The organism is Lentisphaera araneosa HTCC2155 (assembly GCF_000170755.1).
Taxonomy (GTDB): Bacteria; Verrucomicrobiota; Lentisphaeria; order Lentisphaerales; family Lentisphaeraceae; genus Lentisphaera; species Lentisphaera araneosa.
The window spans coordinates 115,344-345,896 of sequence record NZ_ABCK01000003.1; the positions used below are offsets into that span (position 1 = coordinate 115,344).

A 230,553-nucleotide genomic window follows, 5' to 3' on the forward strand; every position below is an offset into this window, starting at 1 on the left:
TTCTTTATGTAAGAAGGAAGTTTGTTCTAAAAGAAGTGAATAAAGACTTGGACTATCGCATAGCATTCATGGTTGATGATGGGGCGGGCGCATGGGTTAATGGCTCACGAGTGGCTGTCTATAATATGGATACAAAGAATCTGAAGCCTAATGGTCTTGCGAAAAGTGAAAATAAGGACACAACACTAAAATTTAAGGGTTGGATGCCGATTCCTCACAATAAATTAAAAGCAGGACTCAATGTTATTGCAATAGAAGTGCACCCTGCGAGCTCTAGAACGCCAGATATGTTCTTTGATATGAAGCTGATTTCGCGTCCAAAAGGAGCTAATAAAAAGAAAAAAAGCGGAAATAAGAGCAAACAGCGTTAGGCTTAAATCGTTGTTAAAAGAAGCTTGAGCTGTTTGCCGTAATCTTCAATTAAAGAGATAGAGCAATACTCATTATCCTTGTGGGCTTGTGCGGTTAAGCCAGGCCCAAAGTTGAAGCAAGGAACTCCCATTGCACTCAATTGTGCGACATCAGTCCAGGCTTGCTTAGCTTGTACGGGAAAAGCCAGTATATCGCAAGCTCTAGCAAAAAGAGGACTTTCGTGAACGGTGCCTGAAGGTGAGTTATCTTTGATATTGATTTCGAGACCATCCACTTTTAGATCGTTGACAAAATTGAGCACGTAATCTTCAGCTTCTTGCGGAGTGCGTACAGGTGCATAGCGGAAGTTGACGTTTGCTTCCCAGCGACCGGGGATTGATGTGCGGCCAGGAGTACAGCTTTCTTCAGTGATCGATAAGACATCGAAAAAATCACAGCCAAAAACTTCGTGTTTTACAGGTTCGATTTCCGCCATTGCAGAGATGAATGGAAGTGCTTTGTAGAAAGCATTTTCACCATTCCAAGGACGAGCGGAATGGCAGGCCATGCCAGTGCTAACAACACGTGCATGTAAACTACCGCAGCAGCCAATTTGTATGGTGTTATCAGTGGGTTCACCGACAATGGCTAGATCAATACTTTTAAAGAAGTCGGGATACTCGCCAATCAGATCGTATAGGCCGTTGTCTTCCATCTTGGTTCCTTCTTCACGGGAATAGATCACAATACTTATACGAGCACGTTTTAAAATGTCTTCGTGATTGTCTGCAGTGATGCGGAAAAAAGCGGCTTCGGCAGCAAGCATATCAGAACCGCCAGCTCCGTAGAGTTTATCATCCTCTATATAAGGTTTGAACCATTGCGGTACAACATCAGAGTGGCCCACCATAGTGATGTGTGGGAGGTGAGTATTTTCTTTGCCTAATTCTATGATGAGGCAGTCTTTAAACTCTCTGATTTCTGGCTGAGGAAAGTTGTCTTCGGCAAACTTTTTGATGAAGGCAGTCAATTCTTGTTCGTGAAAAGTGGGAGAAGGAATAGAGAGCATTTCTGTGAGAAGTTTAATCATGAGGGACCTTTAATATTGAGTGATTGGATGCGTTTTGCGATTTCTTCGCATTGATTGAGAGTGGAGCAATAAACCATGCGAATGAAACCTTCGCCATCTTTGCCGAATGCAGTACCCGGAGTGAGCACGAGGTGCTGTTCAATAAAGAGTTCCATGAGCTGTTCAGAGCTGGAGAATTGGGGGTGGGAGAACCAGAGGTAGAAACTGGCATCGCCACCAAAAATTTCGAAGCCTTTAGATTCGAGAGCTTCGCGAATGATTTTTTGCTTAATTTTGTATTCTTCGGAGAATTGTTTTGGGTGCTGATCATCATTCCAGGCAGCAATAGCGGCATCTTGGATGAAGTCTGGGGTTCCAACTCCTAAGGCTGGGCGCATGAGCAAAATCTTCTTCATGAGTTCAGTGTTTTGACTCAATAGGGCCCCTGACCTAAAGCCAGTCATGTGCGAGCGCTTGGATAATGACCGTATACAAAGCCAGTTTTGACTCTCGGGGAAGTCGAGGATGGAGCTAGGGAGGTCTTTGTAAAAAATGTCGTTATAACATTCGTCAGAGCAAACGAGGAAGTCGTATTGTTCAGCAAGCTTTAAAAGCTTTTGGAGATAGTCTTTCGAGGCAATCGCACTAGTGGGGTTATGTGGCGAGTTGATCCAAAACATTTGGCATTTGTGCCAATCATTTGCGGAGATCGTATCCAAGTCGGGAAGAAAGTTAGTTTCTCGTGAGACGGGAAGTTCGCGAAAGGGGATATTGAAAAGACCAGCACTCGACGCATACACAGGGTAAGAAAGAGAGGGAGCCCATATTTCTTGACCTTCAGACCAATCAAAAAGCAAAGCTAAATGAAAGACTGCTTCCTTTGAGCCATTGGTAGAGCAGACCTGAGTATCAGGATTGAATTCAATCTTATGGTTACGCTGGGCCCAATCCGCAATGCTTTGACGCAAGCTGACTTTGCCTTTAAATGAGGGGTACTGAGAGATTTTACGGTTAGTTAAGCTTTCTTCCATGGCTTTGTAAGCTTCAGGATAAGTTCTTTCTATGGGGTCGCCAGTAGTTAAGTTGATAACGTGGTGTCCATCTGCTTTGAGTTGATTTGCCAAGTTATGGTACTTACTCAAAGAGTATTCATTCTTGCTACTTAGGTAAGTGTTGTATTTCATGGAATTTTGTATGCCTGTAAAAACTAATAATAATTACTTCAAACATAGAGCAAACTGTGTTTTTTCAAGAAAATTATGATTTTTTCTTCAATTTTACTGGATAAGGAAAAGACTGGGAGTATTATCCCTCCCACACGGCGCGATAGCCAAGCGGTTAGGCAGGGGTCTGCAAAACCTTTTAGACCGGTTCGACTCCGGTTCGCGCCTCTTAAAAAAGCCTCAGAAGTTATCTTCTGAGGCTTTTTATTTCTCTTTGGCATAAGCCTTTAAAGCCTTAGTTTCTAGACGTACATCAACAAAAAAACCTCAGTGATTATTCACTGAGGCTTTCGAGGGCGTATAAACTAAGTTTTATTTAGTCTTAAATACTGAGGCAGGGATACCTTCTTTATTATAGAGGTTAGCGCCTTTTGCATTGGCAGCCCAGGCATAGCGAACTTCTACTGGAGTAGAAACTTCTGGGTGCGAGACTTCAACCTGATTCTTAGAAATGATTTTTGCATTGGCCCATTTCCATACATTATCTGCACCTTTGATTTGGAAGTGTTTAAGTTCTTCTTGAACTTCAACGACGGGATCGAGTAAGATTTTTTTACCCGTCATCAGGCCTGCGCCGACGCTGTCAAAATCAATGATGACTTTTGAACCTTCAATTTTACTGGACTTATAGAGAGGTCCACTATGAGCTGCGAGGTCCTTACCATAGGTTTTTGCAAGAGCCCAAAGAGATAGACGCTTACCAGCATCAACTTTGTTGTGCGGGTGAATATCGTTAGCTTCGCCGATGTCGTTAAGAACGGCCACTCCAGTGTTAGGAACCGCGAGTGCAGTGAGGAATTGTTGATAGATGACGTTGACCCAACCATCGTTATCTATTGGTTTTGTTACGGGGTCTCTAAATTGCGCTAGTTGGCAGAAGTAGAAGTCGAGACGATCTTGGTCCCAAGCCGTTCTCCAGCCTTCAATGAGGGCAGAAAAGTGTTTTTGGTACTTATCATTTTGGTAGCCTGCGTTTGATTCACCTTGATACCAGATAGCGCCTTTGACGGCGTAAGGGACAAGCGGAGCAATCATGCCGTTGTAAAGTGTAGAAGGGATGCGGTTGCTTTTTGCAGGATCTTGGATCATGCGTGGTTTACGCTTATTGAATTTTTTGCCTTTTTCTTTGGCTTGAGCTTTTTGAGTTTCCCATTCAGCAAGTTTTTCTTGATGCATGGCTTTAGCTTTCTCAGGTGTCCACCACTTGCTAGCTTTCTCGAGTTTAGCCACTTTTTCTTCGGCGTAGAAAGCTTTGAGTTCATCGTTAGTTTGATATTTAGGCATGGGAACCCATGGCTCGACGAGAGTGCCGCCCCAAGCGCATTTAATGAGCCCAACTGGAACATTGAGTGTTTTGCGGAGTTCGCGAGCGAAGAAGTAGCCTGTTGCAGTGAAGTTAATACTATTGGCGGGTGCTACTGGTACCCAATTGCCGTTAATGTTTTTCAGTTCGGCATCAGGGGAAACTTCTTTCTTGACTTCGATTTGACGTAAAAGGGGGTCGTTCGCAGTTTCAATTTCTTTTTTCACATATTCTGAAATAGGATTGTAGAAGGGATCACGAGCAGGCTTTGTCAGTTGAGTGAGGCGCCAGTCCATATTTGATTGACCTGAGCAGATCCAAACTTCGCCAACGAGGATATCGTTAACAGTCAAAGTTTCGGCACCACTTTTCACTGTGAGTTTACGCGATTCTTCAGAAGCTTTAAGGGAGTCGAGTTTAATCATCCATTTGCCAGATTGATCTGCTTTTACTGATTTTGTTTGGCCTGCAAAAGAGACTTCGACAGTAGTGCCGGCATCAGCCCAGCCCCATACGGGTACAGTTTGGCCGCGTTGGAATACAGCGCCATCGGAAAAGAGTTGGTGGAGTTTGATTTCAGCTGAGAGCTGAAGCGAACAGAAGAAGGCAAGCATTGCCAAGAGAAGTTTATTCATGTGTATCCTTATTGCTTGTGTTTTAAGTGTGACTATAGTTATTATGCTCGTCAGAGGACAAATCTTACAGAATTTGTGAAGAAAGTCACAAAAAAGGCTGAAGTTATCAGCTTCAGCCTTAGAGACCTGATCTTAGAGACTACATTTTGTAGTCTTCGAAGAGCCAAGTAGAGAGGTAACGTTCGCCAGTATCAGGGAGGATGCAGACGATTTTTTTACCTTTGTTTTCAGGGCGTTTGGCGAGTTCGAGTGCTGCAGTCATTGAAGCACCGCAGGAAATGCCGCAGAGGATGCCTTCTTTTTGAGCGAGCTGGCGAGCTGTCTCGCCTGATTGTTCATCGCTCACTTTGATGACTTCGTCGAGTAGCTCTGGTTCCATAACTCCAGGGATGAAGCCTGCGCCAATACCTTGGATTTTGTGCTTGCCAGGACCTTCGCCGCTGAGTACTGCAGAAGTTTCTGGTTCAACCGCAACGATTTTCACATTGGGGACTTCTTTCTTAAAAGTTCTCGCGCAACCAGTAACTGTACCACCTGTACCAACACCAGCAACAAAGTAGTCGAAGTCGCCATTCATGTCGGCAATGATTTCTTTAGCGGTTGTTTTCTCATGAATCGCTGGGTTTGAAGCGTTCTCAAACTGTTGAGGGATCCATGCTCCATCGATGTCTTCGGCGAGTTCAGCGGCTTTGTTGATCGCGCCTTTCATGCCGTCTGCACCCGGAGTTAAAACGAGTTCAGCACCAAAAATACGCATCAGCTGACGACGTTCAACTGACATTGAGTCAGGCATGCAAAGAATAAGTTTATAGCCACGCACAGCGCAGGTCATGGCAAGGCCAATTCCTGTGTTACCAGAAGTTGGTTCAATGACTGTCATGCCGGGCTTTAAAGTACCATTGGCAATTGCATCATCAATCATAGCTTTTGCGATACGATCTTTTACACAAAAACCTGGGTTAGATGATTCTGTTTTAGCGTAAACTTCGGCGTAAGCGCCCTCAGTTAATTTATTGATTTTTACGAGTGGAGTATTTCCACACAATTCGAGTACATCATTTGCTTTCATTTTCTATCTCTCCCATAGTTGATGAGTTGCTGTTTAAGGTGTGAATTTCTTTGAATGGCTCCGAGGCTGAAATGGCTAAAACCATGAACTCTTGGGTCTTGTTCACAGCGCTTTATTTGTCGGATGAGCTCGTCGGGTTCTGTGCGCCAAGAGGCTAAGCCAGGAACCATTTTTTTGTTCTTTGGATTTTGATACTTCCACCAATTGAGCAAGGAAGAAAAGCGTTGTTGGGGAGCTGACTCGGGCCAGTAGAGTTGAGGTGAAAGGTAGTCGACCCAGCCTTCGCGAATCCATCTGCGACTATCGCAAGCAAGATTATCAAAGGCACTGGTGCCTTTGACGTCACGAGGATAACCGGGTTTCCAAATGCCAAAGGGACTTATACCAAATTCTACATGGGCTTAAGGCGTTTGAGTCCTTTGTGCAGGCTGTAAATGAGCGTATTGACTTGATGACGACGCCACATTTCTTTGTCCATGACTTTTTGCGGCTTGCTGCTGAGGTAAGCGGAATATTCCTTATGATCGGGAAAGCCCGTCGCCGGAAGAAAATCTTTGTAGGGGTAGAAGTAGTCGTCGAGATGAATGCCATCAATATTGTAGCGACGTGCGCAGTCGAAAACCACGGTTTGCACGTACTGGCGAACAGCTTTTGAAGCTGGGTTGAGCCACACATAACCTTTCTTCAAATAGATGCACCAAGGTTTGGCTTTACGTTGTAAAGAGTTGCTGGCAAGAGGTTCTTTTACCGTGGGATGCTGAACTCGATAAGGATTAAACCACGCATGGATTTTTAGCTTTCTCTTGTGGCATTGATCGATCCAATATTGCAAAGGATCGTAGCCTGGGTACTTACCTTGAATTCCTGTAAGACGATCAGACCAAGGCTCAAAGGAGGACTTATAGAGGGCGTCCCCATGAGGACGAACCTGGAAGATGATCGTATTGAGTTTGAGTTGAACTGCTAGATCTAGTAGATCACGACATTCTTTTTGTTGTTGAGCCACACTCAAGCCTTGCTTGCTAGGCCAATCAGTGTTGGCCACAGATGCAACCCAAGCCGCACGCATTTTAGTTTGTGCGTTGAGAGGATTGAAGAGAGATAATATTAAGCATAGGAGTAGAGGCCTTAAAAGGCTGTTGGAGTTTAAGGCCTGTCCATAATGCGTCATTATTTACTGTTGAGTCGCTGCGCTGAGTTTATCGAGTATTTCGAGTGCGGCACCACTATCAATAGAGTGGGCTGCGAGCTCAATGCCTTGGGCAAGATCCTTGGCTTTACCTGAAGAGTATATCCCTGCACCAGCGTTGAGGAGGACAGCATCTCGGTAAGCTGATTTTTCGCCTTTTAAAAGGGTGCGCAAGGCATCGGCATTATATTGGGGCTCGCCACCTTGAATATCTTTTAGATCAGCTGTTTTGAGTCCAAAATCTTCGGGGCAGATTTGGTATTCTTTAATTTTCGAAGCTTTGACTTCGTAAATCTTTGTTGGCGCGCAGATAGAGATCTCGTCCATGCCATCACAGCCATGAACGAAAAGCATATGATCAACACCAAGAACTTTTGCGCTCTCCGCTAAGACTTTGCAGTATTGCTCGGAGTAAACGCCGATTAAACCACGTCGGACACCAGCGGGATTGCACATGGGACCGAGTAGATTAAAGAGGGTTCTAACACCGAGAGTCTTTCTTACTTCAATCGTGTGCTTGACGGCGGGGTGAAGTAGGGGGGCAAAGAGGAAAGTCATGCCAATTTGTTCTAAACATTCGGCCATTTTTTCAGGAGTTATTTGAGTGTTGATTCCCAAATGACTGAGAACGTCTGCACTTCCCGATTTGCTAGAAAAGGCACGATTGCCATGCTTGGCCACGCTTACACCTGAGCCTGCAGCCACAAAAGCGGAACTGGTTGAGATATTATAGGTGTGGTGTCCATCGCCACCCGTACCAACAATATCAATGGCATTGGGGTCAGAAGACTTGACTTTTACGGCGCCTTCGCGCATGACTTGAATGCAAGCTGCGAGTTCCTCGGCAGTTTCACCCTTGGTGTGCATGGCAGTTAACCAACCCGCTTTAAGGATGTCGTTTGCTTCACCGCAAAAAATCTCTTGCATGATTTTACGTGTGAGTTCAGCACTTAAATTGCGATCAGCGCAAATTTCATTGATGGCAGTTTTGATAGAGTCAGACATGGTCACCACAGCGAGTTATCATTGGAGAAAAAGCGGAAAGAGTTCTGCCCATGGCTTTATGTTTATTGATATCGATACGAAGAGCAAAGAAGTCGCCAGAGTAGATGGGGTAGGGATATTGACTGTCTTCACCTTGAAAGAGTTGGCCTAAAATATAGGAGATATCGGGTTCGTGTAAAATGACCATCGCAGCTTGCTGGTTTTTTGGATCAAAAGTCGAGAGGCAATTGAGAACGTCGCTGAGGCCAGCTCCGGGGAGGAGGCTAGTATCCATATGTACAGGGATATCACCAAGTTCACGAGAAATGATTTCACCACTCATTCTTGAACGATTAAAGGGTCCAGTGAAGACGCCGTGAGGCTTGTATTCCATTTTTCTCATAAAATCACTGACAACTAAAATATCGCGTTCGCCAGGGCCAGAAAGAGGTCTTTCGGCATCGTACTGAACGTTAGATTCTTCTAGAGCTAAAGCGCGCCCATGGCGCATAAGATAGAGGTACATCTTTTCTAGTTCTCCTGTTTCGAACTTGGTTTGAGTTCAATTTCTTTCATAATATGACTAAAATAATCAGCGCCTGCGACACTGTCGGAAATTTCGAGCTGTAATATAACTCCTAGAACTCGACCTTTTTCTTCCCAAAAAAAGAAGCGATCCAAGTGAACCACGTCATTGCGTTTAGTGTAGAGATCTAAACCTTCAATGATTTCCTTATTGCGCATAGCTTTCGCAGGTCTAGTGGGGGTGGCTTCGAGAGTGTATTCCATGGCGCGATAGTTTTCGATGAATGAATTAACCACGTACTGACGAGTCTCGTTTATATTGCTCCCCGCTTTGTAGACTTGAACCATGAGGCTCGGACTGAGCTCGCTTTTGAAGCGGTAAATCGAGCAGTTTTTTTCACGGTTTTTACTTAGGCTTAAATCACGTGAATAAGAAAGAATAACTTCTTTGTCTTCGTAGTTTTGGAAGAGGTTTTTGCGCATGCTGATTTTGAGTTCTTTGCCATCCGCAGTTTTGTAAATGCCTTCTTCGTCTTCATTAAGAGGGATTTCTTTGCCATCGATAACAACTGTGTAATTGCGTCGATCCTTTTTAAGGTCTGCGGCGATTTCGCGTTGGAAAACGTTAATGATAAAGAGAGGCTGGATATACCAGACTCCACCGACTTTACTGAGGTGAATGGGGAATCCGTACTCAATCATTTTGACACGAGCAATTTGATGGCGCTTGGTGATCATATTTTCATTAACGGAGAAAACTTTGCCACTCCAGCGAAAGGAATCACCTTCTTCGAGCCAATCAATATCAAGTTTGCTGAGTTCGCGTTTGGCTTGATCTCTTTGGTCTTGATTCTTTTTGTCTCCTGTCCAGAGAGCTTTTAAATTGTGGTGATCCAAGCAGAGGGCGCGGATGTTAGCTTCGTTTTTATCAATTAAAGCGTGGATAAAGCGGCGAACAAGTAATTCAGTTTCCGACATTTTATCCTCAGCTGAGGCAAAAAAACAGAAGAATGTAAAAAAGAGAAGTAATTTCACTTTCAACATAGATCTAGCTCCAAGTTTAATTCAATTCGTAGAACTTAATAGCTATTTATATTTTTGTTAGTCCACGTACATTGGAGTTTATCATAAATAATATTTTTTCTTATCAAGGTGAGTCATAATTGTCGCAAAACACAACAGATCAAAGTATTTATTTCCGCTGTAACTTTTGCTACAGTCATTTAAATGCTGAAGCGGACTTGGCAAAAAGCAAGATTGCTTGTCCTTATTGCCACAGGCGAGTCACGGTTCCTAAGCCCTCTTTAGATCGTGGATACCTGATGAAGGACTGGGAAGTCGTACGCTTATTAGGGCAGGGTTCTATGGGCGAAGTGTATGAAGTTAGCAATAGCTCAGGCAAGCGTGGAGCCATGAAGGTCGTTCATCAGGACTGTATGAGTGAAGAAGAAACGCAGTACTTACAAGATGAAGCTCAAATTCTACTTAAGTTACGGCATAAAAATATCGTAAAAGTTCACGAAGCGGGTTTCGATGGGCTGCAATACTTTTTTGTGCAAGAGTTGGTTTTAGGTCGTAATACAGGCTCAACTTTAAAAAAATATGGAGCGTTTAAGCAATTAGAGGCTTTTCGGATCTGCCGAGATGTGGCATCAGCCATGCAGTATTTATGGGAAGAAGCAAAGATCATTCATCGGGACATTAAGCCCGATAATATCATGCTAAGCCGTGAAGGCGTGGTTAAACTCATGGATTTGGGAGTGGGTATGACTCAGGAGCAAGCCCAGACGCAGGGTTATGGGGCGGGGACTCCATATTATATGAGTCCTGAAATGATACAGAAGCCAGCTCTTTGCGATTTTCGCACGGATATATACTCACTTGGGATTAGTTTAGTCGAAATGCTTTCAGGGAGTAAACCTTATATGGCAGCTGACCGCAATACTGTCTTTGATAAGATTCTGTCTGAAGATGTTAAGTTATCAGCACTTCCTTGTTCAGATGAGGGGAAGCGAGCCATTGCGAAATTGATTCATCGCAATTATAAAAAACGCCCCGCTTCCTGGGCTGAATGCGTGGCAATGTTTGATCTTATCTTAGAGAAGGGAGTGCAAGGAAACGCCAAGAAAGAAGTGCAGTATATTTATGATCTCGGGCAAGATAAAGCTTTTATGGCTAAATATTATGCCCTGTTAATTTCGTTTTTTGTGGCGCTTTTGATACTGATTTATGTCGTGATATAGAGCTGAAGTAAGCTCCAGCTCTATAACAGGATTTTACTTACTTGGCTGAGTTTTTTGTTGAGCCTTCATTTGAGCAATTTGACCTTGAATATTTTTTGCAAATGCGCCAGTGGGGCTTGCTGGATCAATAGCAATGATCTGTTCCATGAGTTGCGCCGCTTTTTCTAGGATGCCTGGCTTCCTAGGATCATAGCAATTTAATTTTGTGAGTAAGGCCTTCTGCTTGTTTTCGCCAGCTAGTTGGTGTTTGATGATGAAGTCATCAGCGGTTCTTTCGGCTTTCGCGAGGTCGCCTTTGCGAGCTATTTGAACAATTTCCGCTTGTAATTTTTTGAGCGAAGATTTGAGTTCGCAAGCTTTTTTGAAGCCCGTGGTGTCTTCTGGGTCAGCGGCAAAGATCATTTCCATTTCCGCCTTATAGTGTGGGCTGAGTTCTTGCGGGATTATGTTTAAAGCAGCCGCAAGCTTTTTGGCTTTGTTGACTCCGGATTCTTTTTGTGCTGCTGCAAGAGCACTGTTGATTTTATCTCCCTGTGTGAGTAAAGCTTGAAGGTGCTTGTTGTAAGCGGGAGGACCACCTGCTTGGTAACCTGTCTTGGCAAAAGGACGCCCTTTCGCATCCATGAGTAGAATAGTAGGATAGCCTTGGATTTGGTAAGTATTTTTGAGCTTGTCGTTTTGAGCTTTGATTTCATCGCTTTGAACTTTATTTTGAGGGTAGTCGAGTTCGACTAAAACAAAGTGTTTGTTGGCAAAATCGCTAAATTCTTTGTGATCAAAAACTTCTTTTTTGAGTCTTATACACCAGCCGCACCAATCAGATCCAGTGAAGTCAACGAGTAGTGATTTGTTTTCTTGAGTTGCTTTTTGCTTGGCTTTTTCGAAGTTCGTTTCCCAGCCATCGCCGCCTGCGAATAATTGGAGAGTACTTATTAGACAAAGTGCTAGAGAGAGAAACTTCTTCATATCAAATCCTTTTTTTATGTTTTTCTAGTATATGGGTATTGAGAAAAATAACACTTAAAGTGAGTGTGTTTTAAGCTAAAACTCAGTAGAAATGATGGCTTGGTTTGGTGCTTTATAAGTTCTAAGGCATTTCTTCCCTTCAATATGGAGCGTTGTCGCATGTTACAAATATGTAAAATTTAGTGTATTTCTTACGGAAGTGTAGATAATGATCTTATTTATGTTATTTTTCCTGCTGTTTTTATAACTTGTATAAATTTTGGAAGAATTATGGCGGTACAAGAAAAAGTTTTAGTGGATAAAGAAGAATTGCTCAAGTCGATGTTGCAGGAGCAACAAGAGTTGACGATTGTTTCTGAGTTTGCACAGAAGCATGAGAATCAAGAGATTCCTTTGCAGCAGGAATATTATGAGAGTTTAATTCCTTTAAGTAAGCCAGGAAAAGGTGAGCAATATGCCTTTAAGGTCAATTTAGATGCCTGCACGGGCTGTAAAGCTTGTGTGACGGCATGTCACAACCTTAATGGTTTGGATGAAGATGAAACTTGGCGATCAGTGGGCTTGCTCCGCGGTGGTAGTACAGAAGAAGCCAAGCAGCAGCACGTAACCAGCGCTTGTCACCATTGTTTGGAGCCTGCATGTTCAGAGGGTTGCCCGGTTAATGCTTATGATAAAGATGAAGTTACAGGTATTGTGAAGCATTTGGATGACCAATGTATTGGTTGTCAGTATTGTATTTTAAAGTGCCCTTATGAAGTGCCGCAATTCAATAAGCGGATGGGTATTGTGCGTAAATGTGATATGTGCACCGATCGTTTAGAAGTTGGAGAGGCTCCGGCCTGTGTTCAGGCCTGCCCAACCAAGGCTATTAGTATTCAAGTGGTGAATAAAGAAGAGATTTTGGCTGAATCAATGGATAGTGTAGTTGTACCTGGTGCGCCCAACTCCGAATTTACGCAACCGACCACGAGTTTTGAAAGCGATAAGCCGCTCTCGAAAAATATGCTCGGGAGTGATTATTACTCCATTAAGCCCCAGCATTCGCATCCGCCATTGGTGGGTATGCTCGTGCTGACACAGCTATCGGTGGGAGCATTCTGTGTTGACACACTTTTTAACCTATTAAATGAAAACGCTTTGATCAATGAGATGCAGGGCTTTCACTCTATTGTAGCCTTAGTTTTGGGGGTTCTAGCTTTGAAAGTAAGTATCCTTCACTTAGGTCGTCCTCAGTTTGCTTTTCGTGCTTTCCTAGGCTTACAAACCTCATGGTTGAGTCGTGAGATTTTAGGCTTCAGTGTTTTTGCGGGACTCGCAACACTCTATGCAGCCTTGTTTTGGATTCCTCAGATCGAAAGCCTTATCAATATTCCAATCCCAGCATTCTTGAAGAGTGAGAGTTTGCGTTTGCAATTGAGTGTGGCGGTTGCTTTAAGTGGCATCGCGGGGGTTATTTGTTCAGTCATGGTTTATGATGACTGTAAAAAAGAATTATGGCGTGGATCGATTACGGGCTTAAAGTTTTTTGGAACGACGATTGTCCTGGGATTGAGTACAATTGCTTTAGCTTCCTTGGGAGGCGTTTACTTCTTGAAGCCGGAATATGCGACTGAAGTAGAAAAGTTTATAGTGCAAACTTGGCGATTTTGATTGTGATTGCGAGCTTCGCAAAAATGGCTTGGGAAGGCGCTATTTTCCGTCACCTCAAATCAAAAACTTACTCCATGGAAAAACGTTCAGCGATGTTAATGACCAATCATTTATTGACGGCAACACGTTTGCGTTATTTGACAGGATTTGTTGGTGGAGTATTACTGCCCATGTTTCTCTATAGTATGAGTCAAGAAAATTTAGTTGGCCTAGGTCACTTACAGAATATGCTTTTAGTTGCGGGAGGAATATTTGTCTTGACGCTTGTCGGTGAACTGAGTGAACGCTTTTTGTTTTTTGCAGCGATAGTGAGTAAGAAAATGCCGGGAGATGTGTAATGAGTACGACGCTTAAAGAAAAAATTAGCAATGTCATTCGCCAATGGGAAGGACCTTTAACTAAAGAACTTCTACGTGAACCAGCTAAATATGGCTTAGGTCAGGTTCCAGAAAAAATGAAACCCGATGCGACAACGACAGTCACGTGTGGCTTTTGCTCGACGGGTTGTGGTTTGAACGTGCACTTAAAAGATGGTGAAGCGATCAATTTAACTCCAGATACTAATTATCCAGTCAACCTTGGTATGGCTTGTCCAAAGGGTTGGGAAGCTTTAGCACCACTTAAATCAGATGATCGTGCTAAATCACCAATGATCCGAGTCAAAGGAAAACTCGTCGATGTGGATTGGGATAGCGCGATGAAGCGCATGGTTTCTGAGTTTAAAAATGTACAGAGTAAATACGGCGATGAATCAGTAGCTTTCATTAGTACGGGACAGATTCCTTCAGAAGAAATGGCCTTTCTTGGTGCTTTGACTAAATTCGGCATGAATATGATTCACGGGGATGGTAATACGCGTCAATGCATGGCGACAGCCGTCGTTTCCTACAAGCAGTCTTTTGGCTTTGATGCACCACCCTATACCTACAAAGATTTCGAAGAATCGGATGTAATTGTCTTAGTTGGTTCCAACTTATGTATCGCGCATCCCATTATGTGGGAGCGTGTCGCTATGAATCAAAACAACCCTGAGATTGTCGTTATTGATCCTCGTAAAACGGAAACAGCCGTAGCAGGAACACAGCATTACCCGATAGCACCGAAATCTGATTTGGCATTCTTTTATGGGGTGGCTAATCTCTTGATTCAACAAGGTCACATTCAGCAAGATTATATTGATAAATACACCAATGGCTTTGAGGGCTTTATTGAACACGTGAAAGAGTATACGCCGAAAAAAGTAGAAGAAGCTAGTGGTATCAAAGCGGATGAACTTCAGAAGCTCGTCGATACCATTGCTGCGGGCAAGCGAGTTTCCTTCTGGTGGACAATGGGTGTAAATCAGAGTCACGAAGGTGTGCGAGTTGCGCAATCACTCATTAATATTGCTTTGATGACGGGAAATATTGGTCGTCCTGGAACGGGAGCTAACTCAATCACAGGTCAATGCAATGCCATGGGCTCACGTCTTTTTAGTAATACCACAAATCTTTTAGGTGGCCATGATTTTGCTAATCCTGAGCATCGTAAAAAGGTTGCGGATATTATCGATGTTCCCGTAGAATCCATACCCGAAAAATTGGGTTGGGCCTACGATCAAATCATCAATGGCATTGCTGAAGGCAAGATTAAAGCACTTTGGATCATTGCCACCAATTCAGCGCATAGTTGGATTAATCAGCAGGGCTTCCGTGACGTGGTGAAAAACCTCGATTTTCTTGTGGTTCAAGACATGTATCACACGACTGAGACGGCGGAATTAGCCGATATGATTTTACCTGCGGCTTCTTGGTCAGAAAAGAATGGGACTTTTATCAACTCCGAGCGTCGTTTCGGCTTAGTGAAAAAAGTTGTTCGTGCCCCAGGGCAAGCGCTGACGGACTTTAATATATTTAAGCTGGTGGCCAATTATTGGGGCTGCAGCGACATGTTCAAAAAGTGGACTGACCCCGAAACAGTTTTTAAAATGTTGCGTGAATGTACTCGCAATCAGCCATGTGATTTTACTGGTATTGAGGATTATCAAATGATTGATTCATTAGGTGGTGTTCAGTGGCCACTACCAGAAGGAGTTGAACTCAAAGATAATGAGCGACGTCTTTTTGCCGATGGGAAATTTCATCACCCCGATGGCAAAGCCAAGTTTTTATTTGAAGATCCACAAAAACCTCTCGAGGTTCCCTGCCAAGAATATCCCGTATGGCTTTTGACTGGTCGCGGAACATCTTCGCAATGGCATACGCAAACGCGAACAAAAAAATCGAGTGTTCTCACGAAGCTTTACCCCAAAGATATTTACGTTGAGATTAATTCGAAAGATGCGCGTAAGCTTAAAATAGAACCCTCTGAATGGGTTTGGGTGAAATCTCGTCGCGGGAAACTTAAGGCGCGTGCAGTTCCAGCTTATCACGTTCAAGAAGGACAAGTTTTTATCTCAATGCATTACCCCGAATGTAACTACCTCACCTTTCCATCTTTTGACCCCTATTCTCGTCAGCCTTCCTACAAAGCTTGTGCCGTGAAAGTCTCCAAAATGGAGTACTGGGAGAAGTAAGTTTTATCTTAGATTGCTTTTGCTTAGCTTAAGTAGGTAGACATAAAAAAGGCGCTCGATGTGAGCGCCTTTTTTAGTGTTTGCGCCCCAGGTGGGGCGCGGTGTTTGAAGAATTATTCTTCTGAATCTTCAGGTTCGTCAGAACTTTCTTCAGCCTGTTCTGCGGATTCCGCAGGGGCTTCGGAGCCTTCTTCAGTATTTGCGGATTCCGCATTTTCTGAATCTTCGCCTTCTTCATTTTCTTCGTCTTTGTCGGCTTCGACTTCAACGACGCGAGATGCGGAGATGATCAGGTCTGAAGCTTTCTTAAACTTCATGATGGTCACACCCTGTGAAGCACGTCCGAGTGAACGGATTGGCTCAGCGGAGATACGAACCATGAGGCCTTCCATTGTGGTCATGATGATTTCATCAGTATCTTCAATCATCATCACTTCGACAACGTAATCACCTTCTTTTAGTTTGATGTTACGAACACCTTTGGCGCCACGTTTGGTGAGACGGTAGTCATCGACACAAGAACGTTTACCCATGCCTTTGGCAGTGACAACGAGGATATCTTCGCTTTCTTCAACGATTGACATCGCAACCACTTGGTCGGACTCAGAGAGGCGAATACCACGGCAACCGCGCGTTACGCGACCTTGTGTACGGCAATCTGATTCTTTAAAGTGACAAGCAATACCTTCGCGAGTTGAGAGGATGATCTTCTTGTTGCCATCAGTAAGTTTGGCTTCGATGAGGTCATCGTCTTCGTCAAGAACAATCGCTTTAATTGGCTTCTTACGCATGTTTTTGAAAGCAGCGAGAGCTGTTTTCTTCACAACACCATTACGAGTCGACATCATGATGAAGCGATCTTCATCGTCGACTTTATCAACGGAGATCATGGCGCGGACGTATTCACCTTTCTCAAATTCGAGGAGATTAACCATCGCTTTACCTTTAGAGACACGAGTTGCTTCAGGAATGTCGTAAACTTTGAGCCAGTGCATGCGACCAAAGTTAGTAAAGAACATGATGTAATCGTGTGTGCAAGCAGTTGTGAGTTGCTTCACGAAGTCGTCATCCTTAGTTTCCATGCCTTTTACACCTTTGCCGCCGCGATTTTGTGTGCGGTAGATCTCGGTAGGTACACGTTTGATGTAGCCTTCGTTGGAGATGGTGATTGTCGCAGAAGCGCGAGCAATGAGGTCTTCATAGTTAATGTCACGTTCGCCAGGGCGCATTTCCGTACGACGTTCATCAGCAAATTTGTCACGAACTTCAATGAGTTCTTCTTTGACGACATCAAGACGCATTTGGCGGTTGGCCAAGAGTTCACGGTAATGAGCAATGCGTTTCATGAGTTCTTCGTATTCGGCAGTTAACTCGTCAATAGCGAGGCCAGTGAGTTGGCTGAGACGCATATCGAGAATAGCTTTAGCCTGCTCGTTAGAGAGTTCAAAACGTTCTTTAAGTTGATTGTGAGCATCTTCACGGTTAGTAGAGGCGCGAATGATTTTGATGACTTCATCAATATGATCAACGGCTTTGAGTAAACCTTCCAAGATGTGTGCACGACGTTCAGCTTTTTCGAGTTCGAACTTGATTCGACGCGTGATGACTTCGAGACGGTGATCGAGGTAAGCTTGAAGAAGCTGCTTGAGGTTGAGTGTCTTAGGTTGTTTGTTATCTACTACAAGGAACTGGCAACCGATAGAGACGGCAAGCTGAGTGTGTTTGTAGAGTTGATTGATAACTACAGTGGCCATAGCGTTGGTTTTAATGCCAACGACAACACGAATACCTACACGTGAAGATGATTCATCATTAAGTGAAGAAATGCCAGTGATAACTTTGTTATTCACTAATTCGGCAATCTTCTTAACCATATTTTCTTTGTTTACTGCGTAGGGAATCTCGGTAATGACAATCTGTTCACGGCCATTTTTCTCGATGATCTCGGCGCGACCACGGAGGTGAACGCCACCGCGACCCGTTTCATAGAGACGACGAATGCCATCGAAACCGATTGAGATGCCCGCAGTTGGGAAGTCAGGACCCGGGAGGTGCTGCATCATTTCTTCGATAGTGATCGAAGGCTGATCGAGCAGGGCTACAGTAGCATTGATAACTTCGCCTAAGTTGTGCGGAGGAATGCTCGTTGCCATACCAACACCAATACCCGTTGTACCATTAACTAATAAGTTAGGGTAGCGTGCAGGTAGTACAGTGGGTTCATTCTGGCTGCCGTCGAAAGTCGGCTGCATGTCAACTGTATTTTTGTCGAGGTCAGTGAGGAGTTCCTCAGCTAAACGTTCCATACGACATTCCGTATAACGATAGGCAGCCGCGCTGTCACCGTCAATCGAGCCGAAGTTACCTTGGCCGTCGATAAGCATGCCACGCATGGAGAAATCCTGCGCCATACGAACCATTGTATCATAGACGGAGCCGTCACCGTGTGGGTGGTATTTACCAATAACATCACCAACTACACGAGCACACTTCATATAGGAGCTGCCCTTGCGGAGGTTGAGTTTATCCATTGCAAAGAGTACGCGGCGCATACCAGGCTTGAGTCCATCACGAACATCTGGGATGGCACGGCCAACGTTTACTGACATAGAGTACTGGAGGTAAGCGTCCGAGAGGAGCTTTTCAATACCCTGAGGCGTGACTGTAGAAAAATCTTGTTGATTATCGCTCATGGTTATTTATCCTTATACATCCAATTCTTTAAGAGTTGTTGAGTACTTCTCGATGAAGTGGCGACGAGGTTCAACAACATCACCCATGAGAAGAGAGAACATGCGTTCGGCCTCTACGGCATCTTCCATAGTGACTTGTAGAAGGTCGCGACGAGTGGGGTCCATTGTGGTTTCCCATAGTTGGTCAGCGTTCATCTCACCAAGACCTTTATAGCGTTGGAGCTTGAGTCCTTGCGAACCTTCGTCCTTAATGGCTTCAAAAAGCTGAATTAAAGTGAAGATTGGCGTATCGTTGTTGCCGTCAGTGAGGTTGAAGATTGGCTCAGCGAGAGCATCTTCTGGTTCAAGGAAATGCTGCAGCGTGAGAGAGACTGTCTCAAGTTTCTCACGAATTTCTTCAATAAGAGTTTTTTCGTGAAGTTCATTGACTTCAATTGAGGGGTGAATGCCGACTTCTTCAGCTTCCTCTTCGACAAGTTCCCCTTCGAGAACTTCTTCGCCTTCGATAGTTTCGGACTCAGCATCTGTGTCAACAAAGGTAATGACTGGTTTAAGTCGTTCAGTAGCATCATCAATAATTTGAGCTAACTCTTCTTGGCTCGTTGGGAAGTAGATGGAGTATGTGCCATCGTCTTCACGAACGCCCACGCGAGCAATGGGGAGGGATCCATCTTCGAGGACATGTTGTAAGTAAGTTTCCAGTGTTACACCATGGTTTTCGAGGCCTTTGCCAACAGCAAGTGTACGCTTGATAAGTGCTAGAATTTCGTTTGTTTCACGAGGTGAAAGAGTATTTCCCGCAAGTTTGTTTTCGAGTGTGATACCATCGACACCGAGCTCAAGAAGGAAATTATTGAGCATCGCATCATTTTTGATGTATTCTTCACGTTTACGGCGAACCACTTTATAGAGTGGTGGTTGAGCGACGTAAATGTAACCAGCTTCAATGAGTGGTTTCATTTGGCGGAAGAAGAAGGTGAGTAGCAGGGTCATGATGTGAGATCCATCGACGTCCGCATCCGTCATGATAACGATTTTTTTGTAGCGGATTTTTTCGACGTCAAATTCATTGCCTACACCACAGCCAATGGCGCTAATAAGTGAACCGATTTCCGTGTTGGCAAAAACTTTGTCGATACGTGCCTTTTCAACGTTGATGAGTTTACCACGAAGGGGGAGGATGGCTTGGACTTCGGAGTTACGTCCTTGCTTAGCTGAACCACCGGCTGAGTCACCTTCCACAATGAAGATTTCGCACTCATCAGGGTTTTTACTTGAGCAACCCGAGAGTTTACCTGCATCGGCAAAACCTTCGAGTACGTTGTCTTTGCGAATCAATTGGCGAGCACGTAGAGCAGCGGCTGAAGCGCGGTTAGCTAAGAGAGCTTTTTCAACGACGACTTTTGCGGCTTTAGGGTTCTCTTCTAAGAACTCGTTAAAACTAGTGCTTACGATAGCGCGTACGATTGAACGGACTTCGTTATTACCGAGTTTAGTTTTAGTCTGACCCTCGAATTGTGGTTCAGGAACTTTAACCGAGATAATCGCAGTTAAGCCTTCGCGTACGTCAGTGCCAGAGACATTTTTCTCATTCTTGAACTTGGAATCATTCTTCATGTAGGAATTGATTGAGGCAGTCAAGGCTGTTTGGAAACCAGCTAAGTGAGTCCCGCCTTCAATCGTATGGATGTTATTACAGTAAGAATAAATATTTTCTTGGAAGCCATCGTGATATTGAAAGGAGACGTCGGCAGTGACGCCATCTTTTTCAGTTGAGAAAGTAACTGTGTCAGTAACGACAGTTTTGCCGTCATTGAGGTGTTTTACAAATTCGCCAATGCCACCTGGGAAGTAGAAAGTCTCGCGACGTTCACCGTCTTCGGCACGCTCATCAATGAAGTTGATCGTGATGCCGGGGTTGAGGAAGGCGAGTTCGCGAAGGCGTTTAGCAAGGATGTCCCATTTGTAAATTAGGGTCTCAGTGAAGATCTCAAAGTCGGGTTTGAAGATGACTTCGGTGCCCGTGATATTGGTGTGACCAATAGTTTTGAGCGAAGTTTCAGTAAGGCCGCGTTCAAAGCGAATGAAGTGAAGAGTCTCATCGCGATGAACTTTAACTTCCATCCATTCTGAAAGAGCATTTACACAAGAAACACCAACACCGTGAAGGCCGCCTGATACTTTGTATGAATCTTTGTCAAACTTACCACCAGCGTGAAGCTTAGTAAGTACGAGCTCGACAGCGGGGATACCTTCTTCTTCATGAATGTTGACAGGGATGCCGCGGCCATCATCGACGACCGTGACGCTGTTGTCGATGTGAAGTTTGACAGTGATGTTGTTACAGTGTCCAGCTAAGGCTTCGTCAATACTGTTGTCAACAACTTCGTATACTAAGTGGTGAAGTCCGCGTTCATTGGTGTCGCCGATGTACATGCTTGGGCGTTTACGAACGGCTTCTAGGCCCTTCATTACCGAGATACTATCAGCGCCGTATTCACCTGCTTGGTTTTCTTGCTCTTCAGACATATATGGGTCTCTTTTTTATTAACACAAAAATGGTTTATTATATATTAATGAGACTTTAGGTTAAAATGACTATTTTTCTATTGGTATAGAGGGATGGGAAAGTGCTAAATGGCGATTAATTGCATAAAAATAGCCTAAAAATCAATTTTAGGCTATTTTTACGTAAGTTAAGGCTTTTTTGTATTTCGCTTTTTAAGATCGTTTTAAGGCAAAAAATGCTTTTTTGATTTAGCTTTTATTTTCAAATAGTTGGTGGGCTGTTTTTAGTCCCTTGATAACGCCTTGTGGATCGTGGTGATTTGGGAGCGCTGCAAGGAGTTCTTGTTCGGGTATCTTGTTCGCTTTTTCTCCGGGAAACCAGTGATCTTTTTGCCCCAGTAGAGCGTAGCGCATAATGCCGTAAGCATTCATGTCGAGAGCGGTGGCAAGGTTATAGAAACGCAGAATGTCATAGGTGTTGATCTGGCCAGGAGTTTGCAGTGTTTCAGGAAGGCCTTTGTCCCAGTTCTTTGCCCATTGCTCACCGAGCTTGTCTTTAATTCTGCGGTCAATTTTATTTGCAATCTCAGCAATAGTTTGAGTGTCGTCTAAATGAGGAATGATTTTTAGGTGCTCATCAAAATCAGAAGGGCGTGCGGCCCCAAGGCTTATGGTGTGGACTAAAGGGTTCTGAAGGCAGAATAAATCATTAAACATCATGGGTGAAAAGGGTTCACAGAGCTCGCTTAAGGCAGGGGGTGGCTCATAGAGTTTTCCGCCTTTGTCACTGGGGCTAATAATAAAGACCCCCATGTCGTGTTTTTTGGCAGCCTCAATGGCAGGGTGGTTCTTTTGCATGAAGTAATACCAATGTAAGTTCACGTAGTCGAATTCACCTGTTTCTATGGCTTTGATAATGATGTCTGTGGATCCGTGGGTTGAAAAGCCGATGTGTTTGATTCGTCCTTGTTTTTTCCATTCTTGGGCGCGCTCTAAGCATCCGCCTTTACGAATGGTCCAGTCGAGACGTTCTTGATTGTTGATGCCGTGAACTCCCATGAGGTCGAGGTGATCGACCTTGAGGCAGGACATACTGTCTTCGAAATCACGCTGAAAATCTTCAATATCCGCATGGGGCTGAATTTTACTTTGTAGGATATATGATTCGCGATCGAGCTTAGGGAGTAGCTTTCCAATCTGGTATTCACTCGTTCCGTAGCCGTGAGCGGTTTCGATGTGGTTAATTCCGAGCTCTAAGCTGCGTTTTAAGGTGTTTTCGAGGTTTTTTTGATTGTCGGCTTCAACTTTGTCAGTTTCTTTTCTTTCCCAGCTTTGCTGATAACGCATGCCGCCACAGGAAAGGATAGGTATTTGTATCTCGGTACGGCCAAAGCGACGAGTAGGTACTTGCATATAAAACTCCTTAATTCATTTATTAATAAAGTAAAGAGATGTGAAATAAATGAAAGGACTTAAGACGCTTATTGTGGATGAGTTAGTCGAAAAGTTAAACTTATGCGGGCATCGCATTTTTTTTTAGTTTTGCGCAAGCAATGTTGGCTCGTGTGCTGTAGGGGGCCTTTCATGATGATGAGGGAGCCATTGTTTAAATCGAAATCAAGTTTGTTTTTGTGATTCTCGTTTGATCGAATGGAGAAGCGTCGTATTTGGCCAAAACTAAACATGGCGATTAATGGATTGCGACCAAGTTCTTTTTCATTGTCTGCATGCCAGCCGTTTGAATCTTTGCCATCTCGATAATAGTTCGCAAGCATAGAGTTGAAGGTCCAGTGACTCTTGTCTTCTGCGAGCGTTTTTAGTTTGAGGACTTGCTGAGTCCAAGGGTTTATTTTTAAATCAATCCCAGAGTAATTGTAATGGATGTTGGGGTCGGCAAGCCAGGCGTGTAATCTAGGTATAAAATGTTCTTTTCCCATGATTCGGATCTTGTCACATTGCCATGGAAGATCTTTTTCAAGCTCAGAAAAAAGCTGTGAAGCTTCGCTGTCAGTGAAGAAATGAGGGTGGTAAATGATTTCGCCATTGCAAAAAAGATGGGTTTGTGGAGTCATAATCCTGAGCTTTTGCCTTAGTTTGAACAAAAAATTGATATTCGAGCTATTTTAAATATGTTTAGCCCTTAGCTTCAACGATTCACTTTTAACATAAATAAACACTAGGAAAAAATATGAACAGCAAGTTCTTTTTTACAACTGCGGCGTTTAGTTTGATGGCAATGAGCTCTGTTTTTGCTCAAGAGCCAGCAAAAGCTGCGACTCCAGCAGAGCCCGCAAAACCAGCAATGACTTTTGAACAAGCGAGTAAAGTTATCAGTTACAACGAAGGTATCAACTTAGGTCAAAGACTTGCGGAAGCAAAAGAGATGGATTCTGCTGAATTCTTGAAAGGCATTCAAGTGGGTGTTGAAGGTAAGAAAAATACACTTTACTCACAGCCAGAAATCATGGAAGCGATGAACGTTATGCGTACAGAAATGCAGAAGCGTCAGGCTGTAGAAGCGGCGAAATTTGCAGAAGAGCAAAAAACACTTTCTGTTTCAGCTAAGAAAGAAGCTTTCGGTGATAAGCAAGTGACAAAGACTGCATCGGGTCTTGAGTACGTTGTGATGACTGCAGGTAGTGGTGAGAGCCCTAAGGCAACAGATACAGTTTCAGTTCACTACACAGGTAAGTTATTAAATGGAACTGTTTTCGACAGTTCAGTCCAGCGTGGCGAGCCAATCGAATTTCCACTTAATGGTGTGATTCCAGGTTGGACAGAAGGTGTTCAGCTTATGAAGCCAGGTGCGAAGTACGTTTTCTACATCCCTTCGAATCTTGCTTATGGCCCAAATGGCCAGGGTCCAATCCCAGCAAATTCAGATCTCATTTTTGAAGTTGAGTTACTTAAAGTCGTTAAGTAATTTAATCTAATAAATGTTGAAAGAGCCTCCTGTAAAGGGAGGCTCTTTTTTTATATACTGTTGAGGGTGCGGTAGATTTCGGTAAATTTCCTAATTTTAGAAACGGGTATATCTTGGCCAATTGTACTGGTGTCTTTCATTTTTGAGCCTTCCATTTCAATGAATTTTAGAAGTGCTCTGAGTTCGTTTAAATCTGCAGGTGTAATAATGCCAACGGAGTCTACTTCTAAGATTTGCTTTTGAATGAGTGTATTTATAGCTCCTTCAGTGCGTTCTTTTGGGAGGCCGAGATTGTCTGCTACTTGTTGAGCTAATTGCTCACGGCTATATCCTGGGAGTTCATTGTTTTCGGAAATAGCCTGGAAGTTTATCTCCATGAATAAATAATAGGTCTGTGTGACTACAGGTAGTGCACAGCTCGCGCTAATAAAGGGGTGGATGTCATTGTTGGTGTTTTGGAGTTTGAAAGCCAAGGAAGAGAGAGTTTTTTCTAGCCAAGGAGGCATTTTATTCAATTCATCGAGTACCATTTGGCGAGTTATGACTAAGACGGATGTTTCTTCCATAGCGATAGCATTTGCCGATCGATTTTTACCTGTGAGTAGAGAGAGTTCCCCTAGGATGGCTCCTTTTTCGCAGATTTCTAAGACATTATGTTTTTCGTTATCATCATGGTAGATTTCGACTCGTCCAGAGACCACTACGTAAGCTTCGCTTCCTTTGCTATCTTTATGGATAAGTTTTTCACCTCTTTTATAAGTCTTTAAGCTACTAGCATGTTTGCCACTAAGGTAATAATCGATGGAACTAGAGATGGCGTCAACAGATTGGAAACGGTCGTCTTTATTTTTCGACATAGCCTGAGTAATGATATCTGTAACTTGTAGAGGGAGGTTATCACAGCCGGGTTGTTCTAGGGGGTGGAGGTGTTTTGCGTTCTCCGCATGGTTGAGGAGTTTTGCGACTTCTGTGTAGTTGTATGGGGCTTCTAGGGTGAGTAGGTGGTAAAGAGTTGCTCCTAACAAAAAGATGTCAGTGAGTCGATCAATCTCGCGGATATTACCGAAAGCTTGCTCTGGAGATAGATAGGCTAGACTCCCTTTAATAATACCGTCGTGAGTTAGGAAAGAATCTTCGAAGCTATGGTCGGCCATAGGGTTGGCTTTTTCCTCTTCTTCATCGATATGTTTAGCTAATCCCCAGTCCACAAGCAGCACTTCACCATAGGGGCCAAGCATTATGTTGGCAGGCTTTATGTCACGGTGGATGATGCCTCTAGAGTGGGAGTAGGCGAGGGCGTCACATACTTTTCGGAAAATATTGAGTCTTTCAAAGAGACTGTATTTCTTTTCGTATGTGGGATCTTTATCTTTGAGTTTATTGATGACTTCTAGCAGTGATTCCCCTTCAATTAACTTCATAGTATAGAAGGGCGCGTTGGTATCAGGAGAGGTGCCCACATCATGGACAGGGATGATATTCGGGTGCTGGAGTTGAGCTGTGAAACGCGCTTCTTTTAAGAAGGATTCGACTGTAGAGGGACTCTTTGCGTGCTTGGGGGCCAGCGTTTTCATGGCAAGTATACGGTTGAGTTGAGTGTCGTCAACAGCATCAACTGTGCCCATTCCGCCTTTGCCTAAGTCTGATTTTACCTGGTAGCGATTGTTTACATCGGGTTGGATGTCTTTAAGGATGTCAACAGCGGTGCGTGTTCGGGATCGTTGCATTTACAATATAATCCTCAATTTCATTTTTTAGGTCATTCGGAGCGGTGCACTTTACATAGATGAAGTTATCGTCGTACTTTTCACTATGTACTTGGCATTGGCGGTGAATTAAAGCCATGAGGTCAAAACGATCAAAAGGAATGTTGAGTTCAACATCGAATAATTTGTGCTCGATGAGTTCACACATGCGTTCTTGGAGGAGTTCGATTCCTTGGCCAGATTTCACTGATATAAAAATACAGTCTGGATAGGCGCTTCGCAAGGAGGCTAGTCGATTAGAGTGCTCGACTTGGTCGATTTTGTTGAAAGCAATGATGGTTTTTTTCGTATCTGCGTCTAATTCGTTCAAAACCTTAAAAGTTGTGTCCATTTGCTGCAGGGCATCTGGATCAGAAGCATCAACGACATGGATGAGGAAATCTGCAACAACCGTTTCTTCTAGAGTCGCTTTGAAGGCTTCGACTAAATCATGTGGAAGTTTTCGGATGAAGCCTACCGTGTCGGTTAATAGTAATTCTTGATTGTTATTGAGTAAGATTCTGCGAGTTGTAGGATCGAGAGTCGCAAAAAGTTTGTCGTCAGCTAAGATTCCAGCGTTGGTGAGACGGTTAAGTAGGGAAGATTTACCTGCGTTGGTATAGCCCACAATAGCGGCGTTTGGAACAGGTTTTTTTCTTCTCTGTTTACGCTGAGTGGCACGTTGTGAACGTACTTTTACGAGCTCTTTTTGTAGGCGACTTATTCTGGCTCGAACCATACGACGGTCGAGCTCAATTTGACGTTCGCCTTCCCCTTTCATGTTGGTGCCACCGCGTTGGCGTGATAAGTGAGTCCAGGCGCGTGTTAAACGGGGCAGATCGTATTCAGCACGAGCCAGGTCGATCTGGAGGCGAGCTTCCCGTGTGGTGGCACGCTGTGAGAAAATTTCTAAGATGACTTCGCGACGGTCAATAACAGCTAGGCAGGATTCACGTTCCATATTCCTTTGTTGAGAAGGGCTGATATCGGCGTCGAAAACAATGATGCCTGCTTCGGCTTCCATGACATTATGGAAGAGTTCTTCTGCCTTTCCGCTAGTTAATAAGAAACGAGCGCTAGGTTTTTGATTGCGGATGGCTTTTTTACCAGCGACGTCGACGCCCATAGTTTGCATGAGTTCTTCAAGTTCTTCTAGGAGCTGGTCGCATTCTTCTTTTTCATCATTCTTTTTATAGACACCAACTAAAAATGCGGTGTTATTTATGTCGAGTTTTTTCTCGTCACTAATGCTCATATTCTGCGGCCTAGCGTAAATGTTTCTGTGATTTGTTTAGCGTCCATGCCTTTAGGGAAAGCGGGTAATTTGGTGAGTCCTGCGAGGAATGTTTTAGCTGCGCGATTTAAGGCGGCGCTTTTAGCTGCCTTGATGATTTTTTTACTGATGATTCTACCACTGCGATCGATCGTGACTTGGACTGTGACTCGATCAGTAGTGCTTATTCCACTATCGAGATAGACTCGGTCCCATTGTTGGCCGAGGCCAGCTCCGAGAAGTGACTTATATTGATTGTTGAGTTTGGATTGTTTGGCTGCGTTAGCTTTAGCCGCCGCTTTTTTCGCTGCGGCCGCTCGTTCTCTGGCGCGTCTATCGGCAGCCTCTTTTTGTCTTTTGAGTTCGGCTTTCCTATCGGCGTCGCGTTTAGCTTGAGCTTTACGCTCTCGCTCCTTTTTTGCCGCCGCCTCTTTTTGTGCGGCTGCTTTTTTCTCTGCATCGCGTTTGGCGCGAGCTTTTTGATCGCGAATTTTCTTTTCTTCGAGTGCTTTAGTTGCTTTCTTAAGGGCGTCTTTTTTAATTTGTTCTGCCTTCTCTTTAGCCTGCTTATCCAAGTCAGCTTTATTGGACTCAGGTGTTGCTTTTTTAGGGGGAGTTTCGGGTTTTGTTTCAGGCTCAGGAGTAGAGATGGGGGTTGTTATTGCTTTTGGTTTTGAGGTTGTGGGGCTAAGTTGGCTTAAGTCAACGCTGACGCTCAGGGAGTTCTCCACTTGTTCCTTTTTTTCCTTTTTGAAAAAAGGTAATATAAATAGAGAGAGTAGAGCGAGTCCGTGGATGATGACGGAAAATATTAAAATTGACTTTCGGCGTTTTTTCTTACTTTCATTCATTATGATTTAATTCTCACTGGAAGTGCCGAGGGAAACGTCACTTATACCGGCTTTTTTGATCGCGCGTAGGACAGAGATTACTTCTCCGTAAGGTCGGCCTTCGTCTGCTTTTACTGTGAATACCTTATTAGTTGTGTCCATATTTAGGATGTAGTTTTCAAGTTCGTCAATGGTGAGCTTGTTACCTTCTATGACGACTTCTCCATCTGCATTGTACCAAACAGTGGTTTCTAATTCTGGCTGAGGAGGTGCCTGATCGGTCATCTGTGGTAATTTGATGCGGTTTTCCATGGCAGGCATGGTTACCATAAAGGTAATAAGTAGAATAAAAGTTATGTCGACCAAGGGGGTGACATCAATATTTGAGAGGACGGCGTTTTCACGGTGACGTCTCGCCATTTTACTTTTTCACTCTATGTAATGTAAGGTTTCCGATGTAGAAATCGGTGAAATTGTCCATGTGCGAAATAAGGGTGCGGATTTTTGCGGTGAGTAAGTTGTAGCCAACAACTGAAGGTATGGCGACCAAAAGACCTGCAACTGTTGTTAGTAGTGCGCCAGCAATACCTGGTGCAATCGCTGCAATGTTAGCTGAGCCATGTTCAGCCATACCGCCGAAAGAAGTCATTACTCCATAGACAGTGCCAAGTAATCCACAGAAAGGGCTGACTGAGACAATAGTTGAAAGCGAGCTCATTTTTCCTTCATAGCGTAGGATTTCGTCATTTACCGCCTGTTCCATTGACTTACGGACGGATTCGATTTCGATTGATGAGATTTGACGAGGCAATAAATTATCATGTGCGAAGGATAGCAACTCATGTTCATTAGTATGGAGTAGAGAAATAAGTTGGTGGTTGGCTGAGGTATAAACTTTTCCAATTGGGTGGTCTGAATTGAATTCTTGGGTACACTTTAATAAGCAAGATCCGCGATCTTGAAGTTGGGACTTGAGTTGAAATGCATTTTTTAGAGCCGTTTTCACTTCAATCCATTTTTCTAGCATTAAAAACCAAGAGACTATCGACACTAAAAAGAGAAGAAGTACGATGAAGCGCCCGAAATTATCGGACATCAAGAAGTAGTAATAAGGTGAACTTTCGTCAAACATGCAAGTGCTTTTGGTTTTTAAGGTTTAGTTAAGGTAAAAGTGGCGTAATTATCTGATATTAAGTCTTTGGGCCTTAAAATCAAGAGATTTATTGCCATAATTTCTAGTTCTCCCCTCAAAAAAGGACTTGTGTTGTTTGAATTACATTTGCAGATATGGTAATATTATCAGCAGTTCGAGCTAGTTTACCATTATGGAGTATGAGCTTTAAAGATTTTGTCAAAAAAAAATGTGAGATATAAATATGAGTGACAACATACCAAGACCACCACGTCCACCACGTCCAGGAGCACAAACATCAGCAGCTCCAGTCCCAAGAAGCGGTATTCGCCCTGGTGGAGATAGTGCAAACGATTTTGGTGACACCCGTACAGTTATTTTATCCCGTAAAAGCATGAGCATGATGCAGACTAAGAAGGATGGAGAAAGTAAAGCTCCAGTCCAGCCTGCAACACCTCCGGCAATGCAAAAAGCCAGAGTTGAGAATGGAACGGTGCATTGTGTGAAATGTTCAGCGAGTTTTCCTATTGTTTCTGATGAATTTTATGGTGCAGTAGTAGAATGTCCTGATTGTGCCGCTGAATTTGTGATTCCTACAAAAGCAGAATTGGCCTCTCCAGCAGCAGCACCCGCACCCGCGGCAGCACCTGCTCCGGCTCCTGCAGCAGCACCGAAAAAATCTGCTAAGAAGCGTAAGCCAGTTAGAAACGTTCCTAAGTATATTGAAAGCGAAGTTAAAGACTCTGAAGAAGTTATTTTTTGTGATACGAAAGACCTTGGAAGCGGAAGCCAAGCAGGCATAGTTGGTGGTATCGTTGCTATGGCTGGAGGTATCGGTGGAGCTGTGATGGGTGGCGGTATCGGTATTGGAGTAGCTGGCGGCGTTGGTGTACTCGGAATTATTCTTGGTATTGTACTCGGTAAAAAAGCTGGAGGCAAGGTTACAACTGCTATTACTGACGAGCGAATTGTTGTCAAGCCTGAGTCAGGTGACTGGGTTGTACAAAGTGAGCTTGAGTAGTTCAAAATAAAATAAGTTTTGGTTAACCGCAATTCGAAATAGAATTGCGGTTTTCCTATTTTTAGGATAAAACATGAATAAAAAAATATTGGCCTTTTTATGTCTGCTTTTAAGTTTAAGTGCGTATTCTCAATCATTTGATTCAGAATCACTTAAGAAGAGCGCTGAAAAAGGCGATGAGTTTTCACAGTTTTTACTTGGTTTACTTTATAAAAATGGTCAAGGTGTTGAGCAGAGTTTTGTGAATGCCGCTGAGCAATTTATGGCAGCGGCTAGTCAAGGTAATGGTGCTGCTTGTCACGAGTTGGGTAAGTTTTATGAGGCTGGTTATGCGTATAGACAATCCTACGAAAAGGCTGCTGAGTGGTACCGTCGTGGTATTGTGTTTGGTGAAAAACGTTGTGTCTATTCGCTTGCCAAGCTTTTGACTGAGTCTCGTGTAGAAAAGAAGGCTAAAGAAGATTCGGATAAAATGTTTGAGCAGGCTTGGGATCATTTCGAAGAGCGTGCGAAAAATGATGAAGTGGAAGCGAATTATTTTTTAGGAAAAATGAGTTTTAATGGTTGGGGGACTTTGCGGAGTCCGCATGAAGCGCTCAAATATTTTAAACTTGGTGCTGATGCGTTTGATGGAGCTAGCCTATATGAATGCGCACGCTTTTACCTCAAGGGGATTATCGTTGAGTCAAATGCAAAGAAGGGGATTGATTACTTGGAGTTAGCAGAAGAGAATTACTCAGTAGAAGCAATTAAAATGAAATTGCGTTTGGCACAAGTTGGAGATAAGTACTTATTCTTATTGCCGAGTCGTGAGCAGCAAATGCTGATTGAAAAGAAGCTTGCTGACCGTGGTGTTTCGGAATTTCAATATTCGTACAGCATGCGACTTAAGAAATATAATATGAAAAAATTTAGGCTATCAGGCTTATCTTACTTAAAATCAGCTGCGGACCAGCAATGGATTCCAGCAGAATATGAACTGGGGCAAATTTTACTCTTTGGTAAATATGCTGTTGATCAAGATGTTCAGCGTGGCCAACGTTACATTGAATCGGCTGCTGATGGTGGACATGCAAAATCAAAGCGTTTGATGCATGAACTGAGAAAGCACTCAGGAAAAAAATAATTTATTGATTATTCAGCCAAGCTTCAAAAGGAGTGTTGGTTTTTGTGGGTGAGAACTGAAGAATGCAGGGGCATTCGTATGAATGTAGTTCAGTAATTCTATCTTCAACACCTTGCTTATTCTCCTCCTTGCATTTAGCGAATAAGAGGAATTCTTCTTCATCCTTAACTATGCCTTCCCAAACATAAAGTGAATTAATGTTTGGGATGATGTTGGCGCAGGCAATAAGCCCTTCTTTCAGTAAAGAAGAAGCAATGAATTTAGCTTCTTCTTTACTTGAACAAGGCGTGTAAACTAAGAGCATTAGCTGATGGCGCTGTCTACGATTTCTTGAGCATCTTTCTGGAGCTCTTTCAAGTGCTCTTCACTGATGAAACTTTCTGCATAAATTTTGTAAATATCTTCAGTGCCTGAAGGGCGAGCAGCAAACCAACCAGATTCGGTTGTTACTTTAAGTCCGCCAATAGCAGCGCCGTTGCCGCTTGCGTGGCTGAGTTTCTCTAGGATAGGGAAACCTGCGACAGAAGTGGCACTGATGTCTTCGGGAGAAAGCTTTTTAAGTTTGTCTTTCTGCTCTGGACTAGCAGCGGCATCAATCCTTGCGTAGATGGGAGCGCCATGTGTCTCAGTCAATTCCTGGTAGAGTTGGCCTGGATCTTTTTTGGTGACAGCAAGGATTTCAGCTGCGAGTAGGCAGAGGATAATTCCGTCTTTATCGGTTGTCCAGACTTTACCATTTTTTCTAAGGAATGATGCGCCTGCACTTTCTTCGCCTCCAAAAGCGATCTTTTGAGAGACGAGGCCATCGACAAACCACTTGAAGCCAACAGGGACTTCGCAGATAGTGCGCTTAATTTCTGAGCCAACTTTATCAATCATGCTAGAGCTTACTAGGGTTTTACCAACTTCTAAGTTTTGGTTCCATTCAGTTCTGTTTTCGTAGAGATACTTGATGGCAACAGATAAATAGTGATTCGGATTGAGTAAGCCCGATGAGCGTGTAACGATGCCGTGACGATCGCTGTCCGGGTCATTGCCAAAGGCGATATCGTATTGGTCTTTGAGTTTAATTAGAGAGCTCATTGCCCATGGAGAGGAACAATCCATGCGGATTTTACCATCGCGGTCACAAGTCATGAATTTAAAAGTGGGGTCAACCGAGTCGTTGACGACAGTGATGTCGAGGCCGTATTTTTCCACAATTGGTTCCCAGTAAGGAAGGCTAGCTCCGCCTAGTGGGTCTGCGGCTATTTTGATCTTAGCGTCTTTGATGGCCTGCATGTCGATTACATTTTCTAGATCATTGACGTAGTTAGGGATGTAGTCATAGGCTTTGATGTTTGCTGAGTCAAGTACTTGGTCGGCATTAATTTTTTTGACATCTTTGAGTTCGTTGGCAATGATGTCGTTGGCACGGTTTTCAACCCAAGTGGTGATGTCAGTATTAGCGGGCCCACCGTCAATTGAATTGTATTTGAAGCCACCATCTTCTGGTGGATTGTGAGAAGGGGTGATGACAATGCCATCGGCTAAGGCTTTATTTTCTTCGTTCCATGTGAGGATTGCATGGGATATAACGGGAGTTGGGCTGGGCCCAAAGTCGTCTTGATAATAAGCTTCCACATCATTGGCGGCGAGAACTTGTAAACATGAGATGAGAGCTGGTTTCGAAAGTGCATGTGTATCAATGCCTACGTAGAGGGGGCCATTGATGTTTTGAGATTTGCGGTACTCGCAAATAGCTTGTGAAATAGCTAGGATATGAGTTTCGTTAAAGGATGACTTTAAGGAGCTGCCGCGATGACCTGATGTGCCAAAGCTTACGGGGGCAAGGTTTGTTTTTTTGTCAGTGTAAGCGAGGAGTAGTTCGTCGATATTGAGGAGTTGGTCGTTTGTGGGTAATTGGCCAGCTTGAGGGTGTGTAGACATGTGAGGTCCTATTTATTGGGTACTTTTAATCTAGGTATAGGGATGGAAACTTCTTGGTGGAAGTTATTTAAATTAACTTGCTCTTCTGCTTTGAATACAGGAACAGGAGAGTAGAAATGTTTGGCTGTAAAACCTATAGCAATCAGGCCTAGGATAAGGACTATGACAAAGATGGCACTCCATTTTTGAAGTGTGGAGTTAGCGGGTTTACTAGCAAATTTATCGGGGCCTTTTTGGGCTATATTATATTGCGTATCAAATTCTTCGCCACATAAATCAGCATAGAGCTTAAGAGCTTTAGGGTACTCTATATTTAATTCATGACACAGGTTTTTAATATAGCTTTTGGTATAAATGGGGTCGGGTAGGCTTGATCGGTTCTCTTCTTCAAGAGCAATGATATAAGCTTCTTTTATATTGGTGCGTCTGGCTAATTCTTTGATAGTGTAGCTCGCTTTTTGGCGAGCGCTCATAAGCATAGAGCCGATGCTGGAATCGTCTTCCATTTCGTAAATAGTTGGCGAGTTTTTGATGCGACGAGGTTCGTCTTCCTCTGAATGGATTTTATCAAAGAGTTCGTCTTGGTGATTGCTTGTCTTGTCTTCGTCGCTTTCGCCATCGGCCTCTAGTTCATTGCCGCTTAGTTCAAATACACTTTCTTGAGCTGCGGTATTGAGTACTTCTTCATATTCCTCGAGTTCTTGTATATGGGGAGGAGGGGCCGTGTTAAAAGAGCGTGAGCTTTGAGATTCTTCAGTGATTTCGACTGATGTTAAAGAAAGCTTGCCTTCATCACCTGGAAGAGGTTTGTTACGAAGAATTATTGTTCTAGGAGAGTGTTCACTAGGCTCGGGAACAGGGTCATTATCTTCTAAATTTTTTATTGAATCAGAGTTGTGTGGGGCTTCTAGTTCATTTGGTTTAGCCTTGGTGCCACTGAAAAGCTCTCCGTCCATGCTGTTGATGGGAGGAGTTTGTTGCTGCTCGCGCTCTTGATGAAGTGTCGTTGGATTTGTTTCTTGGTCAAAATTTTCTACTTCTTCAATAGGCGCAGTAGCGTCTTCGTATGTGGGGTCGCTTATTTCTTCACTAGATTCAGGATTGGTTTCCGAATTAGCTTTCTTGATGAGCAAAGAAGGAGGGGTTTCGTGGCTATTAGAAGTTTTGATTTTTAGCCCTGACGATTGCGGTGCTTGACTAGAGCGTGAATTTAAGTCAGCGGTATTTTCTCTGCATGCAGTGCTTTTGATCTTTAGTGTTTTTTCAGCTGAATCTTGCGTGTCTGATGTCACCTCAGTAGGCGAGGACGATATGTCTTCGGCTTTCTTTAAAATCAGTGGTTTTGGAGTCTCGTTGTAGAGTGGGAGTTCCTGTTCAAATAAGTTGTCATCTTCGGTACTCATGAGGGCTCCTCAGGGTTTTTGTATATGTCGTCTAAAATTTCGCGTTTGCCAGTGTGGTCTGCAGGGCTTAAGAATCCGATATCTTCAAGTTCTTCAATAATATTGGCGGCTTTGTTGTAGCCGATACGCATTTTTCTTTGTAGATAAGAGATGGAAGTTTTTTTGTCTCTTCGAATGATTTCCATGGCTTGAGAAATGACGTTATCGTGTTTGTTGTCGTCGCCTTCGTATTCTTCTCCATCAGTTCCATTAGAGCTTTCTGTTGAACCCGTTTTTATAATATCTTTGAAGCGTTGGCTTTGTTGTTTGGAGATAAATTCAACGACTTTTTCCACATCTGCATCAGGTGTCCATGCGGACTGGATTCTCATGAGTGAGCTTGAAGCAGGTGGATTGAAGAGCATGTCACCTTTGCCTAAGAGGCCTTCGGCGCCTTTAGTGCCCAAGATCGTCATGGAGTCAATGTATGAGCCAACTTGGAAGGCAATGCGGGTTGGAAAGTTGGCTTTGATAATACCAGTAATCACATTTGTTCTTGGGCTTTGCGTGGCAAGGACGAGGTGGATGCCGACCGCACGGGCTTTAGCCGCGAGCGTGGAGACTGAATTCTCGATTTCGCCCTTAGTATTTTTGTTACTCATTAAGTCGGCAAATTCATCAATGATAATAACTGTGATGGGCAGTTTGTCGGGGATAGAGTTGCCATTTTTATCTTCGGTTGGTTCGTTTGGTTTTTTCGTTCGATTGTTGAAGTCGGCGAGGTTGCGGACTCTTACCGCAGCAAGTAGGTCGTAGCGAACATTCATTTCGAAGCATGCCCAACGTAAGGCAGCAGGAACTTGTTCGGATTCAGTGATAATGGGGCATACAAGATGAGGGATATCTTCGTAGGGAGCAAGTTCTACTTTTTTAGGGTCTACCATGATGAGCTCTAGTTCGTCGGGTGAGAAGCGGTAGAGTAAGCTCATGATTAAGCAATTCATGAAAACAGATTTACCCGAGCCAGTTGTGCCAGCAATCAGAAGGTGTGGGGCTTTAGCTAAATCCATGACCGAGGTGTTGCCTGTGCCGTCTTTACCAAGAGCAATAGGGATCATGGCATCAGAATTTTTAAAGTCTTTGGCTTGAACCATACCGCGTAGCCAAACACTTGAGTCTTCATCATTAGGGACTTCTACGCCAACGGAACGACGACCGGGTATCGGTGTGATGATGCGGATGCCCATTGGCGCTTGGAGTTCCATGGTGAGGTTATTTGAGATGCTATCAATCTTTTCGACACGTACACCTTTTTCCGGGATGATTTCGTAAAGTGTCACTCGAGGCCCGGGGAAGGCTTCGCCCATGCGAGCTTTAATTTTAAAGTGCTCAAGTGTTTCTTGGATGATTTCTTTTTTGCGCTGAAGTTCCTCTTGGCTGATCTTGATGCTTGAGTCACCATCAGTCAGTAGTGATGCTGTGGGAAGTTTGTAGCGCGAAGATTTCGTTGAATGTTGGGGTTCCGTTAGTTGACCAGAGAAAATTTCGTGGGGTTTTTCGTCGTCAATTATATGGTCATCACTAGGCGCTGTTTGTTGGGCTTCAGCTAATGGGAGTTCTTGTTCCCCTTCGACTTCTTTTGTCTTTTTAGGTTTTTTTCGAGGAGTTGGTTCTGGGCTTGGTGCTTCTTCTTGTTGAAGCTTGTTATCGTCAGTCACGGCTGGGAGGTAGTCGTCAGCCTTCTTGCTTTCGACTTCCTGAAGAGCGTTATCCTCTTCGTGTTTAGTCTGAAACCATGAGGCGATAGTATTTTTCAGGTTTGAAAGTGAACTGTGTTTAGTGGAAGAGTTGGCATGCTCTTCTTTTGCAGGAGTTTTTACTTTGGCTTCTTTCTCTTTGGCTTCATTGTCGTCTTTTTTCTGTTTCGGCCAATCAAAATTCATGAAGATATAAAGACTGTAAGAGATGAGGGCTAATGAAAGGATTATACAGCCAAGTCTGTTGCAGATGTGGTAAAGCCATCCGTGTTCAGGGTTGGCGAGTAGGCTGCCTAGGGCGCCGCCGGGGATCTGGGAGATGTTGAGGCTCTTGCATAGGCTAGACATGAAGTCAGGATAGCAGCCGAGGCAGGTTGAAATGCCGCTCGCAAAAAAAGCGATAGAGAGAAAGTAGATCCAGTTCGTTTTATGAATGTTTAAATTTATGAGTCGACGGATGGCGGAAGAAAAAATCAAGATTGTTATGGGGTAAGCACCTAGCCCAAAGCTCAAAAGCATGATGTAGGAGATACGAGCACCAAGGGCGCCAAAGAGGTTAGAGTATTGGTGTTCGAGTTTGCCTCCAGTGATGGCACTTAAGTCTGAGGGGGAATATGAGATAACGGAAATAAATACCATGAGTACCATGGTGAATATGAAGGTGTGTAGACCTCGTTCTTTGGTTTTGTGAAAGAGGGTATTTGTACTTTCCATGAAAAACTTTAACTCGAATTTTAATTGATTTTTCTAAAGTAATTTGTCTTGTTCAAAAATAAAGGAATGAGAGGCCTCTTGTGACTCAAATTCAGTTTTTTAATGGATATTTGTCAGTATTGATTTATTATGCTCAATCAAATTAGAAAATCAGGATAAAAAACATGGACGCAAATACAGTCTTAAAGAAAATTGGCATTGCTTTTAATTTACAGAAAAGGGACTTGTTGGATATCTTCGAGTTGGCAGGCTACGATGTGAATTCTAGCCAGGTGGGTGCTTTTATGGTGGCGCCTAGTCATAAGAACTTTAAAAAGATGGAAGATGCGGTTTTAATCGATTTTCTAGATGCTCTCATTCTTTACTCTCGTGGGACAAAGGAAGAGCCTAATGTGCCACCATTCGCTATATTAAACGCGATCCAATCTTTGGCAGAGCGCGGAAATTCGGAAGCTTTGAGTGCTATTGATGATTGCACATCCAAGGCTCGGGAAGCTATGGAATCAGGGGTTTTTGAAGATTAATAGGGGATTTCTTCTTCAGGCTTTTAAATAAAGTATTTTAAGTTTTAAAAAAATTAGTTTGAAAAGTAACTTGCTCTGCATATATTCGTCTATGCAAATATATAAATATGGAAAACAAATATGAGTAAAATACATACAACACATATCTTCACTTCAGAGTCAGTTTCTGAAGGCCACCCCGATAAAGTTTCTGATCAGATTTCTGATGCTATTCTCGACGCGTGCCTGGAGCAAGATTCTGCGAGCCGTGTGGCTTGTGAAACATTAGTGACGACAGATCTCGTTGTTATTGCAGGTGAAATCACGACAAATGCAAAGATTGATTACGAAGCGATTGCTCGCAAAGTTATCAGTGACATCGGTTATGTTTCTGACGGTATCGGTTTTGATTCGGCAACTTGCGAAGTCCAAGTTAGAGTTCACGAACAATCTGCGGATATCGCACAAGGTGTTGATGAGGGCGCTGGCCTTCACGCTGAGCAGGGTGCCGGTGACCAGGGTATGATGTTTGGTTATGCTTCAAACGAAACTGAAGCACTTATGCCTGCGCCTGTCTACTACTCACATAAAATTTTAGAGAAGCTTGCAGATGTTAGAAAAAATAATCCTGATTACGCATTCTTATTACCGGATTCAAAAAGCCAAGTTTCCATTCGTTACGAAAACGGTAAGCCAGCTGCAGTGACTGCAGTGGTTGTTTCTCATCAGCACAGAGAAGAGATGGATATCGCTCAATTAGAGCAGATCGTTAAGCAAGTGGTTTCAGAGGTTATCCCTGCTGACCTTCTTCAAGAAGAAATTGTTTACCATATCAACCCAACGGGTAAATTCGTTATTGGTGGGCCTCATGGTGACTGTGGTTTGACTGGTCGTAAAATCATCGTAGATACATATGGTGGTGTTGGTTCACATGGTGGTGGTGCTTTCTCTGGTAAAGACCCTTCAAAAGTTGACCGTTCTGCAGCTTACTATAGCCGTTATGTAGCAAAAAATATTGTTGCTGCTGGTTTAGCTGAAAAATGTGAAATTCAAGTCGCTTACGCCATTGGTGTTCCTTACCCAATTTCAGTTAATGTTGACACTTACGGTACGGGTACGCTTGAAGATGATAAGGATCTCGAAGCGATTGTAAGCCAAGTTTTCTCAATGAAGCCTGCTGACCTAATTTCTGAACTTAAATTGAAGACTCCTTCAAACTGGAAATATCAGCAATCAGCTGCTTATGGCCACTTTGGTCGCGATATTTTCCCTTGGGAGCAAATGACTAAAGTTGCAGAGCTTAAAGCAGCTGCAGGGGTTTAATATATGTCGGCAAAATTTATTGGCGCTGGTTCACCATTAGTTGATGTTCTTGGTCGTGTTGATGATGCTTTCGTCGACAGCGTAGGTGGTGAAAAGGGCGGAATGATTATGGTTGATCACAATGAGATGGACTCTATTATTGATTCTCTAGCAAACCCAGAAGTGGCTCCAGGTGGATCTGCATCAAATACTTTGATTGGATTGATGAAGCTTGGTGAGAGTGGTGCTTTCTTAGGTAAAGTTGGTCGTGATCAGCGCGGTGATTATTTTGTAGAAAGTTTCGAAAGCGCCGGTGGTTCAGCACATGCATTTAAATCCTGTGCTTTTACTCCTACAGGTACATGTATATCTTTGGTTACTCCAGATGCCCAAAGAACCCTTCGTACTCATTTGGGCGCGGCTGCAACTTTAGCAGTCGATGAAGTCAGTAAAGCAGATTTTGAGAACTGTACTCATGCGCACCTCGAAGGTTACATGCTTTTTAATTATGATCTCACGATCAAGACACTTCATGCAGCAAAAGAAGCGGGCTGTACAGTTAGTCTTGATTTAGCGGCTTTTGAAGTGGTTCAAGCGAACGCAGAAGTTTTGGGAGAAATCCTTGATCAATATATTGATATGGTTTTTGCTAACGAAGATGAAGCCAAGGCTTGGTGTGGTAGCGAAGATCCACAAGTCGCTCTTGATAGCCTATCTAAATACTGTGATGTTGTTGCCGTTAAACTTGGTCCTGAAGGGGCTTGGGTTAGGAAAGGTGAGGAAACAGTATTTGTAAATTCTTATAAAGTAGAGGCAGTTGATACAACTGGTGCTGGTGACCTTTGGGCTTCTGGTTTTCTCTACGGTCTGTACAATGATTATGGACTTGAAAAAAGTGCAAAACTGGGCGCCAAAACTGGTTCGGAAGTTGTACAAATCATGGGCGCCGTTATTCCCGAGGCTGGATGGGATAGAATTAAAACATTTTTAAATGAACTATAAAGGAAAAAACAAATGAGTTTTTCAGATTATAAAATTGCCGACATCTCTCTTGCAGAGTTTGGTCGTAAAGAACTAGATATTGCAGAACACGAGATGCCAGGTTTAATAGCAACACGTGAAAAATACGGCGAAGAGCAACCGCTTAAAGGTTTGAAAATCATGGGTTCACTCCACATGACAATTCAAACTGCAGTTCTCATCGAAACTCTTACAGCTCTTGGTGCAGATGTACGTTGGTGTTCTTGTAACATCTTCTCGACTCAAGACCACGCGGCAGCAGCTATTGCAGCAGCTGAAACTCCAGTATTTGCTTGGAAGGGTGAAACTTTAGAAGAGTACTGGGAATGTACTTACAAAGCTTTAACTTGGCCTGATGGTTCTGGTCCGGATCAAATTGTTGATGATGGTGGCGATTCAACTATGCTCATTCACCTTGGTGTAAAAGCAGAAGCTGGCGATGTGGCTTTCCTCGAGACTCCGGGTAGCGAAGAAGAGCAAGTTCTTTTCAATCTTATTAAGCGCATTCTTAAAGAGAAGCCAGGTCACTGGACAGAAGTTGCCAAGAAAGTTGTTGGTGTTTCAGAAGAAACAACTACAGGTGTTCACCGTCTTATTCAGATGGAAGAAAGAGGCGAGCTTCTTTTCCAGGCGATCAATGTAAATGACTCAGTAACTAAATCGAAATTCGATAATGTTTACGGTTGCCGTCACTCACTCGTAGATGGTATTAAACGTGCGATGGACGTGCTTCTTTCTGGTAAAGTAGCTATGGTTTGTGGTTTTGGTGATGTGGGTAAAGGTTCTGCGGAATCGCTCGTTAATGAGCGTGCTCGAGTTCTCGTTTCTGAAGTTGATCCCATTTGCGCTCTTCAAGCTTGTATGACGGGTTACGAAGTGACTACAGTTGAAGATGCTCTTCCGGTTGCTGACATCTACGTAACAACTACGGGTAATAAAGATATCATTACAGCTGCGCATATGGCTAATATGAAAGACCAAGCCATTGTTTGTAATATTGGTCACTTTGATAACGAGATCCAAATGGCTGAGCTTGAATCAACGCCTGGTGTTGTAAAAATGTCAGTTAAGACAGACGATATTCCTGGTGGACCTGTAGATAAATATACTTTCGCTGACGGACGTTCTATCTATGTTCTCGCAGCTGGTCGTTTAATTAACCTCGGTTGTGCAACTGGTCACCCAAGTTTTGTAATGTCTAACAGCTTCACTAACCAAACGATTGCTCAGATTGATATTGCGAAGAACGCAGATCGCAAAATCGGTGTTACTCGTCTCAGTAAAGAGCTCGACGAAGAAGTTGCTCGTTTACACTTGGGTAAACTAGGTGCAAAATTAACGACTCTCAGTCAAGAGCAAGCTGATTATATTAGCGTTCCAGTTGAAGGTCCTTATAAGCCTGAGCATTACCGCTACTAATCTTATTTAGATTATGAGCCTGAGCCCGAGATAATTCTCGGGCTTTTTTTGTTTGCCCAGCAAAGCTGGCAAACCCGCCCGCTTGAAAGAAATCGGGGTCGCCCCGATCAAGGGGAAGTCAATTCGATTCGCAAGTGCGTCACGGGTAACTGTGAGGTGTGAAGGAAGCGATAGGAAGTAAGGTGGCCGGAGCGTAAGCGAACCTGATACGGCACATTAGGAGGGTGAGTCTGCAAAACATGATGAAGTCCCAATACTTGATCAGTCCTAATGTGTGCTTGAGGTCGGTAAACCTTACAGGGAGTCAGTGCAATAACTGGGGATCCCCCTGCTCATCCGTCCGAGGTGGTAAGGCTAAATCAAGAGGAGACTCAAGATTGACCGAAGTGGTGCAGGGAGTCAGATGATTCCATAGTAGTGAATAAATCTCGGCCTGTGAAAGCTGGTAACAGTGTGGAGGATAAAACCAAGATGACTTACAACGTAGTTTGTAGGGGTCAATGAATGCCAAAAGTCTCATTGATTGCGAAGGGATGAAGTATGTGTGAAATGATAACAAAAGCACGTGCGATCAAGTAAGAAGGACACGGAGACGCTGATAGGCGTGGTGTCTTGGAAGCAGGAAAGTAGTGAAATGTAATCTCGCTCCAAGCCCGACCATGAGAGTAGTTTGGGCCCTCAAAAGTAAATTGCCATGAGCTAGAAGGCTTTTGAACTCAAATGAAGATCTCATTCTTATTTGATAGTCGTGAAAGAAGGATCAACAGAAATGAAAAATAAACGTGTTTACTATAGTTTGTACTCAAAGCTACTTTCAGAGTTTGCTCTGATGCAAGCCTTTTCAAAAGTGAAGAAAGCTGATGGATCTGCGGGAATAGACTCTCAGTCAACGGCGGACTTTGCGGATGACTTGGTAGATCAAGTACGTTTATTAGTTCGTGAACTCAAGGATAAGAGCTACAGACCACAGCCAGTTTTGAGGGTGGAGATACCTAAAGATGATGGAGGTGTTCGCAAGCTCGGGATTCCAGCAGTTCGCGACCGTGTTGTTCAGCAGGCTCTGCTGGATATATTACAGGACATCTTTGAAGAGGATTTCCATCCGTCGAGTTATGGCTACCGGCCCCAGCGCAGTTGCCATCAAGCGATAGCAAAAGCTCAGCTTTTCATGCGCAAGTATGAAATGAAGCATGTGGTGGATATGGACTTGTCCAAGTGTTTTGATACCTTGGATCACAGTCTTATTATCAAATGCTTTCGTAAACGAGTCAGCGATGGAAGTATTCTTAATTTGATTGAGTTCTTTCTCAAGAGCGGTGTGATGAATAAAGGCGAATTCGAGCCGAGTGAACTTGGTAGTCCACAGGGTGGAGTTATCAGCCCTTTAATTGCCAATGTTTATCTCAATGAATTCGATCAAGAAATGATGAGACGTGGCCACAGAATTGTGCGTTATGCAGATGATATCTTGATATTTACTCGTTCACAAAGCGCTGCAGAGAATGCGCTCGCTCAAGCAAGTAAGATTCTGGAAGAAGACCTTAAACTCACAGTGAATAAAGAGAAAACTCATTTAGCTCACTCGAGTACGGGGATTAAATTTCTTGGAGTGAAAATCTTTGGCTGGTGTACTCAAATACAGCAAAAGAAGATCAAAGCATTCAAGGGAAAAGTAAAGCTCATCACCAAGCGAAACTCACCAGTGAATCTACAAAGAGTCATTGATGAACTTCGTCCCAAGATGCGAGGCTTTGCCAATTACTTCCGAGTTGCTAATTGCAAGAAACTCTTCGAGGAGCTCATGGCCTGGATACGCCGTAGACTTCGCTCAAAGCAGATGAAGCTTTGGAAGAAACCAGCCAAACTCCAACGAGTTCTTAGACAAAGAGGCTATCAAGGTGACTTCAAAGCCATTAAGATGATATCTTGGCGTAATGCCTGCTCACAGCATGCGCATTATTCCATGCCTAATAGCTTGTTTGATGAACTGAAACTATTCGACATGAACAAAGTTGAAACAGGGATTTCTGTACCATCATGGTAATAAACATATACAGGAGCCGTATACGTGAACCGTACGTACGGTTCTGTGAGAGGGATAAGTCAGAGCCTAGTGCTCTGACTTACTCTACTCGATGTGGATTTATTGCTAATTTAACAAAGAAAAAATTTCATCGATATATAGAGGCTTTATATTATCGCAGTGTTAAATACTAAATATGGATGGTTAGGTGAGTATTCTTAGAAAACTGATTCCCCCCAAAGGGTGGAAAATGCCCGCGGCAATAGTCGGTGGTGTGCTTGTGGGTTTATTGATTGACTTGTTTTACGTTTCAAATGCGGCTTCATATCTTTCAGATGATCCAGCAACATGTATGAATTGTCATGTAATGGGGCCTCAGCACGCGAGTTGGCGCAATAGTTCGCATCGAGAGCATGCAACTTGCAATGACTGTCATGTACCCCATGACAGTGTTGTTAGTAAGTACTTCTTTAAAGCAAAAGACGGCATTCGTCATGCGAGTCTTTTTACAATACGTGGGAAAAATCAACACCAGACAGTTCAAATGTTGGAGGCTGGTCAAAAGGTTGTTCAACAAAATTGCCTTCGTTGTCATTCACAGCATTTAGGTGAAACACACGTGGTGTCACCAGAAGGAACGGATAGGAACTGTTGGGAATGTCACCGTCAAGTGCCCCATGGAGATGTCAGAAGTCTTTCTGCAAATCACAAAGCAAATACCTCTTTAATGAAAACAGAAATTGCCGATTGGCTTAAAAAGAAATAGGAGAAATTATGAGTAATGAAGGAAACGAAAAGGGCTTTAACCCCTGGATTGTTTTTGTACTAACAGCGGTGCTCGTTGTTATTGCAGGTCTAATGCTCTCGAATATAAAGGAGCGTAAGGTTGAGGCGGTCCGTATGAATATGGTTGGTGCAGATGTACAACCGTATGAACCTCGTAGTGAAAAGTGGGCGAAAAATTACCCCAAACAATACGAAGGCTGGAAGGCGACAATGAAAGGCGAATTCAAGTCTAAGCATAATGGTAGCACCATGGTGGATATGCTTGAAGAAAGTCCTGATTTTGTAGTTCTATGGGCGGGTTACGGTTTTTCAAAAGACTATAATGCACCTCGTGGTCATATGCATGCAGTCGAAGATATTCATAATACACTTCGTACAGGTGGCCCAACTAAAGAGGGTGACGGACCTATGCCTGCGACTTGTTGGGCATGTAAAAGTCCTGATGTTCCTAGAGTAATGGAAGAGAAGGGTGTGAAAGAATTCTATAAAGGCAAGTGGTATGATAAAGGTCACGAAATTGCCAATCCAATTGGTTGCGCAGATTGTCACGATGAGGAGACAATGAAGTTGACGATTACTCGTCCAGCTTTAGTCGAAGCCTTTGAGCGTCAAGGTAGAGATATTGAAGATGCAACTCACCAAGAGATGCGTTCACTTGTCTGTGCTCAGTGTCACGTTGAATATTACTTTGCTAAAGAAGGCAATCATTTAACTTTCCCTTGGGATAATGGTTTCACTGTAGAGGATATGGAAAAGTACTATGATGACATCAATTTTAGCGACTGGATTCATCCGATCTCTAAGGCCCCAATGCTCAAAGCTCAGCACCCAGGTTACGAAGTGCATATGATGGGGATTCACGGTCAGCGTGGTGTTTCTTGTGCAGATTGTCACATGCCGTATAAGACTGAGGGTGGCGTTAAGTTCTCAGATCACCAAATCATTAGTCCTTTGGCGAATATCCAAAATACTTGTCAGGTATGTCACCGTCAGAGTGAAGGTGAGTTCATGAAAAATGTTTTTGAACGCCAAGACAAGATTCTAGAGAGTCGTCAACAATTAGAGAAACTTTTAGTTAAAGCTCATATTGAAGCCGGTTTTGCTTGGGATAAAGGAGCAAAAGAAGAGGAAATGAAAGCGATTCTTCAAGATATTCGTCATGCACAATGGCGCTGGGATTTTGCCGCAGCAAGTCATGGCGGCAGCTTTCACGCTCCGATTGAAATGGGTCGAGTTGTTGCTTCAGGAATCTTAAAAGTTGGTGAAGCACGTATGAAGCTCGTGAGACTTCTCAATAAACTTGGTCATACTGGAGAAGTTCCTATGCCAGATATTTCTACGAAAGCGAAAGCACAGAAATATGTGGGTTGGAATATGGAGAAGTTGGAGAAAGAAAAAGAAGAATTCAAAGCAAAAGTTTTACCTGAATGGAAAAAGAAAACTGAAGAACGCGAAAGCAAGTATCAGTAAAACTTTCCTCACTTAATAAAAAAGAGCTCTCATTAACGAGAGCTTTTTTTTTGTCTGAATCTTATCTATACGAGTTTCAATAAGGGTGCTTTATGTTTCTATTTTGTGTGACAAGAATAGATATTTTCTGTCATCATTGATGAAGTTATTTGCATCTGCCAGGGAATAAAAAACTCTATTTCTTTAAAGCAGGGAGTTTAAAATCATCTTTGTATTCTAGGCCTTGAATAGTAATGCTTTTCATACCTTTAGGCATGTTAAGTGTGCCTTTGAAAAGGATGAGTTCAGAGCCATTGCTCAACTTGTAGTACATGAACCTATTGCCAGAACGATCTACTTTACCTAAAAGTGCTAAAATATCTTCTTTCGGCATGCCATCTCGAAGCATGTAGGGGACAGCAATATCGAGATATTGATGTGGATACAAAATTTCGGTTCTAGATTTAGACCATTCAAGCTTGTTAGAGTTGAGTTTCTTTAAAGTACTTTGTGTTAGGATGAACTCGGTGGATCCCTTGGAATAAACATAATGACCAGCTTCATTTTTTTTACAGTCGGCTTGTTGGAAAAATTGAGGGCTAAGTGGGCTTTCATATTCTCTAATTAAAACTTGTTGGCAAGAGCTAGCTATAAAAGCGAGTAAAAGTGTGATGAGGGCTTTTTTCATAATTTATACGGATTCGTTAAAGTTGAATAAGAGTTGAAGACAAAAGTCTTTAGAGTCTTTTTGGAGGTTTTCTGTCATTTCTTCTTTCGAATAATAACATTGACCCAAAAATAAGCCTTTCGCAGGGGCCGTGACACCTGCTTCAGAGCGTTGGTGGGATTCTAGGGCATCTAAAGTGTGTTGGGGGTTTTGAAATTCCATACCAACATTCACGACTTCACCAGCCATAGAGCGAACCATGCGATAGAGAAAACCGTCGCCAGTGAAAAGCAGGGCCACGATATGACCAATTTCGATGAGTTCTGCTTTGAAGACCGTGCGAATGGCATGGCCTTGGAGGTTTTTTCTGTCTACGGTGAAAGCTGAAAAATCGTGTTTACCTTCGAGGTGTTGAAGAGATTGACGCATTTTTTCACGATTAAGTTTTTTTCTCATATGCCATGAGTAGGGAGCCAATATGGGGCTGCTAGTCGTCGAGTTATCGATGAAGTAGACGTAGGTTTTACCAATACAGGAAAAGCGAGCATGAAAGTCTGTTTCGCATTGTAGAGCAGATCGAATTCTAATGCTTACTGGGAGTAGAGCGTTGAGGCCTTTTCTTAGGGTGTCGCTGGTAAATTTTGAAATCTTTGGTTCAGTGAAAGTCGCACATAAGCCAAAGGCATGGACGCCAGCATCAGTTCGTCCACTTCCATCAATTTTGATTTCCGAGCAATTGTATAAAGTATTGAGGGCTTTTTCAATTTGCTCTTGTACAGCTTCAAAGTCGTTTTGGCTTTGCCAACCAAACCAAGTAGTGCCATCAAATTGAATAGAAAGTTTGTAGGAATTCATTACTAAAATTATTTATGTAAAAAGGCTCCGCACTCGAGGCATTCGCCAAGTCCTTTGGCAGCTGAGGCAATATCTTTTGCAGAAAGTTTAAGGTGGCAAAAACCACAGCTATCGTCATGAGTGATGGGGACGATGACGGCGCGCAAGCCTCCTTTTGATTGGAAGACTTTATCATAGTGTATCAGAGTTTCTTCATCGACTAATTTAGCCAGTTCGTTTCTTTTCGCTTCTGTTTCGGGAAGGGTCGCAACTAAATTTTTGTGACGAAGGTCTAAGTCTTTTATGTCTTGCTCGATTTTGCTTATCATGGATTTTAGCTGACCAGCAATGTCTTTTTTCTGTTTTTTTATATCTTCGACTTTGTCGAGCTGTTCTAGGAATTGGCTTTCCATATCGTCGACACGTGCATCGTATGATTCGGCTTCTTTAATGAGCTTGGTGTAAGTTGAGTTATCTTTGGTTTCACCCGACTGAATCATGATTTTGGCTTTTTGCTGTCGAAGCTTATCGGTATCATGCGTTAAGTCTTTGCAGAGTTTTTCAGCTTCTTTTTGCTGGGTGTTTAAAGCTTCATAAGCAAGCTTATCTTTCTTTAATGTGGCAACGATTGCTTTTTTCTGTTCAGGGATGGATGCGGATTGTTTTTCGATTTCAGATTTTCTTAAATCGAGATCTTGGATTTCCAAGAGAGTATTTAGCAAGTCCATTGTCGGTATTCCTTCATATAATTAGGCTCAAGTAAAATTATCGTTTAATGGAGGCTTTACAAAAAGCTTTTGTACTAAAACACACTTTTGTAACAGGCATATCAAATTTTTGTTAAGAAATCATCTTTAGTGATGAGATGAGACATTTGCAAGTCACAGGTGCACGGCATAGATTTGAGTATAAATTATAAAAATCAGGGAAGTGTTTGATGGATCAAAATGATTTAGTCAGCAAAATTAGTGATGTTAAGGAAGTTTTAAATAAAGTTATTAGGGGTAAGGCGGAGGCGGTTGACCTATTATTAACAGGCTTGTTTTCTGGAGGTCATTGCTTAATTGAAGACGTACCAGGAGTAGGTAAGACCTCTTTAGCGAAAGCTTTGTCAAAATCAGTTGGCTGTGATTTTCAGCGAGTTCAATTTACTCCAGACTTATTGCCAGCTGATATTACGGGTGGACCCATCTATAGTCAAAAACAAGAGGAATTCTTTTTTCGCAAAGGGCCCGTGTTTTGTAATATCCTTTTAGCAGATGAAATCAATCGGGCATCGCCACGTACTCAGTCAGCTTTACTGGAGGCTATGGGAGAAAATCAAGTAACAATTGGTGGTGAGCGTTATGATTTAAAACCGCCTTTTATTGTTATTGCCACTCAAAATAGCATCGAAAACCACGGAACCTTTCCACTTCCTGAAGCACAGTTAGATCGATTTGCCCTGTCGTTTTCAATGAATTATCCAGATGCTGAGTCTGAGGTGGCAATCCTCTTAGATAGGCATAGTGGGGATCCTTCTTTGAGTATTCAGCCACAGTTAACAGAAAGTGAAGTTTTGGAAGTACAGAAAAAAGTACGTGATGTCAAGGTGGATGAAAGTATCGCAACTTACATAGTAGAAATCCTTAATAGTAGTCGTCAGCAAGATCAATTGAGAACAGGATGTAGTCCTCGAACAGGCTTAGTGATGTATCGCACGGCGCAGGCACATGCATTTTTAAATGGAAGAGACTATGTGAACCCAGATGATATTAAGCATCTTTGTGTGCCAGTTTTATCGCATAGGCTTCATGTGAAAAAACAAGTGAAGAATAGTGGTGTGAGCAATGAAGAAATTGTGAGAGAGTTTTTTGATCGTGTAAAACCACCGCATTAGGAAACGAATGTGAGAATTAAGGAGCACATAAGTAAATTTCAAAAATATATTCTGTATGGCAATGAGACCACGGGAGATATCCCTTTTCCTTTGTACATGAAGAATAGGCAATTTGTCTATTCATTTTTTTATATTTTAAATTTCTATACGCAGCGCTATTTACCTTTAAATGTTAGGTTGCTTTTGTGTTTCTGTTTTTTCTTTTTGGTCTATTCAATACAGGACCCTGAGAATATTTTAATGGTTCAGGGGATTTATTTTTTTGTTACCGCTTTTTTAGTGAGTGCAGTAGTGGGCTTTGTTTTTCGGCCACGTATTAACTTCACGCGACGTTTACCTGCAAAATGCATGGCTAATACAGCAATCCAAGTCGATTATAAAGTTAAAAATGACTCCTCGAGAGGTGTGTGGGATTTACGTTTAGATAGCTTCCCTTTTCTTAATGCAGAATTTGTGAAAGGTTATGCAGGGAGTGAATATCTTTCCGTGAACGAACGCCAAATTTTACATACAGTTGTTGTGTTTCCTTTTCGAGGTTTAGTGAGGCTCCCAAGGACTTATGCGTGTAGTTCATTCCCCTTTGGAATGTTTGCCTGGGGGCGTTTAGGGGGAGGAGATAATACAGTTTTAGTTTTACCACAAATCAGTGATTTAGATGAAGTCGATTTGAGTTTCGGTGGATTTGAAGGTGAAGGTGAAGAAGATCGTCACTCTAATTCTAATGATACGGGTGATCAAGAGTTTATGAAAATAAGGGAATATCGTGAAGGTGATCCCGTACGCTTAATTCATTGGGCGGCCACCGCAAGGATAGGGCGGCCTGTTGTTAAAGATTTTAATGAAAGCAACCATCGTAAAATTTCGATTTATTTAGATGAAGTTTACAATCCTTCAATTCTAAAAGAAAGACATATGAAGACATACCCCATTTTTGAATCATCCATTAGTTTAGCGGCTTCATTAGTGGACTGGGCACGTAGAAACAAAGTTGGCATTTCGTATTTATTCATTAACAACGTCACTTACCAACTTGATGGAATGACAATTGAAGAAGAGGCCGAGTATGCGACGGAGCTTTTGGCTAAAGTTCGTAATAATGTAGATAAGTCCACTAAAGCTTTTCCTGAGATGGAAAATTTTTGTACGGCAGAAGATGAATCGGCATGTTTTGCGATTTTTAATTATATGGATGACGAACGTAAAGAGTTTGTGAAAAAACATCATTTATCCACAAAAATCATGACGGTAAATCCGCGTTTACCTCAACTCGAAGGGATGACTTATTTCGACCACAAAGAAGTCCTTGAGAATAAATTGAGGACGATTTAAGTATGGATTATGTAGAAAAAGCGGAGCTTCAAAAATATCGAAGAATTAAGTCCCTACAGATTTTTTGCATTTTGATTTCCTGTTTTCATTACTGGAGTGTAACGCAGTCAGTCTTGCCCTTGTTTACGAGTATAGCCGTACTTTTTCCAGTATTATTTAGAGGGGTTAGCTTAAAGCTGGGGACACGTACAATTGTTTATACTTTGGTTTCGGCAATGATTTTATCGGTGTTACCTTATCAGTTTATTAAACAAACCAATGTATATTTTATGCTTCCAGGGACTTTTTTGGTCCCATTTTGTATTGTAGGTGCTGCGCATATGTGTTTGTTGGAGCATAAAAGAATAATTCTATCAGGTTTTTCAACCTTCATTTTTTTATGCTATCTAATTGGTGGGGACCTCAATGTAGGTAAGCCAACATGGAAATCTAATGAAGTTTTATTTCTTGATTTACGTTGGAATTACTTGATTTCATTTGCCTTATGTTTACTTGCGACCTTTATGATGTTTCGAGTCCACGGCCTTTCTCGATTTGTTATTCGACATAAGAAGACAAGTAAAAAATGGCAAGCTAAAATTATTTGTGTGGTTTCTTTTTTATTGATCTTTTTTCTCTCACCTCAGTTACAAAAATCTTCTGTGCCCGCTTTAAGGCATGTCGAAAATTATTTGTTAGCACAATTGACCACAATGGGACGTCAATATCAGAGAGGCGCAAAGCGTTATGAGGATGAAAATAATATTAATCGTCCTGTGCATAACAAATTTGGTAGAGATCTTGGTGCGATAGTGATGCGGGTTGCAGGAGAGTTCCCTCCTCAGCTCTTGAGATTCTACGCCTATGATACCTATGAAAATGGTATTTGGATGAGGGAGCTGGAAAGTAAATCTTCGGTTAGAGAGGAAGAAGATGAAGAAGAAGAAAATGTCGAATTACTTGTGGTTGAAAATTATGTCTTGAATCAGGGGAAGTATAGTCAACAAACACGTGAAACAACAGTTTACCCTACGAGTTTTTTAAGTGAAAAAATAGTTCCTTTATCCTATGATTCTGTAGGTATTTCTCTGTCTTTGGATACTCTAGATTCATATGTTGATAAAAGTTTAGAGGCAAAGGGGCTCTCTCAGGCAACAGGTATAAAGCTCTTGCGAAGTGGTGTTGGGGTAGATCAGTCAATTTCAAGTCCGGAAGTGATGGTGGGAGAATATAAAAAAGCCTATTCGCAAGTTCCAGAAAATTTAGAGGAATTCCTGAATCTTCGCTGGCAGGATATTAGTCCGGTGACACACGATGCGAATGTTGCAGCTCAAAATATCCAAAATTACTTTCATGAAAATTATAAATATGACTTGGACTTTGTGAATATGTATTATGAAGAGAGTTATACCTACGATGAAGAATTTGAGGCTAAGGATATCATCGAATTCTTTTTGACTAGTGACTATAAAGCAGGGCATTGTGAGTTATTTGCAACCTCAACAGTATTGCTCTTACGAAGTGCAGGCTTTCAGGCTCGTTATGTGAGTGGTAGTACGGTAACGGAGGTGTCATCTGATGGGGACTACATGATTACTCGAGCCAAAGATTTACATGCATGGGTTGAGGTATGGGATGCTAAAAAGAAAGAATGGTTTGTTGTGGATCCGACACCTTCGAGAGGTGCATTTTTTAAAGATTATAAACCTCAGGGGCTCAATGCGTTTATTGAAAGTATGAATTTTAAATTAAAGAAAATTTTTAGTTATGTTCTCCAAGGCGAAATTACTGTTGCGATAGCGGCGGCATTTTTTGCTGTTTATAACCCGTTGGCCGATTTTTTACAGGTTCCTTTAAATTCAATAGTAACGACTATTTTTATCTTTTTATTGATCTTTTGGCGAGTGTCATATTTACGAAAAAAAGGGCAAGTAGACGCAGGACGAATGAGTAAGGAATTACTCAAAGCACAGAAAATAATCTTGACCATGGCACGGAAATATGTGCCTGCACCTGAACAGGGATCTCATGAATACATGAGCATCGGGGAGATATCTCTTGGTTTAGAAAAACGAGGTGTAGGAGAAGAGGTGCTCGAAGAAATTAGTTTATATGAACAATGCAGATTTGGGTCTAAAACCTACGATAAGACGATGTTAAAGCAATTAAAAAATTCCTTTAAACTTATCCCAGCGTTAATTAAGAAATCAAAGCGATAAATAATCGTCTATTAGCCCTAGAGTCATGAGGCCATAATAAGTCGAAATTGGATCGGCTTGGAGTTCACGGCAATGAGCCGTGAATCCACCTCTGTCGTGGTAGTGATCGCAAATAAAGGCAAGGCTTGTCTGTTTTATTGAGCTTAAGTCGTGTCCTAAAATTGAGAGCGAATGCAAGGCTTGTGCCGTGCTGTGGATATCGCCAAAAGGCATAATACTCGTTGCTAAGAAGCCTCCATCATCAGCTTGTTGTTCACTAAGCCAATGGCTTAATTGATGTGAGGGCTCCTCTTCAATTGATTTTAGTAAGCAAATGGCAAAGTAAGTTGAGGCGATAGAGCCGTGCTCAGCTTCTTTTTGGTGACCATAAGCTTCGTCTTTAGCCTTCATTGCTTTTAATAATTCGAGGACCTTTAATTCTTCAGGAATAGGTTTTTCGATATTTTGGTAGCTTGAGAAAGCTAGCCATGATCCGTATATGCTTGAATAGGGAGATCTTTTAATGTGACTCCAGCTTAGATCAGGACAACGGATTTGGATGAGGTGCTCAGATATATCTGTAGCGAGAAACTTATCAGGAGAGTAATTTTTTAAAAGTGACCAGCACGCAGTAAAGGCTTCTAAGCCTTGAAGGTCCATGTGTTGAATGTTTGGTGCTTGGTTGAGAGTGTTAAATAGTGATTCTTCGTATTTCGAGAGGCCGTCTAGCGATTTGAGGCAGGCAAAGCAGTGCCAAGCGAGGTTTAATAGCTCTTCAGGTTTATCACAGGTAAATACTTTATTGGATATATATGATTGTAAGTATTGGATCGTGTTTTCTCTTTGCTCATTACTGAGGAGAGAGGCTCCATTCGCTAATGCATTGAGTTCTGATTGACGAAAGTAAAATGCGCTAGTTTCATTTCTCATATTTAATTATCCTAATTTTAATTGATCGGAACTTAGCATGGAATTGTCGGAACAAAATCACTCTACATAAAAAATTTAGGCAATAAAAAAAGCCACTCGATTGAGTGGCTTACGAAAATCTTTTGTAGCTGAAATTAGAGCTTGTCGTAGTCAGCTTTACTGCAGAATTTAGTGAGTTTAGTACCGTCGTCATCAACAGCTTTAAAAGCGTAGCGAATAGAAGGACCTTTAGCAGTTTCTTTTTCGTAAGTAACTTTACTTACGCTACCAGAACTGATTTTAACTTTAGCTTTTTTCTTTACGTTATAGAATTCGATATCCATGTTTTTGCTCCTCAGCATATTTGTTATAGGTGACAATTAAAATTACTTGTTTTTGAGGGGAAAAAAAGTGTTTTTCGAGTTTAGGAGAAAGAAAACTAAGAAAAATTCCATTTTTTTTTTAAAAAAGTACTTTTTACCATAATTAAGGGAACAGTTTTTTGAGAGTTAATTGAAGTTCCTTAGGGTTAAGGTGATGCTCTCTGCGAAACTTAGGGCGTCAAAATGGCGAATCAGAGTGTCATTGAGGACTAGATTACTTAATTATTTGGTGTTTGACATCTTCGAGGTCATTAGCAAATCGTGAGTGAGTTAAAGGGTTGATTTTGAATTCCAGCGGGCTTAGAAAAATGAATTCATTAATGTCATCGGTTCCAATTTTACTAATATCGACTTTTTTTAGATCCATTAGCATAAGTGGGCTACAGTTATCTAATGGGGACTTACCTTGTATTGAGATGCTATTGTCTTGGATTTCAATTTTTTCTATATAGTTATTGTAGCGATTTAATAATTTAGTTAAAAGGCTTTTTCGCATGTTCAGACCCATTTCATCTTTGAGAGTGAAACTTAGATTAGACATAGCTAGATATTGCTGGTGACCTTCGAGGAAATCATAGATTTCTATAAGATTATGAATATTTCTAAGTTCTGATTGTTCACTAATAGATTGAGATAGTTGAGCTATGTGAGTGAATTCCTTGTCCAGTTCGTTGAACTTCCAATAAGCCATTTTGAAATTTAGGTTACATAAATGTGTGATGCCACTTAGTTTTAGGAGCTCAGTATTTTGGGGGTGATAAACGAGAGCTTGGTTAAGTAATGCTTCAGCTTCTTTGGTTTTAAAATTGTAGAGTAGCTTATGGTGCTGAGTGAAGATTTCTTGGAGCTGATTCTCAAAGCTTGGCTGTGGCGAACTCGGTAGGGAATAGTAAAGCTTTTGACTAAGGTGTGAATTTTGCTTTTTATAGTGGAGAGTGAGAGAAAGAATGATAGCAAAGGCGACGCAATAAAAAATGGTTTTTAGATTTCTTTTACAAAACAATAGAAATACAGTTCCCTGACCAGCTGCTTGCGATGAGGGCGCAAAACCATTGATCCAGTTCTCTAGGTCTTCTTTCAGTAAATGGACGGCTTGATAGCGTAATTCAGGATCTTCACGCATGGCTTTATTAATAATAGAGAGGAGGCCACCCGGCGTGTGCTCAGGGTCCTTGTGAAAGTCTGGGTCAAGAGGACCCCGTAAACTAATAAGGCACTTTAACAAAACTCCCATAGAATAGACGTCACAGCGGGGGCTGGGGTCAAAAACTTTTGATACCTTCAGTTCTGGAGCAATAAAGCCTGGTGTCCCACAAACAACGCGGTTCTTTTTGAGTTCTTGTTTCGAGTCTAAGTGATGAGCTAAGCCCCAGTCACAAACGAGAAGTTCACCAAAAGAACCGGTTTGGATGTTTTCAGGTTTTAAATCTAGGTGGATAACATCACGACTGTGCGCATATGAGATAGCATCACAGATTTTGAGGAACATGTTGATTTTGTTTTTTAAGGCAATTGTAGGTGAGTCAGGTTTTTTTTGACTCTCTCTGCGTATTAAGTCGGCAAGATTTTCACCAGTTAATAAGGGCATGGTGAAAAACGGTTCCCCTTTATCGTCATGTCCTATATCATATATAGGCATTATATTAGGGTGTTCGAGACGAGCCGTTATGGTTGATTCTCGAGTAAATTGCTCGAGGTCTTGTTGGCTTCTGATATTCTTCAAAATAGCCATGGCAACTTGGCGACCGCAGAGTTGGTCGTAAGTCTTGTAGATATGCTTCATCCCACCACTACTTAAACTTTCTGGGTTTTGATAGCGGCAATCTGGAGAAGAGAAATCTAGATGAGATTCTTTATTGATGTTGTGAGATTGGGATTCATCATGTTCTAAAATATCACCCAGTCCTGAGTGCATACTTTCGTATATGTTTAGCGTGTCGTGACGATCCATGAATTATCCTTTCTGAGTATTAGACTACTATAGAATAAAAAAAGAGCTTTGAAATTCTTATACTTCAAAGCTCTTATAAAAATTAGGTTAATTTAACTTTTAGTGAGAGGCCTCACCTGCGCCACTAGGTATGCGAATATGTTCTACCATGTCCTGTACCTCTTGTGGAGGAGCAGGAGTAAATGAACTAATCACAATTGTGACGATGAAGTTGATGAACATCCCAACAAAACCAATGCCTTCAGGAGAAATACCAAATAAGTAGTTCTGATGTTCTGCGATAAACTGGAAATAGACAATATAGGCAAAGGTAAAACTGATGCCGCAAATCATGCCGACGATGGCACCTTCTTTATTTACTCTCTTAGAGAAAATACCCATCAATAAAGTGGGGAAGAATGAGGAAGCAGCTAAGCCAAAGGCAAAGGCAACCGTTTTTGCAACAAAACTAGATGGTGGGTTAATGCCAAAGTAAGAAGCAATAACGAGAGCACCAAACGAGGCCATTCTGGCATAGGCCATTTCTTGCTTGTCAGTAATGTCTGGCTTGATGATTTTTTTCATTAAGTCATGTGAAATAGATGTAGAGAGAACAAGGAGGAGGCCAGCTGCAGTTGATAGAGCAGCAGCAACACAGCCTGCCATTACAAGTGCGATCAACCACTTTGGCAGCCCCGCCATTTCAGGGTTAGCTAAAACGATAATATCGCGATCGTAATAAACTTCGTTGGGATCAGAAGTGACTTCATTTTTAACAATTCTTTGTCCTTGTTCACCACGTTTTTCTCCATCCATAATAGGTTTTCCAGCAAAAGCTTTGCCTTTACCGTATTGGATAATGCCGTCATTATTCTTGTCGACCCAAGCAATCATGCCTTGGTCTTCCCAGTTCTTAAACCAACTAGGGGCTTCTGTATAGCTTTTGTTGTTAAGTTCGTCAACTAAGTTGGTACGTGCAAAAAGACCTAAAGCTGGTGCGGTAAGATAGATGATTGCAATAAAGAACAAGGTCCAGCATGCAGACTTTCTTACAGCTTTCACGCTCTTCACGGTAAAGAAACGAACAATAACGTGAGGCAGTCCAGCTGTACCTGCCATTAAAGCAGCGGTGATACAGAACATGTCAGTGGTACTTAGGGATCCATCGGTATACTTGGTGACCCCCAGTTCAACCGAGAGGTCATTCATTTTTTGTAGCAGGGGAACAGCTTCGCCACCTTTGGTGAAATCACCAATTAAACCCATTTGAGGAATGACGTTTCCAGTGAGGGCGAGTGAGATAAAGATAACAGGTATAGTGTAGGCAAAAACCATAACACAGTATTGGGCAACCTGCGTGTAAGTTATGCCTTTCATGCCACCTAGGCCTGCATAAAAGAATACAATACTGCCGCCAATAATAACGCCAGTTGCAATCTCAATATTAAAGAGACGGGAGAAAACAATACCGACGCCTCGCATTTGACCCATGATATAAGTCATGCAAATAAAGATGGCGCAAAAAACGGCGACAAGTCTAGCTGTTTTTGAGTAAAAGCGATCGCCAATAAAGTCAGGGACAGTCGCTTTACCAAATTTCCTTAAGTAGGGGACCATGAGAGTGGTGAGTAGAACAAATCCACCAGTCCAGCCCATTAAAAAACGAGAGGCGTCGTAACCTGAGGCAGCTACAATGCCTGCCATTGAGATAAAGGTCGCAGCTGACATCCAGTCGGCACCTGTTGCCATGCCATTAGCAAGAGCAGAAACGCCTCCGCCAGCAGTATAATATTCTTTCGTTGAACCAGCTTTAGCCCAAAGAGCGATGCCGATATAAATGCCAAAAGTAATTCCAATAAAAATAAAATTCCAAATATCTTGTGACATTAATCTTCCTCGCCAAAACCGTGTTTTTCATCGAGCTTATTCATGAAAAATGTATAAGCAAGTAAGAGCAGGACGAAGCCTATGATTGAACCTTGTTGTGCCATCCAAAAACCAAAGGGTGCATTGCCTATGCTTGGCATGTTGGCATCCATCCAATCACGGAAGATAATAGCACATCCATAGCTGATAAATGCCCAGATAAATAATATGACGCCTACGATTTTTAGGCTGCCTTTGTAGTGCTCTTCGGCACTATTTTTATTCTCACTCATGATATTCCTATCGACTTATTTTTTAAATATATAAATTGATGATAAAACCCGCCATTAATAAACACCAAGATTTAAATTTTGTTTCAATAGCGCCCTTACATAAGGGGGTTAATGTTGCAGAATTTTGCAAATCTTGAGAGTTTGGAGTCTTGTAGTGGCCCTTGAAGTAAAGAAATAGGGGAAAAAGGCATGATAGGAGACAGAGTGGAGGAAGGTGTTTAAGGAAAACAGCGATCAATAATGATGAAAACGCGAGGAGAGTGACGATACGATGTAGAGTGAAGCCAGCTTCAATTCCAAGGCGAACGACCAAGTTGTTTTTTTGAACTTTTTTATCGGCGGTATAATCAGGGATTTCGTTCATTAAAATAATTGCGAAACCAAGGAAACCTAAAAAGAAAGAAGGCAGAATGATTTCTTTATGCAGTTCACCAACAATGGCGTAGTACATAGCAGACATAATAAACAAACCGTTGTTGAGGAAAATGATAATTTCACCTAAGCCGCGGTGAGCGAATTTCAAGGGGGGAGCTGAGTAGCCCCAACATGAGATAAGGCCTAGGGTAGCAAAGATAAGGACCTCTTTTTTGCTTAGGTAGGCAATGATAATTGAACCAATTAGAGCGATTGTAAAAAAGAGATAGGACATCTTTAAGACGCGTTTTGGGGCGAGTTTACCTTCTTCTAAGACGCGAGTGCCACCACTAAAGGGCGTATGGATTTCTACGAGAGCATCATTTCCAGAAATATGGTCGTAATATTCATTGATCATATCGGCACCTAAGTGAAATAATAAACAGCCGATAAGTATGAGGAGCGTTAGTAAGGGGTTAAAGATTTGATGGTGTTGGTAAATGAGTAGACTGCCAAGTAAGACGGGCATGGCCGAGATGAAAAAAAAGCCTTGAGACATACGCATAACTTTCATCCAGTTGATTAAGTCCTCACTCTTCTCGATGTATTTCATGTATTCCTGTTAAAATAATTTAATTTAGGGGAATGTAGTTTGCTTCATATTTGTTGCAAGTCACCCAGATAATGCTAATTTAATGAGCTATTTTTACAGGAGTTAATTAATGAAGTTTTACAGTCTTATCCCTTTGGTTTTTATGTTGTCATGTGCAAGTCAAAGGTCGAATCATACCCCCCCCAAGAATACAGAAGAAGCAGCCCCCAAAAAGAGGATTGCAGTTAAAAAATATGAAACCCCACAAGTTTCTGTCGAAGTACAGGATGGTAAGGGCAAAATTGTTTCTCGTATTAAGGAACAAGATATGACCATCTACAAACTTCGAATTAAAGACTATGAAGAAAAGCCATTAGGCGAACTCGAAGAACTACTCAAAACTTCTAATGCACAAGTGACAACTGTCATAGTTGAAGCCTTATTTCACCGAGCTATGGATAATTATAATGCCGCAATGATTGAAAAGAGAAAAAATGGGGAAGTTGATTCGGAGCCAGTAAACATTGATCACGTTGTACGTATTTATGCATCTCTTTTAAAAGATAAGCGAGAAGTCGTGCTCGAAGATGATGACACAACTCTTTGGATGGAATCTAAGAGTATTTACGAGAAACCTCAAATTAGGATTTATGCGGCTTACATGGCGCAGCGTATTACTAATGGCGATATAAAGCCCTATGGCCTAGAGTTTAATAAGCATCGAGCAGGGATTCTGTACTGCACAAAAAATGACTTTGCTCAAGTCAAAGAGGATGTGGCTTCTAACTGGTTAAAGTGGTGGAAAGAGTATGGAGAAGAGCAGTACAGTAAGTGATTAAGGCAGTTTAAAAAAGGTGCTTAAACCTTCTAAGTAGGCTATTTTGACTTGGGTGGGGGAGCTTTTATTTGCCGAGAAATCCGCTTGGATTATGACCTTGAGTTTGTTTGCATAGATCGAGTTGCGTCTGCCTTGGCTTTCATCTAAAATCGTGGTAATCACTTCAATGATTTCTTCGTTCAAACTATTAGGAACAGTGAAGGACATGTAAGGGTTAAGGTGGAAGCTAGTTGTAGACTCATTAAATGAGATGTTTTGTATCTCTCCATATACTTGAAAGGTTTTTGGATCTTTATGAAGTCCCTCATAGATAGGTGAATACAGTAGTTCAGTGAGTGCATCGGCTTTTCTGTAAGAAAGTAAATCATTTTTCCATCCTGAATCTGATGACGCAATAGTGATTTTGTTTTTCGCATAGCTCAATTTGACTTTATAATTCAAGTCAATTATTTGGATGAGGTCCATAAGGTTTCCATTTTCAAGCTTGAAACTTATGGGCTTCTTGATATTTAAAGTGCCAGTGTAAATGACTTTTGCCTCTGCGTTTAAGGAAGTTTTTAAGTCATCACAAAAAGGGATTGACTTGACTTCAAGTTCAATACCAAGCTCTCTAGTTTTGCTATTGATGAAGTTAATGAGAGAGAAAAGTTGCGTTGTATTAAAAGAAAGTGACTTAAAATGAGTTTCTTTAAGTTTTGAAAACATTTCTTCTTTGGGGGACTCTAGGTGTAAGCCATATTTTATACTATAGCCTTGGTGGATTTTGGAGACTCTATTTTCTATGATTTCTGGTGGGAAGGTGCTTAAAAGATCTTCTTCTAATTGTCCGATGTTATTAGAGACTAGAGCAATGATGAATTTGAGATTGGTATTTTCTTTTGAACTATCTAATTGATGGAATTTTTCGCTGAGGATGGTTTGGAGTTGGCGACCGTCATCTAAGAGCCTTCTTTTAGATTCAGTTGGAGCTTGAGTCAAAATACTTTTAATATTTAAGCTATCCCCAGTCGTTAATACAGAAAGGCGGTTCATGTAGATGGCGAGCTTGACGTTTTCTGGGTTTTCTCCTTGCTCTACATAACGTTGTGTTAAGTATATTGATGAGCCTTCACGTACTTGGAGCCAAATGGGGTCCACTTCATTGGCGAAACAAATGTTGATACTAGAGAAGAAAAGTAAAAGTAATTTCATTTATGGGTTCTATTTAAAATTAAATGAATGAGTTGACCATGTGCACTTTCCTTTTGGAAGGGGATTTTTCTGCGTCGGAAATCATTGGGATTCGTTAAGGCGTAAAGCACTAATATATTTTCATCAGTGGATTTTTGTTTTAAGACAAATTCAGAGCTGATATTAGCAAGTGCTTTAACTGCCTCTTTACTGTTAATGGAAATGCTATGCTCGAGTGGGCCGTAAATCTTGTTTTCGACGAAGGTTAATTCCTTATCATTGTAGTTGCTGAGGCCAGTTTGGAGCTCAGAAGTCGATTTCATAGATTCGAGAGCTTCGAAAAAATGTATACTTAAGTTTTGTGCGTAGATATTGTTGTGAAGTAAAGTTGAGATTTTTTTTATATGCGCAGTTATGTTCCCATGCTCATGGCTAGCAAGAGCATTGAAGTGGCCGACTAATTTTACTTGAGTTGGGTTTGCTTGAGCGATAGGTGGGGTGTTCGTTGGGGCGACTTTCTTTGGTTTAGGAGTAGCTGAAATTATTTTTTCTTTGGCGCCGTTCTTTTTTTTTTCAGTTTGCCCAAGAGTCTTTTTAATTTCCTTTTTATTTTTTCTCAAAGCCTTGTCTTCTTTAGCAGGATCTTCGCTTGCTACAGGTTTTTGAGCAAGGGGTTTACTCGGTAGAGCTTTTTTGACGGGGCTAGTATTTTTAGGCTCTGATGAAGGTTTGCTAATCTCGGTGGGTATTGCTTCTTGTTTAGAAGTGTTTTGTTTAGCTTTTGGGTTTTTTGGTGCGCTCTGATCAATATTAATTAAGGTTAAGGCAATGGTAGCCAACAAGAAAAAACCCGCAATGACTGCAATGAGTGTTTTTTTACTTTTGTTATTGTCTGATTGGGCTCGATCAAAGACTTTTGATTTAGCTTTTTTGTCAGCAGCATTTTGATAAACGCTTGCTTTGAGTTTGAGTTGCTGCAGGGCTTCGATAACTTGAGCCCAATTTTGAGGGCGTTTATTAAGGTCTTTTTCTAGGAGGTGGTCAACAAAATCTGAAACGCCTTGGGGTATTTTTGCCTTAGCTTTTTTTAATGGGATATGTTCCTCTTCCACCTGCATGCGTAAGATTTCATTAAATGACTTATCTTCAAAAGGAGGGTGTCCAGCTAACATATGGTAGAGTGTTGCGCCAAATGAATAAATATCGGCGCGTGGGTCCCCACTTTCCCATTCCCCCAATATCATCTCTGGTGCTGCATACATAGGGGTAAGCATGATGCCATCGCTTTCTCCTTGGATTTCACCACCCATTCGAGCTAGGCCGAGGTCAGCTAATTTAGCTTCGCCTTGTCGTGTGATGAGTATATTGGCGGGTTTTAAATCACCATGAGTTAATTGACGCGTGCTATTTCCGTAGTGTAAACCTTCGGCAATTCCTGTGAGTAATGGGAGGGCATCTTTATAAATAATGGAATCATTTTCTTTGATAAGTTCCAATACATCTCCGCCATCAACGAGTTCCATTGCAAAATAATAAAGATTATCTTCAGTGTGACCGACATCGTAAGCTTGGACAATGTTTTGGTGAGTAAAAGCAGCAGCAGCTTGAGCTTCCCTGAAGAAGCCTCTTAAGAAATCTTGATCTTGAACTGTGTGCTCAAAAAGAACCTTGATGGCAACCTTTCTATTAAGGTTGACTTGAGTCGCCGAGTATACGGTGCCCATGTTGCCACTAGCAATTTTTTCGAGTATACAAAACCCGTTAATTAATGTGCCTGGAGCTAATATTTTGAGCCTCACTTATTTTAAATTTCAATAATTTAAAAGAGCTCATCTAAAAATCCAATCTATTCTACCTTAAGAGTTGTTACTTGGGCTCTTTTTTGACACAATATACGAATGAATTCCAATCAATCTTACTTTTAAATAAACTTTGAAGTTTTTGTGGGGATAAAATTTTACTTTCTATACCAGCCGTTTCAGAGTTTAAAGTGTGTTGACTTCTGTCTGCAATGTCTGACCAAGTGAGAGCTTGAGTATCTGAGCAGACGTAGGGACCTGGGGGAAAGTCGCTTATTTCTGAAATCAATCGGCAGATATGAGCAACTAAATCGATCTTGCAAAGGTTGACATGTTTTGCGCCATTTTTTATTCGTGGCAACCATTTTTGCGGTTGTCGCAAATGGTCATCCCATAAAAGCCCGCAATAGAGTAGAGCTGAGAAGCTTCGGAAGTAACTTTCATTTATCGCTCTTGGGTGCTCGGCTTTGAGAGGGTGATCATCAGTAATGATTTCGTTTGCTTGGGTGACCTTAAATAAGCTAGCAGTGGAAATGAGGATGCACTTTTGATAATGATTTTTTGCGAATTCCGCAAATCCCTCAGCTCGCACGCCCATTTTTTCGATGGAACAAGAAATAATGAGTGTTTTGGCTTTGGGTAAGATCTCAAATGGTGAATCTTCTAATGAGAAACAAAAATCCCCTGCTTGATCTAAAGAACTCGATTGTACATTTTTAAATTGTTTTTTTAGGCAAGATCCTAGGTAGCCACTCCCAATGATAAGTGCATCAAGCATTTAGTTAAGCATTCCAAAAGTGAAGGCTTGGACAAGGCCAATGAGGGCTCCTAGCAGAGCTCCAAAGGCGGTGATATAGCGAAATTGTTCTCGGCTAAAACCGAGGATAATCTCTTCGAGTTGCTTGATTTCCAGTTCATTGATTCTGGATTCGATTTTTTGGCGAATGTCTAAGTGGCCACTGCTTAAAGCTTCTTCGATGGCCACACTCAAACCATCAATGATTAGGCTAGTCATTTTTGGGGCAATGGATTGTGCGATTTTACTATAGTCGATGCGATCAGTTTCTTGGCTGATTTTATCTTTGATAAGCAGCCTAGTTTCATCGGTTGAAAATGATGCTAAGGTTTCGTGACTTAGAGCTTCGATGCCTTCCAAGACTTTTTCACAAATCTTACCTTTAAATGGTGAAGCCACCATAGCGACCATTGAGCCAAGGGAGTCAATCGCTCTATCAATCATTTTTTCAGCGAGTTCAGGAGCTTTGTTGGCACTGACTTCCACAAACTTATCTTTAGCGGTTTTAACTAAAGCCGAGTGAATCATAAAGCTGGTTTGATCTAATAAATCAGGATTATTTAGGATGTTAGGCAGTTCTTGCTCTAAACCCTTAAGGATTTCTTTTTCAAGCTGATCATGCATATCCTGTGATGTGAGCATGTCGTGGATCTCTTTTCCTGATAAGAGATGTTTTTCAAATGTTTCAGCAATGTTTGCAGCGATAACCGTTCTTTGCGAAGGTATAACACCTGGCGTCATGGGAACCCTAATACCAAAAACATAGATGGGTTTATAGGGCCTGAAAAGCATTTTTATAGCGAGCTCATTGGTTACAGCGCCAATTACAGCACCGATTGCAGGCATGATAATAAATTCTGTCATTGATATCTTCTATTTTTATAAATTATGGGACTATATATAGCGCTAGTTTCACTGAAAAACTAACAATGAGTGTTATTGTGTCAATATAAAATATCAAAATGAGGTTTAATTATGCAGGAATATCATGATTTAAATGAGATTTCGCTACAGGAGCGATTAGAGCGCTGCGATGCAGAGCTTAAAGGGCTTTCATTGGTAATGAACAAGTTGCTTAAAAATATTGCTGTATACAGCGATTTTTTAGAGGATGAACTTGATGGCTCTGTTTCTGGAGAGCGCTATTTAGATAAGTTACGTCATGATGTCGGGCAAATTAAAACCGTTTTTTCAACTATTTCACAAGATTTAGAGTCTACTGTAAATGATCAAGAAAAAGTAAATTTAAGTAGCTTACTTAATGCTTTTTATAAGCGTAGTCGCAAATTGCGCGAAGTAGAAGATCAAAATTTAGTCGATGATCAAGAAGAGTTGATTATTCAGGCTAATATGAGTCACCTTTCATCTGTATTTATGTTTATGAATTCTCTTTTATCCAAAGAAACGCCTTATGCCTTATCCGTTGATAAGGTTAATATCAGTCAGCAAGAAGGGCTGAATGATGGCGTTTATTATTCTATCCAAATGAGAAGTTCGGATGATATTAATGATTATGTCCCCGTTAATTATGATGCAGAAATTTTCACTCAGTCGGATCAACAGGAAATGCTCTTTGTTTTAGGCGCCCTAAAACGTTTCTCTGGAGCTCTTTTTTGCAACGAGACTGCAGATCAGCTCTCTCTTCAATTACTACTCCCATCCATGGATTATCATGCGGTAGGGGGCCAACTTGATAATGATTTGACCTCAGTTGCCTTACAGGGAACTGAAACGATCTTGGTGGTCGATGATGAAGATATGATTTGGGATGTTCTGATCGAAAATCTTCAAAACTTAGGTTACATCGTATTGTTGGCTGAGAATGGCTTAGATGCAGTTGAGATCTACCGCGAAAATCCAGGCCAAATTGATTTAGTTATTCTCGATATGGTGATGCCAGAAATGAATGGTCGTGAAGCCTTTCATGAACTCAAGAAACTTGACGACGAAGTCAAAGTTCTTATCTCATCTGGTTTTATGGCTGAAAATGAAGCAGGGGATCTCATTAAGGCAGGAGCGGCGGCATTTCTCCGCAAACCCTATCGCATGATTGAGTTAGCTCGAAAATTAAGAGAGCTACTTAAAAATTAATTGCGACCGAAGCGCTTTTTGAGCTCATTATCAGAAATATTTATGAACACAGGTCTTCCTTGCGGGCAAGAATAGGGTGTTTCACATTTATCTAATTCAAGTAGAATCTTCTCCGAGCTCGTTTCATTAAACTTGATATGGCTTGAAGTAGCTTTGCAGATAGTTTTTGCAAGGTTGAGGTGAATGTCTCGTTTGAGGCTTTCCGGACTGTGGTGAAGCAAGTCGATAATTTTTCTAATGAGTCCAAATAAATTATCTTCTGGGAAGCTCAGGGGAGTAGAATCAAGTAGCCAGGTGTTGGCGCCGAAGTGACGTAAGCCAAGACCTAATTCACTTAATTGGGAATGATACTTTTCGATAAGGTGTGAGTCACTGTGGTTGAGTTCTAAGCTAACGGGGATGAGCAATGCTTGGGTATGGTCTATATTACTCCGATAATTATTGAGCATTTGTTCAAAGACAATACGTTCACGAGCAGCTTTTAAGGAAAGGATAATGAGGCCGTTATCTCCTTGGCATATGAGGTATTCACTATTATAAAAAGAGATGATGTCTAGCTTGTCGAGGCCGTGGCTGAATTCTTTCTTTTCAATACTTGTTGACTGGATCTCTGGCTTTGATTCAGGAACCTCATTTTGTGCGGGGTTCACCTGAGGAGCATTGCTCGATGGTACTGGGTTTACTTCTTCTTTTCGAGGAGGATGTTGAACGGCTTCAGATTTTGTCAAATCTACTGAATTTTGATGAGAGATTTGACTATCTACATTAACGGAAGTTAGATCTTTACGAGCTTCGGCTTGCTGCTTATTAAGTTCATTGTTTTCGGATAGGTTTTTTGCTGTATCTAGGCTTAAAGAGACACGGCTACTAGTGACTTGTATGGCTGGATTGAGAAATGTAGGGGCCACGAGTTTTTGCTGAGAGCCACTAAGTTGGCGTAAGGCTAATTCAAGAGAATGGCTGATAACTTGGCAGATGAGTTGTGGCTCACGGAATCGCACTTCTCTTTTTGCTGGGTGTACATTGATATCGACTCGAGATGGATCAATTTCAATATACAGTATACAGGGTGCAAATTGCCCCTTATTGATGATTCCTTCATAAGCATTGCGAATAGCGCGATTTATTTCTGGAGCAATGATGGGGCGTTGGTTGATGAAAAAACGTTGTTCTCTAGAGTTTCCGCGAGCGAGGCCAGGTCGTGAGCAAAGACCTTTCACGGAAATGCCGGCTTCTTGATAGTCGACTTCCATCATTTCTTTGACTTGGTCACGGCTCACAAAGGAGCTGAGGCGAGTTCTTGTGTCCTGACTCGGGGGGATGTTAAAGACTTTGCGCTTATCGCAATGCAATTCCATGTGGATATCGGGACGAGATAACGCCATTTGGATAAATGTTTCTTGGATATGAAAATCTTCCGTTCTCTGAGATTTGAGAAACTTTTTTCGTGCAGGAACATTATAAAATAATTTTGCCACACGAATACAGGTTCCAGGTGCACAGCCAATTTTTTCAACACTAGCAATTTCTCCGCCATTTACTTGGATCATTGTGCCCTCTAGATCATCATGCAAACGTGTTAAAATAGTAAATCTCGAAACAGAAGCCACACTCGGAATAGCTTCACCGCGAAAGCCATAGCTACTAATGGCATCTAAGTCGCTAGCGTCGGTGATTTTGGATGTGGCATGTTGCTCGAGGCAGAGTAAAGCATTGTTCTGATTCATGCCTGAGCCATTGTCAGATACTTCAATAAGAGATGTTCCCGCATTTTCAGTTCTTACAATGATTCGAGTGGCGCCGGCATCAACCGCATTATCCACGAGTTCTTTGAGGACAGAAGCAGGCCTTTCGACGACTTCGCCAGCGGCAATGCGGTTAGCAATTTCTGCACTTAAAACTTTAACGTCGGCCATTAGGGTTTCAAAGCCTTTGTGATGTAGTCTGAGTTTGTTGAATTTTGTACCAGTCTAGGAGGAAAAAAAGATTGATAAGATTGAAAGTTCTTCATTTTCCCCATGAGTGAATCCAAAGCGCTTGTGTTCGGCGTAGTCATGATGACAAGGCTTAAGAAAGAGGGCTCTTTTTGAGAGTAGAGTGGGTATTGACTGAGCGTTTCATAAGCTGTACCGCTTTGGCTGTTTAAAATAAAGCACTTAGCTAGTTTAATTCTGAGGTTTTTATTTAGTGGATAAGCCCTTAGGCTATCTTTGCTGATCTGAGTCGCTTTGTCAATCTGATTAGAAGCTAGTAGGCTGTCGGTGTAAGCTTCGATGAACGCAGGGTTGTCTTTGAAATGACTGTAAGAATTTTCAAAGATTTTATTTGCAAATGCATACTTGCCACTATTAACCAAGCCCTGTGCGCTTGCACTCTGTACTTCGTAAGGGATGGTGTTCTTCTGGACAAGCTGGCTCGGCCGAACATCTTTTTTGAGCAAGATAAGCGTTGCTACAATGATGCCGACCAAGCAGCTTAAAACAGAAATAATGGCTTTATTAGTCATTTTCTTCTTTGTTGAGTCCTGAACGTAAGAAAGACTGGATGAATGGATCTATGTCGCCATCAAGGACTTTGTCTGTGTTCGATGTGCTGTGATTAGTGCGGTGATCTTTGACACGTCGATCATCAAGTACATAAGAACGGATTTGACTTCCCCAGCCGATGTCATTCTTTTCGCCTGCGTTGGCATCGAGCTCGGCTTCGCGTTCAGCTTGCTTGAGTTCCTCTAGTTTGGCGCCAAGCATTTTCATAGCGGTGGCACGGTTCTTGTGCTGAGAGCGTTCCATTTGGCATGATACGACAATGCCAGTTGGAAGGTGAGTAAGACGAATAGCAGAGTCCGTGGTGTTGACGTGCTGGCCACCTGCGCCAGAGGCGCGGAAGGTGTCGACTCTTAAATCTTTCGCATCAATGTCAACTTCAGCCTCATCTCCGATATCGGGAACGACATCGATTGATGTAAAAGACGTATGTCTTCTCTTGTTTGAATCAAAAGGCGAGACACGAACAAGGCGGTGTACGCCACGTTCTGCTTTAAGGTAACCAAAGGCCATGGGGCCTTCAATGAACATGGTGCAGTTTTTGATGCCAGCTTCTTCGCCTTCTAGAATTGAGACAAAAGTAACTTTGAAGCCTTTTGACTCGGCCCACCTGCGGTACATACGTAAAAGCATGTCGGCCCAGTCACAGGACTCAGTTCCACCTGCGCCAGCATTGATTGATAAGAAGCAGCTGCCGCTATCGTATTTACCTGAAAGGAAGCTCAAGAGTTCTAAATCATCGAGAGCTTTTTCTAATTCGGGTGATTCCTCACCAGCGTCATCCATAAGTTCCGAGGAAGCGCCTTCTTCTTCAATCAGCTCACTGAGTGTGATGAAGTCTTCAACTCGAGCTTCGAGTTCTTTGTAGGGGACCACAACGCTTTTGAGCGCAGAAACTCTGTCGACGGTGCTTTTTGCGGCATTGCTATCATCCCAAAAAGATGAGCTGCCCATTTCAAGTTCTAATTGATCGAGTTCTTGGCTTTTATTAGAGACGTCAAAGATACCTCCCCAGGTGCTCGAAGCGGTCTTGGATCGCTTTAACCTGTTTTTGTAATTCGTCTAGAGTCATGTTCTTCCTAAAATTAGTTGATTTCGCCTTTGACGCGAAAATTTTTATTTTGTAAAAATGAAGCCGCTTGTCGGCGTTTATCGCCTTGCAGTTCGAGTGTTTCTTCTTTGACGGTACCTCCACTGCCGATGGTTTTTTTTAAATCACTGAGCAATGTCATCATTTCAACGAGTTCGAGTACGGGTTCGAAGCCATAAATCACAGTGACTGTTTTTCCAGCACGTCCTTTTTTCTCTAAGCGGATCTTGCAGGTCGTGTGCTGAATTTTGTTGGTGGTTTTTTTGCTTTCTTCAATATCTTTGGCGACACAGTCAATGTCTAGGCTCGCAAAAGGGTTTACGGAAAAGCCTTCAGATTTGAGAGGCTTTTTTTTATTCTTGCCCATTGAAAAATACCTTGTAATGATTTGCGAGTCGAGGGTTGAGCTCAGTCGCAATTTTTAAATAAGCCTTGGCCACGGCATCATTTTTAAACCAGTCCATGAGTAGAGCCGCTTTGAAATAATCTTCAGCAGCAGATTCTTGGAGGTTTTTGGCAATAGAATCGGGGCTATCGGGTATTTGGTCGAGTTTTGACTTGGCGACAAACTCTAAAATCTTGGCGAACTGAATATCTTCGAGCTGAGCCACATCAATCTCAAGGGTAAAGGCTGCGCCTTTACGGCCCATGAGCAGCTGGTCGTTTTTAACTTCTAAAAAGCCATCAATACTTTCTTCAAATTCACGAGAATGAACATCACCTTCGTAGGGGGTGCTAGAAAGGATTTTGATGAGGTAGAAACGGATGCGATTGAGTAGCCTCAAGCGCTCATCTTCAATAGCTTTTCTTTGCGAATCAGGCTGAGAGTTGAGATAATCAATAAATTCTGAGATCGTCGGGCTGAAATCGAGGTTTGATGGGTAGGGGCGCTGGGTTTTATTCACTGGACTGGGAGAAAAGCTTGCAAAAGCTTCATCGAAGTTCTCACTTACTTCTTGAGAAGAATTATTACTTATTGAAGATGCTTCTGGGGTGAACTCATTTTCTTCAGGTAGAGGTGTGAATTCTTTAGGGCTCTCAGGGGTAGAAGTTTCTTCTTCAGTAGCCGTTTCAATCGCTGTATTATTTATATTTGAATCATCTACAGGAGCTTCTTCCGGAGTGGTTTCTTCATTGACTTCAGCATCGCCAGCTTCATTATTTTCGTCGTTTTGAACTTCGCTAACTGCCGCATCTTCAGTTTGGTCTGCGCTATCTTTTTTCCGCAAAGCAAAGACAGCAATTCCCGCTATGAGAATGAGGACAACAAGTATGGGAATAATGGGAGGGCTTTTCTTTGACTCTTCATTGAGTTCAATTAACAAGTCTTCATGAGCAAGGTCCGTGTCTTGGAGTTTGGCGTGTTTGAATTTATCTGTATCTTTTTCGAGTGGTGCTTTAGAGACGGGTGTCTTCATGCGAGTTGCCGCCATATTTGATTTTTGCGTATTGCGCAATTGATCAAATTCTTTTTCCACTTCTTTCAAGCTTGGGCGGTCACTGGGGCGAACGGTAAGCATTTTTTGAACGAAGTCACAGAGTTCTTGGGGAGTGTCACTGCGTAGCTCTGAAAGGCTTTTTGGCGTCTCTTCAAGGTGCTTATCCATTAAGGTTTCTTGGGTGTCTGCTGAATAAGGCAGTTTTCCTGTGACGAGTTGCTGCGCAATAAGTCCAAGGTGGAAAACATCGCCAGCGGACTCGCTGTCTTGGCCTTTGCGAATAATCTCTGGTGAAACAAACTCTGTTCCATAGAGAGTCTTATCATCTAAGCTACGCATGATGGAGTAAAAAATATTAAAGTCGGTGACTTTGATTTGCCCATCGGAATTAATTAAAATGTTGCGTGGAGTGAGGTGGTGATGGAACTGCTTGTGGCGACTGTATTCAAGTAAGCCTTTACTCACTTCATGGAGTGTTTTTAGGCAGGCATTGATCGGCAGTGAGCCATTGGCTTTGGCAATAAAGTTTTCCAATGAACGTTGATTCATGAATTGGCTAACCATAAAGAATTGGCCTTCATGAGTTCCAGAAGTGTAAATCGGAACAATATTTTGCTGTGTGAGAGTCGCACTGAGGCTGAGTTTCTCAATTAAGGTTTTGACAAGCTCTTCATTAGCCGAAATTTCTTTACTGAAAATTTTAACACATACTTCGCGGTTGAGAGAGAGATCAAGGGCGCGATAGACGGCAGAAAACTTGCTGTCAGAGAGTTGATCCTCTAAAAGAAAATGCTGAAAACGCTTAGGAACAATGATAGGCTCAGAGCATTTTTGACAAGGGACTTTTTCAAAAGCTTTTTCTTTGGAGAAATCATTAAGCGCTCCGCATGAATGACATTTAACTTTGTTAAGTCCATTATTGCTATCTTCACTTTCTTCCTCAGTGCTACTTTCATCCTTAGCCGCTTGCGGCGCTTCTTTAACTTCAGCTTCGTTTGCTTCAGCGGTCTCACTTGTTGTGATTGTTTCTTCGCTTGGACTAGAGGTGTCTTCGGTGGGCTTGCTTTCGGGAAGTTTATCTTGGATAGTCGGGGTAGTATTTACATCGACTTTATCTTTTGTTGTCGCGGCGAGAATTCTTTGTTTCGCAGCAGCAATTTTATCTTCTAGTTCCTGAGATTCACTTTTTTCAGGCTTAGGCTCAGGTTTTGTCTCATTGACACCATCTGAATTGGAAGCTAAAACTCTTTGTTTCGCAGCCGCAATTCGACTAGCGATATCACTTGCGGATCCAGCCTCTTCATTTTTAGTGGCTTTTGCGGGAGAGGGCTGAGCAGTTTTTTGGCCGGGAAGTTTGATGTCAGTACCAAGTGCTTTTTTAGCTAAATTTTTGACATCCGTTTTTTCTTCAGTTTTAGGGGGTTCAGGTAAAGACGCTGATTTCTTATTGTAGCCAAGAGTGAGTTTTTCTTCTGGGACTTCGATTTTGGCATTACAGCCAGGGCAGTAAAATTTTGATCCTATAACAAGGCCAGATACATTGAGCTTGGCATTACATGCCGGGCAGAAAATTTTGCTTCCTTCAGGTAAAGAAGGTTGGCTTACTTGGTCAGACATTAGAACTCCTAAGCTAATAAAAAATAATCAGATAAATTAAACGGAAAACCCCGAATCACAACGTTTATACGTGTGTTCGGGGTTAAATATTGAATGAGAATAGTATCTTAGGCTCTACTTAGAGCCAGTTCTAAAGCGTAGTCTTCGATTTTAAATTCAAAATCGTAGGAATTAACACCCTCAAAAGAAATTGAATCTGTGAGGGTTTCTCCGCAAATATATTCTTGGTGCTCTTCAATGGCGAGCTGCAAGTTTTCGTCACTCTTAATGCTAAGAGCAATTCTGTCACCTACATTGAAGCCAGCGTCTTTTCGGGAGCGTTGGATGCGGTTGATGACTTCGCGTGCAAGTCCTTCGCGGAGAAGTTCTGGGCTGAGTTCGCAATCGAGTTCTAAAGAAATGAGGCTATTGGATAGGGCTTCATGACCTTCGCGAGCTTCGCGGAAAATGTCAATATCACCATGAGTGAATACTTCGCAGTCAAGTTCGATGGAGCCAGTTTCTTCAAAGCGGGCAATATCTTTTTCGCTTAGTTTTTTAATCAAACCAGTGAACTTACCCATTTGCTTACCAAGGCGTTTGCCAAGAGCAGGGAAATTAGGTTTCGTGAAGAAGTTAATGTATTTAGCTTCGTCCTGATCGTACTCAACCGATTTGATGTTGAGCTCGGTTTTGATGTAGTTCTCTAAGCGCGAGATCTCTTGAAGGAGTTCCTTGTCCTTGTGAATGACCGTAAGGCGTTGAAGTGGAGTTTTTACTTTGATTTTTACTTGGTTGCGTTTCTGTCTACCAAGTAAAATGATCTGATTCATGCGGTCAACCGCATCTTCAAGAATGGTGTTGATTTTGCTTTCATCAGCCGTGGGATAAGTGCAAAGATGGACTGACTCGGGAGCTTCGCTAGCTGAGTCCATACCTTTGAGTTCTTGATAGATGAACTCAGAGAAGAAAGGTGCAAAAGGAGCCATGCTAATGCTCAGTTCCTTTAGAGCTGTGTAAAGAGTTGAGTAAGCAGAGCATTTGTCGTCTTCTAGACCTTCGGCCCAAAAACGTCCACGGTTGAGGCGGATGTAAGTATTGGTGAGATCTTCGATGAAAGTGAAGAGGGCAGGCACGACGTTGTAGAGTTGGTACGCGTCCATTTCCGTAGAAATGTTTTTCTTTAGAGTCTGAAGATTAGAGATGAGCCAGTTATCAGTAATGTTGTCGCCTTCCACGTAATGCTTAGCAGGATCCCAGCCGTCGAGATCAGCATAAGTTTTGAAGAACTTGAATGAGTTAAACCACGGGAGCAGAGCCGTTCTTACCATGTCTTTAACTCCTTTGTCATCAAACTTCTGTTCTTCGCCTTTTACAAGGCCTGAGGTGATGAGGTAGAGGCGTAGGGCATCGGCGCCAAATTCTTCCATGAGGTTATCAGGAGCAGTGAAATTGCGTTCCGACTTTGACATTTTACGGCCATCTTTGGCAAGGACAAGTCCGTTGACAATAACGTTTTTGAATGCTGGCTTGTCGAAAATTGCTGCAGAGAGAACTGTAAGTGTGTAGAACCATCCACGAGTTTGGTCGAGGCCTTCTGCAATGAATTCTGCAGGGTAGCCTGCATCAAAGACTTCTTTATTCTCAAATGGGTAGTGGAATTGAGCATAGGGCATAGATCCGGACTCAAACCAGCAGTCGAAAACTTCAGTGATACGCTTATAAGTCCCTTCTTCTCCTGGGATCGAGAAAGTGACATCATCAGTGTTCTCACGGTGGAGATCGTCGAGTTCAACGCCTGAAAGCTCTTTGAGCTGCTCAATAGATGAGACACAAATTTTGTTTTCGGTCGTATCGTTGATCCAGATGGGGATAGGTGTTCCCCAAACACGATTACGTGAGATAGCCCAGTCTCTTGCGCCTTCGAGCCATTTTCCGAAACGACCTTCTTTGATGTGGTCAGGAACCCAGTGGATTTGCTTGTTGGCCGCGATCATTTTTTCTTTGACCGCTTCGACATTCACGTACCAAGAAGGGATCGATTTGTAGATGAGTGGTGTTTTTGAACGAGGACAGAAGGGGTAGGAGTGAAGGTAGGAACTGCGCTCGTAAAGTCTTCCATTTTCTTTGAGGTCTTTGATGATTTCTTTGTCAGCATCTTTGACGTAAGCACCAGCATAATCAGTGATTTTAGCTGTGAATTTACCTGCATCATCAAGAGGGCATACGGAAGCTTTGATATCGGCTTCTTGCATGACGCGATTATCGTCTTCACCAAAGCCAGGAGCGAGATGGACAATACCTGTACCACTTTCAGTGGTTACATAATCGTCGTTAAGGATCTGGAAGCAGTTCTCTTCTGCGAGTTCCGCAAAATAAGGGAAGAGAGGTTCGTATTGACGGCCTTTTAAGTCTGAACCTTTGATGGTTTCGAGAACTTCTAAAGTGTTCTTCTTGCTGTAGTGTTCAAGGCGGGCTTCAGCCATGTAGAAAGTTTTACCTGCATCTTCGTCACGGACTTTGACGTAGTCAATGTCGGCGTTGGTACAGAGGCAGAGGTTTGACGGTAGGGTCCAAGGCGTGGTCGTCCATGCTGCGAGGTAAGCGTCTTCATCTTTGAGTTTGAAGAAGATTGTGACAGCAGGGTCTTGCACGTCTTGGTAGTTTGAACTTGCTTCAAAATTCGAGAGTACAGTGCCAAGAGCTGTGGAGAAGGGGACGACTTTTGTGCCTTGGTAAATGAGGCCTTTTTCCCAGAGTTGGCCAAAGACCCACCAAACGGATTCCATGAAGTCAGTATCCATGGTTTTGTAATCATTCTCGAAATCAACCCAACGGCCGATACGTGAAATAGTTTTTTCCCATTCCGAAGTGAAACGCTGCACGATACCACGGCATTCTTCGTTGTAAGCTTTTACACCAATTTTTTCTACGGCATCTTGAGCGCTCATGCCGAGTTTCTTGTCGATTTCGTGTTCAATCGGAAGACCATGGCAATCCCAACCAAAACGACGTTCGACGTAGCGACCTTTCATGGTGAAATAACGCGGAATGATATCTTTTAGGGTCGAGGCAACTAAGTGGCCGTGGTGAGGGAGACCTGTGGCAAAGGGAGGGCCATCGTAAAAAATGTAAGGGGGGCAGTCTTTTGTTTGCTCAAGAGACTTCTTGAAGACATCTTGTGTTTTCCAGAATTCGAGGATTTTTTTCTCGCTCTCAACGAAAGAGAAATTCTCGTTTTGATTCTCGGTTTCCATGCTTTAGCTCGCTAATAAATTTAAAAGTCCGCTAATATGCTTTTTATTTGCTTTTATGCCAATCAATTTTTGTGATTCACTCGGCAATCGAGGAGATGAAATTAATTTCTTTTGGATGAAGGCTTTAGAAACACAAAAACCCTTTATTTCTAAAGGGTTTTTGAAAGTGGTGGGACTGAACTTAGGAGCTCTTTTTACTCTTGGCCTTTTTGAGTATGTACTCAGGTTCAGTGCCTTCAGAAACAAACTCTTTGCTGATGATAACTTCTTCCACGTCTGTGCGGCTGGGAAGTTCGAACATGAGTTCGAGCATTGATTTCTCTAAGATAGAGCGTAAACCACGAGCGCCAGTGCCTTTGTCAATGGCCTGGTGAGCCATTTCTTTGAGTGCTTCATCACTAAAGGAAAGTTTAATACCATCACTCATAAGGATGTACTGATACTGCTTAATGATTGAGTTTTTTACATTCGTAAGAATGTGGACTAAATCTTCTTCTTTGAGTGGGTTGAGAGTAGAGATGACGGGCAGTCGGCCAATAAGTTCAGGAATAAGTCCGTATTTGACGAGGTCGCCAGGTTCTACTTCACGCATGATCTCTTCGATTTCCGCATCGGATTTCACGCCGTTGCCTTGATCGGCAAAACCGATAACGCGACGCCCTAAGCGACCGCGAATCACGTCTTCGAGCCCGACAAATGCACCTGCGCAAATAAAGAGGATGTTTCGAGTGTCGATTTGAATATAATCTTGATTGGGGTGCTTGCGTCCGCCCTTGGGTGGAACGTTGCAGTGTGTGCCCTCAATAATTTTTAAGAGAGATTGTTGAACGCCTTCACCAGATACATCACGAGTGATTGACATGTTTTCGCCTTTTTTGGCTTTTTTGTCAATCTCGTCAACGTAAATAATGCCGTATTGAGCTTTCTCAATATCACCGTCAGCTGCTTGGATGAGTCTGAGGATGATGTTTTCAACATCTTCGCCAACGTAACCAGCTTCAGTTACTGTGGTGGCATCAAAAATAGTGAAAGGAACATCGAGGACTTTAGCTAAAGTTTTAGCGAGAAGTGTTTTACCGCAGCCACTTGGGCCGAGTAAAAGTACATTACTCTTTTCCATTTCGAGGTCATGTGCACCTTCTGGATGGAAAAGGTTGTTTTGTACGCGTTTGTAATGGTTATATACGGCAACAGAGAGAGTTCTTTTGGCGTAATCTTGGCCAATGACGTAGTCGTCTAGGACGTGCTTAATTTCTTTCGGAGCCAAAAGGTTGAAAGGAATTTTCTGAGCTTGTGCTTGTTCTTCGCCTTCTGCAACATCAGCCATGCTCTGTTGGGGGAAAAGGATCTCAGAGCAGATCTCTACGCAATCACGGCAGATAAAGCTGCCGGTTGGGCTCGCAATAAGTTCGCCAGTTTGCTCTTTGTCACGTGAGCAGAAAGAGCATGTGCTGTTTTTCTCTTTGGACATATTAGGCTTTCTTCGTCATGATGTGATCAACTAAGCCGTATGCTTTAGCTTCCTCACCACTCATGAAGTAATCTCTATCTGAGTCTTCTTCGATTGTAGGGTAATCTTTGCCTGTATGGTGGCTTAAGATATCGTAAAGTTCTTTTTTGAGACGCTTGATCTCAGCTGCCTGAATCGTGATGTCGGCAGCTGTACCGCCAGCTCCGCCAGAGGGTTGGTGGATCATGACGCGTGAGTGCGGTAGACAGTAGCGTTTGCCAGCTGTGCCAGCAGAAAGTAATACAGCACCCATGCTCGCAGCTTGACCAATACATACGGTTTGTATGTCGCAGGATAAGATCTGCATAGTGTCGTAAATCATTAAGCCAGCAGTGACTGAGCCACCTGGGCTATTGATGAAGAACTGAATGTCTTTCTTGGGGTCCTCTGCCTGGAGGAAGAGGAATTGAGCGACAAGAAGGGATGCTACGTGATCATCTACTGGAGTGCTCAGCATGACAATTCGGTCTTTTAATAGTCGTGAGTAAATGTCGTAACCGCGTTCGCCGTTAGCACTTTGTTCGACAACCATGGGTACGTAATGACTGTTTTGTGGATTCATACTGAGTTTCTCCGTTTAGAATGAATTAAGCGTTTTTGCCTGAAGCGATGTCAACAATTTTGTCTAATGTCTTGTCCATGAGAACGTGATCTGTGAACTCGTGAAGAGAATTAGTTTCTTGGAGTTGCTTAGTGAGATCTTCAACGCTCATATTGTAGTGTTGAGCCATGGAGTAAAGCTGCATTTGAACTTCGTATTGGTTGAGTTCAACTTTTTCTTCTTTAGCAACTTCTCTTAAGATCATGCGAGTCTTGAGATCTTTTGTTGCAGCAGCAAGAGCTTTTTCTTGAGTTGCAGTTTCGGCAGCAGTTTTCTCTTCGCTAGGGCAGCAGTCATGCTTTTCGTCAGAGTCATTATGTCCACATTGTTCTGGAGCTTCAATACCTTCTTCAGCCATGATCGTGTGAACTTGACGGTGAGTTTCTTGCTCGAGGAGGTGTTGTGGAAGGTCGCAGTCAAAACCTTCGAGGAGTTGAGCAACGATTTCGTCGCGCTTTTCACTGCGCTGCTTGTTTTCAAATTGGCTCTTGAGTGATTCTTTGATTTTTTCTTCGATGTCAGCGAGGTCTTTTGCACCAGCTTGAACAGCGATTTCGTCGCTGAGTTCAGGAGCGTTGCGACCGTGAACTTCGATGATGTCAGCTGTGTACTCAACAGATTTACCAGCGAGTTCAGCATTGTGGAAGTCTTCAGGGAAGTCTGCAGTCCAAGTAACTTTGTCGCCTTTGCTTTTGCCAGAAAGTGCTTCAGTAGCACCAGGGATGAAACCATTTTCAGTGAGTGGGATCCAGCGATCTTCGCCAGCGAGCACGTCTTTTGTAGCTTCAGTAGCTTCGAGATCAGTAGAGAAGTTTGATTTCACGAAATCTTCTTTCTCAGCAGGGCGATCAACAACTTCCATTGTAGAGAAACGAGCGGCCATTTCTTCGAGAGATTCTTTTACTTTAGCTTCGTCTTCAACGTATTCTTCAAGCTCAACTTTAACTGATTTGTAATCAGGGAGAGTGATAGTTGGGTAGATGTCGAGAGTGATTTTGAAAGCACAGTCTTCGTTATACTTGGGTGTGAAATCAGCAACGTCGAGGTAGCCAGCGATTTCGAACTTTTCACTTTCGCGTGCTTGATCAACAGCTTTTGAAACGAGTTTTTCGGAGATTTCTTTTTTGATTTGTTCGCCATACTTTTGGAGGATGAGTGTGCGAGGAACTTTGCCATTACGGAAGCCAGGAAATTTAGCTTGTTGGCCAATTTGTTTGCAAACATTGTTAAAAAGTTGTGTAACTTCTTGTGCGGGTGTGTTGACTTCGAGTTCTTTGCGACAAGCTGAGAGCTCGTTGATAGAGTAAGTAAGTGCTTGACTCATATTAGGTTTCCTAAGTTTTGTTTTTATTAAAATTTTTGGTGCTTTTTGCCTATGACCGAATATTTCTCAATAGAGCAGGCAAAAAATACGGACTCTAAAAATGAAGTGAGATGATTATTTTTCCACCCGTAATAAGTTTTTTTTGAATAAGTGCTAAATAAAGTTGAAAAGTGAGCTTTGATGGGCGAGATAGGTTAAAAGGGGCTTAATTCGAAATGCATTTTTAAATATGAGCCGTTTTTGAACTTGTAGTTGGTGAATCAAGGGAGGATATTAATTTAAGTGTAAATAGAATGAATCAATAGGATTTGAGTAATATGGAAATTCAGTGCGACAAATGTGGTAACCAAAACCCCTTAGGTGCAATTTTCTGCAGAACTTGTGGAGAAAAACTTGAGATGAAAGAAATGCAGCCGAAGGTGACTCAGTCGGCTAATAAAAGGAAAATGAATTCTTTTATGCTGCGTCAGCTAATTTCATTAATTGTTTTTATATTGATTGCTTTAATTGGCGTTGGTGCATTTATGAAGCAAGATGTACCAGTCTATGAAGAGGATGAGCTTAAGAAAGATGTCATCGTCAAGAAGCAAAAGTACTTATTTAATCGCCTTAATAATGATGCTAGGTATAAAAAGCTCAAAAAACTGACTTTGACTGAAGCTGAGCTAGCGGCGGTAGTGACTCAAGATATGAAAAGCCGTTGGGAATCCGAAGATGGCAAAGCTGCCGCAGAAGAAGCACTCGTTATTCCCCAAGAGTTTTATGTCGATATTCTAGATTCGGAACGCATCAAGTTCATTTTGAGAGTTAAATTGAATCGTCTTTTCGAGACGGATCTTTATTCATCAGTAGTTTATAAAATCGTCAATGATGAAGAGACTGGACAAGCTGAATTTGTTTTAGATGGAACAAGTCAAGGTTGGGTTCCAGTTCCCACGGCGGCTAGTATGACGATTAAAGCTAACTTCAAAGCTATGTTGGCGGAGTCAGATAAGCCAGAAGAAATGGTGAAGCAAGTGGCGAGTGTTGAGCTCGATCCAGAAGCGGGTTCCATTGTTATTAATTTTGTTCAAGCAAGTAAAAAGAAGTAAGCTTCCCCCAAGTAAATGAAACGAGCAATATTTTTACTATTATTAACATTATGTACATCGATCTCCGCTGATAGTAGTGTAGAAAAAAATGATCCCGTAGTGGTTCAAGAACTAGAGCCTGCCCAGGCGCAGCAAGAGTCGGAGTCAATTGAGGCTTCTTCAACGGCTGCTGTTAGCCCTGTTGTTAATTCAGAGGCTGAAAAGGAAGATGGCGGTTTTATTTCAAAAGCGACAGCTTCAATGGATAAGATTATCGGTAAGATCACCAGTGTCTTATTTAGCGTTATCATGTTTGATATTGCCTTTGGCTTATTAGGTACAAGTGTGCCTTTAGTTGTGGTTACCTTGATGGTAGGTGCGATATTTTTCACTTTCCGTTATAACTTTATTACCTTTAAGCTTTTTGCTCATGGTATACAGGTCGTACGCGGTAAGTTTGACAAAGAAGGAGAAGCTGGAGAAGTTAATCATTTCAAGGCTTTAACATCTGCTCTTAGTGCAACAGTCGGTTTAGGTAATATTGCTGGTGTCGCAATTGCCGTGCACCAAGGTGGTCCAGGGGCTGTTTTTTGGATGATCTTAGCCGCATTTTTTGGTATGGCCTCTAAGTTTTCCTCTTGTACACTCGCTCAGAAATACCGCGTGATTAATAATGATGGTTCTTTTTCTGGTGGTCCGATGTATTATTTAGAAATGGGTTTGAAAGAAAAGGGCTTAGCAAAACTTGGTACTGTATTTGCTGTAGCCTATGCCTTGATGATTATTGGTGGAGCCATGGGTGGAGGTAATATGTTTCAGGGCAATCAAGCCTGGGGAGCTTTACAACAAGACTTTTTAGGCGGTTCACAAGATCCTAAAGCTGCATGGATTTTTGGTATTACTTTAGCTTCTTTAGTGGGGCTCGTGATTATTGGAGGGATTAAACGCATTGGTAAGGCGACAGAATTTATTGTTCCCTTTATGTGTGGGCTTTACGTAATTGTTTCACTCTATATAATTGGGATGAATGCGAGTCAGATCATTCCATCACTCAAATCTATAGTCACTATGGCCTTCTCTCAAAATGCAGCTTTTGGTGGTTTTATAGGGGTGTTAATTATGGGGGTTAGACGTGCCGCCTTCTCCAATGAAGCGGGTGTGGGTTCGGCAGCAGTTGTCCATGCGGCAGCAAAAAATGAAGAGCCAGTGATGGAAGGTGTCGTGGCTATGTTAGGCCCTTTTATTGATACAGTTATTATATGTTTAATGACAGCCTTGGTAATTATTATTACGGATGTGAGTGCGCAGTACCCTGCAGAGTTTAGTAAGGGGGCTATCATGACGGCAAAGGCATGGAGTAGCGCAGGTACTTACATGCCTAAGGTCTTAACAGTTTGCATTGTGCTCTTTGCTTTTTCAACCATGATTTCGTGGTGTTATTACGGTGAGCGAGGTTGGATATATTTAGTAGATAAATTTTTCGGCAAAGGTAAAGGAATTAGCTCATTAATTATTTACCGAGCTTTATTTGTTTTTTGTGTTTTCCTTGGAGTTGTAGTCAATGCGGGTGCAGTCCTAGATTTTTCTGATGCCATGATTTTGGGTATGGCTTTTCCTAATATTATAGGCATGATTATTTTGTCGGGAAGAGTAAAAGGCTGGGCAAAAGATTATATGAATAAATTAAAATCGGGCGAAATTGCCCCAACAAAGTAAGCGGAGAGAGTGATATGTGTAAAAAATTGATTTTGGGGGCCCTGTTATTTTCAAGCATGGCTATTTCAGCTGATGAACACGGAAATCGTGTAGGTGAGATTTCTTTCGATAAATCAGGAAGTGAATACCTCGTAAGTGGTCGTGATTTAGTTTTACTCAATCAGAATGGCGAACAAAAATCCTTGCTCAATAGAAATGCTTATCCAGTCTCTGCAGCAGAATTTAGTTCAGATGAAAGTTATGTAATTACCGTAACAGGAAAAACAAAGCACTTAAAAGTTTTGGATAAGCAAGGTAAAGAAAAAGCGTCTTTAAGACTTGGTTTTGTTCTTCCTGAAAATATAGAAATGCAAGTTGTGGGTTACGATAGCACGATTGTTTTGAGCTCAAATAACCAACTATTTTTCTATGAATATAAGAATGGTAAGATTGTCAAAAGAGCTGAGTTACCTTTCCCAGATACATCCTTTGTGAATGCTTACGATGTAAGTGCCGATGGCAAGTACGTTTTTATCAATGATCGCCGTTTTCTCATTTTAAAATCTCCCAAATCATGGATCTTTAAGCCCGCAAAAAGCTTTGTTAAAGTAACGGGTAAAATCCGTAAAGTTCGCATCGCAGATAATGGGAAACAAGTGATGGTACTCCACCAAAATGGTCGTGGTATCTCGGTTCACAATGCCGAGAATGGTGAAATGGTGAAGAGCTACTTATTGACCTCACCAATTAATGAAGTTGAGTGTGATGGTAAGTTAAGCAAAGCTTACTTTAACGGAGGTGTACTAGACCTAGTCACGGGTGCTGCGGAAGTAAGTAAAAAAATGCCGAATGGCAGAATGAATATAAATGTGGATTCCAGTGCCGTTTCTGTTGGAGCGATTATCAAGAAAAATGGTAAGCTCTATGACTATACAGCCCCGTACCAGACTTTTAGTTCGGCGCAATTTGAAGGCGAGACACTAGTTGTTAATGAAGCAGATAAAACCTATGAGATTAATGCTAAGGATAAAACGGCTAGAAAAGTTGCAGCAAAAACTTTTTATAAAGGTCGCTTTAAAGGTTTAGTTGGCAAGAGTGATGATGGTCGTTATGGAGTAGATTTCTCTGGGCGAGTTTATGATTATCGACAAAAAGCTTTCGTGGGTCGACCGCTATTCGGAACAGGTGGATACGTATTAAAAGCCAGTATTTCCGATAATGGTAACATCGCTTTTGTAGGTGCTAATAAAGTATATATTTATAATCACTTGAAGAAAAAATCGATTACTAATTTTGATTTGCCAGCGAGTCTCAATCAAGAGAGTGATGTGAGTGTGAGCCTAAGTCCTAGTTCTAAGCATTGTGCAGTTTCTTATATGACAGCCGATGGGTCAGTGGAGGTTTATGTGTATAATTTAGCTGAATCGAGACCAGGTGCCTTGTCACGAAAAATCAGCGGTGCAAAATCGCTGCTTTTTACATCGGATGAGACACTCCTTATTGCAGGTGGTAAAAGTATTTTGACCACGGAATACAATGGTAATAAGTGGGTGATTAAAGATGCACAATCACTCTTAGTTGAGTCAGGTACTTTGAACAGAGTTCTCATGCAAGGAGACTATGTGGCAGGCTTGAATGAAAACGGTCGCATTCACTTGTTTGATTACAGAACTGGAGGTGAAATCTACACCGTTGCCCTGAAAGCCAATGAAACAACAATGCGCTCAGTAGGAAAATAAAACTTGTTAAAAGCATTATTTTTTGACATGGATGATACGCTTTGCGATACGCAAAGCGCTAACCAAAAAGCGGTAGATTGGTTGCTTGCGGAACTCGCAAGTCATGGTGATTTTGATCATGAAGTTTTTATCAGTCAGTACTTATCTGCAATTTATCGCGAGTTGGATGATCAACTTAAGCAGTTGACGGATCCAATTAAAGATGAATCGGATTACCGTCATTTTGTTTTTGATTACTTCTTAAAGCAACATCAAATTGAGCCGAACGATGCCCTTATGTCTTATGTGGCATTATTTGATCATAAACGAATTGAGTTCTTTGATTTTTATCCTGGCGTCAAGCAGATGCTAATCGACTTGAGAAGTCAGTATAAGTTGGTTTTAATTACCAATGGTCCTGCATATTCGCAAGTACCAAAAGTGGAGCAAGTCAAAATGTCTGAGTACTGTGATCATGTTCTAATTGGCGGGCTTGAGCCCGAACAAAAGCCAGCCAAAAGTATTTTTGATAAGGCTTGTCGATTAGCAGATTGCTTAGCTAATGAAACGCTTCATGTGGGGGACTCTTTGGGTTCCGATATTAAAGGCGCCAAATGTGCGGGTATTAAATCTTTTTGGATTTTGCCAGAATTTACAGAGTTTAGTGCAGTTAATCCTGAAAGTGATTATGTAGCTGATAGTGTTTTGCATATTGATAAGGTTCTTGAATTAGAAGCACAAGCTCATCATGCCTGAAGATAAAGCCTTCATAAAAGCTTTTTGGGAAAAAGCTATGTGCCCCATCAGAATGAAGGATATAGCCAACTCCAGAGATCCTTTGCCTAATGCTTATACAGGAACGCGCACAGCCTTTGAGTCAGATCACGATAGAATTCTATTTTCGACTCCCTTTCGACGTTTAATCGACAAGACGCAAGTTTTTCCCCTAGAAAAAAAATATGATACGATTCGCAGACGTTTAACTCACTCCTATGAAGTGAGTAGTCTAGCTCGAAGCTTTGGCAATGACCTGGTTTTTAATTCACCCGAACTTTTCCCCAATTCGATTTCACCCCAACGAAATATACCCGTCGTACTTGCCACAATTGGCTTAGTTCACGATATGGGTAATCCCCCTTTTGGTCATGAAGGTGAAAGTGCCATTCAGTACTGGTTTCGATGCCGCGTGGAAGATAATCCTAACTTTTTTGAAGGCTTTTCAGAGCGGCAACAACAAGATTTTTTGAAGTTTGAAGGCAATGCTCAGACGGTTAGGATAGTGACTCACCTACAAGTCTTAAATGATTTGTATGGTCTGAATTTAACTTTGGGAAGTTTGTCAGCTTTATTAAAGTATGTCGTTCCCTCAGATAAAGTGAATAAAAAAGAAGACCTTGCCAAAGGTAAATTTGGTTATTTCTCCTCAGAGAGAGAAGTTGTAGCAGAAATGGAATCCTATACTGGGCTTGTTGAGCAACGTAACCCTTTGACTTACATTATGGAAGCCTGTGATGATATTGCCTACTCAGTTCTCGATATAGAGGATGCCGTGAAAAAAGGCGTGATTTCCTATGCTGACATTATTTCTTATCTAAAATCAGAAAATGAAAAAGAAGCAGATCACTACATTTCAGAAGTGATTGATCGTACGTCAGCAGACTATGGTAATTATTCTGGAATAGACGACCTATCTTATCATGAGCTCAATGATATTGCGATGGTGAAATTCCGTGTGTATGCAATCAATACTTTAATGCAGAGTGCACGTCAGTCTTTTGCAGATAATTACTCATCAATTTTAAGAGGTGAATTCAAGCAAGACTTATTGAAAGTCTGTGGGGCGAACCGTTTATCAAAAGTGCTTAAAACTTTTTGTTATCGTCATATATACCGCAATCGCGATGTCTTAGGTTTGGAACTCCAAGGCTTCAACACTATAACGGGCTTATTAGATATTTTTTGGGATGCTATTAACGATTGTGAAGATAAAGGAGATCTCGCGAGTCCTTTTTCAAAATATGTTTTTGAGCGAATTTCCGAAAATTACCGCAGAGTTTTTCATCACACAGTGAGCCAGAAGAAATTACCTGAAGCCTACTGCCGCATGCAGTTAATGACCGATATGTTGGCAGGTATGACGGATACTTACGCGGTGACGACTTACGAAGATTTACATCAGAGAAGGAAATAAAAAAAGCTGCAGTTGAATGCAGCTTTTTTATTTAAGTGGATGAGAGACTTAGGAAAGTTTGTCGCCGCCAGAGACGATGTGTAAATCGCGTTGTGGGAAGGGAATTGAAATTCCTTGCGCATCAAATTCTTTCTTGACTTTTTCATGCATGTCAAAATAAACATTCCAATAATTCACTGCTTTCACCCACGGACGAACGGCATAGTTAATACTTGAGTCCCCGTGTCCAGAGATGGAAACCATTGGAGCAGGATCTTGTAAAACTCTTTCATCTGCTTTGAGGATGTCCATGAGAACTTGCTTAACTTTATCGTTATCATCACCATAGCTACAGCCAAAAGTAAGGTCCACACGAATTTCTTCAGTCTCAGTAAAGTTGATGATTTTGTCGGCAGTGAGAAGTGAGTTAGGAATGACGGCAGTTTTGTTGTCTGGGGTAATCAGTTTGGAAGTAAAGAGTTCAATTTCTCGAACTGTTCCCACCGTGCCACCAGCATCAATGAGGTCGCCGACTTTAAAAGGTTTGAACATGATGATTAAAATACCAGCAGCAAAATTGGAAAGAGCTCCTTGTAAAGCAAGACCAATTGCAAGGCCTGCCGCACCGACAGCAGCAACCATCGAAGTAGTGGGCATGCCGAGCTTAGTCAGTGCGCCAATAATAACAAAGACAACGCCCGCGGCATTGATGAGATGGCGCGCAAATTTAACGAGAGTTTCGTCAGTTTTTCCTTTGGTCATGAGGTGGCAGATGTAACGAGTTACATACTTAACAACTTTGATGCCGATCCAATAGATGGCTATCGCGTGCAGTAGGGGCACACCATAGATGCTTAATAGCTCCATGCTCTTTTCTGCGATGGGGAACGTAGCTTCAGATGCAGGGCTGTCTCCAATGACAGAGGCGTCTTCAACAACAGGTGTGTCTGCGGCTGCAAAAATAAAGTTTAACATACTCTTCTATCCTAATTTTGTTGAGTTATGAAAACAGTATCGTTTCTATGTGAAAATCCCAAATATTCTTAAAAATTAATCGAAAGATTTTAGCTTGTTTTCGAGTTGTTTTGTGATCGAAAGGGACATTAAGACAGTGAGGGAGTGGTAGATGAGTACAGCGTTGATGCCAGCGTCACCTTGAGCGAGTTCTTGAACTCGATGACTGAGATTAGTGAAGAGATCGTTTAAAACGTTGAGAAAATCAGCATCTTTCTTGTCGTCACGACTCTCGTTTTGGAGTTTTTGCACGGCAAAAAATAGCGTGAAGGCATGGATGACTTCGTCTTTTGTAGGGAAGGGGGGGATGAAGTCAATGATTTTGCGAGCTTCGCGACCTACTGGGCAGGCAGATTGGAAAACGGCGATGCGTACGAGTTCTCCGATTATATCCTGTAATTCACGGTCTTTGTATTCGATGTATCGTCCCGAGCTTTCCCAAACTTTTACTGTGGCTTTATCAATCGATTTCTTTTTGATAATATTTCGGGCATAGGAATTAAGCGCACGAGCAGCGGGACATAAAGGGAAGTCACCTTGGGATAGGGTACAATTAGCACATTTGTGGTTTTCAAGTTTTAACCACTCTTGGGGATTTTTACTTTCATTAGCATCGAGATTAATACTCTTGGTGTTGGTATAATCAAAACTCCAGCTGAGGGGCTCGCCATCAGCTTCGTTATTAAAAATAATTTCCATTTTCTTTATCATGTACAAAGATAAACTTTAAAAGCTGAGCAAGCAAAAAATTTCATCAGCTTTATCTCAAATTGTCGGGAAATGAAGCCAGTTTAATCTATATTCTTAGTTAATTATAATTTTATTGAAGGCGATGCTGATGATAGCGCATTTAAAAGGACAATTGGTAGAGCTCGAATTGAGCAATGCAGTGATCGATGTGGGAGGCGTAGGCTATTACGTCGATATTCCTATGAGTACTTATGATCGCCTACCAAAAGTAGGCTCGCCAGTGGCTTTGCGAATTCACATGACCGTTCGCGAAGATGCAATGAATCTATATGGTTTCGCAACAGATGAAGAACGTAGCTTTTTTAGAATGATTACTTCAGTGAGTGGGATTGGACCAAAGATTGCCTTAGCAGCGCTATCAGCTTTGCCGACAGAAACCTTTTGTGAAGCGATTCAGGAAGGCAATATAAAATTGCTGAGTAAAATTTCCGGCGTGGGTAAACGTATGGCGGAACGCATGGTTGTTGAGCTAAGAGATAAAGTGGGTGCCTTGGGCATGACCTCAGCCTTTGTCGCAAAAGTAGCTGATGATGATATGTCGGCCCAAGATAAGGAAGCTTTTAACGACTCTATCATGGCCTTGGAAGCATTGGGTTACCGTCCCGATACAATTCGCAAGACTGTTAAAACGATTTTTGATGGCCTAAGCCCCGCCCAACGCAGCTCTGAAAATATTATTAAAGCGGCCTTATCCGCAATGAATAGCTAGGTCCTCTATGTCTGAAAACTTTTTTGAGTCAACTTTAAAGAAAGAGACTGGCGAAAACGACAATATCTTACGCCCTAAAACTTTTGAAGAATTCCCTGGACAAGATCAAGTAAAAGAGCGCCTCTCAATTTTTGTGGAAGCCGCAAAAATGCGTGATGAAGCCTTGGGGCATTTTATTTTGAGTGGACCACCCGGCTTAGGCAAAACAACTTTGGCCTATATCGTCGCTAATGAGCGTGGCAAAGGCATAAAGACTTCTTCTGGTCCAGTATTGGAAAAGCCCGGTGATCTAGCTGGATTACTGACTAGTTTGAGTGATGGCGACATTTTATTTATTGACGAGATCCACCGTCTTCCGATTGCGATTGAAGAGTACTTGTACTCGGCCATGGAAGACTTTTTTATTGACATCATGATTGACCAAGGTGTAGGAGCTCGCTCAGTGCGACTCAATATTCCTAAGTTCACTTTGGTAGGAGCCACGACGCGTTTAGGTTTATGCTCAGCGCCATTACGCTCAAGATGTCAGCATGTCCACCGCCTTGAATATTATAGTGACGAAGAATTGGGAAGAATTGTTAAGCGCTCTTCCGATTTAATTAATTGTGAAATGGATGAGAAGGCGAGCCATGAAGTGGCTGGCCGGAGTCGTGGCACACCCCGAATTGCCAATAATTTATTGCATTGGGTACGAGACTACGCGCAAGTTAAAGCAGATGGATTTGTGACTTGGGATTTAGCTAATAAAGCCCTCAATATGCTGAATATTGATAGCAATGGCTTAGATGAAATGGACAAGAAGATCCTCAATACAATTGCCTATAACTTTGACTGTGGCCCCGTGGGGATAAAAAATATTGCCGTCAGTGTGGGAGAAGAAGTGGGGACTTTGGAAGACGTCTACGAGCCATTTCTCATACAAGAAGGCTATTTAGTCCGAACTCAGACAGGACGAGTTATTTCTCAAAAAACAAAAAATATGCTAGGGATCAATTCAAACTCTAGCGATGAACAGGATTTACCAAATTTATGAAAAGCATGACGGGCTATGGTCGCGGTGAAGCGACTTTAGAAGATTTTAGTATTGTGGTTGAACTCTCGACTGTAAATAGAAAAGGCTTGGATATGCGCGTTAATTATCCACGTGAACATTTAGCTCTCGAGGGTTTAATTCGCAAGAAAATTGGTGGGGTTTTATCTCGTGGTATGGTGACAGGTAGTTTAAACCTTTCATTTAATGCGGGTGCGATGTCCGCAAATGTAAACAAAGATTTGATCAAGTCATACATTGAGCAACTCCAAGAAGTTCACGAAAGTATGGGCATGGAATATACTCCAGACACGGTGCGCTTGATGAGTTTGCCAGGTGTTTTAGAAGACAGCGGTAAAAATATTGATGAAGACTTACTCATGAGCTGCGCAGCAAAAGCTTTGGATAAAGCTCTTGAGCAACTTTTAGAAAACCGCGTGCGAGAAGGTTTGGAAATGAAAAAAGATTTTCTCGAGCGCTACGAAACAATGTTGAGCCTTCACGAGCAAATTGAACAGACTTATCCACAAGCACTGGCAGACTATCGTGAACGTCTGACGACGCGAATTAAAGAAGCCGCATTAGACGTGGAAATTGATGAAGATCGTTTAGCTCAAGAACTCGTTATCTACAGTGACCGCAGTGATATCACTGAAGAAGTGGTCCGGCTCAATGCACACCTTAAACAATTCAAAGTTCTCTTGGATAAAAGTGAACCCATTGGACGTGAAATGGATTTCCTCATGCAGGAGATGGGTAGAGAAGTGAATACCACTGGTTCAAAATCGAGCAATGCAGATTTGTCCGCCCTAGTTGTGAGTTTTAAAGCAGAACTCGAAAAATGCCGCGAGCAGATGGCTAATGTCGAGTAAAGAGCCGAAAACACCAGAAGAATTAGAAGAGATGTTGCGCGTTGTGCGCAAAAAAATTACTCCAGAAACAGAAGGGCACGGGGTCTTAGATTTCCTCTGTACTAAATTCACTTACCGTTCTCGTGAGGACTGGCAGGAAGCTTTGCTTGATGGGAGCTCCCAGATCAATGGTAAGCAAGTTGAGGATTATAATGCCATTTTAAAAGCGGGTGATGTGATATCACTCGATGTGACCAAGATTCCCGAACCAGATATTGATCGTGATTTTAAAGTTGTTTATGAAGATGACGATATTTTGATGGTCGAAAAAACGGGAGACCTTCCCGTTCATCCAGCCGGTAGCTTCTTTAAAAACACGCTTTGGTACATGCTGGTTAAACAATTCGGCAATGTCCATATCATGAATCGCCTCGACCGTGAAACCTCTGGATTAGTTTTAATTGCGCGTCATCATAAAGCCGCTTCCGTATTAGGTAAGCAATTTGAGCGTCGCCAAGTTGGCAAGGAATACGATGTCTTGGTAGAAGGCCTAGTCTCTTGGGATCAGTATGACGCCCTGGGTTATATGGGTCCTGCCGTATCGAGCAAGATACGTAAGAAGTTTTCTTTTACTGAAGCTGAAGATTGGCAAGATTATGGCAAGCACTCGGCGAGAACAGAATTTTCTGTTTTGCGTAGATCGCATGAATTGAGTCATTTACATTGCCGTTTGCATACGGGTAGGACTCATCAAATTCGTGCGACTTTACTCTCTTTGGGTTTTCCTTTAGTTGGCGATAAAATTTATGGCCTCGATGAGCAATTCTTTTTGTCCTTTATCGATGGAGCACTTACTGAGCAAGATTATCAAAAAATGCGTCTCAGACGTCAGGCTTTGCACTGCTCATTAATGTCTTTTACTCATCCGATGAGTGGAGAAGATGTGGTTTTTGAAAGTTCTTTGCCGAAAGAATTAGCAGAGCTTATATTATCCTAAACGGGATGAACTTATGCTGAGAGAAATAAAACATAGCTGTGGGCACATTGAGACCTACCAAATTCCCCATGGGAAATTCTCTCGCATGAAAAATTTTTATCAAGAACGTGTCTGTAAAGAGTGCTGGAAAACCCAAGAACAGGAAAAAGAAAAGTTAGCCAAAGAAAGCAACGCTCGCGCAGGTTTACCCAAGTTAATGGGTTCACATAATTCCATCCCGGGTGCCGAACTCATACGTTATGATTTTTTTAAATTTGTTGCCGATAATACCGAGAATCTAAAAGAAAAGGGCGAGCCTTTTCAAATTGCCGTCGATCTTTTGCGATCTAAGCAAAAAGCTTCTTGGTGGCATGCTCACAAGCGTGAGCGTTTTGTACATTTATTTGACGTTGCCATGGATCACGCAGCACATCAAATGCGTCTAAAGGCTTTGAGACCAGAAATTGACCAACGTTTACGTGAATTGCATTTGGTGCCTTTGTCAGGGTCCACAAAACAGATTCAATGGGCGCAGACGATACGCAATAAAATCCTTCTAGATCTCATTGGTGTGGAACTCTGCCTCGAGGAAGCTTTAAGGGATAAGCAAGAGTGGGCTCAGTTCATGCTCAAACTCTGTCAGGACCTGGAACCCATTCCTCATCTTTTGGAAAAAATGTCAAAGGATCTGGCCTTAATGGATGCAGCGGGTCACTGGATCGAGATCCGTCATCATTCTTTGGAAGATTTGGTCCGCTGGATGAAACGGCCTGAATCATTGGCGCGAACCCTCCACTTAGTGCAGGGACGCTTTTTCTTTATTCTAAATCTCTAGCTTACTTTTTTAAGCGTTTAGCTGCTCGGCCAATGATTTCGATATAAAATGATTCGAGCTCATTTTTCTCAGCTTGATCGATGTGTTTATCAATTTCAGAGAGATGAATTTCTTTGGCTTCAGCTTCAGTGTCGCCATATTTACAATCAAAATCCCAGTAATCGAAACCCTCGGGAAGAGTTTTACGACGGTTGCGTTTAAGGTATTTTCTGACTTCAGCTTTGACAGCTTCAATCATACGAGGGTATTTGATTTTTGGGTGAACGAGTTGAAAGGTTTTTTTCATGAGAAATCCTAGTTTAATTTCGCCCAGTATAGTGGGTGGCTTAAATAGTTCGAACTAATTTTTAAATTTATTATTTTTCCTTTTGTACTCAAGGAGGGTGAATGGACTAAGGTGGTGAAGTTATATGACCTCTATTCACTTGCTAATTTGACTTAGGCTCGTTTTGCTATTAAAAAAAAGCTCCTTGTATAAGGAGCTTTTATTAAATCTCTGTAACGGTGTTTTAAATTTCGACATCCGTTGCGCTGTTCGCATAACCAATGACTTTATCATCTTGGTCCAAGACCAGGATGCAGGCGCCACCAACTTGTAAAACACCATTAGATCCACAGCGCATTTTCCAGAATTCAAAGAGTCCAATTAGAATATCTTTTTTTCTTGCATCATCAATAAAGTCTGGAGTGGCGGTTAAATAAAGCGTTGTTTTAAAGTTGCCTTTATTATCTTTATTGAGCGCGTAAATACGCGAAGCTAAAGTGACATTGTTTTGTCTTTGCTGAGCCTTAAGACGGTCGTAGAACTCTTCAAGAACTAGTTTGAGGTGTTGGGGCGTTTTGCTTTCAACAACGGTGCTGCCAATGGAGGGTGGATCAAAATCAAAACCGCCACTCATAGTATCATTGTCTTGCATGGGTTCTTTTCTAACAATTGGTCGTTCTTTAACAGTGGTCTCAATAGATGTTTTTGGTGTTTCTGGTAAAATAATTGTATTATTTGAAGCCACTAAGTTAGGGTCGCGCATGTTGGGGTTCTTGGTGATCTCATCAGCAATATTTCTGAGTTGCGATAATGATTCTACAAAAAGAATCGGAGCATTTTCAGAAGTAAAGAGTTTGCCCTTGCCTGCACATGAACGGCAATTGAGAAAAATTTTGCCAGCTCCGGCACATTTGGGACATTTGCCAGTTCCCTTACAAGTAGGGCAGTCCTTACGAACGATTTTTGCATTGAGTCCTTTATAAACGATGATGCCGTTTTGGCAAGTATTATTGGTACAACGACCGAGTTCACATGTACGACAATCTTTTTCAGTCTGACCTTCACCTTCACATGTTGGACAGGTCTTGAAAAAATCTGAGCCATAGGCAAAAGCGGTCATTTCTTTACCCATATTTTTTTCAACCGCAGCACGATAAGAACCCGTTTTTGGATGTTTGTTTTTTATCAAGCCGAGCAAAGTTGCCTTAGTGGCCGCCCCTTGAAGAATGGGGTTTTCTATCTTAAAACTAAGTTTAGCAAGAGTGTAGAGGCCTTTGTTTTCGTCTCCAGCAATTTCTTCGAGGGCTTGATTAATAAGCTTCACCGTCTCTTTAAGTTCGTCTGCAGGACTGAGTGTCTCTTCTGGAAACTTAGTACCTTCAATTTTCACTTCTTCAACTTCTGCATTTTTGAAAATAATAGGATCAAGAGAAGTAATTGTATGGCCTTTGCTTTGTTCATCGTTAGCAGCACTCACCATGACGAGGAGGCGGAATTGATTTTTGAGTTCTTGATTTAAATTGGGGTTATCGAGCTTTTGAATCTTTGCAAGATAGGATTCACTTAAATCGGATTGATTGGCATCAAAATTATCTGCTTTGATTTGGTAGAGGCTGAGAAGTCTTGTGAGGATGATTTGCTCATTAGTATTTTGATTGTCTTCTAAAATAAGTTGTATTTGGGGAGCCCCAAAATTTGGGGCGGCATTATTAATTCCATTCTTAATTATCTGTAAGTCGGCAGAGTCTAAGGCAGATAGTGAATTTACTATTAATATGCAAAAGAGGATGAAGGTTTTTTTCATTTTAAACTGTTCCATGTGGCGAAGTAAAGTATTTGTATATAAACGAAACTATAAGTGAGTTTATTGTCCCTGTCTATAAAAGCATCAATTATTAAATGGAAGTTAAATTGAAAAGAAAGATTTTTGTTGGTGATATTCACGGCTGTTATGCAGAATTCAAAAAGTTACTGAAGAAAGTTAATTACGATGCTGATTGTGATCGTCTTATTTCGGTAGGAGATATAGTCAACAAAGGACCTCAATCGGCCGCGGTTTTGGACTACTTTATCAAGAACAAAATCGAAGTCGTGAAGGGCAATCATGAAGACTGGCTTTTTAGGGCTTTAAGTGGCGAATCACCCATGTATAAAGAGGGCGAACAAATTGTTCAAGAATCAGCTTATTCGAAAGAAGAAATCCTCCATTGGTTAAAAAACCTTCCCTGTTATATAAAAGGAGAAGATTTTGTGGCCGTTCACGCCGGGTTTTCACCCTACTGTAAACTGAAAGAGAATAATGAACGCGACTTGTTTACGGTTCGTTATGTGGATAAAGAGACTCAAGAGCTCTTCGCTAAAGATAATGGCGAACATAAGCTCTCACCATGGTATGAGGAATTCACTTATCAAAAGCCAGGCAAGAGAGAAATTATTCATGGTCATTGGGCTAAGAAAAAGATCTGTGAATATGGTCGAGTCATTGGTTTAGACACCGGCTGTGTCTATGGAGGGCACTTATCCGCCTACATTTTCCCAAGTAAAAGGATCGTCCAAGTCCCTAGCGAACAGCGCAAACAATACGATTATTAAAGGACTTTTCAGTAATTGGGGCGAACCCTAATCAGCTTTAACAGCGATGCAGACGAAGGGGTTTTGCCCTGCCTTTGAGTTTTCTTGTAAACTAGAAAAATTAATTTGGCTGAAGCCCGCTTCTTGAAGCCATTCTTCGAGTTGAGCTTGATCAAAACCGAGCCAAACCGATCCAAAGCGTTCACGTGTACTCTCGTCTTCGTGATGATTCATATCCACAATGATAATGCGGCCATTTTTTTCGCAACAACGGGCAATTGATTTGAGTAAGCTCTGGGGGCTGGGGATTTGGTGCATGACAAAATGCAAAAGCAGAGCATCACATTTCGGGATATTGAGCTCACCAGAAGTGAGGTCACTCTGAACGAAATTGATCTTGTTTAATTTATTCTCTTCAGCGCGTTTTTGCGCTTTGGCCAACATCACGTCACTTTGATCAACGGCATAGATTTCACCATCAAAGCGATCCAAAAGCGGAAGCAGTAGTCCCGTGCCGCAGCCGAGATCGGCAATCTTCATACCTTTAGGCGCAAAACCAGGCAAGGCAAAGACGGCAGCTCCTGGATGGTGAAGCGAAGAAATAACTTCGTCCCACTGATCAGCCAAGTCATGCATCACATCGCGGCTTTCTTTAGCACGCTTGAGAATCACTTTCTCTAAGCGTGAGAGGTCGGGGTGATCAGAACCCACAAGAGTATTGATGTATTCAGATAAACTTGGGCAATTTTTTTCTAAGTTAACAGTGGTGTAAAAAATGCGAGTTCCATCACGTCGATCATTGAGCAGATTGGAGTTTTTTAAGACAGCTAAGTGACGTGAAATCTTGGGTTGGGGCAGGGTGGTGATTTCACAGATTTCCTGAACATTGAGTTCTTCTTTCTGTAAAATGCGGATGAGCCTCAAACGCGTTTCGTCGGCGAGTGCCTTGAGAATGAGTGTGTGATCTTCGTCACTAAAGCTATTTTTTAACATGTCCTTCCTAGAGATAATCCTGATAATCCACGAAAGTATCATGAATAGTCTGGATTTTCCATGTCTTATCATCCTTGGCTTGGATAAATTCTTTACCTGCGGGGACTTTTCCCAAACCTCCAGGCACATCGAGTACGTATAGGGGCTGGGCAATGCCAGATAAACTTTTGCGAAGTTCGCTAGTCACTTGGCGTCCTTTTTCTAAACTGACGCGGAAATGACTCGTGCCTTGGGCGAGGTCGGGATGGTGTAGGTAATAGGGACGTACACGGATTGCCACGAGACTTCTAAAGAGTTTCTCAAGTTTCTCGACCGAGTCGTTGATGTTTTTGAGCAAAACACTCTGACTCAAGAGCGGGATCCCCGCACGGCTTAACTTTTTAATTCCAAAGCAAACATTATCACTGAGCTCTTTGTGGGAGTTGCAATGTAAAATCATATAGAGCGCTTTTTCACGATCGAGAACTTTGAGCAATTCATCACTAATTTTTTCGGGAGCGACCAAGGGAATACGGGTGTGAATGCGAATCACTTTGACGTGATCAATTGCTTCTAATTGATCGAGGATGCTTGCGAGTTTGTCTGCTGAAAGGCTTAAGGGATCACCGCCAGTTAAAATCACTTCCCAAACTTCTTGGCGTTCGCGGATATAATTGAGTGCGTTTTCGAGTTCATCTTGCTTTAAGATTTCATCGGCTTGGCCGACTTTTTCGCGTCGAAAACAAAAACGACAATAAACATTGCAGGTATGCAAGGGTTTCAGTAAAACCCGGTCGGGATAACGATGGGTGATGCCCTTGACGGGAGTGAACTTTTCGTCGCCAATCGGGTCGTTAAGCTCCTCTTCCTGAATCTCTAATTCTTCTTTTGTGGGAAGGTATTGCTGACGGATTTCGGGTTCGGCAATATTTTTAATCACTTCGGGACTCAAACTAATTTGGAACTTTTCAGCAACGCGATTGAGCAAGTCAGTATCATCGGCAGAGATTAAACCTTGTTCCTGCAAAGCCTTGGTATTGCGAATATAGTTCATAAATTCATAGTTTTTTCATTAATAAATAAAATGCTGAGCCCAAAGAGGTATTAATTTAATTGTGCTTAGAATAGGGCATCTTTACTAAATTAAAATTGCTAGGAGTTCCAGATGAGTCAGTGGCTAGAAAAAAAATGTGAAGCTTGTGAGGGTGGTGTTGAGCCTTTGAGTGAAGAAATTATCAATGATTTCCTTTCGACCGTTCCAGGTTGGGAATACAAAGAGTTGCGTTTATCGCAAAAATTTGATTTCAAAAATCATTACGAAGCGATTTCATTCGTCAATGCAGTTGCATGGATTTCTCACACCGAGAATCATCACCCCATTATGGAAGTCGGTTTTCGCGATGTGACCATCTTTTATTGGACACATGCTATCGACGGCATTAGTGATAACGATTTCATTTGCGCCGCCAAAGTTAATCAGCTTCTTAATTAATCTGCTGGGTTAAGGGCCGGCAGGTCCTTACAGGGAGCTCGAGGGGCAGCACTCCCTCGTGTGCAAAGCATTCATAAAGGCAGAGAAGGCCTCAGGATTCAGGATTGTTTTTATATGCGTGCCGAAGGCACGAAGTATAAAGCTCAATAAAATTTCTTAGCCGCCGGGTTAAGGGCCGGCAGGTCCTTACGGGGAGCTCGAGGGGCAGCGCTCCCTCGTGTGCGAAGCACTCATAAAGGCCAAGAAGGACTCAGGAATCAGGACTCAGAAATGTTTTATAGACGTGCCGAAGGCACGAAGTATAAGCGAGCCTATGGTTTCAACCATAGGTACCGAGTTTAATATTATCTCCCGTTCTGAAGGAACGGAGCATAGACTCAATAAAACTTCTTAGCCGCCGGGTTAAGAGCCGGCAGGTCCTTACGGGGAGCTCGAGGGGCAGCGCTCCCTCGTGTGCGAAGCACTCATAAAGGCCAAGAAGGACTCAGGAATCAGGACTCAGAAATGTTTTATAGACGTGCCGAAGGCACGAAGTATAAGCGAGCCTATGGTTTCAACCATAGGTACCGAGTTTAATATTATCTCCCGTTCTGAAGGAACGGAGCATAGACTCAATAAAACTTCTTAGCCGCCGGGTTAAGAGCCGGCAGGTCCTTACGGGGAGCTCGAGGGGCAGCGCTCCCTCGTGTGCGAAGCACTCATAAATAGATGGAAGGTGTCTGGGTATCCTATATGCGTGCCGAAGGCACGAAGCATAAAGCTCAATAAAATTTCTTAGTCGCCAGGTTAAGGGCCGGCAGGTCCTTACGGGGAGCTCGAGGGGCAGCGCTCCCTCGTGTGCGCAGCACTCATAGAGCCACCCACAAGTTCAAATTAAACTTGTTTCACCTGAGGAATAAATTCCAAGGCCTCATCAAAATCTGTAATCACTTCTTCGAAACCCTTGGTCTTGAGTTTGCTTAATTTTTCCTGATCGCAACCCTTGCCATCTTCTTCGCTGATGGCTACGCCAATGCAGGGGCAAGCGAGCTCACGGCCCGCTTCAAGTTCAGTGAGGCCATCGCCAATGATGAGTGTGTTTTCATTATTATAAGCGTAATCTTTAATCGTTTTGCGGATGGATTCACGTTTGTAGGGCAGTTCCAAATGCTTTTCATATCCTTGGATATGAACAAAGTATTGACTAAGCTCTAAAGTCTCACATTCAAACAGAAGCTTTTCGTGGCTCGTGCCCGAGAGTAAATGCAATTCGTAGCCCAGTTCAATTAAATTTTCTAAAAATTTGCGAGCTCCGCAAAGCATCAGTTGGTCCAGTTGACCTTTATCCTTGAGCTCAGTAACACGAGCGTATTCCCAATCACTTGAATAAGTATCAAATTCTTCGATGATTTGATCAAGTGAATGCTCAATCGAGCAAAAATTAAGGATTTCACTTAAGGCACCCATTTGTTGCGCAATCGTCGTTCCGGGTGCATGGCTAATCCATTCTTCTGTTTGGCTGAGCGCTTCTTCTTTTGTGGTCTCTGATAAATTTGCGGTTTCAGCAAAAAGTTTTTGATGAAAAAACTCTCGCATTTTATCTTCCCAACCACAACGAACACGCGTTAGGGTTCCATCAAAATCAATAATAGCGGCTTTATTCACTTTTCTTTTCCTTTTGGGCTAAACGACGCATTTTAAAAAAACTTTGAATCAATAAGCGACACTCATCTTCACAGCAATGGCCCTCGCTTTTCACTTTGTGCAGCAAGCCATCGTGATCGTGAATATGAAAAGAACCACCACAACCACCGCCTTTTTCGTCGGCGAGTCCAAAGACGACGCGGTCAATGCGCGAGTTAACGAGAGCGCCCGCACACATGGGGCAGGGCTCTTTGGTCACATAGAGTGTACAGCCATGGAGGCGCCAGCGATCGAGATGAGCTGAAGCTTGGGTGAGGGCTAAAATTTCAGCGTGCGCCGTGGCATCTTTGAGCATTTCGACTTGATTCCATGCTTTGGCAATTACTTCACCTTCATGTACAACGACGGCACCAATTGGAACTTCGCCAGCTTGAAAAGCTTGTTCGGCCTGGCGTAAGGCCATGCGCATGTAGTGCTCATCTGAAAAAACGATCCTTTCGTTGGATTCATCTTCAGAGAAAAGCGCATCATCAATCATGAGCTCAGTTTACCTTTTTTGAGCGTAAAGACTTTGGAGGCATACTTTTTTAATTGGTGATCATGCGTCACCATGACGATTGTTTTGCCTTGTTTGCGAAGTTCGCTAAAAAACTCGATGAGTTCCTCAGAAGTTTTTGGATCGAGATTGCCCGTGGGTTCGTCGGCCAAGATGATGTCGGGGTCATTCACTAAGGCGCGACAAATCGCCACGCGTTGTTGTTCACCACCAGAAAGAGCTCCTGGGTGGTGCGTTGATCGCGAGGCCAAGCCAACGCGTTCAAGTAATTCCATGGAACGCTTTTTTGCTTGATTGCTCTGACTAGAGAATTGTGCCGGAAGCATGACGTTTTCTAAAGCTGTGAGTTCGGGGATGAGCTGAAAGGATTGGAAGACAAAGCCGAGTTGATCTTGACGCAATTTGGCTTTAGCCATGGCAGAAAATTTCGCGTAGTTTTTCCCTTGGAGCAGAAGTCGACCACTATCGGCTTTGTCGAGGGTTCCCAAGATATTGAGGAAAGTTGATTTACCACTTCCTGAAGAGCCGATGAGCATCGCCCAGTCACCCTGTTGGATGTCGAGACTGACATTATCCAAAACCTGAATACGGCCTGCATCAGCGGAATTGTAGTGTTTGCTTATATTCTGCGCGGAAAGAAAACTACTCATTTGATTGCAAAGCCTTTACAGGGTTGACAGAGACAGCCACTAAGGCGGGGAAAAGAGAAGCGAGAGCACAAATGATAATCGCTCCCCAGAAAATGAGGTGCACATCAGAGGAAAGGATGAGCATCGGCACGCGATCCAACATATAAAAGTCGGCATCCCAATTACCTAAAATACCAACTACCCACTCACGCTTATCCAGCGTAAACAAACCACCAATAAGACCTAGGGTTGAGCCGAGAGAACCAAGCACGAGGCCTTGAATGAGGAAGACCCAAAGGATTTGTATGGGTGTAGCGCCAATGGCCTTGAGCACGCCGATTTCCCGCGTTTTTTGGAGTACCAGTGAGAACAAGCAGGCAGCAACCCCCACGGCAGCTCCGCCAACAATAAAGAATAACACCAAGGTCATCATCGTTTTTTCTTTCTTGACGATATCAAAGAACTGCTTCTTTTTATATTGCCAGGGATAAAACTGTGCTTTGGTATTAAAGAAATAGGGATCACGGGCAAGTTCTTTAGTGACTTCTTCCGCTTTTACGGGATCTGGGATCGAGAGGTCAATGCCGAGCGAAGCGCCCCAATCCTGTTCGAGTAATTCGTTTGCACTATCGAGATGAATGAACATGAGGTTTTTGTCGATGTCCACATAACCCGTGCGGAAGATTCCACTCACCGTGAGTTCGAGTGCCATGTTGAGGTAGACGTCATCGACTTTCCCTTCTTCTTTTTGAAGCAGTAACTTGCCGTACTTTTGCGGTGAGTGCACAATGATTTTATCCCCAATAGTGACGCCGAGCATTGCCGAGAGGCGGCTGGAAATCAGTGCTCCTTTGGGATCGAGCTGATACTTACCATTTTCATCGAGGCCATCAATGATGTAAGTTTTGAGTTTCGAGGCTTCTTGATCATATTCGGGTAAGATACCCTTCGCTAAAAAGGATTTTATGCTCTTGTCTTGCTGAATGAAGATGGGCATTTGCGTGTAGGGGGAGCATTTGAAATCATACTTATTTTCGATGTGATCCATTAAGTCTAAGTAATCGGGGAAGAATTTGCCATCATAACGACTCATGGAAATATGCGATTCCACTTCCATGATCTTTTTTTGGATCTCGTGGGGATGACCATTCATCACACTCATGACCACTAGCAAGACGCCGACTCCAAGCATGGGGCCGAGGCAGGAGAGCCAAGTGACGATTGATGAGATGTTTTTCTTTGGCTTCAAATAACGCCAAGTTAGAAAAAAGATGCCTTTCATTAAATTCCTCTAAGTGATTTCGCTCAAAATAAAGCAGGCTCATAAGCTTACAAGCAGACAGTCAACAACAAGTAGCGATTTAGTTAACGCGCTTCGCGCTGAGATTACGGCCTTCGGCCTGAGAGATAGAGTTTAGATCGTTCGCAAGCGAACTGAAAGAAGCAAGACCGAGCTAAAGCTCTGAAAGAGATAAGAATTAAATTCATGGTTCAAGTTTTTTGACCTTCAATTCAAAATTAAGAATTCACCATTTAAAATTATCTTTTGCTGGGAGCGCGGGAATCCTTCCCGCATTATTTGGATACTTGATTAATGATAATCTCACGCAGAGGCGCGAAGTCGCCGAGTTTGAGTTATTGGGTTATATTTAAAATGACTCTATCTATCCTATCAGTTAGATCTGTGATTAAATAAAGTTTTAATTCAATATTCAACTTCAAGTCTTCAAACTCAGCGCGAAGCGCGTTAACTCAGGAACTGGTTCCGTCAACTCAGCAATGCGTAAACTCAGAAGCTTTGCTTCGTCACCTAAGCTCGGAACGAGCGCTACCTAAACGCATGAAATGCGTGCAGCCTAAGGCTAAGTCGCTCCCCAAGCGCCGGCGCAACCCTAGGCGAAGCCGTCTCCACCCTCTTACAGCGAAGCGTTCTTTCAGTTCGCTTGCGAACGGTCTTAGCTCTAGTTTCTGAAGCTCCGCTTCATCACCTATGACAAAAAAATCTCATAAAAGCCCAAATTGCTGTCAATTTGTTACCCTCGACAGTTATTAATCAAGTATTCAACACGAAACAAATTTATTAAGAGGAATCACCTTATGCAGTACGGCTATTTTGATGATAAAAACAAAGAATATGTAATTGAACGTCCCGATACACCAACTTCTTGGAGTAACTACTTAGGTTCCACTCGTTATGGTGCGATTATTACCAATAATGCGGGTGGCTATAGTTTCTTTAAATCAGTGGCTCAAGGTCGCTTCACACGCTTGCGTTTTAACGCAGTTCCCATGGACCAAGCGGGCCGTTATATTTATATCCATGATGCGGATACAAAAGATTATTGGTCAGCTTCTTGGCAACCAGTGGCTAAGCCTTTAGACGAATATAAATCTGAATGTCGTCATGGTTCTGCGTACACAAAAATTTCTTCTGATTACTCAGATATTGCGACAAACACAAATTTTTTCGTGCCACTTGATTCTGATTATGAATGCTGGCGCACAACAGTAAAAAATAATGGCGCCACTAAGCGTACACTGAAAATGTTCACTTACGTCGAATACGGCTGTAACTGGAATGCTAATGACGACCTCAATAATCTTCAGTATTCACAGTACATCACCGATATGAGCGTTGTTGATGGTATCATTAGCCATGCTTCAAACACTAATCTTCCTGAGATGCCGGATAATTTAGAAGAAAAAGACCAGGCGCGTTATACTTTCCTCGGAGCTGTGGGTGTTGAGGTAACGGGCTACGATACAAGTCGTGAAGCCTTCATTGGCCCTTACCGTAGCTATGCAAACCCGATTGCCGTAGAAAAGGGTGAGTGTTCGAACTCACTTGCGAAAGCTGGCAACCCTTGCGGTACACTGCAGTTTGAGATTACTCTTGAGCCAGGCGAAGAGAAAGAATTCGCAATCTTCATGGGTATTGGCCGTGCAGAAAAAGAGGGTAAGCAAGTTGTTGAAAAGTTTGCTAACCTCGATCTCATTGACTCTGAGTTTGAGAAATTGAAAAATTACTGGCATTCAAAGATGTCACAAATGTCCGTACAAACTCCCGATGGCGATGTCGACTCCATGCTCAATATGTGGAGTCAATTTAATAGCTTGATGACTTTCTTCTGGTCACGTGCAGCCAGTCTCGTTTATTCAGGAGCTCGCGATGGTCTCGGTTACCGTGATACGGTACAAGATATGCTCGGTGTGATGCACGCGATTCCAGAACTCGTTCAAGAGCGTTTGGAACTGATGATCACGGGGCAAGTAGCCAGTGGTGGTGCAATGCCAGTTGTGAAGCCTTTCGCTCATAAGCCTGGTTTTGAACCCGAGCCCAGCCCAGAAGAGTTCCGTTCAGACGATGCCCTCTGGCTCTTTAACGCCGTTCCTGCTTATGTGAAAGAAACGGGTGACCTCGACTTCTACAAAAAAGTACTTCCTTATGCCGACAAAGGACAAGATACGATTTTAGCTCACTTGCGTAGAGCGCTTGAATTCAGCATTAAATACTCAGGAGCTCACGGTTTCCCATGTGGTATGTTAGCTGACTGGAATGACTGTCTCGAACTCGGTCAGCAGGGCGAAACAGTTTTCGTGGCTTTCCAATTGCGTTATGGCCTCAAAACTTATATCGAAATCTGTCAACTCTTAGAGACTTACGAAGACGAAATTACTTGGGCTGTTGCGGAACTCGCAAAACTCGATAAAAACCTCCATGAGCATGCTTGGGATGGTGAATGGTTCCTGCGCGCTTATCGCGATGATGGTCTTAAATTCGGTTCGAAAGAAAATGATGAGGGTTCAATCTTCCTTAATACTCAGACTTGGGCGGTGTTCTCTGATCACGCTTCACAAGAAGAAAAAGTTTCCGCGATGGATGCGGTTCACCGCGAACTGGCAACGGATTACGGCATCATGCTTTGTGCTCCTCCCTTTGTGAATACTGACTACAAAGTGGTACGTGCGGCACTCTTTAATCCAGGCCTCAAAGAAAATGCCGCTATCTTCACCCATACTCAGGGTTGGACGATTATGGCCGAAGCGATACTCGGACGTGGTGAGCGCGCTTTCGATTACTACAAATCAACGCTTCCTGCAGCATATAATGACCGTGCCGAGGTCCGCCAGATTGAACCTTATGTTTACTGTCAGTCAACTATTTCAAAGTTCCACCCCCAAGAAGGAGCTTCAAGACTCCCTTGGTTGACGGGTGCAGCCACATGGGCTTATTACGCAGCGTCGCAGTATATTATAGGTATCCAACCAGATTATAATGGCTTAAGCATCGATCCTTGTGTTCCAGCTAAATGGGACAAGTTCCAAGTGGAACGTCAATTCCGTGGAGCGACCTACCAGATCTCTGTGAGCAATCCCAATGGAGTCAATAAAGGCGTCGCCTCAATCAAACTCAATGGCGAAGCCATCGAAGGCCAATGCCTTCCCGTTTGCGCATCAGGTAGCAACAACAAAGTTGAAGTCATCATGAGTTAAGGCGCTTCGCGCTGAGGGAGCGGCTTCGCCTAAGGGAGCGCTCGTTCCGTCAACTCAGGAATTTGTTCCGTCAATTCAACGAAGCGCGAGGACTCCCTACACTCCCTAAGGTCTGCGGCCACTCCCTAAGGCCTACGGCCGCAACTCAAGCGCGTAGAGTTTTACGCCCTACCATAATTATCATCGAGTCGGACAATATCGTCTTCCTCCAAGTAAGTTCCACTTTGAACTTCGATAATTTCCAAATCTATTTTACCGGGGTTTTCTAGCCTATGTTGAACTCCGATTGGAATGTAAGTGGACTGGTTTTCACTTAATAGAATTTCCTTATCTCCATTTGTGACGATTGCAGTTCCTGTAACGACTACCCAATGTTCGGCACGGTGATGATGTTTTTGTAGGGAGAGTTTTGCACCTGGATTGACTGAGATGCGCTTGACTTTAAATTGTGGGCCTTGATCAATGGTGTTGTACCAACCCCACGGGCGATAAACTTTGCTATTTATATCCGCTTCGGGTCTACTTTGTTCTTTTAACTCTTCCACGATCTTTTTTACATCTTGAGCTTTGGATTTATGGGCCACCAGCAAGGCATCATCAGTATCTACAATTAATAAGTCGCTAACCCCTACAGTAGCAATAAGCTTTTTATTTGCGCGAATAAAGTTTCTTTCACTATCAATGGTTAGGGTATCACCCACACAGCTATTTTCATAGGTATCTTCGCTGTGTTGATTAGCTAATTCTGTCCATGAACCGACATCAGACCAACCGGCATCTAAAGGGATGACTTTGACGACTTGCGATTTTTCCATAATTGCATAATCAATTGAGTCCTTGGGACAAGCAGCAAATTCTTCGACTCCCGGACGAACAAAGTCCATGTCATCACTAGTGTTTTCAAAAGATTTTTCACAGGCTTCTAAAATGTCAGGACGGTATTTTTTAAGTTCACTAAGGTAAATATCCGCTCGAATGAGAAACATACCTGAGTTCCATAGGAAGTTTCCTTCACTAAGATAAGCTTCTGCTTTTTCTAAATTGGGTTTTTCAACAAAGTTATCCACTTGCCGAATAGAGCTTACAAATTGCTCTCCTGCCTGAATATAACCATAGCCCGTTGCGGGATGATCAGGAACAATGCCAAACGTTAATATATGGCCTTCTGCGGCACAGGGTGCTGCGTCTCTTACGGCTTGGCGAAAGGCCTCTTCATCTTGAATGAGGTGATCCGCCGCAAGTACTAGCATCAATGCTTCTGGCTCTTGTTTATGGACTTGAAGAGCAGCTAAAGCAACCGCAGGAGCAGTGTTTCTAGCACAAGGCTCTAAGATTATTTGTGGGGATTTCACCCCGATTTCGCGCAATTGTTCAGCAACTAAAAAGCGATGATTTTGATTGGCGACAACAAGTATTCGTCCCTCTTGCTCTAAGCCATCAAGACGCAAAGCCGTTTGCTGAAGCATAGTGAACTCTCCACAAAGTGGGAGGAATTGTTTAGGGTGAGTCGAACGAGACATCGGCCAAAGGCGACTGCCGCTGCCACCTGACATAATAACGGTATTAATTGAATGCATTGGAGTTTCCTTTTGAATTAAGCTTCTCTTAAATCGAGAGCGTTTTCTTTAAACCATTCATAAGTTTGCTTGAGACCTTCTTCTAACTGAATACCAGCTGTCCAGCCTAGTTTTTTGAGACGATCCACTTGCATCAGCTTACGTGGTGTACCATCGGGCTTACTGGTGTCAAAACTAAGTTCACCCTGGAAATTTGTGACCCGTGCCAGTGTTTCTGCTAGCTCTTTGATGGTGCAATCAATGCCCGTACCCACATTGATGTGAGAGCAGCGTTCATCGGTAAACTCATCATAAACTTTGCGTTCTAAATGGCAGATGTAAATTGATGCCGCCGCCATGTCATCCACATGAAGGAATTCACGCATGGGTTTGCCACTGCCCCAAATGATCACTTCACTTGAACCATTTTCTACTGCTTCGTGAAAACGGCGCATCATTGCGGGTATTACGTGACTATTTTCGGGATGAAAATTGTCATTAGTTCCGTATAAATTTGTTGGCATTGCAGAGCGGTAATCAACACCATATTGACGATTGTAGGATTCGCAAAGTTTAATCCCCGCAATTTTTGCAATCGCATAGGGTTCATTTGTCGGTTCCAAATACCCATTAAGTAACTCGCTTTCCACCATGGGTTGAGTCGCCATCTTTGGATAGATGCAGCTTGAGCCTAAAAACAGTAGTTTTTGGACGCCATTAAGATAAGCTTGATGAATGATATTAGACTCAATCATCAGGTTTTCATAAATGAATTGTGCGGGAAAGCTATTATTGGCGTGGATACCGCCGACTTTCGCTGCCGCAAGGTAAACCACATCGGGTTTTTCTTTTTGAAAAAACTCAGCAACCGCGCCCTGACTGCACAAGTCGAGTTCATGACGACTGCGGGTAATTATATTGTTATAGCCTATTGCTTTAAGTTGTCTGATGATGGCAGAGCCCACCATTCCTCTGTGCCCAGCAACGTAAACTTTTGAATCTTTTTCCATTTTTATTCCTAATTTTGTTTAGTGAGTTTCATACGTGCCTAATCTATAAAGCCTTAGCACCTTAATTTATTTGACTATTGGAAGTTCTTCTTTGCTTAATATGCCTTAAGGATAATACTTTGTTTTAAAATCCTAAGATGAGTGCATGTAATGAAGGCTACAAAGCCAAACTTATTATTCCTTTGAAATATTGATATCATAACCATGATCTTTTAATATGGCCGTTTTTTTGGCTTCGTCATAATCCACTTGGACCATTTCTTCGACCATCTCTTGCAAGGTGATTTCTGGCACCCAACTGAGTTCTTCTTTGGCTTTGGCGGGATTGCCAAGCAAGGTTTCCACTTCAGTGGGACGGTAATACTTGGGGTCAACAGCTACAATTCTTTGCCCAACTTTGAGCGAGAGGGTCTTATTACCCTCAATGGCTTTGATGATACCCACTTCTTGCTCTTCTGATCCCTGCCATTCAATTGTGATGCCGAGCTCAGCTGCGGCAAATTCAACAAATTGACGCACGGAGTACTGTACACCAGTGGCAATCACGAAGTCATCAGGAGTATCTTGTTGTAACATCAGCCATTGCATGCGCACGTAATCTTTGGCGTGCCCCCAGTCACGTAGGGCATTCATATTACCGAGGTAGAGGCAATCTTCCAAGCCTAAAGCAATATTGGCAATCGCACGGGTGATTTTACGCGTTACAAAAGTTTCACCACGACGAGGAGATTCGTGGTTAAAGAGGATGCCATTGCAGGCATAAATACCATAAGCTTCGCGATAGTTGACACAAATCCAGTAGGCATACATCTTGGCCACGGCGTAGGGTGAGCGAGGATAAAAAGGAGTAGTTTCAGTTTGTGGTGTTTCGCGAACATCACCGAAGAGTTCCGAAGTGGAAGCTTGATAAAACTTTGTTTTCTTTTCAAGACCGAGCAAGCTAATCGCTTCGAGTAGGCGAATTGTTCCCATGGCATCCACATCAGCTGTGTATTCAGGGGATTCAAAAGAGACCGCAACATGTGATTGAGCCCCCAAGTTATAGATCTCATCAGGTTCAATATCTTTAATAATGCGAATCAAATTCGATGAATCGCTTAAGTCCCCATAATGCAAGATGAAATTGCGATTGTCTGTGTGTGGATCTTCGTAAATGTGATCGACGCGCTCGGTATTGAATGAGGAAGCACGACGCTTTATGCCGTGGACTTCGTATCCTTTTTCAAGTAAAAATTCAGCGAGGTATGAACCATCTTGTCCAGTAATCCCTGTAATTAGTGCTTTTTTCTGCATTTTCTCCTTCTATCTTCGTATGTATTTTTAAAGTTATAGCTGCAAAATACTCAGATTGATAAAAATTGGAAGAGTCTTTGTGTTAAGGATTGAATATTTTTTCATAAATCGGGTAATCAGGCCTTGCTAGACTAGGCACATGCCTGCTTTTTCGTACTTGAATTGTTATCTCTACCAGAGCTTTATCTCGGTCTGGCTTCTTTCAGTTAGCTTCCGAACGGTTTTATCTTTAGTTCCCAATGCTTTACTTCGTCATTTAAGGATGAGATTAAATATCATGACCGTGAGTGAAAGTATTTTCAGGAACGTATTTTTGGGCAAGGTGCCTTAGAGCTATTTGCTCATTAGCTTGGATGTATTGCTGGATTAAATCGAGATCGACTTGTTCGTAAAGGCGCTTGGATTCATCCTTTTGCATTAGCCAAATTCGATCGTAGTCAGTTTCAATAACGTTTTCATCTTCAGTGAGAATTTCTTCATATTCTTTTTCTCCAGGTCGGAGTCCACAAAACTCAATTTTCACATCGATATGAGGTTTGAGTCCAGAAAGCTCAATGAGACGAACCGCGAGATCGTAAATTTTGACGGGTTTACCCATTTCCAAGACCATTATTTGACTTGACTGGGCGACGGCACCCGACATCAAGACGAGATCAACAGCTTCAGGAATGGTCATGAAAAAGCGGCACATATCAGGGCTCGTAACCGTGAGGGGTTTGCCTTCTTTAATGAGGCGCTTGAAGAGAGGGATGACGGACCCTGATGAATCTAGGACATTGCCAAAGCGTACAGCGACAAATTCGGTTCCTTTGAACTCTCGTTCTTGTATGTAGCGTTCGGCAATGCGCTTGGTCGCGCCCATGATATTGGAAGGGCGTACGGCTTTGTCTGATGAAATCATGATAAAGCGTTTGACCCCCATTTCTTCGGCCGTGTCGGCGAGTACGGCTGTGCCTAAGACATTATTGCGAAAAGCCGCACTAATATTTTTTTCCATGAGGGGGACGTGCTTATAAGCCGCAGTGTGATAAATTAAATCGACTCCATCGAGCTGTTTAATCGCTTGTCGTATGTCTTCTTTAATGCGAACATCTCCGGCAATCGAAATAATGGGGGTAGATGTGAGGCTTTCCAGTAATTCTTTTTCTATTTTATAGAGTGCCAGTTCGGAACTCTCAAAAAGAATAAGGGCTCGAGGTTTATAAGTGAGAATTTGACGGCAGAGTTCCGAGCCAATACTTCCGCCGGCACCCGTCACCATGACTTTTTTATCTGCAATTGAATCAGCAATGCTATTACGGTCTAAATTAGCTTGAACTCGCCCTAAAAGGTCACTGACATCAACTTTACGGATCATGGAAACAGAAATGTCTCCCATGGCGAGTTCACCTAGAGCAGGGAGGGTATGGAAATGTGGTGAAACTCCTGCTTTCGCACAGGAATCAATAATGGTATTTGTTTCGACGGGTTTATTAAAAGGTGAGAGGATGTGAATGTTAGTGATATCGTAAGTTTTCACTATATATCCAATATCTTCCAATTTTTTAGGATAAACTTGCACGCCGTGGATATATCTTTTATGCGAGATTAAATCATCACTAATGATACCGCAAAAGAGTCCCTGGAAATCTTGCGAGCAGGCGCGAATAAAGAGGTCAGCTTCATCTAAGGCTCCACAGATGAGGACATTCTGTTTATACTCATTACTCTGGAGAATTCTTTTTCGTCTTCTCTCTCTGATAAAGCGGACTCCCGCTCGACTAGCGGTTGACCAACCCGTTAATAATATAAATTCAATACCCAAAACCATACGTGACATTTCTAGGTTTAAACCCAAAAGATCTTTTTTGATAATAAGTGTAAAGATAATCATAGTCATCACACATGCGGCGATAGTCTTGAAGAGGTCATTGATAGAATAATATTTCCATATACCGGTGAACTGCTGGAGTAAAAAAAAGCATATTACGCTACAGACCATGAGGATGGGGTAGCTTATAAAAAATAATTCGACATAATCGGGCAGTTCTTCATCAAAACGCAGAAGAAAAGCCAGATAATAAGTGACAAAAATCCCCAAGCAATGCCAGATCAAAATAATTGATTTTCTCATTGGCCAGGAGCGTAGTTGTGTACTTAGGTTCATATCTTAATGACTCACATTTTTTCCAAAAATAACACTATAGATAGTTAGCCAGATAATTTTCAAATCAAGCAAAAATGATTGATTTTGAAAGTACCACGCATCGAACTCAACTTTTTTAGTGATGGGGATTTCGTCACGGCCGTTGATCTGTGCCCAACCAGTAATCCCCGGGGTTAAAACGTGGCAACCGACTTTCGTCCGTAGTTCAATCTGATCATCCTGATTGAAGAGAGCGGGGCGTGGGCCAACAATGGACATGTCTCCTTTGATGACATTAATCAACTGCGGTAGCTCATCCAAGCTCGTTTTTCGCAGGAATCCACCTACAGGTGTCAGCAGCGACTTGGGGTCTTTGAGTAAATGTGTGGCGACTTGGGGTGCGTTTACTCGCATGGTTCTGAACTTGATCATATCAAAATGATTATTATTGGCTCCAATGCGATCAGAGACATAAAAAATGGGACCGTTTGATGTTAAACGCACCGCAATCGCGCAGACGATAAATACTGGAAGGAAAAGTATTAGGCCAAAAAGAGAGGAAATTATGTCAAAAATTCGTTTCATGTTGTTTGTCAATCGGAGGGCAGCTGTTAAGGAGTGCTAAATAGAACTTAAAAAGTTATTTTCTATTTTATAGTAATATACAAGGTAGTTCTCTGAAAGTAGTACCTTTAATAAAATTAATGTGCTATAGATAATAAGATGTGACTCGAATTCATAGGTTTGGGGAGCAGCAGTAAGTTATTGATCTATTAGCCTATATAAATCTTCCACGCCAAAGTTCTTATTGATCGAGTTAGTCTCTATAGTGAGTAAGAATTGCCCATTATGCAAATTTTTAGAGCCATTCATATCAATGCTTTTACTGACTTAGGGCTCATCATTATCCCACGCGCCATAAACTAGCAAAGTTTCTTTGATAACCCTTTCAATGGTGAACTCATTTTTCACTATTTTGCGTCCTTGTTTACCCATTCGTTGCCTGAGTTTAGGGTCTTCTATTAAGGTATGAAGAGCATCGGCCAGTTCAACTGTACTGAAAAGGGGGACGAGTAAGCCATTCTCTCCATCTCTGACGATCTCCCTACAGCCAACTACATCAGTTGTTACAATAGCTCGTCCACAGGAAGCAGCCTCCAAAAGAGCTTTAGGCAGACCTTCGCGATAGGATGGCAGGCAGACAATGTGCGACTTCTCCAGTACTTTAGGCATATCGTCGCGCCGGCCCCACCATTCGACTAGGTTTGAGTTTACCCAGTGATCCATCTCATGTTCACTGATCGCTGCGGGATTTTGGTAGTCTACGTCACCCACTAATGCAAATCGTGCTGCAATTCCTCTCTCTTTCAGAATACGTACGGCGGACACAAACTCGACCACTCCCTTGTCTCTCAGCATTCGCGCTGGTAGAACAATAATTGGTGGCTGCTCAGCAGCTTCGAGTGTATAGTCGAATTCTTTAATGTTTACACCTGCACCACGGATCAGTACAGTGCGATCTTTAGAGATAACCTTATTTTCAATTAAAGAACTGATGTCATCCTGATTTTGCATGATCAGTTTGGAGTTTTTATCATTTAACAAAAACTTGAAAGCAAAATTGATAAAGGGGCGTAATAAGCGAGCTTTAAGTTCTTGAGAGGTGAAAATATATCCCATCCCCGTTATGGCATTAACGACATGCGGAACTCCAGCCAAACGCGCGGCAATGGTTCCCAAGAGAATGGGTTTGATGGCCACTTGATGAACCAGATCAGGCTTTTCCAAGCGATAGATTTTTGTAAGCTGGAGAATCAAAGACACAGCCTTGAAGGGGTTCATACTACCACGATCAAGATTATAGGGGATGACTCGAATACCAGCTTTTTGGATGCGTTCCCCATGTGCCTTTACATTGGTCACCACTGCTACATCGTAGCCCGCTTTTTTTGCGGCCACAGCTAAAGGCAGTCTGTGAGAACAAAAGACCCAGTCTTCTGTAATGAAATAAAGGATTTTTTTTGACATATTTGTTCTAATTTTCGTTCATACCGTATTGTTTAGTGTTTGATTATTGAAAGTCTTCTTCTATCAGCAGTATATCTTTTTTTGAGGTAAATTGATCATTTACTATTTCATATAGTATTCATAGAACTCAGTGATGCTGAATCTTACCTCTAATTAAAATGTGCCGCTTTTTCATAAGTTTTCCTAAAATTAAACTTCTTTTACATGAAAGATATTCTGTATTTTCGGGATGTGTGAAGTCCCTCAAATAGAGTGCTTGGAATATTATCAAAAAGCAAAGTATGGCCTCATGATACTTTACGGGCTATTAAACTTTCTAGTATTTGTTTTGTTTTATCATACATATATTTGAACTCATCATTTTTTCGATAAATCAAATATACACATAAGAAAAATACAAGAGATGAAATCAGAAGTTTGCTTAGGGTGTGTATCAAATTGAATTCAAATTGGATTACTGAACTGAGGAATGTGCCGATCAGTATTGAAGTAATAATAATTATTAAAAAATAAGAGTAGTTCAAAAAATATGTTGTAGGCTTTTTATCAAAACCATATTTGAATAAAACTCGTGGTTGGTACCACCAGTTAGTTACTAATCGAGCAACTGCAGTTGCAGCTAGTACTCCTGAAATGCCCCATGATAAGCCAAAAAGTACGGAAAGTACTACATTAAAAATTGCGGTGAAAATTACAACAAGTCGCCCTTTGGTGAAAACGCCAAGAGAATTCATAAAAGTTCCAACTAAATTAATTAATCCCGACATAAAAAAATTTAGGCATAACAATGCACAAATTGTGTTATTCATAACATAATTTTCACCAAATAATAGGAGGATTAAATCATTAGAACATATAAAAAACGCTAAACTTATCCAGCCATAACAAACAAAAGCTATGAAGCAAATATTATTGAATAACTTTGATGTGGATAGTTTATCAGATACCGCATTAAAATTACCTATGCCTGCACTTATAGAACCCATTAAGCTGAGTATGAAATTTTCTACGGTCTTAATTAAAAGTACATAGTTGGATAGGATTCCAACGCTTACTACTCCTATAAATTTAGCGATTATTATATTATCAGTACCATTAACAAGAAATCCACTGATTCTACCCAGTGAAAGTTGCCAGACATTGCGGAATATTTGGCTCTTATCTACTTTTGTTAAATTATATTTTTCAACTGTATGATGATCGGTATCCTTACGCACGATGTAAGCAATTAAAAAGAATTGAAGTACTGAGCCTAATACCTGAATTATCAGGTAATGGATGTAGTTTTTTGTTTGAAATAGAAAAAATATTTGCAGGCAACTTTGTATAATGGTTACAGTATAATTTACAGTTGTCACAATATACTGTCTTTGTGATGCCATGAGAAATAGGCTTTGGTGAGCGAATAAATAAGTTATTGCAGTCGTAAATAGAAAGAGTAAGTAAATTTGTTCGAAACTTTCATTTATATTGGGAGGGTCTTTTATGAAAAAATTTAAATAGGGAATTATTGAGATTCCAATAACAATAAAAATAACAAAAATGATTTTGTAGACCTTAGCAAAGTATTGCATTAAAGCTTTAACTTTAGCCTCGTTTTTTTGAGCTATTGGCTTATAGAGTGCATGAGTCATGACAGCGCCCAGACCCAACTCGCTGAGTGAGAGCATCATTATGAGATTAGTAAATAAACCAGAGATACCTAAGTGCTCAGCTGTGAGGCAACGTACAAATACTATACGACAGACAAATCCAAGTAAGGTATTCAGGAAATATCCAGCTGTATTACTCCAGATATTTAACAGAGCATATTGTGTGCGGGTTCTAGTCAACTGGTGAAATTTTACTTTTGTATAGAGTTTTTATGAGCGTATCTATTGGTTAGCAGTAGACCTCTATAGAGGATCGAAAAAGTATCAATGCATTTAGGCGTATTGTGAGTTTTGTATAATTTTGTGTTCATGTAAAAGTTTAGCGATAGAGTCCCGTTGTTTCTGTAAATTGGTGTTGACCAATTTTAGTTAAACAGACAGATAAACTCTTTTTGTAGCTATCCAGGTTTCATCTAATTCCATAAGAATAGCGGATGCTAATCTAAGAAGTGAAGCTTCATTTGGGAATATAGATACGGTTCTAGTTCGCCTGAGAATTTCTCGATTCTGTCTTTCAATCATATTGGTCGTTCTCAGTTTTGTCCAACAAGAACGCTCGAGATCGAATACAGAAAAGCCTTCAGGAAGTGCAGATTCCATCCATTCAGATAAATGTGAAGCCTTTTCTTCATACTTTAAGCAAGTAAGCTTTAAAAGCCTTTCAGCCTCAAGCTTTGAAGGTGCATTAAAGATATCTCTAATATCTTGAGCTACTTCTGAGCGCATAACTTTCTTAGGGACATAAGCACCAGCATTTTGCTGTAGGTGAAATTGACATCTCTGCCATGGGATAGAACCAAATACAGTCTTTAACGCTGCTTTTAGGCCCGAATGACTATCACTGGTAATCATCTTGAGGCCATGGAGTCCTCGAGCATTCAATGACAGAAAAAAGTTCCTCCAATGAACTTCCGCTTCACTTAAAGAAACACTTGTTCCGAGGACTGAACGTTTTCCTGATTCATCTATTCCATAGGCAATAAGTAAAGCACAATCTCGAACAGTCTTATCTACTCTAACCTTCTCGTATCTCGCATCCACCAAAAGATAAGAATATTTACCTAAAGGACGGTTGCGCCACTTTTCTAAACTCTCATCTAGCTCAGTTACCACACGGGATACCTGTGATTTACTTACAGATAGACCACACATTTTCTCTAAAAGTTTAGTCACCTTTCTAGTCGATGTCCCCTGAATATAACTCTCTGCCATAGCTGTCATTAAAGCTCGTTCACTTCGCAAGCCTTTCTCCAAAGAACTTGGATAAAAATCAATTTCACCTCTGACTTGAGGGATATTAAGCTTCATTGCTCCAAGTCGAGTGTTTACAGTTTTATTTTTATAGCCATTAGCATAACCCAAGCGACTTTCATTACGTTCATATGGATCAGCTTCAAGAGAATTACTTCTCTCCACTTTCATCGCTTCATTTAATAAAACTCTCATCGCTTCAAGCATTCCGCTTTCGCCGTTTTCTGTAACTTGTTGGATCATTTCTAATAAGACGCTACTGTTTTCTTGTGTAGAGTGGTGCATAATAATTCCTTGTGGGTTGTTTTGGTGCAACACCACTCTGCATCTTCTTTACCCCGAGTTACAAACAACTTCCTCAATTTCGCTCCGACGAGAAAGTTCCCATTCTCGCGAAGTCTCGGAAGCTATTCATAACTCTTAAAGTAGAGCAATAGCAGAATTTACAGAAAATTTGGGACACGACCAGTTTAGCCGATATTATAATCGGCAGAGTATAATTTTTTAGAGTTGACTAGTGGAGGCGTCTTGACCCTTTAATCTAGGGAAAAATTTTGTTAAGAGCAACAGTTAAGCGGTTTTTTAGAAGTTGACTACCGTAATCATTAAGATGGTTGTTGTCTTTGTAATACAGAATCCCGTTATTATCTGAAATTCTAATAGACTTATCACTATTTGTAAATAAGTCCTCGGATTTTACAAATAGTGCTTTATCTCCTGCTTTCGAGAAGATGTTTTTTATTATTTTATTTGCTTGTTGTCTACTATTTTTGTTGTCTTCAGTTTCAAAAACTTTTGCACATATATAGTTGGTGTATTTTACTAAATTCTTTTTTTGGCCAGCAATAGGAGGCTGTTCAATGGTAATAACGTACGAATTGTATTTTCTTAGATCTATTACGAATTCAGTATATTTCTTCGTGAAGTTTTCTTTAAATTTATTATTAAAAGTATCTGCATAATGATCTAGCGTGATGATTACTTTAGGCTTGTGTTTTTGAATAAGATTTTTTCGGTATTGATCAAATTTAAATCTTTCCGAAACAGTAAAATCCCCGGATAATTTGGCTTGTTTATCAGTATCTAATGCTAACCAAGGTGATGGTGAGCCATTACTGCCAAGAAATGCAACAGTTAAATTTTTTGAATCACACAATTTTTTAATTAATGGGGAATGCATTAACGCATGAGAACTCCCTAAAACAACTACATCGAGTCTTTCTACGTTTATAGTTGTATCAGGTTTTTTCCAGTTATTTGTGACATTGTAATTTCTAGCCGTGTTAACTCCTTTGGTGTACGTAACTTTATTACGTAAGGGTTCCAGGCGTTTTTCTTGAATTGCGATAGAGCTTACTATTGTAATTACTGTGGATATCAAGCAAATTTTCACGATGTTTTTGTTATGACTAATTCTCAAGGGGTTCTCAAAAAAATGATATGTGATTGATGATACGAGAAGACAAACAATAAACAGTAAAGTTAAGTGTAAATTTGTAGGATGATTTGGGAAAATCAACCATGAGAAATAAACAATTAATATCCAATGCCATAAATAGAGAGAATATGATATTTTACCAATATAGACCATAGCTTTACTAGCAAGTAATTTTTGAGAAAGTTGTGATTGTCCATCCCATAACAGTAAGCATGCTCCAGTAATAGGAAGAATGGCAATATAGCCTGGGAAAGCCATAGATTTATTAATAATTAAAAATGCTGTTATTATCATTATTATACCAATGAGGTCGAATGGTATTTTTATTTTACTAAAAGATGTATTGTGTGGGGTGAAGCCCGATGTATGTAAAAATGCTACAAGACTACCGGCTAACAGTTCCCATGCACGAGTAGGTAATAGGTAGAATGCAGCACTGGGCATACTTGCAGAGATATATATACTTAAAATAAAACTTAAAATAAAACCAGATATTAAAATAATAAAGGTAGTTTTTTTAGAGAATTTTTTCAATACTATGGTAAGAGCTATGACAAATACAATATAAAACTGCTCCTCAACACCAAGTGACCAAGTATGAAGAAGTGGGATATCTTCAGAAGCAGGACTCCAATAACCAGCCTGTTGCCATAAATTGATATTAGCGATCATTAAAAATAAGGCAGCTACTTGTTTACCTAGAGCTGCAAATTCATCTGGCAAAAAAATGAAATACCCAGCGATTAGAGAAAAAGTCGAGATTAGTAATAAAGTAGGGAAAAGACGTTTAACTCTACGAGCCCAAAACTGTTTTAGAGAAAAACTATGACTATCTATTTTATTGATAACTATATAAGCGATTAAATAGCCTGAAATCGCAAAAAAGATATCGACTCCAATAAACCCAGAAGGGAACAGGGATGATGATAAGTGAAAAATTAGTACAGGTATGACAGCAATGGCTCTTAATCCATCAATTTCGGGTCGATATTTCATAGTTGTCTTATGTTTAATTCGCTGATAATACCCAATAACAATAGTGTTAGTTAGCCGCGACATCCTGAATTTTAGCATAAGCTCTTAAGCCAAAGCCCTGAGCAAAAGGCAGGGAATCATAGCGAGTTGAAAAAATTCCAACATCCTTTGTGTCACCTTGGCAGTTATCTAACTTGCCACTCATACGAGTCTTACTTTTTAGCATATCAAGAGATCTTCGAGAAATCTCAGCGTACTCATTCTTCACGAAAATGTCATGGCAGCAAGCGTAGAAGTAGGCAAATATAGCTGTAGCTGAACTGTCATAGGTTTTTTTATCTTGTAGGAAAGTTCCAAAGCCTCCATCTTGACGCTGAAAGCGAGCGTAAAAGTCTGCCATTGCCAGGAGTTGCGAACGTAGTTTATTTTTTTCATCGGAATCACTCATTTCAATAAATGAATCAAGGACGCCAATAATGTACCAACCCGTCCCTCGTCCCCAGCCGTATACCCCCATAGGGAGCTTGGAGTTAATTTCATAGGCATGAGCGGGAAGGTAGGTGTTCTGGAAAAGGCCAACTTTATTAAATTTTCTAATTTGTTCATAAGCTAAATTTTGATACTTATGCTCCTTGTATATTTTTGCATAGAGTACTAAAAAAGGGCAAACTAAGCCTAAAGTATCAACATAACGAAGGTTGGTTCGCTGGTTGTAGATGATCATTTGATCCTCATCAGAAATGAATTTCTCAACGATTGAGATCATATAGTCCATCGCAGGTCTAATAAATTCGCTACGTTTAGAGTATTTTAGCAAAGAAAAAGCCAGCATGGAATTATCAACATTTGTGGGTTTCTTTCTCCACATGCCTTCGGTATCGATAAAATGTTTGGTACACTTTTTTAAAAGCTCGTCAGTATCATTTTGCGTATATTCACAGGCACCTAAGACCAAGCCTGCTGTCTGCCAGGACTGCACGCAATTTCTACTGAATTTACCAGTGATTTTATCCCATAAAATCAAATGGGTATTATCAGAGATTTGAACAGGCGGCGTTTTTGGTAACCATTTAATTACCGTTCGATTATAGCGTTTAATCCAAGATTGATGATTTTGCCATCGTCCTATTCGGTAACGGCTGTAACGATCGATAAACCAATAATAAAAATCAACGCTTAGGAAAATTAAACCTACAACAAAAAAACAGGCTAGTAACCAATACACATACTGAAACACTTATTTTTTCCTTTTTTGACTATTGAGATGCCAGGTCGTTAACCGTTGAATAAAACAAGGGGGCAACTTTTTCCCAGTCGAAATTTAAAGAATAGGATCTAAGTTTATGACTCATTTCAATTGTATATGTGGAGTTCTCTATCAGGTTTAGAGCAATTTTCACTAAGTCATCAGAGTTATTACCAATAGGGTATACTGACCCACCACCATAACTCCTTATACCTCCGATATCATTGCTTACAATTGGACACCCGCAGGCCATGGCTTCCATTGTTGCATTGTTAGCTCCTGAATCAATAAAAGGAATGAGCAAAGCTGTAGCTAGCTGATATTCAGTTAGCAACTCTTCATCTGATAAACCAGATATGATTGTAACATTTGAGTTTTTTTCTGCCCAAGATAAGTCAATTATTTTTAAGAAGTGTTTAGGGATGACTATTCTGAGTTCAACCTCGGGATATACATTCTGCAAGTTTTCAAATATTGACTGTAACATATCAAAATCACGAAGATACTGGCCACAGGCTAGGAATGATATTTTTTTACGTGGTTTGTTGCCAGGGTGGAAGAAATTAGTATCGATGCCATGGGGAACAAATGCAACTCTTCCGGGACCAACTAATTGCTCTATTTTAGGGATTTCCCGTTCCCAAAGAACGATGGCAGACTTAAGACGATGGCACATTTCATAGCCTTCTCTTATGAACCATTTTGATGTGTGTATCTGACCATTTTCTGCCCATTGAGAAGTCGGTATGTGAATAACGCCAACTAGTGATTTTGGGACTGATTTCCAGTGTTTTAAAAGTTGCCAATTATCATCCATGTTAAGTACACATGAAATATTATTTTTCTTATTTCGTGTTTTATGATAAAAATTAAGTTGAGCACTACTTAAAAAATCATTTTCGTAGGGTTTGCCAAATCGCATGTTGTTTAATCGCCCTAGGATTTTACTAGGTAAATTATTTTTAGGTTTAAAAATCTTTCCTTTGAATGGTTGTTTTTTAAGACGTTTACCTAACTGCTCATAGAAACCTGAATGTCCCCCATACCACCCAGTATCTTTTGTCAAGATAGATAAGTCAGGTGTTTGTTTTGGGCTTATTTTTGAGTTTGTATCTTTCATATATTTCAACCATTAATAAAAGGTAGAATTGTTTCCTTGGCATTAGCTGCCTTGGCGGCATATTTAGGTATGAATGTTTTGAGTTTTGTACGGAGCTCGTTCTCTCGAGAACTTAAACTTTCAAATGCATCTATTAATTGATTAGTAGAATGGAGTTGTTGAACTGGAAGTACCATGTCATCTTCACTTCCAAAAATATCTCTGGCAATACCACGTGCTTTGACACTGTAGCCTACGACGAAAGTAGGGACGTGACTGGAGTATGCAGCTATTGTCGCATGAGTTCGTGCACCAATAAACATTCGACAGCGGGAAATAAAGCCCTTAAGTTCCAGAGCATTGTGGTCACCAATTTGCACAACTCTTCCACTGTCTTTAAAGTTCTCATACAATTCGGCCATGGTATCAAAATCACTATTGCCTTCTACAATGACATGGGGAATTAATGCTACACGCATATCTGTAGAATCTAAAATATGATTTATTAACCCTGCGTAGGCGTTCATTGTAGCCCCATCTTCTTTTTCGTACTTCAAAATTAATGGACTAAGATTAATTCCTACGGTATTACCTTCTTCAAAGCCATTTGGAAGAGGGAGTTCAGTTTTATCAAGTAGAAAAGCCGGGTCGGGGTAGAGGTGAACATTATCGAGCCCTCTATCTCGCATAGCCTGGTAGCTTATAGTTTCACGAGTATTGATGACTGCGTGCCCTCTTAAATCATCTATCATTCTTTGATCCATCGCACTTGGCTCTACGGAGCAGCCCCACAAAACAGTAGTGACTCCTTTTTTTCGAAGGTATTTATTAAGACTGTAGAGGTACTCAACCCAGCCATAACAATAGTTATCACCGCCGATAGACAAGGCTAGAGTATTTTTATCTGCATGTTCAATAACAGGTGTATTTTGATATCGATAAAACTGTTCATCGCTACCTGAAATTTTATGTGACATTTTTATAAGTAATTTCTGTAAAGCACTTATCTCTGATTTGGCTTCTGTAACATTGAGTATCTTATCAAGTCCCACAGATCTATCTGTTTCTGGCCGGTCAGAAAATAGTGTGGCATTCTCATACATTCCGTTGACAATTTTCATTGTTGTTCTAACAATGGCTTCACAGCCGTGGTTCCCACTGCCACCATGGGGATAAAGCATGAATTTTTTCATAAACTCAGTCCTTGTATTTTGAGTGGATTATTAAAAAAGAGTACAGATTACATGTTTTTTTACATATTCCTAAAACTAATAAATCTTTGTTATATAGAATACGCATAGATGATTTAATATTTTAAATGTGATGTGAGTATTTGTATATTAAGAGTGTTTACGCTAGCGTAAATTAGACAATTTCACTTCTATAAAGCGTGGTGGTTCTAATTATAACTGTGATTTCTATCGAATAGAATGAATAAATCTGTTCAAGGATTTAATTAAAATGATTTTTATTTTGTAGAGGTTTCTAGAGTTTTTTATTAAAATTTTTGTTTTAAAGTCACTAGGAAAGCTTGCCTGTATTTATGCAAGAATAACATAATTCTAAGTTTGTACTTTACCTTGGGATATTTGTAGTTATGAAAAGCTTCTTTTAAATAAGGGTGCTTAAGGATGTTTTTGATTTCTTTATATCTTTTGAAGAACCCAACTTTTGACTTTGCGACTTCATTGATGGCATTAAATGAAAAAAAGATCATAGTGGTTTTAAGTTGTTGAGTAAAATCAAATTCAGAAATATTGCCGAATAAATTCTTTGCTTCTTCGTAAACATGCAGGTTTATACCCCATTTATCTGTATTGTACACAGCTGTTGTGGAGTAAGGATTGAAATAGAAGTTATAGTTATGGTGACCTTTTAGGTGATACAGGCTTTTGGCGTGATATGCAGCTTTGGCACCAAACAAAAAATCTTCGTTATATTTGGTTTTTGTATCATACCAAATGTCATTGTCGTTTAATAACTTCTTTCGAAAAAGGCAGGCCCAATTAGATATAGTGGGGGGATAATCGATGTCTTCTCGCATAAGTAGACAGGGGAAATATTCTTTGAGCATATCATCTTTATTATAATAGCCTTCTCTAATCGGCTGGACTACCTCAAAGGCATAATCTTCATACACTCTTTTGTAGTCACTGATCAGCAGATCGACATCATGTTTTTCTGTTTTTTCCATCATAACTTTATACATATCTAGTTCTAGCCAATCATCAGAATCAACGAAACCTATATATTTACCAGTAGCAATTTTTAAGCCTTCATTTCTAGCAGATGAAGTCCCACCATTTTCTTTATGAATGACTTTTATTCTAGTATCTAGCTCGGCATTTCTGTCACAAACTAATCCAGTCCGGTCCTTTGAACCGTCATTAATCAGGATCACTTCAAAGTCCCTAAAGGTTTGTTGTAGGACAGTGTCAAGGCATCGCTGCAGGTGATTTTCTGCATTATATACAGGCATGATTATACTTAGGGTAGGACTTATCACTTTTTTCTCTTTTAACTTTTTTTAGTCTAGGTCTACTAGTTGATAGATTTTTTTCAGTTCAGATCTATTGCTATAGTCACGTGAACTAGCTCCTTTAGCTAATTGCGAACGCAATTGAGTGTCTTTAATTAATGTTATTATTCCTTCCGCTATCCCTTCGGTATTGAGGGGGCAGATCAAACCGTCAACGCCATCTTCTAGTTGGCTTTTGGCTGTAGGGAAGTTTGGGATGAGTACCGGTTTACTAAGGATTTGTGCCTCCCTAACAGTTACGGCTTTGCCTTCGTAGCGAGAAGGTTGAACATAAATGTCGCAAGCTTTTATATATGGATATGGGTTTGTCTTCTTACCTAGTATTATGACCTTGTTCTCAACATTATGGTCTTTGATTTTTTCTCTGATCAAAGCTTCCCCTTTACCAAACCCTATTAGGTACCACTTTACAACAAGTCCCCGCTTCCCTAAGAGTTGTACTACGGCGGGGATGGATTCGAAGTTTTTGGCATAACAAAAGCGACCGACTGAGCAAACACTAATTTCTCCAGATGTGATTGGCATTTCTTCTGATATAACCTGTGATGACGCTTGTTGTCGAATGAGTTCTGGAGATATAATATTTTCAATTATTTTTACACGTTCTTCAAGGTCTGGAAATACTTTTAAGAAGGTACTTCGAACACCATCGGAAACGGCTGCTATGTGATCTAAAGCCCCCCATGTAGGTGCTTCAAAGGAATGATCTACTCCACATTCCATTGTGCTGTAATCGGTGTGGATCCAACCAATCTTAGTTTTTGCGCGGACTTTTTTTAGCATTGGGTCATGGGGAGTAAGGAAACTAATTCCCAAGTCATACTCACCTTCAATAGAGGGAAGAAAAGGTAAGCTGTAGCGCATACTTCTAAGTAGAAGAAAGCTTTTTTTTTCAAATATCAATAGCTTAGCCCAAGTGATGAATTTAGCGAGTAAACGGGCAAGGGCAATTGGGAATGTCGAGCTAAATAGAACATCTTTGATGGGGCGCTCTAAAGCAGCATAACGATTGTCTTCGGGTAACAAACGAATGTCTTGCGGGATACCATCCATTAATTCACCATCATGAGACCAGAGGTGAAGTGTTATATCATATTTGTCGCAATCAAGTGCCTGCAATAATCCCAGCAGGCTTCGTTCAACCCCTCCGACACCTAAGCCAGATGCAGTTATAAGAATTTTTTTCACTCCAGTTTCCTTCTAAGCCATTTTCGTAAGTAAGGTGTATTACATTCTGTTAGGAGTGAAAAAAAATACGCAATAAACATAACAAAAACCATGAGCCCGAGGAACTTCATTAAATCAAAAAGGCCTCCTTCTAGCTTTAATCCATCGTTAAATAAGAAACCTGCATAAATAAATACCAAAATAGGGTTGTGTATAAGATAAAGGGTATATGAAAAGCTAGCCATTTTGTTATGAAAGCCAATTAAAGGGAATTGTGCCTTTGGCTTCAAATATGCTTTGACTTTGGTGGAGTACATAAATCCAGCAAAAACAATACTCAGAATCATATCAGTTATTAGTTGAATATACCAAAAATCCTTTACTGGGATGATGGTTCTTTCTAATCCGCGAATTAAAACGAATACTAAAAGTGTACAAAATCCAATTAACGGGTATTGCCAACGTATTCTTAGCCATTGTTTGGGTAATGGAAGAACTGCAACAGCTACGCCTATTGACCAGATGATAAAATAAGAGGCCATACGAATTTCCATAAATAAAAGTAAGGGGATAAGTATCACAAACATGATCACACGATGTCTTTTATTTTGCTTGCGATCTAGAGCTAAAACTATAACTGGGAAAAGTAGGTAATACCAAAATTCGTAACTTAAACTCCATAGTGGAGTATTAGTGCCATATGGCATTATATGTTGCGGCTGAATCATCAGGAGACTAGTTATCCAGTGAATAATAGAAAGACGATTTTCGGCACCAAAATAGTTTTCTATCCCCCATAGATTCATACCCAGATGATCAAGTAAGGCGGTTATTAGTAAAATAGGTATCAATACAATGTATAGCCGAGACATTCGGTTAATTAGATAAGTTGTCCAATTAAATTTCCCCTCTGTTACAGAAGCCAGAACTGATGAGCCGATGAAGTATCCACTCAAAACAAAAAAAATAATAACAGCTTGATGCCAGAATAGTGTAATAATATAAAATGTGGTATCCAGTATGGTTGGATTCTCAATATCTGAATACGAGCCATAGAACATACTGCGAGCATGACATAGTAGAACGACTAAAGCTGCAACCCATCGAAAAGCATCGAACATGCCAGAGGAATATGGTGGTGTTTTGAAACGAGTTGTTGACATAAATTAAAGTGAGGAACTTATTTTCTTATTTTTGAAAGCGCTTTTTTAAGAGCACCCTTTACTTTAGCCCAAGGACCATGCCAAGATTTTCCATAATGGTGTATGGTATAGCTATCTTTGGATCGGGTCATTCTGCCGACTCTGGGGTCGTAGGGAGAAAAGAAACGCTCGGGTAAAACTATGTTATCTACTTCAATTACCTGCTTTGTACCGTTTAAAGAAAGCCCTTTGTTCTTTAAATAGTTAGTAACAACGCGAACATTGGTAGTGAGGTCTAGTGAATTATCCGAGTTTAAAAAATTACGGTCTTTATATTGTTCTAGGTAGGCTTTGATGTACTCATGTTTAGCTTCAGAACCTATAGTACTGGTCGCAATGTAATTGCCAGCCTCAAATCCCCAAAGTGAACGATTATTTAATAGATCATCAAAGGATTTTAGGACTTCTACATCTGTATCTAGATAAATCCCACCCATTTCATAAAGTGCATGCCCGCGAGCATAGTCACTAACAAAGGCAAACTTTCGTGCTTCATAGGCTTGCTCAACATAGGGACAAATATGAATGTTGAAGTTGCTCTCATTCCATTCTATAAATTCGTAGTCTGGCATCATTTTATGCCATCCTTCAATGTATTTAAGTGCAGTTTTTGGCTTGTCTCCATGGCCGAACCAGCAATAATGAATTATTTTTGGGATCATAATATAAGTAGAGTGTCTCTTTGGGGTGTATATTTCATGATTAAACTTCAACAATCAACATATTTAAAATTAATGTACCATGATGATTAACGTAATTTTAGTTTGTGGTAAATAAGCATCAAACTATTAGGGATTAGACCAGCTATAAAAGGTTTCAGTATAAAAAAATAGCAGTACCAAGGGAAATTGAGTAGTTGGTATCCGGCAATACGGGTTTTAATACTATTTAACCGTAAAGCAAAGGTTCGGCGTTTCATTCCTGATTCATCTAAACGAACCCGGTATAATATTTCTGAAGTGTTATACCCTACAAATGCCTTTGCAAAAAATTTAAACCATAAGTCAACATCTTCGCAACGTAAAGTACGAGGAAGATCAGTATAATATCCAATAGCTTCATAAGCTTCTTTTTTCATCATGATTGTAGCATGGTTAAAAGTACCACTTTTTAATAGGTCATATTTATTAGGAATTGCTTTTTTAATATCTTTTCCCCAATCACCATTGTTATCAAAGAAACTTATAGCCGAACCAACTAAAGAAAATTCAGTATTTTTTTCTAAAAAGTCGCTTTGTTTTTGCAAACGATCAGGTACAGAAATGTCATCACCATCCATACGAGCGACGTATTTTCCCTGAACGTGTTGTAGACAGTGATTTAGTGCATAGGCTAATTTGGAGTTGCGTTCATTTCTCAAAACTTTGATCTGTTCAGGATATCGTTTGGCATATTCGCAAACTATTTCGTAGGTTTTATCACTCGAACAGTCATCACAGATGATGAATTCAAAATCCTGACATGTTTGGTTAAGAATAGAGTCAATGGCTTCTGCCACGGTATCTTGGCAGTTGTAGACGGCCATAATGACAGAGATTTCAGGTTTTTTATTCATCATTATATATATTGTTGCTTAGTTTTGTCTTTATAAAAGTCATTCTAATCAAAGAAATTTTCATTAATAAATAAAGCCACGGGTATAAAGCTCAAATGAAAAAAACAAAGTGTATGACAATACACAGCCAAATTTAACTATACTTTTAATACTCACAGGAATATAAGATATTAAAAATACTGTTAAAGCTAAATGCATAAAAGGATCAAAGTACATGGCCATGCGTCCGAACATATTAGCCCCGATAAAAAGGGAGATGAACATGAAACACCAGCCGATCAGAGTGGTTGAAAGGCAATATTGAAGTTTGATGGGCAATAGCGACATCATTGCCTATAGTGATGTTTCCTCCGGCATCAAAGTAACAGTTACTGTGAATACTGACATTATTGCCTAGAGATATGTTTTTTATATGAACTAACTCAACACCACTATCAATCCTTACATTATATCCACAATGCTTACACCACGCTCGCAAAATACAATAACGTAAGCCTCTGGCTATATATCCATGCCATGAGATAATAAAGTCATAAAGTACCAATGAAAATCTATAAGGTAATAAGCGCATTAGTTTCACAATTAAGTTTATTGCAATTTGATACTTTTGCAGTTTGTCTCGGTTTCGTTGATTAGTCATTTATACGAATTTAAATATTTTAATAGAGGTGAGAGTTATAATTTTTTTGTTAAACAAGCTTAATTTAAGGAATAAATATCAAGTTGTACCTAATAAATAAAGCCTCGTGAGTAAATCTCATAAGTGAAGAACAAGGTATATGACAATACACAAGAACATTTAACTACACTTTGATTCCTAATAGGAAGATAAGATGTCAAAAATACTGTTAAAGTTAAATGCATGAAAGGATCAAAGTACATGGCCATGCGCCCGAACATATTGGCTCCGATAAAAAGGGAGATGAACATAAAGCACCAGCCAATCAAAGTGAAATTTGAAAAGAGAATGAGTGCTTTATCCTGACTCTGATTGATTTTCTTACGATAGACCCACGTCAATGTTGGAGTGGTACAATAAACAAGGAAGCGTAAAATATTCATTCCTTTACCAGATACCTCGCCATGTTTTTCGTATTTATATCCTAGCTCATTTGTGGTTGAATAGGCTATTTGAATGAATTGTTCAATAAGAAAACCAGACAAAACGGCTCCCAGAATAATTAAGGTTACTTTTTTTGACCAGACTCGGTTACTAAGAAAAAAGGCTCCTAAGAAAAAAATAAGATAGGGGTGGAAAGTGCATCCCAGTAGTATACAAGCAATGAATTTATAGGGGCGCTTGGTTAGATAATAGTGTACTCCAAGTAGGCCTATGCCCATCGCTATGATTTGTTTGATGGCAGCCATTGAAGCAAGAAACGTTCCCGAGGCAATAAAAAGAAATACGGTTAGCCATAACATCTGCGACCAACGCTGATAGAAATAAAAAATTAAGCCAATGGAGGCAAGGGCATAGATAAATAGAAAAACTTGAGGGTTATCACTGATATAAGTTTTGATTAGCGTATTAAGGATATAGAAGCCTGGATTCTCTGATAATTTCCAGTTTGTTTCTAATAGTGCATCCCATCCAGTATCAAGTCGTGAAAATTTTTTAATATACGCATAGGTGTCATTATATCCTTTTCTTAAGCCAATGAAGAGGATTAAAATAGCCTGAATAAGAATGAGTAGGAATTTATTTTTGCGCAGTTTTATGCCCAGAAAAATACCATCTTGGTCAAAAGTAGGAATATTTTTTTGGGCAAAGTATGTTAAAAAAGTGGTACTAAATAAGACGCAGAAAATTGGAATCATTATTTTTAATTAACAGCTCGTAGAGACTAGTTATTGGTTTTTAAATTATTCCAGTACCAATCTACAGAGGCTTGGATGCCCTGATTGAAGTCATGGCTAGGTGAGTAATTGAGGAGTTTTTGAGCTTTTGAAATGTCCGCTTTTGAATGCTTGATGTCACCAGTTCTTTCTGGGCCATAAAATACTTTAGCTTGAGCAATCTGTGGATTAAATTTTGCGAGCAAATGACGAAGAGTTTCAAATAGGCTATTGAGGGTCTCATTCCCCCCACAGGCGGCATTAAAGACTTGGTTAATGGCATCAGGATTTGTCGTTAAGCTAGCCAGTTGATTGAGTTGAATGATATTATCTATATAAGTAAAGTCTCGGCTAGTTAAGCCATCACCATTAATCGTAATTGACTCTCCATTAATGAGCGCAGAGACAAAGGTGGGGATGACTGCGGCATAGGCGCCGTCGGGAGTTTGGCGTCGTCCAAAGACATTAAAATAACGTAGGCCAATCGTCTCGAGCCCATAGGATTTATAAAAAACATCAGCATAGAGTTCGTTGGTATATTTTGTGATGGCGTAGGGGGAAAGGGGTTTGCCAATCGTATGTTCTACTTTGGGAAGTCTAGGATGATCGCCATAAGTTGATGAGCTAGCGGCATAGATAAAGCGTTTGACTTTGGCATCGCGAGCTGCGACCAACATCTTGAGAAAGCCTCCGTTATTGACTTCGTCAGTGGTGACGGGGTCCTTAAGTGAGCGAGGCACGGAGCCGAGTGCAGCTTGATGCAAGACGTAATCTATGTCCTCGCAAGCTTGATGACAGTGGTCTTGCTTGCGAATGTCGCCCCTAATGAGCTCAAAGTTATTTGCAATGGGTCGCTGATTTTCAAAGTCGTAGAGATGAGAAAGATTTTTTTCTTTACCTGTAGAGAAATCATCAAGAACTCTCACTCGATTATTTTGCTTAAGTAAAACATCTACCAAGTTGGAGCCAATAAAACCGGCGCCACCAGTGACGAGGACGTGACTATTTTCGATTGTTCTTTTCATAATTTTTTGTTTAAACCACAGATTTGACAGATTCAGCAGATTTATTTTGTGTAAATAATTCGTTCATATTTAAGTTTTAGATGACTTCCGAAATTGATAAGATAAGCGACTGATAATCCAGTAGCTTTTAGGTAATTGAAAGTTTGTGCACGGTGTTCGTAGTCAAGTTTTTTGACGGCCTTGATTTCAATGATGATTTTATCATAAACAAAAAATTCGGGAATATATTTCTTCTGTAGTTGAGTGCCTTTATAAATTAATTTTATTTCTTTTTGTGCATCAAAGGTGATGGATTGAGAGCTGAATTCGAGTTCGAGACATTCTTGTTAGACCGCTTCTAAAAAACCTGGGCCAATTTCATTGTATACCTCAAAGCATGCTCCTAATATTTTATACCCTTCATCTTTATATAAAAACTCTATGTCAATTTCCCTATCTGTTCCATCTGACTGATCTGTGCTTAAAGTCGTCCATCAATTTGTGTGGGGTCGAGAACACATTTGATATCGTAAATGACGCTATTGTCATGGGTGATAGATTTAATATCGAGGTCTTTGAATTCCTTGTGAGCGACGGCGAGGATGACGGCGTCGTAATCAGAATCGAGTTCTTGGACGAGGTCGACCGCGTATTCATCTTTGACTTCCTGAGCATTGGCCCAAGGGTCGTGTACCGAAACTTTGACATGAAAACTTTGTAATTCTTCAATAACATCGATAACTCGTGAATTGCGAATGTCAGGGCAGTTTTCTTTAAAAGTAATTCCTTTGACGAGGACTTTGGCGCCAGCAATCGTTTGGCCTTTGGCAATCATCAGTTTGATAACGGTATTTGCCACATAAGCACCCATGCCATCGTTGAGGCGACGGCCAGCTAGAATGATTTCGGGTTGGTAGCCCACTTGCTGTGCTTTGTGAGTGAGGTAGTAAGGGTCGACACCAATACAGTGCCCGCCGACTAGCCCAGGGCGGAACGGGAGGAAATTCCATTTGGTTCCTGCGGCTTCGAGTACATCCAAGGTATCGATTCCTATTTTTTCGAAAATGAGGGCAAGCTCGTTGACAAGAGCTATGTTGAGGTCACGCTGTGTATTTTCAATGACTTTTGCGGCTTCAGCAACTTTAATAGAGGGAGCCAAGTGAGTGCCAGCCGTGATGATATTTTGGTAGAGCTTATCAATTTCTTGACCGATTTCGGGCGTGGACCCCGAAGTGACTTTCTTGATGTTTGGTAGTCGGTGAGTCTTATCTCCGGGATTGATGCGTTCGGGTGAGTAGCCGGCGTAGAAAACATCGTTTTCAGTTTTTAGAGCTTGGCTATTAGCTTCTAGGGTTTCAGTGGAAATATATTTTAGACCTGAGAGCTTTTCGATAATGGGGATACAAACTTCTTCGGTAGCCCCTGGGTATACGGTACTTTCGTATATGACAATATCACCTTTTTTTATGACGCTAGCAACAGTTTGTGAAGCTTTCTCTAGAGGGCTTAAGTCGGGCCGTTTGTGTTCGTCTATTGGGGTGGGAACCGTGACGATATAAATTTGTGCGTTTTTGAGTTCTTCAACATCATAAGTAAAGGTAAGTTTGTGCGCTTCTGTAAACTCATGTTCTTCAACTTCTAAGGTGGCGTCATGACCTTTATTGAGTTCTTTAATACGAGCTTGATTGATATCGAAGCCGAGTGTCGTAACTTTTTTCCCGAATTCAATGGCGAGGGGGAGCCCAACATAACCTAGGCCAATAATTGCGATGTTTTTATTCATAATAAGTTTTTTTTTGCTTGGGGGTTGAGATGATTTTGAATTTAAAATTAATTATTCTTTTACTCTACAAAGGGTATTTGAACTTTTTTTTGTTAGCTAGCTATAGTGCATAAAAAAAATGTTTGAAAGCTTAATTTGCTTAAAGAATGATGAAAGTTGTTTTTTGTGAGTTCTTTTTGATTTTGTGTCACCTTTGTCGATAGCCGGTAGCCAGACCCGGGATGAGCGTTAACACTTTGAAGAAAATCAGTATTGGCCTGAAAAGAAAGTATGAATAATAGAGTTGTTTAGGTAATCTGATTTTATCCCATTCACTTGTTTTGTAGAAATATTTCATACACAAGCGTGGCCAATTGTAATAAGGAGTCATCTGAAATCGTAATCTGTGTCTCATTACTTTTAGTTTTATTGCAAATGCAAAGTATTCATGAGAACTAATGTTTGTTATGAAATCTCCCGTAAGTTTGGCGTCCGAAGCTTTAAACGGTAAGGGTACAGAGAGTATATCTTTAGCTAATGCGCAAGTCTCAAAAATGATTTTTTCTAGTTTGCGTTTCTTGGCTAAATTCAACACTTTATCCCAATTAAGAGTATTGTCATGAAGGATTTTTCCTATATCCATTAGCCAATGTAACCTAGCCCAGTAGTGACTTGAGCCATGAACGCACAATTCAATAAAATTCATTTCTGGGTTTAGTACGGTTAAATTTGTGTTGTCAAAGTTAAAAGTGCTATGAAAGTTATTGTCCATGACCTCAGGTGACCTGATTAGAGAACAAACATCAGTTAAAACTTCAATGACAATCCCTTGCTTCACATAGGCTATTTGGTGAGAGAATTTCTTGTGAAAATTAATGCGGTCATTATTGACCCATTTAAATTCTTTACATTTATATCCATTATCTAAAAGTAATTGATGTACTTTTAAACGGTCCTTTTTTTCAATAATTACATCAATATCACCTACTGTTCTTGTCGATATGTCACCCCAAAGTTTTAAAGATAAGATCAGTCCTTTAGTATAAAAATGCCTAATGGTATTTTGCTTTAGTAGACCTGATAGCTCCAATATGATTCTTTTGTGATGTTCTGAATTGAGTTTGTTTGTAATAGCATGATTCTTTAGTATTGGTATTATTTTCACTTGAGTTAAACTATCTTTAAAGACTTCGTAGACCAATGTTTCGACTCGGTGCCTTCTTACTAAAAATAGAAATAGCTTCCAATCAAGAGTATCTGGGATAAAGATTTTTTTTTCTGAAATTTTGGAAGATAAAATATGAAGTAAAAAAGCAAATTCTTCTGACTCTATTTTATAATAAGTGTATTTTTTATTACCCATAAGGATTTGCCTGTAATTTATTAAACTCCTAGCAGTCTGTCGGACTTTGAGCTTCGTAAGGAAAAACGGAGTGAATAAAGTGGTTTTTGTCAGAGATGAGACGAATATTAGACATGTTTAACGAATTTCGGGCATGAACTCGGTGAAATTCAGCTGTTTTACAGTCTGACGGAGAGAAACCCGTCAGGCTGCTAGCTTTATACGAAGGGGTTGAAATAAGTTGTTTGAGACGTAAGTAGATTGATTTACTAGGTAGTAAGTTCAGCGTTTATGATGTAAAACTAGTGCCAACTTGTGCACTTCTATACCACTCACGAATGGCTTGATGCTTACCTTTTTCAGATGGTGCCCACTCAGCAAAATATGTAACTTGCTCTGGATTATAAGGCCCTTGTTTGATTTTCATTATGATAGTAACCGGATCTAATGGAACGATTGAATGCCAAGTTCCTGCGGGGATTTGTATAGCATGTAATTCAGACTTAAGTCCAAGTTCTACTTTTTTAGTTATGCAACTTAGCTCATCAAAAAAGAGTACTGCAGCGCGTCCTTTTACCGCGACTATCATTTCCCATTTCTCTTTTTGTGGGTACATGTGTGGCGGAATATAGCTTTCTTGATCAATGGCAATGCATATTCTTTGAATCGGATCTTCAAAAGAATCATGCAAGTTAAGGTGCGCGCGTTTTCTAGCTGATTTATTTGCAGCGACTTCAAGTTTAATCAAGTCTTCTTTACTAAGCGATTTCCTGTTTCTAAATTTTAGAATTCATCTCTCGTCCATAACTTTCAACTCAGCGCTAAGCGCGTTTCCTTAGCACGAAGTGCGTTTTCTCAGCCTGACCTTACCAAAATTATTTAATCTTTTTTAATTAATTGATGACGACTTCGACGATTTTATAGGGGCTAAAGCTCTGAAAGAAGCATGAGTTTAACCACAGATCATGCAGATTTAACTTTTATACTTAGCAGGGTCTGACCAATGGCGCTTGCGAAGTAGGAAAATAAAATCTGTGGTAGAGGTTTTTGCTTTCATTCAAATCGAGAATTAAAGATTCATAATTATTTTATTTTGTGAAAACTAGGCAGGCTCCGCATGAAAAATGGAGCGGGCATTTTTCATTAACTTTGTGCTTGATGACTACTTGTGACTATAGCTTGTTTTAAATGGCAATGAAATAGGTGGATATTAAAAAAATATGATTATCTAATTCATACTTAAGTTTGTGATTAATCAAAAAGCGCAAATCGCGTAAGGATTAAGGGTATAATTAATTGATAATTATTTTTTGTGAGGGGCATACTTTTTGGAGAGGTGTTTTTTATGTAATAAGTTTAGGTAAATGAGGAGCATGCAAATGAAAAATATAGAAACCATAATTGTTGGCGTTACTTCAAAGAAACAATTCAGTTTAGCTGTGCGAGAAGCGCAAAAGTTAAGTGAACTCTTCGGAGTGCTGATCTACCCCGTACATATCATTGAGCCGCTGAGTGTGAAATTACTCCACCCCACATCTACTGATGAGACAATAGATAAAATGATGATGAAACTGAGTGATGAAATACAGCGACTCTACCCCGATTATGGACATCATAAAATTGAGGCACCACTCATCAGTGTGGGTAATACGGCAAAAGAGCTTGCGCATATCGCAAAAAAAATTGGTAATTCACTCATTGTTGTGGGGCGTCATAGTAGTGGTTTTAGGCATATGCTTGGCAAGAGTCATGCCGAACGCTTAGTGAAATACGCCGAGGGACCCGTGTGGATTCATCCCGATAAAGCTTTTACTGGCATCCCCAAGAAAATTTTATGCCCCGTAGATTTTACCACGTCATGTCAAAAAGCGGCGGCGGAAGCCTTATCTTTTGCGGAACAAACAGGGGCGAAACTCGAGTTTGTGCATGTGCTTCCCGAAGTGATCAATTACTCAGATTTTGATGGCTACCTTAGCACAAATAGTGGGGTGACAGAAATTACCGATGACGTTTTCCGGAAAGAGGCTGAGACGCAGTTCCGTCGCCTCTACAATTTATTGAATATCGATGAAGAACGCCACCCTCAGCACGTGCGTTTCGGTGATCCCTCCGCACAGATTCATATTTTGGCAAAAGAAATGAAAGCGGATTTGATTGTCGTGAGTTCCTCCTCCAATCATAAACTCGAAAAGATGATTACGGGTAGCACAGTACGCCACATCATTCATGATGCTAAAGTTGATGTCCTCGTTGTGAAATAGTTTACGCGCTTCGCGCTGAGTTTACGCGCTTCGCGCTGAGTTTACGCGCTTCGCGCTGAGAATACACGCTAGGTGCTGAGTTTACGCGCTTCGCGCTGAGTTGACGCACTGCGTGCTGAGTTTACGCGCTTCGCGCTGAGTTTACGCGCTTCGCGCTGAGTTGACGCACTGCGTGCTGAGTTTACGCGCTTCGCGCTGAGAATACGCACTGCGTGCTGAGTTGACGCACTACGCGCTGAGTTTACGCGCTATGCGCTGAGTTATTATAGGAGGGGAATATGAATTTTGAAGATTTAGAAATTTGGAAGCGCTCGGTGAAACTGAGTATTGCTATTTACAAGGAGACTCTGAATCTAAAGGATTATGGTTTTAAAGATCAGATTACACGTTCGTCACTCTCAATACCAAGTAATATTGCGGAAGGAATGTTAAGGGACTCTGTTAAAGAGACTCAGCATTTTCTATCTTATTCAAAAGCATCTTGTGCTGAATTACAAACTCAGATCATCATTGGTAAAGAAGTCGGATTCTTAAAGGAGGGATTTTGTCTAAGTTCCTACCAGGAATGTAAAGAGCTTATACAAATGATTTCTTCATTTTCAAAGAAGTTAAATTAGTATACGCACTGCGTGCTGAGTTTACGCGCTTCGCGCTGAGTTTACGCACTGCGTGCTGAGTTTACGCGCTTCGCGCTGAGTTTACGCGCTTCGCGCTGAGTTTACGCGCTTCGCGCTGAGTTTACGCGCTTCGCGCTGAGTTTACGCACTGCGTGCTGAGTTTACGCGCTTCGCGCTGAGTTTACGCGCTTCGCGCTGAGTTTACGCGCTTCGCGCTGAGTTTACGCGCTTCGCGCTGAGTTTACGCGCTTCGCGCTGAGTTTACGCGCTTCGCGCTGAGTTTACGCACTAGGTACTGAGTTTACGCACTAGGTACTGAGTTTACGCGCTAGGTGCTGAGTTTACGCGCTTCGTGCTGAGTTTACGCGCTAGGTGCTGAGAATACGCGCTTCGCGCTGAGTTATTATTTTAGCTTAGAAGCTTCGCTTCGTTCACTCAGCGAAGCGTCAACTCAGACCTCCGGTCGTCAACTCAGACCTCCGGTCGTCAACTGAGACCTCCGGTCGTCACCTCAGGGACTTGTTCCGTTAACTTAGAAGCTACGCTTCGTCAACTCAGAGGCTCTGCCTCGTAAACTCAGGAACTTGTTCCGTCCACTCAGCGAAGCGTCAACTCAGACCTCCGGTCGTCAACTCAGACCTCCGGTCGTCCACTCAGACCTCCGGTCGTCACCTCAGGAACTTGTTCCGTTAACTTAGAAGCTACGCTTCGTCAACTCAGAGGCTCTGCCTCGTAAACTCAGGAACTTGTTCCGTTAACTTAGAAGCTACGCTTCGTCAACTCAGAGGCTCTGCCTCGTAAACTCAGGAACTTGTTCCGTCCACTCAGCGTAGCGTAAACTCAGGCCGAAGGCCGTCAACTTATTTCCTAAGAAGTTGCTTAAGCTCTTCATGAATCCTGGGAGTTTTTGGCTCAATGCCACACATGAGCTGGGCGAAGTTATCGGAAATGGTTTCTTCGGGGTGGATGATGTAATGGGTATTGTTGCCGACTTGCTGGAAGAGTGAAGTGGCGATGTCTTCGACGGGGATAATGTTTTCGATAGTAGTTTTTGTCGTGAGGTCAATTTTGACGAAGCCCAATTGCATATGGCGGAAGACGACGTTTTGATCGACTTCTTTGAGGGACTTAATTTTGAGATGTAGAAAAGGGATGGCAGGGAACTTCTTGCCTGATTTATCTGTGAGCACGATGTAGTGTTCGTAGATGGGGGCATCGGGATTGGTGATGCGAATGCGTTTTAAGTTTGCGGCTTCCGCAATCTTGCCACAGTAGTGAAAGCCAATGATTTTGTAGAGTTCGGTGCTCAAATCAGGATTGTAGCGACTGAGGATATGAAAGAGTTCGTGGGCAAGTAATTCTTTCATTTGGGCGACATTTTTTTTAAGGCTAAAGTCGGGGAAGACAATGAAGTTCTTGCGGGTGTAGGGGGCGCCTTCCTCATTACCATTGGTCTTCAAATAATAGATTTTCTTGGGAAAATTGAGCTGATAATCCCGAAAAGTGATTTCGAGTTCTTGGGAGGCTTGATTGAGTAGGGTGATTTCCTTTTCAGTGAAATCGAGGATGGATTCTTGCGCTCGGCGCAAATAATCAGCCTGGGTAACGGGTTCTTGGCTATTGAGTCGTTGGGCGCGCTCGAGTCTTTGCTGAAGTTTGACGTAGTCATCGACTTGGCCAATGATCTCTTGAGCTTTTGCGCCCTGCGCAAAATCAAAAAGACAGCTTGAAGTCAAGCTGCCTTGGGGCCATGCACTCAAGCATAGAAAGAAAAAACATAAAAGTTTAGTCATTTATGAGGGTGTGTTATTTTTTTTTAATTAAGTGATTTAATGATTCACTTTCTAGATTCGGAAATCTTTCACCTGTTTCGGTTTGATACGCATCTTTAAGTTTTGCTAAGATTTCTTCATGTTTATCGACGTTCTTATAGTTTTTATTGAGCTTCTCCTCAAGGTGCTTTTTGAAAGTTGTAGTATAAACAATGATTATTTTTTGAGCTTTTATGTTTTTAAGTATCGTATCATACTCTGCTTTACGTGCTTTGTATGATTTTGAATTTTTACTTAACTTGGCCAATCCAGCTTCATATCGTTTTTTTTCTTTTTCCAAATTAGATAATTCTTTTTTGGCTTTTGGTACATATTTTTTTTCAAGAAGTTTGAGGCTAAGGATTTCAACATTGTGTTGATTGAATTCATTCCCTTTCTTCTTGGCCTTTTTTTCTTGGGCATTTAGGATGATCGAAAAACTTATTAGAATATAAAAAAATATTTTCATGGTTTTTACCTTAAAATTCTTACACGGTAGCGATCATCGCTAGGGTCGTGAGGGGTTGCAGATGAGTCTGAGCTATCTTTGGCATCGTCAATGAGCTCTCTTAGTAAATATTGCTGAGTACAAGGGATACCTGTGGCTCTGGTTCCGTCATCTGCTGAAGTAGATGTGGCATCAACAGCTAAAGAAGCGATATAGTAGTTGCGATTAACACTTACGAAACGACGTGTGTTACAGAGGAGGACTTCGGCTTCTCTGTCATTGAGATTTGTCGCTTTTTTAAAAGGAATGCCATAACTTGGAGGGTTGTTTTTTAAATTTTTGAACCAAAGCGGATCAAAATATCCGATGCTAGGAAAGTCGTCCCCGCCTCCATGGTAAGGTAAGTTTGTGCGGCTTGAGTTAATGCCTGGAAATTGTGATATTAGTTGCATTATATCAGAGTCTAAGATGGTAGTTCCCGAAACACCGACTCTATCCGTGTTTGATCCGGGATGATCAGCTGATATACCATAAAATAAAGCTTTTAGTACTGAGGGATGGTTAGTGTTGGGGTTGATTCGTCCCTGATTCGGAGTGGTTTCTTCTAAATCACCAGTAGTTGAATTAGTTCCAACAGAGACATAGTCTAAAATCGATCTATCACCTCCATTGCTTAGACTTTCAAATGTTTTCGCTGAGTTGTAAAGGAATTCTCCGTTGCTATTGGTGTAGTTTCCAATTTTTTCAGGTGTTTCAGTATTGAATTCAATAAGGTTGAGTGTTTGGTAGGGGACACCGCGATGGATGTAGCCTAGTTCGTGAAGGTTTAAAATGACATTGTTGCGGATATAATTTGTTGATAAATCTTTTGGGTCTGTAGCATCCTCTCTATCCATGTTACCTGATGGGATGTATGTTGTATTGATGAATGATGGCCCCGTCATTGTATTGGTTGCAAGTGTTGCAAATGTTGTTGCTCCCGTAGTGGTTGACCATTGATTTGGGTCGTGATTTAATTTGGGTTCAGCACACTGGAAAGCTAGATAACGAGGTGCCGTGTTTATTGTCGCCTGAGTATATTCTCCAGAACCGTTATCTATTTGTGCAACATCCCAAGTATCACCAGTTGAACCAGTAAAAGTAATTGGGCTAATGTTGCTTATTGTAAAGTTTTTTACCTGTGTGTAGATTGCATTTATATCTGTGTAAAAATATGATTGGTCGAGAGAAGGCGATATAGATGATGATGTGGTGTTGATGTATGAGGGCGTGCTAAAAGAGTTTCCGCTTGTATCTATGGTAAAAGTGTGTGTCGCAGTTGATACATCTTTATGATTCCCTTTCCAACCATCCCATAGTGTGTATGAAATGTCTGCTGTAAAGGTGATTGTACCACCAGTGATGCTTGGACTGATAGTGTACATGTTTAATAATTCAGTAACGACATCTGCTGTAAATGTATGTGTAATTTCTCCAGATGAATGAGACCAAGAAAAAGATAGATCAAACTGTAACTCATTGATAACGGGTACTTTCTCATTTCCCATATAGGTAAGTGTTGCTCGGTTCGATCCGTCATAATCTGTTGACGGGGTATCGTCAGCATCAATATAATCTATAAGGTTAGCGGCAATTTGTAAACGTTGTGTTTCTGGTACGGTAGATGTTGCATCAGAGAGGTAGATTATTGGTTTGCTTCCCGAATTACCTGCGATAACCTCGGGGGTTATGGTGTTGTCAGTATATATTTCACTTAAATCAAATAAAGTGATAGGAGATTCAGTAGAATGCATGGTTAATGATTTGTCTGTTTTTTCAAGGACATCTGATTCATTCAGCATCTCAAAGGTATACTTACTGGCCAGAGGGAAAAAGCTGAAATAAGCACTGTCATCAAATGAACCAGAGTCGGCATCACGGAGTGCGTCTTGAAATGTAGGTAAGGCACTTGTTGAATTTAAACTAACAGCTGCTCGAGCTAAGCCATTTGTGATAAAGTTAGATACGCTAACTTCAGATATATTTTCTCCATTCGCCTTGAGTGCTGTCAAGCTAGTTCCAGATGTAGCTGTATCAACGTGGCTTGGATCAAGCCGTCCAGACATGCCTATGAGAGCCCACGTAGAAATGGCGTAGACTTGGTTGTTTTCATCAATGTGTTCTTGCCAACCTAGGGCCCCATTGGTAGGGTCGTTGGGCGAAGTGAATACATCCGGATCTATGTAGGAAGCCGCATCAATGTTGTCAGCGTTTGCATCATAGACAGTGAAAAGGATTTCGTCTGCTTTGACATAGTGTAATGGATCTGTTGATTCGATTCCCCATGCAGCATAATGAATGTCTGTTGTCGTATCTGGCTTTTGGAGAGTACTATCGCTACTGTCGTTAATAGTGGAGGCTCCATAGAATTTGGAGGGTGCTCCTTCGGGCATGGATGCTGCATAATAATCTGAAGCCGCACCTGAATATTCGCCTTCAACGTCAAATCCACCTTTGAGAGCTAGGCGAATTTGATAGATTAAAACATCCTCAATGTCCTTGTTAACTTTGAAATCTTTTTGGTATTCGGCAGCTCGGCGAATATTGCTCATATAGGCGGAAAAACCCATGCCGAGAACTAAAAATACAGCCATCATCATAAGAGAGAACATGATAGCAATGCCTGAGTTTTTTTCTTTAAGATTAAGTAGTTTTTTCATTAGTCGTTATATCCCAGTATAAATTGTTGAGTTATAGTACGGCGATTTTTGTCTTCCAAGCCAGTAATCCCAATGACATCTTTATCATTTAAGGCCATTTGTATCGTGACGGAATCGGGCTTTGTCGTTAATGCGCTTCCTGACGAGGGTACATTGCTATAACGAAGGTTACTGAAATTGCTGTTGCTAGTTAGAACTGAAGCCGTAAAAGTTTTAAAATTTCCTGCTTCATAAAAAACTAAATCAAAGGCCTCTACACCCTCTAATATGAGTGCCCCATTAGTACTGGTTTCTATGTTATTAAAATTGGCTATTTTATCTGAGCCATCTAGAGTTATGGCGCCATAGGTAGTTTCAAAATCACTCACACTTTCAACATAGCGAAATATTTCTTTAGTACTAAAATCATAGATATAGCTAACTAGTATGGGGACTGTAGAATCAACACTAGTGTTTTCGTCGTAGCCTTCGCTAATAAATCGTAAGTATGTTTTTCCTGAGCGATTTGTATGGTATTCGAAAGGGCTGTCAGTTCCGTTGACGGATAAACCTTTTAGATCTTGTTGCAGCAATGATGAAATAATACTCGCTTCGTAAAGTTTAGTGGCGCGGTTATTCTCTCTGCCGAGTAGATCAGTTGAAATACTAAAAAAGTTCATGAGAAGTAGCATCATAAAGGCAAAAATACCCATGGCGACAAGGAGTTCTATGAGGGTATATTTTTTCATGGTTTTTTACTCACAATTTTTGTCGTTTTATAAAAATTGCCCATGGCAATACGTCTTTGGTATTGCATTTGAGGTGGCCAAGAGATTTCAATAGTAAAGATTATATCTTCGTCCCCAGCTTCTGGCTCAAGTGCAGTTTCGACTGTGCCCGATGTTGTTGCTAATTCAGTTTCTCCGTACCAAACGCGTACGCCATATTCAGCTTCTGTTACACCGTCAGCTGCGAGGCCTTTGTAGTAACCTCCAAACAAATCAGGGTAAGTCGCGGAGCCTGTACCATATAGAGTGAACTGGCTAAGGAATGGATCATTTGCGATATTTGCGTTAATGCCAGAAAATGTTGAAGAGGGAAAGCCAGATTGTAAGTTAAGGACTTTAAAGCTACTTGGGTCTGCTATGTTTGTGGATCCTGTTATTGCTACATTTATATCATGGTGGGCAGCACTATACTGTATGTCGACATCGCAAGTGTCCCAGTAATTGTCCCAGTTTGTGCCACTTTCATCACCGTTAAGTAAGTGAGTTAAAATGGTGCCAAAACCATCGGCAACTATCGGGGCATAAGTGGCGTGTTCGGTATCTTCAGAGTTTTGAAGGCCTGCAGGCAGGAGGCCGACAAGAGTAAACATGGCAATGGTCAGTATGCCAAGAGCAATGATGACTTCGACCATGGTGAAAGAGTGTTTTTTACTGTGCGTTCTCAAAATGACACCATGCCAGTAAATTTATTAACGTAGATACGCATGTCGCCCTTGATGTAGTTTCCGCCACTGTCATAGCCACGTCTGTCGTAAATGTTGATGCTGTACTTGCCGGAATTAGTCCCGAACGACGTAGAGTTAACTCCACCATTGGGATGAAAGCTAATATAGGTGGTAGTAAGGGCGTTAGGGTCGGAAGTTTCTATATCATTTTCATGAAAAGTTGAAGACCCTTTGTTTAGGTAAATAGTAGTTGAGCCGGGGATAGTTTTTTGTGAATCAAGTGTTAATAAAGCACTGTCAGTATATATGGCAATGGGTTGTACCTCAACAAAGGATTTGTTGAGTTGTGCTTGTGTGACACGGAGAACAGTATACTTTCTTTTGGATAGGGCATAGGAGCGTGCTTTGTTGATGGCGCCGGAGATTTCGCGAGTCGCTGAGTTGACGGGGTCGGGCTTCATGGCGGCGCCGACAATGGCGATGAGCATCGACATGATGGCAATTACTGCCAGCAGCTCGATAAGGGAAAAATTCTTTTTAAAACTTTTTGTGGACATAGAGATTCTCATTTAATATATACGATCAGAACTATCTAAAATATATGATTAAAGCTCTAGGCAAGCAAGTTGTGAGTGATGAGTGCTCTTGCTTGGAGAGCTGAGAAAATGCCGAAAAACTTACATTTCCAAATTAAAATGGTCATTTGAAAAATAATTAAGGGGGTGTTACGACCTTTGGCCTAAGTTGACGGAACGGAGTTCCTGAGTTTACGCGCTTCGCGCTGAGTTTACGCGCTTCGCGCTGAGTTTGCGCACTTCGTGCTGAGAATACGCGCTTCGCGCTGAGTTTGCGCACTTCGTGCTGAGAATACGCGCTTCGTGCTGAGAATACGCACTTCGTGCTGAGAATACGCGCTTCGCGCTGAGTTGACGCGCTTCGTGCTGAGAATACGCACTTCGTGCTGAGAATACGCACTTCGTGCTGAGAATACGCACTTCGTGCTGAGAATACGCACTTCGTGCTGAGAATACGCACTTCGTGCTGAGAATACGCACTTCGTGCTGAGAATACGCACTTCGTGCTGAGAATACGCACTTCGTGCTGAGAATACGCGCTTCGCGCTGAGTTGACGCGCTTCGTGCTGAGAATACGCACTTCGTGCTGAGAATACGCACTTCGTGCTGAGTTGACGCGCTTCGCGCTGAGTTGACGCGCTTCGCGCTGAGTTGACGCGCTTCGCGCTGAGTTGACGCGCTTCGCGCTGAGTTGACGCGCTTTGCGCTGAGTTGACGCGCTTCGCGCTGAGTTGACGCGCTTTGCGCTGAGTTGACGCGCTTCGCGCTGAGTTGACGCGCTTCGCGCTGAGTTGACGCGCTTCGCGCTGAGTTGACGCGCTTCGCGCTGAGTTCTATTATTAATGTATAAACTTTATTTTAGCTCAGGAACTCCGTTTCGTTAACTCAGCGCAGCGTCACCTCAGGCTTTGGCCGTCAACTCAGACCTGCGGTCGTTCCCTAAGGAACTCCGTTCCGTAAACTCAGAGGCTCCGCCTCGTCAACTCAGGCTTTAGCCGTCAACTCAGACCTGCGGTCGTCTACTCATTTTGTATAGGTGATTTTGATTTTGCTGGGGATTTGTTGTAGGGATTGCGGGGGGAATTGGTCGTAGTTGACGATGAGTTCTTGGAGGTGGGGCATTTCGTCGAGGGGGCTCAAGTTGGTGACGAGGGTGTTGGAGATGTTGAGTTGGGTGAGTTCTAGGTTTTGAATTTGCTGAAGGTCAAAGAAATCACTCTGGCTGAGGTCGAGGGATTTGAGCTTGAGGTAAGTGAGGAAAGAGAAGAAAATCTTGCTATCGACTCCGCGCGCAAGGTGACTATGAACACCCAAGTTTATGAGGTTGTCACCATGGATTTTGAGGTGTTTCTTGGTTTTGTCAAAATGAAAGTTTTCTGAGTTCCAGCGATGGTTGTGGTGGAGGATCGTTTCACGAACGAAAATGCTATGATCTTCAATGTTTTTTCGGACAGCACCATCGTAGGAAACCATTTTTCCAGAGACGTTCCTAAAGTGGCCATAGGGAACGGTTTTAGCTCGTTTGAAAAATTCAGGGATAGCTTCGGGCCTTAATAGTTCGTTTTTCATTGGCAAATCAAGGCTTAGTTCAACGATTTCTTTGACACCACCAAATTGTGAACTGGCTTGGGAGGCAAGTTGGAATTTTTGCTGAATAAGATAGATATAAGATTTCTGCTGAGTGAAAACTTCTGGGGTGGCTTCTTTGTGAGAATCTTCGGTTTGTTTGATAGTCTTAAGTGCTAAGTTAAGGGATTGAACAGGATAGACGTAAACATCAAAATCAGTTAATTTATAAATGTGGATCATGAAGCGTCGACTGGCGTCTTTTAGGTAGCTATTACGCTGGTTTTTCTCTGCCTCATAAAGACTTATGGCCTTCTCCGCCTTTTCTTTTTGGGCTTCAAAGAGTTTCATGCTCTCGACACTGCGTTCGTTGGCACGTTCGGCTAAGCTGAGGGCTTCTTGACTGCGGGAGCTCTCTCGTTCGGCAATTGCCTGCGCCTCACGACTTTCTTGGCTGGCACGTTCGGCGATTTCGCGAGCCTGGAGTTCACTATAAATGCTCTTGTTGAGGTTTTTGATGAAAAGGCTAGTGCCCGTAATTACAATAAAGATGAAGCAGAAGGCGAGGCTGCAGGTGATTTTGTGGCGTTTGATAAAGAGCTGGAGTTCTTTTGCGGGTCCCGCATTTTCAGCTTTTGTGGAAAAGCCTTTTAAGTACTGGTCGATTTCCTGTTTTAGTTCGTGAACGGATTGATAACGGTCTTTGGGTTCGAGTGAAAGTGCTTTTTCACTGACGGCAATGAGGCTATGGGGGATTTTTGTTTGAGAGCTATTCTGCACTGCTAGGTCGAGGTCACCCTGACGAGTTCGTTCAATCATTTCTTCTTTCGAGCCACTCAATGGGGGTTGGTAGGTGAGTATGCTATGAAGGATTGCACCGAGTGAGTAGATATCGCAGAGGGGGCTTTTGTCGCCGTTTTTCTCGGTTTGCTCGGGGGCCATGAAACCCAAGGTGCCTTTGATTTGACCTGTCAAAGTAATGTCGTTGAGGAAATCGGGATTGAGCATGAGGTCTTCGTAATTATTAAAAACTGTATTGCCAATGACTTTTCCGAGTCCCCAATCGCAGACGAGTACTTCGCCGTAAGTTCCAATTTGAATATTGCCGGGTTTGAGATCGAGGTGAATGACGGATTTTGAATGGGCATAGGCGACCGCATCACAAATCTTTATAAATATATTGAGAAGATCATGAAGGCTAAATTTCTGGACGTATTCACTTTGTTGATTGTGGAGTGATTGGATGATGTCTTTTAATGAATCACCCACTTTAAGCTCCATGGTGAAGTAGGGCTCATCTTTTGAATTGAGGCCAATATCATGGACAGATATGATGTTGGGGTGCTCGAGTAAAGAGGTGAGACGTGCTTCAAGTAAAAAATTCTCATAGATTTCTACCGGGATTTCGTCTCGTAAACGAGCGAGAGCCACATGGCGCCCTGTTTTTTTATCAAAGACTTTGAAGATGTTTTTCATGCCGCCGGTAGCAATGAGGCAGTAGTCGGTGTAGCGCTTTTCGTCCTCAAGTAAGCTATGGAAAAAGGGGTTTTCTTTTAAAACTTCGCTTTCCTCCTCAAAGCTCTCTTCAAAGAGTGAGTGCAGGAGATCGTCTTCGCTAGGCTGTAAATCTGGATTCATTGCTCTAGCTCAGTGCGCAATCTTTTGATTTCACGAACTAAGTATTTTTTGACGCGATTTTTTAGGGTGTAGGCCGACTCGGGGGTGATGTCGAGTTCGGCGCAGATATCCTCAATGCTCTTTCCCTTGAGTGAGAGTTTGAACACATCCATGGCTTTGCCTGTGAAGCGTTGGCTAATATTATCGAGTGCGAGGCGAGAGATATGGAGTTCCCATTCCTTTTGCACCATTTGGTCGAGTTCCGCCTGATTGGGTTCGGCCTGAGGTTCGAGTTCTTTGCGGATTTTATTTTGCTTGAGCTCTTTTTTGATCTGGTTAAGGACAGTGTTGCGAACCAAGATTGAGAGCCAGGTGCGGAATTTGGCGCGCTCTTTATCAACTTCAAAACGGGGCAGGCTGCGCCAAATTTCGAGGAGAACCGCTTGTAGGAAATCTTCCGATAAGCTGGTGCTGGAGTTGATTTTGTAAATCACGACTTTGAGGAATTCACGGTAATAGGAGACAAATTCTTCCCAAGCAACTTGGTCATTGGGGTCTTTGGCCCGCATGAGCAAGGTCTGTCGAGTATTCCATTTGTCCATCGAGAATCCTATAATTAAGTGGAAAGGCTTTAAAATGACCACAAAGCAGGGCGAGTGCAAGACGAGAGATAATTTTTAATTATAATTTTAACGCGCTACGCGCTGAGTTGACGCGCTACGCGCTGAGTTGACGCGCTACGCGCTGAGTTGACGCGCTACGCGCTGAGTTGACGCGCTACGCGCTGAGTTGACGCACTACGCGCTGAGTTGACGCACTACGCGCTGAGTTGACGCACTACGCGCTGAGTTGACGCACTACGCGCTGAGTTGACGCACTACGCGCTGAGTTGACGCACTACGCGCTGAGTTGACGCACTACGCGCTGAGTTGACGCGCTACGCGCTGAGTTTATGGTGAAGTTTAGGATTATTTTGAATTTTAAGCGAAAGGTTTTAGTTTTGGAGGTGAATAGTTATAGATTCGCTACGCTCCAATTATAAATTATGAATGTTAAATTCTTAATGAATCAAGAATCAAGAATCAAGAATCAAGAATCAAGAATCAAGAATCAAGAATCAAGAATCAAGAATCAAGAATCAAGAATTAAAAATTAAAAATTAAAAATTAAAAATTAAATCCCCTGTGAGTCGAGATATGAAAGATCAGTTATTACGTGAAGCATTTAGGCATCATAATGCTTTGATTTCTTATGCTTACAGTATTCTGAGGGATTGGGATTTGGCGGAAGATGCCGTTCAAGAAGCGATGGTGACTGTGAATCAAAAAGCAGATGATTTTGATGCAACGAAAAAAGTTCTGCCTTGGGTTAAGGGCATCGTGCGTTTTAAGTGTTTGCAGATCATACGCTCTAGAAAGAAAGAAGCCTTTTTTAAAGATGAAGACTTACTAGATCTCGTCGAGCAACGTGTGACGCAGTTTATCGATGATCAATTTATTCAGCGCAGGGAGGCGCAGGGACGTGCCTTGAAGCACTGCCTAGCCAAGCTCAATCCGCAGTCACTTGATTTAATTACAGCGAGTTATCGCGATAAGGAGAGTTCTGAATCATTAGCATCGCGTTATAAACGCAGTGTGAATGCCATTTATATAACGTTGACGCGAATTCGTCAGCAATTGCGTAAGTGCACACGCTCCTATGAAAATCTCCCGGAGGCCGAATAATGGATGTGGAGCAATTAGCCGATTTATACTTGAGAGATGAGCTTAGTGAAGAACAGAAAAGTGAGCTTAAGATTCTCCTCGAAAATGATGAAGAGCAAAGCCGTGTTTTCACTGAATACCTCTATGAAACGGGTCAGTTACTCAATGCGGCGGATCAGCTCGCGGAAGTGAGTCCTCAGCTCGATGCCTTGGGTGACATGATGGCTGAGCAAGAGAGTAAGCGTAATTGGTTTCTTCAATTTGGGGCCATGGCGGCGCTACTGATTGCGGCCTTCGCAATTTTTTCTATGATTCAAAAAGCGGAAAATGGTGATCTTGTCGTTGAACAGGAAATAATAGTACTCAATACACCTATTTTGGCTCGGGTGCATTCATCTGAAAATAAAGAGTTTAGTTCGGGTCAGTGGTTAGAGAAAGGGGAGTATGCTTTTAGCGAAAAATTGGCTTTGACTCTAGATTCTGGTGTTGAACTCAATATAGAAACGAGATCGCAGCTCGAATTGATAGGGCCCAATAAAGTACGTGTGATCAAAGGCAAAGTGCATGCCTATGTGCCGCAGGTCGCTATCGGTTTCGTTTTAGAAGTGCCAGGTGGAGAAGTTCTAGACCTAGGAACTGAGTTTAAGGTGGCAGTTGATGAAAAGGGGACTTCTGATATAGAAGTAATGAGCGGCGAAGTTGAAGTTATTTCTTCGGAGACTTCTTATGAACACGTTGCACTGAGTCAAGGACAGAGCACTCGACTCAACAGTGATGGCAGTCCGGCTAATGGACAAACTTTTCAGGTGACGCAATCCTTGCCCAATTTACTTGAACAACGTGACTTAAGTTATGTGCATTGGCCTTTTGATTCGGCGCAGTTGGGCTGGACTCCTACTTCTTCCGGAGGGGATTTTCACGACCGATTTAAGGCGGAACTCAAAGGCAAAGGGGGAGAAGATGGGCCGCAGTTTATTGAAGGTGCCTATGGTTATGCTTTGGATTTCGATGGCGAAAATGATTTTGCTAAGACAGATTTTAAAGGGATATCTGGTTCCCGCCCACGTACGGTTTCCTTTTGGGTGAAAATCCCAGTTGATGCCAAGCAGAAAGAAAACTATTCCTTTGTTTCTTGGGGGAATAGTATGGAAACAGGTCAAAAATGGCAAATTGGCTGGAATGCATTACCTGAGAGTGGGACACTGGGTGCTATTCGAACAGAATTTAAAAATGGATATGTAATAGGTGAAACCGATCTGCGTGATGGGCGTTGGCATCATATTGTCAGTCTTTTTATAGGTGGAGACGATGCAGACGTGGCCACACATGTTCGTCATTATGTAGATGGACGCCTGGAGGCTGTGAGCGGCTTTAAGCGAAAAAAGGTGTCGACCAACGTAGACTCAATTGATTCTAAGCCAGTGACCTTTGGGCGTAAAATGGATGGCAGCAAGTGGTACTTAAGAGCTAAGCTAGACGAACTTTATATCATCGACGCCGCCATTACTCCTGGTCAGGTTCGTCGCTTAATGGATAAAAATTCTCTCTATTAATTTCATTTTTGGTGAAAGAACCCGCAAGTTTCCGTCAATAGCTTTTGACTGAAAAATAAATAAGGGTTTAAAATGAAGTATATTTCTGTATTCGTCTTTCTTATGTTTGCGGCCAATAGCGCTGATAAACCAAATATTATTTTCATCATGTGTGATGATATGGGCTATGGTCAGCTGGGTTCATACGGCCAGAAAATGATCAAAACGCCTCGGCTTGATCAAATGGCCAAAGAAGGACTTCGTTTGACTGATTATTACGCAGGGACAGCAGTTTGTGCCCCCTCGCGCTGTTCATTGATGACAGGTCAACATGTGGGGCACACTTATATTCGAGGGAATAAGGAATACCCCACTGGTCAGGAGCCTATTCCTGCAGAGACAATTACAGTGGCTGAAAAGATGAAAGAAGCTGGTTATGCTACTGCATTGATTGGCAAGTGGGGTTTAGGTTACCCAGGCAGTGAAGGTGAACCAAATAAACAGGGCTTTGATTACTTTTTTGGATATAATGACCAAAAGCATGCTCATAATCATTTTCCGAAATTTCTTCTTAGAAATGAGGAAACCCTTACTCTTAAAAATAATTCCGGCAAAGAGATCGAGTACAGTCAATATATGCTAACAGACGAAGCTAAAGGCTTCATTAAAAAGAATAAAGATAATCCGTTTTTTCTCTACTTGGCTTATGTGATTCCCCACTCAAGGCTTCAAATTCCCGGAGATGATGAATGTTACCTTCAATACAAGGATGAATCCTGGCCTGAGAAACAGAAAAAGCATGCGGGTATGATTAGTCGCCTGGATAAAGATGTGGGATCAATTTTAGATCTGCTGAAAGAAATGAACTTAGCTGAAAATACACTGGTCGTTTTTACCAGTGATAATGGAGCTCATAGAGAAGGTGGAGCTCGACCTGAATTTTTTAATGACAGCGGCCCCCTAAGTGGTATTAAACGCAGTATGTATGAAGGTGGGGTTCGTGTTCCATTTATTGCTCATTGGCCAGGTGTTATTAAACCAGGACAAGTCAGTAATCATATCGGAGCTCACTGGGACTTGATGCCGACAGCCTGTGAGTTGGGTGGAGTTCAGCCACCAGAGGGAATTGATGGGATTAGCTATGTTCCCTTATTGAAAGGAAATATGGAAGAGCAGGAAAAACATGATTATCTGTACTTTGAGCTGCATTGGCCGACTAAGCGTGGCGTGAGAAAGGGCGATTGGGTTGCCTTGCAGTCGAAAACAAGCGCAATAGATCCGAATAAGGACACCATAAAATTATTTAATTTAAAAAATGACCTTGGACAGAAAAAAGATTTAGCGACGCAGTACCCGGAAAAGGTTGAGGAATTTAAAAAAATATTTTTAGAGGCGCATACTCCAGCTCCTTTATTCGAATTCGGTCAAGCTAAGCCTAAACGAAATAAAAAGGGTAAAAAATAATGAAGATATTATTTACGGTATTAACACTCATCTCGATGCCTTTACTGGCTCAAATGAAACCCAACATCATTTATATTTTATGCGATGATCTCGGTTATGGTGAGGTTGGTTATAATGGTCAGAAAATGATTCAGACTCCCGAGCTGGATAAACTCGCTTCCAAAGGCATGCGCTTTACGGATCATTATTGTGGGAACGCAGTTTGCGCACCATCGCGAGCTTCCCTAATTACAGGGAAACATCCTGGGCACGCTTTTATTCGTGCAAATAGTCCTGGTTACCCCGATGGGCAAACACCCATTCCAGCTGATTCAGAAACGCTAGGTAAGCTCATGAAGCGTGCGGGTTACGCAACGGCTTGTATCGGTAAATGGGGACTAGGTGGTTTTCACAATGCGGGCAATCCCCATAAGCAGGGTTTTGATCATTTTTACGGTTATACAGATCAGCGTAAGGCGCACAATTATTATCCTGAATACCTTTGGCGTAACGGCGAAAAAGAAATGCTCAATAATAAGAATGGCGAAGAAAATGATTACAGTCACGACCTGATGACAGTGGATGCATTGAAGTATATTGAAGAGAAGAAAGACCAGCCTTTTTTCCTTTACCTCGCTTACCTCATTCCCCACGTGAAATATCAGGTGCCAGATTTGGCGCAGTACAAAGACAAAGATTGGCCCAAAGAAATGAAAATTCACGCCGCGATGACTTCGCGTATGGATCGCGATATTGGCACAATTGCACGTCGTTTAGAAGAACTGGGCATTGCCGACAATACCTTAATCATGTTTAACAGTGATAATGGGGCTCATGGTAAATCGAATTCTGAGAAGTTTTTTAATACCTCAGGTGATCTAAAGGGTTTAAAAAGAAGTATGTATGATGGAGGGGTGCGTTCACCTATGATCGCTTATTGGCCAGGTACCATTCAGGCGGGAAGTGTGAGTGATCATATCTCGGCGTTTTGGGATATGATGCCAACCTTTTCGGAGCTCACCGGTGAGCCTTTTAAAGGAGAGACAGATGGGATTTCCATGTTGCCAACATTATTGGGAAAAGATTCTGAACAGAAGCAGCATAAATACCTTTACTGGGAGCTTTATGAGAGTAATAAGCCGAATTGTGCGATTCGCTTTGGGAAATGGAAGGGCGTTGTGCTCGATAGACGCAAAGGGCTCAATATAGAGCTCTATGATATGAGTGGAGATCAAAGCGAGTCAAAAAATCTAGCTGCACAATACCCTGAAGTTGTGGATGAAATCCGCAAAATGATGGTCGAAGCCCACGTCAAAAGTCCCTATTGGGATAAAGACTTTAAACCACTTTATAATGCCAAAGCAGCATGTGAAGATACTGGTGTTAAACCCATGCCTAGACAAAAATCTAAAAAGAAAAAAAGTTCAAAGAAAAAGTAATTCTGCTGTTAAGATCGAGATTTGATAAATGAGTAAAATTTATAACTTTAGGAAAAAAATATGATTATAAAAATTCAATGTGCTCTTGTGTTCTTCTTGGCGCTAGCTGGTTTCGCAGCAGAGAAGCCCCACATTATTCTCATCAACATAGATGATCTCGGTTGGACTGACCTCAGCTATCAGGGGAGTAAATATTATGAGAGTCCAAATATTGATGCCCTTGCTAAGAGCGGGATGATTTTTGATCAGGGTTATGCCGCCGCAGCCAATTGTGCTCCTAGTCGTGCTTCTTTGATTAGTGGCCAGCAGAGCCCACGTACAGAAGTTTATACTGTGGGTAATCCTGCCCGAGGAGCTTCTAACAAGCGTAAATTAATTCCGAGTCCTAATATTGACTTTGTCGATGCGGATAACTTTACCATCGCAGATGCCATGAACAGTGCGGGCTATCTCACCGCTACACTCGGTAAGTACCATGTGGCCAAGGATCCTTTGACTCACGGTTGGAAGATTAATGTCGGTGGTCGCGAGTTCGGAGGCCCCTATAATGGCGGTTATCATAGTCCTTATGAATACCCTAATTTAAAAGAGACAGAGAAGGGGCGTTACCTTTGTGATCATTTAACTGATGAGGCGATTGGGATTTTTAAAGAACATGGCGCTCAGCAGCCGATCTTTATGTATTTTCCTTATTACACGATTCATGCACCGATTCAGGGGCACCCCAAGTTTGAGCCTAAATATAAGGCTAAAGCAAAAACTAAGGGCCATTTTAATCCTAAATATGCGGCAATGATTGAAGCTCTGGACCATAATGTTGGGCGCTTGGTCGCAGCTTTGGAAGAACAAGGTTTACGTGAGAAAACTTTGATTATGTTTACCTCTGATAATGGGGGGCACATGAAGTTCAGCCGCCAGGAGCCTCTTCGAGCTGGTAAGGGGAGTTACTATGAGGGCGGGATTCGCGTACCATTTTTTGCTTCATGGCCGGGTGTGATTGAAGCAGGAAGTCGCAGTCAGGTTCCTGTCACTGGTTTAGATTTCTATCCTACTGTCTGTGAGTTGGCTGGTGTCGAGCTGCCTGATGATAAGGTCGTCGATGGCAAGAGTTTTTTACCGCTGCTTAAGAGTGAAGTTGATGAGGATTTGAAGAACCGAGCACTTTATTGGCACTTTCCTATTTATCTCCAGGCCTACCTGAAGCCAAACGAGAAACCCGAGAGCCGCGACCCACTTTTCCGAACTCGTCCGGGCTCGGTTATTCGACACGGCAAGTGGAAATTGCATCACTACTTTGAGGATGATGGTGTGGAACTGTACGATATTAACAGTGATCGATCTGAAAAAAATGACTTGAGTTCTGAGTACCCTGAGGTAGTTAGCAAACTTCGCAATAAACTAGATTCTTGGAGAAATGGAATCGGAGCTTTTATTCCCACTGAATTAAATCCAGATTTTGGGAAACAGCAGTCAGACTCAAAGCCTAAGAAGATTAAAAAGAATAAGAAGAAAAAAAGTTCTGTAAAGAAAACGACGATTTAGCAGTCACTTCAAAAGATTTTTAGTGTTGTTTAATAAAAACTATTTAAAGGAAATTTATGCATAAGTTACTATTATTATTTTTTGCGCTGCTAGGCGTGCAGACCTGGGGCTCAGATAGACCCAACATTCTTTGGCTTACGAGTGAAGATAATAACGTGACTCATATAGGCTGCTATGGTAATGAACATGCGGTGACGCCTAATATTGATAAATTGGCTTCCGAAGGTTTTCGCTACACTCATTGTTATTCAAATACGGCGGTTTGTTCGGCAACTCGTACTTCTTGGATTACGGGTATGAATGCGGTTTCTATGGCGGGGCACAATCATCGTAGCAGCGTCAGTGTACCTGAAGACAAAGTTATTTTTTACCCGCAGATGCTTCGCAAAGCGGGTTACTACGCGGTGAATACGGGCAAGACAGATTATAATACCCGGAAAGATCCACGTTTAAGAACCATGTGGAGTACGAGCAAGTTAAATTGGAAAAGTTTGAAAGAAAATCAGCCCTTTTTTCAAGTGATTAATCATGTAGATTCTCACGAGAGTCGTGCTATGGGGAAAGACTATAACTATCCTCAGGACAAGGTGAAAATCCCTCCTTATCATCCCGACACCAAAGAAGTGCGTGCCAATTATGGCCACTATTACAAAAATGTCACCAAGATGGACGCTGCGATTGGCAAAGCTTTAGCTGAACTCGAAAAGCAGGGCTTAGCGGAAAACACAATTGTTATCTACAATTCAGATCATGGTGGGCCACTTCCCCGCGGCAAACGCTACATGTATAATTCTGGAACGCATTGCCCCATGATCATACGCATCCCCGAGAAATATAAAGACCTTTGGCCTGCAAATAAGCCAGGGTCCACAGTGGATCGTTTAGTGAGTTTCATTGACATGCCAAGCACTTGGCTCTCTTTGGCGGGGGCTAAAATTCCAAGCAACTATCAAGGAGAAATCTTCTTAGGAAAAAATCAAAGCAAAGAACCCGAGTTTGTTTTTCACTTTCGTGGCCGCAATGATGGAAAAATAGAGAATGCACGAGCTATTCGCGACAAACAATTTCTTTATGTTCGCAATTACATCCCTTATGTAGCTCGTGGTCAGCATCTGCCATACCAATGGAAAATCCCCATGCAACGCGATTGGGAGAATGATTTCAAAAATGGTACACTCGATGCAGATCAAAGCCGTTTCTTTAAGCTTAAGCCTAAGGATGAGCTCTATGATGTGAGTAAAGATTCTTTTTGTTTGAATAACCTCGCCCAAAGTCCTGAATATAAGCAAGTCGTCGAAACAATGAAGAAGAAGTTGGACACTCGCCAACGTCAATACACTGATGCCGGACTTATTTCTGAATCAGAACTTAATCAACGTGCGGCTCAAAATGCCATTACGCCTTACGAAGTGATTCATAATCAAGAGCTCTACGATCTCGATGCTTATATGCAGGCTGCGGCGATCGCTCTAGAACAGAAAACGGAGTATTACTCGCAGCTTCAAGGCTTACTCAAGAGTAAAGATAGCGGCGTTCGCCACTGGGCCGTATGCGGTTTGTTCATGTTGAAAGATAAAGTTGATGTTCTTTCCGATGTAGAGCCTTTGCTCACAGATTCGAGTGACACGGTTCGAGCTATGGCTGCCTGGGTAGTGATAGAAATTAATCAGGCTCCTGCAGCATATAAGGTTTTTGAGGACTTACTGCAGTCAAATACTTATGCGGAATTAGAAGTTTTAAATTATATTGATTGGATGGGTAAAGAAAATAATACTGCCCTTATCCCCTTTGTGAGAAAATATAAAATTAAGGACTCCAAATTGAAACCCTTTCACGATTATCTGGTGAAGGGGATGTCAGCTCTAGGTCCAAAACAAAAGATCAAAAAACAAAAAAAGAACAAAGGTAAGAAATCATGAATTTATTCAGATCTACGGGAGTCCTACTCCTTTCGCTCTGCGCGAGTTTAACGGCGGCGGAAAAGCCGAATATCGTTTTTATCTATGGCGATGACGTCGGTTTTGGTGATGTGGGCGTTTATGGTTCAGAAAAGATCCCAACGCCGCATATCGATAAGCTCGCCAAGGGCGGGATCCAATTCACCGACGGTCACTGTTCAGCTGCGACCTGTTCGCCGTCGCGTTTTGCCATGCTTACAGGTGTTCACGCCTTTCGCCATGGAGTGAATATCCTTCCTCCGAATGCACCGCTTAGTATTCCAACAGATATCCCTACGCTTCCCAAAATGCTCCGTGAAAATGGTTATGTAACGGGTGTCGTGGGTAAATGGCATTTAGGTATTGGTGCTAAGGGTGTTGAAACTGACTGGAATGGCGATGTGAAGCCTGGTCCTTTAGAGATTGGTTTTGATCAAATGTTTTTATTGCCATCAACAAATGATCGTGTTCCCTGTGTTTACTTAGATGGCCATCGCGTTTACAACTATGATCCTAATGATCCTATTTATGTTGGTAGAACTTTGGAATCAGTCAACAAGCCAGGGTCAACTCAATATGGTGATGCAAGAAAGAATCCTGAATTGATGACCTACTACCCCAGTACACATGGCCATAATAATTCTGTGATCAATGGTATTGGTCGTATCGGTTTTATGTCGGGCGGTGAAAAAGCTCTGTGGAATGACGAAACAATGGCCGATGTCTTTGTGGAAAAAGCTTCTGAATTCATCAAAGAAAAAGCTAAGGGCGATAAGCCTTTTTTCCTTTACTTTGCCTCGCAAGATATTCATGTGCCTCGTGCACCGCACCCACGTTTTCAAGGTGCAACCAAATTAGGTAAGCGCGGTGATGCCATGGTTCAATTCGATTGGTGCACTGGCGCGCTCATGAAAGCGCTTGATGAAGCGGGTGTGGCTGATAATACCATCGTCTTCTTCTCAAGTGACAATGGACCAGTTTATGATGATGGTTATGCCGATGGTTCAGTGACAAAAACGTCCTCAAAAGAAACGGATCATGGTCATGACGGTTCCGGTATCTACCGCGGTGGCAAGTATCAGATCTACGAAGGTGGAACACGTGTGCCTTTCATTATCAGCTGGCCGGCAAAAATTAAGCCAGCTGTTTCTGATGCGATGGTGAACCAAGTGGATCTCTACACTTCATTTGCAAAATTAGTTGGTCATGACCTACGCAAAGAAGAAGCGATTGATAGTCGCGATACGCTCGCAGCTTTCCTTGGTGAAGAATCACAGGGCTTGGATTACATGTTCAATGAGGCAAGAAAAACGGATCATGCCGTTCGCCAGGGTAAATGGAAGTTTATCTCTAAAGGTGGTAAGAAAAAGAAAAAATCTAACGACGAACTTTATGACCTAGAGGCCGACCCAAGTGAGCAAAAGAATGTCGTTAAAGAATTTCCTGAAGTTGCGGGAGATATGAAAAAGCTTCTCGAGCAAGTTCGCAAGTCATCTGGATTGCGTTTCGACTAAGAAACTTTCATCTTCTTTTCTAAAAGCCTTTGCGATTTCCGCAAAGGCTTTTTTCTTGGTTAGATGAATTTCTTACTTTCGTTAAAGCTACGCGATTCTGAAACCTGAAACCTGAAACCTGAAACCTGCATTTATGTCCTTATTTGATCATCCACGTGTCGAGCCTCTTGCGGCGACTTTGCGTCCTGAGGGCTTTGGCGACTTCTTTGGCCAAGGACATCTAACGGCAGAAGGCTCACTTTTGAGACGATCGATTGAGAATGATTGTTTTAGTTCGATCATTTTTACTGGGCCTCCAGGCACGGGTAAGACCAGTTTAGCTTCGATTATTTCCAAGCATACTGAAGCCGATTTTATTGCGCTCTCCGCAATTGATAGCTCGGTTAGCGAAGTTCGCAAAGCGGTGAAAGCTGCGGATGAGGCGCGCAAATTTAGCGGGCGCAAGACGGTTCTCTTTGTTGACGAGATTCATCGTTTTAATAAAGCTCAACAGGATTCCTTGCTCAAGGATATCGAAAATGGCACGGTGCGTTTTATCGGTGCCACTACCCATAATCCGGGTTTTTATTTAACTCCTGCACTCTGCTCGCGTTCATTGATTTTCACTCTCAAGCCTTTGGAAGCCTCGGCAGTCAAATCTTTGTTAGAAGCAAAAATGACCAAAATCATGAAGGCTCTTGAAGCTGAGCTTCAATTTGATGAGGAAGGCTTGAAGTTTTTGAGTGAAAACTGTGAAGGCGATGCACGACGTGCCCTCACCGTGATTGAACTCGCAGTGAAAACAGCTCAGTCGGATAAGATTGGCCTCGAAGAATTGCGGGAATGCCTCCAAGTGAAGTCCTATAAATATGATGCGGATGCGCACTACAATGCAGCCAGTGCTTTTATCAAGAGTATGCGCGGCAGTGATCCCGATGCAGCAGTGTATTGGTTGGCGTACATGCTTGAAGCCGGGGAAGATATTCGCTTTATTGCACGCAGAATTATGATTTTTGCCTCTGAGGATGTGGGCAATGCCGATCCACGAGCCCTACAGTTGGCGGTGTCGGCATCTCAGGCAGTGGATATCGTGGGCATGCCCGAGGCGCGAATTATTTTATCTCAAGCAGTGACTTATTGTGCGACAGCGCCCAAGAGTAACGCGGCTTACAAAGCGGTGAATTTAGCTCTTGAAGATGTGAAAAATCAACGATCACAAGTCATTCCGATGCATTTGCGGGATCCGCGAAGTTCTGGTTATAACCCGGAAGAAGGTGATTATGTTTACCCGCATAACTCTAAAGAAGCCTATGTGAAACAGGAATATATCGGGGTAGAAAGCAAGTATTACCAGCCTGTTGAGCGGGGCTACGAAACAAAAATTAAAGAGCGCATGGATTATTGGCAGAGCCTGCGAGGTGAAGATGACCGAGAAGAGAGCTCTTAGAAAATTGATTCGGCAGCAAATTGCTGAAGGACTTTGGGAGAATGAAGATCTCTCCAATATTCCGCAACACTTGCAAGATTTTGCGGACTTTGCAAGCAAATCAGTGGCTTTGTATCAGGCGGATCCCCAAGAAATTTCATTAATAGACTTTTTTGTTGAGAGCCAAATTTTACTACCTCGTTTCAGTCCTGAATCAAAACTTTACGACTTTTCCCTGTGGTCAGGTGAGCTCAATGAGCTCCAAAAAGGTCCTTACGATATTCTTGAACCTAAGCTTTGTCGTGAGCTTCCTGCCATTGATTTTTGTTTCATCCCAGCTCTAGCTTTTGACCGTAGAGGAAATCGCCTTGGAAGAGGTGGAGGATTTTACGATCGCTTATTGGCAAAATATTCCATCGGCGTTAAAGTCGGAGTGTGTTATGATTTTCAATTGATAGGAGAAGTGCCAAAAGAAGATCATGACTTTACAATGGATTTTATTTTAAGTCCCTCGGGACTGCTTAAATGTGATAGGAAAAATTAATTCGAATGAATGATTATATATATTTAATAACGGGTCTAGTGATCGGTTTTATCATAGGGAGCTTGCTGATTAAAAGTAAGTTTCGCAAGTTAGAGAAAGACCAAGAGGGTCTACTCGCGGAAGCTAAGTTGCAGGCGGCTGAACTCAAGTCACAAGCAATCAAAGAAGCTGACGAAGAAATTAAAGATTTAAAAGCACAAGCTAAGAGCGCTTTTGACGAAACGCTCAAGAAGCAAGACCTCGAGCGTGAAGGTCTTCAAGCGGAGCGGGCTAAGCTAGAGAACCTGCTCGAGTCCACTCAGGATCGCCTCGATCAACTCGAAGAAAAACAGCAGGAAGTGAATGAAAAAAGCTTAAGTCTTGCTCACCAAGATGAAGGTTTAGCTCTGCGTGAAGCCGAGCTCGCCTCGCTCACAATTGAAGAAGCCAAGGAGCAGATCATTCAGAAGGCTGAAGATCAATCCAAAGCTCAATGTGCTCGCATCTACAAGCAGGCGCTCAAGGAAATGAAGAGCCAAGCATCAGAAGATGCCCGCGATATTTTGTTATCAGCCATGCAACGCTATTCAGCCGAATGCGCGAGCGATCGTACGACGACAACAGTTTATTTGCCGAGCGATGAAATTAAAGGTCGCATTATTGGTCGCGATGGTCGCAATATTCGTACTTTAGAATCATTGACTGGCGCCAATATTATTATTGACGATACTCCAGAAACAGTGGTGATTTCTTGCTTTAATTCCTATCGTAGAGAGATGGCGCGCATTGCCCTTGAGCAGCTCATTGATGATGGACGTATTCACCCCAACAGAATTCACGAAGTTATTAGCTCAGTGACAGAGCAAATGGATCGCGACTTAGAGCGTTCGGCAACTTATCTCTGTGAAGAACTTAACGTGGGCGTGGTCAGTACAAATATTTACCGCCAACTCGGGATGTTGAAATACCGCTTTAATGCCTTCCAGAACCTTATGCAATTTTCTCGTGAAGTTTCGAGCCTCATGGGGACCATTGCCGCGGAAATTGGCTTGGATGTGCGCCAGGCAAAACGCTTAGGTCTTCTGCATGCGATTGGTCAGAGTTTTGATGAGTCAGCAGAAAATAATTCGGCTCAAATGGGGGCCGACTTCTTGAGAAGAGAAGGTGAAGATGAAGAGCTTTGCGTAGCAATTGAAAACTATAAAGATACTTACACCCTTTCAAATGGTATGGACCGCTTATTGCATGTGGCCGTACAGCTGAGCAAGAACCGTCCAGGAACGGCCGATGAAGCCATGGATTCCTACGTTCATCGCCTGCACCAAATCGAGTTCATGATGAAAAACATGGACGAAGTTTCTGAATGTGTGGTCATGCAAGCGGGACGTGAAGTGCTCGTTTCCATCAAGCCAGAAAAAGTTAAAGACAATGATATGCCCATGTTGGCCCAAGAAATTGCTGAAAAAATTGAACAAGAAATGACTTTGCCAGGGGCTGTTCAACTCATTTTATCTAGAGATTTACGAGTTGAAGCTACTGCGCAACCTTAAGAGGTAACTATGTATAAATTTGACGAAACTCCAGTGATGCCCAAGGGCTTTAGCTGTGCGAGTCGTAATTGCGGTATTAAGGAAGAGGGCGATGACCTTGCACTCTTTTATTCCGAAAAAACTGCCGAGGCTGCCGCCGTGTTTACACGCAACCTTGTACCAGGAGCGCCAGTTATTGCGGGGCGCGAAATTATTAAAAAATCTAAGCTTCAAGCCGTGGTGGTCAATTCACGTGTCTCAAATGTGGGGACGGGTGACGAGGGTGTGAAACGTGCTTATCGCATGTCTGCGGCCGCCGCAAAAGAATTGAACTGCAATGAAGATGAAGTAATCATGTCTTCAACAGGCGTGATTGCCGTGCCACTTCCCGTTGAGAAAATTGAGTCAGGTCTCGTGGGGATGAAGGCGGATCTCTGTTCGGATCCACTTATTGGTGCCAGCGGAATTATGACGACGGATACTTATGCTAAGGCGATTTCGATTTCCTGTGACGATTATACTTTGACTATTGTCGGCAAGGGCTCGGGCATGATTGAACCCAATATGGCGACCATGCTCGTTTATGTTTTTACCGATGCTGCGGTCTCCGCAAAAGATCTTGACACGGTACTTCGTGTTGGGGTTAATAAGTCCTTTAATATGCTCTCCGTTGATACGGATACCTCCACTTCCGACACAGTGATTGCCATGGCTAATGGGCTCTCGGAAAAAGAAGTTGACCTCGATGAGTTTCAGCAACGTTTCTCAGCGGCGTGCATTCGCATGACCGAGATGTTGGCGCGCGATGGTGAAGGGGCAACGAAATTATTAAAGATCCTTGTTGAAGAAGCCATCGATGAAAAGCAAGCCAAAATCTATGCTCGTGCGATGGTGAATTCTCCTTTGATCAAAACTATGGCTCATGGTTGTGACCCCAATATTGGTCGTATGCTCATGGCCTTAGGCAAATGTTTTGATAATGATTTAGACGTGGCAAAACTCGAACTCATTGTCAATGGAGTGACTGTTTTTGCGGATAGCGTCAAAACAAATTTTGATGAGAAAGCCCTGCGTCAGTCAATCGATTCTGACGAAGTCGTCTTTCAAGTCAAACTCGGCCTAGGTAGTGGAGAAGCCACTGCTTATGGATGTGATTTAACTCATGGATATGTGGATGAAAATGCAGCTTACTATTCTTCGTAATATTTTATTAAGCCTGCTGGTTGGCTTTTTATTCTCTTGTGCGAGTCAAAAAGAGATTGATGTTTCTGGTAGCCCTTTTGGTCGAGCACCAACGGCAAAACTCATTGTGCCCGCCCATTTTTTGGTGAAGTCAGTTAATAAAGAACGTATACAAATGCCTTTTTTAGCCAATGGCAACGTGACTTTGTTGATAGCTGAGGGCGATAATGAAATCGAGGTGATCTTTGAATATATTTATGAAGTGATGAATCAAGATGATTATACTCGTGTAACTTCTGAAAGCTTTTATGCGCTTATATCAGATGTGAAAGAAGGTGAAGTTTACACTTTCGATTTGGAGCTACCCGATAATCGCGAGAAAGCTAAGCAACGCTTAGAGGATAAAAGCAGCTTGGGCAATATTATTCGTAAGTCAGATAATAATACTTACCCATTGACTTCGGAAGAGCACAACCGCAAATCAATTCGCGATTACATGCGCGAAAATGACCCTTACGTGCAGTTGACTCATTGGTGGGAGAAGGCGAGTGCTGAACAAAAAGCTCGCTTTAAAAAAGAAGTCATGGAAAAATAAACTTCCCGACTCGCCTAAGAATTTAAGTGCTATTGAGCTGAAATAAGCTCAATAGCATTTTTTTTATTCTCAATGTCTAGAAAAATGAGAAAAAAAGCTAAAAAGTGATTTGCGCAATTTAGCTCTCGTTGTATTATCAAACCCGTCGCCGAAAGTGTGCGACAAAACAAGTTCATTGAAGCCGATTTTTTAAGTGAGCAATTACTTAAAGAAAAAGCGTTAATAAGGGGCCTTAGCTCAGCTGGCTAGAGCGCCGCCCTTGCAAGGCGGAGGTCATGGATTCGAATTCCATAGGCTCCACTTATGATACGCGCATAGCTCAGTTGGTTAGAGCGCATCGCTGATAACGATGAGGTCCCAGGTTCAAATCCTGGTGCGCGTACCAGAATTTAAGCATTCCCGAAAGTGGGAAAGAGCTTTAGATCTTTGAAAGGAAGAAAACAATAGAATGAAAGAGTCAAAGTATAATTGAGGTCTTTTAACTTTTATAAGTTAAAGGAACCAACCAAAAAACAATTTATACCAAGATCGCAAACCAAAAGAATACAAGACAAAGAAAGACTTAGTAGAGATTAGGTGTGTCGCTGAAAATGTTATTTTTAATATTTTTGGTGGACAAGCTAGTAAGGGTGTATGATGAATGCCTTGGCACTAACAGGCGATGAAGGACGCGTTAAGCTGCGAAAATCCTCGGGGAGCTGCAAAAGAGCTTTGATCCGGGGGTATCCGAATGGGGAAACCCAACTGGAGTTATGTCCAGTTATCCCTGACTGAATAAATAGGTCAGGGAGGCGAACCTAGGGAAGTGAAACATCTCAGTACCTAGAGGAAAAGAAATCAACCGAGATTGCGCTAGTAGCGGCGAGCGAACGCGCAAGAGCCTAAACCTAAAAGCATGCTTTTAGGGGTTGCGGGACCTGCAACATTGTATTGAAGAGATAGCTGAATAGTTTTGGAAAATCCAACCACAGAGGGTGATAGTCCCGTAAGCGAAATTTCTTTAATATATAGCGGGTATCCCAAGTAGGGCCGGACACGTGAAACCCGGTCTGAATCAGGGAGGGCCACCTTCCAAGGCTAAATACTCGTTAGTGACCGATAGTGAACCAGTACCGTGAGGGAAAGGCGAAAAGAACCCCGTAAGGGGAGTGAAATAGAACCTGAAATCATACATCTACAAAGTGTGGGTCATCTTTATATGATGTACCGCATGCCTTTTGCATAATGAGTCTGCGACTTACTGTATACGGCAAGGTTAAGTTATTAAACGGAGCCGAAGCGAAAGCGAGTACGAATAGTGCGATTTAAGTCGTATGCAGTAGACCCGAAACTGAGTGATCTATCCATGAGCAGGTTGAAGCCCGAGTAACATCGGGTGGAGGACCGAACCATTGCGTGCTGAAAAACGCTTGGATGACTTGTGGATAGGGGTGAAAGGCCAATCAAACTCAGTGATAGCTGGTTCTCTCCGAAATAGCTTTAGGGCTAGCCTTGAGTGCTTCTTTACGGGGGTAGAGCTACTGATTTTTCGCGGGCCCTTACCGGGGTACCAACAAATATCAAACTCCGAATACCGTAAATTTATGAGCTCAGGAGTCAGTCTATGTGGGACAAGCCGCATAGACAAAAGGGAAACAGCCCAGATCGCCGTCTAAGGCCCCCAAGATGGGCTAAGTGGAATTAAGGATGTGGAGTTGCTTGGACAATCAGGATGTTGGCTTAGAGGCAGCCACCATTTAAAGAGTGCGTAATAGCTCACTGATCGAGTGATTCTGCGCCGAAAATAATCGGGACTAAAGCCCATTGCCGAAGACGCGACCCAGCTTGCTGGGGGTAGGAGAGCGTTCTATGCAGGAGTGAAGCTTGATGGAAACAACAGGTGGACCGCATAGAAGTGAGAATGCAGACATAAGTAACGAAAAACCGGGTGTGAATCCCGGTCACCGAAATCCGAAGGTTTCCTGGGCAAGGTTCGTCCCCCCAGGGTTAGTCGGACCCTAAGGCGAGGCCCAACGGCGTAGTCGATGGACAACAGGTTAATATTCCTGTACTAGCTAAGTGTAGTGATGAAGGGACGCGGAAGGAAAATGTTAATGACTGATGGATTAGTCATACCAAGCAGGCAATTCGTAGAGTAGGAAAATCCGCTTTACATAAGAACCAACTGTGATGGGGCGAAGAAACCCTCGGGTGGAACCGTCTAACATGGAACCATGCTGCCAAGAAAAGCTTCTAAGCGTCTGATGCTTAGTTATCCGTACTAAAACCGACACAGGTAGGAAGGTCGAGTAGACTAAGGTGCGCGAGAGAAACCACGTTAAGGAACTCGGCAAATTAGCCCCGTAACTTCGGGAGAAGGGGTGCCCCCTCAGGGGGGCCGCAGTTAAGAGGTCTGGGCGACTGTTTAGCAAAAACATAGCACTCTGCAAACTCGAAAGAGGAAGTATAGGGTGTGACACGTGACCAATGCCAAAAGGTCAAATGGAGAGGTTAGCCTTCGGGCGAAGCTTCGAAATGAAGCCCTGGTGAATGTCGGCCGTAACTATAACGGTCCTAAGGTAGCGAAATTCCTTGTCGGGTAAGTTCCGACCTGCACGAATCGTGTAACGATCCAGACACTGTCTCAACGTGGATCTCGGTGAAATTGTAGTTCCGGTGAAAATGCCGGATACCCGCAGATGGACGGAAAGACCCCATGAACCTTTACTGTAATCTGATATTGTTGTTCGGACTAATATGTGTAGCATAAGTGGGAGACTGTGAACTTGCGTCGTCAGGCGTTTGTGAGTCGTCAGTGAAATACCACCCTTATTAGTTTGGGCATCTAACCCCACGTCCGTGAATCCGGATGGGGGACAGTTTCAGAGGGTCAGTTTGACTGGGGCGGTTTCCTCCTAAAATGTAACGGAGGAGCTCGAAGGTCTACTCAGCATGGTCAGCAATCATGCGTAGAGCGTAAGGGTAGAAGTAGGCTTTACTGTAACACCGACAGGTGGAGCAGTTGCGAAAGCAGGACCTAGTGATCCAGCGGTGGAAAGTGGTATCGCCGTTGCTCATCGGATAAAAGGTACTCTGGGGATAACAGGCTTATCGCACCCAAGCGTCCATAGCGACGGTGCGGTTTGGCACCTCGATGTCGGCTCATCACATCCTGGGGCTGAAGAAGGTCCCAAGGGTCCGGCTGTTCGCCGGTTAAAGTGGTACGCGAGCTGGGTTCAGAACGTCGTGAGACAGTTCGGTCCTTATCCTCTGCGGGCGTAGGATATTTGATAGGAGCATTCCCTAGTACGAGAGGACCGGGAATGAGTGACCTCTGGTGTTCCAGTTGTACCGCCAGGTGCATTGCTGGGTAGCTAAGTCGCGAAAGGATAAGCGCTGAAAGCATCTAAGCGCCAAGCCCCCCTAAAGATGAGATATCCCAGGATTTATCCTCTAAAGGCTACAGGAAGACTACCTGTTCGATAGGCTGGAGATGTAAGCATAGCAATATGTTCAGTTGACCAGTACTAATCAGCCGTGAGGCTTGTCCACCTCTTTTTTAGTTGTCATCACTTGATGCCACCTAAAAAAGATAATAAGCACACACACTAACTCATACTAAGTTAGGTCTTGCGATCTTATCTTTCATCACTAAGTTTTCTTCCCAACATTTTCCGGCTGGTAACCACAGCGGAGGAGCCACACCCGATCCCATCCCGAACTCGGTAGTTAAGACCTCCAGCGCCGATGGTACTGCAGTTAAGACTGTGGGAGAGCAGGTCGTTGCCAGCCTTTTTTTTGCTGCCGTAGGGGCGGATAATTCTACTAGATAGTTTTATTTCCCTATAGCTAGGCTTCAAGCCGAAATTTTTAGAGCATCCAAACGTTAGTTTGGATGCTTTTTTTGTGTCTATGCGGAAAGCACGTAATAGGACTTATAGGACTTATAGGACTTATAGGACTTATAGGACTTATAGGACTTATAGGACTTATAGGACTTATAGGACTTATAGGACTTATAGGACTTATAGGACTTATAGGACTTATAGGACTTATAGGACTTATGGGACTTATGGGACTTATGGGATTTATGAATTAGTTCAGCACTTAAGCGGGCAGGGATGCCCGCTCTCCCAGGTAAGTTAGAAGTCCTATCACCTGCAGGCAGAAGGCCGATCTGCAGTGAGCTTGCGAACGATCTGCCAGCGTAGCGAACTGAGCACTTTGATAAAAGATAGTTATTTGACGAGGGCGAGGTCGTTCCAAGAGGTGGTGTAGCGGGGGGAGAGGCGAGCACCGCGGGAGAATTCTCGTTTACCTGAACTGAGGAAGCGTAAACTTCCCTTGCCAAACTTTTGATTAATGGAGTCGAATTGCTGCATGAGGGTGTTTTGCTTTTGATGATCTCGTGGGAGAGAGAAGAAGTCTTGTTGCCAAGCATTTTTGGATGAGAAGTGATGGAGGGTGACGCCCGCTTTGCGGATTTCGCAATGATGAAAAAGTTTTTGGCCACTAAGTTCCACCGCGTGAATAAAGTCTGGGGTATAATCTGATGGTGAATCCAGATAAAAGCGCGTCGAGCGATGTTTGCGTGTGGGGTAGGGGCCTTCTATAAAAGTATCGACATAGAGGGCTTTTTGTTGTTCTTGGCGTAATTTTTGGCAAGCGCGGTCCGCGAAGAAGCTGAGTTGCTGAAGCAAGCTATCGAGGTCGTGTACGCTTTCAGGGAAAGTGCGAGAGACGCGAATGCTTTGTTTAGCTTCTGGTGAGTTTTCTAAGGCTAGACTGGGGATGCCACGGAGTTCATGACTAGTTCTGAGCATGCAGACGCCAAAGCGTTTGAGTAAGTATTGCTCATCGGCCATGGCGAGTTGCCAAGCCGTGCGAATTCCGCAATTTTGGAGGCGTTTACTGAGGCGTCGACCAATTCCCCATATGTCTTCAATAAGAGTGTTTTCGAGCACTTGTTGACGGTTTGCTTCTTGGATTAAAAAAGTTCCGCGTGATTTCTTGGCTAATTTTGAAGCGATTTTTGCCAAAGTTTTTGTGGAGGCAATGCCAATGGAGATGGGGATGCCTGTACATTGTTGTACTTGCTCTTTAATGCTAGTACAATAGCTTTCTGGGCAGTGAGTTGTGGGTAGAGTGAAAAAGGCTTCGTCAATCGAATAAAATTCAATTTCTTGTGCATGTACATGGAGTAATTGCATGACACGAGCGGATAGGTCGCCATAGAGGGGGAAATTTGAGGAATAAGCCAAGACTCCATGCATTTCGACTAAGGGGCGGATCTCAAAGAAAGGGACACCCATTTGGATGCCGAGTGCTTTAGCTTCAGCGGAACGGGCAATGACACAGCCATCATTATTGGAGAGGATAACAATCGCTCGACCGATGAGTTGGGGGTTGAAGCATCTTTCGCAAGAAGCATAAAAATTATTGCAATCAGCTAAGGCAATCCATTCATTTGTATTTGCGGACGACACCAGTGACGACTCCCCATATTTCGATGTTGTCACATTCAATAGGAGCATAAGCCCGATTAGCGGCAATAAGGCGTGGTTTGCCATGCTGATTGAACTTGAGCTGTTTGACGGTGAATTCACCCTCGATAATGGCAATGACGATATCGCTTTTTTGTGCTTGGAGTGAGCGATCGACCACGAGGATATCGCCAGGATAAATACCTGCACCTTTCATCGATTCTCCGCCCACACGCAAGAAAAAGCTAGCACAAGGGTGCTTAATGAGATGGTCGTGGATGTTGAGTTGCATCTCGACAAAATCATCTGCGGGTGAGGGAAAGCCAGCGTTAACGGAATGAAGGAGTAGTGGGCAGGTGTTCATTTTTATTTTCTATAATTAATTTAAATAGCTATTAAATATAAGCTTAAAATATTTCGTATTCAAGACAGTTTTTTGCTTTCTATGGAAAAAATCTGAGAGGGTGATAAAGTGCGCAAAATGCTCTAGCTTTATCTTAAAAGCTTTTAGAGAAAAATGATTGAAAGCTTCGAGGTTAAAGCAATGGATAAACAAAAAGGTCGCGGTAAGGATAAAACATCTGAGCGTCAAAAGTTAAAGTTTTTAGACGAGTTACGTCGGACACGAGATAAAACACTCGCATCTAAAGTAGTGGGAGTGGATCTGGTGAAGATTCGCAGTTGGCGTCAAACAGACCCGGTGTTTAATACCAAGTACAAAGCTTTGGTAGTGGGCGATGATGATGCGCGTAAAAAAGAGAATAAAAAAGAACTCGTACTCAAGTTTCTAAAGATGGGCTGTTCGCAACGTATGGCTTGTGACAAGGCCTACGTTTCCACCTTGAGTTTTCGTACTTGGAAAAAAGTTGATGAAGAATTTAAAAATGAAGTAAATCGCGTTCGTCAATCATTTGGATCAATGAAGCGTGGGGGCTATAAACCCAAAGATGATGAATGGGATAGTTAAAATATCTTTCAAAACTTGAAATTCCGTAATAAAAGTGAAAGAGAAAACTCGCAAAATTTTCGTATTGCGTTACTTTACTGGCCTTTAAAGGCTTAGGCCGCAAACTAGAATAAGAATTTACAGGAGATACTTAGTGTCTGAAGAGACGATTAAAGCAGACGGCGTAGTGAAAGAATTGCTTTCAAACGGCCTATATAGAGTAGAGCTAGAGGGTGGTCACCAAGTGACAGCTCACGTGAAAGGTAAGATGAGAATGTTTAATATACGTATTCTTGCTGGCGATACAGTATCTATTGAGATGTCGCCTTACGATTTGACTAAGGCTCGTATCGTTTTCCGCAAAAAATAATCTCCTGTTGTAGATTTTCAAAAGACCAGATGTTCTCTGGTCTTTTTTGCGTTGGGGGCATGGCGACCTACTTTTTCAGGGAAGCTTGTCTGATACGCAATTATTAATTTTAAATGTTTAATTCTAAATTTTGGATTGAGAGTTAAATAAACTTGAACCCTAGAATCTGAATTTAGTTGAGCAGGCTGGCGAGATCGCTCATTTGGAGCTTGCTTGAGGCTTTGAACTCGTCTTGCTCGATGATTTCATCAAAGAGTTTCTGTTTCTCAGCTTGTAGTGCCGCGACTTTTTCTTCCACGGAATCAGCACTAATCATGCGATAGATAATGACCGGGTTATCCTGACCAATACGGTGGCTTCGGTCAATGGCCTGATTTTCGGCTGCGGGGTTCCACCAAGGGTCGAAAATAAAGACATAGGAAGCGCGAGTAAGGTTGAGGCCTGTGCCGGCTGCTTTGAGTGATAAGAGGAAGACTGACGCGTCTGGACTCTCACTAAATTCATCGACAATTTTGGAGCGTTTTTGGCTCGGTGTTTCACCTGTGATCATGTGAGTTTTGATATGTTCATTATGCAGTTCTTTTTCAATTTCTTTGAGGATTCCCGTGAACTGAGAGAAGAAGAGGCAGCTATGCCCTTCGGCCATGAGGTCTTTAGCTTTCTCAATGAAAGCAGCTGCTTTGGGAGAGCGTTGAGCTAAGGGGAGATCCGGATCAGGGCGATATTCTTCTGGGCAACCAAAAGCGGAGTGACAAGACAGTTGGCGCAAACGCGTCAACGAAGCCAGGACATTCATCGCATTGCCCGCTTTGAGCGACTGACGAGCTTGGCGCATTTCGCGTTGGTAAAGATCGATTTGGACTTCTGACATAGGAATGTCGAGGGGGATAAATGTTTTTGGTGGAAGCTCGGGAGCTGCCATTTTTTTCGTACGACGCAACATGAAGGGCTTGAGGCGCTTGATCACGAGTGAGGCGGAGTCACCTTGGCAGAGAAGGCGGAAATCTTCTTTGGAACCATTGAGCCCCGGATTGAGGAATTCCATGATGGACCACAAGTCGTCCGCGGAGTTTTCGATGGGCGTACCACTGAGAGCAATGCGGCGTTTGGATTTGAGTTGACGGACTGCGCGAGAAACTTGTGATTCAGAATTTTTGATCTGTTGAGCTTCGTCGAGTACGATGTGTTCAAATTTTAATTTCTTTAGTGTATTGAGGTCGTTGCGTACGAGTGAATAAGAAATGATGAAGAGGCCTTTTTTCTGCTCAAAGTTTTCGTAGACTTCGCCGCGCTTATCGAGATTGCCACGAATGATGTGAGTTTCGAGGTGAGGAGTGAATTTTTGAGCTTCTTTCTGCCAGTTGTCGAGTAGTGAGGAAGGACAGACAATGAGGTTGGCCGCTTGAGAATGGCTCATACTCGCCAAAGTTTGCACAGTTTTACCTAGGCCCATGTCATCGGCTAATAAAGCGCCGCATTGATTTTGAGCGAGAGAGCTTAAGAACTGGTAGCCTTCCACTTGGTATTTGCGCAGTTCGCAATTGACTTTTGCGGGGGGCGCTTCAGAGCTCTGATACCTTTGGATAATACTCTGGAGAGCATCTTTTGAGTTGGGGCTTACGGGTAAGTCATCGAGCGGGAGCTGAGCAATATTGAGTGGATGAATGCGTGGGCTTCCTGCGGGGGAAATGCCGTATTCTTCGAGTAATTGTGTGTGAGAATTTAAATGTTCTTTATCGAGGTTGAACCAATCGCCGTTCGAACTACGAAAGAAAGAACCAGAACTTTGGGCCGCGTGTTCGAGGTCGCGTGAACTGATGCTTTGTCCTGAAATATTCCAGTGAACTTCAAGTCTCTGGCTACCATCGCTATTATCAATGATTGAGAACTGTTTTTGGATACTTTGCGGTTCTCGCAATTTTTGTAAGGAGCGATCGAGTTGAGCAGAAAGCGGCCAGGCATCGAGAAATTGTTCGAGCTTATTTTGATTGAGTAAGATAGAGAATTCGTCGGCGTTGATATTTTCTCCCTTGAGCTTGTTTTTGAGCTCGGGAAAATGGCTATTGGGGAGTTTGCCTTTGACGATGAATTTACCGTTTTTCAGCTGAAGTTTCGTGGAACTGATCTCTTGTGTGATAATGATGCGTTGTTGCTCGAGTCGAGCTTTGAGAGGGGCTTCTTCTTGGCCTTGTTGACTGACAAATTCCCCAGATAAAACTTCTGTATGACCCTGGAGAAGTTCAGGGAGGAATTTACAGGCTTGGTCAAGGGGGATCGTGGGGACTTTTGAACTCTTAAAACAATGGAGCAGGACTTTCATTGGCACGTGACAACGGAAAGGAATATTGCCACCGCCAAGCGCTAAAGTTTCGCGATCTTTGAATTTGCCGACGTAGTGATGGAAAGTCTTGGCCTGTTCGCGGTTGGGGCCAATGAGGCAGTGAAGACGAACTTTTTTGTCGTTGATTTCAGGTTCGATAAAAGCGCGGAATTCGCAATGTGTTAAAACCGCATCGCCCGTGAGGCGGTCAATGAAACGTCCGGGAAACTCCTTCCAAGTGTTCAGCCATTCATCGAGTTTTTTACGCGTGATTTTAAGGAGTTTTTCTTGGCTTCTGTAAATGCGGTAGGGTTTAACTTGGTCAAAGAGCCAGCCTAAGAAACGTGCATCGAGGGTTTCGAGTTCGGAAGCGATGCCGCGCTTGTTGTAGCATTGAGCTGAAAAGTTATAGAGATTTTGCATGACGCAGAGTTTGCGATCGTTGTCAAAATCTTGGTAAAAGCGAATAGCCGCCTGAGAGTCACTGTAGTTTCTTTCGATCTCAACCGTGAGTTTCCACTTTTCAAATTTTACAGGAGTGGGAGAGCTAGGACGTTCCGCATTAGATTGGGGGAGCGTGGCTTGGTAGCGATTTTGCGCTGGCCGCGGTGAGGCAGAAACTTTTTTACGGAAATCGGGAACTTGGAACTTCTTGCCGAGTAATTTGTCTACTTGATTAACGAGGATGTAGGAGTGGAGACAAAAAGATTTTCCGGGTTGGCAAGTACAGGATTGCTTCCATTGCTCATCAATCCATGACCAACGACAAACGTAGCGCCCTGCAATAGTAAGGCTAATGAGCTTGGCTTCAGCTTTAAAGAGGGTGATCTTGAGGGCTGCGGGCCCTAAGCGTCTGATCATTGAAGGGAAAGAGCGGGGGAAAGAAGAGGAGAATCCTTGGATGCCGGGCCAGTCTTTGGCCCATGGGAGGTCGTCGTTTGCCGGGGTATCAGAAGCCATGGTAAAATGAGTTGTTTTTAAATTTGAATCTTATAGGACACTAGAAAGTCGGGGATTTCCAAGCTTTCTTGACGAAAAACGATAAAAAAGCTTGCTATGGGTGATTTTAGCTTGTTCAATAGAAGTTCTAAAATCTTCTTGGAGAGAAAGATAAATCAAGTATAGATCAAGAGTCGACTAAAATTCAGTTAAAATCCTTGCTTTGTACTTAAAATGCTTGAGATTTTGGGGTAAGTGCCTACATTAAACTTAATATAATTTTAACTAGATCAACAGAGATTAACTTATGACCCGTGGTCCATATACAACACTTTTAAAAATTCAAGAACTTGAATTGGTTCTCAAAGAGAGTCAAGCCTTGCATGGAGAGGAAAAAGAAGCTCAGGAATTATCTGAGAAAATTGACGCTCTAAAAAGTGATGTGCCTGAGCGTACATTAAAGCATTTTGATCGCTTTAGAAAAAATGGTGTGGGTATAACAAAAGAAGTGGACGGTCGTTGTAGAGCATGCAATATGGTAATTCCTCAGGGGACACTTAATCGCATGAATTCAGGTAAAGAAGAACCCGTGTGCCCCACTTGCCAAGTCTATCTTTATTTAAGCGTGTATAACTGGGAAAACTAAAATGGATTTAACACGACTTTTACCCGCAGGTCACTGCGTTCTTAATCTCAGCACAACTTGCTACAAAGAGGCTATTCGCGAAACGATGCAGCCTCTAGTTGATAGTGGGATTGTGACTGATGCCGAAACATTCAATAACCGCGTTCTCAAACGCGAAGCTCAAATCACCACAGCTATTGGCGGTGGTGTGGCTGTTCCTCACGCTCGTTCGAGAGACGTGACGCGTTTGGGTCTAGCAGTGGGCGTTTTAGATGAGCCGATTAAATTTAACGAAGAAGGAGATGAGGTTTCAATTATTTTCTTGATTTCGATTCCCTCTTTTGCACCAGTAGCTCACATGCCTTTGCTTCAGCATTTGGCGAGTTTTGTACGCTACCCGAAAAAAGTTGAAAAACTTTTGGGAAGTAAAACTCCGGCAGCTGCCGCCAAATACCTCTGCTCGTATAAAGCACGCGCTAAGAAGTAGTTTTTTTTATTTTTTTATTCCGGCCTAAATTCTTTTAGGGCGGTTTTTTTTATTCTATATACAGGATTTGTTTATGGGGATTTTTGATTTTTTACGCAAGAAAGAGAGCGTTATCACGCCGAGTCAATCACATCATTCCGTCGCGGAAAAAATGTCGGATGTTGAATTTATTTTAGAGAGCTTAGCTAAGCAAGAAGATGAGCTTGCCGTGCGCAATGCAATCAACTCTTACACCGATAAAGATAGTTTAAAAACCATTTCTGAGAAGTCCACAGATTTAGCCAAAAAGCTTGCGAAGCAAAGATTAAAAGAACTCACTTTTGATGACCTGATCAAAGGTCGTCAGACAGAATGTGATGCGGACTTTTTAGGCGATTTGACTGATAAAGAAAGATTGAAACTCATTCGTGCTTGTCATGGTGAACCTTGGGCAGAGCAATCTCTGGCTTTAATTTCCGATCAAGAAAACCTCAAGCACGCTGCTTGTGTTGAAAACGCCAAGCTCGGCCGCTTGGCTGTAGAGCGCTTAGAAGCTAAAACTGAGCTCGAGTATGTAGCGCAGCATGCGCTGATTGGTAATGTTCGCAACTATGCCAAACGTCATTTAAGAGAAAAGTTCCCCGATAAAGTTGAGGCAGTTAAAGATAATTTCGATCATTCGACGCATAAAGCCAAGAATGTGATCAAATCTCTTCATGCGATGGAGATGTTGGGTAAATGGGAAGATTTGGAAAGTGAATTTGAAGCAAACTGCAAAACTTGGGAACAGCTCGCAGTATCTGATGAAGAGTTATGTAAACAATTCGACAAACATTATCAGGCATGTTCAGCAGGCTTAGAAGTTTGGCGCCAAGAAAATGCGGCGAGACTTGAGCAAGAAAAAGCTCAGCAAGAGGCTGTATCGCAACGCGAAGTACTTATTGCGAAACTCGCAGAAGAGATTGAGAGCTTTGAGGTCTTGGATGCTCTTCAAGAAGAGTGGAATGCCCTCACTGATTTAGATGATTCTGAGCTCAATAAGGAGTGGAAGCATCAATGGAATGAAGCCGCTAAGCAAGTAACAATGGCTTTACAGAAATTAGCTCAAGCAGAGAAAGATAAAGAGCATGCGGGTCAAAATATCGAAGCTGTGATGGGTAAGTTACAGGATTGGTATGAATCGAAAAAAGTTCTTCCATCAAAGCTTCATCACCTCAAGGAGGAATGGAAAAAGATTGCGGCTTACGCAAGTCATGAAGCTACCGATAGCTATAACAAAGTTTTAAATGATTATCAGGTTTTTTGTGATCAGGCGGCCGAAGCTGAAACTGAGCAGCGAGCTCGAATTGATGAGTTGATTAAACGTATCGAAGAAATGGATGAGGCGTCTAAATCTAATACGGATCGCGTCAAATCCGCACGTAAAGAAGTCTTGGAATTGAGTAAGAACTTAAGTGATAAAAGAACAATTTCCGATGTCTTGCGCAAAGCTGAAGATAGGTATTACAAACTCGTCGAAGAGTCGCACGAGGGTGATGCATTTTTAGAGATGGATAACGAGAGTAAGGTTGAAGATTTATTTGATCAAGCTCGTGAATGGTTAAGTCTTCCAGCAGATGGTAAGCTTTTTAATAAGTTAAAAGATTTCCGTCAGCAATGGCAAGCCCTACGTCCTTTGCCCAAGAGCCGCTTCGCAAAAATCAAAACTGAATTCGAAACTTTAGCTGATGCGACTTTCGCAAAATGGAAAGAGTTTAACGAAGAAGAAGACAAGCGTCGCGATGCAAATCTCGAAGTAAAAAAGACTTTGATTGAAGAGCTCAATGAAACTCTTAAAGAGTGGACAAATATGAGCGAAACGATGAAGAAGGTCAAAGATCTACAGAAGCGTTGGAAGGAATCAGGTCCGGTTCGCCGTGAGTATGCCGATCAAGTTTGGCAAGAGTTTAATGGCAAGAGTCAGGCGTTTTATGATGAAGCGCATAAAATCATGGAGAAAGCTGAAGAAACTAAGACTCAGCTCCTCGAGCAAGCGACTCAACTCGCAGAGAATTTAGATAAAGCGACGAATGCGCGTCAAACGGTTCTCGATTTACGCACTAAATGGAAAGAAATCGGATTTGCGGGTTATAAGGCCGAGAAGGCTTTATGGGATAAGTTTAATACTTCCTGCAACGCCGTGTTTGAAGTGGTGAATGCTCAGAAAAATCGTTTGCACGAAGGTTTAGATAAAGCGGATGCGGAACGCAAAGCTTTTATTGATCAGGCTTTTGAATTAGCGAAGGAACTCAGTGAAAAAGAGGGCGTTCGTTCAGCTGAATCATTCGTTCATTTTAATCGTATAACTTTATCGGACTTCAATCGCGGCCATCGCAAAGAAGACGATAAACTCTATGCCATGATCGATGAGAAATTAGCCGACTTCAAAGGTCAAAAATATGAAGAAGCGGATGATAAGTATGTGCAGCTCCTCAAAGATGTTTTAGCGGGGAATTGTGAGTTCTCAGTTGACCTTAAACAATTTAGCCCTGCAGAGAAGCGCGTTAATCGCATTAACCGTGCTTGCCAGGAGATGGAAAAACTTTCTCGCCAGCCAGTTCAGTACGAAGAAGAAGCGGACTTTGATTTAAAGAATGCGATCAAAGGCTTGGCATTTGCGATGACTGCAAGCTCGGCTGATGATGAAGAGAAACTTCCACCAGTGAACTCAAAACGTGCCAAACAACTGCTTTGGACCAATAGTCTGCGTCTCTTTGTTGAGCTTCAAGCAGAATCGGAAGAGAATCAGAGCAAGTACGCCGAACGCTTTTTGAAAGCAGTCGAAGTATTTACTGAGGCAGCGCAAGCTAAAGAGTAGTTCCTCGAGCTTAGGTAAAGATGATTTATCTCTTGCCAGGAATGGGTGCCAATCGAGAAATGTATAAGGACTGGGAACAGCCTGGTAGATACACTTTTTTAGATTGGCCTCGATTTCACAATGAGGCAAGTTTGAGTGAAGTTGCGAAGAGAATTATCGAAGAGAATGACATACGATCTTCTGATCTGGTGGGAGGCTCCTCTCTCGGCGGAATTATTGCCATTGAAATTGATAAGTTATTAAATAATCCGAAAGTGATTCTTTTAGGCAGCGCAATTGATCTATCTGAAATTAATAGTCTCTTGCTCAAATTGAGTGCTCTCAGTGATTACGCTCCAGTAAAATTAATTCAGTTGTTGACGGGGAAATACGACAATAGCTTATTGAATATGTTTTCTGAGAGCGATCCAAAATTTATTAAAGCTATGTGTAAACTCATTGCCTCTTGGGAGGGCTATTTAAGTCTACCTGATAAACTCATTAGAATTCACGGTACTCAGGATCTCGTTATTAACTGTCCTCAAGTGGGCTGTGAAAAATTGAGTGCGGGTCATTTAATTGCCATGAGTCACCCTAAGCAATGTCAGGAGCTTATAAAAAAGCAGCTTGGCTAGTTTCTTATTCCGCTGCAGGAGCTTCGACTTTAGGGTCGAAGAGCGAGGGGGCATTTGGATGTACTGTGTGTCGGGCATCGGCAGACTGGAGTAAAGCTTTGGCTTCTTCTGCTTTTTCTTCGGCAATATTTTTTTCTTCTTTTGGATCAGTACTTAGATCAAAAAGTTGTAGGGAAGAGGGGGTTAGCAAAGATTGTTTTTGAATGAGTTTCAAAGGACCTTTGCGAATAGCGCGATAGCTTTGGTCTTCCCAATAAAGTTCATTTTTGGGAAGGAATACGGGCTTGTTTTCATTTTTTGCAATGGAGAGAATGCTATTGAAAATACTAGCTTGAGAACTGAGGTCTTCATTCTTACTTTTTGGAGTCAAAATTTTTGGCCAGTGCGCTAAAAAAGGGACAAGTAAACCACCTTCGTAGTACGTGCCTCTCATGCCCCGTTGTTCTTGAAGAGAATTAAAAAAGTTGATGTCGCGTCCACCGGCATCAGAAAGAGCGTTGGGGGAAGTAAAAATAAAGAGTGTTTGCTCAAAGATTTCTTGGCTTTTGAGCAAGGTAACAATTTCACCTAAGTGACGGTCGATTTCTTGCATCAGTGCGAGTTGATTGGCGCGAGGTGCGTACAGGGGCAAAAAGCCTTTCTGGCCTGAGTAGGGAATGTCGGGGATCTTGCCGAGGAAGTTTTTGTAGTCATCTTCCTTAGCATTGAGTCCGGGCTGAAGCCCTGTATGGGCATAGTGTAGGAAGAACTTGTTCTTGTCTTCTAGTTTTTTCTGGATGAAATTGAGGGTGGTCTCGTGTAAGAGTTCGGGCGCATAAGTTTGGCCTCTAAACGCCTTATAAGAACTGGGATTATCAATATCGGTGCCAGGAGGGAAAGTGTAGTGGGCGGGGATGTCGGGGTTTTCGAGCTCAATGAGTTCATTGGAAATCAGCACAGATTTTGGGAAGCGGTGATCTTGTGAGGGACTCTGACTCAATTGGCCACTAAAAAATTCGAAGCCCATTTTAACAGGTGTATAATTCTCGTTAGCGCCATAGGGCCAAGTGCCGACAAAATTAGTTTGATAACCCAGTTTTTTGAGCTCGCCAGCTAGAGTGAGGGTCGCTTCGGGAAGTGTAGGGAGAGTTTTGCTTTTATGTCGTAGGGCAAGTTGGCCGCTATCCTGACCTGTGTACATGGAGAGGAAAGCCGTTTGGCGTCGCGCTGAAGTGGAATAGAAAGATGTGTAACGAGCAGACTGATCTTTAAGTTCAGAGAGGTTCGGGAGAAGAATGCGATCTTGGTCGAGATCACCAATTCCGAAATTTTCGACGGTAAATAAGATGATCGCTCGGGGTTCTTGCCCCCGAGCGGATTGGAAAAAACCAAAACAAAAGATTGCGAAGAACGCAAAAGTGATTTTTTGCATTGGTTTATATCCTTTTACTTGAGGCGTTCGAGTGCGCGCCAAGCAATATCATTGCGGTAGAAAGCGTCTTTCCAACTAATTTTCTTTGTCGCTTCATAAGCTTTTTCACGAGCTGTGACAATATCAGCAGCACGAGCTGTGATACCGAGAACACGACCGCCAGTATTGACGAGCTTGCCATCTTTTAAAGATGTACCAGCGTGGAAAACCATAGCGCCGTTTTCTTCAGCGGCTTCGATACCAGTGATTTCGTGACCTTTCTCATAAGAAGCAGGGTAACCACCAGAAGCCATTACCACACAAAGTGCTTGATCGTCAGAGAATTTCATATCAACTTCAGCGAGTTTGCCTTGAGCTGTTTTGAGTAGGGCGTCAGCGAGGCTGCTTTCCATGCGGATAAGCACAGATTGTGTTTCGGGATCGCCGAAACGTACATTGAACTCGAGAACCTTAGGGCCATCTTCGTCAATCATGAGACCGATGAAAACGATGCCACGGAAGTCGAGGCCTTCTGCTTGAACACCTTTGAGGAATTTCGTGAGGACTTCGTCTTTGATGAACTGTTCCATTTCGGCATCAACAACTGGTGCCGGAGAATAAGTACCCATGCCGCCAGTGTTTGGACCTTTGTCGCCTTCGTAAGCACGCTTGTGGTCTTGTGCAGAAGCCACAAATTTAATCGTTTCACCATCGAGGAAAGCAAAGATTGAAGCTTCTTCACCGACGAGACATTCTTCAATAACAACGCGAGCACCAGCAGAGCCAAATGCGCCATCGAAGCAATCTTTCACAGCCGCAACAGCTTGTTCCATTGTGTCGGCAACCGTCACGCCTTTACCAGCAGCAAGGCCATCAGCTTTAATCACAATCGGAGCGCCTTGCGCTTCGAGGTAAGTAAGTGCGTCGGCTTCGTTGTCGAAAGTGCCGCTAGCTGCCGTTGGGATCTCGTACTTATCCATAAAAATATTGGCGTAAGTTTTTGAACCTTCGAGTTGAGCTGCGTCTTTGTCTGGACCAAAAACGTCAAGACCTTTGTCGCGGAAAATATTGACGATGCCTTCGCAGAGGGGTACCTCGGGGCCGACCATTGTGAGGGCGATATCATTTTCTTTTGCGAAGTTCGCAAGTTCGTTGTGATCTGAAATGTCGATGCATTCGATGTCTTTCATGCCTGGATTGCCAGGTGCGCAGTAGACTTTAGTGACTTCTGGGTCCTGAGTCATTTTCCATGCAATAGCGTGTTCGCGACCACCGCCGCCAATTACTAAAACTTTCATAAATTATCCTTTTTTAACTTTTGGCCCAGCGGGAGTGTCTTCGATGACCCATCCTTGAGCTTTTAACTGATCGCGTATCTCGTCGGAGCGGCCCCAGTTTTTGTCGGCGCGTGCTTGTTGGCGTTCTTCTGCGAGAGCTAAAATCTCGGCGGGAACATCATTGTCAAGGTCAAATTTCATGACATCGAGAATACGGTTGAAATATTTGAGGGTGTTGAGTAAAGCCTCTTGATTCACAGTTTCATTAGAATCGAGGATGCGGTTGCCTTCGCGGATGAAGTCAAACATTTTACCGAGTGCACCTGAGATATTGAGGTCGTCATTGAGTGAATCGAGGAATTCATCTTGTGCTTTAGCACAGAGTTCCGAGAGTTCAGAGCTGAGTTCACCATCGGCTTTGTCCTTGATGCGCTCGATAAAGTTCTGCAAACGGGTGATTGCGGCTCTCGCATTGCTTAAGCTCTCAGATTTCTCAGCTCCAGTTTCCACAACAAAGTTTAAACCAGCGCGGTAATGAGTGGCTAAAAGCATATAACGAACTTCTGCTCCAGCCCAACCTTTTTCCGTGAGTTGAGCGAGGGTGTAGAAGTTGCCGAGAGATTTTGACATTTTTGCATTGTTGATACGCAAATGTGCACAGTGCATCCAGTAATTCACATATTTGCAACCATTAGCAGCTTCACTCTGAGCGATTTCATCTTCGTGGTGAGGGAACATATTGTCAACGCCACCCGTGTGCATGTCGAAGTGATCGCCGAGAGTTGCTTTGGCCATGGCCGAGCATTCAATGTGCCAGCCTGGACGGCCTTCGCCCCAAGGGCTATCCCATTTGACGTCACCATCAGCTTTATCCCAAGCTTTCCAGAGAGCGAAGTCAGAGACGGACTCTTTTTCGTACTCATCTGTTTTGACTCGAGTACCAGACATTTGATTGTCACGGTCAATTTTTGCGAGGCAGCCATAGTGTTCGAACTTATCGATTGAGTAGTAGACGCATTTGTCATCAGCTAAGTAAGCGTAGCCCTTGTCGACGAGAGTCTGGATCATATCAATCATCTGAGGGATGTGATCCGTAGCCGCGGGGTAGTGTTCCGCAGGTTCGACGTTGAGTTTTTCTAAGTCTTCGAAAAAAGCTTTTTTGTAGATCGCAGTGAAGTCATTAAGACTCATGCCAGCTTTCTGAGAGTCGCGAATCGTTTTGTCATCGACGTCAGTTAAGTTCATGACTTGAGTGACTTTATAATCGTTGAGCTTGAGAACTCGACGCAAAAGGTCTTCGAAAACATAGGCACGGAAATTGCCAATATGAGCATAGTTGTAAACAGTAGGGCCACATGTGTAGAGCCTAGCTTCACCCTCATTGATGGGAGTGAATGGCTCGGCTTCACGAGACATGGTGTTATGGAAGGAAAGTTTTCTCATTATTTTCAAATGACTTAAACGGTCATTAAATCCTTTTCTTTGGCAGCGCTCAATGAAGCGATTTCATCGATCTTTTTGTTAGTGAGATCTTGGATGTCAGTTACGAGACCCTTTTGGTGGTCTTCAGAAAGCTCGTGGTCCTTGAGAGCTTTTTTGAGGTAATCATTACCCTCGCGACGGATATTACGGATGTTGATCTTGTGTTCTTCACCTTTACCCTTGAGGTCTTTAACCATGTCTTTACGACGATCTTCAGTAAGTTCAGGAATAGGGAGGCGAATGAGCTGGCCGTCATTCATTGGAGTGATACCGATGTTCGCCATCATCAGAGCTTTTTCGATATCGGGAAGAATTGTTGCATCGTAGGGCTGGATAGCGATTGTACGAGCATCAGGAGTACTGATGCCGGCTGTTTCTTTAAGGCGCATTTTTGTGCCGTAAGCATCAACCATGATATCTTGAACGAGGGCGGGAGTCGCTTTACCCGTGCTATAAGCATCAATTTGAGATTGGAAGTGGGCAATTGCCTTATCCATTTTTTCAGTGATTTCGTCAACAACTGTGTCTACTGTATAAGCCATGATGTGTACCTTGGATTTAATTAATAATAAAAGCACAGAAATAGACTGCAAAAGTGCTTATTTTCAACAAGAAAATCTAGAGAGCGGGTCATAGTTTTTCTTCTTGAGAAGAAATCTATGGCGAGCTGATTGAAACTGTGCTCATATAAAATGAGAAGAAAGTACCTTATTTATCAATAAAAGTGCTTCTGCGTGGATCTTCTGTGAGTTTAAAAAGACTTTTGATCATGCATTTTATGAAGATGTTTAATTCGAGGAAGTAAAGGGTTTATGAAAGTTGAAAATTTTGATCAATTAGCGCTTAAGAATGTGGCTCATAAATGCGATGTGAAACGTCAGCGCTTTCTGGAGAAAGGCGATATTCCTTTCTTAACTAATTTCTCTCGTGCTTTTTTTGAAGTGGGGCAAAAAGTTGAGGCTCACGTTCATGAGGATATGCACGAAGTTTTTTTCGTGTTAAAGGGTGAAGGAGAAATGGAGGTCGATGGTGAAGTCTTTGAAATTAAATGCAATGATGCGATTTGGATTGAGGCAGGGGAAAGTCATCAAATTCAAGCCTTAAGTCCTTTGGAATTACTTTATTTCGGCCTTGAAGAAAAGGAATAAATGACTCCTTGAATTTTGGGAAGTTACATTTAATGTTATAAAATATGTTAAAATTTGATTAGTGCATTTTTAAAATTATGCAAATAAAGCATATTCAAGCATCGATCAGTCTTGTAAATGACTTTATTCTCATCAGAATGAGTCTATGAATTTGTTAGATTAAACTAAAAAAGAAATAGGAAAACAACATGAGTGTTTTAGACAGCTTAAAATCAAAAACAACTGTGGTAGCCGATACAGGTGACTTCGAGGCAATGAAAACTTACTTGCCGACAGATGCGACGACCAACCCTTCTTTAATTTATGCCGCTTCACAGATGCCTCAGTACGCATCATTAGTTGATGATGCAATTGCTTACGGCAAAGGGAAATCAAGTGATAAAGCTGTTCAGCTTGATTTAGCAATGGACAAGCTCTCAGTGAATTTTGGCCTCGAGATTTTGAAAATCGTTCCTCGTTATGTTTCAACTGAAGTTGATGCAAGATTATCTTACGATATGCAGGGTACAGTGGATAAAGCACGTGAACTCATTGCTCTCTATGAAGAGGCGGGCATTTCTAAAGATCGTATTTTGATTAAAATTGCGTCCACTTGGGAAGGCGTAAAAGCTGCAGAAGTTCTTCGTAAAGAAGGCATTCGTTGCAACATGACTTTACTCTTTAGTTTTGCTCAGGCCGTGGCTTGTGCTGAAGCTGGCGTTTACCTCATCTCTCCTTTTGTTGGTCGTATTCGCGATTGGTACATGAAGGATACGGGTTTGGAATATGGTCCTGAAGAAGATCCTGGTGTGATCTCTGTACGTAATATTTATAATTACTACAAAAAATTTGGCTACGAGACAGTAGTGATGGGTGCATCATTCCGTACAGCTGATGAAGTGATGGCTTTAGCGGGGTGCGATTTATTGACAATTGCACCAAAGCTTCTTAAAGAACTCGAAGAGCGCAACGAAGATTTGCCTACTCACCTCTCTGAAGAAACCGCAGTAGATAAATGTGAAAATGAAAAGATTGAACTCGACGAAAAATCTTTCCGTTGGATGCATAACTCAGATGCAATGGCAGTAGAAAAACTTGCTCAAGGTATCCGCGGTTTTGCGGCGGACTTAGAGAAATTAGAAGCCTACATCGCTGAAAAACTCTAGAGTTTAAGCTAAAGATTTAAGAGCCCGTTCATTTGATGGACGGGCTTTTTTGTGTTTTGGAGATGTGGGATGATGAATCGCCTCACTCCGGCGGGGAGGTGTTGCCGCACGGGCGGATAAAGGGCAGGTGCTGCCACACGGGCGATACTGCCGTATGGGCGGATGAGAAGAGGGGAAATATTTGTGAAGGTCTTGGGAGCTCTGATCGATAAATTTTGTTTATTTGGAGAATGGCTCTAAGTTTATTTAAAGACAAATGAGAGAGTTTATGTTTTTTCAAAAAATTAGTTTACTAAGTGCTTGTTTGATGTGCTTGTCAGGTTTTGCTTTAGAGCCTTTCCGTGGAGAAAAACTTTGGGGTTTTAAGGATGATAAAGATAAGCTTGTCGTGGAAGAGCAGTTTCTTGAAGTTCGTTCTTTTGTAAGGAAGCTAGCGGCGGTGAGAAATGAAAACGGCTGGGGTTTCATCAATGATAAGGGCATCTTAATCTTAGAACCTCAAGCCGAGGAAGAGCCCAAATCTTTGGGCGGACGTACGTATTTTAAAGTTAAGAAGCAAATGGGCATGGTCGATAATGCCCAAGGGCTTTTGGTCTTTCCCGCACAGTACCAAAGTATTAAAAAATTTGGCGATAAACTTTACCTTTTAAAAAAGGGTGATTTATGGTATGCCTCGGATGATAAAGGACAATTTGTCTTAAGCTCGGGTTTTAGCCTCGTTTATAAAATTAATGAAAGTTTTCTAGCCTTTAAAACCGATAAGGGCTGGGGAATTATTGATCAAACGCCCTCAATTGTCACTCAGCCCTTTGCAGAAAAGATTGATGCTCCCAAGGGTGGAATGATGCGCTTTAAGAAAAATGGGCTCTATGGTTTTATGGATAATGCAGGGCAGTTGATCATAAGTGCAGAATACGAAGATGCGACAGAGTTTACTGATTCGGGAGTGGCTTTTGTGAAAAATGGTCAGATGTGGGATAAAATAGATCGTCAAGGCAATGTCTTGAATCAGAGTTCGAGTGCAGCGCAAGAAGATCCGGTTGATTTGGTGGCGCGTTTATTCAAGCAAGATAAAAAAGATACGAAAGTCGAGATCTATAATAGTAATAACTACCATCGTTATAACTATGCATATCCTTATGTTTACCGCCGTGCTTACATGCGTCCAGTTCCTTATAAACACCCGAGATACAATAAACGCTACCCAAAAACAAGTTTTGGTTTGGGGACTCATCTTTACTTTAGAGATGGTAAGATTCGTGTCGGTGGTGGTCCCAGTATGGGTGTGGGTTGGAGACTCTAGTCAAGTAAGGTGATGAATTTTAGCTTGCCTAAGTCTAATAAACTTAAATAAATTGGCGAAGTCTTTGCGAGCTCTTGTGGCTCTTTGCTCCTTATGAGTTATTTTTGAAGTAATTTTTTAGGAGAATGTATGAAATTTTTTACTTTACTTACGCTTTGCTTCAGTTTTATTCTGAGTGCGGAGCATGCTTCGGATCGCGCTTTAGATTCCTTAGTAACAATAATTGATTCCGGGGCTCAGAGAGATCAGGTCGATCGTTTCTTTATGGAACCCAAAGCTGATTTAGATTTACAGAAGTTTTCTCAGGTGCTCAAGCGCATTCAGTTGCATGAGATCGAGGCAATGGTTGAAGGACCAGTTGTTTACTATCCCATCAACGAAGCAGCTATTTACATGTTGGAAACAGAGAGCGGCTGGAAGTTTGCGCCTTCCGCAACGCGCCATTTTGACGATATTTATCAGGCGGCTTTCAAGTTTTCGAGCCCAGAGAAGACGATTGAGTATTATTTAGAAAGTATTTTAGCCAAAAACTATAGTGAATCACTCTCCTGCATTATTCGCGGTAAAGAAAATTTTCAGTACCTAGAAGGCAAATTGCCCGAGTCGTCGGCGTTTGCTCTAGAAAATTTTGCTGTATTTATGCAGGCGAATCCTTTAGATACTTTGCAGGCGGATTCCTATGAAGTCGATGTCTTGCGAACTTACAATACAGATTTAGGTGAAATCAACTTCGTACTCGATCGTGGTGATTGGCTGATAACTTCCTCCACCTCAAAGAATTTGATTCGCGATCATTTTGGTCAAGAAAATATCAATGATTTGAGTGAAGTTCTTCCCGATGAATTGAGCGGAGTTGTTTTGATGCTGCGCAAAATGCAGTGGCTCTATATCGTCGTTGTGTTATTCTTCGGCTTTGCCTTGCAATGGATTCTGACTAAGATTCTTCGCCGTACAATTGTCAGGAAATTTGAGCGTCATGGCAAAGTCATTTCCAGTAAGAAGAGTAATAAGTTCTTGGGTGTTTTCTCGATGGCGATTTCATTTTACTTATTGATTCCCTATGTGGCGGAACCTTCCGATATTCTCCTGAAGAGCCGTAAAGTTGCCTTTATTATAGCGCTGATTGCAGGCATTATGGTGCTTTCGAAGGTTCTCGATTTAGTCATGAATGTTTTTTATGATAAGGCGCAGGGAACTCAGACGAAAGTTGATGACGTACTCATCCCCATGGTGCATAAAGTTTTTCGCTTTATTTTGTTTTTTGTGGGCTTCTCTTTTGTCGCTAGCAATATGGGGGTCAATGTTACCAGTATTATTGCCGGTTTAGGTATCGGTGGTGTGGCTCTTGCGCTCGCCGCAAAAGATACTGTAGAGAACGTTTTCGGCTCGATTACTTTGCTCTTTGACCGTCCCTTTGAAGTGGGCGACTGGGTGGTGATTAATAATGTTGAGGGCACGGTGGAATCGATTGGCTTGCGTTCGACTCGAGTGCGTACTTTCTACTGTTCCTTAGTGAATGTGCCCAATGCGAATTTGATTCGTGCTAATGTGGATAACTTTGGTCGTCGTTCTTACCGCCGCATTAAAACAGTTTTAAGCATTACTTATGATACGCCGCCAGAAAAGATTGAAGCTTTTTGTGAGGGGGTACGCGAAGTGATTCGCAATCATCCGACCACACGCAAAGATTATTATCACGTGTACCTAAATCAGTTTAATTCTTCCTCCCTAGATATTCTTTTGTACTGCTTCCTCGACGTGAGTGATTGGGCAATTGAGCTACGTGAACGTCAGCGTTTATTTTTAGATATCATTCGCTTGGCCAATCGCCTTGGTGTCTCTTTTGCCTTCCCAACTCAAAGTCTACATATGGTGAAGCCAGAGGATTTATATGAACCCGAATTGGCAACTAAAGTGGAAAATATCGAAAATTCATATATAGGTGCAAGGCAAAAAGCTAATCAAGTGATACAAGAAAGTGGTAGTACTCGTTCCCATCCCGGAGCTATAAACTACAAATCAGGGAATGACTACGTACTTTCTGAAAAAGGTTAATTATGAAGAAAATCGGTAAATCCTCTCATTTAGAGTCAGTTAAATATGAGATTCGCGGACGTGTTGCGAAAGCCTCTGAGCGCCTTCGCTTAGATGGCGTCAACGTTCTTGAACTCAATATTGGCAACCCAGGTGTTTTCGGATTCAAAGTTCCAGATACAATGAATATGGCTTTGATCCGCAACCTTGAAAAATCGGCCGCCTATTGTGCGTCGAAGGGGATTTATTCGGCGCGTGAAGCCATTGTTGTGGATACACAAAACCAAGGCGTAAAAGGACTCGATATTGATCGCGTGTATTTAGGAAATGGTGTGAGTGAACTCATTCTCATGGCTATGGAAGGTTTACTTAACCTTGATGATGAAGTTTTATTGCCTTCACCCGATTACCCTTTGTGGAGTGCTGCAGTGAAAATTTCTGGTGGTCAGCCGGTTTATTATCCCTGTGATTCTAAAAATGATTGGATGCCCAATCTGGAAGCGATGGAAGCAAGTGTTACGAGTAAGACTCGTGGACTTGTGGTGATTAACCCTAATAATCCAACGGGTGCGGTTTATTCTCGCGAGATACTAGAAGGCATCGTTGACATTGCTAGAAGACATAACTTGATCATTTTTTCAGATGAAATTTATTCGAAAGTTCTCTATGATGAGAATGAATTTATTCCTATGGCAACGCTTGCCGAAGATATCCTCATCGTCAGTTTCAATGGCCTGTCAAAATCCTATCGTGCTTGCGGTTTCCGCTGCGGTTGGATGTATTTAACGGGTGCAGTTGATATGGCGGAATCCTATCTCGAAGGTTTAGATTTATTGGCTTCCATGCGCCTGTGTTCAAATGTTCCAGCTCAGTGGGCCGTACAAACGGCACTTGGCGGATATCAATCTATTTTTGACCTTTGTTCAGGTGGGGGTCGTTTGAAGAGGCAGCGTGACCTCTGCCACAAAAGGCTCAATGCTATCGAGGGGGTTTCAGCTGTAAATGCTGGAGGGGCTCTTTACTTGTTTGCCGAAATTGACTTAGATATTTATAAGTTCTCTAATGATGAAGATTTTGTTTTGCGATTCTTAGAAGAAGAGCACGTGCTTTTGGTACATGGTTCGGGTTTCAACTACGAACGTTCTGCAGCTTTCCGCGTGGTATTCTTGCCTTATGAAGAGGATTTACAACGCGCCTTTGATCGCCTCGAAAAATTCTTAGCTCGTCATCGTCGTAAGTAAATGTTTGAACTGACGTCTTTGGCCAGTGGCTCAAAAGGTAACTGTACGCTTATCGAGAATGATACTTCGGCCTACATCATTGATTGTGGCTTAAGTTTTAAGAAACTCTGTGAAAAAATGAAGGCTCTTGGCAAAGATTTGGGGAAACTCAAAGGTATATTTGTCACTCATGAACACGCTGACCACGCCTCTGGTGTTCGAATCTGTGCCGATAAATTGGATATTGCGGTTTACGCAAATCACGATACGGCTCTTATGCTCAAGCAAAAAAACCGCATGGGCAAAAAATGTGTGATTTTTGAAAATGGTCAAGAGATCTTTTTAGACGGAATGTGTTTTCAGCCTTTTTCAGTTCCACATGATGCGGTGAATACGGTGGCTTACAAAGTCGAATGCGAAGGTCGCAAAATTTCTGTTCTAACTGACTTGGGGAGTGTGACTGAGCTCGTTGTTAATCAAGTTCAGGGCAGTGAAGTTCTCATCTTAGAATGTAACTACGATCAGGATATGTTGATGAATTGTGGTCGTCCCTGGCGTACAATTCAACGAATCATGAGTCGTCATGGTCATTTAAGTAATGAGCAGGCCATGGAGCTTTTAGAGCGTCTCATGCACCCAGGACTCAAAGATTTGTATATCGGTCACATCTCTGAAGATACCAATGACTACGCCTTGGTTTATGATGTTGTTACGAAGACTTTGGATAAGTTGGGGCGCAACGATATTAAACCGCAGATTTTAAGGCGTCACGGCCTCTTAGAGGCCTAAAAAAGCCGCTTGTTGATAAGCGGCTTAATGAATATTTATTGAGTGGCTTCTAGATAAGGAGTTTATCGAGCTCGTCAATTACATCTTTACATGAGAAGGGTTTTCGTACTGTCGCGTCTGCTCCAAATACTTTAGCTGTTTCGAGGTTGTCAAAACCAGAGGAATAAATTTTTCCTGTGATGGCAATGATTTTAACCTCGGGGAAGAGCTGGCGCATCTTGGTAATGGTTTCGAGACCTTCCATATTGGGCATGACGATATCAGTAATGATTCCAGCAGGGACGAAATCTTCCACTAAATTAACAGCTTCTAGACCATCGTCAGCTGTTTTTACTGTGTAGCCTTCTTTGTTTAGACAGTCCTTTAGGATTTCTAGAACGACTGGATTATCATCAATCACTAAAATATTTTTATTTGACACTTCCATACAGTAAATCTCTTGCTAAATGTTTACTTTAAAATAAAGACCCTTTCATTGCTATACAATCAAAAAACTTCCTCTGAGAGAGAAAAGCAAGTAAAAAAAATCAAAAATTAATGATCAGGCGAATAAAACAAAAAAATAGCTAAAGAGAAGGCTCTCTTTAGCTATTATACGTGCCTGTCTATAGTTTGTTATTTAACTAGACCTTCGCGTACAGTGAAATAGTCAGGGAAGGTTTTTTTACAGCAGAGAGGATCAAGGATGGTGATCTCTGTTCCGAGACTGAGAATCGCAAATGCCATAGCCATACGGTGATCATCATAAGTTTCGATTTCGCAGTTTAAGATTTTTTCTGGTGGATTGATGACGAGGTAGTCAGGTCCTTCTTCAACACTTGCACCCGCTCTTTTGAGCTCTGTTGCAACAGCCGTGATACGCTCGGTCTCTTTAACCTGCCAGTTGGCAATATTGCGAATAGTTGTAGTTCCTTTTGCGAACATCGCAACAACAGCGAGAGTCATGCCTGTGTCTGTCATGGTGTTCATATCGATGTCGATACCATTAAGTGTGCCATTAGATTTCACTTCGATGAAGTTATCGCCGTAAGTCACTTCAGCGCCCATTTGGCCCATAACGCCAGCAAAACCAGATTCACCCTGGATGCTATCTTTACCGCAGCCGTAGACTTTAACGTGGCCGTTTATCGCTGCTGCCCCTAGGAAGTAGGAAGCTGAGCCAGCGTCACCTTCGACAATGAAGTTGCAGGGGTTGATGTATTTTTGTGGAGCTGGAACAGTGAATGTTTGGTAATTGTCGTTGGTAACGTCGACGCCAAATTTTTTCATGAGGCCAATGGTCATATCGACGTAAGGCTTAGACGTGAGCTCACCATCGATGTTGATAGTTACTGTGTCTTCGGCTAAAGGAGAGGCGAGAAGCAGGGCGGTGATGTATTGACTAGAAACAGAACCGTTAACGCTTGTTACGCCACCTTTGATGCCATTAGCTTTGATGTTCAGTGGGGGACAATCAGTGTTGAACTCGTAAGAGATGTCGATATTGAGCTTTTGTAGTGCATCAACAAGATCTTTAATTGGGCGTTCGCGCATGCGAGCGTTACCGTCGATAACGTAGTTGCCTTTACTAGCGCAAATGGCGGCACTCATGCTGCGGACAGCTGTACCAGCGTTTTCTAAATAGAGATTAAAGTCGCCATTGGGGAGCGGTCCTGCACAGCCTTGGAGTTCTACAGTTCTTTCTTCCACATTGCGACTGCAGGGGATGTTGAGAGTTTGTAGTGCTTCGAACATGCGGTCCACATCATTACTGGAAAGGACGTTCTCTAAAGTGATTTGGCCTTCGCCGAGAGCAGCGAGGAGTAGGCTACGGTTAGATATACTCTTGGATCCAGGAAGTTTTACTGTGCCCTGAATAGAGCTGATTTTCGGAAGGGTAATTTTTTCCAAGGTGCGGTTCTCCTAATGGGTAAATAAAAAAAGGCGGGAATAATCCCGCCTTTTATAAAACTTGAATGTAGCTTACTTAGCTACAGCAGTTTTAGCTTGTTCTACGAGTGCGTTGAAAGCAGCGCGATCGTTGATGGCCATGTCAGCGAGGACTTTTCTGTTAAGCTCGATGTTGAGCTTTTTAAGACCGTCGATGAAGCTTGAGTAGTTGCTGTCCTGTTGACGGCAAGCAGCGTTGATACGCGCAGTCCAGAGTTGACGGAACTGACGTTTCTTTTGCTTACGGCCTACATAGGCGTGTTGATTTGCTTTGTCGACAGCGTCCATAGCGTTTCTGATACGCTTTGAAGCACAGCCGTAAAAACCTTTAGCAGCCTTAAGGATGCGTTTTCTTCTAGCTCTTGAAGCTGGGGAATTAGTTGATCTCATTTATAAATCTCCTTAAATTATTTGAGGCCGTAGGGAAGGGCAGCTTTAACAGCGTTGAGTTCACAGTCTTTAAGAACTGTAGAAGTACCGAGTCTAGCCTTTCTCTTTGGAGATTTTTTAGTGAGGATGTGGCGCTTACCTGCGCGACAACGAATGAATTTACCAGTTCCCGTCTGCTTGAGACGTTTGGCAACGCATTTGCGAGTCTTTTGTTTGGGCATCGTTTTCTCCTTGATATTAGAGTTATACGTAATAATGGCTGATACGGCAGATGCCAGCCGTATGCAGACCGAAAAATTGAGCGGTAAAGTAGTGTGGAATTGTTTATCCACAAGCATTAATTTCTAAAAAATTAAGCTTTTTTTGAGCCCGGTGATAATTGCATGGACATGTTACGTCCCATGAGCTTGGGTTTAGCCTCAATCGTGACTGTTTCACCGAGTGTTTCAATGATTCTCTCCATGAGCGCATCACCGAGTTCTGGGTGAGCCATTTCACGAGCGCGAAACTGTAAAGTGATCTTGAGCTTGTAGCCTTTAGCAACGAATTCGCTAGCGTGCTTGAGCTTAGTCTGGAAATCGTGATCGTGGATATTGACGTGAAATTTAAGTTCTTTAACCTGATTGTTATTCATTTGCTTTTTACGAGCATCTTTTTGTTGCTTCTTCTTTTCGTAAATGAATTTACCATAGTCCATGATACGGACAACAGGTGGTTTTGCATCAGGGGCGAGTTCTACAAGGTCAAGGCCTTCTGAGTCCGCATTTGTAACGGCAACAGAAAATGGAACAATAGCAACTTCTTGACCTTTGCTATCGAGTAAACGAACTTTTTTGCCAGCTAGTGAGTCTGAGCCCGGCGAGTTAATTAAACGCAATTAGATATATCTCCAGTTTTTAAAAATGTATTCCCTAAACTTACTCAAGACAAAAACTTGTCAAAGTAATTGGTGCTCAATCACCTTAAAAAAGTAAGTTATTTTGATTTAGAGGCTTTCTTACCCTTATTCCATTGGAAAAAGGGGAGTAAACCGATAAGGCTGAGGCCTGTGAAAGTGACAACGGCAAGCATGACATAGAAAGCTGCCTGACTCGTGAAGCCATAGCTGTGTAAACCAATTGAGAGTTGGTTAACGCCGAACCATGACCATGTCGTCACCGCACCGCCAAAGATTGAGAGCAAAGCGATGCCACGTGATCTAGCGATACCAGCCATTTTAGCGTGAAGGATAATGGCACACCAAATGACGATGAGTAAGGCACCGTTTTCCTTAGGATCCCAGCCCCAGAAGCGACCCCAAGAGTCGTCCGCCCAAAGGCCACCGAGAATCGTGCCGATGAAGCTGAAGAAAATCGCGAAGGCAATCGTTCCGTAAATTGTTGAATTGAGGATTTTGAATAATTCTTTGTTTTCTTTTTCAGATTTGAAAAGTGCGTAAATCAAAGAAATAATCCCCGCCATGGCAGCGATGTAAGTTGCGGCATAACCCATGTTGATGGTGATTACGTGAGTCATGAGGAAGAATTTGGTATCGAGAACTGCCTGCATCATCTGCATTGTGTCGCCATCCAAAGAAAGAGCGTTGGCAATATTTAGTGTGAGGAAGCCGCAAACAGCCGCAATGATGTTACCGATGCCACGCTTGAAGAGCGCTTCGATAATCAGTGCCGAGACAACAATCATCCAGCCAATGAAAATGGCAGTGGAGTAGAGGTTGGTGATCGGTGGGTAGTCAGAGATGTATACACGTGCAATGAGGCCCCAGGTGTGCAATGCAGCTAGTACGGTGAGGAAATGCAAGTTACAGCGATTGATCCAAGGCTTACGGAAGAGCCACGAGAGGGCGCAGAGAACAAATGCAAGGCCATACCAGTGATAGAGACCAAAAGGATTGATTTTGTTGAAAGTGATTTCAAAACTCGTTTTGCTTTCAGCGGTTTCCCAAACTTGAAGCTCACCTTCAAGGCGGTGTTCTTGTGAGCTGAGTTCAGTTAGCTTCGTATCTTTCTCATTTTTACTGAGCTCATTATTCGCTTTAGTCTTGGTGAATTCCGTTCTACTCTCTTCGAGTTCTGATTTAATCGCAGTGAGGCGAGTTTGGCGAATTTCTTTGTTGATCTCTAAGAATTTGTCGATGGCTTCGTTGAATTCTTTGTGCTTGTCATCGTAAAAATAGTAGAGAGAAACGGCGAGTTGTTCAGTGTTATCGTTGAGACCTTTTCCTAACATGAGGTTAGAGGAAATCGAGTGTGCGAGAGTATCCCAATCGTTTTTATCACTGTTTTTGATGACGAGCGGTGGATTGAACTTCAGAATGTTTTTGTTCATGGCATGATATTGATTAATGCCCTGAGCCGTGTTGGAAAAGCTTGTAGAGAAAGCATTGGTCATGAGGTGGAAAGTTTGAATTCGTTGCTCAAAGTCCACGAGAGCGGTTTGATAGGAGTCACGTTCGCCCGCTTTGAGGTTGCGGAGTTTTTCCATGTCCCCTTGTAGGTCCTTGATTTTGTCGGCGAATTCAACGAGGGCATAACGGAAGCGGTGACGTTTTTGGTCGAGTCCGAGTTTCTCAATCAACTGAGGATGAGTGATACGGAAGACGCGATGTTCGTAGGCAGTCGGTTTCGCTGAAATTACTTCAAGGAAAAATTGTACCGGCGGGCGGCTTTCGAATTTTTTGTATTTTTCTTCAACTTCTTTATCGCCATCTTTGACTTCGACTTTAAAAGTTGCGCTCTCGCTTAAGAAAACGAGGAAGTTCTGCGCTACAGTATGAAGGGGTTTTGTACGGCCTTTGTATACCATAGGTATGGTGGCAGCCTTCTCGTAGTTGAACTCTTTTGTTTCATCAACTTCTTTAGTTTTTGTGCTGCGCGATAAAGTCATGAACAGACCAAAGATAAGAAGTGCGGAGATCGCAAATTGCCATGCTTTGAAACCTGTAGGGGCAGAATCACGATTAAAGAAGCCTTTGAGGAATTTGACGAGAATGAGTAGGAAGTGAATCATCATGCCTACTGCCGCCATTGTACAAGAGATGTAAGGTAGCATCCAGCCACTATTACGCACGACTTGAAGAACGGTTGTGGATTCATCTTGGCTGAAACTCTGTTGATAAAAAGTTTTTCCATCGAAACGAAGCGGATTATTCATCCAAATTTTCACTTCGCGATCGATGCCGTTTTCTGGATCTTCGAGGCGAATGAGGCTCGAATAGTTTCTTGGAGTATTTGTTCCCATATAGCGATCAAAACTGAAATCAATAAGGCTGATCGTTGCAGTGTTTTGGCTGTCGCCTTTGAGGTAGGAACGCTTATTTCTGAGCATGAGGCGGTATTTTTTGCCATCCACTTCCATTTCTTCGTAACGGTTAGGGAGATTACGGCTTGTGAAGTTTGAGTAGAAGTAGAGTGAGAAAGCGCGTGTGCCCAAATCTTTGCCGTCATTTGATGTGAACTTAAAGAGGCCAGCTGGAACGTCTTTGCTACTTCCGAGGCCATCGCTGACTTCGCTGCCGTAGATATGATGAGTGAGTCCGTTACCAGCGGTGGCACCTTCTGTGGGAGAAGGTTGGGTGCTCATCTCGGAGTTTTTGAAGAATTTTATCGTTTCAATCGTGAAGGGGAGTGATTCATGTTGGATCTTATCGCCCGCAGAATTGAACATGGACATGGGAATTGCTGTCGTTTTATTCTGATCGGCATCGAGTTTTTCGATTACGGCGAGTTCGTACTCAATATTGTTGTCGAGGTAAGAAGTGCTTTGGCCTTCAGGAATCACCATAGTGGATTCTATGGCGTCAAGTTTAGTGACCAGTTCTGCAATGAGAAGTAAGAAGACAGAGAAGTGGATGAGGACAACGGCCGCTTTTTTCTGTCCGTAGAGGAACCAGCAGGCAATGAACATAAACAGAGAGGGCAGTAGGCCTTGTGCTAAGCGGTAGACGACTCGCATGTAGGCGGCGCCCACAGTGGAAGAAACTTCTTCGTGGAAATAACCTTTGACAATGGCGAAGGTGAAGATGAGGGAGATGACCGTGAAGATTGCGCCAATCGCAAGGTGCTTTTTGTTTTTGACGAGTTTGAACTTAACGAGGTAAGCAGAGGTGAGGTTGATAAAAAGGCCGGCGCCAATTAAAAAACCACCAGGCATGTAGATGTAAGCCTTGCTGAGAAAGCCAAGGTCCCAGGCTCGGGGGAAGAAGAGCTTGAGCTCGATTTTTGTGAGGTATGAGCGGAAGATTTCGTCAACAACAGTCCAAATACCGTCGTCCATTTGAGCAAGTGTTCCTGCAAGTACGAGGAACATTGAAAGAGAAAATAGCGTAATGGTTATTTTTAACGACGCTAAATTTTTAATAATTTTTTCCATTATTCGAACCTCGCACTAGTGATCAAAGACTTAAATTCTGATAGGGCTTCTTCTGCTTGGCTTGCAGGACCTTGAACTTTAAAAAATATTTTGCTCGTTCCTTGGAATGAGGCTGAAATTAAAATTTCTTTGTCATTACTAATTTTAATTAAGTCGAGATCTTTGTTGTCAGAACTTTTTACTTTTTCAATGTAGTCATTAGGATCTTGGCCTTTGAGACCCATTTGATCGAACCACATATTATAAACTCGTTCCATGGGCATGGGGCCCTGCATCTGGGTGATGCTTAAGCCATAAGTTGAATCATTGAGCTTCATTTCGTATTTTCCAAGTGACATGCCATCTGCAGCCGAAAGCTGTTTCCATTTGTCAGAAGGATTGAGTTGGAGAGTTTCGAGTTTTGCCTCATTGCTTTTGTGTTGATCTTTACTCGCGCAGTTTTCGCAATTGGCACAGTCTTCTTTTTCACTTACTTTTTTGGCTACTGGTGCTTTGGGGGCTTCTGGAGCCTTTTCAACTTTTTTGTTATCGTTGATCAGTTTGACGATGTGGATCGTGTTACCTTGGATGTTGAAACTCTTGATTTCATTTTCTACTTTAACTTGAGTGTCGAGCCCGATTTGACCTTTCCAGCGGGAGACATTGGCATCGATATTTTGTTTTGGGCCTAATTTGATGAGGCTGATGTCCACTTTACCAGTTTTGTAAGAGGCAATGCGCATGCTTGAAGATGATGGAACTTCTTTCCAGTCAGTAGGGACAGGATATTCGAGTTTGCCTTCAGCAGTGAAGCTATGAGCACCTATAACTGTAATGATATTGTCGGCTTGGACGCGAACTTCTTGAGCGGGGCCAATGAGTTTTAGGAACCAGGTGGCGTCAGGACGTTCAATGATAGCGGCCATGATGGAGTTGGCGTCATCAGCGACGGCAGCCATTCCGGATGCGAAAGGTGCTGAGCTAGAGTGAGGGCTCTGTGAGGATTTGCTTTCTTTAGGTGCCTTCATGTCTTTTCTGTCTTCATTAAAGAGGATGACGCGGTGCCAGTTTTCTTTGACTTCGCTTAACTCTTCTTCTGTGGGATCACCACTGAGTCCGATTTGTTTTTTCCAACGAACGACATTAGCATTGAGGCTTTGACCTGCAGGGAGTTTAGAGAATGAGATATCAACACCGCCTGGAGCATCAAAGCTTGCGACGCGCATGGATGAAGCCTGCTTTTTGGTCCAATCTTTGGGGATATCGTAGTGCAAGTGATCACCGTGAGAGAGGTCGAGTGTTTTAATGACGAGGTCGAGGTTGTCGACTTGTTTCTTAACTGCTTGGTATGGACCGATGATTTTGACGAACCATGTGTACTTGGGGGTATTTGCGATGAGCGCAATAAGTCCGCCGTTTTCAGCTTTGGCTTGGCTCATCATAGAAGGGGCTCTTGGCGCGGCGGAGGCATTTGCTTTTGGCGCATCTAGGTTTTGATCAGTTTCTATATATGTAGTTATTTGATCTTTACTGGTAAAGAGCTTGGGTGAGATGACGATAAGAATGACGACAATCGCAGAAATAGTGTAAATTAAGTTTTTCATAAAAAATAAGATGTTTTAAATTAATTCAATGCCCCTATATTACTCGAGTCACCTTTAAAGACAAAGAGATTGAAAATTAATGTTTAAAAAAAAGCACGAAAAGTCAGGTGTTAGCATGAGTGATGTCATAAATCACAAGAAGAGTCTACTGCCAGAGCACCGAGAAAGGCGATGGGTGGTGCAGTGGGTTTATTTCACGGTCCTTTTTTTGTTTATATTAATGATTTATACGCTCATCGACTACTACCGCTAATAAATGATAATTGTATGATTATAAGTTTGTGGTGTATTTTTAATTCTGTGGGTATAATTTTATGCGAGAAATAAAGTCAAACAAGTACAATCTAATTTTTCATGGTGTCTCCTAACAATAAACTGATTCGTTATATAATTGTGCTAACAATTACTTAGATGACAGTTCTGTTTAATGAAATCTTCAATTTGTAAGCTCATATATTCAAAATAGTTTTTACTCAATAAAGATTTAAAATTTTAAAAAGAAAAAATATTTACATCTAGGTGTGGGCATGAGTAATGCCATAATTACATGAAGAGTATACTGCTAGAGAGTGGAGAAAGGCCATGGGTGGTGCAGTGGGTTTATTTCACGGTCCTTTTTTTGTTTATATTAATGATTTATACGCTCATCGACTACTACAGTTAACAGATGAAGCTAATGATTTTGCTCTGAAAAAAATCTCAAAAAAACGCTTTTTCTCTAGCGTAAAAAATTTAAATAAGATAAAAATGCCCGTATTTCTTAAGTACTGTTGAAAAGTACTCTAAGTTGAGCTTATTTTAAATACGGCTAAAAAAAACGTATTTGCATTGACACGAGATGTTTTCGTGGTAATTATGCGGGCGTAAATATAAAATGGACCTCTTATGTTTAAACTGAATAAAAAAGTTGAATATGCCATTATAGCTCTTCAGCACATGAAAAATGTGAATGAGGGCGAGATGAGTACAGTGAAAGAGATATGCGAGCTTTATGGTGCGCCTTTTGATGTGACCTCACGAGCTATGCAGAAAATGGCTTCGGCGGGTATTTTGAAATCAATCAAAGGAGCCCATGGAGGCTACTTGATTCAAGAAAATTTGGGTGAACTTAAGCTCTTAGATCTTATTGAATCAATCTCTGGAGATATCTCTTTGGCAAACTGCGTCATCGATGCATGTAAATGTGATATGATTTCAACCTGCAATATAGTGGACCCCATTACTAGGCTCAATGAGCTGCTAAGAAAATTTTTTGCTGAGATGACAGTCTTGGATCTCTTACAAGGTAGAGAGTCTCAGCCCCAAATGAAGGAATTTTGTCATGAGTGAAAATGAAGTTTTTACGAGTGCCCTCAGTCAGGAAAAATTTGGTTTTGTAACCGATATTGAAACTGACTCTATACCCAAAGGCTTAAACGAAGATGTGGTTAAGCTTATTTCTGAACGTAAAGAAGAGCCCGAATGGATGCTCGAATTTCGTCTCAAAGCTTTTGCACGCTGGAAGAAAATGGTTGAGCCTGTATGGGCAGACCTCGACTACCCAAAAATAGACTTCCAAGATATCGTTTATTACTCAGCACCAAAGCAGGCTGAAACGCATGAGAGTTTAGACGAAGTTGATCCCGAACTATTGAAAACTTTTGAAAAATTGGGTATTCCGCTTTCCGAGCAGAAGCGTTTAACAGGCGTTGCCGTTGATGCGGTTTTTGACTCAGTATCAGTTGGTACAACTCACCAAGAAGAGTTAGCCGAACACGGTGTGATCTTTTGTTCTATTTCAGAAGCCATTAAGGATCACCCCGAACTCGTCAAGAAACATATGGCTTCCGTTGTTCCAGTTGGCGATAATTTTTATGCTGCGCTTAATGCCGCGGTATTTACAGATGGTAGCTTTTGCTATATTCCAAAAGGGGTGACTTGCCCCATGGATTTGTCGACATATTTCCGAATCAATGCTGCCGAAACAGGCCAATTCGAAAGAACACTCATTATTGCCGAAGAGGGCAGTTACGTGAATTATCTCGAGGGCTGCACAGCTCCCCAGCGCGATGAAAATCAATTACACGCCGCTGTGGTTGAAATTATTGCGGAAGAAAACGCCACAGTTAAGTATTCCACAGTTCAGAACTGGTACGCTGGTGACGAAGATGGTAAGGGTGGTATTTATAACTTCGTAACAAAGCGAGGTATCTGCAAAGGTGACAACTCCTTTATTTCTTGGACACAGGTAGAAGCGGGCTCAGCAATTACTTGGAAGTACCCTTCAGTCATTCTTAAAGGTGATAATTCCACGGGTGAATTCTACTCAGTGGCACTTACAAATAATAAGATGCAGGCTGATACGGGTACAAAAATGATCCATATCGGTAAGAATACGAAATCGACGATTATTTCCAAGGGTATTTCTGCGGATGATTCGCGCAACTGCTACCGCGGGTTAGTGAAAATTATGCCTGGTGCGGAAGGCGCAAGAAACTACTCGCAATGTGACTCGATGCTCGTTGGTGACAAATGTAGTGCGAGTACCTTCCCGTATTTAGAAGTACAGAATAATACGGCTGTTTTAGAGCACGAAGCCTCGACGTCAAAAATTAGTGCCGATCAAATTTTCTACTTGCTCTCTCGTGGTATTGACATGGAAGAAGCAATTCACTTACTAGTAAATGGTTTTTGTAAAGAAGTTTTCAAGGAGCTCCCTTTAGAGTTCTCGGTTGAAGCTGTAAAGCTTTTAGAAATGAAACTTGAAAACTCCATTGGATAGATTTAAAAAAGGATAATTAGAATGTTAAAAATTAAAAATTTACACGCGAAAGTTGCGGATAAAACTATTCTCAAAGGCTTAGATTTTGAAGTGAATGAAGGTGAAGTTCACGCAATTATGGGCCCCAATGGTGCAGGTAAAAGTACTTTATCAAAAATCATCGCTGGTCACCCTGACTACGAAGTGACTGAAGGTACGGTTAGCTATGAAGTAAACTTCAAAGAAAAAGACCTCACGGATATGGAGCCAGAAGATATTGCACGCGAAGGTGTTTTTCTTAGTTTTCAGTACCCAGTAGAAGTTCCAGGTGTTTCTAATCTAGGTTTCCTCAAAGCATCTTTTAATGCGATTTGCCGTCACCAAGGTGTTCCAGAGATGGAAGACGCAGCTTTCGTTGACTTCGTTCGTGAAAAGATGGATGACCTCAAAATCAAGCGTGGTTTCCTCGATCGCCCAGTTAATGTAGATTTCTCCGGTGGCGAAAAAAAGCGTAACGAAATTTTACAGATGGCAGTCCTCAATCCTCGTTTAAAATTATTGGATGAAACGGATTCAGGTCTCGATGTTGACTCCATGAAGATTGTTGCTGAGGGTATCAATACTCTCCGCAGCAAAAATAGCTCGACAATTTTAGTGACACACTACCAGCGTTTACTCGACTATGTGAAACCCGATTACGTTCACGTTTTGGCTGAAGGTCGAATTGTGAAAAGCGGTGGTCCTGAGCTCGCTTTGGAAGTCGAAGAAAAAGGTTATGACTGGTTAGTCAAGTAGGCGAATATGACCCAATTACCTAAAGAATTTCTCAACCGTGAACTGATCGATTCAGAAGCGGGCACTTGGCTTGGCGACTTTCGCAAAAGCCATGCGTCTAAAGTTTCTGAGTTAGAATTTCCAGGTCGCCATAATGAGCGTTGGAAATACACTCCTTTGCGTGCCGTTTTAGAACTCGATTATCAAGTTGCACAGCAAGTTAATGTGAGTGACGAAGTTTTGGCGTCTCATCGTTTACAAGGAAGTATTGAACTCGTATTTATTAACGGATCTTTCTCTGAAGAACTTTCTAATTTACCTGTAGATTTACCCAAGGGTTTTTCTGTCGTGCCAGTTTCGCAAGCACTCAATAGTGACTTAGCTCACGATGTTCAAAACATACTCGAATACGAAGTGAGTGAAGAAGAGGATGTCTTTGAAACACTTAACAAGAGCTCTTTCCGTGATGGTGCCTTTATTAAAGTGGCCAAGGGAGCTTACAGCGAAACTGCCATCCACATCTTAAACTTTAGTAGCGCTGAGCAGAGTGCAGTTAATTTTTCTCGTCACCTCATCTATTTAGAAGAAGGGGCTTTAGCGACTGTTATCGAAACTTGCGCTGATCGCGATGGCGAAGTGAAAAAAATTAATAATATTATGACTGATATCGTTTTGCAGGAGCGCTCAGTTCTGACTTATAGTCGCTTGCAGAATGAAAGTGAAGAATCCGTCAATGTATCAGCGCTACGCGCACGCCTTGCTGCTGATGCTAAATTTAATTCCTCCGTTTTTTCATCTGGTGGTGCTTTGAGTCGTCATTTCATGGATGTTGAGCTCAATGGTAAGCACGCTGAGACAGATTTGCTCGGTTTGTTCACCACAAAAGGCACAATGCACGCCGATAATCGCGGTATCATTCGTCACAATGTTCCAGAGTGTGAAGCCAATCAGCTTTACAAGGGTGTTCTTGATGATAGCTCACGTGGCGTTTTTAACGGTATCGTGAATATCGCTCGTGATGCTCAGCTTACGAATGCTACTCAAATGAGCCGTAACTTACTTTTAAGTCGCCAAGCACGTGTTGATGCTAAACCAGAGCTCGATGTTTACGCAGATGATGTAAAAGCTGCTCACGGTGCCGCGATTGGCCAATTGAGCGATGCTGAACTCTTCTATCTGCAAACGCGTTGTATTTCACGTGAAGAAGCGATCCAAATGTTGATCAAAGGCTTCATGCATGAAGTGATTGATAAAGCACCCGCAATTCTTAAGCCTAAACTCGATGTAATTTTTGATAATTACTTTGATGGCGAGGATGTACTTACATGCTAGATATCGCTAAAATTCGTGCGGATTTTCCCATTTTAGAAAAGCAGGTTCATAAAAAGACTTTAGCTTACCTCGATAATGGTGCGACGACACTTAAGCCAAATCAGGTGGTGAGTGCAGTTGAAAAGCATTATAAAGAGGAATGCTCGAATATTCACCGTGGGATTCACTGGTTGAGTGAGAGAGCGACGGAATCCTATGAAGCGACTCGCGGTAAAGTTAAAGAATTAATCAATGCAGATAGCACGGATAACATTGTTTTTACAAGTGGTACGACGGCTGGAGTTAATCTAGTTGTTCAAAGTTATGGTCGTAATAAACTGAATGCTGGCGATGAAGTGATTATCAGTGCCATGGAACATCATGCGAATATAGTTCCTTGGCAGATGTTACGCGATGAAAAGGGTATAGTGATTAAAGTTGTTCCCGTTTTCGAAGATGGTTCTTTGGATATGGAGGCTTATTACTCCCTTATCAGCGATAAAACAAAATTCATTTCAATCATGTACGTATCCAACGTACTGGGTACGATTAATCCGATGCAGGAAATTTGTGATAAGGCCAATGAATTAGGTATTCCTGTTTTAGTGGATGCCGCTCAAGCGATTGCTCACATGCCTGTAGATGTGCAAGAACTCAACTGTACCTTTATGGTGTTTTCAGCTCACAAAATGTATGGCCCAACTGGCGTAGGTGTGCTCTACGGTAAAACTGAGTATTTAGAAGCGATGCCTCCCGTAACTGGCGGTGGCGATATGATTCTTTCGGTAAGTTTTGACAAGACAGTTTACAACGTGGCTCCTTATAAATTTGAAGCGGGAACGCCTAATATTGCCGGTGTTATTGCTTTGGGTGCTGCCATTGATTACATTCAGAGTTTCGACTGGAAAGAAGTTGAAGAGCGTGAAGAAGAACTCATTGAGTACGCACATGAACAACTTCAAGAAATTCCAGGCTTAAAAATTATTGGTACGGCCAAGAATAAATCTGGTGCGGTTTCTTTTACGATGAAAGATATTCATCCCCACGATATTGGTACGATTGTTGACCGTTCTGGTGTGGCGATTCGCACGGGGCATCACTGTGCACAACCACTGATGGAATCTTTTGGCATTGTAGCTACGGCACGTGCTTCTTTTGCGATCTATAATACCAAAGAAGAAGTTGATCAATTGGTAAAAGCTCTCAAGAAAGTTCAGGAGATCTTTGCGTGAAAAATCAGCTCTACCAGCAAACGGTTTTGAAGCATAATCGCGAACCTCGCAATTATGGTGACTTGGATCCCTGCAGTCATCATGCGGAGGGTTTTAATCCTCTCTGTGGAGATGAAGTGAAGGTTTATATGCAGGTGGAAAATGATGAAGTCAAAGAAATTAAATTCACGGGTAAGGGTTGTGCGGTTTCGCAAGCCTCAGCCTCAATTATGACCACGGCTTTGGTGGGAAAAAAACTAGATGAAGCTCGTGGACAATTTAACGATTTTATGAAAATGGCTTCTGGAGAAAAACAGGATCCAGAGGGTGAAATAGCCGCTTTCGCAGGGATTAGCCAGTTCCCTTCGCGAGTCAAATGCGCTGTTTTATCTTGGCAAACTTTTAACGCAGCCCTCGAGGGTGCAGATAATACTATCTCTACGGAATAATGACATGGATTTAAAATACTTTACTCAACCTACACCGAACCCGAATGCGGTTAAATTCATCCTCAATTTGGATGTTATTACCAAGGGGCGCGTTTCTTATTCAAACGCAGAGGATTGCCACAATAATGAATTGGCGGCAACTTTGTTTTCGATTGCCTGTATCACTCAGGTACACTTTTTTGAGAATGTGATCACAGTGACTCAAAATGGCGACATGTATTGGGAAGAGTTAGAGGATGCTGTTATTGCCTTGCTTCAAGATGGGATTGATAAGCACGACCCCGAGTTTCAAGTCGGTGAAGATGAAGAAGAGAGACGGGCGAAGTTAAGTCCTGAAGTTCGTCAAATTGAAGATATTTTAGATCGCACCGTACGTCCGAGTTTACAGGGCGATGGTGGTGACCTTATGGTTATGGGCTATGACTTAGGGTCTAAAATTTTAAAAGTGATGTATGAGGGTGCGTGCAATAGTTGCGCGAGCTCAACAACGGGAACTTTAATGGCCATTAAATCAACTTTGCAAGCAGAGTTTGATCCAGATATTGAAGTAGCAGTTATAGGAGAAGAGCTATGAAAGATTTGATAGAACTAACTGAGAAAGCCAAAGAACACGTTTTAGAACTCATCAAGAAAGAAGATGAAGGCAAAGGCCTCCGTCTCGGTGTTAAAGGTGGCGGATGCTCTGGGCTTTCTTACTCGATCACTTTTGATGGCCAAAAAGAGCGTGATAATATTTTAAGTTTTGAAGGCTTTGAAGTTCTCCTAGATCCAAAGTCAGCTGTTTATCTTAAGGGGATTGTTCTTGATTATGATGATAGCCTTGAGGGTAAAGGTTTTATCTTTGTGAATCCTAATGCTTCAAATACTTGTGGTTGCGGAGAGTCTTTCTCAATTTAAAGCCGCCTTTTCTGAGGGATGCCAACTTTAAAGATTCATTAGCTTTTATCTAAGTTTATTTGGGGAAATGTTTTCTCTTGAGTATTTTAGCATGGTCAATTTAAGCTTTGGGAACCTGAATGAACAGAAATAAATCTATTTACAGTATTTTGGTCATAATGTGGACTTTGTCCCTTTGTGCCTTAGAGCCTTCTAATAATGAACTTATTACGGCTAAACTTTACGACAGCTTTTTTAAAAGTGGCGAAGCTCAAAGAGCTAAGCTCAATTTATTTTTAACACAAATGCCGAAAGGTGGTGATCTTCATCATCATTATTCTGGTAGCATCTACGTAGAGACTTACCTAGAGTGGTTACAGGAAAAAAAATGGGGCATTGATGTGGCAACACTCAAAATTGTTCCCAAACCAATTACGACGAGTACAGACTCGGTTTTAACGGTTTCTGATCTTCTGAAAAACGATGTGCTCTACAGAAAATTATTAACTTTATGGTCCAATAAGGATTACTACAATCACTGTCACGAACAAGTGCCGCCAGATAGTAATTTCTTTTATAGCTTTGAATACTTCAAAGAGATATCTCCCCTAAATCACGACCTTGGTTTACGGATCCTAAAAGATCGAGCGATTAAAGAAAATGTATCTTATATCGAGACCATGATTGCTAATGTTGGTGTTGAGGCGAAGAATTATTATACTGCGGAGGAAGTGAATTCATTAGTTTCTGAGTTTAGAGACAGTATTAAGCAAGAACAAGTTAATAAGCTCTGTCAGCAGATTGAGGGCAAGCTTGTCAGGAATGTACAGTTTTTAGGACGTGTGGATTTGTTTAATAATAATTTAACTCGCAGTCACAGGGGAATAGATGATGAAAACTTTATGATGAGGTTTCAAACTTACGCGGTGCGAGTTCGTGATCCTCTACAAGTTTATTGTGAGCTATTGTCAGCCTATTTAGCATGTGAAAGCAATCCACTTCTCGTCGGTGTTAATATTGTGGCTCCAGAGAATAATTCCGTGGCTTTGCGGGACTATACGCTACACATGCAAATGTTTAATTACTTAAAATCTAAATACCCACGCGTCAATCGCGCTCTTCATGCGGGGGAATTAACTTGTGGCATGGTCAGGCCAAAAAACCTACAATTTCACATCAAAGAAGCTTTAGAGATTGCGGGAGCCCAACGCATTGGCCACGGTATTGATATATCTTACGAAAAAGATTCGCTTAAGACTCTCGAAAAAATAAAGAATGAATCGGCGGTTGAAATCAATTTGACCAGTAATGAATTTATTTTAGGTGTAAAAGGACAAGACCACCCTTACATCATTTATGAGGCCTACGGAGTGCCGATGGTGATTTCCACAGATGACTCGGCAGTATCGAGAAATAACTTAAGTAAGGAGTACCTTTTGTTGGCGAGCCGTTATCAGCCGAGTTATAAAAAAATTAAAGAATACGTTTTTAATAGCGTCAAGTATTCGTTTTTAAACGAAGAAGAAAAACGCGAGCTTCATAAGAGAGTTCTTGTAAAATTCTCGAAGTTTGAACGTGATATGGCGGAGCTCTCAAAGAAACTAACGCAATAAAAAAGCCTCGTATTGAACAGGGCTTTGGAAATTAAATATCGGCTGTGTGATTGGCTTGTTTACAGATGTCAGACCAATAGCTCATGATTTTTTTATCATAGCCAGTTATATGAGTCATAAGTGCGGCGCGAGCCCACATGCCATTTCTCTCTTGTCGCCAGTATTTAGCGCGTGGATCATTGTCAATCGCACTATCCAGTTCTTCTCTTCTTGGGAGCGGGTGCATAATAGCGCAGTGCTCTTTGAGGATAGAAAGATGTTCAGCTCTTAGCGAGAATTCGGGAAAAGATTTTTCACTTTTATCAGATCCTGTATCATGCTCGTCTTGGACACGAGTCATATAGATGGCGTCTGCTTCGGGGAGGTGTTTAATGAATTCGTTACTCACTTCATAATCCATTTGCTTCTCGTCGAGGAAGGAAATGACGTCTTCAGCCATTTTGAACTTTTCGGGAGAAGAGAGGATGAGTTTAGTTCCTGGGAAGAAAGTGATCAGCTTACTCAAAGACCGAACTGTACGTCCACGTAAGAGGTCGCCTGCTAAAAGAATAGTCTTTCCTTCAAGTCCACCGTAGTGTTCAAATGAACGACGCAATGTATAAATATCTAAGATCGCTTGTGTAGGGTGTTGGTCTTTACCTGAGCCTGCGTTGAGGATGGGGATAGGGCGCTCGGAATTGTTAAGGCAGTAGGCGGCTTGCTCCGCATAGCCTTCTTTCGGGTGGCGCATAATGATAAAGTTGAAGTAAGAGGAGAAAGTACGAATCGTATCTTCGAAAGTTTCGCCTTTGACTTCAGAGCTTATACTCGCATCGCGAACATCGCTCGTCTGTATTCCAAGGATTTGACAGGCCGTTCTAAAGCTGAGATAAGTACGCGTAGAGGGCTGCATGAAATAGAGCATCGCCTTGTAGTGTGGCATCAGACCTTGAAGAAATAGGGAGCCTTTCTTGGACTTGCTTATCGAGCGAATAATATTAGTCAATTTATAGATATGATCGATGAATTCTCTATCAAATTGTTGAGAATGAAGACAGTGAAAAAGCTGACCGTTCTCACTGAAATAAGGTTTCTTTTCTTCTGGACTTAAAGCTTGGAAATCAGACCAAGTAATGTTTTTTGTTTCACTGAGCACGGGTCATCCTCGTTAAAAAAATTAAGATTGATCGAATCATAGCTTCGGCTACAAATAAAGTCAAGTTTTTGCCTCTTTTAAGTTGATGAAATACGACTGGTGAATTGTCAGTCGAATCTAAGAGGACTAGATTAGCTCACTATTTTAAAAATCATTTAATCGGGAGACACGATGCAGCCCAAAACTGTAAAAGAAGTTGATGAACGTACTAGAGAGCTCTACAACAGAGCCGATGAAGCTTTGCAACAGAAGAATTATGACTACGCCATCGATTTGTTCCAAAACTGTTTAAAACAAGTTCCAGCACTCAAGGAAGCAAGAGCCTCTTTAAGACAAGCGGCCTTATTAAAATTTGGTGGTAAGCCAAGTGCGGCTAAGCAAGCCATGGTAGCTATGAAGTTTTCCGTCACGCTAACAGTGAAAATTCCTGGGCTTATTCGTAAAGGTGAATTCTTAAAAGCTATTCGACTTTGTGAAGAAGTTTTGGCTAATGACCCCAGTAACTTATCTGCTAGTCGCCTACTTGCGGAAGCCGCAACAGAAGCTGAAATGGGTTGGATTTCCGTAGAAATCATGGAATTAGCGAGTCGTTATAACCCTACTGATGCGGATGTGAATTTGTATCTAGCACAGATATATAATGAGAATGCGATGGGTGCCAAAGCTGTAGATCTTTGCGAAAAACTGCGTAAATACCACCCCAATGATGAACGCATATTCAAAATGAATAACACCTCCCAAGCTAAAATGGCTATGGATGAGGGTAACCTTGATAACAAGAAAGAGGAGGGTGACGGGCCAAAAGAAGAAAAAGTTGATGTCTATGAAACTCAAACTCTTCAGAGTACTCGTAATACGACGATCATTACAAAAGGTTCAGATCACTACGTGCAAGAATTAATGAGTGGTAATGATACAATTGATACGCGTAAGCGCTTAGCACGTGAGTTTATCCGTGAAGGCGAGTTCGATCAAGCCGTAGAAATTTTACAAGAAGCACTCGATATGGAACACGCTGTAGATGTACAGCTTCAAAAGCTAGTATTCACCGCGGTTGAAGGTCGTATTGATAATGCATTAGAATCTTGGAAAGCGCATTTAGAAGATGCAACTAGTGATTTAGAAAAAGAAGAAGCAATTGCAGAAATCGCAAACCTCGAACAAACGAAAAAAGATATCCTCTTAGATCGTGCGCGTGAACAAGTAGCTCATTTCCCTAATGACCCTAAAACAAACATGGCTTTCGCCGAAATATTGGTTGAACGTGGAATGTTTGAAGAAGCTCTTGATCCTCTAACTAAAGCAGCCACAAGCCCGCGTTTTACGACTCGTGCTTATATGTTACGTGGGAAATGTCGTATTGGCTTAGAAATTTTTGATAAGGCCAAGATTGACTTGAGCAAAGCTTTGGAGTCACTAAGACCCCGTGACAGGAACGAAGCCGAGCTCAATCAATTGTTGGGAGCCTCTTTAAAGGCACTTGGCGAGAATGATGAAGCAGAAGCCCATCTAACTAAAGCTAAAGATTTGGGTTATACTGAAACTCAAGAGGAAGCATAAGGTTTTAGTATGTCACCGAAAAACAAACCTTCTTTTCCTAAGAGGTTGTTATCGTTGCTAGGAGCGCCTTTTTCGAAGTCAAAAGAAATAAACGAAACTCTGTTGTTTGAACAAAATCAATCAACGGTAGGGTCGACTCAATTGCCTAAACATTTACAAGATCGTTACAAAGTGATGCGAACTTTGGGTCAGGGTGGTTATGGAGTTGTTTATTTAGTACAAGACATGATGATAGGCCGCTTAGCTGCGATGAAACTTTTGAAAAAAGCTTCTTCGGAAGGGGATGCTGTTTTTGATCATTTTAAGCAAGAAGCGAGAATTGCTGGTCAACTAGATCATGAAAATATAGTTGTCATTTTTAATGCCGAGTACGAAGATAATTACGCCTTCATAGTTATGGAGTATTTATCTGAGGGTAACTTGGCTTCTATGATTAATGAAAAGGGGCAATACCCTCCTCAGGAAGCTATGTTGATTGTTCAAGGAATTCTTGATGGTCTCTCTGCAGCACACCGCATGCGTGTGGTGCATCGAGATATTAAACCAGAGAATATTTTATTTGATCCTAAAGGACGCCCGAAAATTAGTGACTTTGGTGTAGCTCACCTACCGAAAGAAGAAGGTGGGGTGCTGAGTAAAGAAGAATTTATGCCTGTGGGAACTCCCTGTTATATGTCGCCAGAACAGCTTGCAGGTAAAGAAGATATTGATAGCCGTGCTGACCTCTATTCTTGCGGCGCAATTTTATACGAAATGCTTACGGGGCAAAAGTTATACGATATTCCTCGCGATACTCGCTTGGACGATATTTTGAAAATTGTTGATGGATGTGACTATAAAAAACTCTCTACTTTTAATATAGAGTATCCGGAAGGTCTCGTAGAATTTGTTGAAAAACTTTTAGCTGTGGATCGCGAAGGACGCTACCAATCTTCAATGGCAGCTTTAAATGACCTCAATGAACTTTTAGACAAAATTGAGAAGGAAAAAGAGACCACTGCTTTCCCTGATCGCATCGTTACGAGCCCGACAGACTTGCTTGAAGACGTTATGCGTATTTTATTACAGGATGGAATTATGGCTCCTGCAGAGAGACGCGAAATCAATAAGCGAGCAGATCGTTTAAGAGTTTCAAAAGAGAAGACTCGTGAGATCGAAGAAAAGATCCGCAAGGAAATGGGCTTGCCTTCTTTGGATTCTCTAGAGGCTTATGAATCTACTTATCAATTGATGGGTGGAGACTGGGACTCAATGAGTCACCAAGAAAAAGAGTTTCTTAAGAAAACGTCTGAGAGCTTAGGTCTACAAGATATTGAACGTCAAATGATAGAAAAGGATTCAGCTGAAAGTAGAGACTCATGAAATTTGCCTGTAAACACTGTGGGGTTGAACACGAAGTTCGCCCATCTGCTATTGATCAACAAATGAATTGCAATAGTTGCGGGCGTCTTAATATCATTCCAGCTCATAGCGCGAAAGTTGAAGTTAAGTCGCGCACCAAGACACTCGTTTATTTTGAGCCAGGGCTTCTTTTTACCAGTTTGATTATTTTTGGTCATGGGATTCATCCCACTCTGAGTTTGTCTTTGACCATGCTGTGTACAGCGATGTTGCTCTTTCTGATGCGTAACCCAGTGAATTCCTTGCCGTTTTTTGCTCAATACACAGCACTGCAACTGCGAAAGTTCAGTTCAGATCAATACTTGATTCCAATTTGGCTCTTGATGCTTCTTAGTAAGATTCCAGATACAGAGTTTTTCTTTTACCTTTTTGCAGCCATCGCCATTTTATATGCCGGGATATCTTCGATTGCCTTGCATTACAATATTGATCATACGATTGGCACCACAGAATGTAAACCCATGCCCAAGTTACGTGAAATCCTCTTACCTTTTTATCGCCGTGAATTGATCAATGTAAGTGAAGAAAAGGAAGAAGTTGTCTTGCCTCAGTCGCATACGCAACTTAAGATCAAAAATAAGCGTATGAAGAAAATGGATGTGCAGATTCAGGTGGATAAACGCTTTAATGAATGGCTAGAAGATGAAGTCGAACGCTTCACTGACATGTAGTAATCTGACTGATTTGCAGTTTATATTTTAGTAAGGTAAAACGCTTGCTCATTCCCTTGTTGGCAATGCATTGAGAAATGGCCTGTCGGCTCGAGCACAGCACGAGCAGTTCTTTTGCACGAGTAATAGCCGTATATAGTAGATTCTTTTTCAACATGATATAATGGCTCGTATTCATCGGGACAATTACTGCAGGGAATTCTGAGCCCTGTGATTTATGTATGGTGATGGCGTAGGCTAAACGTATTTGTTCAGCTTCCTCAAAATCATAGCTCACTTGCAGCCCATCAAAATCAATGATAAAGCTCTTTTCTTCATTATATATATCGACGATGTAACCCATGTCGCCATTGAAGACTTTCTTGGTGTAGTTATTGACTGTCTGTATAACTCGATCACCCAAAATAAAACGGCTCTTGCCAAAATTGAATTGCTTCTTATGGATGTCATTGAGATCTTCTTGGAGATAAAGGTTGAGGGCTTCGCATCCGCATTTGCCTCGATTCATGGGCATGAGGATTTGGATGTCTTTGGCACTGATATCAAACTTTTGCGGAATGCGCTCTTTGATCATTTTTGAAATCATCGGGAAGAGTTTTTCGGGATCATCTTGGTGGATGAAATAAAAGTCATTGTGGTCACCTTCAATTTGGCGAAGGTCAGGTTCTTGGCCTAGGTTAATACGGTGGGCATTGGTAATGATGCGGCTTGATGAAGCCTGACGAAAAACTTGATGTAAAGCTGTGAGGGGGATGAGTTGGGATTCGATGAGATCATTGAGTACAAAGCCTGGTCCAACAGAGGGTAGCTGGTCGGGGTCACCAACTAAAACCAAATGAGTTTCATTGTGGTCAATCGCCGCAAAAAGTTTCCGAGCTAGGCTTATGTCGAGCATCGATACCTCATCCACAACCAAGATATCGCATTTGAGCTTTTTATATTCATTAAAGACAAATTCGCCTTCGCTTTCACTATCACTCATGAGGAGGCGGTGAATAGTTAGTGCTCTGGCGCCTGAAGCTTCGCCCAAGCGTTGAGCAGCACGTCCAGTGGGAGCCGCTAATTTTATTTTTTTACCGTGCTTTCGCGATTGCTGAACAATTTCTTTTACCGTGGTTGTTTTGCCCACGCCTGGGCCGCCGGTAATGATACTGAGACGTTTGTTAAAGCTGGTGTTGACGGCTTGCTTCTGCTCCGTGTTTAATTCGCTATTGAGAAAGTCGACTTCTGATTGTGCGTGCGGGTACTGTTTATCGAGTTTGATAAAGCCGAGTAGATGATCGAGTAAAGATTCTTCGTCATTGTGAAGGTGACGTTCATAGAGGTAAGACATTTCTTGGTGGACTTCCTCGATGATGGATCCGTCCTTAATGGCGCGCTGGAGGCCTTCGAGTATATTGGCTGTGTCCACCTTTAACATTTCACTGGCTTTATTGAGTAAGAATTCACGCGGCATGCAAGTGTGGCCATCTTGGCTTTGGACTTTTACTGTATGCACAATTCCAGAGGCAGTGCGAAAAGGATTAGTGGCTTCGATTCCCAAGTTTTGAGCGAGTTTATCTGCTTGGATAAAACCTATGCCACGAATGCTTTCTGCTAAGATATAAGGATTGTCTTTGATGATGGCAGCGCTGCGATCTCCATACTGTTCCATAATCAAAGAGCATTGGCGCGCGGTTAAGCCTAAGCCTTGGAGAAATACTTTTAGATTGCGTTCTTGATTGCCGTATTCCCAAGTACTGGAAATTTCGTCAATTCTCTTCTTGCCGATGCCAGGGACTTCTTTGAGTCGAGAGGTGTAGTTATCGAGCACGTCAAAAGTCTTGGAGCCAAAGTGTTTGACAATGCTCTCGGCCGTTTTTCGACCAATACCGGGGAGGTTCTCAGATAGATAGCGAATCATGCCTTCTTCGGAGCTAGGGAGTTTTATGGTGAATGAATCAATGCGAAACTGACGCCCGTATTGCTTATGCTTAATCCATTGACCCGTAGCTTCCATTTCTTGACCGGGACTCGCAGTAGAAAGCATCTCGCCTACAGCAGTTACTTCTCCCAGTTCATCGGCAAAAATCTTGGTGACGCAATAGGAGTTATCATCAGAAACAAAGAGGTGGCGTAAAACAGAGGCATAAAGGGTATGCTTACCCAAAGGGATGTCTTCAGGTTCATCATCGTTTTGATAAGTGAATAAGTCGCTCATTGCTGACGTTGACGTACAGCCTCGTAGAGTAGTAGAGTAGTGGCAGTTGCTACGTTTAGGGAGTCAGCTTTGCCGAGCATTGGGATTTTGACATTAATGCTGGATTGCTTCATCCATTCTTCACTTAAACCATATTGTTCAGCGCCCACAATCACGGCAATGGGACCGGTCATATCGACGTCGGTATAAAGTTTATCTGCGTGGGGGGTTGCTGAAAGGATAGTAATATTATTTTCTTTGAGATAGTTGATGGTGTCCTGACTTGCGGCTTCCGCAATAGGCAAAGAAAAACACATGCCTGTAGAGGCCGTGATCACATTGGGGTTAAAGAGGTCGGTGCATTTATCGCAGAGTATGAGGCCATCCGCTCCAGTGCCATCCGCTGAACGAATGATCGTCCCGAGATTGCCGGGTTTTTCAATGGATTGAGCCACGACGAGTAGGGGTGGGTCGCTGAGCTCAAGGTCGTCGACTTGCTTGCGAAAATATCCCGTAAGCGCTAATAAACCTTCAGGGCGATCGCGGTAAGATATTTTTTTAAAGACATTTTGTTCAGTCTCAAAAATCTGCGTGCCACCCTCGTCTTGCAGTTTCTGGATCAACTCGTCTTCATTTTTCCCAAGGAAAAAATCACGGCAAATATAAAGTTCTTTTGGATACACCCCATTGTCCGCAGCACGATAGATGCTGCGAAAGCCTTCGATAATCATGGTTTGTTCTTTATCGCGGTAGCGTCTTTCGCGCAGTTTTACGATGTGCTTAATGCGAGGGTTGCTAAGACTTGAGATATGCATTGACTTTAATTGCCTTGTTGATTCATTATTTTTTCAAATGTATCGCCTAAAACTTCCTTTCGCCATCCTTGGATATTTAAGTTTTCTGGCTTTTTATTGGCCTTGAGAATCAATCTTTTAATATGGCTTCGGGCATAAATCAGTCCTGGGTCGAGCCCTTGGCGTTCAGCAACTTCATCCATCGCCTGGGCGCAGGCTTTTATAAGGGCTTTCTCGCTGCCTGTAGGCTCTTTGCCGAGCATGCCATTAGGAAGGTCTTCATCTGCAATAATTTTGACTTCTTTTGCCATCGCCTGCAAGTTTTTGTAATGCTTCTGTAATTGCTTCTCATTAAAACCATTGCGCGTAAATTGTCCATAGTCGCTAGAGAGGTACATAGCCGCTTTAAAGAGTAAGCTTTGATGAAAGATAAAGTTGGGGGTGATATTGCGCTTAAAGGCAATTTCATGGCGGTAAGCGGCTAATTTTTGCAGGTAGACTAAAGAACGTAAAGGCAGTCGCCCAAATTGTTTGACTTTTTTGTAAGCCGTTTCTGCTTGCGCTTCTTCGTAGAGTGCGGGGTTTTCGGAAATGCTCTTGTTTTCTTCCAGGAACCAATCATAGCGGCCATTTTCTTTGAGCTTTTCGCGAAGTGTTTCAGTGATCTCGATCAAGTAGCGAACATCTTCCGCTGCATAATTGAGTTGAGAATCTTTCAGGGGGCGCTTGGTCCAATCCGATACCTGTTGCGTTTTGGAAATTTCGATATCCATCATCTCTAGGCACAGTTTAGCCAAGCTAACTTGTTTGGGGGCACCAGTAAAAGCATAGGCTAACTGAGTATCGAAAATATTCTTGGCTTCAGCATCGCAGAAAAGTTTAAAAAGCTTGAGGTCTTGGTCGGGGGAATGCAAAATTTTGCAAACATCTCTACTCTCAAGCAATTCTTTGAGGATTTCTTTAGGAAAATTTTCAATCAGTAAATCAATAAGGTGGATTTCACCAGCAGATTTAATCTGCAATAGGCCTGGGATGGGGTGAAAAGTTTTTGTCCAAACAAATTCTGTGTCGAGAGCAATATCCTTTTCTGAGAGAGCCCGACTAAGAACTCTTTGGATTTCTTCGGCTTGATCAATGAATTTCATTGTAGGCTCCTGGGTAAAAAAAAAACCGCCCGTAGGCGGTTTAGAAATTTATGTCGTCTGGCTTAAGCCTCGATATGTTCGAAAGTGACTTTACCTTCAGCGATTTCAATCAGTGCGATTTCTAATGTCGACAAAACTAAAGGACGGTTGTGAGCGTCACGTGGTGTGTCGATTAAAGGATGGTCACCCTTGTTGATTTGACTTGCGCGTTTAGCAGCTAAGTTAACAAGTACGTTTTTGTCACCGATGACTTCTAGTGCATTTGCAATGTAACTATTTTCCAATTTTAATCTCCAGCGATTTAGGTTTCATAACAGTGACGTAAGTGGTGAGTTGTCTGGGGCTCGAACCCAGGACCCACGCCTTAAAAGGGCGTTGCTCTACCAACTGAGCTAACAACTCACGTTTGTCATTGACTGACGGCTTTGAAAATATCCACCTTCAGGTGTTCTTCAAGTGTAAAAAATGTTTTTTTTATCTTTTTTCTCAAGCTTTTAAAAAAGTCTAATTTTCGACCTCGTTTTACCCTCAGCGTATAGGCTTCGTTTCACCTGATATAAGCTACTCTTTTTTAATATTATGCGATGATTTATTTGATGATGTTACGCTCTGTTCTTAGAGTGTGGAGTCACATTCGACCGCTGCTTAGACTCATAACTTAGACCATGGTTTTACCCATAGGAGTTCTATTTTTCCTGTTTCTTATCGTCTTTAACTTTTTTATAGGTATAAATTTTCTCTTTCCCCGTAATGGTCAGAATCCCGTTCTTAATGACATAGTGACCTTCATATTCCTTGTCATTAATATAAACCTCGAGCTCATTATCACTCACGATGAAGGTGCCGCCATGGCTAATGCGATGATCATCGACAACTTGAGTAACGCTTATGATATCTGGCGCTAAAAAGGTCGCAAATTCTCTATATTCTTTATTGGAAGGTTCTTCGCGGTTAATAACTCTCTCCCAGCTGCCCATTAAACTTTGTGGGGCAGAGACATTTTGACAGGAGAAGAACATAAGGCTGATTAAGCTAATTAAAATTATTTTTTTCATATGTGACCTATGTTTGGTAGTGCAATTAGAATTTGATGAGATACTTGGATGTTCTTGGGTTTATTTATCATAATCTTTGGATAGGGGACCACTTACTTTTTTATTCACTTTATTAGAGAAAGTTACATCATCTTTGAGTGACTGAACCGCCTTGTGCATTTTTTTGAGATTGTTACCATAATTGATACTGATTTGATGGAAACTCCCATCATTGAGTAAGATTCCCGACTGACCAATTCCTTCTCCTGCATGTGATAGAGTGTTCCTATGTTCGAACCTTTTAATATAGGGAATTTTCACATCAAAAGACCATTGCTCAGATCCTGGGTAATGAACTGTGAATCTTTCAGTCGTGATAATGGCCTCATAAGTGGCAGGATGTGTACGGTGCCAATAAGCAATGTAAAATAATATAAGGCTAACTAAACTAAAGCTTATTATCCAAATAGAGCGGAGGTTCTCAGGCACAGAAGTTTTAGCAAAATGTTCATATCCATAGAGTCCGGCAATATATAGCCAACAGGCAGCACCCATGTTAATAAATAATTTAGACCTTTGTTTTCGGTCTTTTTTGTAGTGGTAAATGACTTCTGCTCTTGTGTTCATATTTCTTGCCAATGACTAAAGTTTTAGTGCAGTTTTAGTCTCTGCCTCTAAGTAAATACAATGCTTTACTAGAGCTTGGCTTTGCGGACTTCGCAAAAGAAAAGTGCATGGAGTAAAGGGGAGAAAGTTGGTTTTTTAAGCAAGCCAGGACTTAAGGTGAAATCAAAAGTTATTTTGCGGGCTCTTAAACAAAAAAAACGCTCCCTCAAAAAGAAGGAGCGTTGAAGAATTCGTGACGAAGAAATTAGTCTTCGATGATTCCGTAAGGACGCAGAGCCTCAATGATTTCGCTCTCGGGATCTTGAGGAATGACAATATCACGACCAACGATTTTTTCGGCTATGCCAGTATAAGTCTTGGAAACGGACATCATTAAATCAACCGGAAGCTTGTTGTCGCTTGCCAAGGCCTCACGTTCATCCATGCGGTTTTTATTGAGTAAGATATCTGGATCGGGGAAATGGCTGAGAAGTGCCTGACGGAAACCTTCTTTTGAGTTTTCGAGGATCTTGCCTTCACGGTAAGCATCGCCATCCCAAATACGCGAAGAATCAGGGGTGCCCACTTCGTCAATATAGATCAGTTTTCTATCGCCTTGAGCATCTTCGATGTAACCAAATTCAAATTTGGTATCCACAAAGATTTGATCGATTTTTGCGAGGGCATCGGAAATAACTTTGAAACCTTCTTTGAGAAGTTTTTCGTAGAGGTCCACATCTTCTGCAGACTCAAAATTAAACTCTTCCAAGTGATCGGTGATGTTCTTGCGAGTGATGTTAACGTCATCCACTGGGGGCACGTCATCGAGACCACGAATAATGCCCTTGGTAGAAGGAGTGATGATGAGTGTGGGAAGCTTCGTGTTATTCTCGAGCCCTTCGGGAATCGGCAGACCACAGATCTCGCGGATGCCTTTGTCGTAGTCACGCCACATGCTACCCGTGATGTATTGACGACAAATAGCTTCGACGCGGAGTGGCTTGGCTTGTTGAACAATCCAAACGAGTGGGTGAGGGCAGTCGACAATATGATTGCCAGCCAGGCCATTTTCTTCGAAGAGTTTGAACCAGTGTAGGGCAACGGAGTTGAGCGCTGCACCTTTACCAGGAATACCATAGAGACCTTCTTCACCTTTCCAAATGCAATCAAAAGCAGAAATACGATCAGAAATCACCATGACCGCGAGGCGAGCATCGGGATTAACGGAATAGTTTTTTTCTTTAATGAGGCGAGCACTATCATCGGCACTAAGCCAGTAAACGGAGCGAACTTTGCCAGAATGGACCGCACCATCGGTACGAATCGGCAGTTTATCGTTAATTTCCAAGACTTTTGGAATCATATTTCTTCCTTGCTTTATCGAATTATCTTTATGCCGGAATATAGTGGGAAAAGTCAAGGGCGCAAAAAGAGCGGAAGATTATTTATTTGAAATCTGCCGACCTCGTTTTTAAGCTAGAATTTGCAAGGAAGAAAAAATGAAATGTGCAGAATGTGGGCGTGCGGTCAGTTTAAAAGATGGCACATGTTATTACTGTCGGGAAATACCTGCGGCATCGGAAGCTGAATTAAAGTTGATGCTCATCGATATGGAGCGCAAAGAAGCTAAGAATCAGTCGGGAAATGGGATATTTAAATTCGCGCGTATTTTGTCTTTTCTCTTGGGCTTAAGTCTCGCCATCATTGCCATAATCAATGTCTTTGATACCAAATTCTTCCTCTTTGCCTGCGCATTAGTTTTTGTCTTCAATGCCTGGACCCTAGAAAACGGTTACATGCGTTCGACGATCTTTTGCATTTTAATTTCAGGGGTGACTTCGATATACACGCTCTCGCTCGGGGTCAATTACTTGCGGGGCGATCAACAAAATTTTAGCATCGCCTTTTTTGCTGTTTTCATGAGCATACTTATCGCCATTCCGGGGATATTAATGATATACCACACAGAGATGGAGAAGAGAAAAAAGTGAGTAATTTTCGTTTGCCTGCCAAAGGCAGTAAAATATTTTTTGCGGGTTTAGGCGGCATCGGCATGAGCGCCCTCGCACAATTCATCAATAGCCTAGGGTATGAAGTGGCGGGCAGTGACCGCGACATCAGTTCTCCGAGTCAAGCCGAGCTCTTTGCGAAGCTCGCAAAGCAGGGCATCCAACACTTTGTGCAGGATGGTTCCGGCGTCAGCAGTTTTGCACCTGACCTCATTGTTTTTTCTTCAGCTTTAGAAGATGATAATCCCGACTTTTTAGCTGCGCCCAATACCGCGCGCATGCACCGTTCACAAGCCATTGCTGCGGCCGTTGATCAGAGTGGACTCAAAGCGATTGCGGTGGCAGGGAGTTGTGGCAAGACTTCGGTAACGGCGTGGATAGCGGCGACCATGCGAGCGATGGGCAAAGCACCGGTGATGATTAATGGAGGCTATTCTCCCGACCTCGAGTCCGATACCCACCCAGGGAATTTTGGCGATGGTAGCGACTATGTGATTTTTGAAGCTGATGAGAGCGATGGCTCACTGGTTAATTTTACTCCAGAGCTCTCCCTCTTGCTCAACATGGGCGATGATCACCACAGCAAAGATAAACTCGAAGTCATGTTTAAAACCTTCCTTGATAATGCCAAGCACGCCTTGGTCAATGATGAACTTGCCTACTTAGCAAAAGATCATCCTTCACACAAAAGCTTTTTGTCCGAGCAAGCTGATTTCTCTTTGAGTCAAGTGCAACACAATCAGCAGGGCGTGACGTTCTCTCTCAATGGAGACTTTGTGCAGACCAGTCAATGGGGCGTACATTCCGCGGATAATGCCCTTGCGGTGATCGCAAGTTTAGCTACTTGTGGTTTTTCCTTAGAAGAAATCCTTCCAGCCATGTTAGCCTTTTGCGGAGTTCGCAGAAGGTTTGAACTCAAGGGGCGAGTCAAAAATGTTCCCCTCTATGACGATTACGCTCACAATCCACAAAAAATTGCGGCCTGTATTGCCGCTGCACAAGCGATTTATAACGGCCCTGTATTAGTCTTTTTTCAACCTCACGGCTATGGTCCTTTGGGTTTTATGGCCGAGGCACTCCAGCGTGAGTTAGAGGGCGTTTTAAATCCTCAAGATAAGTTTGTCTTCCTGCCCGTTTTCTACGCGGGTGGCACCACTTCCTTTAAACCCACTTCCAAAGAAGTTTGTGAATCTTATGCACAGGCGGGCTTAAAAGTTGACGAACTCGCTGACCGTGAGCTCTGCTCAGCTTACCTCGCAGAACAGGCCAAAGATTATTCTTGCATCCTCGTTGTGGGAGCGCGTGACCCATCGATTCCTCTCTGGAGTCAAAGCTTAACGGATGAAGCCTCATGATTGGTGGTGTTGGCACAGATATTTGCGCTCTTGAGCGCATCGAAAAATTGCTTTCGGGGATTCGCCGTGATCATTTCCTCGATAAAACTTTCACTGATCGTGAATTAGATTTAGCTCCGAATTCTAAAGCGGAAGTGGCCTTTTTCGCCGGCCGTTGGGCCGCAAAAGAAGCTTTAGCAAAAGCTTTGGGCACTGGATTTGGGCAATTTTGTCGCTGGCAAGAAATTTGCATTGATCGCCAAGAGTCGGGTGCACCCGAAATTAAATTATCGGGGGTAACTGCTCAGACTGCTGATAATCTAGGACTTACAAATTTTCACCTCAGTATTAGCCACGAAAAGAGCCATGCCGTCGCATTTGTAATCGCAGAAAAATTATAATTTTTTCTTCTTTTCCCTTTGGCGCAACTTGTTTTCTACGCAGGAAAAGGCATTATATAAGCACAAAACGCGAGTGTAACTCAATGGTAGAGTATCTGCCTTCCAAGCAGAATGTTGTGAGTTCGAGTCTCATCACTCGCTCTTTAGTACAGAAGGACTTATGAATAATATTCATAAGTCCTTTTTTTGTGGGGGCCATTAAGAATTGCAAAATGGGGGCCATTAAGGGCTGAAATGGGGACCATTAAGGGTGATTAACTTAAAAAATCTAACTAAAAATCACTTTTTACTTCAACTGCAAGTAGTCTGGCATAGTGATCTTCGACCATTCTAGAGCTATTTCCCATGGCCGCAGCAACTTCAGAGGCGGTTTTGCCCGATCGTAGCATATTTGAGCCATAAGCTCGTCGTAAGCTAAGTGCGGTCATTTCAGCAGGTAGCACGCCGATGACGGCCGCAGTGGGCCCACGAGCGTTTCTTCCATTGAGATATACCGATAAGCTGCCCGCTTGCCAATGAGGAGAGCCAGTAACTCTCGAGGGGAATAAAAGATCTCCTGTAGCTAATTCTTTAACATGGCTTAAAAGCAAGGGTAAGAGGTGGTTTGGATTTACATGGATCGATCTAGCTCTTTTTGCGTTTTTAAGCGTTCTAATCTCGTTGGCTTGAACTCTAAGATAATAATCACCGTCACTACCCTTATAAAAATCATCTCTTTTAAGGCCTCGCATTTCGTGCGCTGAACATCCTGCAAAGCCTAGAGTTCCAATCAAAGCTTGCCAGTAAGTATCTTGCTTGATTAATACTGCCTCAATCTCTTCAATGGGGTGCCAATGAATATCGCCTCTCTGCTCGTTCTTTCTCTTTTTAACTCTGGCAGCTATATTATCAATTTCCCAGGTTCTGGAGGCGTAATTAAAGAAGCGGGAGAAATACTTCCATACTCTATTGAACCTTCTATTAGGCTCCTTAAAGCTATCACTCTCGTCATCTAGATATTCAGTGAGGTAAACAGGAGTCACGACGGATAGTTTGTTATCCAGTAAATCATGGTGCTTAAAAAAATCATTTAATTTGTTTATGTGTGTGGAAACATCTTTTTTGGCGATTTCACGAGAGAGATCTTGCTCGTATATAACTAAGGCATCCCTACAGGTGGGGGAATTTTGGTAGGATAAAGAGATTTTTCCTTCGACGCTATTACTGAGACTAAAGTACTTTTCTTTAAACTTTATAAGTTCTGCGTTTTCTTTCTCCAATAAAGTTATTTTCTCTTCGTGAGTGGAGAGTTCTTCGCCTAGTTTAAGGATTTGATCCGCGAGTTTATGGATATCTTTATCAGCAATATCAATATCAGGGAATTCCGAGAGTAGCTTTTTTGTTTTTGCAGAAAGGGGCTTTAGTAATTTTTCGCCATAATACAACTCATAGACCAAATCAGAGATATCGGTTTTTTGTGCTTGTAGAGCGGTAAGTTGTAGAGAGATAAATTTGTCCAATTCGGCGACCACTTGCTGGGCAGTATCGGCACTCTTAGTTTTTAATGATTTTTTGACTCTTTGATCAAGATAATTATAAAAACGAGCATAGTAAGTTTTACCCTTTTTCTCGATATGCGCTGTACGTTTGCGTGTCATTAAATCAAATGAAATCAGAGATTATTTTATCAATTAGATACAAAGCGTCATTGTTGAAAAAATTATTTTCAAATCTACTAAGTGAATAAGATTCTTGTTCTGTTTTCCATTCTTCAGGAGGAGTATTTCTTTGTATATAGTCAATTCTGGAGAGATATGACTTTTTACTATTATATCGTAAGGTTCTTAATTTGGAATCATAATGAATTTTCAGAAAATCAAAGTGCGGTGTATCTAGTCTTAAATGAATAAGGATGTATTTTCCGGCAAGTTCCTTGTCGTTATTAAGTTGATGTTCGGAGCAAATCAATACATCACCGGAGTTAATCTCTTTATCGATGATTTTATACTTCTGGGAGAATTGAAGGGCGATTCGATTTTTATTGGAGAAGTTATTAACCACATAATCTTCCTTAATTAGCTTAGCCGTTTCATAGCAGTATAACTGGATTTTTTGTGTGGATAGTTCTTGTGCAGCAAGTTTAAAATCCAAAGTATCCATTTCAAAAGGCTCTAATCCTAGTTTTGTATGATCGATATTTAAATATGTTATAAGTTGAGCAAGTTCCTTTGGGTGGAAGTTTTTTTTGTGTTCGCTAGAAAAAGAAGATAAGCTCTCTCCCTTTTCTATATAGTAAGGTAGTGACTCGCTTATCTTTTTTAAGGTCAGTTCCTTTTCAAGGGTTTTTGACGATAGCTTTGATTGTATAGGTTCTGAATTAGGGATGAAGTAAGGGATATGTTGGCTTTTTAATAACTTTGCCAACTTATTTAGATTCGATACTCGAATAGTTTCAACCTTCCCATTGAACCATTTACTGATGGTTTGACCAGACACTCCTATAGTCTCTCCCAACTCATCATTGTTGATAGATAGATGACTTTTACAGTCTTTTATTGATGTAATCAGCTCTTCTGTGATTCTCATGAGGTATCCTCGTTACTTAATTCTTAATTAAGGTAGTTCAATTTCCTTAAGCGTCAAATAAAGTACTATATTTTATTTTAAGTTTATAAAAAAGTCTAATTTTATTAAAAAAAGTTATTGAAATCCCGCCTTTAGTGCGTTATGATTATTTTATTATATGAAATAACGAGGTGAAGAATGAAACTAAAACAGCTACTAAAAAAAAGAATTTCTGAACGAGAGCAGAAGCTTAAATGTCAGGTAAAAGTCGGCACAATCAAGTGCCAAGTAAAAGTCGGCACAATTCAGTGTCGAGATAAATCATAAAGGAAAACAATATGCGTATTGAACATTACATACCGCTTATACCCCCGGCGCCATCGTCTATATGGAGCGATGCTCACTTTGAAAGTGAATTGAGTGAGGAGAAATTACTATTGCCTATACCACCCCTACCCATAAGGCCCTATATATCAAAAGATAAAGATGATCAAGTCTATTATGCGGAACTTAAATTCTTTAAAGGAGAGGATTCTACAGTGAATGCCGTTCCCATTTCGAGCCGAATTATTCAAATGACCCCAGAGCTCGTTGAGCACCTTGCTCATGTCTTTGAAGCTTACGAGGGAGATATATAAGGATGGATCAACTCAAACCAATACTAATAGATATTTTTGCAGAATTATCTAAAAAAGTTACTGAGAATAAATTGACTCCGACGGGAGTCGATTACATAGATAAATTGCTTGATGGAGGATTACTAGAAGACGACTTTGTCAACTTCATGGGCCCCTCGGGATATGGCAAGACTACGATCATGAATCAATTATTAGCTTCTTATGTTGAAGCTAGTAGGAGAGCCTTGCTTATCTCAACTGAGCAGAGTTTTAAAGGGGATATAGCAAGTCGTTGGCAAACACTAATGACTGGGGAATCTAAGAATGCCTTCTTAAGCGGACATGTGGATGAGAGGGCTCAAGCTTTATTAAAAACTAAAATTACTCATTGGGAAAAATTCGCAATATTTGAGTCTTGGGCAAAGAAGGAGAAATTGGATTTATTACTTGAAATTGAGCAGTTGATAATACAAGAGCAACCGGAGGTGGTGCTGTTCGATGGGTGGCAGCGAGCGGCTGATTTAGTTACAAAAGGTTCAAAGAATTCAAAACTAGATCTTCGAGAAGCACTCCAAGGTTTGAAAAATCTCGCTATCAAGCACCAAATACCAATCATGATTACCCATCAGTTAAATGGCGTTGCGGCATCGAAAGGCAACGTGAATGCTATATCACAATTCGATGCTCAAGAAGACAAAGATTTCGTACATCGTTTCGACATGAGTATCGTTTTTTCTAGAACTAATATCGATGGGGTAACAATCATGCAAACTGGGAAATCAAGGCACTCTGAGCCGTCACAAGTAGAGGTCCGCTTGAATGGCGAATTCTGCAAATTTGAGCTTGTCGATGAGGGGCAAGATAGCGAAGAAATGAATGATTTCGGGTCTATCTAGATGAAGGATCGAGAGGGTATAATAAAGGCTCTGCCGACACCTTTTTCCCTAGAGGGGCATCCTGCTTTTTGCCAGCATGTTATACCGTCGGAAAATAAGGACCTGGTTTTCCTCTACTTGGATCTGCTGCCGCATTTAACACTCAATGAGGCCTTATTAATCTCAGTGATTTTTCATAATAAAGATGGGGCATATAAGGAGGACCATTGGCAGAGTAAGTTTCACGACTGGTGTAGTCGCTCGACTTTCAAAAGAACAGTCAATTCAATAAATGACAAAGATTTAATTAGTCAACTCCTTACTAAGGGCAATTATTCGTTGACTCTTAAGGAAGATGTATTGATAAAGTTCTGTGCGGATGCAGGTCTTAAGCGAGGAAAAGGTAAACTGCTTTTAGCGGGTAAATTCATTGCAATTAACAAGGTCCTAGTCAAAACGTACGGTCTTCATGGTGCTATCATACTCGAGCAGGTCCATAGATGGCATAATTATCTGTTGTCTAGCGAACGAGATTTGAGTAAGTCAAAATACTTCCTTTATGGGCATCCCTGGCTCAGGAGATCGGTAAGTAATATCCAAAAAATGGACCTTCCATTTATTGGGCTCACAGCTTTAAAGCAACACATGAAGTCAATTAGTACGAGTGACCCTGAGAAGTTTACTCAATTTCCTTTGCTTCAGGTCAAGTTCGGGAATTGCCGTAATGTGTCTCACTGGAGTATAAATTACGATCTACTTTTAAAAGCATTAGAGCCACAATCATCGGGTGAAAATCCAGCATCTTTGATATCCATGTTATTCCTCGAATCTAGGGACGCCGAATCAAAGAAGCGAATAGCCTATCTCTTAGCTTTTTGTAGTCGAAAAGGAAATGAAAGCCACTCGGATCAGGTACTTTACGACGAGGGTCTAATTGGTGTCAGGTACTTTGAAAAAGTTGTGGAGGTCCTGGTGTGGGAGTTCTCGAAGTCTTCACAAGGTAATTTAAAAAAAATCCTTATAACTCGATATCGCAAGATGGGCATTAGCCTCCTGTTAATGGATTTAATACGTGTGGTGAGCTCTTTTTATATAAAAAGCGGTGGGAGATATATACCTATTTCCTTGAAGGAAAATGAGTTAATAAGATCATCTCGATACCCTAAGGAAGACTCTAAAGAGTTGATTGACTTTATCCGTGACGTACAAGGAGTGAAAAATCTGTTGAATTCCTATTTGCACTACCTGCTTGAACACGCCGATAAGGTTAAGCGAGTAGGGCATATCCGTATGGCCTGGCGCCAATACGCTGAGGATTGTCTATGAATGTCAAATCCGACCAACTGAGCTTACCAAATCCGACCATCTGCGGCGGCCAACTCTACTATAAAGCATTGCTACTAAACAGCATTATACCTAAAGGTATAATATATAAAACATATAAAAATTTAAGTGTACTTTATCTTAGGACTGTGAGAGCCCTAGCCATAAGTCCTAAACTCTTTTTGAGGTCGGTTGAAGATTATATAAACTACTGTAAATTAAGTATAGGAACTGCACTAGAAGTGGGTTACCTCAATAAGTTATTACACGCGCTATATAAAAAACCCTTTACCGCACCGACACGCCGCGCTAAGAAAATAATTTATCTGCCATCAAGATACCTCAAAACAATAGCCATTACTTGGTTTTTGTTGCTATGTACTTGTGTCCCACTTCTCCTTATGAAAAAATTAGATCCTTACTCACCCCAGTCACCAGACCATTTTTGGCAGTATGCAAATCATCTGTATGCTTTACCCTTGGAAGATAGAGTTTATCCTATTCACGATGTGGATAGGGTATGCAACATCCTAGATTACCTTTTGTACAAAGAGCTACAAGTAGCGTCTACGAGATCTAGTCAGTATGCCTTGGCATCGGCCAGGGAAATCTATGATGATATTGCTAGGAGCTCTTTAAGGTGGCCTCTCGAAGCTTATTTATTGTCAGGATTACCCTCAAGTGATATCTCACAGTTACTAGATGTGCCAATCAAGACAATAGGATCATATAAAAGTACTTTTTTCGACCTAGGCCCTGTCATAGATCGCCCTCAGCTTCTTAACTCCTTTCTCTATGCAAATTGCACAGATCTAGCTGAAGACATCCAGGCAAAGCAAATGGTGGTTCAGTTAGGCTTAGATGCATACCTATTCAATTTTCATCAAGTGCCGCTAGCAGAGCCGCAACAGAAGTCTTTACATCAAAGCTGTAAAGAGGCATACCAGTCGCAAAAATCCTTGGCCTTGGCAGGAGTGACTCAACTTTCAAAATCGCAGATTGAAGTAGAGCTTCTCCTTCTCAAAGAACGTCAAGTAGCAGCATCTGAAATGAGGATAAATCACGGCGGAGAAGTAGGGCAGGATTGGGATGATGACTCAATTCCTTTAGACAAGCTAAGAGCATTAGATCTTCGTAATATTCAAGAGCGAGCCGGAGAGGCAGTAGTTAAATTACAGCAATCACAGGAACTGTCTCCACATATGGCTGCTATATCAATGATTCGACAAAATGGAGGTGGGCTATGAGCTCAAAAGTAAGTAATTGTCTGTGGAAGAATCAGGCCGCCACTGAGTGGTTATACAAACGTATGGATTTAACAAGATCCTGGTCTACATGGTCTAGATACCATAAAAACCGCATAGAGTTTTGTATGAAAGCTACAGCTTTATCAGGGAAGCGAAAAAGTTTTATGATCCCGTCTTCACTAGTAGCAGGTATTTGTGAAATAGAAGAGGCTATAAAAAAGAAAAAATCAGCTAGATACACTCTAGAAGTCAGAAAAGCTCTAGCCTATCTAGGCCTCACATTTACAAATACGAATCACTTTATGAAGAGTCGTAAGCTCTCCAAGAAAGTAAGAGAATCGAGACGTTCATACTTAATGAGAAAAACTTCAAACACAGCCGAATTCTTTGAGTTAGCAGCAAGGCTTTACGATAAAATCCCCATCTCCAAAAGGCATCCCTTGCAGATAAAACCCATTTATTTGAAGGTGAAATAATTGAGTGATTTCATAAAATACCTTGAAGAGTATGGGATGATAAAAAGAGCTTCTCAACTCACTATCACCGAATGGGCTGTAATCAATAATTTGCGGCAAAGTCTATACGAGAGAGCCTGTTTATTAGGGCACTCTGAAAAGGACCTCAAAAATCTCAAAAATAAACTAAAACATAAGGAAGGTACAAAATGAAAAATGAACAAAGCAAACATAGAGAATTATCAGAGTTAGAAAAACAAGTTCTTGAGATGCGTAAGACTGCAAAAACACTTGAAGACTTTCAGGTGATTAACGACCTGAAGGAAGCATCAAGAATAAAAAATGCGCAAAGAGTCCTGCAAGAAATGATGCCTGAGATCCTTGAGTCTTCAAGAGCACAAGAGATTTTATTACATGATATAGCATTTAAAACGGCACATAAAGAGTACCACGATGCTCGAGTTCAAGGGAAGTCTGCAGAAGAGCTGTTAAGCTTAAATAAACGACTTCATCATGCAGCCGAACTTAATGAAAAAGTACTGAAAAATGACTGAAGAAGAATTGTTAGGTTTTATTCCCTATCTGGATAAGGCGTTGGTAGAAGAACTCCTAGCAACAGGAGTAATTACAAAGGAAATGCACCTGTCGTTTTTAAGTAATTATACTGGAGCGACAGGCGACATCTCGGTCTACCTTCCGTATACAGCACAGCTCAAAGGCAATCCTTATAGCTTACTGAACTTTCCGATGTTCAGACCTTTGTTCAATTTGAATCTAGAAGCGCAGCAAGTTACCTATCAGTGCTGCAGGCAGGTGGGGAAAACAGAATCTCTGTCATCGTTAGTTTGCCTTAAGGCGAGAGTTCGGGATAACTACAATTCTTTAGTTGTCGCACCCCGACACGAGCAGGCTACTCGGATCTCAGCGGCGAAAACTATTCCATTCCTTAAGGAATCTTTAGCAGCCAAGCTCCCTAAGTTCTATGTGGATTCTCTCCGCGATGTACACAAGCAAGAAATAACACTTAAGAATCAAAATAAGATCTATTTTATAGGGTGCTACCTTAGTCCAGATGCAGCTAGGGGTTTAAGTACCGAGTGTGTCTACTACGATGAGTATCAGGATATAAATCCCGAGCATACGCCAGTAGTAAATGCCTGCAAGGATGGCTCGATGCTCTATGGCGAAGAGTACTATTTCGGAACTCCCAAATCCACGTCTGGACCACTTACAGAAAAATTCATGGAGGGATCTCAGGGGTATTGGTGTGTAAGCTGCCCAAGTTGCGATAAAGAAGTCTGGGCCAATGATGATATAGATGACGCAGGCAGCTATGCATGTGAGCGCATTATAGGGATCGAAGGCCCCACGTGTATATATTGCGAATACGTGTTCACTTTTGAAGAAGTTCTTTATAAGGGCTACTACAAGCATCGTCATCCCGAACGATTAAAAAAGCAAATAATTGAGGGGAGGGAAGTTCTCGGTAAAGCCTCCTATCACATATGCCAAAGTTTTCATCCAGCCCACATGGTGTCAAAAGCGAAATGGGCGGACTTATATAACAAAGCCAATGGATCCATGGATCGCGTAACCTTCCTCAATGAGTGCATGGGTATTGCGGCTGATCGAGGTAATGTTTTAATCACACCTCAAGAATTAGCTGATTGTTGCTCCGAAGATGCAACTCACATTAATAGTTTGCAGAGCGCTCTGACTAGATCACGAGTTAAAAATAGTAGGGTATATATCGCCATAGACTGGAGTGGGTTCGGTGGCCAAGCTAGTGATTCGTATACTTCGTTAGTAATTTTCCGGCAGGATCTAACTAGGCCAGATTACATAGAGGTATTATACCTCGAAAGGTTGTCTAAGGATCTAAGTCCCGAACAAACAACTCAACATGTCCACAAGCTGGTACAGCAATTCCCTCCTTATGCCCTCGTACACGATCAAACGGGTGCGGGCTTTGTCGTTGAAACACTTTTAAAACAAAAGGTCAAGAACGTGCCTGTAATAGGTATTTCATACACGGGAGGTAATGGCAACCTGCGACTCGAGACAGTTGCAGTGAATTCAGCTCAACAACGCTCAGGAATAACTCTTAGTAAAACTAGGTCCCTAGAAATGTTCTACTTGCTACTAAAGGGTGGCTACGTAAAACTCCCAACTAAAGACTCGTGTTGGAAGGAGATTACAGATCTACTGAATTTACAGCGCGAATCAAGAATATCTCGAAATGGAACTGAAGAAATGTTCATTACACGATTTTTGGGCCGTTCCGACGATTTCGCTCACGCTTTAAATATGGGAGTGACATTTGCTCTCTATAAAACAAATGGTTACCCAAATCTTCAGAAGAAGTTTTTTGGGTGATAAACATCAAACAAAAAAAAAGGAATGAGAATATGGATAAGTTATTGACTGTGTATACAGAGAAGGTTTTTGAACTATCGTCGCGTATCTTTGCGGCAAAAAATCTTTACAAAGATATTAATTGCAAAGACCCAGGAGGTAGAGAGTATGTCACTAAATCTGTGCCGATAGACTTGAGCGATAAATATATATGTGCAGAAGATTCGATCCCCTATAATTTTGCACTCGCAAGAGAATTGGTCGGAAAGCCAGAAGCTTTACAAGCGCAGTTAATCTCCCTATTGAAATACTTGCCTGAGGTCCTTAAAGGAGAAGATCCATTAAACTATCAGCGAGGAATGGATGACAGAAGTATTGATTTTCTGAGGACGAATATAAAGATAGTTAATGAAGTCCTTTATGATGTAGAAATAAAAGCTGATTTTTATCCACAACCACATGCATTGATATCATTGATCTTCAGTATCGTGAAGGATGTGGCTAAGCTACAAGAATCTTCCATTACGGCTCTGGCAGAGCACCTTAAGGTGGACTCTAAGACCTTAACTAAAAATGAGGATTACCTGTATATGGCGCCAATGCTTTGTGGAGGTCCGTGGGCGGATATAGCTCAAAGAAAATGTGAGGGAGCTTGCTTTCCGATAAGCCTTGAGCAGATGTGCTATAGTAGTGCTATCGGGTGATAGCTATATTTTTGAGCTACAATATATCTTGTCTATTGAGGTAAGCGTGGCGCAGAGTTCAATTAAGTCTATATAGCTTTAAATCATATTATTTACTTATTTTAAGTAATATGGATAGAGATGTTGCTCTTAAGTTAGATGCAATTATCTTTTAGAAGATAGGGGAATGTATGATAAAGATCGTTAAATTCTTTCGTTTCGATATCAAAGCGAGAAATTAAATGTCATAGCCACCAAAATAGCCTTTGTATGGTTCCTTGATTTTTAAGATTTCTGCCTCTAGCGCTTTTACTTTCTGTCTGGTCTCTTCTTCGCTGCTAGAGTGACTTTCGTGTAAGGGGTCAATGATGTCGGCTTGGTTATGAGTCCATGTAAGTTCTTGCTCTGAAGTATCATCTAATTGTCCAGTTTTTGCCAAGTGATCTTCTTTAGCTTTTAGGTATGTTCTGAGCTCATTAGCTAAGGACCAGGAATGAGCTTCTGTTTTCAGGGAGTCAATGCGATTTTCAAGATTGTATTGAGCGCGCTCGATTTTATTGATTTCCTTCTCAAGGCTACGGATTTTCTGACGATCGATTTCCTTTTTGGCTTCTCGTTTTTTCTTAGTAAGTGAACAATCAAATTCGTGGACAGCTTTTTTGATGAGAGCTTCGAATAATTTATCTAAGCAATGCTCGACTCATTGAACTTTTCTATCACTCCAGCTAGACTGAAAATTCGGGCAATAGGATATGATTTTTAAAGTTAGTTTTTGGTGGCAGTTTTCATGTAATTCAATCGCGATTTTTTGATCGTGGACAATTAAATCGACTCCTTGGTAGCGATTACTTTCAGTGACAATGTAACCACGTTTTTCGGCTTGCTTAAATATTGTATTAAGAATTAGCTTGGCCCTAGAGAATGATGTGATATTTCTCAAACCGTACCCACTTGGAGGATGAAAATAATTTGACCAAGGATTGCGCTTAGCTTCTTCCTTCTCCTTGTTATAGAGCTCTGTATATTTCGTTATTAGGGGGTGGCTGCCGCGTAGATCTTTCGTAATCTCAATATCCCTATGCTTTTCCTCATCTTCCATAGCTCTAAGCAAAAACTCA

193 protein-coding genes, 5 tRNA genes, 2 rRNA genes and 2 pseudogenes (1 of these 202 cut by a window edge) are annotated in these 230,553 nt (G+C 42.0%); 89 read left to right on the top strand and 113 right to left on the bottom strand.

All coding sequences use genetic code 11. The features are described from left to right. Positions 1-371, top strand: partial view of a serine/threonine protein kinase gene (locus LNTAR_RS25075; RefSeq protein WP_052607295.1) — the end only. The gene continues 1,585 nt to the left of window position 1, outside the view; 371 of the gene's 1,956 nt are visible here — the last part of the coding sequence; its start codon lies off the left edge, out of view; it ends in the stop codon at positions 369-371. Between the two features lie 2 nt (positions 372-373). Here the strand turns inward: LNTAR_RS25075 and LNTAR_RS03430 are convergent, their stop codons facing one another. Then, entirely contained in the window at positions 374-1,441 is a 1,068-nt protein-coding gene (locus LNTAR_RS03430) for a M20/M25/M40 family metallo-hydrolase (RefSeq protein ID WP_007277242.1), read from the bottom strand. Continuing rightward, positions 1,438-2,604, bottom strand: coding sequence for a pyridoxal phosphate-dependent aminotransferase (locus LNTAR_RS03435; protein WP_007277243.1), 1,167 nt, complete (start codon positions 2,602-2,604; stop codon positions 1,438-1,440). The genes LNTAR_RS03430 and LNTAR_RS03435 overlap by 4 nt, the downstream gene beginning before the upstream one ends. A gap of 136 nt (positions 2,605-2,740) precedes the next feature. Between LNTAR_RS03435 and LNTAR_RS03440 the strand changes: the two genes are divergently transcribed. After that, a tRNA-Cys gene (locus LNTAR_RS03440) sits at positions 2,741-2,811 on the top strand. Between the two features lie 144 nt (positions 2,812-2,955). Here LNTAR_RS03440 and LNTAR_RS03445 read toward each other — a convergent pair. From LNTAR_RS03445 to LNTAR_RS03470, 7 genes and pseudogenes are all read right to left on the bottom strand, one after another. Beyond that, a complete protein-coding gene (locus LNTAR_RS03445; RefSeq protein ID WP_007277245.1) occupies positions 2,956-4,581 on the bottom strand; it encodes a sialate O-acetylesterase in 1,626 nt (541 codons plus the stop codon). Positions 4,582-4,720: 139 nt separating this feature from the next. Next, positions 4,721-5,650, bottom strand: coding sequence for a cysteine synthase A (gene cysK / locus LNTAR_RS03450; RefSeq protein ID WP_007277246.1), 930 nt, complete (start codon positions 5,648-5,650; stop codon positions 4,721-4,723). After that, the gene (locus LNTAR_RS27870) at positions 5,647-5,862 is read right to left on the bottom strand and encodes a hypothetical protein (RefSeq protein ID WP_238527709.1); all 216 of its coding nucleotides are present in this window, start codon (positions 5,860-5,862) and stop codon (positions 5,647-5,649) included. The genes cysK and LNTAR_RS27870 overlap by 4 nt, the downstream gene beginning before the upstream one ends. Further along, positions 5,863-6,821, bottom strand: a pseudogene (locus LNTAR_RS03455) (glycoside hydrolase family 10-like protein); the annotation flags it as partial. Positions 6,822-6,824: 3 nt separating this feature from the next. After that, positions 6,825-7,844: an anthranilate phosphoribosyltransferase gene (trpD, locus tag LNTAR_RS03460; RefSeq protein WP_007277249.1), complete on the bottom strand. Its 1,020-nt coding sequence runs from the start codon at positions 7,842-7,844 to the stop codon at positions 6,825-6,827. After that, a complete protein-coding gene (locus LNTAR_RS03465; RefSeq protein ID WP_007277250.1) occupies positions 7,837-8,349 on the bottom strand; it encodes a SixA phosphatase family protein in 513 nt (170 codons plus the stop codon). Before LNTAR_RS03465 ends, trpD begins: the two co-directional genes overlap by 8 nt. Before the next feature lie 5 nt (positions 8,350-8,354). Next, positions 8,355-9,326, bottom strand: a complete 972-nt coding sequence (locus tag LNTAR_RS03470; protein WP_157473185.1) for a hypothetical protein — start codon at positions 9,324-9,326, stop codon at positions 8,355-8,357. A 185-nt stretch (positions 9,327-9,511) separates the two neighbouring features. Here LNTAR_RS03470 and LNTAR_RS03475 point away from each other — a divergent pair, with 185 nt between their 5' ends. Then, positions 9,512-10,591, top strand: coding sequence for a serine/threonine-protein kinase (locus tag LNTAR_RS03475; RefSeq protein WP_007277252.1), 1,080 nt, complete (start codon positions 9,512-9,514; stop codon positions 10,589-10,591). 33 nt (positions 10,592-10,624) lie between these two features. On the opposite strand, the gene LNTAR_RS25080 is transcribed toward LNTAR_RS03475, so the two are convergent. Continuing rightward, entirely contained in the window at positions 10,625-11,557 is a 933-nt protein-coding gene (locus tag LNTAR_RS25080) for a thioredoxin family protein (protein ID WP_007277253.1), read from the bottom strand. A 270-nt stretch (positions 11,558-11,827) separates the two neighbouring features. On the opposite strand from LNTAR_RS25080, the gene LNTAR_RS03485 reads away from it, so the two are divergent. From LNTAR_RS03485 to LNTAR_RS03495, 3 genes are read left to right on the top strand one after another with little or no spacing between them, the layout of a single operon-like run. Beyond that, entirely contained in the window at positions 11,828-13,207 is a 1,380-nt protein-coding gene (locus tag LNTAR_RS03485) for a DmsC/YnfH family molybdoenzyme membrane anchor subunit (RefSeq protein ID WP_007277254.1), read from the top strand. Next, complete coding sequence (locus tag LNTAR_RS03490; RefSeq protein ID WP_162026348.1) at positions 13,195-13,545, top strand: hypothetical protein; 351 nt, start codon at positions 13,195-13,197, stop codon at positions 13,543-13,545. Before LNTAR_RS03485 ends, LNTAR_RS03490 begins: the two co-directional genes overlap by 13 nt. Next, positions 13,545-15,761, top strand: a complete 2,217-nt coding sequence (locus LNTAR_RS03495; protein ID WP_007277256.1) for a molybdopterin oxidoreductase family protein — start codon at positions 13,545-13,547, stop codon at positions 15,759-15,761. Before LNTAR_RS03490 ends, LNTAR_RS03495 begins: the two co-directional genes overlap by 1 nt. 113 nt (positions 15,762-15,874) lie before the next feature. Here LNTAR_RS03495 and gyrA read toward each other — a convergent pair whose 3' ends face one another. The 4 genes from gyrA to LNTAR_RS03515 all read right to left on the bottom strand — a co-directional run bounded on the left by gyrA (position 15,875) and on the right by LNTAR_RS03515 (position 23,034). Next, positions 15,875-18,454: a DNA gyrase subunit A gene (gene gyrA, locus LNTAR_RS03500; protein ID WP_007277257.1), complete on the bottom strand. Its 2,580-nt coding sequence runs from the start codon at positions 18,452-18,454 to the stop codon at positions 15,875-15,877. A 12-nt stretch (positions 18,455-18,466) separates the two neighbouring features. After that, a complete protein-coding gene (gyrB, locus tag LNTAR_RS03505; RefSeq protein ID WP_007277258.1) occupies positions 18,467-20,983 on the bottom strand; it encodes a DNA topoisomerase (ATP-hydrolyzing) subunit B in 2,517 nt (838 codons plus the stop codon). Positions 20,984-21,211: 228 nt separating this feature from the next. After that, entirely contained in the window at positions 21,212-22,375 is a 1,164-nt protein-coding gene (locus LNTAR_RS03510) for an aldo/keto reductase (protein WP_007277259.1), read from the bottom strand. A gap of 68 nt (positions 22,376-22,443) precedes the next feature. Beyond that, positions 22,444-23,034, bottom strand: coding sequence for an alpha-ketoglutarate-dependent dioxygenase AlkB family protein (locus LNTAR_RS03515; protein WP_007277260.1), 591 nt, complete (start codon positions 23,032-23,034; stop codon positions 22,444-22,446). Positions 23,035-23,150: 116 nt separating this feature from the next. Between LNTAR_RS03515 and LNTAR_RS03520 the strand changes: the two genes are divergently transcribed. Continuing rightward, entirely contained in the window at positions 23,151-23,885 is a 735-nt protein-coding gene (locus tag LNTAR_RS03520; RefSeq protein ID WP_007277261.1) for a BamJ family beta-barrel-assembly machinery protein, read from the top strand. Positions 23,886-23,935: 50 nt separating this feature from the next. On the opposite strand, the gene LNTAR_RS03525 is transcribed toward LNTAR_RS03520, so the two are convergent. The 5 genes from LNTAR_RS03525 to LNTAR_RS25090 are packed head-to-tail and all read right to left on the bottom strand — an operon-like array spanning position 23,936 to position 28,865. After that, a complete protein-coding gene (locus LNTAR_RS03525) occupies positions 23,936-25,612 on the bottom strand; it encodes a protein kinase domain-containing protein (RefSeq protein WP_007277262.1) in 1,677 nt (558 codons plus the stop codon). Continuing rightward, entirely contained in the window at positions 25,581-26,885 is a 1,305-nt protein-coding gene (gene hflX, locus LNTAR_RS03530) for a GTPase HflX (RefSeq protein ID WP_007277263.1), read from the bottom strand. The genes LNTAR_RS03525 and hflX overlap by 32 nt, the downstream gene beginning before the upstream one ends. Further along, entirely contained in the window at positions 26,882-27,754 is an 873-nt protein-coding gene (gene tolA / locus LNTAR_RS25085; RefSeq protein ID WP_007277264.1) for a cell envelope integrity protein TolA, read from the bottom strand. The genes hflX and tolA overlap by 4 nt, the downstream gene beginning before the upstream one ends. 6 nt (positions 27,755-27,760) lie before the next feature. Continuing rightward, positions 27,761-28,153 (bottom strand): ExbD/TolR family protein, encoded by a 393-nt coding sequence (locus LNTAR_RS03540; RefSeq protein ID WP_007277265.1) that lies wholly within the window; start codon positions 28,151-28,153, stop codon positions 27,761-27,763. 1 nt (position 28,154) lies between these two features. Further along, a complete protein-coding gene (locus LNTAR_RS25090; protein ID WP_007277266.1) occupies positions 28,155-28,865 on the bottom strand; it encodes a MotA/TolQ/ExbB proton channel family protein in 711 nt (236 codons plus the stop codon). Between the two features lie 244 nt (positions 28,866-29,109). On the opposite strand from LNTAR_RS25090, the gene LNTAR_RS03550 reads away from it, so the two are divergent. Together LNTAR_RS03550 and LNTAR_RS25095 are read left to right on the top strand one after the other, a co-directional pair. Beyond that, a complete protein-coding gene (locus LNTAR_RS03550; RefSeq protein WP_007277267.1) occupies positions 29,110-29,886 on the top strand; it encodes a hypothetical protein in 777 nt (258 codons plus the stop codon). A 73-nt stretch (positions 29,887-29,959) separates the two neighbouring features. Next, a complete protein-coding gene (locus LNTAR_RS25095) occupies positions 29,960-31,012 on the top strand; it encodes a tetratricopeptide repeat protein (RefSeq protein WP_007277268.1) in 1,053 nt (350 codons plus the stop codon). A gap of 1 nt (position 31,013) precedes the next feature. Here LNTAR_RS25095 and cutA read toward each other — a convergent pair whose 3' ends face one another. From cutA to LNTAR_RS25100, 4 genes are read right to left on the bottom strand one after another with little or no spacing between them, the layout of a single operon-like run. Further along, positions 31,014-31,316 carry a divalent-cation tolerance protein CutA gene (gene cutA, locus LNTAR_RS03560; protein ID WP_007277269.1) on the bottom strand — a complete coding sequence of 101 codons (303 nt, stop codon included), beginning with the start codon at positions 31,314-31,316 and terminating at the stop codon, positions 31,014-31,016. Continuing rightward, a complete protein-coding gene (gene pgm, locus LNTAR_RS03565) occupies positions 31,316-32,941 on the bottom strand; it encodes a phosphoglucomutase (alpha-D-glucose-1,6-bisphosphate-dependent) (protein WP_007277270.1) in 1,626 nt (541 codons plus the stop codon). The genes cutA and pgm overlap by 1 nt, the downstream gene beginning before the upstream one ends. Before the next feature lie 8 nt (positions 32,942-32,949). Next, positions 32,950-34,344 carry a helix-turn-helix domain-containing protein gene (locus LNTAR_RS03570; protein WP_007277271.1) on the bottom strand — a complete coding sequence of 465 codons (1,395 nt, stop codon included), beginning with the start codon at positions 34,342-34,344 and terminating at the stop codon, positions 32,950-32,952. Beyond that, positions 34,341-36,794 (bottom strand): FtsK/SpoIIIE family DNA translocase, encoded by a 2,454-nt coding sequence (locus tag LNTAR_RS25100; RefSeq protein ID WP_052607296.1) that lies wholly within the window; start codon positions 36,792-36,794, stop codon positions 34,341-34,343. The genes LNTAR_RS03570 and LNTAR_RS25100 overlap by 4 nt, the downstream gene beginning before the upstream one ends. Before the next feature lie 164 nt (positions 36,795-36,958). On the opposite strand from LNTAR_RS25100, the gene LNTAR_RS03580 reads away from it, so the two are divergent. From LNTAR_RS03580 to nrfA, 7 genes are all read left to right on the top strand, one after another. Next, positions 36,959-37,318, top strand: coding sequence for a DUF1456 family protein (locus LNTAR_RS03580; RefSeq protein ID WP_007277273.1), 360 nt, complete (start codon positions 36,959-36,961; stop codon positions 37,316-37,318). Between the two features lie 120 nt (positions 37,319-37,438). After that, positions 37,439-38,620 (top strand): methionine adenosyltransferase, encoded by a 1,182-nt coding sequence (gene metK, locus LNTAR_RS03585; RefSeq protein ID WP_007277274.1) that lies wholly within the window; start codon positions 37,439-37,441, stop codon positions 38,618-38,620. Between the two features lie 3 nt (positions 38,621-38,623). Continuing rightward, positions 38,624-39,601 (top strand): adenosine kinase, encoded by a 978-nt coding sequence (locus LNTAR_RS03590; RefSeq protein WP_007277275.1) that lies wholly within the window; start codon positions 38,624-38,626, stop codon positions 39,599-39,601. Between the two features lie 12 nt (positions 39,602-39,613). Next, positions 39,614-41,038 (top strand): adenosylhomocysteinase, encoded by a 1,425-nt coding sequence (gene ahcY / locus LNTAR_RS03595; protein ID WP_007277276.1) that lies wholly within the window; start codon positions 39,614-39,616, stop codon positions 41,036-41,038. Positions 41,039-41,807: 769 nt separating this feature from the next. Continuing rightward, on the top strand, positions 41,808-43,082 hold the full coding sequence (gene ltrA / locus LNTAR_RS03600; RefSeq protein ID WP_007277277.1) for a group II intron reverse transcriptase/maturase: 1,275 nt from the start codon (positions 41,808-41,810) through the stop codon (positions 43,080-43,082). A gap of 229 nt (positions 43,083-43,311) precedes the next feature. Beyond that, entirely contained in the window at positions 43,312-43,827 is a 516-nt protein-coding gene (gene nrfH / locus LNTAR_RS03605; protein WP_157473188.1) for a cytochrome c nitrite reductase small subunit, read from the top strand. An 8-nt stretch (positions 43,828-43,835) separates the two neighbouring features. Then, a complete protein-coding gene (gene nrfA / locus LNTAR_RS03610; RefSeq protein ID WP_007277279.1) occupies positions 43,836-45,317 on the top strand; it encodes an ammonia-forming cytochrome c nitrite reductase in 1,482 nt (493 codons plus the stop codon). A gap of 175 nt (positions 45,318-45,492) precedes the next feature. On the opposite strand, the gene LNTAR_RS03615 is transcribed toward nrfA, so the two are convergent. From LNTAR_RS03615 to LNTAR_RS03625, 3 genes are read right to left on the bottom strand one after another with little or no spacing between them, the layout of a single operon-like run. Further along, positions 45,493-45,984 carry a hypothetical protein gene (locus tag LNTAR_RS03615; RefSeq protein WP_007277280.1) on the bottom strand — a complete coding sequence of 164 codons (492 nt, stop codon included), beginning with the start codon at positions 45,982-45,984 and terminating at the stop codon, positions 45,493-45,495. Between the two features lie 3 nt (positions 45,985-45,987). Next, positions 45,988-46,818, bottom strand: a complete 831-nt coding sequence (truA, locus tag LNTAR_RS03620) for a tRNA pseudouridine(38-40) synthase TruA (protein WP_007277281.1) — start codon at positions 46,816-46,818, stop codon at positions 45,988-45,990. Positions 46,819-46,826: 8 nt separating this feature from the next. Next, positions 46,827-47,525 carry a zinc ribbon domain-containing protein gene (locus tag LNTAR_RS03625; RefSeq protein WP_007277282.1) on the bottom strand — a complete coding sequence of 233 codons (699 nt, stop codon included), beginning with the start codon at positions 47,523-47,525 and terminating at the stop codon, positions 46,827-46,829. A gap of 209 nt (positions 47,526-47,734) precedes the next feature. Here LNTAR_RS03625 and LNTAR_RS03630 point away from each other — a divergent pair, with 209 nt between their 5' ends. From LNTAR_RS03630 to LNTAR_RS03640, 3 genes are all read left to right on the top strand, one after another. Then, positions 47,735-48,676, top strand: coding sequence for an AAA family ATPase (locus tag LNTAR_RS03630; protein ID WP_007277283.1), 942 nt, complete (start codon positions 47,735-47,737; stop codon positions 48,674-48,676). 348 nt (positions 48,677-49,024) lie between these two features. Beyond that, the gene (locus LNTAR_RS03635) at positions 49,025-50,005 is read left to right on the top strand and encodes a DUF58 domain-containing protein (RefSeq protein WP_157473191.1); all 981 of its coding nucleotides are present in this window, start codon (positions 49,025-49,027) and stop codon (positions 50,003-50,005) included. A 2-nt stretch (positions 50,006-50,007) separates the two neighbouring features. After that, a complete protein-coding gene (locus LNTAR_RS03640) occupies positions 50,008-52,203 on the top strand; it encodes a transglutaminase-like domain-containing protein (RefSeq protein WP_083799935.1) in 2,196 nt (731 codons plus the stop codon). On the opposite strand, the gene LNTAR_RS03645 is transcribed toward LNTAR_RS03640, so the two are convergent. The 6 genes from LNTAR_RS03645 to LNTAR_RS03670 all read right to left on the bottom strand — a co-directional run bounded on the left by LNTAR_RS03645 (position 52,192) and on the right by LNTAR_RS03670 (position 58,530). Beyond that, on the bottom strand, positions 52,192-53,112 hold the full coding sequence (locus LNTAR_RS03645) for a prenyltransferase/squalene oxidase repeat-containing protein (protein ID WP_007277286.1): 921 nt from the start codon (positions 53,110-53,112) through the stop codon (positions 52,192-52,194). The two genes, LNTAR_RS03640 and LNTAR_RS03645, sit on opposite strands and share 12 nt — an antisense overlap. Positions 53,113-53,246: 134 nt before the next feature. Then, on the bottom strand, positions 53,247-53,435 hold the full coding sequence (locus LNTAR_RS03650; RefSeq protein WP_007277287.1) for a hypothetical protein: 189 nt from the start codon (positions 53,433-53,435) through the stop codon (positions 53,247-53,249). Positions 53,436-53,688: 253 nt separating this feature from the next. Then, positions 53,689-55,425 (bottom strand): serine/threonine-protein kinase, encoded by a 1,737-nt coding sequence (locus LNTAR_RS03655; RefSeq protein ID WP_007277288.1) that lies wholly within the window; start codon positions 55,423-55,425, stop codon positions 53,689-53,691. A 99-nt stretch (positions 55,426-55,524) separates the two neighbouring features. Beyond that, positions 55,525-57,291 (bottom strand): sodium:solute symporter family protein, encoded by a 1,767-nt coding sequence (locus LNTAR_RS03660; protein WP_007277289.1) that lies wholly within the window; start codon positions 57,289-57,291, stop codon positions 55,525-55,527. Beyond that, a complete protein-coding gene (locus LNTAR_RS03665; RefSeq protein ID WP_007277290.1) occupies positions 57,291-57,563 on the bottom strand; it encodes a DUF4212 domain-containing protein in 273 nt (90 codons plus the stop codon). The genes LNTAR_RS03660 and LNTAR_RS03665 overlap by 1 nt, the downstream gene beginning before the upstream one ends. Before the next feature lie 22 nt (positions 57,564-57,585). Further along, positions 57,586-58,530 carry a prenyltransferase gene (locus tag LNTAR_RS03670; protein ID WP_007277291.1) on the bottom strand — a complete coding sequence of 315 codons (945 nt, stop codon included), beginning with the start codon at positions 58,528-58,530 and terminating at the stop codon, positions 57,586-57,588. Positions 58,531-58,639: 109 nt separating this feature from the next. Between LNTAR_RS03670 and LNTAR_RS03675 the strand changes: the two genes are divergently transcribed. After that, entirely contained in the window at positions 58,640-59,344 is a 705-nt protein-coding gene (locus LNTAR_RS03675; RefSeq protein ID WP_007277292.1) for a hypothetical protein, read from the top strand. Here the strand turns inward: LNTAR_RS03675 and LNTAR_RS03680 are convergent, their stop codons facing one another. The 4 genes from LNTAR_RS03680 to LNTAR_RS25105 form a co-directional block, all read right to left on the bottom strand. Further along, the gene (locus LNTAR_RS03680; RefSeq protein ID WP_007277293.1) at positions 59,345-60,538 is read right to left on the bottom strand and encodes a hypothetical protein; all 1,194 of its coding nucleotides are present in this window, start codon (positions 60,536-60,538) and stop codon (positions 59,345-59,347) included. It lies immediately after the preceding gene. After that, positions 60,535-62,316, bottom strand: a complete 1,782-nt coding sequence (locus LNTAR_RS03685; RefSeq protein ID WP_007277294.1) for a serine/threonine protein kinase — start codon at positions 62,314-62,316, stop codon at positions 60,535-60,537. The genes LNTAR_RS03680 and LNTAR_RS03685 overlap by 4 nt, the downstream gene beginning before the upstream one ends. Positions 62,317-62,383: 67 nt before the next feature. Then, a complete protein-coding gene (locus LNTAR_RS03690) occupies positions 62,384-63,094 on the bottom strand; it encodes a hypothetical protein (RefSeq protein ID WP_007277295.1) in 711 nt (236 codons plus the stop codon). Beyond that, entirely contained in the window at positions 63,095-63,976 is an 882-nt protein-coding gene (locus LNTAR_RS25105) for a DUF445 domain-containing protein (RefSeq protein WP_007277296.1), read from the bottom strand. A 111-nt stretch (positions 63,977-64,087) separates the two neighbouring features. On the opposite strand from LNTAR_RS25105, the gene LNTAR_RS03700 reads away from it, so the two are divergent. Further along, the gene (locus tag LNTAR_RS03700; protein ID WP_007277297.1) at positions 64,088-65,203 is read left to right on the top strand and encodes a response regulator; all 1,116 of its coding nucleotides are present in this window, start codon (positions 64,088-64,090) and stop codon (positions 65,201-65,203) included. Here LNTAR_RS03700 and mutL read toward each other — a convergent pair. The 9 genes from mutL to tig all read right to left on the bottom strand — a co-directional run bounded on the left by mutL (position 65,200) and on the right by tig (position 78,563). Next, complete coding sequence (gene mutL, locus LNTAR_RS03705) at positions 65,200-67,119, bottom strand: DNA mismatch repair endonuclease MutL (protein ID WP_007277298.1); 1,920 nt, start codon at positions 67,117-67,119, stop codon at positions 65,200-65,202. The two genes, LNTAR_RS03700 and mutL, sit on opposite strands and share 4 nt — an antisense overlap. Continuing rightward, on the bottom strand, positions 67,119-67,709 hold the full coding sequence (locus LNTAR_RS03710; protein WP_007277299.1) for a tetratricopeptide repeat protein: 591 nt from the start codon (positions 67,707-67,709) through the stop codon (positions 67,119-67,121). The genes mutL and LNTAR_RS03710 overlap by 1 nt, the downstream gene beginning before the upstream one ends. Further along, positions 67,702-68,818 (bottom strand): peptide chain release factor 2 gene (prfB, locus tag LNTAR_RS03715; protein WP_420798207.1). Its coding sequence is split into 2 segments (ribosomal slippage): positions 67,702-68,766 and positions 68,768-68,818, totalling 1,116 coding nucleotides; the frame shifts between segments, so codons are not numbered across the junction. The genes LNTAR_RS03710 and prfB overlap by 8 nt, the downstream gene beginning before the upstream one ends. 13 nt (positions 68,819-68,831) lie before the next feature. Continuing rightward, positions 68,832-69,203, bottom strand: coding sequence for a translation initiation factor (locus tag LNTAR_RS25110; protein ID WP_007277301.1), 372 nt, complete (start codon positions 69,201-69,203; stop codon positions 68,832-68,834). Next, on the bottom strand, positions 69,190-71,892 hold the full coding sequence (locus LNTAR_RS03725) for a serine/threonine-protein kinase (RefSeq protein WP_007277302.1): 2,703 nt from the start codon (positions 71,890-71,892) through the stop codon (positions 69,190-69,192). The genes LNTAR_RS25110 and LNTAR_RS03725 overlap by 14 nt, the downstream gene beginning before the upstream one ends. Before the next feature lie 107 nt (positions 71,893-71,999). After that, positions 72,000-75,128, bottom strand: a complete 3,129-nt coding sequence (gene ileS / locus LNTAR_RS03730; RefSeq protein WP_007277303.1) for an isoleucine--tRNA ligase — start codon at positions 75,126-75,128, stop codon at positions 72,000-72,002. A 181-nt stretch (positions 75,129-75,309) separates the two neighbouring features. Next, the gene (gene clpX / locus LNTAR_RS03735; RefSeq protein ID WP_007277304.1) at positions 75,310-76,599 is read right to left on the bottom strand and encodes an ATP-dependent Clp protease ATP-binding subunit ClpX; all 1,290 of its coding nucleotides are present in this window, start codon (positions 76,597-76,599) and stop codon (positions 75,310-75,312) included. Between the two features lies 1 nt (position 76,600). Next, entirely contained in the window at positions 76,601-77,200 is a 600-nt protein-coding gene (locus LNTAR_RS03740) for an ATP-dependent Clp protease proteolytic subunit (protein ID WP_007277305.1), read from the bottom strand. 25 nt (positions 77,201-77,225) lie between these two features. Beyond that, positions 77,226-78,563, bottom strand: coding sequence for a trigger factor (tig, locus tag LNTAR_RS03745; RefSeq protein ID WP_007277306.1), 1,338 nt, complete (start codon positions 78,561-78,563; stop codon positions 77,226-77,228). A 317-nt stretch (positions 78,564-78,880) separates the two neighbouring features. Between tig and LNTAR_RS03750 the strand changes: the two genes are divergently transcribed. The 5 genes from LNTAR_RS03750 to dgt are packed head-to-tail and all read left to right on the top strand — an operon-like array spanning position 78,881 to position 85,237. After that, complete coding sequence (locus tag LNTAR_RS03750; RefSeq protein ID WP_007277307.1) at positions 78,881-79,654, top strand: zinc ribbon domain-containing protein; 774 nt, start codon at positions 78,881-78,883, stop codon at positions 79,652-79,654. 15 nt (positions 79,655-79,669) lie between these two features. After that, positions 79,670-81,349, top strand: coding sequence for an alanine/glycine:cation symporter family protein (locus LNTAR_RS03755; protein WP_157473194.1), 1,680 nt, complete (start codon positions 79,670-79,672; stop codon positions 81,347-81,349). A gap of 14 nt (positions 81,350-81,363) precedes the next feature. Further along, complete coding sequence (locus tag LNTAR_RS03760; RefSeq protein ID WP_007277309.1) at positions 81,364-83,067, top strand: WD40 repeat domain-containing protein; 1,704 nt, start codon at positions 81,364-81,366, stop codon at positions 83,065-83,067. A 3-nt stretch (positions 83,068-83,070) separates the two neighbouring features. Beyond that, entirely contained in the window at positions 83,071-83,802 is a 732-nt protein-coding gene (locus LNTAR_RS03765) for an HAD-IA family hydrolase (RefSeq protein WP_007277310.1), read from the top strand. Then, on the top strand, positions 83,795-85,237 hold the full coding sequence (dgt, locus tag LNTAR_RS03770; protein ID WP_007277311.1) for a dGTP triphosphohydrolase: 1,443 nt from the start codon (positions 83,795-83,797) through the stop codon (positions 85,235-85,237). Before LNTAR_RS03765 ends, dgt begins: the two co-directional genes overlap by 8 nt. Before the next feature lie 48 nt (positions 85,238-85,285). Here dgt and LNTAR_RS03775 read toward each other — a convergent pair whose 3' ends face one another. Together LNTAR_RS03775 and LNTAR_RS03780 are read right to left on the bottom strand one after the other, a co-directional pair. Then, positions 85,286-86,191, bottom strand: coding sequence for a mechanosensitive ion channel family protein (locus LNTAR_RS03775; RefSeq protein WP_007277312.1), 906 nt, complete (start codon positions 86,189-86,191; stop codon positions 85,286-85,288). 75 nt (positions 86,192-86,266) lie between these two features. After that, positions 86,267-86,929: a DUF6901 family protein gene (locus tag LNTAR_RS03780; RefSeq protein WP_007277313.1), complete on the bottom strand. Its 663-nt coding sequence runs from the start codon at positions 86,927-86,929 to the stop codon at positions 86,267-86,269. 139 nt (positions 86,930-87,068) lie between these two features. Between LNTAR_RS03780 and ruvA the strand changes: the two genes are divergently transcribed. The 5 genes from ruvA to LNTAR_RS03805 are packed head-to-tail and all read left to right on the top strand — an operon-like array spanning position 87,069 to position 91,381. After that, positions 87,069-87,689: a Holliday junction branch migration protein RuvA gene (gene ruvA, locus LNTAR_RS03785; protein WP_007277314.1), complete on the top strand. Its 621-nt coding sequence runs from the start codon at positions 87,069-87,071 to the stop codon at positions 87,687-87,689. A gap of 7 nt (positions 87,690-87,696) precedes the next feature. Continuing rightward, positions 87,697-88,722, top strand: a complete 1,026-nt coding sequence (gene ruvB, locus LNTAR_RS03790) for a Holliday junction branch migration DNA helicase RuvB (protein ID WP_007277315.1) — start codon at positions 87,697-87,699, stop codon at positions 88,720-88,722. Then, on the top strand, positions 88,719-89,591 hold the full coding sequence (locus LNTAR_RS03795; RefSeq protein ID WP_007277316.1) for a YicC/YloC family endoribonuclease: 873 nt from the start codon (positions 88,719-88,721) through the stop codon (positions 89,589-89,591). The genes ruvB and LNTAR_RS03795 overlap by 4 nt, the downstream gene beginning before the upstream one ends. Continuing rightward, positions 89,581-90,567: an RluA family pseudouridine synthase gene (locus LNTAR_RS03800; protein WP_007277317.1), complete on the top strand. Its 987-nt coding sequence runs from the start codon at positions 89,581-89,583 to the stop codon at positions 90,565-90,567. Before LNTAR_RS03795 ends, LNTAR_RS03800 begins: the two co-directional genes overlap by 11 nt. 13 nt (positions 90,568-90,580) lie before the next feature. Beyond that, positions 90,581-91,381 carry a hypothetical protein gene (locus LNTAR_RS03805; protein WP_007277318.1) on the top strand — a complete coding sequence of 267 codons (801 nt, stop codon included), beginning with the start codon at positions 90,581-90,583 and terminating at the stop codon, positions 91,379-91,381. 1 nt (position 91,382) lies between these two features. Here LNTAR_RS03805 and LNTAR_RS03810 read toward each other — a convergent pair whose 3' ends face one another. Together LNTAR_RS03810 and LNTAR_RS03815 are read right to left on the bottom strand one after the other, a co-directional pair. Next, complete coding sequence (locus tag LNTAR_RS03810; RefSeq protein ID WP_007277319.1) at positions 91,383-91,667, bottom strand: DUF6172 family protein; 285 nt, start codon at positions 91,665-91,667, stop codon at positions 91,383-91,385. A 223-nt stretch (positions 91,668-91,890) separates the two neighbouring features. Continuing rightward, positions 91,891-93,450 (bottom strand): DnaJ-like cysteine-rich domain-containing protein, encoded by a 1,560-nt coding sequence (locus LNTAR_RS03815; RefSeq protein WP_007277320.1) that lies wholly within the window; start codon positions 93,448-93,450, stop codon positions 91,891-91,893. 107 nt (positions 93,451-93,557) lie between these two features. On the opposite strand from LNTAR_RS03815, the gene LNTAR_RS03820 reads away from it, so the two are divergent. Beyond that, entirely contained in the window at positions 93,558-94,238 is a 681-nt protein-coding gene (locus LNTAR_RS03820; protein ID WP_157473197.1) for a metallophosphoesterase, read from the top strand. A gap of 27 nt (positions 94,239-94,265) precedes the next feature. Here the strand turns inward: LNTAR_RS03820 and LNTAR_RS03825 are convergent, their stop codons facing one another. Then, positions 94,266-95,210 (bottom strand): ArsR/SmtB family transcription factor, encoded by a 945-nt coding sequence (locus LNTAR_RS03825; RefSeq protein WP_007277322.1) that lies wholly within the window; start codon positions 95,208-95,210, stop codon positions 94,266-94,268. A gap of 7 nt (positions 95,211-95,217) precedes the next feature. Next, on the bottom strand, positions 95,218-96,243 hold the full coding sequence (locus LNTAR_RS03830) for a lysine-2,3-aminomutase-like protein (protein ID WP_007277323.1): 1,026 nt from the start codon (positions 96,241-96,243) through the stop codon (positions 95,218-95,220). A 111-nt stretch (positions 96,244-96,354) separates the two neighbouring features. Between LNTAR_RS03830 and LNTAR_RS03835 the strand changes: the two genes are divergently transcribed. Next, on the top strand, positions 96,355-96,681 hold the full coding sequence (locus LNTAR_RS03835) for a 4a-hydroxytetrahydrobiopterin dehydratase (protein WP_007277324.1): 327 nt from the start codon (positions 96,355-96,357) through the stop codon (positions 96,679-96,681). Between the two features lie 873 nt (positions 96,682-97,554). On the opposite strand, the gene LNTAR_RS03840 is transcribed toward LNTAR_RS03835, so the two are convergent. Genes LNTAR_RS03840 through LNTAR_RS03855 form a run of 4 tightly spaced genes read right to left on the bottom strand, consistent with a single transcriptional unit; the run spans position 97,555 to position 100,771 of the window. Further along, complete coding sequence (locus LNTAR_RS03840; protein ID WP_007277325.1) at positions 97,555-98,325, bottom strand: HAD family hydrolase; 771 nt, start codon at positions 98,323-98,325, stop codon at positions 97,555-97,557. Beyond that, the gene (tadA, locus tag LNTAR_RS03845; RefSeq protein ID WP_007277326.1) at positions 98,318-98,842 is read right to left on the bottom strand and encodes a tRNA adenosine(34) deaminase TadA; all 525 of its coding nucleotides are present in this window, start codon (positions 98,840-98,842) and stop codon (positions 98,318-98,320) included. Before tadA ends, LNTAR_RS03840 begins: the two co-directional genes overlap by 8 nt. Further along, on the bottom strand, positions 98,839-99,510 hold the full coding sequence (locus tag LNTAR_RS03850; protein ID WP_007277327.1) for an ABC transporter ATP-binding protein: 672 nt from the start codon (positions 99,508-99,510) through the stop codon (positions 98,839-98,841). The genes tadA and LNTAR_RS03850 overlap by 4 nt, the downstream gene beginning before the upstream one ends. Next, positions 99,503-100,771 (bottom strand): ABC transporter permease, encoded by a 1,269-nt coding sequence (locus tag LNTAR_RS03855; protein ID WP_007277328.1) that lies wholly within the window; start codon positions 100,769-100,771, stop codon positions 99,503-99,505. The genes LNTAR_RS03850 and LNTAR_RS03855 overlap by 8 nt, the downstream gene beginning before the upstream one ends. Before the next feature lie 815 nt (positions 100,772-101,586). On the opposite strand from LNTAR_RS03855, the gene LNTAR_RS03860 reads away from it, so the two are divergent. Further along, positions 101,587-103,983 (top strand): glycoside hydrolase family 94 protein, encoded by a 2,397-nt coding sequence (locus LNTAR_RS03860; RefSeq protein ID WP_007277329.1) that lies wholly within the window; start codon positions 101,587-101,589, stop codon positions 103,981-103,983. 161 nt (positions 103,984-104,144) lie between these two features. On the opposite strand, the gene LNTAR_RS03865 is transcribed toward LNTAR_RS03860, so the two are convergent. The 23 genes and pseudogenes from LNTAR_RS03865 to LNTAR_RS03970 form a co-directional block, all read right to left on the bottom strand. Next, complete coding sequence (locus LNTAR_RS03865; protein WP_007277330.1) at positions 104,145-105,560, bottom strand: mannose-1-phosphate guanylyltransferase/mannose-6-phosphate isomerase; 1,416 nt, start codon at positions 105,558-105,560, stop codon at positions 104,145-104,147. Between the two features lie 17 nt (positions 105,561-105,577). Next, the gene (fcl, locus tag LNTAR_RS03870; protein ID WP_007277331.1) at positions 105,578-106,549 is read right to left on the bottom strand and encodes a GDP-L-fucose synthase; all 972 of its coding nucleotides are present in this window, start codon (positions 106,547-106,549) and stop codon (positions 105,578-105,580) included. Between the two features lie 174 nt (positions 106,550-106,723). After that, positions 106,724-107,842, bottom strand: a complete 1,119-nt coding sequence (gene gmd / locus LNTAR_RS03875) for a GDP-mannose 4,6-dehydratase (protein ID WP_007277332.1) — start codon at positions 107,840-107,842, stop codon at positions 106,724-106,726. A 268-nt stretch (positions 107,843-108,110) separates the two neighbouring features. Then, on the bottom strand, positions 108,111-109,988 hold the full coding sequence (locus LNTAR_RS03880; protein WP_007277333.1) for a polysaccharide biosynthesis protein: 1,878 nt from the start codon (positions 109,986-109,988) through the stop codon (positions 108,111-108,113). Between the two features lie 3 nt (positions 109,989-109,991). Further along, positions 109,992-110,552, bottom strand: a complete 561-nt coding sequence (locus LNTAR_RS03885; RefSeq protein ID WP_007277334.1) for a sugar transferase — start codon at positions 110,550-110,552, stop codon at positions 109,992-109,994. Between the two features lie 306 nt (positions 110,553-110,858). Continuing rightward, on the bottom strand, positions 110,859-111,995 hold the full coding sequence (locus LNTAR_RS03890; protein ID WP_007277335.1) for a glycosyltransferase family 4 protein: 1,137 nt from the start codon (positions 111,993-111,995) through the stop codon (positions 110,859-110,861). A gap of 287 nt (positions 111,996-112,282) precedes the next feature. Then, entirely contained in the window at positions 112,283-113,827 is a 1,545-nt protein-coding gene (locus LNTAR_RS03895; protein WP_083799938.1) for a lipopolysaccharide biosynthesis protein, read from the bottom strand. A 189-nt stretch (positions 113,828-114,016) separates the two neighbouring features. After that, the gene (locus LNTAR_RS03900) at positions 114,017-115,183 is read right to left on the bottom strand and encodes an IS256 family transposase (RefSeq protein WP_007277337.1); all 1,167 of its coding nucleotides are present in this window, start codon (positions 115,181-115,183) and stop codon (positions 114,017-114,019) included. A gap of 256 nt (positions 115,184-115,439) precedes the next feature. After that, complete coding sequence (locus LNTAR_RS25115) at positions 115,440-117,332, bottom strand: acyltransferase family protein (RefSeq protein ID WP_157473203.1); 1,893 nt, start codon at positions 117,330-117,332, stop codon at positions 115,440-115,442. Between the two features lie 46 nt (positions 117,333-117,378). Continuing rightward, positions 117,379-118,548: a glycoside hydrolase family 88 protein gene (locus tag LNTAR_RS03910; protein WP_007277339.1), complete on the bottom strand. Its 1,170-nt coding sequence runs from the start codon at positions 118,546-118,548 to the stop codon at positions 117,379-117,381. A 19-nt stretch (positions 118,549-118,567) separates the two neighbouring features. Continuing rightward, a complete protein-coding gene (locus LNTAR_RS03915) occupies positions 118,568-119,677 on the bottom strand; it encodes a glycosyltransferase family 4 protein (RefSeq protein ID WP_007277340.1) in 1,110 nt (369 codons plus the stop codon). Between the two features lie 5 nt (positions 119,678-119,682). Then, entirely contained in the window at positions 119,683-120,849 is a 1,167-nt protein-coding gene (locus LNTAR_RS03920; RefSeq protein WP_007277341.1) for a polysaccharide pyruvyl transferase family protein, read from the bottom strand. Positions 120,850-121,154: 305 nt separating this feature from the next. After that, on the bottom strand, positions 121,155-122,162 hold the full coding sequence (locus tag LNTAR_RS25120) for a glycosyltransferase family 2 protein (protein ID WP_274377909.1): 1,008 nt from the start codon (positions 122,160-122,162) through the stop codon (positions 121,155-121,157). 21 nt (positions 122,163-122,183) lie between these two features. Next, on the bottom strand, positions 122,184-123,383 hold the full coding sequence (locus LNTAR_RS03930) for a glycosyltransferase (protein ID WP_007277343.1): 1,200 nt from the start codon (positions 123,381-123,383) through the stop codon (positions 122,184-122,186). Further along, entirely contained in the window at positions 123,380-124,525 is a 1,146-nt protein-coding gene (locus tag LNTAR_RS03935) for an acyltransferase family protein (protein ID WP_007277344.1), read from the bottom strand. Before LNTAR_RS03935 ends, LNTAR_RS03930 begins: the two co-directional genes overlap by 4 nt. A 17-nt stretch (positions 124,526-124,542) precedes the next feature. Then, the gene (locus LNTAR_RS03940; RefSeq protein WP_007277345.1) at positions 124,543-125,226 is read right to left on the bottom strand and encodes a glycosyltransferase family 32 protein; all 684 of its coding nucleotides are present in this window, start codon (positions 125,224-125,226) and stop codon (positions 124,543-124,545) included. Between the two features lie 86 nt (positions 125,227-125,312). Continuing rightward, complete coding sequence (locus LNTAR_RS03945; protein WP_007277346.1) at positions 125,313-126,122, bottom strand: glycosyltransferase family 2 protein; 810 nt, start codon at positions 126,120-126,122, stop codon at positions 125,313-125,315. A gap of 726 nt (positions 126,123-126,848) precedes the next feature. Continuing rightward, complete coding sequence (locus tag LNTAR_RS03950; protein ID WP_007277347.1) at positions 126,849-127,937, bottom strand: EpsG family protein; 1,089 nt, start codon at positions 127,935-127,937, stop codon at positions 126,849-126,851. A 26-nt stretch (positions 127,938-127,963) separates the two neighbouring features. Beyond that, on the bottom strand, positions 127,964-128,980 hold the full coding sequence (locus LNTAR_RS03955) for an SDR family oxidoreductase (RefSeq protein WP_007277348.1): 1,017 nt from the start codon (positions 128,978-128,980) through the stop codon (positions 127,964-127,966). 41 nt (positions 128,981-129,021) lie between these two features. Continuing rightward, positions 129,022-129,408 (bottom strand): annotated as a pseudogene (locus LNTAR_RS28420) (GxxExxY protein). 32 nt (positions 129,409-129,440) lie between these two features. Further along, complete coding sequence (locus LNTAR_RS03960; RefSeq protein WP_007277349.1) at positions 129,441-130,742, bottom strand: nucleotide sugar dehydrogenase; 1,302 nt, start codon at positions 130,740-130,742, stop codon at positions 129,441-129,443. Positions 130,743-130,929: 187 nt separating this feature from the next. Next, a complete protein-coding gene (locus tag LNTAR_RS03965) occupies positions 130,930-132,084 on the bottom strand; it encodes a nucleotidyltransferase family protein (RefSeq protein ID WP_007277350.1) in 1,155 nt (384 codons plus the stop codon). Positions 132,085-132,352: 268 nt separating this feature from the next. Continuing rightward, positions 132,353-132,853 carry a WbuC family cupin fold metalloprotein gene (locus tag LNTAR_RS03970; protein ID WP_083799939.1) on the bottom strand — a complete coding sequence of 167 codons (501 nt, stop codon included), beginning with the start codon at positions 132,851-132,853 and terminating at the stop codon, positions 132,353-132,355. A 589-nt stretch (positions 132,854-133,442) separates the two neighbouring features. On the opposite strand from LNTAR_RS03970, the gene LNTAR_RS03975 reads away from it, so the two are divergent. Further along, positions 133,443-134,324 carry a universal stress protein gene (locus LNTAR_RS03975; RefSeq protein ID WP_007277352.1) on the top strand — a complete coding sequence of 294 codons (882 nt, stop codon included), beginning with the start codon at positions 133,443-133,445 and terminating at the stop codon, positions 134,322-134,324. A 278-nt stretch (positions 134,325-134,602) separates the two neighbouring features. Further along, positions 134,603-134,941, top strand: a complete 339-nt coding sequence (locus LNTAR_RS03980) for a four helix bundle protein (RefSeq protein WP_007277353.1) — start codon at positions 134,603-134,605, stop codon at positions 134,939-134,941. Positions 134,942-135,801: 860 nt separating this feature from the next. Here the strand turns inward: LNTAR_RS03980 and LNTAR_RS03985 are convergent. The 8 genes from LNTAR_RS03985 to LNTAR_RS04020 all read right to left on the bottom strand — a co-directional run bounded on the left by LNTAR_RS03985 (position 135,802) and on the right by LNTAR_RS04020 (position 145,691). Next, positions 135,802-136,734 (bottom strand): hypothetical protein, encoded by a 933-nt coding sequence (locus LNTAR_RS03985; protein ID WP_007277354.1) that lies wholly within the window; start codon positions 136,732-136,734, stop codon positions 135,802-135,804. A gap of 13 nt (positions 136,735-136,747) precedes the next feature. Beyond that, positions 136,748-137,221 (bottom strand): hypothetical protein, encoded by a 474-nt coding sequence (locus LNTAR_RS03990; protein ID WP_007277355.1) that lies wholly within the window; start codon positions 137,219-137,221, stop codon positions 136,748-136,750. A 5-nt stretch (positions 137,222-137,226) separates the two neighbouring features. Continuing rightward, a complete protein-coding gene (locus LNTAR_RS03995) occupies positions 137,227-139,899 on the bottom strand; it encodes a hypothetical protein (RefSeq protein ID WP_007277356.1) in 2,673 nt (890 codons plus the stop codon). Beyond that, positions 139,899-140,627, bottom strand: a complete 729-nt coding sequence (locus LNTAR_RS04000) for a PulJ/GspJ family protein (RefSeq protein WP_007277357.1) — start codon at positions 140,625-140,627, stop codon at positions 139,899-139,901. The genes LNTAR_RS03995 and LNTAR_RS04000 overlap by 1 nt, the downstream gene beginning before the upstream one ends. Further along, positions 140,624-141,331, bottom strand: coding sequence for a type IV pilus modification PilV family protein (locus LNTAR_RS04005; RefSeq protein WP_040914192.1), 708 nt, complete (start codon positions 141,329-141,331; stop codon positions 140,624-140,626). Before LNTAR_RS04005 ends, LNTAR_RS04000 begins: the two co-directional genes overlap by 4 nt. After that, on the bottom strand, positions 141,328-141,900 hold the full coding sequence (locus tag LNTAR_RS04010) for a prepilin-type N-terminal cleavage/methylation domain-containing protein (RefSeq protein WP_157473206.1): 573 nt from the start codon (positions 141,898-141,900) through the stop codon (positions 141,328-141,330). The genes LNTAR_RS04005 and LNTAR_RS04010 overlap by 4 nt, the downstream gene beginning before the upstream one ends. A gap of 1,029 nt (positions 141,901-142,929) precedes the next feature. Next, positions 142,930-145,110 (bottom strand): protein kinase domain-containing protein, encoded by a 2,181-nt coding sequence (locus LNTAR_RS04015; RefSeq protein WP_007277360.1) that lies wholly within the window; start codon positions 145,108-145,110, stop codon positions 142,930-142,932. Next, complete coding sequence (locus tag LNTAR_RS04020; protein WP_007277361.1) at positions 145,107-145,691, bottom strand: RNA polymerase sigma factor; 585 nt, start codon at positions 145,689-145,691, stop codon at positions 145,107-145,109. The genes LNTAR_RS04015 and LNTAR_RS04020 overlap by 4 nt, the downstream gene beginning before the upstream one ends. Positions 145,692-146,285: 594 nt before the next feature. On the opposite strand from LNTAR_RS04020, the gene LNTAR_RS04025 reads away from it, so the two are divergent. From LNTAR_RS04025 to rrf, 16 genes are all read left to right on the top strand, one after another. Beyond that, positions 146,286-146,813: a sigma-70 family RNA polymerase sigma factor gene (locus tag LNTAR_RS04025; protein ID WP_007277363.1), complete on the top strand. Its 528-nt coding sequence runs from the start codon at positions 146,286-146,288 to the stop codon at positions 146,811-146,813. Beyond that, the gene (locus LNTAR_RS04030) at positions 146,813-148,345 is read left to right on the top strand and encodes a LamG-like jellyroll fold domain-containing protein (protein WP_007277364.1); all 1,533 of its coding nucleotides are present in this window, start codon (positions 146,813-146,815) and stop codon (positions 148,343-148,345) included. The genes LNTAR_RS04025 and LNTAR_RS04030 overlap by 1 nt, the downstream gene beginning before the upstream one ends. Before the next feature lie 72 nt (positions 148,346-148,417). After that, positions 148,418-149,788, top strand: coding sequence for an arylsulfatase (locus tag LNTAR_RS04035; RefSeq protein ID WP_007277365.1), 1,371 nt, complete (start codon positions 148,418-148,420; stop codon positions 149,786-149,788). After that, a complete protein-coding gene (locus tag LNTAR_RS04040) occupies positions 149,788-151,206 on the top strand; it encodes an arylsulfatase (RefSeq protein WP_007277366.1) in 1,419 nt (472 codons plus the stop codon). Before LNTAR_RS04035 ends, LNTAR_RS04040 begins: the two co-directional genes overlap by 1 nt. Before the next feature lie 60 nt (positions 151,207-151,266). Beyond that, positions 151,267-152,748, top strand: a complete 1,482-nt coding sequence (locus LNTAR_RS04045; protein WP_007277367.1) for a sulfatase — start codon at positions 151,267-151,269, stop codon at positions 152,746-152,748. A 56-nt stretch (positions 152,749-152,804) separates the two neighbouring features. Further along, entirely contained in the window at positions 152,805-154,667 is a 1,863-nt protein-coding gene (locus LNTAR_RS04050; protein WP_007277368.1) for a sulfatase-like hydrolase/transferase, read from the top strand. Beyond that, positions 154,664-156,199: a sulfatase family protein gene (locus LNTAR_RS04055; RefSeq protein ID WP_007277369.1), complete on the top strand. Its 1,536-nt coding sequence runs from the start codon at positions 154,664-154,666 to the stop codon at positions 156,197-156,199. Before LNTAR_RS04050 ends, LNTAR_RS04055 begins: the two co-directional genes overlap by 4 nt. 133 nt (positions 156,200-156,332) lie before the next feature. Then, positions 156,333-157,625: a replication-associated recombination protein A gene (locus tag LNTAR_RS04060; RefSeq protein ID WP_007277370.1), complete on the top strand. Its 1,293-nt coding sequence runs from the start codon at positions 156,333-156,335 to the stop codon at positions 157,623-157,625. Next, positions 157,603-158,148: a 5-formyltetrahydrofolate cyclo-ligase gene (locus tag LNTAR_RS25125; protein ID WP_007277371.1), complete on the top strand. Its 546-nt coding sequence runs from the start codon at positions 157,603-157,605 to the stop codon at positions 158,146-158,148. The genes LNTAR_RS04060 and LNTAR_RS25125 overlap by 23 nt, the downstream gene beginning before the upstream one ends. Positions 158,149-158,153: 5 nt before the next feature. Continuing rightward, entirely contained in the window at positions 158,154-159,677 is a 1,524-nt protein-coding gene (locus LNTAR_RS04070) for an Rnase Y domain-containing protein (protein WP_007277372.1), read from the top strand. Positions 159,678-159,686: 9 nt separating this feature from the next. After that, positions 159,687-160,859 (top strand): bifunctional glutamate N-acetyltransferase/amino-acid acetyltransferase ArgJ, encoded by a 1,173-nt coding sequence (gene argJ, locus LNTAR_RS04075; RefSeq protein ID WP_007277373.1) that lies wholly within the window; start codon positions 159,687-159,689, stop codon positions 160,857-160,859. Next, positions 160,831-161,433, top strand: coding sequence for a DUF2057 family protein (locus LNTAR_RS04080; protein ID WP_007277374.1), 603 nt, complete (start codon positions 160,831-160,833; stop codon positions 161,431-161,433). Before argJ ends, LNTAR_RS04080 begins: the two co-directional genes overlap by 29 nt. A 226-nt stretch (positions 161,434-161,659) precedes the next feature. Further along, a tRNA-Ala gene (locus LNTAR_RS04090) sits at positions 161,660-161,733 on the top strand. A gap of 8 nt (positions 161,734-161,741) precedes the next feature. Continuing rightward, positions 161,742-161,818: transfer RNA gene (locus tag LNTAR_RS04095), tRNA-Ile, on the top strand. A 228-nt stretch (positions 161,819-162,046) separates the two neighbouring features. After that, positions 162,047-164,964 (top strand): 23S ribosomal RNA (locus LNTAR_RS04100). Positions 164,965-165,089: 125 nt separating this feature from the next. After that, positions 165,090-165,204: ribosomal RNA gene (rrf, locus tag LNTAR_RS04105) — 5S ribosomal RNA — on the top strand. Between the two features lie 446 nt (positions 165,205-165,650). Here the strand turns inward: rrf and LNTAR_RS04115 are convergent. Both LNTAR_RS04115 and LNTAR_RS04120 read right to left on the bottom strand, forming a co-directional pair. Next, positions 165,651-166,898, bottom strand: coding sequence for a Y-family DNA polymerase (locus LNTAR_RS04115; RefSeq protein ID WP_007277376.1), 1,248 nt, complete (start codon positions 166,896-166,898; stop codon positions 165,651-165,653). Then, on the bottom strand, positions 166,876-167,259 hold the full coding sequence (locus tag LNTAR_RS04120) for a LexA family protein (protein ID WP_007277377.1): 384 nt from the start codon (positions 167,257-167,259) through the stop codon (positions 166,876-166,878). Before LNTAR_RS04120 ends, LNTAR_RS04115 begins: the two co-directional genes overlap by 23 nt. Positions 167,260-167,439: 180 nt before the next feature. On the opposite strand from LNTAR_RS04120, the gene LNTAR_RS04125 reads away from it, so the two are divergent. Both LNTAR_RS04125 and infA read left to right on the top strand, forming a co-directional pair. Continuing rightward, positions 167,440-167,862, top strand: a complete 423-nt coding sequence (locus LNTAR_RS04125) for a hypothetical protein (protein ID WP_157473209.1) — start codon at positions 167,440-167,442, stop codon at positions 167,860-167,862. A gap of 133 nt (positions 167,863-167,995) precedes the next feature. Continuing rightward, the gene (gene infA / locus LNTAR_RS04130; protein ID WP_007277379.1) at positions 167,996-168,211 is read left to right on the top strand and encodes a translation initiation factor IF-1; all 216 of its coding nucleotides are present in this window, start codon (positions 167,996-167,998) and stop codon (positions 168,209-168,211) included. A gap of 172 nt (positions 168,212-168,383) precedes the next feature. Here infA and LNTAR_RS25130 read toward each other — a convergent pair whose 3' ends face one another. Further along, entirely contained in the window at positions 168,384-171,491 is a 3,108-nt protein-coding gene (locus LNTAR_RS25130; protein ID WP_007277380.1) for a DEAD/DEAH box helicase, read from the bottom strand. A 286-nt stretch (positions 171,492-171,777) separates the two neighbouring features. Between LNTAR_RS25130 and LNTAR_RS04140 the strand changes: the two genes are divergently transcribed. The 4 genes from LNTAR_RS04140 to LNTAR_RS04155 all read left to right on the top strand — a co-directional run bounded on the left by LNTAR_RS04140 (position 171,778) and on the right by LNTAR_RS04155 (position 176,032). Continuing rightward, positions 171,778-172,116, top strand: a complete 339-nt coding sequence (locus LNTAR_RS04140; protein WP_007277381.1) for a C4-type zinc ribbon domain-containing protein — start codon at positions 171,778-171,780, stop codon at positions 172,114-172,116. A gap of 1 nt (position 172,117) precedes the next feature. Then, a complete protein-coding gene (locus tag LNTAR_RS04145) occupies positions 172,118-172,582 on the top strand; it encodes a PTS sugar transporter subunit IIA (RefSeq protein WP_007277382.1) in 465 nt (154 codons plus the stop codon). A gap of 73 nt (positions 172,583-172,655) precedes the next feature. Next, on the top strand, positions 172,656-175,418 hold the full coding sequence (locus LNTAR_RS04150) for a DUF349 domain-containing protein (protein ID WP_007277383.1): 2,763 nt from the start codon (positions 172,656-172,658) through the stop codon (positions 175,416-175,418). A 20-nt stretch (positions 175,419-175,438) separates the two neighbouring features. Further along, a complete protein-coding gene (locus LNTAR_RS04155; protein WP_007277384.1) occupies positions 175,439-176,032 on the top strand; it encodes a hypothetical protein in 594 nt (197 codons plus the stop codon). Positions 176,033-176,036: 4 nt separating this feature from the next. Here LNTAR_RS04155 and LNTAR_RS04160 read toward each other — a convergent pair whose 3' ends face one another. From LNTAR_RS04160 to frr, 4 genes are read right to left on the bottom strand one after another with little or no spacing between them, the layout of a single operon-like run. After that, positions 176,037-177,443 (bottom strand): sulfatase-like hydrolase/transferase, encoded by a 1,407-nt coding sequence (locus tag LNTAR_RS04160; protein ID WP_007277385.1) that lies wholly within the window; start codon positions 177,441-177,443, stop codon positions 176,037-176,039. Positions 177,444-177,457: 14 nt separating this feature from the next. Next, positions 177,458-178,720 (bottom strand): phosphoribosylamine--glycine ligase, encoded by a 1,263-nt coding sequence (purD, locus tag LNTAR_RS04165; RefSeq protein ID WP_007277386.1) that lies wholly within the window; start codon positions 178,718-178,720, stop codon positions 177,458-177,460. A gap of 3 nt (positions 178,721-178,723) precedes the next feature. Further along, positions 178,724-180,142 carry a cysteine--tRNA ligase gene (gene cysS / locus LNTAR_RS04170; RefSeq protein WP_040914194.1) on the bottom strand — a complete coding sequence of 473 codons (1,419 nt, stop codon included), beginning with the start codon at positions 180,140-180,142 and terminating at the stop codon, positions 178,724-178,726. Positions 180,143-180,156: 14 nt separating this feature from the next. Further along, positions 180,157-180,723, bottom strand: coding sequence for a ribosome recycling factor (gene frr, locus LNTAR_RS04175; RefSeq protein WP_007277388.1), 567 nt, complete (start codon positions 180,721-180,723; stop codon positions 180,157-180,159). A 270-nt stretch (positions 180,724-180,993) separates the two neighbouring features. Between frr and LNTAR_RS04180 the strand changes: the two genes are divergently transcribed. The 6 genes from LNTAR_RS04180 to LNTAR_RS04205 all read left to right on the top strand — a co-directional run bounded on the left by LNTAR_RS04180 (position 180,994) and on the right by LNTAR_RS04205 (position 187,820). Next, positions 180,994-181,329 carry a cupin domain-containing protein gene (locus tag LNTAR_RS04180; RefSeq protein WP_007277389.1) on the top strand — a complete coding sequence of 112 codons (336 nt, stop codon included), beginning with the start codon at positions 180,994-180,996 and terminating at the stop codon, positions 181,327-181,329. A gap of 188 nt (positions 181,330-181,517) precedes the next feature. Beyond that, entirely contained in the window at positions 181,518-182,474 is a 957-nt protein-coding gene (gene tal, locus LNTAR_RS04185; protein ID WP_007277390.1) for a transaldolase, read from the top strand. A gap of 268 nt (positions 182,475-182,742) precedes the next feature. Next, a complete protein-coding gene (locus LNTAR_RS04190; RefSeq protein WP_007277391.1) occupies positions 182,743-183,777 on the top strand; it encodes a WG repeat-containing protein in 1,035 nt (344 codons plus the stop codon). A gap of 129 nt (positions 183,778-183,906) precedes the next feature. Then, a complete protein-coding gene (locus LNTAR_RS25135) occupies positions 183,907-185,832 on the top strand; it encodes a mechanosensitive ion channel family protein (protein ID WP_007277392.1) in 1,926 nt (641 codons plus the stop codon). 2 nt (positions 185,833-185,834) lie between these two features. Next, positions 185,835-187,052, top strand: a complete 1,218-nt coding sequence (locus tag LNTAR_RS04200; RefSeq protein WP_007277393.1) for a pyridoxal phosphate-dependent aminotransferase — start codon at positions 185,835-185,837, stop codon at positions 187,050-187,052. Beyond that, the gene (locus LNTAR_RS04205) at positions 187,053-187,820 is read left to right on the top strand and encodes an MBL fold metallo-hydrolase (RefSeq protein ID WP_007277394.1); all 768 of its coding nucleotides are present in this window, start codon (positions 187,053-187,055) and stop codon (positions 187,818-187,820) included. It abuts the gene before it with no gap. Positions 187,821-187,869: 49 nt separating this feature from the next. Here the strand turns inward: LNTAR_RS04205 and LNTAR_RS04210 are convergent, their stop codons facing one another. From LNTAR_RS04210 to LNTAR_RS04240, 7 genes are all read right to left on the bottom strand, one after another. Continuing rightward, entirely contained in the window at positions 187,870-188,247 is a 378-nt protein-coding gene (locus tag LNTAR_RS04210) for a response regulator (RefSeq protein WP_007277395.1), read from the bottom strand. A gap of 188 nt (positions 188,248-188,435) precedes the next feature. Further along, positions 188,436-189,710: a 3-phosphoshikimate 1-carboxyvinyltransferase gene (aroA, locus tag LNTAR_RS04215; protein ID WP_007277396.1), complete on the bottom strand. Its 1,275-nt coding sequence runs from the start codon at positions 189,708-189,710 to the stop codon at positions 188,436-188,438. Between the two features lie 72 nt (positions 189,711-189,782). Beyond that, positions 189,783-190,139, bottom strand: a complete 357-nt coding sequence (rplT, locus tag LNTAR_RS04220) for a 50S ribosomal protein L20 (protein ID WP_007277397.1) — start codon at positions 190,137-190,139, stop codon at positions 189,783-189,785. A 17-nt stretch (positions 190,140-190,156) separates the two neighbouring features. Then, a complete protein-coding gene (gene rpmI, locus LNTAR_RS04225; RefSeq protein ID WP_007277398.1) occupies positions 190,157-190,360 on the bottom strand; it encodes a 50S ribosomal protein L35 in 204 nt (67 codons plus the stop codon). A 131-nt stretch (positions 190,361-190,491) separates the two neighbouring features. After that, entirely contained in the window at positions 190,492-191,016 is a 525-nt protein-coding gene (gene infC / locus LNTAR_RS04230; protein ID WP_007277399.1) for a translation initiation factor IF-3, read from the bottom strand. 98 nt (positions 191,017-191,114) lie between these two features. Beyond that, entirely contained in the window at positions 191,115-194,510 is a 3,396-nt protein-coding gene (locus LNTAR_RS25140) for a cytochrome c biogenesis protein (RefSeq protein WP_007277400.1), read from the bottom strand. After that, on the bottom strand, positions 194,510-196,093 hold the full coding sequence (locus LNTAR_RS04240; protein ID WP_007277401.1) for a hypothetical protein: 1,584 nt from the start codon (positions 196,091-196,093) through the stop codon (positions 194,510-194,512). The genes LNTAR_RS25140 and LNTAR_RS04240 overlap by 1 nt, the downstream gene beginning before the upstream one ends. Before the next feature lie 885 nt (positions 196,094-196,978). Between LNTAR_RS04240 and LNTAR_RS04250 the strand changes: the two genes are divergently transcribed. From LNTAR_RS04250 to LNTAR_RS04290, 9 genes are all read left to right on the top strand, one after another. Then, positions 196,979-197,422 carry an RrF2 family transcriptional regulator gene (locus tag LNTAR_RS04250; protein WP_007277403.1) on the top strand — a complete coding sequence of 148 codons (444 nt, stop codon included), beginning with the start codon at positions 196,979-196,981 and terminating at the stop codon, positions 197,420-197,422. Beyond that, on the top strand, positions 197,415-198,854 hold the full coding sequence (sufB, locus tag LNTAR_RS04255; protein WP_007277404.1) for a Fe-S cluster assembly protein SufB: 1,440 nt from the start codon (positions 197,415-197,417) through the stop codon (positions 198,852-198,854). The genes LNTAR_RS04250 and sufB overlap by 8 nt, the downstream gene beginning before the upstream one ends. A gap of 21 nt (positions 198,855-198,875) precedes the next feature. Continuing rightward, positions 198,876-199,628: a Fe-S cluster assembly ATPase SufC gene (sufC, locus tag LNTAR_RS04260; RefSeq protein WP_007277405.1), complete on the top strand. Its 753-nt coding sequence runs from the start codon at positions 198,876-198,878 to the stop codon at positions 199,626-199,628. Positions 199,629-199,634: 6 nt separating this feature from the next. Next, positions 199,635-200,939 carry a Fe-S cluster assembly protein SufD gene (gene sufD / locus LNTAR_RS04265; protein ID WP_007277406.1) on the top strand — a complete coding sequence of 435 codons (1,305 nt, stop codon included), beginning with the start codon at positions 199,635-199,637 and terminating at the stop codon, positions 200,937-200,939. Next, positions 200,933-202,150, top strand: coding sequence for a cysteine desulfurase (locus tag LNTAR_RS04270; protein WP_007277407.1), 1,218 nt, complete (start codon positions 200,933-200,935; stop codon positions 202,148-202,150). The genes sufD and LNTAR_RS04270 overlap by 7 nt, the downstream gene beginning before the upstream one ends. Further along, positions 202,147-202,578 carry a Fe-S cluster assembly sulfur transfer protein SufU gene (gene sufU, locus LNTAR_RS04275; protein WP_007277408.1) on the top strand — a complete coding sequence of 144 codons (432 nt, stop codon included), beginning with the start codon at positions 202,147-202,149 and terminating at the stop codon, positions 202,576-202,578. Before LNTAR_RS04270 ends, sufU begins: the two co-directional genes overlap by 4 nt. A gap of 4 nt (positions 202,579-202,582) precedes the next feature. Then, the gene (locus LNTAR_RS04280; protein ID WP_007277409.1) at positions 202,583-203,152 is read left to right on the top strand and encodes a NifU family protein; all 570 of its coding nucleotides are present in this window, start codon (positions 202,583-202,585) and stop codon (positions 203,150-203,152) included. Then, on the top strand, positions 203,149-203,475 hold the full coding sequence (locus LNTAR_RS04285; protein ID WP_007277410.1) for a HesB/IscA family protein: 327 nt from the start codon (positions 203,149-203,151) through the stop codon (positions 203,473-203,475). Before LNTAR_RS04280 ends, LNTAR_RS04285 begins: the two co-directional genes overlap by 4 nt. A 119-nt stretch (positions 203,476-203,594) precedes the next feature. Then, on the top strand, positions 203,595-205,067 hold the full coding sequence (locus LNTAR_RS04290) for an amidohydrolase family protein (protein WP_157473212.1): 1,473 nt from the start codon (positions 203,595-203,597) through the stop codon (positions 205,065-205,067). Positions 205,068-205,098: 31 nt separating this feature from the next. On the opposite strand, the gene LNTAR_RS04295 is transcribed toward LNTAR_RS04290, so the two are convergent. Beyond that, positions 205,099-206,202, bottom strand: a complete 1,104-nt coding sequence (locus tag LNTAR_RS04295; RefSeq protein WP_007277412.1) for an aspartate/ornithine carbamoyltransferase family protein — start codon at positions 206,200-206,202, stop codon at positions 205,099-205,101. Between the two features lie 171 nt (positions 206,203-206,373). On the opposite strand from LNTAR_RS04295, the gene LNTAR_RS04300 reads away from it, so the two are divergent. The 3 genes from LNTAR_RS04300 to LNTAR_RS04310 all read left to right on the top strand — a co-directional run bounded on the left by LNTAR_RS04300 (position 206,374) and on the right by LNTAR_RS04310 (position 209,834). After that, a complete protein-coding gene (locus LNTAR_RS04300; protein ID WP_007277413.1) occupies positions 206,374-207,762 on the top strand; it encodes a tetratricopeptide repeat protein in 1,389 nt (462 codons plus the stop codon). 141 nt (positions 207,763-207,903) lie between these two features. Continuing rightward, entirely contained in the window at positions 207,904-209,124 is a 1,221-nt protein-coding gene (locus tag LNTAR_RS04305; protein ID WP_157473215.1) for a serine/threonine protein kinase, read from the top strand. Beyond that, positions 209,121-209,834, top strand: a complete 714-nt coding sequence (locus LNTAR_RS04310) for a hypothetical protein (RefSeq protein WP_007277415.1) — start codon at positions 209,121-209,123, stop codon at positions 209,832-209,834. Before LNTAR_RS04305 ends, LNTAR_RS04310 begins: the two co-directional genes overlap by 4 nt. Here LNTAR_RS04310 and recD2 read toward each other — a convergent pair. From recD2 to LNTAR_RS04350, 8 genes are all read right to left on the bottom strand, one after another. Beyond that, positions 209,821-212,034: an SF1B family DNA helicase RecD2 gene (gene recD2 / locus LNTAR_RS04315; protein ID WP_007277416.1), complete on the bottom strand. Its 2,214-nt coding sequence runs from the start codon at positions 212,032-212,034 to the stop codon at positions 209,821-209,823. The two genes, LNTAR_RS04310 and recD2, sit on opposite strands and share 14 nt — an antisense overlap. After that, entirely contained in the window at positions 212,031-212,828 is a 798-nt protein-coding gene (locus LNTAR_RS04320) for a TrmH family RNA methyltransferase (protein WP_007277417.1), read from the bottom strand. Before LNTAR_RS04320 ends, recD2 begins: the two co-directional genes overlap by 4 nt. A gap of 5 nt (positions 212,829-212,833) precedes the next feature. Next, positions 212,834-213,952: a ribonuclease D gene (locus LNTAR_RS04325; protein WP_007277418.1), complete on the bottom strand. Its 1,119-nt coding sequence runs from the start codon at positions 213,950-213,952 to the stop codon at positions 212,834-212,836. A gap of 62 nt (positions 213,953-214,014) precedes the next feature. Beyond that, positions 214,015-214,236, bottom strand: coding sequence for a DNA-directed RNA polymerase subunit omega (rpoZ, locus tag LNTAR_RS04330; protein ID WP_007277419.1), 222 nt, complete (start codon positions 214,234-214,236; stop codon positions 214,015-214,017). Between the two features lie 42 nt (positions 214,237-214,278). Further along, a tRNA-Lys gene (locus LNTAR_RS04335) sits at positions 214,279-214,354 on the bottom strand. 284 nt (positions 214,355-214,638) lie between these two features. Further along, positions 214,639-215,007, bottom strand: a complete 369-nt coding sequence (locus LNTAR_RS04340) for a hypothetical protein (RefSeq protein ID WP_007277420.1) — start codon at positions 215,005-215,007, stop codon at positions 214,639-214,641. A 60-nt stretch (positions 215,008-215,067) separates the two neighbouring features. Continuing rightward, positions 215,068-215,613 carry a hypothetical protein gene (locus tag LNTAR_RS04345; protein ID WP_007277421.1) on the bottom strand — a complete coding sequence of 182 codons (546 nt, stop codon included), beginning with the start codon at positions 215,611-215,613 and terminating at the stop codon, positions 215,068-215,070. Positions 215,614-215,857: 244 nt separating this feature from the next. Continuing rightward, entirely contained in the window at positions 215,858-216,955 is a 1,098-nt protein-coding gene (locus LNTAR_RS04350) for a phosphoribosylaminoimidazolesuccinocarboxamide synthase (RefSeq protein ID WP_007277422.1), read from the bottom strand. Between the two features lie 136 nt (positions 216,956-217,091). On the opposite strand from LNTAR_RS04350, the gene LNTAR_RS04355 reads away from it, so the two are divergent. From LNTAR_RS04355 to LNTAR_RS04370, 4 genes are all read left to right on the top strand, one after another. Further along, a complete protein-coding gene (locus LNTAR_RS04355) occupies positions 217,092-217,583 on the top strand; it encodes a hypothetical protein (RefSeq protein WP_007277423.1) in 492 nt (163 codons plus the stop codon). Further along, entirely contained in the window at positions 217,580-218,956 is a 1,377-nt protein-coding gene (locus LNTAR_RS04360; protein ID WP_007277424.1) for a glutamate ligase domain-containing protein, read from the top strand. The genes LNTAR_RS04355 and LNTAR_RS04360 overlap by 4 nt, the downstream gene beginning before the upstream one ends. Continuing rightward, positions 218,953-219,336: a holo-ACP synthase gene (acpS, locus tag LNTAR_RS04365; protein ID WP_007277425.1), complete on the top strand. Its 384-nt coding sequence runs from the start codon at positions 218,953-218,955 to the stop codon at positions 219,334-219,336. Before LNTAR_RS04360 ends, acpS begins: the two co-directional genes overlap by 4 nt. Before the next feature lie 69 nt (positions 219,337-219,405). Continuing rightward, positions 219,406-219,477: transfer RNA gene (locus LNTAR_RS04370), tRNA-Gly, on the top strand. 131 nt (positions 219,478-219,608) lie between these two features. Here the strand turns inward: LNTAR_RS04370 and LNTAR_RS04375 are convergent. After that, the gene (locus LNTAR_RS04375; RefSeq protein ID WP_007277426.1) at positions 219,609-220,973 is read right to left on the bottom strand and encodes a site-specific integrase; all 1,365 of its coding nucleotides are present in this window, start codon (positions 220,971-220,973) and stop codon (positions 219,609-219,611) included. A gap of 4 nt (positions 220,974-220,977) precedes the next feature. After that, complete coding sequence (locus LNTAR_RS04380) at positions 220,978-221,901, bottom strand: helix-turn-helix domain-containing protein (RefSeq protein ID WP_007277427.1); 924 nt, start codon at positions 221,899-221,901, stop codon at positions 220,978-220,980. A gap of 177 nt (positions 221,902-222,078) precedes the next feature. Between LNTAR_RS04380 and LNTAR_RS28160 the strand changes: the two genes are divergently transcribed. The 9 genes from LNTAR_RS28160 (at position 222,079) to LNTAR_RS04425 (ending at position 229,456) form a co-directional block, all read left to right on the top strand. Continuing rightward, positions 222,079-222,207: a hypothetical protein gene (locus tag LNTAR_RS28160; protein WP_274377911.1), complete on the top strand. Its 129-nt coding sequence runs from the start codon at positions 222,079-222,081 to the stop codon at positions 222,205-222,207. 11 nt (positions 222,208-222,218) lie between these two features. Continuing rightward, complete coding sequence (locus LNTAR_RS04385) at positions 222,219-222,518, top strand: hypothetical protein (RefSeq protein WP_007277428.1); 300 nt, start codon at positions 222,219-222,221, stop codon at positions 222,516-222,518. A gap of 2 nt (positions 222,519-222,520) precedes the next feature. Then, positions 222,521-223,393 (top strand): RAD55 family ATPase, encoded by an 873-nt coding sequence (locus LNTAR_RS04390; RefSeq protein ID WP_007277429.1) that lies wholly within the window; start codon positions 222,521-222,523, stop codon positions 223,391-223,393. Then, a complete protein-coding gene (locus LNTAR_RS04395; RefSeq protein WP_007277430.1) occupies positions 223,394-224,698 on the top strand; it encodes a hypothetical protein in 1,305 nt (434 codons plus the stop codon). Beyond that, on the top strand, positions 224,695-225,942 hold the full coding sequence (locus tag LNTAR_RS04400) for a hypothetical protein (RefSeq protein WP_007277431.1): 1,248 nt from the start codon (positions 224,695-224,697) through the stop codon (positions 225,940-225,942). The genes LNTAR_RS04395 and LNTAR_RS04400 overlap by 4 nt, the downstream gene beginning before the upstream one ends. Further along, the gene (locus tag LNTAR_RS04405) at positions 225,939-226,418 is read left to right on the top strand and encodes a hypothetical protein (protein ID WP_007277432.1); all 480 of its coding nucleotides are present in this window, start codon (positions 225,939-225,941) and stop codon (positions 226,416-226,418) included. The genes LNTAR_RS04400 and LNTAR_RS04405 overlap by 4 nt, the downstream gene beginning before the upstream one ends. A gap of 188 nt (positions 226,419-226,606) precedes the next feature. Further along, positions 226,607-226,951, top strand: a complete 345-nt coding sequence (locus LNTAR_RS04415) for a hypothetical protein (RefSeq protein WP_007277434.1) — start codon at positions 226,607-226,609, stop codon at positions 226,949-226,951. Beyond that, positions 226,944-228,773, top strand: a complete 1,830-nt coding sequence (locus tag LNTAR_RS04420) for a phage terminase large subunit family protein (RefSeq protein ID WP_007277435.1) — start codon at positions 226,944-226,946, stop codon at positions 228,771-228,773. Before LNTAR_RS04415 ends, LNTAR_RS04420 begins: the two co-directional genes overlap by 8 nt. A 32-nt stretch (positions 228,774-228,805) precedes the next feature. Further along, complete coding sequence (locus tag LNTAR_RS04425) at positions 228,806-229,456, top strand: hypothetical protein (protein WP_007277436.1); 651 nt, start codon at positions 228,806-228,808, stop codon at positions 229,454-229,456. Positions 229,457-229,673: 217 nt separating this feature from the next. Here the strand turns inward: LNTAR_RS04425 and LNTAR_RS04430 are convergent, their stop codons facing one another. Next, positions 229,674-229,874: a hypothetical protein gene (locus LNTAR_RS04430; protein WP_007277437.1), complete on the bottom strand. Its 201-nt coding sequence runs from the start codon at positions 229,872-229,874 to the stop codon at positions 229,674-229,676. A 261-nt stretch (positions 229,875-230,135) separates the two neighbouring features. Next, a partial coding sequence (locus LNTAR_RS04435; RefSeq protein ID WP_007277439.1) for a hypothetical protein occupies positions 230,136-230,553 on the bottom strand: 418 nt, incomplete at its 5' end.

Coding starts and splice junctions, on each gene's coding strand:
- LNTAR_RS03630 (WP_007277283.1), top strand. CDS start 47,735: ATGGATCAAAATGATTTAGTCAGCAAAATTAGTGATGTTAAGGAAGTT.
- tolA (WP_007277264.1), bottom strand. CDS start 27,754: ATGAATGAAAGTAAGAAAAAACGCCGAAAGTCAATTTTAATATTTTCC.
- LNTAR_RS03955 (WP_007277348.1), bottom strand. CDS start 128,980: ATGAAAAGAACAATCGAAAATAGTCACGTCCTCGTCACTGGTGGCGCC.
- ruvA (WP_007277314.1), top strand. CDS start 87,069: ATGATAGCGCATTTAAAAGGACAATTGGTAGAGCTCGAATTGAGCAAT.
- LNTAR_RS03470 (WP_157473185.1), bottom strand. CDS start 9,326: ATGTCGGAAACTGAATTACTTGTTCGCCGCTTTATCCACGCTTTAATT.
- LNTAR_RS28160 (WP_274377911.1), top strand. CDS start 222,079: ATGAAACTAAAACAGCTACTAAAAAAAAGAATTTCTGAACGAGAGCAG.
- LNTAR_RS03815 (WP_007277320.1), bottom strand. CDS start 93,450: ATGAAAAAAACCTTCATCCTCTTTTGCATATTAATAGTAAATTCACTA.
- LNTAR_RS03660 (WP_007277289.1), bottom strand. CDS start 57,291: ATGTCACAAGATATTTGGAATTTTATTTTTATTGGAATTACTTTTGGC.
- LNTAR_RS04190 (WP_007277391.1), top strand. CDS start 182,743: ATGTTTTTTCAAAAAATTAGTTTACTAAGTGCTTGTTTGATGTGCTTG.
- LNTAR_RS03615 (WP_007277280.1), bottom strand. CDS start 45,984: ATGAAAAAAGCCCTCATCACACTTTTACTCGCTTTTATAGCTAGCTCT.
- trpD (WP_007277249.1), bottom strand. CDS start 7,844: ATGTCTGACTCTATCAAAACTGCCATCAATGAAATTTGCGCTGATCGC.
- LNTAR_RS04030 (WP_007277364.1), top strand. CDS start 146,813: ATGGATGTGGAGCAATTAGCCGATTTATACTTGAGAGATGAGCTTAGT.
- LNTAR_RS03590 (WP_007277275.1), top strand. CDS start 38,624: ATGTCGGCAAAATTTATTGGCGCTGGTTCACCATTAGTTGATGTTCTT.
- LNTAR_RS04020 (WP_007277361.1), bottom strand. CDS start 145,691: ATGGACAAATGGAATACTCGACAGACCTTGCTCATGCGGGCCAAAGAC.
- LNTAR_RS03775 (WP_007277312.1), bottom strand. CDS start 86,191: ATGTTAAACTTTATTTTTGCAGCCGCAGACACACCTGTTGTTGAAGAC.
- LNTAR_RS25125 (WP_007277371.1), top strand. CDS start 157,603: ATGACCGAGAAGAGAGCTCTTAGAAAATTGATTCGGCAGCAAATTGCT.
- LNTAR_RS03485 (WP_007277254.1), top strand. CDS start 11,828: ATGGCGGTACAAGAAAAAGTTTTAGTGGATAAAGAAGAATTGCTCAAG.
- LNTAR_RS04210 (WP_007277395.1), bottom strand. CDS start 188,247: ATGGAAGTGTCAAATAAAAATATTTTAGTGATTGATGATAATCCAGTC.
- LNTAR_RS04150 (WP_007277383.1), top strand. CDS start 172,656: ATGGGGATTTTTGATTTTTTACGCAAGAAAGAGAGCGTTATCACGCCG.
- LNTAR_RS04310 (WP_007277415.1), top strand. CDS start 209,121: ATGAAATTTGCCTGTAAACACTGTGGGGTTGAACACGAAGTTCGCCCA.
- LNTAR_RS03635 (WP_157473191.1), top strand. CDS start 49,025: ATGGCTAATACAGCAATCCAAGTCGATTATAAAGTTAAAAATGACTCC.
- LNTAR_RS03655 (WP_007277288.1), bottom strand. CDS start 55,425: ATGGATCGTCACGACACGCTAAACATATACGAAAGTATGCACTCAGGA.
- LNTAR_RS04045 (WP_007277367.1), top strand. CDS start 151,267: ATGATTATAAAAATTCAATGTGCTCTTGTGTTCTTCTTGGCGCTAGCT.
- LNTAR_RS03700 (WP_007277297.1), top strand. CDS start 64,088: ATGCAGGAATATCATGATTTAAATGAGATTTCGCTACAGGAGCGATTA.
- fcl (WP_007277331.1), bottom strand. CDS start 106,549: ATGGAAAAAGATTCAAAAGTTTACGTTGCTGGGCACAGAGGAATGGTG.
- LNTAR_RS03755 (WP_157473194.1), top strand. CDS start 79,670: ATGAAACGAGCAATATTTTTACTATTATTAACATTATGTACATCGATC.
- LNTAR_RS04345 (WP_007277421.1), bottom strand. CDS start 215,613: ATGAACACAAGAGCAGAAGTCATTTACCACTACAAAAAAGACCGAAAA.
- LNTAR_RS04375 (WP_007277426.1), bottom strand. CDS start 220,973: ATGACACGCAAACGTACAGCGCATATCGAGAAAAAGGGTAAAACTTAC.
- LNTAR_RS03800 (WP_007277317.1), top strand. CDS start 89,581: ATGTCGAGTAAAGAGCCGAAAACACCAGAAGAATTAGAAGAGATGTTG.
- LNTAR_RS03945 (WP_007277346.1), bottom strand. CDS start 126,122: ATGATGAATAAAAAACCTGAAATCTCTGTCATTATGGCCGTCTACAAC.
- LNTAR_RS25110 (WP_007277301.1), bottom strand. CDS start 69,203: ATGGGCAAGAATAAAAAAAAGCCTCTCAAATCTGAAGGCTTTTCCGTA.
- rplT (WP_007277397.1), bottom strand. CDS start 190,139: ATGAGATCAACTAATTCCCCAGCTTCAAGAGCTAGAAGAAAACGCATC.
- LNTAR_RS03780 (WP_007277313.1), bottom strand. CDS start 86,929: ATGGAAATTATTTTTAATAACGAAGCTGATGGCGAGCCCCTCAGCTGG.
- LNTAR_RS03670 (WP_007277291.1), bottom strand. CDS start 58,530: ATGAAATACATCGAGAAGAGTGAGGACTTAATCAACTGGATGAAAGTT.
- ruvB (WP_007277315.1), top strand. CDS start 87,697: ATGTCTGAAAACTTTTTTGAGTCAACTTTAAAGAAAGAGACTGGCGAA.
- LNTAR_RS04350 (WP_007277422.1), bottom strand. CDS start 216,955: ATGATTCCAAAAGTCTTGGAAATTAACGATAAACTGCCGATTCGTACC.
- cysK (WP_007277246.1), bottom strand. CDS start 5,650: ATGAAAGCAAATGATGTACTCGAATTGTGTGGAAATACTCCACTCGTA.
- LNTAR_RS03760 (WP_007277309.1), top strand. CDS start 81,364: ATGTGTAAAAAATTGATTTTGGGGGCCCTGTTATTTTCAAGCATGGCT.
- LNTAR_RS03570 (WP_007277271.1), bottom strand. CDS start 34,344: ATGAGTACCGAAGATGACAACTTATTTGAACAGGAACTCCCACTCTAC.
- LNTAR_RS04250 (WP_007277403.1), top strand. CDS start 196,979: ATGTTTAAACTGAATAAAAAAGTTGAATATGCCATTATAGCTCTTCAG.
- hflX (WP_007277263.1), bottom strand. CDS start 26,885: ATGAGCATTAGTGACGAGAAAAAACTCGACATAAATAACACCGCATTT.
- ileS (WP_007277303.1), bottom strand. CDS start 75,128: ATGGAAACCGAGAATCAAAACGAGAATTTCTCTTTCGTTGAGAGCGAG.
- LNTAR_RS03465 (WP_007277250.1), bottom strand. CDS start 8,349: ATGTACCTCTATCTTATGCGCCATGGGCGCGCTTTAGCTCTAGAAGAA.
- gmd (WP_007277332.1), bottom strand. CDS start 107,842: ATGCAGAAAAAAGCACTAATTACAGGGATTACTGGACAAGATGGTTCA.
- LNTAR_RS03430 (WP_007277242.1), bottom strand. CDS start 1,441: ATGATTAAACTTCTCACAGAAATGCTCTCTATTCCTTCTCCCACTTTT.
- LNTAR_RS03810 (WP_007277319.1), bottom strand. CDS start 91,667: ATGAAAAAAACCTTTCAACTCGTTCACCCAAAAATCAAATACCCTCGT.
- LNTAR_RS04395 (WP_007277430.1), top strand. CDS start 223,394: ATGAAGGATCGAGAGGGTATAATAAAGGCTCTGCCGACACCTTTTTCC.
- LNTAR_RS04160 (WP_007277385.1), bottom strand. CDS start 177,443: ATGCAAAAAATCACTTTTGCGTTCTTCGCAATCTTTTGTTTTGGTTTT.
- LNTAR_RS03540 (WP_007277265.1), bottom strand. CDS start 28,153: ATGGCGAGACGTCACCGTGAAAACGCCGTCCTCTCAAATATTGATGTC.
- LNTAR_RS04070 (WP_007277372.1), top strand. CDS start 158,154: ATGAATGATTATATATATTTAATAACGGGTCTAGTGATCGGTTTTATC.
- LNTAR_RS04240 (WP_007277401.1), bottom strand. CDS start 196,093: ATGAAAAACTTAATTTACACTATTTCTGCGATTGTCGTCATTCTTATC.
- tal (WP_007277390.1), top strand. CDS start 181,518: ATGAGTGTTTTAGACAGCTTAAAATCAAAAACAACTGTGGTAGCCGAT.
- nrfH (WP_157473188.1), top strand. CDS start 43,312: ATGCCCGCGGCAATAGTCGGTGGTGTGCTTGTGGGTTTATTGATTGAC.
- cutA (WP_007277269.1), bottom strand. CDS start 31,316: ATGCTCTTAGTTTACACGCCTTGTTCAAGTAAAGAAGAAGCTAAATTC.
- LNTAR_RS04385 (WP_007277428.1), top strand. CDS start 222,219: ATGCGTATTGAACATTACATACCGCTTATACCCCCGGCGCCATCGTCT.
- LNTAR_RS25105 (WP_007277296.1), bottom strand. CDS start 63,976: ATGACAGAATTTATTATCATGCCTGCAATCGGTGCTGTAATTGGCGCT.
- LNTAR_RS25080 (WP_007277253.1), bottom strand. CDS start 11,557: ATGAAGAAGTTTCTCTCTCTAGCACTTTGTCTAATAAGTACTCTCCAA.
- LNTAR_RS04300 (WP_007277413.1), top strand. CDS start 206,374: ATGCAGCCCAAAACTGTAAAAGAAGTTGATGAACGTACTAGAGAGCTC.
- clpX (WP_007277304.1), bottom strand. CDS start 76,599: ATGTCCAAAGAGAAAAACAGCACATGCTCTTTCTGCTCACGTGACAAA.
- LNTAR_RS04355 (WP_007277423.1), top strand. CDS start 217,092: ATGAAATGTGCAGAATGTGGGCGTGCGGTCAGTTTAAAAGATGGCACA.
- LNTAR_RS04415 (WP_007277434.1), top strand. CDS start 226,607: ATGAAAAATGAACAAAGCAAACATAGAGAATTATCAGAGTTAGAAAAA.
- LNTAR_RS03915 (WP_007277340.1), bottom strand. CDS start 119,677: ATGAAAGATACAAACTCAAAAATAAGCCCAAAACAAACACCTGACTTA.
- LNTAR_RS25100 (WP_052607296.1), bottom strand. CDS start 36,794: ATGGAAAGTACAAATACCCTCTTTCACAAAACCAAAGAACGAGGTCTA.
- LNTAR_RS03435 (WP_007277243.1), bottom strand. CDS start 2,604: ATGAAATACAACACTTACCTAAGTAGCAAGAATGAATACTCTTTGAGT.
- LNTAR_RS25135 (WP_007277392.1), top strand. CDS start 183,907: ATGAAATTTTTTACTTTACTTACGCTTTGCTTCAGTTTTATTCTGAGT.
- LNTAR_RS03990 (WP_007277355.1), bottom strand. CDS start 137,221: ATGAAAATATTTTTTTATATTCTAATAAGTTTTTCGATCATCCTAAAT.
- LNTAR_RS03960 (WP_007277349.1), bottom strand. CDS start 130,742: ATGAATAAAAACATCGCAATTATTGGCCTAGGTTATGTTGGGCTCCCC.
- LNTAR_RS03890 (WP_007277335.1), bottom strand. CDS start 111,995: ATGTCAAAAAAAATCCTTTATTTCATTACAGAAGACTGGGTCTTTTGT.
- LNTAR_RS03710 (WP_007277299.1), bottom strand. CDS start 67,709: ATGACTAATAAAGCCATTATTTCTGTTTTAAGCTGCTTGGTCGGCATC.
- sufD (WP_007277406.1), top strand. CDS start 199,635: ATGACCCAATTACCTAAAGAATTTCTCAACCGTGAACTGATCGATTCA.
- LNTAR_RS25140 (WP_007277400.1), bottom strand. CDS start 194,510: ATGGAAAAAATTATTAAAAATTTAGCGTCGTTAAAAATAACCATTACG.
- LNTAR_RS04320 (WP_007277417.1), bottom strand. CDS start 212,828: ATGCATATCTCAAGTCTTAGCAACCCTCGCATTAAGCACATCGTAAAA.
- LNTAR_RS03865 (WP_007277330.1), bottom strand. CDS start 105,560: ATGCATTCAATTAATACCGTTATTATGTCAGGTGGCAGCGGCAGTCGC.
- LNTAR_RS04155 (WP_007277384.1), top strand. CDS start 175,439: ATGATTTATCTCTTGCCAGGAATGGGTGCCAATCGAGAAATGTATAAG.
- sufC (WP_007277405.1), top strand. CDS start 198,876: ATGTTAAAAATTAAAAATTTACACGCGAAAGTTGCGGATAAAACTATT.
- LNTAR_RS03965 (WP_007277350.1), bottom strand. CDS start 132,084: ATGGGTAATAAAAAATACACTTATTATAAAATAGAGTCAGAAGAATTT.
- LNTAR_RS04050 (WP_007277368.1), top strand. CDS start 152,805: ATGCATAAGTTACTATTATTATTTTTTGCGCTGCTAGGCGTGCAGACC.
- LNTAR_RS25115 (WP_157473203.1), bottom strand. CDS start 117,332: ATGAAATATCGACCCGAAATTGATGGATTAAGAGCCATTGCTGTCATA.
- LNTAR_RS03855 (WP_007277328.1), bottom strand. CDS start 100,771: ATGAAAGGCATCTTTTTTCTAACTTGGCGTTATTTGAAGCCAAAGAAA.
- LNTAR_RS03950 (WP_007277347.1), bottom strand. CDS start 127,937: ATGATTCCAATTTTCTGCGTCTTATTTAGTACCACTTTTTTAACATAC.
- LNTAR_RS04200 (WP_007277393.1), top strand. CDS start 185,835: ATGAAGAAAATCGGTAAATCCTCTCATTTAGAGTCAGTTAAATATGAG.
- LNTAR_RS03515 (WP_007277260.1), bottom strand. CDS start 23,034: ATGACTCCACAAACCCATCTTTTTTGCAATGGCGAAATCATTTACCAC.
- LNTAR_RS03880 (WP_007277333.1), bottom strand. CDS start 109,988: ATGAACCTAAGTACACAACTACGCTCCTGGCCAATGAGAAAATCAATT.
- recD2 (WP_007277416.1), bottom strand. CDS start 212,034: ATGAGCGACTTATTCACTTATCAAAACGATGATGAACCTGAAGACATC.
- LNTAR_RS04340 (WP_007277420.1), bottom strand. CDS start 215,007: ATGAAAAAAATAATTTTAATTAGCTTAATCAGCCTTATGTTCTTCTCC.
- LNTAR_RS03650 (WP_007277287.1), bottom strand. CDS start 53,435: ATGGATATCGAATTCTATAACGTAAAGAAAAAAGCTAAAGTTAAAATC.
- LNTAR_RS04290 (WP_157473212.1), top strand. CDS start 203,595: ATGAACAGAAATAAATCTATTTACAGTATTTTGGTCATAATGTGGACT.
- LNTAR_RS04015 (WP_007277360.1), bottom strand. CDS start 145,110: ATGAATCCAGATTTACAGCCTAGCGAAGACGATCTCCTGCACTCACTC.
- LNTAR_RS03795 (WP_007277316.1), top strand. CDS start 88,719: ATGAAAAGCATGACGGGCTATGGTCGCGGTGAAGCGACTTTAGAAGAT.
- LNTAR_RS04420 (WP_007277435.1), top strand. CDS start 226,944: ATGACTGAAGAAGAATTGTTAGGTTTTATTCCCTATCTGGATAAGGCG.
- LNTAR_RS03445 (WP_007277245.1), bottom strand. CDS start 4,581: ATGAATAAACTTCTCTTGGCAATGCTTGCCTTCTTCTGTTCGCTTCAG.
- LNTAR_RS03935 (WP_007277344.1), bottom strand. CDS start 124,525: ATGTCAACAACTCGTTTCAAAACACCACCATATTCCTCTGGCATGTTC.
- gyrA (WP_007277257.1), bottom strand. CDS start 18,454: ATGAGCGATAATCAACAAGATTTTTCTACAGTCACGCCTCAGGGTATT.
- LNTAR_RS03995 (WP_007277356.1), bottom strand. CDS start 139,899: ATGAAAAAACTACTTAATCTTAAAGAAAAAAACTCAGGCATTGCTATC.
- LNTAR_RS03690 (WP_007277295.1), bottom strand. CDS start 63,094: ATGCTTGATGCACTTATCATTGGGAGTGGCTACCTAGGATCTTGCCTA.
- LNTAR_RS04140 (WP_007277381.1), top strand. CDS start 171,778: ATGACCCGTGGTCCATATACAACACTTTTAAAAATTCAAGAACTTGAA.
- argJ (WP_007277373.1), top strand. CDS start 159,687: ATGTATAAATTTGACGAAACTCCAGTGATGCCCAAGGGCTTTAGCTGT.
- LNTAR_RS03975 (WP_007277352.1), top strand. CDS start 133,443: ATGAAAAATATAGAAACCATAATTGTTGGCGTTACTTCAAAGAAACAA.
- LNTAR_RS04380 (WP_007277427.1), bottom strand. CDS start 221,901: ATGAGAATCACAGAAGAGCTGATTACATCAATAAAAGACTGTAAAAGT.
- LNTAR_RS04000 (WP_007277357.1), bottom strand. CDS start 140,627: ATGAAAAAATATACCCTCATAGAACTCCTTGTCGCCATGGGTATTTTT.
- LNTAR_RS03885 (WP_007277334.1), bottom strand. CDS start 110,552: ATGAAACGAATTTTTGACATAATTTCCTCTCTTTTTGGCCTAATACTT.
- LNTAR_RS04010 (WP_157473206.1), bottom strand. CDS start 141,900: ATGAGAATCTCTATGTCCACAAAAAGTTTTAAAAAGAATTTTTCCCTT.
- LNTAR_RS03725 (WP_007277302.1), bottom strand. CDS start 71,892: ATGTCTGACCAAGTAAGCCAACCTTCTTTACCTGAAGGAAGCAAAATT.
- purD (WP_007277386.1), bottom strand. CDS start 178,720: ATGAAAGTTTTAGTAATTGGCGGCGGTGGTCGCGAACACGCTATTGCA.
- LNTAR_RS03665 (WP_007277290.1), bottom strand. CDS start 57,563: ATGAGTGAGAATAAAAATAGTGCCGAAGAGCACTACAAAGGCAGCCTA.
- LNTAR_RS04280 (WP_007277409.1), top strand. CDS start 202,583: ATGGATTTAAAATACTTTACTCAACCTACACCGAACCCGAATGCGGTT.
- sufB (WP_007277404.1), top strand. CDS start 197,415: ATGAGTGAAAATGAAGTTTTTACGAGTGCCCTCAGTCAGGAAAAATTT.
- ahcY (WP_007277276.1), top strand. CDS start 39,614: ATGAGTTTTTCAGATTATAAAATTGCCGACATCTCTCTTGCAGAGTTT.
- mutL (WP_007277298.1), bottom strand. CDS start 67,119: ATGGCCGACGTTAAAGTTTTAAGTGCAGAAATTGCTAACCGCATTGCC.
- LNTAR_RS04125 (WP_157473209.1), top strand. CDS start 167,440: ATGGATAAACAAAAAGGTCGCGGTAAGGATAAAACATCTGAGCGTCAA.
- acpS (WP_007277425.1), top strand. CDS start 218,953: ATGATTGGTGGTGTTGGCACAGATATTTGCGCTCTTGAGCGCATCGAA.
- LNTAR_RS03980 (WP_007277353.1), top strand. CDS start 134,603: ATGAATTTTGAAGATTTAGAAATTTGGAAGCGCTCGGTGAAACTGAGT.
- frr (WP_007277388.1), bottom strand. CDS start 180,723: ATGGCTTATACAGTAGACACAGTTGTTGACGAAATCACTGAAAAAATG.
- tig (WP_007277306.1), bottom strand. CDS start 78,563: ATGAGTCAAGCACTTACTTACTCTATCAACGAGCTCTCAGCTTGTCGC.
- LNTAR_RS03520 (WP_007277261.1), top strand. CDS start 23,151: ATGAACAGCAAGTTCTTTTTTACAACTGCGGCGTTTAGTTTGATGGCA.
- gyrB (WP_007277258.1), bottom strand. CDS start 20,983: ATGTCTGAAGAGCAAGAAAACCAAGCAGGTGAATACGGCGCTGATAGT.
- LNTAR_RS03750 (WP_007277307.1), top strand. CDS start 78,881: ATGGAAATTCAGTGCGACAAATGTGGTAACCAAAACCCCTTAGGTGCA.
- LNTAR_RS03835 (WP_007277324.1), top strand. CDS start 96,355: ATGAGTCAGTGGCTAGAAAAAAAATGTGAAGCTTGTGAGGGTGGTGTT.
- LNTAR_RS04405 (WP_007277432.1), top strand. CDS start 225,939: ATGAGCTCAAAAGTAAGTAATTGTCTGTGGAAGAATCAGGCCGCCACT.
- ltrA (WP_007277277.1), top strand. CDS start 41,808: ATGAAAAATAAACGTGTTTACTATAGTTTGTACTCAAAGCTACTTTCA.
- LNTAR_RS04285 (WP_007277410.1), top strand. CDS start 203,149: ATGAAAGATTTGATAGAACTAACTGAGAAAGCCAAAGAACACGTTTTA.
- LNTAR_RS03830 (WP_007277323.1), bottom strand. CDS start 96,243: ATGAACTATATTCGCAATACCAAGGCTTTGCAGGAACAAGGTTTAATC.
- LNTAR_RS03510 (WP_007277259.1), bottom strand. CDS start 22,375: ATGCAAGTACCTACTCGTCGCTTTGGCCGTACCGAGATACAAATACCT.
- LNTAR_RS03900 (WP_007277337.1), bottom strand. CDS start 115,183: ATGCACCACTCTACACAAGAAAACAGTAGCGTCTTATTAGAAATGATC.
- LNTAR_RS04180 (WP_007277389.1), top strand. CDS start 180,994: ATGAAAGTTGAAAATTTTGATCAATTAGCGCTTAAGAATGTGGCTCAT.
- LNTAR_RS03645 (WP_007277286.1), bottom strand. CDS start 53,112: ATGAGAAATGAAACTAGCGCATTTTACTTTCGTCAATCAGAACTCAAT.
- LNTAR_RS03525 (WP_007277262.1), bottom strand. CDS start 25,612: ATGCAACGATCCCGAACACGCACCGCTGTTGACATCCTTAAAGACATC.
- LNTAR_RS04390 (WP_007277429.1), top strand. CDS start 222,521: ATGGATCAACTCAAACCAATACTAATAGATATTTTTGCAGAATTATCT.
- LNTAR_RS04145 (WP_007277382.1), top strand. CDS start 172,118: ATGGATTTAACACGACTTTTACCCGCAGGTCACTGCGTTCTTAATCTC.
- LNTAR_RS04025 (WP_007277363.1), top strand. CDS start 146,286: ATGAAAGATCAGTTATTACGTGAAGCATTTAGGCATCATAATGCTTTG.
- LNTAR_RS03920 (WP_007277341.1), bottom strand. CDS start 120,849: ATGAAAAAATTCATGCTTTATCCCCATGGTGGCAGTGGGAACCACGGC.
- truA (WP_007277281.1), bottom strand. CDS start 46,818: ATGAATTCCTACAAACTTTCTATTCAATTTGATGGCACTACTTGGTTT.
- LNTAR_RS03940 (WP_007277345.1), bottom strand. CDS start 125,226: ATGATCCCAAAAATAATTCATTATTGCTGGTTCGGCCATGGAGACAAG.
- pgm (WP_007277270.1), bottom strand. CDS start 32,941: ATGTCTACACACCCTCAAGCTGGCCAATTACCCACAAACGACCAACTC.
- LNTAR_RS25095 (WP_007277268.1), top strand. CDS start 29,960: ATGAATAAAAAAATATTGGCCTTTTTATGTCTGCTTTTAAGTTTAAGT.
- cysS (WP_040914194.1), bottom strand. CDS start 180,142: ATGAGAAAACTTTCCTTCCATAACACCATGTCTCGTGAAGCCGAGCCA.
- rpmI (WP_007277398.1), bottom strand. CDS start 190,360: ATGCCCAAACAAAAGACTCGCAAATGCGTTGCCAAACGTCTCAAGCAG.
- LNTAR_RS04400 (WP_007277431.1), top strand. CDS start 224,695: ATGAATGTCAAATCCGACCAACTGAGCTTACCAAATCCGACCATCTGC.
- LNTAR_RS25090 (WP_007277266.1), bottom strand. CDS start 28,865: ATGTTTGACGAAAGTTCACCTTATTACTACTTCTTGATGTCCGATAAT.
- LNTAR_RS03825 (WP_007277322.1), bottom strand. CDS start 95,210: ATGTTAAAAAATAGCTTTAGTGACGAAGATCACACACTCATTCTCAAG.
- LNTAR_RS04080 (WP_007277374.1), top strand. CDS start 160,831: ATGAAAATGCAGCTTACTATTCTTCGTAATATTTTATTAAGCCTGCTG.
- LNTAR_RS04325 (WP_007277418.1), bottom strand. CDS start 213,952: ATGAAATTCATTGATCAAGCCGAAGAAATCCAAAGAGTTCTTAGTCGG.
- metK (WP_007277274.1), top strand. CDS start 37,439: ATGAGTAAAATACATACAACACATATCTTCACTTCAGAGTCAGTTTCT.
- LNTAR_RS03495 (WP_007277256.1), top strand. CDS start 13,545: ATGAGTACGACGCTTAAAGAAAAAATTAGCAATGTCATTCGCCAATGG.
- LNTAR_RS03850 (WP_007277327.1), bottom strand. CDS start 99,510: ATGAGTAGTTTTCTTTCCGCGCAGAATATAAGCAAACACTACAATTCC.
- LNTAR_RS04205 (WP_007277394.1), top strand. CDS start 187,053: ATGTTTGAACTGACGTCTTTGGCCAGTGGCTCAAAAGGTAACTGTACG.
- dgt (WP_007277311.1), top strand. CDS start 83,795: ATGCCTGAAGATAAAGCCTTCATAAAAGCTTTTTGGGAAAAAGCTATG.
- LNTAR_RS03680 (WP_007277293.1), bottom strand. CDS start 60,538: ATGAAATTACTTTTACTTTTCTTCTCTAGTATCAACATTTGTTTCGCC.
- LNTAR_RS03640 (WP_083799935.1), top strand. CDS start 50,008: ATGGATTATGTAGAAAAAGCGGAGCTTCAAAAATATCGAAGAATTAAG.
- LNTAR_RS04060 (WP_007277370.1), top strand. CDS start 156,333: ATGTCCTTATTTGATCATCCACGTGTCGAGCCTCTTGCGGCGACTTTG.
- LNTAR_RS04055 (WP_007277369.1), top strand. CDS start 154,664: ATGAATTTATTCAGATCTACGGGAGTCCTACTCCTTTCGCTCTGCGCG.
- LNTAR_RS03860 (WP_007277329.1), top strand. CDS start 101,587: ATGCAGTACGGCTATTTTGATGATAAAAACAAAGAATATGTAATTGAA.
- tadA (WP_007277326.1), bottom strand. CDS start 98,842: ATGATTGATGATGCGCTTTTCTCTGAAGATGAATCCAACGAAAGGATC.
- LNTAR_RS04270 (WP_007277407.1), top strand. CDS start 200,933: ATGCTAGATATCGCTAAAATTCGTGCGGATTTTCCCATTTTAGAAAAG.
- LNTAR_RS04040 (WP_007277366.1), top strand. CDS start 149,788: ATGAAGATATTATTTACGGTATTAACACTCATCTCGATGCCTTTACTG.
- LNTAR_RS03985 (WP_007277354.1), bottom strand. CDS start 136,734: ATGACTAAACTTTTATGTTTTTTCTTTCTATGCTTGAGTGCATGGCCC.
- LNTAR_RS03550 (WP_007277267.1), top strand. CDS start 29,110: ATGAGTGACAACATACCAAGACCACCACGTCCACCACGTCCAGGAGCA.
- LNTAR_RS03625 (WP_007277282.1), bottom strand. CDS start 47,525: ATGGACTTGCTAAATACTCTCTTGGAAATCCAAGATCTCGATTTAAGA.
- LNTAR_RS25130 (WP_007277380.1), bottom strand. CDS start 171,491: ATGGCTTCTGATACCCCGGCAAACGACGACCTCCCATGGGCCAAAGAC.
- nrfA (WP_007277279.1), top strand. CDS start 43,836: ATGAGTAATGAAGGAAACGAAAAGGGCTTTAACCCCTGGATTGTTTTT.
- LNTAR_RS03675 (WP_007277292.1), top strand. CDS start 58,640: ATGAAGTTTTACAGTCTTATCCCTTTGGTTTTTATGTTGTCATGTGCA.
- LNTAR_RS04035 (WP_007277365.1), top strand. CDS start 148,418: ATGAAGTATATTTCTGTATTCGTCTTTCTTATGTTTGCGGCCAATAGC.
- LNTAR_RS03740 (WP_007277305.1), bottom strand. CDS start 77,200: ATGAATCCACAAAACAGTCATTACGTACCCATGGTTGTCGAACAAAGT.
- LNTAR_RS04120 (WP_007277377.1), bottom strand. CDS start 167,259: ATGAACACCTGCCCACTACTCCTTCATTCCGTTAACGCTGGCTTTCCC.
- LNTAR_RS03805 (WP_007277318.1), top strand. CDS start 90,581: ATGCTGAGAGAAATAAAACATAGCTGTGGGCACATTGAGACCTACCAA.
- LNTAR_RS04425 (WP_007277436.1), top strand. CDS start 228,806: ATGGATAAGTTATTGACTGTGTATACAGAGAAGGTTTTTGAACTATCG.
- LNTAR_RS03580 (WP_007277273.1), top strand. CDS start 36,959: ATGGACGCAAATACAGTCTTAAAGAAAATTGGCATTGCTTTTAATTTA.